Annotated in this window: 231 protein-coding genes and 4 tRNA genes (2 of these 235 running past the window's edge); 148 read left to right on the top strand and 87 right to left on the bottom strand. The window is 66.8% G+C overall.

The genetic code is table 11. The annotated features are described in order from the left end of the window. Positions 1-725, top strand: partial view of an acyl-CoA dehydrogenase gene (locus OH799_RS21925; RefSeq protein ID WP_406282364.1) — the final stretch only. The gene continues 1,105 nt to the left of window position 1, outside the view; the window shows 725 of its 1,830 coding nt (coding positions 1,106-1,830); its start codon lies off the left edge, out of view; it ends in the stop codon at positions 723-725. 53 nt (positions 726-778) lie between these two features. Here the strand turns inward: OH799_RS21925 and OH799_RS21920 are convergent, their stop codons facing one another. After that, positions 779-1,621 carry a TetR/AcrR family transcriptional regulator gene (locus OH799_RS21920; RefSeq protein ID WP_406267163.1) on the bottom strand — a complete coding sequence of 281 codons (843 nt, stop codon included), beginning with the start codon at positions 1,619-1,621 and terminating at the stop codon, positions 779-781. Between the two features lie 73 nt (positions 1,622-1,694). On the opposite strand from OH799_RS21920, the gene OH799_RS21915 reads away from it, so the two are divergent. Continuing rightward, positions 1,695-2,906, top strand: a complete 1,212-nt coding sequence (locus OH799_RS21915) for an MFS transporter (protein WP_406267160.1) — start codon at positions 1,695-1,697, stop codon at positions 2,904-2,906. A gap of 326 nt (positions 2,907-3,232) precedes the next feature. On the opposite strand, the gene ramB is transcribed toward OH799_RS21915, so the two are convergent. Further along, the gene (ramB, locus tag OH799_RS21910) at positions 3,233-4,639 is read right to left on the bottom strand and encodes an acetate metabolism transcriptional regulator RamB (protein ID WP_357259819.1); all 1,407 of its coding nucleotides are present in this window, start codon (positions 4,637-4,639) and stop codon (positions 3,233-3,235) included. A 93-nt stretch (positions 4,640-4,732) separates the two neighbouring features. Here ramB and OH799_RS21905 point away from each other — a divergent pair, with 93 nt between their 5' ends. From OH799_RS21905 to OH799_RS21880, 6 genes are all read left to right on the top strand, one after another. After that, the gene (locus OH799_RS21905; protein ID WP_406267156.1) at positions 4,733-6,244 is read left to right on the top strand and encodes an ATP-dependent DNA ligase; all 1,512 of its coding nucleotides are present in this window, start codon (positions 4,733-4,735) and stop codon (positions 6,242-6,244) included. Between the two features lie 146 nt (positions 6,245-6,390). Continuing rightward, a complete protein-coding gene (locus OH799_RS21900; RefSeq protein WP_406267153.1) occupies positions 6,391-7,647 on the top strand; it encodes a lipase family protein in 1,257 nt (418 codons plus the stop codon). A 91-nt stretch (positions 7,648-7,738) separates the two neighbouring features. Continuing rightward, positions 7,739-8,962 (top strand): anion permease, encoded by a 1,224-nt coding sequence (locus OH799_RS21895; protein ID WP_406267150.1) that lies wholly within the window; start codon positions 7,739-7,741, stop codon positions 8,960-8,962. 11 nt (positions 8,963-8,973) lie between these two features. After that, positions 8,974-9,255, top strand: coding sequence for a hypothetical protein (locus OH799_RS21890; protein ID WP_406267147.1), 282 nt, complete (start codon positions 8,974-8,976; stop codon positions 9,253-9,255). Between the two features lie 11 nt (positions 9,256-9,266). Beyond that, positions 9,267-9,602 carry a DUF3349 domain-containing protein gene (locus tag OH799_RS21885; protein ID WP_406267144.1) on the top strand — a complete coding sequence of 112 codons (336 nt, stop codon included), beginning with the start codon at positions 9,267-9,269 and terminating at the stop codon, positions 9,600-9,602. A 17-nt stretch (positions 9,603-9,619) separates the two neighbouring features. After that, complete coding sequence (locus OH799_RS21880) at positions 9,620-9,910, top strand: DUF3349 domain-containing protein (RefSeq protein WP_406267141.1); 291 nt, start codon at positions 9,620-9,622, stop codon at positions 9,908-9,910. A gap of 60 nt (positions 9,911-9,970) precedes the next feature. On the opposite strand, the gene OH799_RS21875 is transcribed toward OH799_RS21880, so the two are convergent. Continuing rightward, entirely contained in the window at positions 9,971-10,411 is a 441-nt protein-coding gene (locus tag OH799_RS21875) for a DUF4254 domain-containing protein (RefSeq protein WP_406267137.1), read from the bottom strand. A gap of 50 nt (positions 10,412-10,461) precedes the next feature. Further along, on the bottom strand, positions 10,462-10,764 hold the full coding sequence (locus tag OH799_RS21870) for a hypothetical protein (protein ID WP_406267134.1): 303 nt from the start codon (positions 10,762-10,764) through the stop codon (positions 10,462-10,464). A gap of 117 nt (positions 10,765-10,881) precedes the next feature. Between OH799_RS21870 and OH799_RS21865 the strand changes: the two genes are divergently transcribed. Together OH799_RS21865 and OH799_RS21860 are read left to right on the top strand one after the other, a co-directional pair. Continuing rightward, positions 10,882-11,763 carry a helix-turn-helix domain-containing protein gene (locus tag OH799_RS21865; RefSeq protein ID WP_406267131.1) on the top strand — a complete coding sequence of 294 codons (882 nt, stop codon included), beginning with the start codon at positions 10,882-10,884 and terminating at the stop codon, positions 11,761-11,763. Beyond that, a complete protein-coding gene (locus OH799_RS21860; protein WP_406267128.1) occupies positions 11,760-11,951 on the top strand; it encodes a DUF397 domain-containing protein in 192 nt (63 codons plus the stop codon). Before OH799_RS21865 ends, OH799_RS21860 begins: the two co-directional genes overlap by 4 nt. Before the next feature lie 549 nt (positions 11,952-12,500). Here the strand turns inward: OH799_RS21860 and OH799_RS21855 are convergent. The 5 genes from OH799_RS21855 to OH799_RS21835 are packed head-to-tail and all read right to left on the bottom strand — an operon-like array spanning position 12,501 to position 17,342. Further along, the gene (locus OH799_RS21855; protein ID WP_406267125.1) at positions 12,501-13,325 is read right to left on the bottom strand and encodes a class II fructose-bisphosphate aldolase; all 825 of its coding nucleotides are present in this window, start codon (positions 13,323-13,325) and stop codon (positions 12,501-12,503) included. Between the two features lie 13 nt (positions 13,326-13,338). Beyond that, complete coding sequence (locus OH799_RS21850) at positions 13,339-14,286, bottom strand: 1-phosphofructokinase (protein WP_406267122.1); 948 nt, start codon at positions 14,284-14,286, stop codon at positions 13,339-13,341. Then, entirely contained in the window at positions 14,283-15,434 is a 1,152-nt protein-coding gene (locus tag OH799_RS21845; RefSeq protein ID WP_406267119.1) for an N-acetylglucosamine-6-phosphate deacetylase, read from the bottom strand. Before OH799_RS21845 ends, OH799_RS21850 begins: the two co-directional genes overlap by 4 nt. Further along, on the bottom strand, positions 15,431-16,417 hold the full coding sequence (locus OH799_RS21840) for an ROK family protein (RefSeq protein ID WP_406267116.1): 987 nt from the start codon (positions 16,415-16,417) through the stop codon (positions 15,431-15,433). Before OH799_RS21840 ends, OH799_RS21845 begins: the two co-directional genes overlap by 4 nt. Before the next feature lie 13 nt (positions 16,418-16,430). Beyond that, entirely contained in the window at positions 16,431-17,342 is a 912-nt protein-coding gene (locus tag OH799_RS21835) for an SIS domain-containing protein (RefSeq protein WP_406267113.1), read from the bottom strand. A 158-nt stretch (positions 17,343-17,500) separates the two neighbouring features. On the opposite strand from OH799_RS21835, the gene OH799_RS21830 reads away from it, so the two are divergent. The 7 genes from OH799_RS21830 (at position 17,501) to OH799_RS21800 (ending at position 24,235) form a co-directional block, all read left to right on the top strand. Then, a complete protein-coding gene (locus OH799_RS21830) occupies positions 17,501-18,751 on the top strand; it encodes an extracellular solute-binding protein (protein WP_406267111.1) in 1,251 nt (416 codons plus the stop codon). Position 18,752: 1 nt separating this feature from the next. Beyond that, positions 18,753-19,634: a carbohydrate ABC transporter permease gene (locus OH799_RS21825; RefSeq protein ID WP_406267108.1), complete on the top strand. Its 882-nt coding sequence runs from the start codon at positions 18,753-18,755 to the stop codon at positions 19,632-19,634. Then, entirely contained in the window at positions 19,631-20,524 is an 894-nt protein-coding gene (locus OH799_RS21820) for a carbohydrate ABC transporter permease (protein ID WP_406267105.1), read from the top strand. Before OH799_RS21825 ends, OH799_RS21820 begins: the two co-directional genes overlap by 4 nt. 155 nt (positions 20,525-20,679) lie before the next feature. Next, positions 20,680-21,471 (top strand): DeoR/GlpR family DNA-binding transcription regulator, encoded by a 792-nt coding sequence (locus tag OH799_RS21815; RefSeq protein ID WP_406267102.1) that lies wholly within the window; start codon positions 20,680-20,682, stop codon positions 21,469-21,471. Between the two features lie 149 nt (positions 21,472-21,620). After that, positions 21,621-22,424, top strand: coding sequence for an ABC transporter ATP-binding protein (locus OH799_RS21810; RefSeq protein WP_406267099.1), 804 nt, complete (start codon positions 21,621-21,623; stop codon positions 22,422-22,424). Between the two features lie 127 nt (positions 22,425-22,551). Beyond that, a complete protein-coding gene (locus OH799_RS21805) occupies positions 22,552-23,298 on the top strand; it encodes an ABC transporter permease (RefSeq protein WP_406267096.1) in 747 nt (248 codons plus the stop codon). Positions 23,299-23,437: 139 nt separating this feature from the next. Beyond that, a complete protein-coding gene (locus tag OH799_RS21800; protein WP_406267093.1) occupies positions 23,438-24,235 on the top strand; it encodes an ABC transporter permease in 798 nt (265 codons plus the stop codon). Between the two features lie 47 nt (positions 24,236-24,282). On the opposite strand, the gene OH799_RS21795 is transcribed toward OH799_RS21800, so the two are convergent. Beyond that, complete coding sequence (locus OH799_RS21795; RefSeq protein WP_406267090.1) at positions 24,283-25,512, bottom strand: RNA-guided endonuclease InsQ/TnpB family protein; 1,230 nt, start codon at positions 25,510-25,512, stop codon at positions 24,283-24,285. A gap of 89 nt (positions 25,513-25,601) precedes the next feature. On the opposite strand from OH799_RS21795, the gene OH799_RS21790 reads away from it, so the two are divergent. Continuing rightward, positions 25,602-26,687, top strand: a complete 1,086-nt coding sequence (locus tag OH799_RS21790) for an ABC transporter substrate-binding protein (RefSeq protein ID WP_406267087.1) — start codon at positions 25,602-25,604, stop codon at positions 26,685-26,687. Here OH799_RS21790 and OH799_RS21785 read toward each other — a convergent pair whose 3' ends face one another. Together OH799_RS21785 and OH799_RS21780 are read right to left on the bottom strand one after the other, a co-directional pair. Then, positions 26,688-27,725 carry an XdhC family protein gene (locus OH799_RS21785; protein ID WP_406267085.1) on the bottom strand — a complete coding sequence of 346 codons (1,038 nt, stop codon included), beginning with the start codon at positions 27,723-27,725 and terminating at the stop codon, positions 26,688-26,690. 13 nt (positions 27,726-27,738) lie between these two features. Further along, complete coding sequence (locus tag OH799_RS21780) at positions 27,739-28,326, bottom strand: NTP transferase domain-containing protein (RefSeq protein WP_406267081.1); 588 nt, start codon at positions 28,324-28,326, stop codon at positions 27,739-27,741. A 151-nt stretch (positions 28,327-28,477) separates the two neighbouring features. On the opposite strand from OH799_RS21780, the gene uraD reads away from it, so the two are divergent. From uraD to OH799_RS21760, 4 genes are read left to right on the top strand one after another with little or no spacing between them, the layout of a single operon-like run. After that, complete coding sequence (gene uraD, locus OH799_RS21775; RefSeq protein WP_406267077.1) at positions 28,478-28,981, top strand: 2-oxo-4-hydroxy-4-carboxy-5-ureidoimidazoline decarboxylase; 504 nt, start codon at positions 28,478-28,480, stop codon at positions 28,979-28,981. Beyond that, positions 28,978-29,295, top strand: a complete 318-nt coding sequence (uraH, locus tag OH799_RS21770; RefSeq protein ID WP_406267074.1) for a hydroxyisourate hydrolase — start codon at positions 28,978-28,980, stop codon at positions 29,293-29,295. Before uraD ends, uraH begins: the two co-directional genes overlap by 4 nt. Before the next feature lie 6 nt (positions 29,296-29,301). Further along, on the top strand, positions 29,302-30,207 hold the full coding sequence (pucL, locus tag OH799_RS21765) for a factor-independent urate hydroxylase (RefSeq protein WP_406267071.1): 906 nt from the start codon (positions 29,302-29,304) through the stop codon (positions 30,205-30,207). After that, positions 30,195-31,556, top strand: a complete 1,362-nt coding sequence (locus tag OH799_RS21760; protein ID WP_406267068.1) for an 8-oxoguanine deaminase — start codon at positions 30,195-30,197, stop codon at positions 31,554-31,556. The genes pucL and OH799_RS21760 overlap by 13 nt, the downstream gene beginning before the upstream one ends. Positions 31,557-31,665: 109 nt before the next feature. Here OH799_RS21760 and OH799_RS21755 read toward each other — a convergent pair whose 3' ends face one another. The 3 genes from OH799_RS21755 to OH799_RS21745 form a co-directional block, all read right to left on the bottom strand. Further along, complete coding sequence (locus OH799_RS21755) at positions 31,666-34,281, bottom strand: ATP-binding protein (RefSeq protein WP_406267066.1); 2,616 nt, start codon at positions 34,279-34,281, stop codon at positions 31,666-31,668. Between the two features lie 1,042 nt (positions 34,282-35,323). Then, positions 35,324-35,791 (bottom strand): NUDIX hydrolase, encoded by a 468-nt coding sequence (locus OH799_RS21750; RefSeq protein ID WP_406267062.1) that lies wholly within the window; start codon positions 35,789-35,791, stop codon positions 35,324-35,326. Further along, positions 35,778-36,398 carry a DUF5919 domain-containing protein gene (locus tag OH799_RS21745; protein WP_406267059.1) on the bottom strand — a complete coding sequence of 207 codons (621 nt, stop codon included), beginning with the start codon at positions 36,396-36,398 and terminating at the stop codon, positions 35,778-35,780. The genes OH799_RS21750 and OH799_RS21745 overlap by 14 nt, the downstream gene beginning before the upstream one ends. Before the next feature lie 629 nt (positions 36,399-37,027). On the opposite strand from OH799_RS21745, the gene OH799_RS21740 reads away from it, so the two are divergent. The 4 genes from OH799_RS21740 to OH799_RS21725 are packed head-to-tail and all read left to right on the top strand — an operon-like array spanning position 37,028 to position 37,906. Further along, a complete protein-coding gene (locus tag OH799_RS21740) occupies positions 37,028-37,279 on the top strand; it encodes a hypothetical protein (protein ID WP_406267056.1) in 252 nt (83 codons plus the stop codon). Beyond that, positions 37,261-37,449, top strand: coding sequence for a hypothetical protein (locus OH799_RS21735; RefSeq protein ID WP_406267053.1), 189 nt, complete (start codon positions 37,261-37,263; stop codon positions 37,447-37,449). Before OH799_RS21740 ends, OH799_RS21735 begins: the two co-directional genes overlap by 19 nt. Further along, entirely contained in the window at positions 37,446-37,592 is a 147-nt protein-coding gene (locus OH799_RS21730) for a hypothetical protein (protein ID WP_406267050.1), read from the top strand. The genes OH799_RS21735 and OH799_RS21730 overlap by 4 nt, the downstream gene beginning before the upstream one ends. After that, entirely contained in the window at positions 37,589-37,906 is a 318-nt protein-coding gene (locus OH799_RS21725; RefSeq protein WP_406267047.1) for a hypothetical protein, read from the top strand. Before OH799_RS21730 ends, OH799_RS21725 begins: the two co-directional genes overlap by 4 nt. Here OH799_RS21725 and OH799_RS21720 read toward each other — a convergent pair. Beyond that, positions 37,903-38,508 carry a hypothetical protein gene (locus tag OH799_RS21720; RefSeq protein WP_406267044.1) on the bottom strand — a complete coding sequence of 202 codons (606 nt, stop codon included), beginning with the start codon at positions 38,506-38,508 and terminating at the stop codon, positions 37,903-37,905. The two genes, OH799_RS21725 and OH799_RS21720, sit on opposite strands and share 4 nt — an antisense overlap. A gap of 275 nt (positions 38,509-38,783) precedes the next feature. Between OH799_RS21720 and OH799_RS21715 the strand changes: the two genes are divergently transcribed. Both OH799_RS21715 and OH799_RS21710 read left to right on the top strand, forming a co-directional pair. Next, positions 38,784-39,749 carry a hypothetical protein gene (locus OH799_RS21715; RefSeq protein WP_406267041.1) on the top strand — a complete coding sequence of 322 codons (966 nt, stop codon included), beginning with the start codon at positions 38,784-38,786 and terminating at the stop codon, positions 39,747-39,749. A gap of 19 nt (positions 39,750-39,768) precedes the next feature. Beyond that, positions 39,769-40,149 carry a hypothetical protein gene (locus OH799_RS21710; RefSeq protein ID WP_406267038.1) on the top strand — a complete coding sequence of 127 codons (381 nt, stop codon included), beginning with the start codon at positions 39,769-39,771 and terminating at the stop codon, positions 40,147-40,149. A 42-nt stretch (positions 40,150-40,191) separates the two neighbouring features. On the opposite strand, the gene OH799_RS21705 is transcribed toward OH799_RS21710, so the two are convergent. Then, positions 40,192-41,229, bottom strand: a complete 1,038-nt coding sequence (locus OH799_RS21705; protein WP_406267036.1) for a DUF2332 domain-containing protein — start codon at positions 41,227-41,229, stop codon at positions 40,192-40,194. A 648-nt stretch (positions 41,230-41,877) separates the two neighbouring features. On the opposite strand from OH799_RS21705, the gene OH799_RS21700 reads away from it, so the two are divergent. The 5 genes from OH799_RS21700 to puuE all read left to right on the top strand — a co-directional run bounded on the left by OH799_RS21700 (position 41,878) and on the right by puuE (position 48,980). Beyond that, complete coding sequence (locus OH799_RS21700) at positions 41,878-42,729, top strand: FAD binding domain-containing protein (protein WP_406267033.1); 852 nt, start codon at positions 41,878-41,880, stop codon at positions 42,727-42,729. Next, positions 42,726-45,530, top strand: coding sequence for a molybdopterin-dependent oxidoreductase (locus OH799_RS21695; RefSeq protein WP_406282361.1), 2,805 nt, complete (start codon positions 42,726-42,728; stop codon positions 45,528-45,530). Before OH799_RS21700 ends, OH799_RS21695 begins: the two co-directional genes overlap by 4 nt. Beyond that, positions 45,527-46,756, top strand: coding sequence for a DUF6986 family protein (locus tag OH799_RS21690; protein WP_406267030.1), 1,230 nt, complete (start codon positions 45,527-45,529; stop codon positions 46,754-46,756). Before OH799_RS21695 ends, OH799_RS21690 begins: the two co-directional genes overlap by 4 nt. 186 nt (positions 46,757-46,942) lie before the next feature. Then, positions 46,943-47,920, top strand: coding sequence for an allantoicase (gene alc, locus OH799_RS21685; protein ID WP_406267027.1), 978 nt, complete (start codon positions 46,943-46,945; stop codon positions 47,918-47,920). Between the two features lie 151 nt (positions 47,921-48,071). Further along, on the top strand, positions 48,072-48,980 hold the full coding sequence (gene puuE / locus OH799_RS21680) for an allantoinase PuuE (RefSeq protein WP_406267024.1): 909 nt from the start codon (positions 48,072-48,074) through the stop codon (positions 48,978-48,980). Here the strand turns inward: puuE and OH799_RS21675 are convergent. The 3 genes from OH799_RS21675 to OH799_RS21665 all read right to left on the bottom strand — a co-directional run bounded on the left by OH799_RS21675 (position 48,970) and on the right by OH799_RS21665 (position 51,917). After that, positions 48,970-49,419, bottom strand: a complete 450-nt coding sequence (locus tag OH799_RS21675; protein ID WP_406267020.1) for an RDD family protein — start codon at positions 49,417-49,419, stop codon at positions 48,970-48,972. The genes puuE and OH799_RS21675 overlap by 11 nt on opposite strands. Positions 49,420-49,518: 99 nt before the next feature. Beyond that, on the bottom strand, positions 49,519-50,778 hold the full coding sequence (locus tag OH799_RS21670; RefSeq protein ID WP_406267017.1) for a cytochrome P450: 1,260 nt from the start codon (positions 50,776-50,778) through the stop codon (positions 49,519-49,521). Positions 50,779-51,005: 227 nt separating this feature from the next. Then, on the bottom strand, positions 51,006-51,917 hold the full coding sequence (locus OH799_RS21665; protein WP_406267014.1) for a LysR family transcriptional regulator: 912 nt from the start codon (positions 51,915-51,917) through the stop codon (positions 51,006-51,008). A 126-nt stretch (positions 51,918-52,043) separates the two neighbouring features. Between OH799_RS21665 and OH799_RS21660 the strand changes: the two genes are divergently transcribed. From OH799_RS21660 to OH799_RS21625, 8 genes are all read left to right on the top strand, one after another. Continuing rightward, positions 52,044-52,391, top strand: a complete 348-nt coding sequence (locus OH799_RS21660) for a DoxX family protein (protein ID WP_406267011.1) — start codon at positions 52,044-52,046, stop codon at positions 52,389-52,391. Positions 52,392-52,617: 226 nt separating this feature from the next. Beyond that, positions 52,618-53,490, top strand: coding sequence for an N-acyl homoserine lactonase family protein (locus tag OH799_RS21655; RefSeq protein WP_406267009.1), 873 nt, complete (start codon positions 52,618-52,620; stop codon positions 53,488-53,490). Between the two features lie 302 nt (positions 53,491-53,792). Further along, entirely contained in the window at positions 53,793-55,571 is a 1,779-nt protein-coding gene (locus OH799_RS21650; protein WP_406267006.1) for a long-chain-acyl-CoA synthetase, read from the top strand. 874 nt (positions 55,572-56,445) lie between these two features. Beyond that, entirely contained in the window at positions 56,446-57,732 is a 1,287-nt protein-coding gene (gene aceA / locus OH799_RS21645; RefSeq protein WP_406267003.1) for an isocitrate lyase, read from the top strand. A gap of 322 nt (positions 57,733-58,054) precedes the next feature. After that, complete coding sequence (locus OH799_RS21640) at positions 58,055-58,924, top strand: 3-hydroxybutyryl-CoA dehydrogenase (protein ID WP_406267000.1); 870 nt, start codon at positions 58,055-58,057, stop codon at positions 58,922-58,924. 353 nt (positions 58,925-59,277) lie between these two features. Then, on the top strand, positions 59,278-61,581 hold the full coding sequence (metE, locus tag OH799_RS21635) for a 5-methyltetrahydropteroyltriglutamate--homocysteine S-methyltransferase (RefSeq protein WP_406266997.1): 2,304 nt from the start codon (positions 59,278-59,280) through the stop codon (positions 61,579-61,581). Between the two features lie 120 nt (positions 61,582-61,701). Next, on the top strand, positions 61,702-62,121 hold the full coding sequence (locus tag OH799_RS21630) for a VOC family protein (protein WP_406266994.1): 420 nt from the start codon (positions 61,702-61,704) through the stop codon (positions 62,119-62,121). Continuing rightward, positions 62,121-62,687, top strand: coding sequence for a TetR/AcrR family transcriptional regulator (locus tag OH799_RS21625; protein WP_406266991.1), 567 nt, complete (start codon positions 62,121-62,123; stop codon positions 62,685-62,687). The genes OH799_RS21630 and OH799_RS21625 overlap by 1 nt, the downstream gene beginning before the upstream one ends. Here the strand turns inward: OH799_RS21625 and OH799_RS21620 are convergent. From OH799_RS21620 to OH799_RS21610, 3 genes are all read right to left on the bottom strand, one after another. Further along, positions 62,677-64,017 carry a tetratricopeptide repeat protein gene (locus tag OH799_RS21620; RefSeq protein ID WP_406266988.1) on the bottom strand — a complete coding sequence of 447 codons (1,341 nt, stop codon included), beginning with the start codon at positions 64,015-64,017 and terminating at the stop codon, positions 62,677-62,679. The genes OH799_RS21625 and OH799_RS21620 overlap by 11 nt on opposite strands. 127 nt (positions 64,018-64,144) lie before the next feature. Then, a complete protein-coding gene (locus tag OH799_RS21615) occupies positions 64,145-65,365 on the bottom strand; it encodes an AI-2E family transporter (protein WP_406266985.1) in 1,221 nt (406 codons plus the stop codon). Positions 65,366-65,437: 72 nt separating this feature from the next. Beyond that, a complete protein-coding gene (locus tag OH799_RS21610; protein ID WP_406266982.1) occupies positions 65,438-66,490 on the bottom strand; it encodes an NAD(P)-dependent alcohol dehydrogenase in 1,053 nt (350 codons plus the stop codon). Positions 66,491-66,753: 263 nt separating this feature from the next. Here OH799_RS21610 and OH799_RS21605 point away from each other — a divergent pair, with 263 nt between their 5' ends. Beyond that, positions 66,754-67,872 carry a S1C family serine protease gene (locus OH799_RS21605; RefSeq protein WP_406266979.1) on the top strand — a complete coding sequence of 373 codons (1,119 nt, stop codon included), beginning with the start codon at positions 66,754-66,756 and terminating at the stop codon, positions 67,870-67,872. 9 nt (positions 67,873-67,881) lie between these two features. On the opposite strand, the gene OH799_RS21600 is transcribed toward OH799_RS21605, so the two are convergent. The 3 genes from OH799_RS21600 to OH799_RS21590 form a co-directional block, all read right to left on the bottom strand. Beyond that, positions 67,882-68,448, bottom strand: coding sequence for a vitamin K epoxide reductase family protein (locus tag OH799_RS21600; protein WP_406266976.1), 567 nt, complete (start codon positions 68,446-68,448; stop codon positions 67,882-67,884). Then, entirely contained in the window at positions 68,445-69,221 is a 777-nt protein-coding gene (locus tag OH799_RS21595) for a DsbA family protein (RefSeq protein WP_406266972.1), read from the bottom strand. The genes OH799_RS21600 and OH799_RS21595 overlap by 4 nt, the downstream gene beginning before the upstream one ends. Positions 69,222-69,455: 234 nt before the next feature. After that, positions 69,456-70,031 (bottom strand): TetR-like C-terminal domain-containing protein, encoded by a 576-nt coding sequence (locus OH799_RS21590; RefSeq protein ID WP_406266969.1) that lies wholly within the window; start codon positions 70,029-70,031, stop codon positions 69,456-69,458. 91 nt (positions 70,032-70,122) lie between these two features. Between OH799_RS21590 and OH799_RS21585 the strand changes: the two genes are divergently transcribed. Further along, positions 70,123-71,460 carry a carboxylesterase family protein gene (locus tag OH799_RS21585; protein ID WP_406266966.1) on the top strand — a complete coding sequence of 446 codons (1,338 nt, stop codon included), beginning with the start codon at positions 70,123-70,125 and terminating at the stop codon, positions 71,458-71,460. Positions 71,461-71,836: 376 nt separating this feature from the next. On the opposite strand, the gene OH799_RS21580 is transcribed toward OH799_RS21585, so the two are convergent. The 4 genes from OH799_RS21580 to OH799_RS21565 all read right to left on the bottom strand — a co-directional run bounded on the left by OH799_RS21580 (position 71,837) and on the right by OH799_RS21565 (position 74,546). Next, a complete protein-coding gene (locus OH799_RS21580; protein ID WP_406266964.1) occupies positions 71,837-72,682 on the bottom strand; it encodes a polyphosphate kinase 2 family protein in 846 nt (281 codons plus the stop codon). Between the two features lie 61 nt (positions 72,683-72,743). Further along, positions 72,744-73,454, bottom strand: a complete 711-nt coding sequence (locus tag OH799_RS21575; protein WP_406266961.1) for an ESX secretion-associated protein EspG — start codon at positions 73,452-73,454, stop codon at positions 72,744-72,746. Between the two features lie 5 nt (positions 73,455-73,459). Continuing rightward, on the bottom strand, positions 73,460-74,113 hold the full coding sequence (locus OH799_RS21570; RefSeq protein WP_406266958.1) for a hypothetical protein: 654 nt from the start codon (positions 74,111-74,113) through the stop codon (positions 73,460-73,462). 40 nt (positions 74,114-74,153) lie between these two features. Continuing rightward, positions 74,154-74,546: a hypothetical protein gene (locus OH799_RS21565; RefSeq protein ID WP_357259997.1), complete on the bottom strand. Its 393-nt coding sequence runs from the start codon at positions 74,544-74,546 to the stop codon at positions 74,154-74,156. Between the two features lie 184 nt (positions 74,547-74,730). On the opposite strand from OH799_RS21565, the gene OH799_RS21560 reads away from it, so the two are divergent. Then, positions 74,731-75,459, top strand: a complete 729-nt coding sequence (locus tag OH799_RS21560; protein ID WP_406266955.1) for a GntR family transcriptional regulator — start codon at positions 74,731-74,733, stop codon at positions 75,457-75,459. 81 nt (positions 75,460-75,540) lie between these two features. Continuing rightward, on the top strand, positions 75,541-75,732 hold the full coding sequence (locus tag OH799_RS21555) for a hypothetical protein (protein WP_357260002.1): 192 nt from the start codon (positions 75,541-75,543) through the stop codon (positions 75,730-75,732). Between the two features lie 75 nt (positions 75,733-75,807). Here the strand turns inward: OH799_RS21555 and deoC are convergent, their stop codons facing one another. After that, the gene (gene deoC / locus OH799_RS21550) at positions 75,808-76,476 is read right to left on the bottom strand and encodes a deoxyribose-phosphate aldolase (RefSeq protein ID WP_406266951.1); all 669 of its coding nucleotides are present in this window, start codon (positions 76,474-76,476) and stop codon (positions 75,808-75,810) included. Between the two features lie 155 nt (positions 76,477-76,631). Between deoC and OH799_RS21545 the strand changes: the two genes are divergently transcribed. Further along, positions 76,632-77,195 (top strand): GNAT family N-acetyltransferase, encoded by a 564-nt coding sequence (locus tag OH799_RS21545; RefSeq protein WP_406266948.1) that lies wholly within the window; start codon positions 76,632-76,634, stop codon positions 77,193-77,195. 245 nt (positions 77,196-77,440) lie between these two features. Beyond that, the gene (gene purU, locus OH799_RS21540) at positions 77,441-78,331 is read left to right on the top strand and encodes a formyltetrahydrofolate deformylase (protein ID WP_357260011.1); all 891 of its coding nucleotides are present in this window, start codon (positions 77,441-77,443) and stop codon (positions 78,329-78,331) included. 33 nt (positions 78,332-78,364) lie between these two features. Here purU and OH799_RS21535 read toward each other — a convergent pair whose 3' ends face one another. From OH799_RS21535 to OH799_RS21515, 5 genes are all read right to left on the bottom strand, one after another. Further along, on the bottom strand, positions 78,365-79,408 hold the full coding sequence (locus OH799_RS21535; protein WP_406266945.1) for an alpha/beta fold hydrolase: 1,044 nt from the start codon (positions 79,406-79,408) through the stop codon (positions 78,365-78,367). 93 nt (positions 79,409-79,501) lie between these two features. Beyond that, positions 79,502-79,792 (bottom strand): DUF2516 family protein, encoded by a 291-nt coding sequence (locus tag OH799_RS21530; RefSeq protein WP_327110458.1) that lies wholly within the window; start codon positions 79,790-79,792, stop codon positions 79,502-79,504. A gap of 80 nt (positions 79,793-79,872) precedes the next feature. Next, positions 79,873-80,532: a heparin-binding hemagglutinin gene (locus OH799_RS21525; RefSeq protein ID WP_406266942.1), complete on the bottom strand. Its 660-nt coding sequence runs from the start codon at positions 80,530-80,532 to the stop codon at positions 79,873-79,875. Beyond that, positions 80,529-81,035, bottom strand: a complete 507-nt coding sequence (locus OH799_RS21520) for a helix-turn-helix domain-containing protein (protein ID WP_406266939.1) — start codon at positions 81,033-81,035, stop codon at positions 80,529-80,531. Before OH799_RS21520 ends, OH799_RS21525 begins: the two co-directional genes overlap by 4 nt. A 104-nt stretch (positions 81,036-81,139) precedes the next feature. After that, the gene (locus OH799_RS21515) at positions 81,140-82,474 is read right to left on the bottom strand and encodes a DUF445 family protein (RefSeq protein WP_357260023.1); all 1,335 of its coding nucleotides are present in this window, start codon (positions 82,472-82,474) and stop codon (positions 81,140-81,142) included. 249 nt (positions 82,475-82,723) lie between these two features. Here OH799_RS21515 and OH799_RS21510 point away from each other — a divergent pair, with 249 nt between their 5' ends. The 3 genes from OH799_RS21510 (at position 82,724) to OH799_RS21500 (ending at position 86,556) form a co-directional block, all read left to right on the top strand. Further along, positions 82,724-83,392, top strand: a complete 669-nt coding sequence (locus OH799_RS21510; RefSeq protein ID WP_406266936.1) for a TetR/AcrR family transcriptional regulator — start codon at positions 82,724-82,726, stop codon at positions 83,390-83,392. A gap of 458 nt (positions 83,393-83,850) precedes the next feature. After that, complete coding sequence (locus OH799_RS21505) at positions 83,851-85,269, top strand: ABC1 kinase family protein (protein WP_406266934.1); 1,419 nt, start codon at positions 83,851-83,853, stop codon at positions 85,267-85,269. Between the two features lie 36 nt (positions 85,270-85,305). Further along, positions 85,306-86,556 (top strand): saccharopine dehydrogenase family protein, encoded by a 1,251-nt coding sequence (locus tag OH799_RS21500; RefSeq protein WP_406266931.1) that lies wholly within the window; start codon positions 85,306-85,308, stop codon positions 86,554-86,556. 108 nt (positions 86,557-86,664) lie between these two features. Here the strand turns inward: OH799_RS21500 and OH799_RS21495 are convergent, their stop codons facing one another. Beyond that, positions 86,665-87,381: a DUF2993 domain-containing protein gene (locus tag OH799_RS21495; RefSeq protein WP_406266928.1), complete on the bottom strand. Its 717-nt coding sequence runs from the start codon at positions 87,379-87,381 to the stop codon at positions 86,665-86,667. A gap of 99 nt (positions 87,382-87,480) precedes the next feature. On the opposite strand from OH799_RS21495, the gene OH799_RS21490 reads away from it, so the two are divergent. Beyond that, entirely contained in the window at positions 87,481-88,089 is a 609-nt protein-coding gene (locus OH799_RS21490; RefSeq protein WP_406266925.1) for a hypothetical protein, read from the top strand. Positions 88,090-88,101: 12 nt separating this feature from the next. Here the strand turns inward: OH799_RS21490 and OH799_RS21485 are convergent, their stop codons facing one another. The 3 genes from OH799_RS21485 to OH799_RS21475 all read right to left on the bottom strand — a co-directional run bounded on the left by OH799_RS21485 (position 88,102) and on the right by OH799_RS21475 (position 90,129). Further along, positions 88,102-88,908, bottom strand: coding sequence for a class I SAM-dependent methyltransferase (locus OH799_RS21485; protein WP_406266922.1), 807 nt, complete (start codon positions 88,906-88,908; stop codon positions 88,102-88,104). Then, positions 88,878-89,399 carry a DUF2505 domain-containing protein gene (locus OH799_RS21480; RefSeq protein WP_357260043.1) on the bottom strand — a complete coding sequence of 174 codons (522 nt, stop codon included), beginning with the start codon at positions 89,397-89,399 and terminating at the stop codon, positions 88,878-88,880. Before OH799_RS21480 ends, OH799_RS21485 begins: the two co-directional genes overlap by 31 nt. Positions 89,400-89,643: 244 nt before the next feature. Further along, positions 89,644-90,129, bottom strand: a complete 486-nt coding sequence (locus OH799_RS21475) for a DUF2505 domain-containing protein (protein WP_406266918.1) — start codon at positions 90,127-90,129, stop codon at positions 89,644-89,646. Positions 90,130-90,168: 39 nt separating this feature from the next. Between OH799_RS21475 and OH799_RS21470 the strand changes: the two genes are divergently transcribed. Beyond that, the gene (locus OH799_RS21470) at positions 90,169-91,248 is read left to right on the top strand and encodes a UDP-N-acetylmuramate dehydrogenase (RefSeq protein ID WP_406282357.1); all 1,080 of its coding nucleotides are present in this window, start codon (positions 90,169-90,171) and stop codon (positions 91,246-91,248) included. Positions 91,249-91,333: 85 nt separating this feature from the next. Then, entirely contained in the window at positions 91,334-92,554 is a 1,221-nt protein-coding gene (locus tag OH799_RS21465) for an Ig-like domain-containing protein (RefSeq protein ID WP_406282353.1), read from the top strand. A gap of 80 nt (positions 92,555-92,634) precedes the next feature. On the opposite strand, the gene mscL is transcribed toward OH799_RS21465, so the two are convergent. Continuing rightward, positions 92,635-93,078, bottom strand: a complete 444-nt coding sequence (gene mscL / locus OH799_RS21460; RefSeq protein ID WP_406266916.1) for a large conductance mechanosensitive channel protein MscL — start codon at positions 93,076-93,078, stop codon at positions 92,635-92,637. Between the two features lie 141 nt (positions 93,079-93,219). Continuing rightward, positions 93,220-93,954, bottom strand: a complete 735-nt coding sequence (locus OH799_RS21455; protein WP_406266914.1) for an SDR family NAD(P)-dependent oxidoreductase — start codon at positions 93,952-93,954, stop codon at positions 93,220-93,222. A 71-nt stretch (positions 93,955-94,025) separates the two neighbouring features. Here OH799_RS21455 and OH799_RS21450 point away from each other — a divergent pair, with 71 nt between their 5' ends. The 8 genes from OH799_RS21450 (at position 94,026) to OH799_RS21415 (ending at position 103,317) form a co-directional block, all read left to right on the top strand. Continuing rightward, positions 94,026-94,847 carry an alpha/beta fold hydrolase gene (locus tag OH799_RS21450; RefSeq protein WP_406266911.1) on the top strand — a complete coding sequence of 274 codons (822 nt, stop codon included), beginning with the start codon at positions 94,026-94,028 and terminating at the stop codon, positions 94,845-94,847. A 75-nt stretch (positions 94,848-94,922) separates the two neighbouring features. Continuing rightward, positions 94,923-96,359, top strand: coding sequence for a D-inositol-3-phosphate glycosyltransferase (mshA, locus tag OH799_RS21445; RefSeq protein ID WP_406266908.1), 1,437 nt, complete (start codon positions 94,923-94,925; stop codon positions 96,357-96,359). Positions 96,360-96,364: 5 nt separating this feature from the next. Further along, the gene (locus OH799_RS21440) at positions 96,365-96,859 is read left to right on the top strand and encodes a YbjN domain-containing protein (RefSeq protein ID WP_406282350.1); all 495 of its coding nucleotides are present in this window, start codon (positions 96,365-96,367) and stop codon (positions 96,857-96,859) included. Positions 96,860-96,940: 81 nt separating this feature from the next. Next, positions 96,941-97,846: an ROK family protein gene (locus OH799_RS21435; RefSeq protein ID WP_406266904.1), complete on the top strand. Its 906-nt coding sequence runs from the start codon at positions 96,941-96,943 to the stop codon at positions 97,844-97,846. Between the two features lie 169 nt (positions 97,847-98,015). Continuing rightward, a complete protein-coding gene (locus OH799_RS21430; RefSeq protein ID WP_406266901.1) occupies positions 98,016-98,753 on the top strand; it encodes a phosphoglyceromutase in 738 nt (245 codons plus the stop codon). 381 nt (positions 98,754-99,134) lie between these two features. After that, a complete protein-coding gene (locus OH799_RS21425) occupies positions 99,135-101,189 on the top strand; it encodes a CocE/NonD family hydrolase (protein ID WP_406266898.1) in 2,055 nt (684 codons plus the stop codon). A gap of 206 nt (positions 101,190-101,395) precedes the next feature. After that, complete coding sequence (locus tag OH799_RS21420; protein WP_357260065.1) at positions 101,396-102,631, top strand: ATP-binding protein; 1,236 nt, start codon at positions 101,396-101,398, stop codon at positions 102,629-102,631. Continuing rightward, complete coding sequence (locus OH799_RS21415) at positions 102,628-103,317, top strand: response regulator (RefSeq protein WP_406266895.1); 690 nt, start codon at positions 102,628-102,630, stop codon at positions 103,315-103,317. The genes OH799_RS21420 and OH799_RS21415 overlap by 4 nt, the downstream gene beginning before the upstream one ends. A 189-nt stretch (positions 103,318-103,506) precedes the next feature. Here OH799_RS21415 and OH799_RS21410 read toward each other — a convergent pair whose 3' ends face one another. Next, the gene (locus OH799_RS21410; RefSeq protein WP_406266893.1) at positions 103,507-103,836 is read right to left on the bottom strand and encodes a hypothetical protein; all 330 of its coding nucleotides are present in this window, start codon (positions 103,834-103,836) and stop codon (positions 103,507-103,509) included. 109 nt (positions 103,837-103,945) lie between these two features. Continuing rightward, on the bottom strand, positions 103,946-104,818 hold the full coding sequence (locus OH799_RS21405) for a hypothetical protein (RefSeq protein WP_406266890.1): 873 nt from the start codon (positions 104,816-104,818) through the stop codon (positions 103,946-103,948). Positions 104,819-104,883: 65 nt separating this feature from the next. Here OH799_RS21405 and OH799_RS21400 point away from each other — a divergent pair, with 65 nt between their 5' ends. From OH799_RS21400 to OH799_RS21360, 9 genes are all read left to right on the top strand, one after another. After that, positions 104,884-105,918 (top strand): hypothetical protein, encoded by a 1,035-nt coding sequence (locus tag OH799_RS21400; protein ID WP_406266888.1) that lies wholly within the window; start codon positions 104,884-104,886, stop codon positions 105,916-105,918. Positions 105,919-105,985: 67 nt separating this feature from the next. Continuing rightward, positions 105,986-107,614 (top strand): hypothetical protein, encoded by a 1,629-nt coding sequence (locus OH799_RS21395; protein WP_406266885.1) that lies wholly within the window; start codon positions 105,986-105,988, stop codon positions 107,612-107,614. A gap of 46 nt (positions 107,615-107,660) precedes the next feature. Next, positions 107,661-108,620 carry a sugar phosphate isomerase/epimerase family protein gene (locus OH799_RS21390; protein WP_406282347.1) on the top strand — a complete coding sequence of 320 codons (960 nt, stop codon included), beginning with the start codon at positions 107,661-107,663 and terminating at the stop codon, positions 108,618-108,620. 143 nt (positions 108,621-108,763) lie between these two features. Beyond that, on the top strand, positions 108,764-109,651 hold the full coding sequence (locus OH799_RS21385; RefSeq protein WP_406266882.1) for a thioesterase family protein: 888 nt from the start codon (positions 108,764-108,766) through the stop codon (positions 109,649-109,651). 312 nt (positions 109,652-109,963) lie between these two features. Next, entirely contained in the window at positions 109,964-110,782 is an 819-nt protein-coding gene (gene proC / locus OH799_RS21380; RefSeq protein ID WP_406266879.1) for a pyrroline-5-carboxylate reductase, read from the top strand. Positions 110,783-110,929: 147 nt separating this feature from the next. Then, entirely contained in the window at positions 110,930-111,232 is a 303-nt protein-coding gene (locus OH799_RS21375) for a helix-turn-helix domain-containing protein (RefSeq protein WP_406282343.1), read from the top strand. 233 nt (positions 111,233-111,465) lie between these two features. Next, positions 111,466-111,567 carry a 30S ribosomal protein bS22 gene (locus tag OH799_RS21370; protein ID WP_003402602.1) on the top strand — a complete coding sequence of 34 codons (102 nt, stop codon included), beginning with the start codon at positions 111,466-111,468 and terminating at the stop codon, positions 111,565-111,567. Between the two features lie 210 nt (positions 111,568-111,777). Continuing rightward, positions 111,778-112,851 carry an NAD-dependent epimerase/dehydratase family protein gene (locus OH799_RS21365; RefSeq protein ID WP_406282340.1) on the top strand — a complete coding sequence of 358 codons (1,074 nt, stop codon included), beginning with the start codon at positions 111,778-111,780 and terminating at the stop codon, positions 112,849-112,851. Further along, positions 112,848-113,876 (top strand): lysophospholipid acyltransferase family protein, encoded by a 1,029-nt coding sequence (locus tag OH799_RS21360; RefSeq protein WP_406266876.1) that lies wholly within the window; start codon positions 112,848-112,850, stop codon positions 113,874-113,876. The genes OH799_RS21365 and OH799_RS21360 overlap by 4 nt, the downstream gene beginning before the upstream one ends. Before the next feature lie 69 nt (positions 113,877-113,945). On the opposite strand, the gene OH799_RS21355 is transcribed toward OH799_RS21360, so the two are convergent. Continuing rightward, positions 113,946-114,968 (bottom strand): HAD family hydrolase, encoded by a 1,023-nt coding sequence (locus OH799_RS21355; protein WP_406282337.1) that lies wholly within the window; start codon positions 114,966-114,968, stop codon positions 113,946-113,948. Between the two features lie 229 nt (positions 114,969-115,197). Here OH799_RS21355 and OH799_RS21350 point away from each other — a divergent pair, with 229 nt between their 5' ends. From OH799_RS21350 to OH799_RS21330, 5 genes are all read left to right on the top strand, one after another. Beyond that, the gene (locus OH799_RS21350) at positions 115,198-115,458 is read left to right on the top strand and encodes a glutaredoxin family protein (protein WP_406266873.1); all 261 of its coding nucleotides are present in this window, start codon (positions 115,198-115,200) and stop codon (positions 115,456-115,458) included. A gap of 235 nt (positions 115,459-115,693) precedes the next feature. Further along, a complete protein-coding gene (locus tag OH799_RS21345) occupies positions 115,694-116,539 on the top strand; it encodes a redox-sensing transcriptional repressor Rex (RefSeq protein ID WP_406266870.1) in 846 nt (281 codons plus the stop codon). Positions 116,540-116,615: 76 nt separating this feature from the next. Beyond that, positions 116,616-118,058: a glutamyl-tRNA reductase gene (locus tag OH799_RS21340; protein WP_406266868.1), complete on the top strand. Its 1,443-nt coding sequence runs from the start codon at positions 116,616-116,618 to the stop codon at positions 118,056-118,058. Beyond that, positions 118,055-119,107 (top strand): hydroxymethylbilane synthase, encoded by a 1,053-nt coding sequence (hemC, locus tag OH799_RS21335; RefSeq protein ID WP_406266865.1) that lies wholly within the window; start codon positions 118,055-118,057, stop codon positions 119,105-119,107. The genes OH799_RS21340 and hemC overlap by 4 nt, the downstream gene beginning before the upstream one ends. A 64-nt stretch (positions 119,108-119,171) precedes the next feature. Next, the gene (locus OH799_RS21330) at positions 119,172-120,734 is read left to right on the top strand and encodes a uroporphyrinogen-III synthase (RefSeq protein WP_406266862.1); all 1,563 of its coding nucleotides are present in this window, start codon (positions 119,172-119,174) and stop codon (positions 120,732-120,734) included. 192 nt (positions 120,735-120,926) lie between these two features. Here the strand turns inward: OH799_RS21330 and OH799_RS21325 are convergent, their stop codons facing one another. The 3 genes from OH799_RS21325 to OH799_RS21315 all read right to left on the bottom strand — a co-directional run bounded on the left by OH799_RS21325 (position 120,927) and on the right by OH799_RS21315 (position 122,964). Then, positions 120,927-121,244 carry a hypothetical protein gene (locus OH799_RS21325; protein ID WP_357260107.1) on the bottom strand — a complete coding sequence of 106 codons (318 nt, stop codon included), beginning with the start codon at positions 121,242-121,244 and terminating at the stop codon, positions 120,927-120,929. A gap of 71 nt (positions 121,245-121,315) precedes the next feature. Then, a complete protein-coding gene (locus OH799_RS21320) occupies positions 121,316-122,134 on the bottom strand; it encodes a tetratricopeptide repeat protein (protein WP_406266859.1) in 819 nt (272 codons plus the stop codon). Positions 122,135-122,178: 44 nt separating this feature from the next. Beyond that, positions 122,179-122,964: a hypothetical protein gene (locus OH799_RS21315; protein ID WP_406266856.1), complete on the bottom strand. Its 786-nt coding sequence runs from the start codon at positions 122,962-122,964 to the stop codon at positions 122,179-122,181. Positions 122,965-123,180: 216 nt separating this feature from the next. Here OH799_RS21315 and hemB point away from each other — a divergent pair, with 216 nt between their 5' ends. The 6 genes from hemB to OH799_RS21285 all read left to right on the top strand — a co-directional run bounded on the left by hemB (position 123,181) and on the right by OH799_RS21285 (position 126,440). Then, complete coding sequence (gene hemB / locus OH799_RS21310; RefSeq protein ID WP_406266853.1) at positions 123,181-124,158, top strand: porphobilinogen synthase; 978 nt, start codon at positions 123,181-123,183, stop codon at positions 124,156-124,158. Positions 124,159-124,163: 5 nt separating this feature from the next. Next, positions 124,164-124,679, top strand: coding sequence for a hypothetical protein (locus tag OH799_RS21305; protein ID WP_406282334.1), 516 nt, complete (start codon positions 124,164-124,166; stop codon positions 124,677-124,679). Between the two features lie 323 nt (positions 124,680-125,002). Further along, positions 125,003-125,494 (top strand): hypothetical protein, encoded by a 492-nt coding sequence (locus tag OH799_RS21300; protein WP_406266850.1) that lies wholly within the window; start codon positions 125,003-125,005, stop codon positions 125,492-125,494. Beyond that, a complete protein-coding gene (locus OH799_RS21295) occupies positions 125,491-125,754 on the top strand; it encodes a hypothetical protein (protein WP_406266847.1) in 264 nt (87 codons plus the stop codon). The genes OH799_RS21300 and OH799_RS21295 overlap by 4 nt, the downstream gene beginning before the upstream one ends. A gap of 57 nt (positions 125,755-125,811) precedes the next feature. After that, positions 125,812-126,045: a hypothetical protein gene (locus OH799_RS21290; protein WP_406266844.1), complete on the top strand. Its 234-nt coding sequence runs from the start codon at positions 125,812-125,814 to the stop codon at positions 126,043-126,045. 173 nt (positions 126,046-126,218) lie between these two features. After that, positions 126,219-126,440 (top strand): hypothetical protein, encoded by a 222-nt coding sequence (locus OH799_RS21285; RefSeq protein WP_406266841.1) that lies wholly within the window; start codon positions 126,219-126,221, stop codon positions 126,438-126,440. A gap of 21 nt (positions 126,441-126,461) precedes the next feature. On the opposite strand, the gene OH799_RS21280 is transcribed toward OH799_RS21285, so the two are convergent. Further along, positions 126,462-126,860 (bottom strand): hypothetical protein, encoded by a 399-nt coding sequence (locus OH799_RS21280; RefSeq protein WP_406266838.1) that lies wholly within the window; start codon positions 126,858-126,860, stop codon positions 126,462-126,464. Between the two features lie 192 nt (positions 126,861-127,052). On the opposite strand from OH799_RS21280, the gene hemL reads away from it, so the two are divergent. The 7 genes from hemL (at position 127,053) to ccsB (ending at position 133,651) form a co-directional block, all read left to right on the top strand. Further along, entirely contained in the window at positions 127,053-128,372 is a 1,320-nt protein-coding gene (gene hemL / locus OH799_RS21275) for a glutamate-1-semialdehyde 2,1-aminomutase (protein WP_406266835.1), read from the top strand. Positions 128,373-128,584: 212 nt separating this feature from the next. Beyond that, entirely contained in the window at positions 128,585-129,235 is a 651-nt protein-coding gene (locus OH799_RS21270) for a histidine phosphatase family protein (RefSeq protein ID WP_357260453.1), read from the top strand. Further along, positions 129,232-129,879, top strand: a complete 648-nt coding sequence (locus OH799_RS21265) for a TlpA disulfide reductase family protein (protein WP_406266832.1) — start codon at positions 129,232-129,234, stop codon at positions 129,877-129,879. The genes OH799_RS21270 and OH799_RS21265 overlap by 4 nt, the downstream gene beginning before the upstream one ends. Next, positions 129,876-130,127, top strand: a complete 252-nt coding sequence (locus tag OH799_RS21260) for a hypothetical protein (RefSeq protein WP_357260139.1) — start codon at positions 129,876-129,878, stop codon at positions 130,125-130,127. Before OH799_RS21265 ends, OH799_RS21260 begins: the two co-directional genes overlap by 4 nt. 43 nt (positions 130,128-130,170) lie before the next feature. Continuing rightward, entirely contained in the window at positions 130,171-131,010 is an 840-nt protein-coding gene (locus tag OH799_RS21255) for a cytochrome c biogenesis CcdA family protein (protein WP_406282330.1), read from the top strand. After that, the gene (locus OH799_RS21250) at positions 131,007-132,689 is read left to right on the top strand and encodes a cytochrome c biogenesis protein ResB (RefSeq protein ID WP_406266829.1); all 1,683 of its coding nucleotides are present in this window, start codon (positions 131,007-131,009) and stop codon (positions 132,687-132,689) included. Before OH799_RS21255 ends, OH799_RS21250 begins: the two co-directional genes overlap by 4 nt. A 2-nt stretch (positions 132,690-132,691) precedes the next feature. After that, entirely contained in the window at positions 132,692-133,651 is a 960-nt protein-coding gene (gene ccsB / locus OH799_RS21245) for a c-type cytochrome biogenesis protein CcsB (RefSeq protein ID WP_406266826.1), read from the top strand. 490 nt (positions 133,652-134,141) lie between these two features. On the opposite strand, the gene OH799_RS21240 is transcribed toward ccsB, so the two are convergent. After that, entirely contained in the window at positions 134,142-134,708 is a 567-nt protein-coding gene (locus tag OH799_RS21240; RefSeq protein WP_406266823.1) for a hypothetical protein, read from the bottom strand. Between the two features lie 405 nt (positions 134,709-135,113). Here OH799_RS21240 and OH799_RS21235 point away from each other — a divergent pair, with 405 nt between their 5' ends. Further along, the gene (locus OH799_RS21235) at positions 135,114-135,722 is read left to right on the top strand and encodes a hypothetical protein (RefSeq protein WP_357260167.1); all 609 of its coding nucleotides are present in this window, start codon (positions 135,114-135,116) and stop codon (positions 135,720-135,722) included. A gap of 324 nt (positions 135,723-136,046) precedes the next feature. On the opposite strand, the gene OH799_RS21230 is transcribed toward OH799_RS21235, so the two are convergent. Both OH799_RS21230 and OH799_RS21225 read right to left on the bottom strand, forming a co-directional pair. Beyond that, positions 136,047-136,253, bottom strand: coding sequence for a hypothetical protein (locus OH799_RS21230; RefSeq protein ID WP_406266820.1), 207 nt, complete (start codon positions 136,251-136,253; stop codon positions 136,047-136,049). A gap of 118 nt (positions 136,254-136,371) precedes the next feature. Then, the gene (locus tag OH799_RS21225; protein ID WP_327110406.1) at positions 136,372-136,581 is read right to left on the bottom strand and encodes a BldC family transcriptional regulator; all 210 of its coding nucleotides are present in this window, start codon (positions 136,579-136,581) and stop codon (positions 136,372-136,374) included. Positions 136,582-136,765: 184 nt separating this feature from the next. Here OH799_RS21225 and OH799_RS21220 point away from each other — a divergent pair, with 184 nt between their 5' ends. From OH799_RS21220 to OH799_RS21200, 5 genes are all read left to right on the top strand, one after another. Continuing rightward, complete coding sequence (locus OH799_RS21220) at positions 136,766-137,119, top strand: DUF4229 domain-containing protein (RefSeq protein ID WP_357260172.1); 354 nt, start codon at positions 136,766-136,768, stop codon at positions 137,117-137,119. Then, on the top strand, positions 137,116-138,201 hold the full coding sequence (locus OH799_RS21215) for a PLP-dependent cysteine synthase family protein (protein ID WP_406266817.1): 1,086 nt from the start codon (positions 137,116-137,118) through the stop codon (positions 138,199-138,201). Before OH799_RS21220 ends, OH799_RS21215 begins: the two co-directional genes overlap by 4 nt. Positions 138,202-138,385: 184 nt before the next feature. Beyond that, on the top strand, positions 138,386-138,607 hold the full coding sequence (locus tag OH799_RS21210; RefSeq protein WP_406266814.1) for a helix-turn-helix domain-containing protein: 222 nt from the start codon (positions 138,386-138,388) through the stop codon (positions 138,605-138,607). Further along, a complete protein-coding gene (locus OH799_RS21205) occupies positions 138,607-139,191 on the top strand; it encodes a Clp protease N-terminal domain-containing protein (RefSeq protein WP_406266810.1) in 585 nt (194 codons plus the stop codon). The genes OH799_RS21210 and OH799_RS21205 overlap by 1 nt, the downstream gene beginning before the upstream one ends. Before the next feature lie 75 nt (positions 139,192-139,266). After that, on the top strand, positions 139,267-139,656 hold the full coding sequence (locus OH799_RS21200; RefSeq protein ID WP_406266807.1) for a phage holin family protein: 390 nt from the start codon (positions 139,267-139,269) through the stop codon (positions 139,654-139,656). 71 nt (positions 139,657-139,727) lie between these two features. Here the strand turns inward: OH799_RS21200 and OH799_RS21195 are convergent, their stop codons facing one another. Next, positions 139,728-140,597: a 1,4-dihydroxy-2-naphthoate polyprenyltransferase gene (locus OH799_RS21195; protein ID WP_406266805.1), complete on the bottom strand. Its 870-nt coding sequence runs from the start codon at positions 140,595-140,597 to the stop codon at positions 139,728-139,730. A 26-nt stretch (positions 140,598-140,623) separates the two neighbouring features. Then, entirely contained in the window at positions 140,624-141,088 is a 465-nt protein-coding gene (locus tag OH799_RS21190; RefSeq protein ID WP_406266801.1) for an SRPBCC family protein, read from the bottom strand. A gap of 131 nt (positions 141,089-141,219) precedes the next feature. On the opposite strand from OH799_RS21190, the gene OH799_RS21185 reads away from it, so the two are divergent. After that, a complete protein-coding gene (locus OH799_RS21185; RefSeq protein WP_406266799.1) occupies positions 141,220-144,558 on the top strand; it encodes an AfsR/SARP family transcriptional regulator in 3,339 nt (1,112 codons plus the stop codon). A gap of 147 nt (positions 144,559-144,705) precedes the next feature. Here the strand turns inward: OH799_RS21185 and OH799_RS21180 are convergent, their stop codons facing one another. The 5 genes from OH799_RS21180 to OH799_RS21160 all read right to left on the bottom strand — a co-directional run bounded on the left by OH799_RS21180 (position 144,706) and on the right by OH799_RS21160 (position 149,579). Next, positions 144,706-145,545, bottom strand: a complete 840-nt coding sequence (locus tag OH799_RS21180; protein WP_406266796.1) for an ABC transporter permease — start codon at positions 145,543-145,545, stop codon at positions 144,706-144,708. Beyond that, complete coding sequence (locus OH799_RS21175; protein ID WP_406266793.1) at positions 145,542-146,537, bottom strand: ATP-binding cassette domain-containing protein; 996 nt, start codon at positions 146,535-146,537, stop codon at positions 145,542-145,544. The genes OH799_RS21180 and OH799_RS21175 overlap by 4 nt, the downstream gene beginning before the upstream one ends. A 257-nt stretch (positions 146,538-146,794) precedes the next feature. Next, positions 146,795-147,928, bottom strand: coding sequence for an o-succinylbenzoate--CoA ligase (gene menE, locus OH799_RS21170; protein WP_406282327.1), 1,134 nt, complete (start codon positions 147,926-147,928; stop codon positions 146,795-146,797). Between the two features lie 363 nt (positions 147,929-148,291). Next, the gene (locus tag OH799_RS21165; RefSeq protein WP_357260197.1) at positions 148,292-148,684 is read right to left on the bottom strand and encodes a VOC family protein; all 393 of its coding nucleotides are present in this window, start codon (positions 148,682-148,684) and stop codon (positions 148,292-148,294) included. Position 148,685: 1 nt separating this feature from the next. Next, positions 148,686-149,579, bottom strand: a complete 894-nt coding sequence (locus OH799_RS21160; RefSeq protein WP_406266790.1) for a 1,4-dihydroxy-2-naphthoyl-CoA synthase — start codon at positions 149,577-149,579, stop codon at positions 148,686-148,688. A gap of 288 nt (positions 149,580-149,867) precedes the next feature. Here OH799_RS21160 and OH799_RS21155 point away from each other — a divergent pair, with 288 nt between their 5' ends. The 3 genes from OH799_RS21155 to menD all read left to right on the top strand — a co-directional run bounded on the left by OH799_RS21155 (position 149,868) and on the right by menD (position 152,900). Continuing rightward, positions 149,868-150,524 carry a PaaI family thioesterase gene (locus OH799_RS21155; protein ID WP_406266787.1) on the top strand — a complete coding sequence of 219 codons (657 nt, stop codon included), beginning with the start codon at positions 149,868-149,870 and terminating at the stop codon, positions 150,522-150,524. 74 nt (positions 150,525-150,598) lie between these two features. Beyond that, the gene (locus OH799_RS21150; RefSeq protein ID WP_406266783.1) at positions 150,599-151,042 is read left to right on the top strand and encodes a DUF6918 family protein; all 444 of its coding nucleotides are present in this window, start codon (positions 150,599-150,601) and stop codon (positions 151,040-151,042) included. Positions 151,043-151,256: 214 nt separating this feature from the next. Continuing rightward, positions 151,257-152,900: a 2-succinyl-5-enolpyruvyl-6-hydroxy-3-cyclohexene-1-carboxylic-acid synthase gene (gene menD, locus OH799_RS21145; RefSeq protein WP_406266780.1), complete on the top strand. Its 1,644-nt coding sequence runs from the start codon at positions 151,257-151,259 to the stop codon at positions 152,898-152,900. A 6-nt stretch (positions 152,901-152,906) separates the two neighbouring features. Here menD and OH799_RS21140 read toward each other — a convergent pair whose 3' ends face one another. Together OH799_RS21140 and OH799_RS21135 are read right to left on the bottom strand one after the other, a co-directional pair. Further along, positions 152,907-153,134: a hypothetical protein gene (locus tag OH799_RS21140; protein ID WP_406266777.1), complete on the bottom strand. Its 228-nt coding sequence runs from the start codon at positions 153,132-153,134 to the stop codon at positions 152,907-152,909. A 337-nt stretch (positions 153,135-153,471) separates the two neighbouring features. Further along, complete coding sequence (locus OH799_RS21135; RefSeq protein ID WP_406266775.1) at positions 153,472-154,146, bottom strand: TetR/AcrR family transcriptional regulator; 675 nt, start codon at positions 154,144-154,146, stop codon at positions 153,472-153,474. A gap of 113 nt (positions 154,147-154,259) precedes the next feature. Here OH799_RS21135 and OH799_RS21130 point away from each other — a divergent pair, with 113 nt between their 5' ends. Next, on the top strand, positions 154,260-155,294 hold the full coding sequence (locus OH799_RS21130) for an aldo/keto reductase (RefSeq protein WP_406282324.1): 1,035 nt from the start codon (positions 154,260-154,262) through the stop codon (positions 155,292-155,294). 27 nt (positions 155,295-155,321) lie between these two features. On the opposite strand, the gene OH799_RS21125 is transcribed toward OH799_RS21130, so the two are convergent. The 4 genes from OH799_RS21125 to OH799_RS21110 form a co-directional block, all read right to left on the bottom strand. Further along, on the bottom strand, positions 155,322-159,491 hold the full coding sequence (locus OH799_RS21125) for a molybdopterin-dependent oxidoreductase (protein ID WP_406266772.1): 4,170 nt from the start codon (positions 159,489-159,491) through the stop codon (positions 155,322-155,324). Between the two features lie 115 nt (positions 159,492-159,606). Next, on the bottom strand, positions 159,607-160,317 hold the full coding sequence (locus tag OH799_RS21120) for a demethylmenaquinone methyltransferase (protein ID WP_406282321.1): 711 nt from the start codon (positions 160,315-160,317) through the stop codon (positions 159,607-159,609). Positions 160,318-160,402: 85 nt separating this feature from the next. After that, a complete protein-coding gene (locus OH799_RS21115; RefSeq protein ID WP_406266769.1) occupies positions 160,403-161,545 on the bottom strand; it encodes a glycosyltransferase family 4 protein in 1,143 nt (380 codons plus the stop codon). Positions 161,546-161,628: 83 nt separating this feature from the next. Next, complete coding sequence (locus OH799_RS21110) at positions 161,629-162,084, bottom strand: DUF3592 domain-containing protein (protein WP_357260224.1); 456 nt, start codon at positions 162,082-162,084, stop codon at positions 161,629-161,631. Between the two features lie 39 nt (positions 162,085-162,123). On the opposite strand from OH799_RS21110, the gene OH799_RS21105 reads away from it, so the two are divergent. Beyond that, entirely contained in the window at positions 162,124-162,630 is a 507-nt protein-coding gene (locus tag OH799_RS21105) for a DUF2505 domain-containing protein (RefSeq protein ID WP_406266766.1), read from the top strand. A gap of 86 nt (positions 162,631-162,716) precedes the next feature. Here the strand turns inward: OH799_RS21105 and OH799_RS21100 are convergent, their stop codons facing one another. The 3 genes from OH799_RS21100 to OH799_RS21090 are packed head-to-tail and all read right to left on the bottom strand — an operon-like array spanning position 162,717 to position 164,930. Further along, positions 162,717-163,154: a VOC family protein gene (locus tag OH799_RS21100; protein WP_406266763.1), complete on the bottom strand. Its 438-nt coding sequence runs from the start codon at positions 163,152-163,154 to the stop codon at positions 162,717-162,719. A 59-nt stretch (positions 163,155-163,213) separates the two neighbouring features. Then, entirely contained in the window at positions 163,214-163,642 is a 429-nt protein-coding gene (locus OH799_RS21095) for a helix-turn-helix transcriptional regulator (RefSeq protein WP_406266760.1), read from the bottom strand. A gap of 16 nt (positions 163,643-163,658) precedes the next feature. Next, the gene (locus OH799_RS21090; protein ID WP_406266757.1) at positions 163,659-164,930 is read right to left on the bottom strand and encodes a geranylgeranyl reductase family protein; all 1,272 of its coding nucleotides are present in this window, start codon (positions 164,928-164,930) and stop codon (positions 163,659-163,661) included. Positions 164,931-165,114: 184 nt separating this feature from the next. On the opposite strand from OH799_RS21090, the gene OH799_RS21085 reads away from it, so the two are divergent. Together OH799_RS21085 and htpX are read left to right on the top strand one after the other, a co-directional pair. Beyond that, positions 165,115-166,209, top strand: coding sequence for a polyprenyl synthetase family protein (locus OH799_RS21085; protein ID WP_406266754.1), 1,095 nt, complete (start codon positions 165,115-165,117; stop codon positions 166,207-166,209). A 309-nt stretch (positions 166,210-166,518) separates the two neighbouring features. Beyond that, the gene (gene htpX, locus OH799_RS21080) at positions 166,519-167,400 is read left to right on the top strand and encodes a zinc metalloprotease HtpX (RefSeq protein WP_357260238.1); all 882 of its coding nucleotides are present in this window, start codon (positions 166,519-166,521) and stop codon (positions 167,398-167,400) included. Between the two features lie 10 nt (positions 167,401-167,410). On the opposite strand, the gene OH799_RS21075 is transcribed toward htpX, so the two are convergent. Continuing rightward, positions 167,411-167,875 carry a MarR family winged helix-turn-helix transcriptional regulator gene (locus tag OH799_RS21075; RefSeq protein ID WP_406266751.1) on the bottom strand — a complete coding sequence of 155 codons (465 nt, stop codon included), beginning with the start codon at positions 167,873-167,875 and terminating at the stop codon, positions 167,411-167,413. A 125-nt stretch (positions 167,876-168,000) separates the two neighbouring features. Here OH799_RS21075 and OH799_RS21070 point away from each other — a divergent pair, with 125 nt between their 5' ends. After that, complete coding sequence (locus tag OH799_RS21070; protein ID WP_406266747.1) at positions 168,001-169,026, top strand: nitroreductase/quinone reductase family protein; 1,026 nt, start codon at positions 168,001-168,003, stop codon at positions 169,024-169,026. Here OH799_RS21070 and OH799_RS21065 read toward each other — a convergent pair. Then, positions 169,017-169,508 (bottom strand): YajQ family cyclic di-GMP-binding protein, encoded by a 492-nt coding sequence (locus OH799_RS21065; protein ID WP_327110379.1) that lies wholly within the window; start codon positions 169,506-169,508, stop codon positions 169,017-169,019. The genes OH799_RS21070 and OH799_RS21065 overlap by 10 nt on opposite strands. Positions 169,509-169,681: 173 nt before the next feature. Between OH799_RS21065 and OH799_RS21060 the strand changes: the two genes are divergently transcribed. The 27 genes from OH799_RS21060 (at position 169,682) to OH799_RS20930 (ending at position 196,836) form a co-directional block, all read left to right on the top strand. Next, a tRNA-Tyr gene (locus tag OH799_RS21060) sits at positions 169,682-169,764 on the top strand. A gap of 395 nt (positions 169,765-170,159) precedes the next feature. Continuing rightward, positions 170,160-170,232: transfer RNA gene (locus OH799_RS21055), tRNA-Thr, on the top strand. Between the two features lie 84 nt (positions 170,233-170,316). Continuing rightward, positions 170,317-170,392, top strand: a tRNA-Met gene (locus OH799_RS21050). Positions 170,393-170,433: 41 nt separating this feature from the next. Next, positions 170,434-170,604 (top strand): 50S ribosomal protein L33, encoded by a 171-nt coding sequence (rpmG, locus tag OH799_RS21045; RefSeq protein WP_011211653.1) that lies wholly within the window; start codon positions 170,434-170,436, stop codon positions 170,602-170,604. 184 nt (positions 170,605-170,788) lie between these two features. Then, positions 170,789-171,856: a fused (3R)-hydroxyacyl-ACP dehydratase subunits HadA/HadB gene (locus tag OH799_RS21040; protein WP_406282318.1), complete on the top strand. Its 1,068-nt coding sequence runs from the start codon at positions 170,789-170,791 to the stop codon at positions 171,854-171,856. A 222-nt stretch (positions 171,857-172,078) separates the two neighbouring features. Then, positions 172,079-172,151, top strand: a tRNA-Trp gene (locus OH799_RS21035). Positions 172,152-172,259: 108 nt separating this feature from the next. Further along, positions 172,260-172,661 carry a preprotein translocase subunit SecE gene (gene secE / locus OH799_RS21030; RefSeq protein WP_406266743.1) on the top strand — a complete coding sequence of 134 codons (402 nt, stop codon included), beginning with the start codon at positions 172,260-172,262 and terminating at the stop codon, positions 172,659-172,661. Between the two features lie 118 nt (positions 172,662-172,779). Next, complete coding sequence (gene nusG / locus OH799_RS21025) at positions 172,780-173,559, top strand: transcription termination/antitermination protein NusG (RefSeq protein ID WP_406282316.1); 780 nt, start codon at positions 172,780-172,782, stop codon at positions 173,557-173,559. Between the two features lie 95 nt (positions 173,560-173,654). Further along, positions 173,655-174,089, top strand: coding sequence for a 50S ribosomal protein L11 (gene rplK / locus OH799_RS21020; protein ID WP_040870318.1), 435 nt, complete (start codon positions 173,655-173,657; stop codon positions 174,087-174,089). Between the two features lie 123 nt (positions 174,090-174,212). Next, entirely contained in the window at positions 174,213-174,926 is a 714-nt protein-coding gene (gene rplA / locus OH799_RS21015) for a 50S ribosomal protein L1 (protein ID WP_406266741.1), read from the top strand. A gap of 140 nt (positions 174,927-175,066) precedes the next feature. After that, positions 175,067-175,273 carry a hypothetical protein gene (locus OH799_RS21010; protein ID WP_406266738.1) on the top strand — a complete coding sequence of 69 codons (207 nt, stop codon included), beginning with the start codon at positions 175,067-175,069 and terminating at the stop codon, positions 175,271-175,273. Further along, complete coding sequence (locus OH799_RS21005) at positions 175,264-175,683, top strand: PIN domain nuclease (protein WP_406266735.1); 420 nt, start codon at positions 175,264-175,266, stop codon at positions 175,681-175,683. The genes OH799_RS21010 and OH799_RS21005 overlap by 10 nt, the downstream gene beginning before the upstream one ends. Before the next feature lie 380 nt (positions 175,684-176,063). Next, the gene (gene rplJ / locus OH799_RS21000) at positions 176,064-176,597 is read left to right on the top strand and encodes a 50S ribosomal protein L10 (protein ID WP_357260256.1); all 534 of its coding nucleotides are present in this window, start codon (positions 176,064-176,066) and stop codon (positions 176,595-176,597) included. A 58-nt stretch (positions 176,598-176,655) separates the two neighbouring features. Then, positions 176,656-177,033 carry a 50S ribosomal protein L7/L12 gene (gene rplL / locus OH799_RS20995; protein ID WP_406266732.1) on the top strand — a complete coding sequence of 126 codons (378 nt, stop codon included), beginning with the start codon at positions 176,656-176,658 and terminating at the stop codon, positions 177,031-177,033. A 249-nt stretch (positions 177,034-177,282) separates the two neighbouring features. Next, a complete protein-coding gene (locus tag OH799_RS20990) occupies positions 177,283-178,359 on the top strand; it encodes an ABC transporter ATP-binding protein (RefSeq protein ID WP_406266729.1) in 1,077 nt (358 codons plus the stop codon). A gap of 11 nt (positions 178,360-178,370) precedes the next feature. Then, positions 178,371-179,165 (top strand): ABC transporter permease, encoded by a 795-nt coding sequence (locus OH799_RS20985; protein WP_357260261.1) that lies wholly within the window; start codon positions 178,371-178,373, stop codon positions 179,163-179,165. Between the two features lie 106 nt (positions 179,166-179,271). Next, positions 179,272-180,036, top strand: a complete 765-nt coding sequence (locus OH799_RS20980) for an ABC transporter permease (RefSeq protein ID WP_357260478.1) — start codon at positions 179,272-179,274, stop codon at positions 180,034-180,036. Continuing rightward, positions 180,033-181,385, top strand: a complete 1,353-nt coding sequence (locus tag OH799_RS20975) for an MCE family protein (protein WP_406266726.1) — start codon at positions 180,033-180,035, stop codon at positions 181,383-181,385. The genes OH799_RS20980 and OH799_RS20975 overlap by 4 nt, the downstream gene beginning before the upstream one ends. Beyond that, on the top strand, positions 181,382-182,458 hold the full coding sequence (locus OH799_RS20970) for an MCE family protein (RefSeq protein ID WP_406266723.1): 1,077 nt from the start codon (positions 181,382-181,384) through the stop codon (positions 182,456-182,458). Before OH799_RS20975 ends, OH799_RS20970 begins: the two co-directional genes overlap by 4 nt. Continuing rightward, on the top strand, positions 182,458-183,468 hold the full coding sequence (locus tag OH799_RS20965; RefSeq protein ID WP_406266721.1) for an MCE family protein: 1,011 nt from the start codon (positions 182,458-182,460) through the stop codon (positions 183,466-183,468). The genes OH799_RS20970 and OH799_RS20965 overlap by 1 nt, the downstream gene beginning before the upstream one ends. Before the next feature lies 1 nt (position 183,469). After that, positions 183,470-184,738 (top strand): MCE family protein, encoded by a 1,269-nt coding sequence (locus OH799_RS20960; protein ID WP_406266718.1) that lies wholly within the window; start codon positions 183,470-183,472, stop codon positions 184,736-184,738. Then, a complete protein-coding gene (locus OH799_RS20955) occupies positions 184,735-186,000 on the top strand; it encodes an MCE family protein (protein ID WP_406266715.1) in 1,266 nt (421 codons plus the stop codon). The genes OH799_RS20960 and OH799_RS20955 overlap by 4 nt, the downstream gene beginning before the upstream one ends. Further along, positions 185,997-187,238 carry an MCE family protein gene (locus OH799_RS20950; RefSeq protein WP_406266712.1) on the top strand — a complete coding sequence of 414 codons (1,242 nt, stop codon included), beginning with the start codon at positions 185,997-185,999 and terminating at the stop codon, positions 187,236-187,238. Before OH799_RS20955 ends, OH799_RS20950 begins: the two co-directional genes overlap by 4 nt. A gap of 29 nt (positions 187,239-187,267) precedes the next feature. Beyond that, on the top strand, positions 187,268-188,071 hold the full coding sequence (locus OH799_RS20945) for a hypothetical protein (protein WP_406266709.1): 804 nt from the start codon (positions 187,268-187,270) through the stop codon (positions 188,069-188,071). A gap of 11 nt (positions 188,072-188,082) precedes the next feature. Continuing rightward, entirely contained in the window at positions 188,083-188,826 is a 744-nt protein-coding gene (locus OH799_RS20940; protein ID WP_406266706.1) for a hypothetical protein, read from the top strand. 410 nt (positions 188,827-189,236) lie between these two features. Further along, positions 189,237-192,740, top strand: a complete 3,504-nt coding sequence (locus OH799_RS20935; RefSeq protein WP_406266703.1) for a DNA-directed RNA polymerase subunit beta — start codon at positions 189,237-189,239, stop codon at positions 192,738-192,740. A 142-nt stretch (positions 192,741-192,882) separates the two neighbouring features. Continuing rightward, positions 192,883-196,836, top strand: a complete 3,954-nt coding sequence (locus tag OH799_RS20930; RefSeq protein WP_406266699.1) for a DNA-directed RNA polymerase subunit beta' — start codon at positions 192,883-192,885, stop codon at positions 196,834-196,836. A gap of 1,019 nt (positions 196,837-197,855) precedes the next feature. On the opposite strand, the gene OH799_RS20925 is transcribed toward OH799_RS20930, so the two are convergent. From OH799_RS20925 to OH799_RS20910, 4 genes are all read right to left on the bottom strand, one after another. After that, the gene (locus tag OH799_RS20925) at positions 197,856-198,242 is read right to left on the bottom strand and encodes a VOC family protein (protein ID WP_406282312.1); all 387 of its coding nucleotides are present in this window, start codon (positions 198,240-198,242) and stop codon (positions 197,856-197,858) included. After that, positions 198,242-198,550: an ArsR/SmtB family transcription factor gene (locus OH799_RS20920; RefSeq protein ID WP_406266697.1), complete on the bottom strand. Its 309-nt coding sequence runs from the start codon at positions 198,548-198,550 to the stop codon at positions 198,242-198,244. The genes OH799_RS20925 and OH799_RS20920 overlap by 1 nt, the downstream gene beginning before the upstream one ends. Positions 198,551-198,700: 150 nt before the next feature. After that, positions 198,701-199,219: a GNAT family N-acetyltransferase gene (locus OH799_RS20915; protein ID WP_406282309.1), complete on the bottom strand. Its 519-nt coding sequence runs from the start codon at positions 199,217-199,219 to the stop codon at positions 198,701-198,703. A gap of 294 nt (positions 199,220-199,513) precedes the next feature. Then, on the bottom strand, positions 199,514-200,524 hold the full coding sequence (locus OH799_RS20910) for an aldo/keto reductase (RefSeq protein WP_406266694.1): 1,011 nt from the start codon (positions 200,522-200,524) through the stop codon (positions 199,514-199,516). 100 nt (positions 200,525-200,624) lie between these two features. Here OH799_RS20910 and OH799_RS20905 point away from each other — a divergent pair, with 100 nt between their 5' ends. The 3 genes from OH799_RS20905 to OH799_RS20895 all read left to right on the top strand — a co-directional run bounded on the left by OH799_RS20905 (position 200,625) and on the right by OH799_RS20895 (position 202,647). Next, positions 200,625-201,497, top strand: coding sequence for a helix-turn-helix transcriptional regulator (locus OH799_RS20905; RefSeq protein ID WP_406266691.1), 873 nt, complete (start codon positions 200,625-200,627; stop codon positions 201,495-201,497). A 341-nt stretch (positions 201,498-201,838) separates the two neighbouring features. Then, entirely contained in the window at positions 201,839-202,168 is a 330-nt protein-coding gene (locus OH799_RS20900; protein ID WP_406266688.1) for an ArsR/SmtB family transcription factor, read from the top strand. Further along, the gene (locus tag OH799_RS20895; RefSeq protein WP_406266685.1) at positions 202,168-202,647 is read left to right on the top strand and encodes an SRPBCC family protein; all 480 of its coding nucleotides are present in this window, start codon (positions 202,168-202,170) and stop codon (positions 202,645-202,647) included. Before OH799_RS20900 ends, OH799_RS20895 begins: the two co-directional genes overlap by 1 nt. Positions 202,648-202,698: 51 nt before the next feature. Here OH799_RS20895 and OH799_RS20890 read toward each other — a convergent pair whose 3' ends face one another. From OH799_RS20890 to OH799_RS20865, 6 genes are all read right to left on the bottom strand, one after another. Beyond that, on the bottom strand, positions 202,699-203,688 hold the full coding sequence (locus OH799_RS20890) for a pirin family protein (RefSeq protein ID WP_406266683.1): 990 nt from the start codon (positions 203,686-203,688) through the stop codon (positions 202,699-202,701). Beyond that, the gene (locus tag OH799_RS20885) at positions 203,681-204,478 is read right to left on the bottom strand and encodes an N-acetyltransferase (RefSeq protein ID WP_406266680.1); all 798 of its coding nucleotides are present in this window, start codon (positions 204,476-204,478) and stop codon (positions 203,681-203,683) included. Before OH799_RS20885 ends, OH799_RS20890 begins: the two co-directional genes overlap by 8 nt. 252 nt (positions 204,479-204,730) lie before the next feature. Beyond that, complete coding sequence (locus OH799_RS20880; RefSeq protein WP_406266677.1) at positions 204,731-205,024, bottom strand: putative quinol monooxygenase; 294 nt, start codon at positions 205,022-205,024, stop codon at positions 204,731-204,733. Between the two features lie 29 nt (positions 205,025-205,053). Continuing rightward, positions 205,054-206,094: an aldo/keto reductase gene (locus tag OH799_RS20875; protein WP_406266675.1), complete on the bottom strand. Its 1,041-nt coding sequence runs from the start codon at positions 206,092-206,094 to the stop codon at positions 205,054-205,056. A 23-nt stretch (positions 206,095-206,117) separates the two neighbouring features. Beyond that, positions 206,118-206,675, bottom strand: a complete 558-nt coding sequence (locus OH799_RS20870; protein ID WP_406266672.1) for a MerR family transcriptional regulator — start codon at positions 206,673-206,675, stop codon at positions 206,118-206,120. Positions 206,676-206,832: 157 nt separating this feature from the next. Beyond that, positions 206,833-207,204 (bottom strand): glyoxalase superfamily protein, encoded by a 372-nt coding sequence (locus OH799_RS20865; RefSeq protein ID WP_406266669.1) that lies wholly within the window; start codon positions 207,202-207,204, stop codon positions 206,833-206,835. A 58-nt stretch (positions 207,205-207,262) separates the two neighbouring features. Between OH799_RS20865 and OH799_RS20860 the strand changes: the two genes are divergently transcribed. Beyond that, complete coding sequence (locus OH799_RS20860) at positions 207,263-207,466, top strand: hypothetical protein (RefSeq protein WP_357072985.1); 204 nt, start codon at positions 207,263-207,265, stop codon at positions 207,464-207,466. A gap of 10 nt (positions 207,467-207,476) precedes the next feature. Here the strand turns inward: OH799_RS20860 and OH799_RS20855 are convergent, their stop codons facing one another. Continuing rightward, a complete protein-coding gene (locus OH799_RS20855) occupies positions 207,477-207,968 on the bottom strand; it encodes a SixA phosphatase family protein (protein WP_406266666.1) in 492 nt (163 codons plus the stop codon). 178 nt (positions 207,969-208,146) lie between these two features. Between OH799_RS20855 and OH799_RS20850 the strand changes: the two genes are divergently transcribed. Further along, positions 208,147-209,817: an FAD-dependent oxidoreductase gene (locus OH799_RS20850; RefSeq protein WP_406266664.1), complete on the top strand. Its 1,671-nt coding sequence runs from the start codon at positions 208,147-208,149 to the stop codon at positions 209,815-209,817. A 21-nt stretch (positions 209,818-209,838) separates the two neighbouring features. Here the strand turns inward: OH799_RS20850 and OH799_RS20845 are convergent, their stop codons facing one another. Further along, entirely contained in the window at positions 209,839-210,666 is an 828-nt protein-coding gene (locus OH799_RS20845; protein WP_406266661.1) for an acyl-[acyl-carrier-protein] thioesterase, read from the bottom strand. A 350-nt stretch (positions 210,667-211,016) separates the two neighbouring features. Between OH799_RS20845 and OH799_RS20840 the strand changes: the two genes are divergently transcribed. Beyond that, positions 211,017-211,991 carry an NADPH:quinone oxidoreductase family protein gene (locus tag OH799_RS20840; RefSeq protein ID WP_406266658.1) on the top strand — a complete coding sequence of 325 codons (975 nt, stop codon included), beginning with the start codon at positions 211,017-211,019 and terminating at the stop codon, positions 211,989-211,991. Between the two features lie 32 nt (positions 211,992-212,023). After that, entirely contained in the window at positions 212,024-213,136 is a 1,113-nt protein-coding gene (locus OH799_RS20835; RefSeq protein WP_406266655.1) for a winged helix DNA-binding domain-containing protein, read from the top strand. A 36-nt stretch (positions 213,137-213,172) separates the two neighbouring features. Here OH799_RS20835 and OH799_RS20830 read toward each other — a convergent pair whose 3' ends face one another. Beyond that, positions 213,173-213,697: an Lrp/AsnC ligand binding domain-containing protein gene (locus tag OH799_RS20830; protein WP_357271456.1), complete on the bottom strand. Its 525-nt coding sequence runs from the start codon at positions 213,695-213,697 to the stop codon at positions 213,173-213,175. Positions 213,698-213,858: 161 nt separating this feature from the next. Between OH799_RS20830 and hppD the strand changes: the two genes are divergently transcribed. The 8 genes from hppD to tuf all read left to right on the top strand — a co-directional run bounded on the left by hppD (position 213,859) and on the right by tuf (position 221,231). Beyond that, positions 213,859-215,061: a 4-hydroxyphenylpyruvate dioxygenase gene (hppD, locus tag OH799_RS20825; RefSeq protein WP_406266652.1), complete on the top strand. Its 1,203-nt coding sequence runs from the start codon at positions 213,859-213,861 to the stop codon at positions 215,059-215,061. A gap of 73 nt (positions 215,062-215,134) precedes the next feature. Further along, positions 215,135-215,341 carry a hypothetical protein gene (locus tag OH799_RS20820; protein ID WP_406266649.1) on the top strand — a complete coding sequence of 69 codons (207 nt, stop codon included), beginning with the start codon at positions 215,135-215,137 and terminating at the stop codon, positions 215,339-215,341. A gap of 56 nt (positions 215,342-215,397) precedes the next feature. Further along, positions 215,398-215,925 (top strand): DUF3558 domain-containing protein, encoded by a 528-nt coding sequence (locus OH799_RS20815; RefSeq protein ID WP_406266647.1) that lies wholly within the window; start codon positions 215,398-215,400, stop codon positions 215,923-215,925. A gap of 10 nt (positions 215,926-215,935) precedes the next feature. Beyond that, entirely contained in the window at positions 215,936-216,499 is a 564-nt protein-coding gene (locus OH799_RS20810; protein ID WP_406266644.1) for a DUF3558 domain-containing protein, read from the top strand. A 341-nt stretch (positions 216,500-216,840) separates the two neighbouring features. After that, entirely contained in the window at positions 216,841-217,215 is a 375-nt protein-coding gene (rpsL, locus tag OH799_RS20805) for a 30S ribosomal protein S12 (RefSeq protein WP_014353064.1), read from the top strand. 1 nt (position 217,216) lies between these two features. Next, positions 217,217-217,687: a 30S ribosomal protein S7 gene (gene rpsG, locus OH799_RS20800; RefSeq protein ID WP_014988439.1), complete on the top strand. Its 471-nt coding sequence runs from the start codon at positions 217,217-217,219 to the stop codon at positions 217,685-217,687. Positions 217,688-217,824: 137 nt separating this feature from the next. Then, positions 217,825-219,927, top strand: coding sequence for an elongation factor G (gene fusA, locus OH799_RS20795; RefSeq protein WP_406266640.1), 2,103 nt, complete (start codon positions 217,825-217,827; stop codon positions 219,925-219,927). A 113-nt stretch (positions 219,928-220,040) separates the two neighbouring features. Beyond that, on the top strand, positions 220,041-221,231 hold the full coding sequence (tuf, locus tag OH799_RS20790; protein WP_406266637.1) for an elongation factor Tu: 1,191 nt from the start codon (positions 220,041-220,043) through the stop codon (positions 221,229-221,231). Positions 221,232-221,377: 146 nt separating this feature from the next. Here the strand turns inward: tuf and OH799_RS20785 are convergent, their stop codons facing one another. Continuing rightward, the gene (locus OH799_RS20785) at positions 221,378-222,034 is read right to left on the bottom strand and encodes a hypothetical protein (protein WP_406266634.1); all 657 of its coding nucleotides are present in this window, start codon (positions 222,032-222,034) and stop codon (positions 221,378-221,380) included. 241 nt (positions 222,035-222,275) lie between these two features. Between OH799_RS20785 and OH799_RS20780 the strand changes: the two genes are divergently transcribed. Next, positions 222,276-223,097 (top strand): alpha/beta fold hydrolase, encoded by an 822-nt coding sequence (locus tag OH799_RS20780; RefSeq protein ID WP_406266631.1) that lies wholly within the window; start codon positions 222,276-222,278, stop codon positions 223,095-223,097. A 179-nt stretch (positions 223,098-223,276) separates the two neighbouring features. Here OH799_RS20780 and OH799_RS20775 read toward each other — a convergent pair whose 3' ends face one another. The 3 genes from OH799_RS20775 to OH799_RS20765 form a co-directional block, all read right to left on the bottom strand. Continuing rightward, complete coding sequence (locus OH799_RS20775) at positions 223,277-224,233, bottom strand: type IV toxin-antitoxin system AbiEi family antitoxin domain-containing protein (RefSeq protein WP_406266628.1); 957 nt, start codon at positions 224,231-224,233, stop codon at positions 223,277-223,279. Between the two features lie 393 nt (positions 224,234-224,626). Further along, the gene (locus tag OH799_RS20770; RefSeq protein ID WP_406266626.1) at positions 224,627-225,256 is read right to left on the bottom strand and encodes a TetR/AcrR family transcriptional regulator; all 630 of its coding nucleotides are present in this window, start codon (positions 225,254-225,256) and stop codon (positions 224,627-224,629) included. Beyond that, the gene (locus OH799_RS20765) at positions 225,256-225,612 is read right to left on the bottom strand and encodes an SPW repeat protein (RefSeq protein WP_357271494.1); all 357 of its coding nucleotides are present in this window, start codon (positions 225,610-225,612) and stop codon (positions 225,256-225,258) included. Before OH799_RS20765 ends, OH799_RS20770 begins: the two co-directional genes overlap by 1 nt. A gap of 210 nt (positions 225,613-225,822) precedes the next feature. On the opposite strand from OH799_RS20765, the gene OH799_RS20760 reads away from it, so the two are divergent. Then, positions 225,823-227,019 carry an NAD(P)/FAD-dependent oxidoreductase gene (locus OH799_RS20760; RefSeq protein ID WP_406266623.1) on the top strand — a complete coding sequence of 399 codons (1,197 nt, stop codon included), beginning with the start codon at positions 225,823-225,825 and terminating at the stop codon, positions 227,017-227,019. A 163-nt stretch (positions 227,020-227,182) separates the two neighbouring features. Then, on the top strand, positions 227,183-227,350 hold the beginning of the coding sequence (locus tag OH799_RS20755; protein ID WP_406266620.1) for a glutamate racemase. 594 nt of this gene lie beyond the right edge of the window; only the first 168 of its 762 coding nucleotides appear in the window; it begins with the start codon at positions 227,183-227,185; its stop codon lies beyond the right edge, outside the window.

The raw sequence follows: 227,350 nt of genomic DNA, 5'->3' as shown, positions 1-227,350 counted from the left end.
ACCTGTACACCGCGGCCCACCAGAACGCCGATGTGGCGCAGCTGGTTTCGGGCGCGGACGCCGACATGGCGCACCGGGTGAACGACTTACTGCTGCCGATCGTCAAGGGCGTCGGTTCCGAGCGGGCCTACCAGTACCTGACCGAGTCGCTGCAGACTTTCGGCGGTTCGGGTTATCTCCAGGATTACCCGATCGAGCAGTACATCCGGGACGCGAAGATCGACTCGTTGTACGAGGGCACCACCGCCATCCAGGCGCAGGACTTCTTCTTCCGCAAGATCGTCCGCGACAAGGGTGTGGCGCTGGACCACCTCAACCGCCGGATCGCGGCCTTCCTCGACGCGAAGACCGGCCGGTTCGAGGCCGAGCGGCAGTTGCTGCACACGGCCTCGGCCGACGTGCAGACGATGACCGCCACGCTCACCGGTTTTCTGATGGCCGCGCAACAGTCGCCGACCGAACTGTACAAAATCGGCCTCGGTTCGGTGCGCTACCTGCTCGCGGTCGGTGACCTGATTATCGGCTGGCGACTGTTGGTCCAAGCGGAGATCGCGGCCGCGGCCCTCGCGGCCGACGCGCCGGAGAAGGACCGCGCCTTCTACGCCGGAAAGGTTGCTGTGGCAAGTTTCTTCGCAAAGAATGTGCTACCGCAACTGACGGCGGTAAAGGGAGTGATCACCACCCTCGACAACGACATCATGTCCTTGGACGAGGCAGCCTTCTGATCCGCGAGCGGCGGACCGTAGCGACGCATTTTCGCGTTTGCCGGTACGCGCGGTCAGGTGCTGGGGGTCGATAGGAGTTTCAGTACGACGGGGCGGGAGAGGGTGCCGGAGACCTGTCTGGCCAGCTGGTTGGCGCTCGCGCCCTCGGCGCGGGCGGTGCGCAAGGCGGCGGCGAGGTCGTCGCGGGCGGCTTCGGTGGCCGCTTGGGCGTCGCGGAGTCGGCGTGCCGCCCGGTCCACATCGGACATCTCGCCGGTGGTCAAGGCATTGACCGATTCGACTTCCGGGACGGCCACTTCGTCGGCGTCCACGACTGGGTCGCGCCGCATCGCCGCCCTGGCGAACTCCATCATGAACTCGCGGGTCGCGTCCTTATCCTCCGCGGCGGCCTCGCCGAGCAGGAGCCGGGTGGTCTGCGGTACCGCGTGCGACCAGTTGGCCAGGCCGCACAGTGCGAGCAGTAGGCGGCCCGCGCGGCTGGAGTCCACGTCGAATTGCTCTTGGGCGCGGTCGAATTTGCGCACATAGTGCTCGGCCCGCCAGCCATCGATATCATGCGCGTCCGCGCCGCGGTGCAGCGCTTCCCAGAGCAGCAGCCGCAGCAGCTGCGGGTTGTGCCGGTGATAATCGAACAGCTTGCCGACGTATGAGCCCGGTTCGGTGTCGGCCAACGGTTTGACCACGTCCAGAAACTCACGCATGGTCTCGATGAGGATGACGTCGAACAACTTGTCCTTGCTGCCGAATAGGCCGTAGATGCGTTCCTTGTTCACGCCCGCCGCCTCCGCGATGCGGTCTACCCGGGCACCGGCCAGGCCGTATTGCGCGAATTCGTCGCGCGCGGCGCGCAGGAGGGCCTGCTTGGTGGCGTCGCTCCGTCTCATCGTGGCCGTCATGGGCCACACTTTACCATTTCGTAAACCAACTATTTGGTTGACATTGTGCGACTGGTCGACCTACTGTCATGACATGGCTATGCCCACTCATCAGCTTCCGGCCGACACCCCGGCCATCACGCGTCACCGCAACGCGTCGCCGCGCGCCCACACCGGGCGCACACTGCCCGCCTTCGTGCTGTCCGCCCTGCTGGCCACCGGCCAGATGTATGTCCCGATCCCCCTTTTCAACGCCATGAAAGCCGACTGGAGCGTCGGCTCCGGCGTGATGACCTGGATCATCAGCGCGTTCGCGTTCGGTTACGCGGGCGGCTTCGTGTTGTTCGGCCCGTTGTCCGACCGCTACGGCCACCGCAGGGTACTGGTCACCGGCATGCTGGCCGCCTCGGTGGTCACTCTATTGACCGGACTGGCGTTCAGTGCGCCACTGGCCGTCGGCCTACGAGTGATACAGGGGCTGGTCGTCGGCTCGATTCCGCCCGCGATCATGGCCTACGTGGCCACACGCATCGCACCCGCGCATCGCGCGGTGGTCACCATGTCGGTGGCGACATCGTTCCTCGCGGCGACGGTGGTCGCGCAGATCGTCTCGCAGGCGGTAGTCGGTTCGTTCCACTGGCACGCCGTCTTCATCGGTGGCGCTGGCGGTTTCGCTGTGCTGGCGCTGGTGTTGCGCAGCGTGATGCTCGGCGACGTGCCAACGGGGCGGGACCTTCCGCTGCGGCACAGCTATGCCGCGATCCCCGCGGTGCTGCGCATCACGCCGCTGCTACCGATGCTCGTAGCCGGTGCGATGAGCATGGCGGTGATGGTCGGGATCTACACCGGCTTGGAACTCACCGGCATCGTCAAGGGATCGGGTGAGCTGCTCGCCCTGCGTGCTGGAGCGCTCCCGGTGATGATGGCACTGCCGCTGCTGGCCGTCCCGCTGGCCCGGCTGTCGAAGCACGCCCAGATCGTGCTCGGCGTCCTGATCGCGGCCTCGGCGATGGTGGCGGCCGCGTTCGAGGGGACGCACCTTGCGGTGCTTACCGTGCTACTCGCGATCCTGGTCGGCGGCCTCGGGGTTATCGCCCCCGCGGTTCTGCAGAGCGCGGGCGAATTGGGTGGCGAGTCGCGCGCCGCCGCCATGTCGGTCGCCATGTTCAGCTTTTACGTGGGTGCCACCGTGGGCCCGCTGGTCGCCGCGGTTGCTGCACCGCAAGGCTTTTCGGTTCTTGCCTGGACCCTTTCCCTGCTCCTGGTCGCCGCGCTCGGCCTGACCCTGGTCGGCCGCCGTGTTTGATCGGCTGTGTTTGATCGGCGGCGCCTGCGGCGCCGCGTGTTCGCGGCCCTCTCATGGCTCGCGTCCGAGCGACCGACGCTGGCGACTTCGTCGCGGACGCGCCGGCCGCTCGGACGCGAGCCGGGCCGCGAACGGGCAATGCTCGGTCTTGCTGTGCTCGAAAGCGGGAGTAGGGCCGGTGTGGTTGCGTCGGGAGGTGAAGGCGGATTGATCGTTCGCTCTTCGAAATGACCGGGCCCACAATGCGGCCGGGAATCTGCTGGGCCGCGATGCTCGCCGACACAGAACCCGAACGCAACCGTGACGACTCCCGAACCCAACCGTGACTACTTCAGCACGTACGGGGAGACCGAGCTGCGGTGTTCGCTGATGTCGAGGACCTTGCCGAGTGGAGGGAAGGCTCGTTGGGGGCAGTTGGCACGTTCACACACGCGGCAGCCCGCGCCGATCGGGGTGGCTTGGGCTTCGTCCAGATCGATGCCGTCGGCGTAGATCACGCGGCCTGCGTGTCGTAGTTCGCAACCGAGGCCGATCGCGAAGGTCTTGCTCGGCTGCCCGTAGCGGGTGGCGCGGCGCTCCACCGTGCGGGCCACCCACAGGTATTTGCGGCCGTCGGGCATTTGAGCGATCTGCGTCATGATCTTGCCGGGATAGGCGAAGGTCTCGTAGACGTTCCACAGGGGGCAGGTGCCGCCGCTGGCGGAAAAGTGGAAGCCTGTGGCGGACTGGCGTTTCGACATATTTCCCGCCCGGTCCACCCGGACGAAGGAGAACGGGACGCCGCGCAATGTCGGTCGTTGCAGCGTGGACAGACGGTGGCAGATGGTCTCGTAGCTCTGAGTGAAGAACGCCGACAGCCGCTCGATGTCGTAGCGGAAATCCTCGGCAACCTCGTGAAAATGCGTGTACGGCAGCACCATTGCCGCGGCAAAGTAGTTGGCAAGGCCGAGCATGGCCAGCTTGCGGGCGTCCTCGGACGCGAAATTGCCCTCCTCGACCAGCTTGTCGAGCAGCTCCCCGCACTCGAAGTAGGCCAGCTCGGCGGCCAACTTGAAGGTGCGCTGTCCACCGGAGAGGTGCGGCGCGATCTCGAGGTGCTGGGTCTGCGGGTCGTAGCGGTGCAGCACGCCGTCGCCGAGGTCGATGCGCTCGATGATCCGCACGTCGTGGGCGCGCAGCATCCTGGCGACCTCGCTGCTCACGTCGCCACCGTGGAATCGGATGCGCGCGGTGAGGTCCTCCGCGGCCGTATCCAAGGCGTGGATGTAGTTCTGCCGCTGGTAGAAGTAGTCGCGCACCTCCTCGTGCGGTTTGCTGATCGCCGCGCTGCCCGCGCCATCGGCGAACCGGTCCTCGGTGGCGGCCGCAAGCTGGGCGGAGGTGTTGCGGTAACGGTTGTGCATGTTGACCAGCGCGCGGGCCATGCTCGGGTGCGCCGAGATCATGTCCGCGATCTCCTGGGTGTCGGCCTCGATGCCCAGCTCCTGGTCCATCACCACCTCCTGGAGTTCGGCGATGAGCCGGGTGTCGTCCTGGGAGGAGAAAAACGTCGCGTCGACGCCGAACATCTCGCTGATCTTCAGCAGCACCGGTACGGTCAGCGGGCGCACGTCGTGTTCGATCTGGTTGAGATAGCTCGCCGAGATCTCCAGCTTCTGGGCGAGTGAGACCTGGCTCAGCCCTCGTTCGGTCCGCAGCTGGCGTAGCCGCGTTCCGACATAAGTCTTGGCCATATGTCCAGTTTATGGGCGCTTTCGCATACCTGCCAAGGGCAAATTAGCAGTCGTTCCGAGCGATGTGTCACACCCGCGGGTTACCGTCGAGAGGTGTTGTTCTCGGATGTCGTGCAGGCCTCGGAGACCGTTCGAGCGACCAGGTCACGAAAGACGAAGATCGCCACGTTGGCGCAGCTGCTGACGTCGGCCGCGCCGGAGGAGCTGGCGCCGGTGGTCGCCTGGCTGTCCGGCGAACTGCCGCAGGGCCGGATCGGGACGGGCTGGCGCACGCTCACCGCGATGGACGGCGCACCGGCAACCGTCGCGACGCTGACGGTTTCGGCGGTGAACTCCGCGCTGAGCGATCTGTCCGAGACCGCGGGCCCCGGCTCGACGGCCCGGCGCAAGGAACTGCTCGTGGCGCTGTGGTCCGCCGCGACCCACGGCGAACAAAACTTTCTCCTGCGACTGCTGGCCGGCGAGTTGCGGCAGGGTGCGCTCACGGCGGTCGTCGGCGAGGCGGTGGCCGCGGCCGCGGACGTGCCGCCGGATTTGGTGCGCAGAGCGTACATGCTTTCCGGTCAGTTGCCGGTCACCGCCGCGGCCGCGCTCACCGGCGGAGCCGAGGTGCTGGCCGGGTTCCGTCTGGAGGTCGGCCGTCCGATCCAGCCGATGCTCGCCTCGCCGGGCGCGACGCTCGATGAGGCGCTGGCCGAATTCGACGGCGAGGTGAGTGTCGAGCACAAAATGGACGGTGCCCGCATCCAGGTGCACCGGGAGGGCGATCAGGTTCGGGTGTTCACCAGGACGCTGCGTGACATCACCGCGGGGGTGCCGGAGTTGGTGGAACTGGTCGCCGGACTTGCTTGCGCCAGCGTCGTGCTGGACGGGGAGACGGTCGCGCTCACCGACTCCGGGCGGCCGCGTCCATTCCAGGAGACCATGAGCCGCTTCGCCGAGGTGAGTTCCACCCGGGAGTTGCTGCTGCACCCCTACTTCTTCGACTGTCTGCACCTGGACGGCAGGGACCTGCTCGATGCTCCGCTGTCCGAACGGCGCGCCGCGCTCATGAAGGTGGCCGGGCCGTACAGCATTCCCGCGCTGATCCGGCCCGACGCCGAAGCGGCCGCCGAATACTTCGACGGTGTGCTCGCGGCCGGCCACGAGGGCGTCATGATCAAGTCGTTGACCGCACCGTACGCGGCGGGCAGGCGCGGGCGGGCCTGGCAGAAGATCAAGCCGACACACACCCTCGACCTGATCGTGCTCGGCGCGGAGTGGGGCTACGGTCGCCGCACCGGCTACCTGTCGAATCTGCATCTCGGCGCGCGCGATCCGGAAACCGGCGATCCGGTGATGGTCGGCAAGACATTCAAGGGGCTGACCGACGCGCTATTGCACTGGCAGACAGCCGAATTCCCACGACACGAGCGGGCCCGTGACCGGTCCACCGTGTACCTGTGGCCCCAACTCGTGGTCGAAATCGCCCTGGACGGTGTCCAGGTCAGCCCGCGCTACCCCGGCGGCGTCGCCCTGCGCTTCGCCCGGGTGGTGCGCTATCGACCGGACAAGGATCCGGTCGAGGCCGACACCATCGACACGGTGCGCGCACTGCTGCCTTGATCAGACCGTGATGTGACACCGTCGGCGTGTGACGCTGCGATGGCGGTCGTGCCGCTGTCAGTATGGGCTCATCAGCGTGGCGGATGCTCGACACCGCAATGGTTCGGCAGGGTTTGCTTCGGGACAGGGGTCAGCAGGTGGGTGCGATGGTGCGATGGCGGCTGCGTGGGCGGCAGGTCGGAACAGTGTTGGCGCTGGTCGGCGCCTTGGCGGTGAGTACAGCCGGGACGTCCGCGCACGCGAATCCGATCGAACAATTCCTCGCGCCCTCGCGTGAGTACTCCGGAGTCCTGCCGACGCCGCTGGGCGATCCGTTCTACACGCCGCCGCCGGACTTCGAGAACAAGCCGCCGGGCACGATTCTCGCGACCCGCCCGAGCGGCACGGGCCTGACCTTCTTTCCGCTGATCTCGACCGAACTGCTGATCCGATCCACCGACTCCAAGGGGCGGCCGGCGCCGGTGGTAGCGACGCTGCTCATGCCGACCACACCCTGGACCGGCCCGGGGCCGCGCCCGCTGCTGTCCTTCAACGCCGCGATCGACTCGCTCGGGCACAAATGTGCGCCGTCCTACGAGCTCAAGTCCGCGCTGGAGAACAAGTTGTGGGCCGCGCAGATTCCGCTGTCCAAGGGATATGCCGTGATCGTCCCCGATCACCAGGGCCCGCGGCAGGCGTACGGAGCCGGTCGGATGGCCGGTCACGCAGTGCTCGACGCGATCAGGGCCGTGGTCCGCACGCCAGGCTTCGGGTTGCCGCCCGACACACCGACCGTGGTCACGGGTTACTCCGGCGGCGCGATCGCGACCGGATGGGCTGCGCAGCTGGCGCCGGAGTATGCACCTGAGGTGAATCTGGTCGGCGCGGCATTCGGGGGCGTGCCCGCCGACTTCGGCATGCTGCTGGCCGGCATGGACGGCCGCAATGCCGCCTCCGGGGTATTTCTTGCCGCGACACTCGGCCTCGCCCGGGAGTATCCGGAAATGCTGGGTCTGATGAACGACGATGGCTGGCGCTTGGCCCAGATCGGCAAGGACATGTGTATGTCGGCGGAAAGTTTCGCCGGTGTCGTCGCGCCGATTCCGGTGCAGGCGCTCACCAACGTCGCCGCGCCCACCGAGCTGCCGATGATCAAAGAGATCCTGGCCGACAACCGCATGGGCGCGACCGCTCCGAAGGTGCCGGTGTTTCTCTATCACGCCACGCACGATCCGTGGGTGCCATTGGCGGGAGCCGAAAATCTCTACGCGGACTGGTGCCGTGGCGGGGCGGAGGTGGACTTCGAGGTGTATCTCGGGGAGCACTTCCTCGTCGGCCTCAGCGGGATCCCCGGTGCGAACGCGTGGATAGACGATCGGTTCGCAGGTCGTCCGGTCACACCGGGATGCGCGCGGGTCGGGTGAGCGGAGACACAATCCACGCTATCGCCTCCGGGACGTTCGACTAACGGCAACCACTTGGCGATGAGATCGGCGGGTGCCGCACACTGGAGGCGTGACCGTCGAATTACTGGTTCTCCTGATCGTCGTTGTGACGGCACTCGCATTCGATTTCACCAACGGCTTCCATGACACCGCCAACGCCATGGCGACGTCGATCGCCACCGGTGCGCTCAAGCCTCGCGTCGCGGTCGCGCTGTCGGCGGTGCTGAACCTTTTCGGCGCCTTCCTGTCGGTCGCCGTCGCCGCCACGGTGGCCAAGGGCATCGTGCGTCTCGATGCCGTGTCGGGTCACGAGCTGCTTATCATCGTGTTCGCCGGTCTGGTCGGCGGTATCTTGTGGAACCTGCTCACCTGGCTGTTCGGCCTGCCGTCGAGTTCGTCCCACGCCCTGTTCGGCGGTCTGATCGGCGCGACGCTCGCCTCGCTGGGCTGGAGCGGCGTGATCTGGGCGTCCGGTTCGGACGGGGTGGTCACCAAGATCATTCTTCCTGCGGTGCTCGCTCCGGTCGTCGCCGCGCTGGTGTCGGCGATCGGCACCTGGCTGGTCTACCGGATCACCAGGACCTCCGCCGAGGACAAAGTCACCGAAGGCTTCCGTTGGGGCCAGATCGGCTCCGCCGCGCTGGTATCGCTGGCGCACGGCACCAACGACGCGCAGAAGACGATGGGCGTGATATTCCTCGCCCTCGTCGCGCATGGGACGCTCACCAAGAACGACGAGCTGCCGCTGTGGGTGATGGCCGCCTGTGCCGTCGCTATCGCGGCGGGCACGTATCTCGGCGGCTGGCGGATCATCCGGACGCTGGGCAAGGGGCTCGTCGAGATCGACTCGCCGCAGGGGCTCGCTGCCGAATCCGCGTCCGCTGCCATCATTCTCACCTCCGCCCACTTCGGGCTGCCGCTGTCCACCACGCAGACCGCGACCGGCTCGATCCTGGGTACCGGGCTCGGTAAGGGCGCCGAGGTGCGGTGGGGCGTGATGGGGCGGATGGTGGTGGCATGGTTGCTCACGCTGCCACTGGCCGGTGTGGCCGGTGCGATCTGCTGGGCCGTCGCGCACTTCGTCGGCGGGCTGGCCGGCGTGCTCGTGGTCTTCGGCATTCTGATCGCGTTATCGACGGTGATGTATCTGCGGTCCCGGCGAAATCCGGTGCACACCGGCAACGTCAACGAGTGGCCGGGCGCAGCCACCGATGGGCCGGGAGTCATCCAGGACTCGGCAGACGGCGGGCAGGCGAAGGAATTCGGCTCGACGTCCCATTCGGCACAGGTCTAGGAGGTCCGTGCGTGCACACTCTCGTCACGAATCTGAATTCGTTGTGGAAGGTGGTTTCGGCCGGGCTGCTACTCGGGGCGGGGCTGCCGATGATCTTCGCGATCGGAGTGCGGTTCTGGTCGGCGTCGGAAATCGTCGAGGAGGGAGGCGCGGTGCGGCGCAACTACCCGGCCCTCGCGGTCGCGATGGTGTGCCTCGCGTTGGTCGTGGTGGCAATCCTCACCGGAATCCTCTACACCGCAAAAGCTTTCATCGCGGCGAGGTTCGGCATTCATCTGTTCGAACGGGCATGAGGGGCGTCAGAGTGACCGATCAAGCGAAACCAGCACAGCTACGGCCGCACCTGCTCGGCAAGATCGTGGGCTGGCTGCGCGCCGGCTATCCACAGGGAGTCCCGCGTTCGGACTATGTCGCCCTGTTCGCGGTGCTGCACCGCCACCTCACCGACTACGAGGTGGTCGCGATTGCCGAAGAGTTGGCGACCTCGAACCCGGACCGCGAGATCACCCACGCCGAGATCGAGGAAGCGATCGCCCGGGTTGCGAAGGAGCAACCCGACGACCGCGACATCGCCCGCGTCGCCTCTCATCTGGCGGCGGGCGGCTGGCCACTGGCCGACCCCCCTGCCGATTCCGACTGAACGAAAAGCGTTCGCCGATGCCACCTTTCCTGAACGCCATCATCGACTGGCTGCGGGCCGGATATCCGGACGGTGTCCCGGAATCCGACTACATCCCGCTGCTCGCTCTACTGCGCCGCCGACTCTCCGATGAGGAGGTGGCTCAGATCGCGGCCGAGCTGACCGGCTCCGGCGAACTGCCCATCGACAAGACCGACATCCAGGTGATGATCACCAAGCTGACCCACGACATGCCTTCGGAGGCGGATGTGACCCGCGTGCGCACTCGGCTGGAAACCCACGCCTGGCCGGACCCGTCGGAGGATTAGCTCGGGCGGAGACTTCCCGAGCTGTCAGCGGCGATGCTCTCGGCACGTTTCGGTCGCGGTTCATCGTTGGTCGCGCGGGCCGCTGAGGTACGGGAGGCGGCGCAGGCCCACCGAGACCTCGTAGGCGAGGTCTTCATAGCCGAGCGCGAGCTCGGCGAGGCGCTCCCAGGAGTCGTGGACGGCCCATTCCGGTGCGAGGGGCAGGACTTCGTCGGCGCACGCGGCGAACTGGGCGAGGCGGTCGATCACCATGCCGACGGTTTCGGTGTGCATGTGGGCGCCGCCGTGTGGGGGCGGCACCTCGGTGGCGACCCAGCGGTCGACGGCGAGAACGAGTCGGGCGCGGTGCTGATCGATGTCGTTCGCCTCGCCCAGTTCGGTATACAGCCGTTGCCGGTGCAATCCGGCGAGTAGGTGTGCGGACTCGAGGATCGGATGGTCGCCTCGGGGCACGACACGGCAGGCGCGTAAAACGAGTTCTTTGGTCGGCAGCGGTTCCACTGCGATAACCCCCTGGATCGAATGGTGTTGCGGTATGCGAGATGTGAAAATCAGCGGCGATGCCGCCCGCTCGGACGCGGCAACCGTGGCCGACGTCGCGGCGGCCCGGTCTCCCAAGGCGTTTCGATAACGACCAGGCCGAGGGCTTCCAGCGCCGTGAGCCCTATCCGGCTCGCCAGCTCCTCCATCAGCGAAACCGTTTCCGCCGCTTGGATCGCCGCCGTAGCCTGCTCGGTCGTCAGCATCCGACCGCGCAGATACGACACCACCCACGCATCCTCGCTGACCCGACGCGCCTGGTGCGGCGTGCGATCACTGACGATCCACGCCCGGTCGATGACGTGCACAGACATCAGAACCCCCCTCGTTCCCGCCATACGTGCCCCGGAAAGCCCGCCTCAATATTGTAAAGTATACAAGCCAAAATACAAAACTGTGTCGCATCATTTGTCGGCTGTATTGTGCGTGGCATGGCCCGGTCACCTGCGGTTGCGCGTTGGGAGCTGGCACTTCGGCTTCGGCAGCGGCGGCTGGAGCTGGGCATTGGCGCGGCTTCGCTTACCAAAGCGCTCGGCGTATCGGCCGCCTATTGGTCGCACATCGAGAACGAGCGCAACTTGCTCCCGAAGGACAAGCTCGAACAACTCCTGGACATCCTCGAGATCGACCAGAGCGAACAGCGCGAATTGTTGGCACTGCGTGAAAACGCGAAGCGGCGTGGGTGGTGGAGCCGATACTCCGCGTTGTTCGGTGACGAGATCCTTCGCTACTACGGATTGGAGTGGGGAGCCGAGTCGATCCGGACATACGAAAGTGGCATGATGCCCGGGCTCCTACAAGGCGAGGAGTTCATCCGAGCAGTGATGCTTTCGGCCGGAGCGACGGTACCGGCGATCGAAGTCGATCAGCGTGTCGAAGCGAGGCTTCATCGGCAGCAAAGATTGACGGGCGACAATCGGGTTTCACTGCGTGTGGTTATCGGAGAAGCGGTGCTCCTCCAGCAGGTCGGAGGTTCGGGTGTGCTGCGGCGTCAACTCGTTCATCTCGCGGATCTCGTGGAATCGCACCCAGAAAATCTCGAAGTGCGGGTCATCCCTTTCACGGCCGAGGACAGTATTCCGGCGGGCTCCACTTACCATCTACTCGACTTCGCCAGCTCTCGATTGCCGACGCTCGGGTGGTACGAAACAGCTGTGTTCGGCCAGATCATCATTGATGACGAGAGCCGAAAGGAATCCAGAGTGCGCGACTTGGGATTCGTGTTCGAGCGGGCGCGGTCATCGGCGCTATCTCGGGTGGAGTCGCTGGCGCTGATCCGGGAAATCGCTACTGGATTACAGTCGGCGGGGTGAGCAGTTCCGATTGGTTCAAATCCTCATACTCCAACGACAGTCAGACCTGCGTCGAGGTTTGTTTCGACGGTGAGCGAGTCCTCGTCCGGGACAGCAAGTTTCCGGGGCCGCCGGATGTCCGACCAGTTCTCGCGTTCACGCCGACACAGTGGTCCGCGTTCACCATGGCGATCCGGGCGGCTGAGTAGTCCCGGAAGACGTGAGTTGCGCGATGTCCCGAGAACGCTGGTTCAGATCAACGCACCCCCGTGACGCGGGAGCTCGCGTAGAGGTGAAATTCGACGGTGAGCAAGTTCTCGTCCGGGCCAGCGAGTATCAAGGCGCGGTCGCGAGAAGGCGCTCTATGGTGTGCCACTCATCAGAGATCGGCGCCGTTGCGGCGGAGAGCCTGGCGGACTCGGGTGGTGATGATGTGGGGCGGTTGGTGAGGAGGGCCGCGCTTACTCCGGCGGCCTGCGCGCGGGCTATCAGGTCCGGCCGCATCCGGTCGGTACTCCTGGCCGCGTCGGATCGGCCTCAGCCAATGCCAGATCTCGAGTGCGCGAGTGGTATGCGATCGAAGCTATTTCGTGGTGTGTCGCTCACACAGGGGCGTCCAGGTTTACGCCTGCTGCTCGTCGAGCCTGTCCGCATCCGAGAGGAGCGGAACCGACTTCGGTCACAGGCAAGATCCTAGCCCCGCGGGCGATCCATGATCGAAGTGCAACGCGAGAAGGCCGTCTGTGGTGTGCCGCTCGTCAGGTGAGGAGGTGGAGGAAGTGTTCGACTTCGGACTGGATGGCGGAGCGGGCGGGGACGAGGTATTTGCGGGGGTCGGCGAGGGTGGGGTCGGCGGTGAGGGTGGTGTGGATGGCGGCGGTCATCTGGACGTTGAGGCGGGTGGCGATGTTGATTTTTGTCATGCCGTGGTCGACGGCGGCGCGCAGGCCTTCGTCGGGGACGCCGGATGAGCCGTGCAGGACCAGGGGGACCGGGACTTTCGCGGCCAGGCGGCCGATCAGGTCGGTGTCGAGTCGCGCGGTGCGGCTGTGCATGGCGTGGGAGGATCCGACGGCTACCGCCAGGGCGTCGACGCCGGTGGTCGTGACGAATTCGACCGCCTCGTCGGGATCGGTGCGGACGCCGGAGGCGTGGGCGCCGTCTTTGCCGCCGACTTCGCCGAGTTCGGCCTCTACGTGGACGCCGCGCTCGTGGCACCAGCGGGTGATGGCGACGGTGGCGGCGACGTTGTCCGCGTAGTCGAGGATGGATCCGTCGAACATGATCGAGCGGATACCCAGATCTACGGCGGCGCGGACCAGTTCGGGGTCGGTGGCGTGGTCGAGGTGGACGGCGACAGCGGCGCTGCTGTCGGCGGCGATCCGCAGGCAAGCGAGTGCGAGCGGGGCGAGACTGCGGTGATAGCACACCGTATTCTCCGAAATCTGCAATACCACTGGCCTTTTCGACGATTCGGCAGCAGTTGTGATCGCCTCGGCATGCTCCAGGGTGATCACGTTGAACGCGCCGAGACCGCCGGGGCTGACGGCGGTGACCAGGTCGGAAACCGAAGTCAGCGGCATCGCGGGCGTCTCCTCATGGCTTCGCGCGTGTCGGCAGGTCAAGGGGTTCGACGCGGACGGTCGGGGCGATTCGGGCGCGCAGACCGCGGTCGATTTCGCCGGCTACCGGGATGACGACGGAGGATGCGGAGGTGGCCACCGTGTCGGTGAGGATGGCGGGCCAGTTCGGGGTGGTCTCGGTCGAGAGTGCGGCGATCACGGCGGCTGTCGCGGAATCTCCTGCGCCGATGGGGTTTCCGGCGAGTGGTTCAGGGAGCACTGCCGACCAGGCGCCGCCGGCGGTGACCGTGACAACCCCTTCGGCACCACGTGTGACGATGACCGCGCGCACCCCCCGATCGATGAGCGGAAAGGCGGCGGTCACGACGTCGGCGGCGGTGTGCGGTTCGGCACCGGTCAGTCGGCGCAACTCGTCACTGTTCGGCATGAGCACGATCCCGGGCACCTGGGCGGCCAAGCGCAAGGCCTCGCCGTCGACATCGCAGATGGTCGGCACCTCGGCCGCGATCGCGGTCCGCGCGATCTCGGCGGGCAGCGAGGGGGCGATGCCGGCCGGCAGTGATCCGGAGATGACCAGCCCATCGATATCGGGTAGCAGACCCGCCACACGAACGGCTAGTTGTTCGGCGGCATGCGGGTTGGACACGCGGGCGCCCGGCTCCCACAGCGCGGTGGCGGTGCCGTCCTCGGACTCGCTGATCACCACGGTGCGGCGTACCCAGGGCAGCGCGTGCACGAAGTCGACCGGCATCTCCAGCTCGGCGACCGCCGCGAAGGCGTGGTCGGAGAACCCGGTCGCCCTCGAGTATTTGCCGAGTTGATTCAGCACGCGGGTCACGTTGATGCCCCTGCCACCGATGCGCTGCTCCACCGAGCGGACCCGGTGGGCCTGCCCGCGTTCGAAGCGCTCGACCCGGTAGGTCATGTCGTACGCGGGATTCATTGTCACGGTGAGGATCACGACAACCACTGTCCTCGTCTGAGCACCCGGCGCAACTGGAGACTGTCATCGACTGTCAATATGTCGGCGAACTGCCCGGGCCGCAGGTCACCGACATCGGTCAGTCCGAGCACGGCGGCCGGGGTCGACGTGGCCGCCAGCACCGCCTCCCGCAGCGGAATATCGGATTCGCGCACCGCCCTGGCCACGCACTGCAGCAGCGTGCTGACCCCGCCCGCGATCGAACCGTTGGTGATACGCGCGACCCCGCCGCGCACCGTGACGGGCTGCGTGCCGAGCCGGTACTCACCGTCCGGGAGCCCCGCCGCTTGCATGGCGTCGGTGACGAGCGCGACCCGTCCCGGTGCGGTCGCGAACACCAGCGCGGCGAATCCGGGATCGACGTGCACGCCGTCACCGATCAGCTCTACGGTCGCGTGCCCCGCCGCCGCGGCGACCAGACTCGCGGCGACCGGGCCGGGGTCGCGATGGTGCAGTGGCGCCATCCCATTCGCCAGGTGGGTGACGAGACCACCGAAGCCATTGGGGTGCAATGCTTTCCGAAACGAATCGAAGTCGGTGTCGCTGTGGCCCAGCGCGACCACGACGCCGTTGTCGACCAGCCGCCGCGCGACGTCCGCGTAGCCGGGCAACTCCGGTGCGATCGTCAGCACGCGCAGATGCGCGCCACCGGCGGCAAGGAGTTGGTCGGTCAGCTCGAGATCGGGGTCGCGCAGAAATCGCGGATCCTGTGCCCCACATCGTGCCTCGGACAAAAAGGGACCCTCGAGGTGTATGCCGCCGAGTACGCCTTCCTCGGCCAATTTCCGCAGCACGGCGGTCTGCGCCACCATGTCGGCGCCGGCTCCCGTGACCACGCTCGCCACCACCGTGGTCGATCCGCTCGCGTGATGCGACTCGGCCGCCGCCCGCGCGTCCGCGCCGTCCACGGTGTCGAACCGATACCCGAATCCACCGTGGTTGTGAATGTCCACCAGCCCCGGCAGCACGACTCCCGAGATCGGCGGCTCGGGTGAATCCAGGTGCCCGGCGCGCCACTGCTGGAACGACTGCACGGCAGCGATCCGCGCTCCGGAAACCGAAACCACCCCGTCGTCCAGGGCCGTGCTCGCCGAAACGATGCGCCCCCGAATCGTCAGGTCACTCATTCGAGTGCCCCCTGTCGGGCGAACAGCGCGGCGCCCGCCAGACCTGCGCGGGCACCATACTCGCCGAGTATCACTCGTGGTGCCGGGACCAGGCGCAGCCGGTCGGCCAGAGCTCGGTGTAGCGGGTCGGTGAGGGCGGCGCCCGCTCCGGCGAGACCGCCGCCGAGGACGACCAGTTCGGGGCAGGTCGCGTGCACCAAGCCGACCAGTCCGTCGGCGAGCGCGTCGACCGCGTCCTCGACTACCGCCGCGGCATCGGGGTCGGTGGTCGACAGAGCGAAAACTTCTGCGGCGCCGTCTATTTCGCGTCCGGTGCGGCGAGTGTAGGCGCGCGTCATGGCCGCTCCGGAGGCCACGGTCTCCACGCAACCGATATTGCCGCAGAGGCACGGTAATCCGCCCTCGCGCCGAACCGGCACATGGCCGTATTCGCCGACTTGCCCGTAGTTGCTGCGTACGAGGCGTCCACCGACGGAAAGCGTGCCGGAGATGCCGGTACCGAGGATGATCACGCACACGTTGTCGTGCCCGCGTCCCGCGCCGAACCGCGATTCCGCCCAACCCGCCACGACGACATCGTGTTCGATGAGGACCGGGATCTTCCAGCGTCGGATGAAGCGGTCGCCGATGCGCACATCCCGCCAGCCGACATTGCTGCTGAACACGGCGATCGAGTTCGCCGTGTCGACGATGCCCGGCAGTACCACCGCCGCACGGCCGACCCGGTGGCGCTGCTCGCCGGACAGTGCGGCGAGCAATCGGTCGCCGAGCTCGCCCATCGCGTCGAACGCGGCCTCGCCCCGCGGGGTGGCAAGGGTTCCGGTCGCGAGCACCGTGGCCGCGGTGTCGGTGATCTCACCTTTGATGGTGGTCCCGCCGACGTCCATTCCGAGCACAAGCGCGTCGTCGGACAACCCCACGGCCGGCTGCGGGTACACCGCCGCAGTTCGGCGTCGGGACGCTGCGCCCGGTACGGAGTTCATCACAAGACTTTGGTCACGGCTCGAGGACCACGGAGCGGTTCAGGTTGCGCGGGTGGTCGGGATCGAGTCCGAGATCGGCGGAGCGCAGCACGCAGAGCTGGTGGACGCGCATCAGGTCGGCCATCGGGTCGATGTCGCGATGTTCCAGGTGTGCGCCGGTGACGGCGACATCGTCGGCGAAGTTCGGCTCCAGCGGTCCGAAGGCCCAGACCGCGCGGCCCGGCGCGGAGATGCTGATCGGGCCGTGGCGGTATTCGGTCGCCAGGTACGCCTCGGTCCATGACTGGCAGGATTCGCGGAGCTTGAGCGCCGCCTCGTCGGCGATGGCAGCCGCGAACCCCATGCCGACGAAGCTGATCTGCTCGGCCCCACGTACTTCGGCGAGCGATACCGCGGGATCCTCGGCGAGCACCGCACGGGCCTGCGCGATCACCGGAGCCAGGTCGTGGCCCAGGTGTGCGCGCAGGATCGCCAGTGTGGTGGTCGCGAAGCGGGTCTGCACCACCGACTGTTCGTCGACCTCGTCGATGAGGATCGGATCGCCCAGCTCCAGCACCGGGGTGCCGGGGCTGGAGCAGATGACGGCACGAGGGATGTGCGCCGGAATATCCCGCATGGCCCGCACCACTTCGGTGGTGGTGCCGGAACGGCAGATCACGAGGTAGCGGTCGTAGTCGCGATCGCGTACCTCGCTCGCCGGCCAGGCATCGGTGCGCCCGTGGCCCGCGCCTTCGCGCAGCGCGGAGATTGCGCGGGACATGAACAACGAGGTTCCGCAGCCGATCACCGCCACGCGCTCGCCCGGCTGGGGCAGTACGGCATGGTGGTCGGCGGCGATGGTCGTGGCGCGCGCCCAGTCGTCCGGCTGGGTGGCGACCTCGGTGGCCAGATGGGTCACGGGGGCGGATTCGGCAGAGAGCGGCACACGGACAGGATCACTCTGGTGATCGTTCATGTCAAATTTACCGGCAAATCAGTCACGTATGATCACCGCACGGGCTAGATTGAAGCGCACGGACGGTATGTCCTCCCATCATCGGCGGTCCGCTGGCGCAGGGTGCGCAAATCTGAAAGGTTCTGCTCGTGAAAAGACCACTCCACCGCGTACTTGCCGGAGTCGCGATGGTCACCGGCCTTGCGCTGGCGCTGTCGTCCTGCGGGTTCGGTTCGAAAGATGCCGCGGACTCCGACACCACGATCAACTTTCTCGCCCCCGCCTACAGCGACGGCGCCACGGGTACCAAGGCGCTGTGGGACGGCATCATCGCCGACTTCCAGAAGCAGAACCCGGGCATCACCGTGAATCTGCAGATGGAGTCGTGGAACTCCATCAACGACGTGGTGCGAACCAAGCTGCAGTCGAAGTCCACCACACCCGACATCCTCAACATCGACGCTTACGCCAGCTTCGCGGGCGACGGCATGCTGTATCCGGCCGCCGACATCGTGTCGGCACCGGTGCTGGCCGACATCCAGCCCGGCTTCGCCGACAACGCCTCGTTGAACGGAACGCAGTACGCGCTCCCGCTGTTCGCCTCGACTCGCACGCTGTTCTACAACACCGAACTGTTCGCCGAGGCGGGCGTCGCCGCGCCGCCGAAGACCTGGGCCGAGCTGACCGACGCGGCGAAGAAGATCCAGTCGCTCGGCGGCGGCGTGTCCGGCTACGGGCTGCCGGTCGGCAGCGAGGAGGCCCAGGGCGAGACCTCCATCTGGACCTTCGGCGCGGGCGGCTCCTGGGCCGACGGCGACCGGATCACCGTGGACACCCCGCAGAATCTCGAGGGCGTCCGGGCGATGCGTGAGCTGATCGATGCCGGCGCGACCCAGCCGAATCCGGGCGCGACCGACCGCAAGGACGTGATCAACGCCTTCATCCAGGGCAAGATCGGCATGATCGAGGGCCTGCCGCCGACCATCGGCCAGATCGCCGCGAAGAACTCGGGCCTGCGGTACGCGACCGCGCCCTCGCCGACGAAGACGGGTGAACCGGTCACTCTGGGCGTCGCCGACCACCTGATGGCCTTCCAGAAGGACGGCAAGAAGACCGAGTCGATCAAGAAGTTCCTCGACTACTTCTATTCCGCCGACGTGTACTCGAACTTCGTGCGGCACGAGGGCTTCATCCCGATCACCAAGAGCGCCGCCGCCGAACTCGCGGACGACCCGGTCACCAAGGCTTTCGCCGGGACGCTGCCGGTGGCGCGGTTCTACCCGAGCAACAACGCGAAATGGGCCGCGGCCCAAGGCGCCATCCGTCAGCAGATGGGCACCATCGGCCAGGGCGCGGACCCGGCCCAGGTGTTGCGGCGGATCCAGGAAGCCGTGAAGTAGCGTGCGGCGCAGAGGAATCCTGGCGGCGCTGCCGTGGATCGGACCGTCGCTGGTCTTGATCGCGGCCATCGTCGCCTTCCCCGCCTGCTACATGGTGTGGACCAGCACCAGGGACCTGAGCGCTTACGGCCAGGACCGCGGCAACATCGGGCTGGCCAACTACCGAACCCTGTTCGGGATTTCGGAGCTGGGCTCGGTCCTGGTTCACACGGTGATCTGGGTGGTCGGCGTCGTGCTGATCACGCTGCTGCTCTCCGCCGCGTTGGCCCAGTTCCTGAACAAGGACTTTCCCGGCCGTACCGCGGTGCGGATGGCGATCCTGGTGCCGTGGGCGGCGTCGGTGGTGATGACGACGTCGATCTTCTACTACATGCTCGATCCGGACGTCGGCATCGCGAACCGGTTTCTCGTCGACATCGGGGTGCTCGACCGGGGTTACGGCTTCACCAAGCAGCCGACGCAGGCGTTTCTGGTGGCGATCGGCGTCGCGGTGTTCGTGTCCGTGCCATTCACCACGTACACCATCCTGGCGGGACTGCAATCGATCCCGGCCGAGATCGACGAAGCGGGTCGAGTCGACGGCGCGCGAGCGTGGCAGCGCTACCGCTATCTCACTCTGCCGCAGCTACGTCCGGCGATCGCGGTGGCGACCATCATCAACATCATCAACGTGTTCAACTCGCTGCCGATCCTGCAGGTGATCACCGGAAGCATCGCGGGATTCTCCGCGGACACCACGACGACGTTGACCTTCAAGCTGATTCGCCAGAACCAGCAGATCGACACCGCCGCCGCGATGAGCGTGCTGAACTTCGCGCTGATCCTCGTCATCATCGCGATCTACGTGAAGGTGATCCGGCCGACCAAGGAAATCGACCGATGACCATCCCAGCGGACGTGACAGGGGTCGCGGGTGCGGTCGAACCCGACGCGCGCACGGGTGCCCGGACCAAGCGCCGTCGCTGGGAACTCACCGCGGTCGGTGTGGTGCTTTCCGCGGTGTTCCTGCTGCCGTTTCTGGTGATGGTGCTCGGTTCGCTGAAGAGCAGGGCCGAAATCCTGCGCATTCCGCCGACATACCTGCCGCAGGAGTGGCACCCGGAAAACTACGCCACGATGTGGAATACTCCGGAAACGCCGCTGCCGTTCAATCTGGTCAGCACGATCATCATCTCGTTCTGCGCGACCGCGCTGGTGCTTGTCGTCGCGATTCCGGCGGGGTATTACACAGCGCGCCATCGTTTTCCGGGCCGCGTGGTCTTTCTCGGCCTGGTATTGGTGACCCAGATGCTGCAGCCGACCGTCCTGGTGACCGGGTTGATCCGGGAGTTCTTCGCACTCGGCATCAACGACACCTGGCTGGCGATGATCCTGGTGAATGCCGCGTTCAACCTGTCGTTCGCGGTGTGGATCCTGCACAGCTTCTTCGCCGCCATCCCGGTGGAGATCGAGGAAGCCGCGCTGCTCGACGGGTTGAACCGCTGGCAGACGCTGATCCGGGTCAGCCTGCCGCTGGTCTGGCCGGGCATCGTTACCGCGACGATCTTCGTCGTGGTCTCGTGCTGGAACGAGTTCGCTGCCAGCCTGGTCGTGCTGACCACACCGGAGAACCAGCCGCTGTCGGTGGCGTTGACCAAGTTCGTCGGACAGTACGACACGGCGTGGCAGTATGTGTTCGCCATTTCCACTGTCGGCATCATTCCGGTGGTGTTGCTGTTCGCGCTCATCGAGAAGCGTCTGGTGGCAGGTCTGACCGCCGGCGGCGTCAAGTAGATGCTCCGGTCCGAGCGGCTACCGGGCGAGCTGGGACAAGCGGTCGATCCGGCATCGCCGCCGGGGAATCTTGACGGTCGGCACCGCGCCTGTGGTCATATTGGTCGCGTGTTTGGAGAAACAGCAGGTCGTTCGAACGGCCCTGGCGGTGTGCGATGACCGGGTCGACGGACCGGCCGCAGCGGTGGAACCGGCTGCTGGAACTGCTCGCCGAATCCGGGCGGCTCTCGGTGGACGAGGCCGCCGAGCGGCTGGGCGTGTCGCCCGCGACGGTGCGTCGCGATTTCACCGCGCTCGCCGAACAGCAGCTGGCGACCAGGACGCACGGCGGTGTCGTGGCGACCTCGGTCGCTTATGACCTGCCCGCCCGCTACCGCCAGACCGGGGGCGAAGCCAAGCAGCGGATCGCGGAATACGCCGCATCCCTTGTCGATCCGTGCGCGGTGGTGGCGATGAACGGTGGCACCACCACCACGGCGGTGGCCAGGGCGCTGGCCGGGCGCACCGATCTCGGGATGTCCGGCGACGATCAGCTGACCATCGTCACCAATGCGCTCAACATCGCGGGTGAGATGGTGCTGCGGCCGCACCTGCGCACGATCGTCCTCGGTGGCGTGGCGCGGCGGGAGTCCTACGAGCTGCACGGGCCGCTGGCCGAACGGGCGCTGGCCGAACTTCGGCTCGACGAACTCATCCTCGGCGTGAACGCGATCTCCGCCGAGGGCGGCGCGCAGTGCAGGCACATCGACGAAGCCGGGGTCACCAGCGAGATGGTGCGGCGCTCCGGACAGGTGATGGTGGTCGCCACTGCCGACAAGCTGGAACGTACTGCGCTTGCCCGAATCTGCGGCATCGAGCAGGTACAGGTCCTGGTTACCGACAGCGACGCCGACGCCGCGGCGGTGGCAGCGATCCGCGCGGCGGGAGTGCGGGTCGACGTGGTGTAGGCGCCGATGGACGGCAACGGGGCCTGTCCCATCCGGATCACTCGTCCCGAGTCGAAATACCCGCCTCGACGCCCGGCATGTAACGATTGCGCAATCTGGCGATGCGATTCGCAATATCAGCGCAACCGGGTGCTCTTAGGGTGACCGTCATGAGCACGGACAGCAGCACTGCCGGGGGGACCGGAATTCATATCAGCGGGTTGACCAAGACCTTCCGGGTCGGGCGGAAAACGGTGCAGGCGCTGGATTCCGTAGATCTGCATACCGAGCAGGGCGCGTTTCTCGCGCTGCTCGGTCCGTCCGGTTGCGGCAAGTCCACGGTACTTCGCATTCTCGCCGGGCTGGAGACGCCGACCGCGGGCAAGGCGCTGATCGACGGCGAGACACCCGCCGAACTGCGCGGCCACCACGAATTGGGCATCGCGTTCCAGGATTCGGCGCTGCTGCCCTGGCGTTCGGTGGAATCGAATATCAAGTTGCCGCTTCAGGTCGCCGGAATGACGCCAGATCCCGCGCAGATCGCCGAGCTGGTCCGGCTGGTGGGACTGGACGGATTCGAGAAGGCCAAACCCGCGCAGCTGTCCGGCGGCATGCGCCAGCGTGTCTCGATCGCGCGGGCGCTGGTGGTGAAGCCGACTGTGTTGCTGCTGGACGAACCGTTCGGCGCTCTCGACGACATGACCAGGCAGCGGCTCAATCTGGAGCTGCTGCGAATCTGGACCGAGAAGCCGGCGACCACGCTGATGGTCACACACGGCATCGCCGAGGCGGTGTTCCTGTCCGACGTGGTGGCCGTGATGAGTCCGCGGCCGGGCCGGGTGCTGGAGCTGGTCGAGATCGATCTGCCGCGTCCGCGGCTGCCCGAGATGATGCGAACGCCGGAGTTCCACAAGCTGCACGACTATCTGTCGGAGCTGCTGTTCGGAAAGTCCGGGAAGGGAGGTGTGGCATGAACGCCCATGATCCGGCGCGCTGTCCGCGCAGCGGTGAGCCCGGCCGGCAGCGGGTGAGCACGCACACGCAACCGGTGCGGCTCCACCCGCTCCCGTGGCCCCTCCGACGTGGCAGGGGAGGCGCACAATGAAGCGCCTCGGCGGCGTGCTCGGCGTACTCGGGCTGATCGCGGTGTGGTGGATTCTCGCGGCGCTCGGCGTAGCAGGCGGCACCATACCCAGCCCGTGGCAGGTGCTGCACACCATGGGCACCGACGGATGGGGGCTCTACGGCCCCAACTTCCGGATCACCGCGCTCGGTGCGCTGAAGGGGTTCGTCTGGGGCAACGGGTTGGCCATCGCGCTGGCCATCCTGATTGTGCTGGTCCCGCCGATCGAGTCGCTGGCCACCCAGCTGGCGATCTTGAGCTACTGCACGCCGCTGCTCGCGCTCGGCCCGATCATCCTTGTCGTATTCGGTGGACGAACTCCTACGGTGTTCCTCGCCGCGATGTATTGCTTCTTCACGACGATGGTCGGCACCGTCACCGGGTTGCGATCGGCCGACCGGACCAGCCTCGAGCTGGTGCGCGCCTACGGTGGTGGGCGCTGGCAGCAGTTGTACCGGGTGCAGGTGATATCGGCGCTGCCGAACACGCTCGCGGCGTTGAAGATCGCCGCGCCGTCCGCCGTGCTCGGCGCGATCATCGGCGAATATCTCGGCGGTGTGGACAGCGGCATCGGGGTGGCGCTGACCGCAGCGCAGACCGCCTACAACGTCCCGCGCACCTGGGGCATGGCGCTGGCCGCCGCGGCGCTGGCCGGACTCGGGTACGCGGTGGTGGCCCTGGCCGCACGGCTGGTCGCTCCGTGGACTGCCCAGGAGGAGCGATGAGGGACCATTGCGCAGCGCCTGATTGCTCCGACCGGGTGCGGGTGTCCCGCATGAGCACAGGAGGAGCGATGAGGGACCATTGCGCAGCGCCTGATTGCTCCGACCGGGTGCGGGTGTCCCGCAAGGCGCAGGGGGAGAGATGAAACTGCTGCGACGGATCGGACGATTCCTGTTCCCGCTGGGAACCTCGCTGCTGCTGATGCTGGCGATCTGGTACGTCTTCCTGAAAGCTTTCCCGCAGGTCGGGCCGCGGGTCGGTAAGTCGCCGGGTGACATCTGGACCTATCTGGTGACCGCGCCCCACGCGAGCACCGCGCGACAGGCGATCATCGACGATCTGCAGATCACCCTGCGGGACGCGGCGATCGGGTTCGGGGCGGGCATGCTCGCCGCACTGGTGGTCGCGGCGCTGTTCGTGTCGTTCGCCGCCGTCGAGCAGACGTTCCTGCCGGTGGCGATGTTGTTGCGCTCGGTGCCGCTGGTCGCGCTGACCCCGATCATCGTGCTGGTGTTCGGCCGCGGACTGGCCGGGGTGACGGTGATGGCCGCGATCGTCGTGTTCTTCCCGGCTCTGGTCATGGTCATGGCGGGACTGCGCACCGCCCCGCGTCAGGCCTTGGATCTGGTGGCCGCGTATGGCGGATCCCGGTGGACCGGGCTGCGGATGGTGGCCGTCCCCGCCGCGCTGCCCTCGGTGTTCGCCGCCGCGCGAATCTCGGTGCCCGGCGCGCTGATCGGCGCGCTGCTCGGAGAATGGCTCGGCAGCGGAACCGGGCTCGGCGCCAGCCTGATCCGGGCCATCCCGACCTTCCAATACAGCAAGCTGTGGGCGTCGATCGTCATCGTGACGCTGGTTTCGGTGGTGCTCTACGCGATCGTCGGCGTGGTCGAGAACCTGGTACTCGCGCGCTTCGGGACGGAGGCAGGACGGTACTGACCGGCCGATCCGGTCGGCGGAATTCGCGCAAATCCATGCTCGGAACGTCAAAGTAAAGAAATTAACGCTTCTCCCGCTTGAAGGCGGGAGATTTCACGCTCGGACCGCAACCCCCCAGCCGCCCGAAGGAGGTGATCGGATTGTCTGACGTCGTCAACACGTGTGTGGCCACGTTCTGCCACAGCCAGAATCACTCTGGCGGCGTTCCGGTCCCGACAGGCGGTGTACTCGCAGTCGTGGCACCGGAAAGTTCGTTCGGCGAGTTCGAGGTGCTGCTTGGCTCTCGCGAAACACCTCGAACACGTCATCGTCGTAAAGGCGGGCCGCACCAACACCACCTTCCGGCCGGCCCGCGTGGCACGCTCGATCAGTTCGGTCTTCGTCACGCCGATGGCCGCGTCGGCGGCCTTGCGGGCCATCGTGGACTTGGCCAGGAACTTCGGGGTGAAATCCTCCACCGCGATCAGATCATGATGGTCGACAACGCTTTTCGCCCACACCCGCGCATCATGTCGGGTTTGGCGGGCGGCTTTCTTGTGCAGCTTGATGGCCTCACGGGCCGCCCGCTGATACCCCCTGGATTGCGGGCCGCGTGTGCCGCGGCGGCGTCTGGCAATCTTGCGTTGCGCCCTGGCCAGTTCGGCGGCACAACGTGCACGATATCCGCGATAGGGCAGATCGAACGACGGGGCGGTGGCGGTGGCCGTGGCACGCACACCCCAATCGAGGCCGATACCGCCCTCGGCCACCGGTGTGGGATCGACAGTGCGGCGGACGACGAACGAGGCGAACCAATACCCGAGCGAATCCCGGAAAACGCGCACACTGGACGGCTCCGACGGCAACTCCCGCGACCACACCACCGCAATGCTCACCCCCTTCGCCAGCACCAACCGCCCACCGCGGAGACTGAACCCGCGCTTCGTGTACTCCAGCGCCGGCCGGGTCTTCTTGCGGGGTTTGAACCCAGGCCGGCCTCGACCCTTGACGGTGAACGGCTGATCGAGCGCTCGCGCATAGGTGCGCAGCATCTGCTGTTGGACGACTTGGGAACCCTCCCGCAACCACGCGCTGCGCGAGCGAGCCTCGGTCAGCAGCTTGCTCAGCGTCCCGAACGTCGGCCTGTTTCCCGATTTCTGCTGGTAGACAGCCTCATTCCACAAAAACCGGCAGGGATGCCACTCAGCTTCCAGACCGGACGCCACAGTGGAACCCGGCCGCAACCGATAGCTGTACCGCACCACCTCCTCCATGCCCGCGAATCTAGCCGACACCACCGACACACCACCCCGACACAAGAACCCGCGAAAGGAGGACGGCGCTTCCGCACCCTCGCGAACGAGGGAGCCTCCGCGCCGCACACCTGATGACACCCATGCAACGCTCGTTCGGGCACCTGAGCCGACGCTCGTTTCTCCGTTACTCCGCACTGACCGGCGCCGTGCTCGGCGGTGCCGGAGCGCTGGCCGCCTGCGGCAGCGATTCCAGCGACTCGTCGGGTGGGTCGACCCCGGACGGTTCCCGATACGGCAGGGTCGCGGTGCAGCTGTCCTGGCTGAAGAACATCGAGTTCGCCGGAGAGTACTTCGCGGACTCGAAGGGCTATTTCAAAGAAGCAGGCTTCGGTTCGGTCGATCTTGTCGCGGGCGGTGCGGCGAGCACCTCGGTGGAAGCGGGTTTGGACACCGGAAAGGTGTGGCTGGGACTTTCCGCGCCGCAAACCACCGCGCCCGCGGTCCTGGAGGGCTTGCCCGCGAAGATCGTCGGCACCACCTACCAGAAGAACCCGTTCGCGATCGTCAGTTCCGCCGCCAAGCCGATCAGGACACCCGAGGACATGAAGGGACGCAAGATCGGTGTGCAGGACACGAACCAGCTGATCTTCAACGCGCTACTCACGGCCAACGGCCTGAAGCCGAGCGACGTCACCATCGTGCCCGCCCAGTTCGATCCGACCCCGCTGGCCAGCGGCGAGGTCGACGGATGGGTCAGCTACGTGACCAACGAGCCGATCACCTTGGCGGCCAAGGGTTTCCTGAACACGCATTTTCTGTTCGCCGACTTCGACCTGCCATTGGTCGCCGAGACGCTGACGGTGAAGCAGTCCACGATCGACAAGGAGCGCGACAAGCTGAAGGCATTTTTGGTCGCCGAGATCAAGGGCTGGAAGGACGCGGTGGCCGCCCCCGCCGAGGCGGCCAGGCTGGCGGTCGAGGTGTACGGCAAGGACCAGAAGCTCGATCTCGACGAGCAGACGAAGGAGGCCGCCGCCCAGAACGAACTGGTGGCCTCGCCGGACACGGCCGCGAACGGCCTGCTCACGATGACCGACACACTGATCGAGCAGAACATCGCCGCGCTGCGTGCCGCCAAGATCGACATCAAGGCCGAGCAGTTGTTCGACCTGTCCGTGTTACGCGAGGTATATGCCGAGAACCCTGATCTGAAGTGACTAGATTCTCAGTCCCACAACAGTTTTCGGTGTAACCGGAATCTCGCCGCTGTATGGGTCGGACGGTCGCGCCGGTTGGGCGGCGCGCGCGGCGAGTAGTTCGGCTGCGATCGCGACCGCCACCTCCGGCGCGGTGCGCGCGCCGATGTCCACACCCGCCGGGGAATGCAGGCGGGCCAGTGTCTCGTCGCCGAAACCGCCTGCCCGCAGGTCCTCCATGCGCCGGAGGTGCAGCTGACGTGACCCTATCGCTCCGAGATAACCGAGCTCGGGTAATCGCAGCGCGACGGTGAGCAGTGGAATCTCGAACATGGGGTTGTGCGACAGGACGACGATGCCGGTGCTGCTGTCGATTTCCTCCGCCGAGGACAGGGTGTTGAGATACCGGTGCGGCCAGTCGACGACGACCTCGGCACCCGGAAACGATTCCGGCGTCGCGAAATTGGGTCGCGAGTCGCAGATCGTCACCCGGTATCCGAGCAGCCGGGCCTGCACCGTGAGTGCGGCGGCGAACGAGTTGGCGCCGAAGATGATCAGCCTGGGTGGCGGGGCGACCGAGGCGACGAACACATCCGAATCCGGCAGCGCGACCAACTCGGTGGCGTGTTTCTTGTCGGTGATCAGGTGCTGGCCGATCAGGTCCTGGTCGGAATTCCACACCACCGTGAAAACGGTGACCCTGCGATGCGCGGCGATCTCGGCCGCCACGTCGGGAAACTCGGGAAAGTGGCGGCGGGAGAACGGCTCGGTGAAGACATCCATCATGCTCTCGCCGTTCGCGCCCGTCTCCATTCCGGTAGCCACGCCGTAGCGGTGCAACGCGCGACGGCCCGTGCGCGCCGCTTCGAGTACTGCCTCGTAGGCGATCTCCTCCAGCCCACCGGCGCCGACGGCCCCGTACGCGCCGCCATCCTGGTCGACAAGCATTGCCGAGCCCATCGGTAGCGGGGCGGAACCCACCGTGCGCACGATGGTGGCAAGCCCACCCGTCCGGCCCGAATGCCACACCCGCAACAGATCGTCGACGATGTCCCGCATCAGCTAGCTCCGATCACCGTGCGGTCGTGACCGGGAAGTCACGATCGACCCCCGTCGCCAAATCGTCGCACGTGACGCATACCATATCGTCCCTGCCTGACAAATATGTGCGAGCTCCGGAATCTCCTACGGCGGCAGTGCAAACCGCGTTCCAATGCTTGTGTGCAATCACGACGGGATGGCCCGGTGTGTTGTGGAACACAGCCCGTGCGAGACCGCTCGTCGCCGCGAACGCGGCGGCGGTCACCCGAGCGACCACCTCGGCTCCGACATCCGGGGTGTCGACCGGCATGATCGCGGCGAACCGCGCGGGCGTGCGCGCCACCGCGATCAGCCCCGCCCGCAGCGAGGCGCCGAGTCCGGTGGCCCAGTCCGCCGCCCACACATACTGGGCGCCCGGCGGCAGATCGACGATCTGCGGCGAAGGGCCGGTCGCACCGAGGACCACGATCACCGGTTCACAGCCTGCACCGGTCAGCGCGGCCACCGCGGCACGCAGCCACGCGCCACCTTCGGCGATGGCCTTCGGCCGCCCGTAGCGTGTTCCGGCGCCCGCGGCGAGCACGATGCCCGCACAGGCCGGGGATAGAGGGACAACCATGGGTATGAAGGTAATACCGCGTCGTTTCTTCCGCACGAGGCAAAACCGGTGCTCAGAGGGTATGCCCTGCCGTGTCGCCCGATGCGACACGCCGAAGGTGATCTCGCGCTCTCCGGTGGCGGCCGGGCGGGTCGTGGTCGATGCTGGTTCGATGACAGACCAGGGACCGGGCATCGCGGGATTCGCCGCGATGTCCGACGACGCGGCCTATCAGGCGTTGCTCGCCTGTTGCTCGTCGCCGGGGCTCGCTCGTTCGCTGGTCGCGGGCCGCCCGTATCCGAGTGCCGAGGCGCTCTTGGACGCCGCCGACGCGGCGGTGATGCGGCTGCCCGAGTCCGAGATCGATCTGGCTCTCGCGGCGCATCCCCGGATCGCGGAGCGGCCGCGTTCGGCGGCCTCGGCGCGTGAGCAGGCCGGGGTCGCGACGGCCGCGGCCGCGGTTCGCGCGGCGCTGGTCGCGGGCAACCGCGCCTACGAGGAGCGGTTCGGGCACATCTACCTGGTATGCGCGACCGGCAAGTCGGCTGAGCAGCTGCTCGCGCTGCTCACCGCCCGGCTGCGCAACGATCCCGAGATCGAAAGGCGAGTTGTGCGAACTGAACTGGCGAAGATCAACCGGATCCGGCTGTGCGGGTTGCTGGAGTACCGGCGATGAGCACGCTGAGCACCCATGTGCTGGACGCGGTGCGCGGCATGCCCGCCGCCGGGGTCGCCGTGACGCTGTATCGGCACGCGCGGCAGCTCGATTCGAGCGCGACCGACGACGACGGCCGGATCGGGACGTTCGGCGCGGAGCTCGAACCGGGTACCTACCGTCTTGTGTTCGACACCGGCGCCTATTTCGCTCGCCGCGAGGTCGAATCCTTCTACCCGGAGGTCGCCATCACGTTCGCCGTCACCGAAGAGCGGCATTACCACGTCCCGTTGTTGCTGTCGCCTTTCGCTTTTTCCACCTACCGAGGGAGCTGAGCCGAGATGGAACTGACCGGGCCGATCGTGCTGTCGGATCATCGATACGGCAAGGCGGAGAACCGGATCGTCCGGATATACCGGGAGACCGCGCGGCACGAGATCCGCGACGTGAACGTCTCCACGGTGCTGCGCGGCGATTTCGCCGACGCGTACGTCGCGGGCAGCCAGGCGAAGGTGCTGCCCACCGATACCCAGAAGCAGACCGCGTACGCCTACGCGAAGCAACCGGGACTGCGGGCGATCGAGGACTACGCGCTGGCTTTGGCCGGTCATTTCGTCGCCGAGATCGAGCCGGTGACCAGCGCGCGGGTCGACGTCGACGAATACGCCTGGCAGCGGGTGCCGGTCGAGGGCGTCGAGCACGATCACACCTGGGTGCGCCGAGGCCCGGAGGTGCGTACGGCGGCGGTCACCGTGGCGGGCAAGGGTGAGGACCGGGAGGCGTGGGTCGTCGGCGGAGTGAAGGACCTGACCATCCTGAAGTCGACCGGCTCCGAGTTCGCGGACTTCCTGACCGACGAATTCACCGTGCTCGCGCCGACCCACGATCGGGTGCTGGCCACTTCGCTGATCGCCGAGTGGCGGTTCGCGACCACCGACGGGGTCGCCTGGGATGAGGTCTACGCCGGGGTGCGGGCGCGGCTGGTGGAAACGTTCGCGACGAAGCACTCGAAGGCACTGCAGCAGACGTTGTTCGAGATGGGCAAGGCCGCGTTGGCGGCGTACCCGGTGCTGGCCGAGATCCGGCTCGCCGCCCCGAACAAACACCACTTCGACTACGACCTGGGCCGGTTCGGCATCGAGAACCGCGGCGAGGTCTACCACGCCGCCGACCGTCCCTATGGCCTGATCCATGCCACCGTCGCGCGTGCCGACGCACCGGAAGCCGGGCCCGCATGGACCCGGTGACCATCATCGAGGGCTGTGCGATCGCGACGGTCGACGCGCAGCGCACCGAATACCGGCGCGGTCATGTCGTTGTACGCGGCAATCGGATAGCGGCGGTCGGTGCGGGGCAAGCGCCCGAACCCGAACCGGGCGCGCGGCGCTTCGACGGCCGGGGCTGTCTGCTGACCCCGGGGCTGGTGAATACCCACCACCACCTCTACCAGTGGATCACCCGCGGCCTCGCGGTGGACAGCTCGCTGTTCGAGTGGCTCACCACGCTGTACCCGATCTGGGCGGGTATCGACGAGGACGCGGTGCGGGTCGCCGCCACCGGTGCACTCGCCGCACTCGCGGGAACAGGGTGCACCACCACGACCGATCACCACTATCTCTTCCCGCGCGAGGGCGGTGACCTGCTCGGCGCCGAGATCGCCGCGGCGGAGGAAGTGGGTCTGCGCTTCCATCCGTGCCGTGGCTCGATGGATCTGGGTGCGAGCACGGGCGGGCTGCCCCCCGATCACGTGGTGGAGAGCCTGGACGACATTCTCGCCGCCAGCGCGGAAGCCATTGCCCGCTGGCACGATCCGTCGTTCGACTCGATGCTGCGGATCGCGCTGGCCCCATGTTCGCCGTTCTCGGTCACGCCAAACCTGCTGTGCGAATCGGCGGTATTGGCCCGCTCGTCCGGGGTGCGGCTGCATACCCACCTCGCGGAGACCATCGACGAACAGCACTACTGCGAGCAGAATTTCGGCTGCACGCCCGCGCAGTACCTGGAGCGGCTCGGGTGGCTCGGCCCTGACGTCTGGTACGCGCACGCCATCCACCTCGACGACGCCGCCATCGCCACCATGGCGAAAACCGGCACCGGCGTGGCACATTGCCCGACCTCGAACGCGCGGATCGGCGCCGGTGTCGCTCGCACCGCCGCCTTGGTGCATGCGGGCGTCCCGGTGGGACTGGGCGTCGACGGCGCCGCGAGCAACGAAGCCGGATCGATGATCGAGGAACCGCGCAACGCGCTGCTGTATGCCCGCAACAAGGGTGGTCCCGGTGCGATGACCGCCCGCACCGCGCTGGAACTGGCCACCATCGGCGGCGCCAGAGTGCTCGGGCGAGATACCGAGATCGGCTCCATCGAGGTGGGCAAACTGGCGGACCTGGCGCTGTGGCGCCTGGACACGGCCGCACACGCCGGGATCGACGACCCGGTGACCGCGCTCGTCCTCGGCTCCGCCCCGCCACTGGCCGCGCTGATCGTCAACGGGCGCGCGGTCGCGCGGGATGGTGAAGTGCGTACCGTCGCGATGGATGCGGTCGCCGCGCAGGTGGCGCGCGCGCAAGCGGCGTTGATCGCTAAGGCGGGGTGATCCGGTCTGTTCATCTGGTACCTGCAGGCCATCCGCACGACTTCCGTCGTATGTGCTGGGGAGCGAGTGATTGCAGACAATTTACGGCGCGGCGGCAATCGTGCGAAGGTCAGCCTTTGCCTCGCTGCGGTCTGCGGGTCGCTTCGATGCGGACTTCGTCGATGACGCTGCGGGGAACCGTTTCGATAATGTCCTCGCGGGTGGTGAGGACGAGTTTCTGCAGGATAGCGGCGACCTGCGCGTCAACGGTTCGGACGGAACTTCCCCGGCGTGTGGCGATCGCGATGTTGGTCCACCCGGCCGCCGCCAAGGTAGCGACCTGCTGCTCGGCGGTGGTCAGTTGCAGCCAGCGTGACGTGGAGTCCGTGCCGCGGGTGTCTTTTTTCGGCGTTTCCTCAATGGTGAGTGTGCCCAGAGCGAGTCGCTGCACCTCGTCGTGTTCGGGACGTAGCCGCGATCCTCGGGCTTCGGCCGCGGCGAACATGTCCGGCCCGAGTACCTGACGAGCGACGGCGATGGCCTTGGCGGATTCGACGGCGAAAGGACCCATTCTGTCGATGTCGACGCCCAGTTTGGTGCGAAGTGTTCTGACTCCTCCGGCCAAGTGAGCTATTTCAGTGGCCGGCGCGACCAGCCTGGTGCGCTCGATCTTGTCGTCGGCGGTGAGCAAGTCGGTGATGAGGCGCGCCAACGACCAGGTCCGACACTCCACGCCCCACATAGTGGCCCATCGATCGCCGCCCGCGGCTCTGTGGCACAGCAGTGAGGACTGTCCAATCGCCAGCGCTTCGATGGGATCGCCGTGTTTGGCCAAGGCGATTTCCCGGGCGTGCTCGGCCCAGGCTTTCACCCGCGTCGTCGAAGCAGCCGCCGATGCGAGAAAACGCTGTGTGACCTCGTGGGCTTGCTGCCCGGTTCCCAGCAGGCCCGCGGACATGGCCGCGTACAGCTCGCTCAGTGACGCCGTGCCGTGGTGGCCGAGATCGTTCAGTTTTTCTCTGGCGCGGGTGAACACGGTAATGGCACGGGCGTCGCGGCGCACGAACAGCAGCTCCATCCCCCAGGTGAATTCGACGGCGGCGGGCAAGCCGATATCCCTCTCGCACGTGTTGCGCCAGTTAGCTCTGTCCTGCTGCGCAGCCGGAAGGCAGGCGGCGACGCACTCCTCCAGCACACGCTCGGCGTTATCGTGATCGCCCTGGGTCAGGGCAAGCCATGCGATGGCGGCCATGGCGTCGATGTGAAGATTGGTAAGCCCCGAGGTCGACGTCCGTGTGGCGTCGAGGCATCGTTGCGTCCATTGGCGCATTCCTCGTAGCGAGCCTCTGATAAAAGGCATGCGCAAATTGATCAGTCCGAGACAGATTTCCAGACCGATACCGGCCTGGCCCGTGGTCAGGCTGTTCTCGATCGCGGTCAGCGTGTTGGCCCAAGCCGTCTCTGCCCAGCGCACCAGTTTCTGCTCTCCGTCGGAACGAAACCAGTTCGCAGCTGCGTAGGCGATTTTGTCCCGGTAATAGCGAAGGTGGCGGTCGGTCGACCGCGCGGGTTCGTCGACCTCCGGGGTCGATCGTTCGCGCAGTCGCTGCTGTGCATACACACGAAGGCTTTCCACCAGGGAATACCGCACCGTTGTCGACGTGATGTGCGCCGTCACCAGCGAGTGACCGACAAGAGACTCGAGCAAGTCCTCGATTTCCTCGCCCGCCAACTTCACATCTATGCCGCCGGACCGGGCGGGTTCGCCGGGGCCGAGGGCGTGGTCGTCACTGCACACGGCTTTGATGGCTTCCAGCTCTACGCCCACATCGGTCGAAGTGTTGCCGCCGTTGTCGTCGGGATTCGTGTCACAGCCCGCAGCGAACACGGACATCCGGTCGAAAAGCAGGCGTTCTTTCTCGGTGCACAGCTCATACGACCAGGCGATGACGTCGCTGACCCCGCGATGCCGCGAGTCGGCACCGGAACGGGGACCGTGGGACCAGCGCAAGCGTGCGTCATCGGCACGACCGGTGAGCTCGCGCAGAATCACCGCCAGCGGTTGATAACGCAGTCGCGCCGCCGCCAGTTGGATGTAGAGGGGGTGGTTGTCGACGCGGCGGCAGATCATCGCTGCGGTGGTGTTCTGCTCGCTTCCCGCGATGGAATGCCCGGTGAGGTCGGCCCGCTGCCGGAACAAGGTCACCGCGTGCTGGAGGGCCAGGGACGGGACAGTGATCAGATGCTCGTCCACCCAGCCGATCGGTTCACGGCTGGTCGCCACGATGGTCAGCTCAGGCACGGCGTCGAGCAGTTTCGCTATCACCGCAGCGGCGCTGACGAGTACATGTTCGCAGTTGTCCAGCACCAACACGATTCGCCGCTGCCGCCCCACAGCGGCGACTCGGGTGAGAGTATCGATGATCAACTCCCACGCCGATCGCCCGGAGAAATCGGCCTCGACCACCGAGCGCGCGATCTCTTCTTCGACGGCCGCCGTGTCGCAGGCTCTGGCCAACCGCGCCAATCGCACCCAGTACATCGGCGTGCTCTTCGCTTTGTTCAATCGGCGCACAGCCTCGGCGGCCAATCGGGTCTTGCCGATACCGCCCGGCCCGGTCAGCGTGACCAACCGGACAGGTTCCAACAGCAGGAGGATGATCTTCTCCATCTCACGGTCACGACCGACCAAGTTCGCGCCGGCTGCTGGCAAACCACCGGCGCGATCCCGACTTCTGATCGTCACACGGCGTAATCGTAGTCCTTGCCCATTGTCGACGCCGGTCGAAGCAAATCAGGCCCGCGACCCGTGACGTCACCGGCGGGCATTGACAGCCCCGTCAGCCTCCGCCACCGGGCTCGTAGGTAGATCCGCCGCATCAGTACCTGTGCGTGCCCCTGTCTGATGTAGCTTTTCTGCCTATGGAGGGCCATCTGCACAGCCCTCGCGGGACCGATCGGCGTGCGAAGACCGCCCTATCTTGGACACGACGAGCGGCTGGCTGGTCGAAAGAACCCGCCGGCGATGCTTTCGGACGTTGCGTTCGCAGAACGCCGGTGTTCGGCTCGTAGGTAAAGACCCCTATCGCGGTCTCTCCATTACCGATGCGGGAACCTACCCCTATTCGCGCATGCTTGCTCCCGTGAGGGAAATGGTTCGGGTGGCGAGGGGTCACCCGGACACTCCCCGACCCGACGAGGAAGTCGGGTGGTCGACAACGATGTCGGCCCGACACCGTGAGGGAGGTGGTTCGGGTGGCGAGGGGTCACCCGAACACTCCCCGACCCGACGACGAAGTCGGGCGGTCGACAACGATGTCGGCACGACGACGGGAGACCCCGGCAAAACGGGCAACCAACGATCATCGGCCAGGAATTCGGGAGCGCCACCCATAGATAGCCCACCCTGCCTCTTGCGGACGTGCGGTTGGGAAACCCGGGCGTTCGCTGCGCCAACACCGTGCGCCACTATTCGAGTTGCGCCGGCTCGTGCCTGGTCAGACCATAAGCGAGATACTGGAACAGTGTCGGTTCGGACAGCCCGGAGATCCCGGCCGGAGGCGGTGGCCCCGACCGGGTAACGGCCGCGAAATCTGCGGTGGTGTCGCGCAACATCGCGGCAACCGACTGGCTCTACCTTTGGCGGAGAGGCAGGAACGAGGTGAGACGTGGACCTGGACACCATCCGGGAGGTAGTGGTCGCGCGCGAGCGAGCGGATCTGGGGGCGCTCGGGACCTCGACCGCGGTTCTCGCCGGAGGGACGTTTTTGTTCTCCCTGGACCGAGCCCTACCGGATGGCCGGCCACTCACCCGACCGCCAGTCGTCCACACGGCGGCGGATGCTCGCGACCATCGGCAGTCTGTCGATCTCGTCCGGAGCGAACCACGCCACCTCATGCGACTCGTCGGAGACGCTGAGTTCACCGCCGACCGGGCGGCCCAAGAGGCAGATGGAGAACTCCTGCCGGACTTCCCCATCGTCGTAGGCGAATACGTGTCCGGGGTTGGTGTAGGTGCCGACGATGCCAGCGATTTCGATTTCTATCCCGGTCTCTTCCCGGGTTTCCCGGATTCCGCATTCGGGGAGGGATTCGCCGAGTTCCATTTTGCCGCCCGGTAGTGCCCACATGTCGTTGTCGACGCGGCGCTGTAGGAGCACCTGCCCGTGTTTGTTTACTACGACGACGGAGGCTGCGGGCACAAGACTGTTCGGCGCGGGTGCTTTCGGGTCGTTCTCGTAGTCACGACGTCCCATGACAGGCTTCTTCCCAAATGCTTTGGCCGCGGATCCAGAGTTCTTCGACGTGGTCGGTGAAGCGATCGAACATGCCGTCGTTCTGTTCGCGCCTGATGTGCAACATCGGCGAGTCGTGGCCAACTCTGCGCGCAAGGATCGGGGTGACGATCATGTCGTTATCGAAGCGGAACACCGACAGGTTTACGTGCCCGGTCTCGAATCGTGCTTCTATGTTGTCGATTCCGCGCAGCTTGTGCAGTTCGCCGACTGTTACGGCGATGCGGGTCGCGAGGGTCAGCGGAACGTTCTCCTCGCGTTCCCGTTCGCGGGTGACGGCGCTGTCCGGGTCGCCGATCAAGAATCGGATGCGGCACCCGTTTGCGGCTTTGCGGCGAAGCAAGTGCGATAGATTCGCATGCTCCAGCCATAGGAAGTAGTTGGTGTAGCCCGCGAACATCAGCTCACGTTTGGCTTTGGCTATCAGCGTGCGCCACAACGAAGCTGGAGCAGCCGACCGATAAGGGAATACTTGGATGACCTCACGGTCTGGCCCCGTTTTGAGGGTCAAGCGTACAGCTGAAGGCCACAAATCTGCCTCCTCGGCTTCGAGTACCTTGCAGACCATCCACCGATGGCGTGCGTGAGGTATTCGCGTGGGATTGGACACCCACCGATTGACTGTCTTGACATCGACTTCACACCTTTCCGCGAGCTGTTGGTCTGTGACCTTGGCTTTCGCCATCGCTTGCCGTAGGGCTTCGTTCACCGTACTACCCCCTCCGCCGGGCGGACAGTAGGGACCTTAACCCTGAAACGTCCCAAATGTCCTGGGAACGTAGTAGGAACGGCCTGGTAGCTGATGAACCCTTGGACTTGTGTCATCAAGTCGCATCAACAGCACTTCCCCGGATTCGGCCGAGTATGCGGCCCTGCCGCAAGAGATCCAGGCGAGTCCTGGACCGGCTGATGACTGCGCCTTGCTGCCAGCCGATCGGCTGGCAGCCCACAAAACACAACGCGCCCAGGGGTATAACCGAGTGTCCAAAGCAAACCTGCCGCAACGAACTCTGCACGACAGCGGCCCCACAACTGGGGTCGACTTCGATCCGCTGACGCTCGAACTTTTTGAGCGTGTCGCCGATGCCAGCCGTGAGTGTGCTCCCCAGTCTCGCCCCGAATCGTCCCGGTGCCGGGGTGCAGCGTCCCCCGGCATCGGGCGCATCACCTACGCACAGCGACCAGGGGTATAGACCAATGCCCATAGCTCTGGTGATCGCCTTCACCGTCGCCGCAGTCATCTACGGCACGATCTGGTTCTTCGATCGACCCGTGAGGAGCGCGGAGACGTGCCACCCCGCACCTGATGTCCCGTACACCCGGGAAGATGCACACCTGGTGTGGCAGGCGCGGATCGGCTGCGACACCGAAACGTGCGCCGATAAAGCCGCCGCGCTCGATGTCCTCATCGAAGCCAAGATCGTCAAGCCATGGCGACCCGTCCGATGATCGCCGTCGCGCCCACGTACCAGCTGAATCGGTGGCGCATGCAGCCGTGCAACAACATCCACATCAGCGGCCTCGATCACGCTGAATGTGCTGCGACCGTGCACGGCGGGCACGGCGGATGCAACCTGTTCATCGCCGCGCAGCATCGACTGTCGGCCGTGCCCAGATGAGTTGGCGAATCACGTGGGACCCCGACCGCGACATGGACGAGCCGCAGGGAATGCTGCTGCGCAACGACGACACGTGGGCGGTGGTGTTCGCAGACGGTCGCGTCGCCGATGTCAGCGACAACCCGCGCGAGGACAAGCAGTGAGGGCCATAGCCTTCGTGCGCCGCGACCTTTCCGGCTCCAAAACCGCCGACGACATCCACGCCATCCGCCGCTATGCCCGCTCCCACGGCTACATCATCGAAGCCCTGCTGACCGTCCGGCCCGGCGGCGCCCTAGACCCTGGTCTGCGGCTGATCAACGCTGTCCACAGCCACAACGCCGTCGCCGTGCTCGTCCCGCAGCTCAGGCATATCCAATCCACGCGCCGCTTCATCACCGAGATCTGCGCGGTGGTCTCCGTCGCCCCGGAGAAGACATGGCCACGCGGCCACAGATGGCCGTGGCCTGAAAGCTAGCCCGCACGTAACGTCTTACGGTCATCAGACGGCGTGCGGGGGCTTCCAGGTGCAACCGGTCTTCGGGACGGAGACTTCCACGCCAGCATCCGGTCCCGCAGCGACGCGATCACACGGTCGTTGTAGATGCTGTGGTAGCGGCTCAGCGTCATCACCGAATGACGGGCCTTGCGTCGGCTAGCGGTCGCGATCAGCTCAGCCATGGTCGTCGAGATCAGCGAGGGATCGAACTCGTCGCCGATAATCGGGGCCAACACCGGCTTTTCCACCAGTGAGTCGACTCCGTCCTCGACGCATTGACGCAGATACTGCTCGTGCGAGCCGACCTCGGTGGCGATGTATGCCTTCATTGGAAGGCCGGGCAGGCGAATGAGGCCTAAAGCCGAGCGTGCTGTCTCGCGCGCCCTCTCGAGGTTGCCGCGGTCGGCAGGAACGAAAATCTTCATGCGTGGCTGCGGATCGGCGCCGACCAGCCGACCCTCGATGATTTCGCGCTCGCCTTCCAGGTCCACGATCGACCATGAGTCGAGATGCCCGGCTTCGATCGCTTCCTTGATGCAGGGCATGTACTTGTTACGGACGATCTCGTCGTAGCCGATCACGACCAGTTGATGGATGCTCACCGATACCTTCCGTTGCCAGGCGACGCACAGCCGTCCGCCGCCGATGCCACATCATCGAGACGTGCGAGACCCAGATCGACTCGCGATGGGCCGTGCGAAAATTGTTGTAGTTCCGCACAATTCACTCGCCAAGCGGCGATGTAGTAGTTCAACGGTCGCAGCTACATCCGATTGCAGGAAGCGTCATTAGGGGTACCGCGGTGGCACCTCAGGGGTACGCTGCTCGCACGAAACTGGTACGGGGGTAAGTGCCGATGGCTGTGCAGCTCTCATGGACCGGCCTCGAGGTACGTGCTCTGCGCGATGCTCTACGCGAAACACGAACCAGCTTCTGTGAGATCACCGGCATGCGCTTCGACGCACTTCGGAAGTGGGAACGTCGAGGCCCCACCCTAACGCTGCGCGCCGTCCATGCCGCGATCATGGACACGACCCTGGCGCGAGCGACCGACGATCAGCGAGCCCGCTTTCGCCTGTGCTGCGATGAACTGCGGCGAGAACACGACCTGCCCAAGTCTCCGGACTCAACGCCTAAGCTCGATATCGATGATCCTGATCGGCCCTCCCGACCGTGCGACCCGTACGTCATGGAGATCAATGACATGAACCGCCGCGAGCTGATGAGACTGCTCAGCGTCTCCAGCGCTGTGCTGGCGGCACCCATGGATTGGGACAGAATCATCGCCGCCGCCAGCGGCTCCGGCCGAATAGATGCTGCCACCGCAAACGAGTACGCGAATATCAATCACGCTCTGTGGGGCGAGTATGCGAAAGCGGCGACCAAGGCCGAGACCTTCCCCGCGGTACGTGAGCATCTCGATGCATTGATCGACGGACTCCGCCGACCTCAGGACGATCATGTCCGCCGAGTACTGTGTGCGCTCACCGGCGAGGTGCTGCAGGTGGCCGGAGAGATACTTTTCGACAACGCCGACTACGGCACAGCCTCTCACTGCTACACCCTCGCGGCAGCCTTCAGCAAAGACGCAGGCGCGATGGACCTCTGGGCATGCGCAATGACCAGGCACGCGTACGTCAGTATTTACGACCGTCAGTTCAGCGCGGCGATGCCGCTGCTCGAATCCGCGAGCGCGCTCGCCCGCCACGGCGACCCGAGCATGACCACCCGATTCTGGATCGACGCGGTGCATGCCCAGGTTCGTCGCGACCGACATGTCCAACACCTCGATCGTCAGATCGAGGCGCTACCACTGCGCTGACGGCACCCTAGGAGCAAAGTTGCACGACATCGACCGCGGACGCATTTTCCGTCAGGCATGGATCGCCGGTGTCACCGAGCATTACCCCGGCGAGCCGAAACCCGGCTACGTCGCTACTTGGGAAGATACGCCGGAGTGGGAGAAGGCCAGTGCCATCGCGGTCCACAAGCAAATCGCCGCATTCATCGAGACCACCGACGGCGCGACCAGCAAACTCAGCCGCGAGCAACGAGCGCGCTTCGTCGCGCTCTGCTGGATCGGTCAGATTCACAAACACATTCCTGACCCCAAACCGTCGTATGTCGCCGACTGGGAGCAGCTCCCGCACTGGCAGCAGCAGGTCGACGCGGACATATTCGACGCCGTCGAAGCCTCGTTGGCAACAGCGAACCAACAATGACTGGGCTGTGTTCGGATCCCGGAACGAGCACCGCGATCTAGCCTAGGAGTCTGTCAGCCAAGCCAGCAAGCGGCCCCGCGACCAGCAGCGGCCAATGGCCTCGGCGCGCAGAGCCGACTGGCCGAACACCACCAGGCCGATGATGCTGTGGCCAGAAGCGTGGCGATCGCCGAGTGTCGGTATTGCCGGCGCGACTCCGACGCCCTCCGCTGACACCCATGCCACCGGCCGACCGGTGGCCGCTTCGCCGAGGCGGTGCAGGAAGCGCAGGCGGCTCTCGAGCGGGAAGCGCGACAGCGCCCACGTCGTGGTGACGACAGGCAGGGCGTCCGCGGGCACACGGGCGAAGGCGTCGGGCATCACCTCGACGATGTCACCTTGCAGCAGCAGCGGAGGGTTCGTCGCCGCCAACGCCATCTCCGCTTCGAGCCTCGCGATCTGCTCCGGTTGATCCGGCCGCAGGCAGGCGCGTAACCAGCGGGCGTCCTCCGCGTCGGTCACGTCGACCGGATCGAGGTCGACGCCGACCCGGGCGACGACTTCGGGTATCGCCCGCGTCGGGATGGGTCGGTCGCCCACGATCGAAGACGAAAGCCGCACTGGAGATGACGGGTCGCCCAGCGATTGTCCGTTGCTATATGTGATGCCGACGCGATCGACATTGAGATTGAGCCCAGCCGAACAGCCCACGTCGATCAGCCCCACCGCATTCGCGCCTACCCGGCGCGCCGCCTCGGCAATGGCCGGATACAGCACGGCGCAGCGTCCAGTTTCGTCTGACCGCGGCTTCCGGCGTGCGGCGATGGCCACGACCGACTCGGTCATTCGCACCAGCGTGTCGATCGCCGCGTCGGCGGCAGCGTCGCCGTCCCCAGCGGTATAGGCCGCGGCAAGCGCCGGGGCGCGTCCGGCGAGGGCGAGGTCGTGCAACGCGGCGAGGATGACCGTGGGGTGCCGCTTGCGCGCCGGCGCCGCCTCGAGGGCGCGCAGCGCCTCGTCGGACTCACTCAGGGCGACGGCGACGCGCTCGTACAGCGGCGATGTTTCGGCGGCGTCGACCGCACCGAAGTGCCGGTACACCTGAGCGAGTGTGCGAGCCCTACCCACGGGTACGGCGCTTCCTGCAGTCGTCGAGGGTCCCCGTTCCGTCCTGGACAAAGCCGTTGACCACGAGCATTGACATCCGATCTGTCTTCAGGGCGATGGACCCGAAGCCCTGGTTCGCAAGCGATGCGAACAGTTCGTTACGGATGTGCCCGGAGGCCGGTTCCGTCGGCGCACCGAGTGCCAACAGATCACACGGCGGGGGTGCGAAGTCTCGAATGTCTTGGCTCACGTGTCTAAATCGTATCGTTGAACCAACGATTGAGACTTTTGCCCATGCCACCAGGTGACAATGCCGTCAAGTATCAAACGTGCTCGGCAGCGGCGCTGCGGGAAGGGCCGGTACACGCGGTGTGCTGCTTCCGTCGGGTCACGTCGTCGCGCGGAGTGCCTGGCCCTTCCCGGTGTCGTGCCTGGTCAGGATATAAGCGAGATACTGGAACAGTGTCGGCTCGGACAGTCGGTAGCCCCGGGGGCCGGTGCAGCTGTGGCGGCGATGCTCGGCTCGGCCGCGGACGGTCGCTCGCGACGGGGTAACGGCCGCGAAATCTGCGGTGGTGTCGCGCAACATCGCGGCAACCGACTGGCTCTACCTTTGGCGGAGAGGCAGGAACGAGGTGAGACGTGGACCTGGACACCATCCGGGAGGTAGTGGTCGCGCGCGAGCGAGCGGATCTGGGGGCGCTCGGGACCTCGACCGCGGTTCTCGCCGGAGGGACGTTTTTGTTCTCCGAACCGCAGGATCGGTTGGAGCGGCTGGTGGACATCACGGCCATGGGGTGGCCCGCGTTGGAGGTGGTGGCGGACGGACTGGCGATCGCCGCGACCTGCACCCTGGCCGAGTTCGCGGGGGCCGCGCCGGGGCGTGAGCTGGGGACACCCGTGCTGCGCGAAGGTTGGCCGGGAACCGCGCTGTTCGCGCGGTCCTGCCGCGCGCTGCTCGCGTCACACAAGATCTGGCGTACTGCCACGGTGGGCGGCAACGTCTGTCTCGCGCTGCCCGCCGGTGCGGTGCTCGGTGCGCTGACCGCACTCGACGCTGTCGCGCTGGTGTGGGCGTCGGATGGGTCGGATCGGCGTATTCCATTGCGGGACTTTGTCGTCAGCCCGGGATACACCGTGCTGCGGCAGGGTGACGTACTGCGGTCGATCACCGTTCCACTACCGAGTCTGCTGGCGCGGACCAGCTTTCGGAAGATCGCGCTCGCGCCGCTCGGGCGGTCCGGTGCCGTGGTGATGGGTCGGCGGGACCCCGACGGTCGGAGTGCTGTTACCCTCACGGCCGCAACGATCCGGCCCGTCGTCCTGGATTTCGCTGTGCCGCCGAGTGACAGCGAGATCGCGGGAGCGGTCGGCGCGATCGATTCCACCGTGTGGTTCGACGACCCGCACGGATCGCCGGATTGGCGGCGGCACGTCGCCGGGCTGCTCGCCCGCGAGGTCGCCGCGGAACTGCGGGAGCGTGAGTCGTGCTGAGGTTCGAGGTGGACGGCAGGTCCGTCGAGATCGAGGTGCGGCCGGGGCAATGCCTGCGGACCGCGCTGCGCGAGAGTGGCCATCTGGCGGTGAAAAAGGGTTGTGACGCGGGTGATTGCGGCGCGTGCTCGGTGCTGGTCGACGGCGCGACGGTGCACTCCTGCGTGTTTCCGGCCTATCGCGCCGCCGGTCGTGCCATTACCACGGCGGCTGGGCTCGGGACGCCGGACGACCCGCACCCGGTGCAGCGCAGGTTCCTCGACAACGCCGGATTCCAATGTGGTTTCTGCACTGCGGGCATGGTCGTCACCGCCGCGGGCCTCGGTTGCGGGATCGCGGGACAGGTCGGGGAGTCCGAGACGGAACGTGCCGAATTGATGAAAGGAAACCTGTGTCGCTGCACGGGTTACCGGGCGATCGTAGCGGCGCTGGGCACGCCGACTACCGCGGACGACGCCGCCGCGGACGCGACTTCCGCGCAACGAGTCGATACGACGGGGCGGGCCGGCAGCGGAGTCGGGGCTCCGGCCGGACCCCGTATCGTCACCGGCACCGAGCCTTTCACCTTCGACATGCTGCCCCATGCCATCGCGGACGGCGAGCGACCGGGCGATACCGCCACGGCTCCTCCGACGCCCCCGCTGCATATCGCGGTACTGCCGAGCCCACACGCGCACGCGCTGATCCGATCGATCGATACTGTGGCCGCCGAAGCGCTGCCCGGGGTGTACGCGGTGCTCACCTACGCCGACGCGCCACCCGTCGCGTTCTCGACCGCGCGCCACCAGCTGCGGGCGGACGATCCCGATGACACCTACATGCTCGACCGCACCGTCCGCTTCGTCGGACAGCGCGTGGCGGCGGTCGTTGCCGAGAGTGTCGCGGTCGCCCGCGCGGCGTGCTCGCTGCTGCGCGTGGATTACCAGATTTTGCCCGCGGTGTTCGACCCGGAGGAGGCGCTGCTCCCCGGCGCGCCGAAACTGCATGGAGACAAACCGGGCGCGGCGCGGATCACGGACGCCGACCGCAACCTGGTCGCCGAAGTGCACGGCGCCGTCGGCGACGTGGCGGCGGGTCTGGCCGCCGCGGCGCACGTGGTGCGGGGTGTGTGGCATTCGCCGCGCGGGCAGCATGTGCATCTGGAGACGCACGGCGGGATCGGATGGCTGGACGCGGACGGCAGGCTCGTCATCCGGTGCAGCACCCAGGTTCCATTCCTGGTGCGCGACGAGCTGTGCCACCTGTTCGGGCTGTCGCGCACGAAGGTGCGCGTGTTCGCCGCGCGGGTCGGTGGCGGGTTCGGCGCCAAGCAGGAGATGCTGGCCGAAGACCTGATCGCGCTGGCCGTGCTGCGTACCGGCAGGCCGGTGCAGTACGAATTCACCCGCTCCGACGAGTTCACCGCCGCGACCTGCCGCCATCCGATGCGGGTCGCGGTGTCCGCGGGTGCCGACGCGAACGGCGTGCTCACCGCGCTGGCCGTCGATGTTCTAGCCGATGCCGGTGCGTACGGCAACCATAGTGCGGGAGTGATGTTCCACGGTGTCGGCGAGTCGGTGGAGCTCTACCGCTGCGCCAACAAGCGGGTCGACGCCCAGGTGGTGTACACCAACAACCTTCCGTCCGGCGCATACCGCGGCTACGGCCTCGGCCAGGTGATCTTCGGGGTGGAGTCGGCGTTGGACGATCTCGCCAGCACGCTCGGCATCGACCCGTTCGAGTTCCGGCGGCGCAATGTGGTGGTGCCCGGCGACCCGTTCGTCGGCGCCGCGGTGAACGAGGGTGACCTGATGTTCGGCAGCTACGGCCTGGACCAGTGTCTCGACCTCGCCGAGCGAGCTTTACTACGAGGCAACGATGTTCGTGCGCCCGGCCCGGAATGGCTGGTCGGCACGGGCATGGCCACCGCGATGATCGCGACGATTCCGCCACGCGGTCACCATGCGGACGCGACGGTGAGCCTACTGCCGGACGGACGCTACGAGATCCGGGTCGGCACGACGGAATTCGGTAATGGCACCACAACAGTGCACGCGCAGCTGGCAGCCACCGTGCTGGACACCGACGCGTCCCGCATCGTGATCCGGCAGTCCGACACCGACTTGGTCGGGCACGACACCGGCGCGTTCGGCTCCACCGGCATCGTGGTCGCCGGCAACGCCTGCTATGCGGCGGCGCGGGAGCTGCGCGCGCTCATACTGACCAGGGCGGCGAAGCTGGCGGGAATTCCCGAGCACGACTGCGTGCTGGAGGCAGGCGGCGTCCGTTGTGGCGACCGGCTGCTCGGCGCGGACGAGCTGCTCGTCGACGGTGCGCTGACCGCGCACGGCGAGCACGCGGGCAGCCCCAGGTCGGTGAGTTTCAACGTGCACGCCGTCCGCGTCGCCGTGCACCCCGACACCGGCTCGGTCCGCATTCTCCAGTCGGTCCATGCCGCCGACGCGGGCACGGTGCTCAACCCGGTGCAGTGCCGCGGGCAGGTGGAGGGTGGTGTCGCGCAGGCCGTCGGTTCGGCGTTGTATGAGGACATGCGCAGCGATCATGGTGTGGTGATCACACGGACTTTGCGGCACTACCACGTCCCGCAGTTCGCCGACGTGCCACGTACCGAGGTGTACTTCGCCGACACGGCCGACGAGCTGGGGCCGCTCGGCGCGAAGTCGATGAGCGAGTCACCGTACAACCCGGTCGCGCCCGCTCTGGCCAACGCGATCCGCGATGCCGTCGGGGTGCGCGTGGCCCGGTTACCGATGACGGCAGACCGGGTGTGGCGTGCGATTCAGGAGGAGGGCCGACGGTGACAAAGGTGCCCGCGAACGTCCGCACCAGGATCGAGGCGCTGCTCGACGGGGTCGACGCCGACCTGCGGCGCAGGTATCCGGGCTCGAATGGTCGGCCGCCGCACGGCAGAACACAGCCGATCCACACCGTGTACGTTCCGGCCGATCGGGTCGCCGAGGAGACCCCACGCGAATGGGGCACGGCCGCGGTCGAGCTGCTCGACCGCCATTTCGACCTGCTGGCGTCCCTCGACCGAACCGCGTCGCTGCCGGACGTTCGCAAACGGCTGGAGCGGGATCCGGTCCAGGACCTGCGCATCGACTTCGAGGACGGCTACGGCTTCCGCGCCGACGCCGAGGAGGACCGCGCCGCGGTGACGGCAGGCACTGTTCTCGCGGCTTGGGCGCGGCGGCGCGGCAGCCCTACCGGTGGCATTCGGATGAAGGGCTTGGCAGGCGGCGAGCGGCACCGTGCCCTTCGCACGCTCGAACTGGTGCTCGACAGCGCGGGCGGGGTGCCGGACGGCTTCGTCTTCACTGTGCCGAAAGTGCGTGCCGTGCAACAAGTCACGGCGTTGACGCAGCTATGCGCGGGCATCGAACGTGGCTACGGCTTCGCGGAGGGCACGCTGCGTTTCGAACTGCAGATCGAGAGTCCGCAGGCGATCATCGCCGCGGACGGCACCGCGCCGGTTGCCGAGATGATCGGACTGGCCGAGGGGCGATGCAGCGGACTGCATTTCGGCACCTACGACTACACCGCCGCCTGCGGTGTCGCCGCGCCGGACCAGGCGCTGGACCACCCGGCCGCCGACTACGCCAAGGCGGTCATGCAGGTCGCGGCCGCGCAGACCGGGGTGTGGGTGTGCGACGGCTCCACCCAGATCGTGCCCGAGACCGAGCCCGAAGCCGCGCTGCGCAACCATCACCGCCTGGTTGCCCGCTCGCTTCGACGCGGTTACTACCAGGGCTGGGACATGCATCCCGGCCATCTGGTCACCCGCTGGCTGGCCACCTACGACTTCTTCCGCACGGCGATCGACGTGGCGGTACCGCGTCTGCTGGCCTACTTGGACCGGCGCGGCGGCGGCGTGCTGGACGAGCCCGCCACCGCGGAAGCGCTGGCCGCCACCGTTCTGCGCGGGATCGGCTGCGGCGCCCGCGACGACTCGGGCGCCCCCGCGTTGACCGAGGCGGTCCTACGCGCCTTGGTGGCCCGTGCACCGATTCCGCCGGAGACGCGATGAACGGCCACCCGAGCGGTGCGGTCCCGCGAGATACAGGAGGTGTGATGAGACACGATCGCGCAGCGCTCATCGACGCCGACCGGGCGCGGGTGTCCCGCGAGATACAGGAGGTGTGATGAGACACGATCGCGCAGCGCTCATCGACGCCGACCGGGTGCGGGTGTCCCGCAAGATACAGGAGGTGTGATGCGGGATCTCGTCGAGAGCGAAGAGTTCACGCTGCTGCCGGATCTGGCGGTTCGCTTGCTCGGCGGCTCGGTGATCTGGGCCGATGACGAATTCTTCGCCGAGAAGGAAAATTTGATCAACCCGGGCCCTGCCGACTATCGGCCGTCCACCTTCGGGCACAAGGGTCAGATCTATGACGGCTGGGAGACCCGCAGACGCCGCGGACGGCCCGGCGACGACTCGGCGATCGTTCGGCTCGGCGTGCCGGGCGTGATCCGTGGGATCGTGGTCGACACCGCGTGGTTCACGGGCAACTACCCGCCTGCGGTCTCGGTCTCCGCGCTGGAGATCGATGATTATCTTCCTGCGGAGTCCATTGCCGCGCATGACGATTGGGTAATTCTGATCGATCGATCGCCGGTCGCGGGCGACAGCCGCAACCTTTTCGCCGTCGAGAGTGAGAAGCGCTGGACGCATGTGAAGCTCACCATGCACCCCGACGGCGGGGTGGCCAGGCTGCGGGTGCACGGCGAGGGCAGGCCCGACCAGCGGCTGCTCGGCATCGGCCCCCTGGATCTGGCCGCGCTGGAGAACGGCGCGCTGGTGCTGGACTGCTCCAACCGCTTCTACAGCTCGCCCAATCAGCTGCTCTATCCGGGGCTGGCCAGGCGCATGGGCGACGGCTGGGAGACCGCCCGTCGCAGGGACGACGGCAACGATTGGGTTCGTATCCGGCTGGCCGGGCCCGGATTGATCCGGCTCGCCGAGCTGGACACCTCGTACTTCCTCGGCAACAGTCCGGGCGCGGCCCGGCTCACCGGCCGCACCAACGACGGCGCCGAGTTGGAGTTGTTGCCGCGGACCGCACTGCTGCCCGACACCAGGCACCGGTTCCCGATCGCTCCGATGGCCGCGTCGGTGGAGGAGGTCCGCCTGGACGTCTATCCCGACGGCGGGCTCGCGCGGCTGCGGCTGTACGGGGAGCTCGGCGCATGAGCGGGTCAAGGCCCGGAGGAGGCAGCCTGCGTAACCACGGAGGGCCTCCCGCTCATGCCAGAAGAGGACACCGCATGAGCGGGTCAAGGCCCGGAGGAGGCAGCCTGCGTAACCACGGAGGGCCTCCCGCTCATGCAGGAGAGGACACCGAATGAGCGAACGGGATTTCGTCGGCTATGGCCCGAGACCACCCGACCCGAAATGGCCGGGTGACGCGCGGATCGCGGTCCAGTTCGTACTCAACTACGAGGAAGGCGGCGAGAGCAGTGTCCTCGACGGTGACGAGCACTCCGAGACGTTCCTTTCGGAAATCACTCCGGCGGAAGCGTTCCCCAACCGCCATATGAGCATGGAATCGCTCTACGAATACGGTTCCCGTGCGGGGCTGTGGCGCGTGCTTCGCGTCTTCGAGCGGCGGGAGCTGCCGTTGACCATATTTGCCGTTGCCCGTGCTATGCAGCGAAACCCCGAGGCGGTGGCCGCCTTTCGCGATTTCGGCCACGAGATCGCCTGTCACGGCCTGCGCTGGAAGTCCTACCAGCTGGCCGATCGCGACACCGAACGCGCGCATATGGCGGAGGCGGTGCGCATCCTGACCGAACTGACGGGCGCCGCGCCGCTCGGCTGGTACACCGGCCGCGACTCGCCGCACACCCGTGAGCTGGTGGTGGAGCACGGTGGCTTCGTCTACGACTCGGACTCCTACTCCGACGACCTGCCGTACTGGGTGCGGGTGCACGACCGGGACCATCTGGTGGTGCCCTACACCCTGGACACCAACGACATGCGTTTCACCTCGCCCGCCGGATTCCCCACCGGCGAGCAGTTCTTCGCGCACCTGCGCGACGCCTTCGACGTGCTATATCGCGAAGGCGCGGAGGGCAGCCCGAAGATGCTGTCGATCGGTCTGCACTGCAGGCTGGTCGGCCGTCCCGCCCGCACCGCCGCACTGGAGCGGTTGCTCGACCATGTGCAGTCGTACGACCAGGTCTGGATCACCCGCCGCATCGACATCGCCGAGCACTGGCAGAAGGAGCATCCGGTGGGCGCTATGTCCTGAGCTCGTCACGTCTGCGCACGGTCCGCAGGCCACACGCCTGCCCGACACTCTCGCCCTCCAGGATGTATTGCATGGCGATAACGACGAATCCGAACAACCACCGCCAGAACGTCTGCCAGTAGCGTGGACGTCGACCGTCCTTCCACCGCACCACCCGCATGCCATAGAGGAGCTTGGCGATACTTCCCCGGAAAAGCAGGGTGCCGATCACATGATTGGCGAACGACAGCGCGAGCACGCAGACGACCCAGGCCGCGAGAAACGCCATAGTGCCATCGGTGTCGGGAAAGACGCGCTGAGAGACACCGAGACCGACGAATAGCACCAGGAAGCCGTCCGTTACGGCGGCCAGACCTATCCTATTCTCGCCCGCCTCCTCCGGTACCCGCACCTGCGGCTGCCGGTGTGGCTGCGACTGTGCCTGCGAACTGAAAGCCATTGCGAAGATTCCTGATTCAATGCTGATCGGCGGAACGGTCGATTGTAGTCGGTGGGAAGTCGGGCTTTTCTGGTAGAGAAGGCCGACGACATAGCGCGTTTACGCCAGAGGCAGCGGCGGCGATTTTGGGAAGACGACGGGCAGGGATGTCATTGCGCGATGGAACGGGCCCGGCCGCCAAGTCAGCTCACCAGGTGGGAGTGCCAGACGCATCTCGGGCAAGGCGTCGAGCAGTTGGTCGATGGCATCCTGCGCGATGAGGTAAGCCAGCGAACTGGCGGGGCACCTGTGCGGGCCTCCAGCAAAAGCCAGATGCGCGCGATTCCCCGCGTACTGGTCCGAGCCGATCGATGGGTCGGTATTGCAGGCGGTCATGCTGATCAGGACAGGTTGGTGGGCGGGCAGCCAGAAGTCGTCGATCAGGATCGGCTGCTTCGGGAAGCTGATACAGAAGTTCGCCATCGGCGGATCGTTGAACAGCACCTCGTCGAGAGCATCCCGGGTCGACAGGCTTCCGCCCAGCACACTGCCACCGAATCGCTCGTCGGTCAGGATCAGCAACAGGGTGTTGACGATCAGATTTTGCTGCGGTTCGATGCCCGCGCCGTACAGTGTGCTCAGCTGATACACCATCTCCGTATTGCTCAGCTCGGCGGAGTGCTGCATTATCCGCGTCGTCACGTCGTCGCCGGGTTCGGCACGCTTGAGCAGAATCAACTTCGTCAGCGCGTCGGCGAGGGTCTTGTTCCCGTTCTCCGCGCCCGCGCCGCCCTCGACGATAGCCCGCAAACTGGTTGCGGCCTGCTGTGCGAGCTCGGCGGGACAACCGAGCATGGCGTTCAGCACTCTGAAGGCCAGCGGAAGCGCATACTGGCGAACCAGATCCGCTGACCCGTCCGCGCAGAACGAGTTGATCAGCGGGATCCCGATCTGCGCCACGATGTCATGCAGGCCGTACTGATCGACACCGTCGAGACCCGCGATATTGGCTTGCCGATAACGGACATGCTCGGCGCCCGAGTTACGCATCGCGTTCGGCCGCCACTGCATCATCGGCAGCAACGGGCAGTCGGCGGGTATGTCCTGCTCCCAGGTGCGCGGATCGGCCGGAAAATGGTCCGGGTCGTTGAGGATCCGAACTGCGGTGTAATACCCGATCACCAAGGTGGCGGGCACACCCGGCGCCAGCTCGACCGGCACCAACGACCCGTATCTTTCACGCATCTTGCGATAGGTCCCGTGTGGATCAGACGAGAATTCCGCTGAGTACAGCGGAATCCGCGGGCCGTCGGTGTCGATCGGCGAGCCGTGCGGCGTGCGGCCGGGTTGGCTGTGCGCTGGAGACGGGGGCATCGTCATCGGCGAAACTCCAAGCGGTCGAACAACAAGGGCCGTGAGCCTAACCCGGATCTTTCGTGCCGCTGAGGTGCTTTGCGTGATCTGGTTCGGATCGGGGTTTCGCGGCCGCGTCGTCCACGCAACGGCGTGGTTATAGCGGGCCGTGCTGGAACCGATGTGCGGTCGCAGCGGGAATTGGGCGCAAGCCTGTGCACTGACCGGTAGCCTGTGACTCGCTGACGACTCCGTTACGAGGCGGGGCTGCCGAGGTCGCGGACGACGCGAACGAGAGCGCGGATGAGGTCGTTTTCGACATCCATGCGCCAGACCAACGCGTAGGGCAAGGGCGACAGGTCGGGGACCGGCAGCCACCGGATGTGGGGGGTGGCCCAGTACTCGGTGACATGAGCCGGAAAGGCGTGGATGCCTTCGCCGGTGGTGATCATGTTGATTGCCTCATCGACGCTGCTGACATGTTCCCCGCGCTCGATAGTGCGCCCGCGCGGGGTGCGGAACGGCAGATATCGGTCCTCCCAGTAGTACGGCATCCGGGGTGGCATGAGGTGTGAGAAGTCGGCGAACATCTCCACCGACACCGAATCCCGTTGAGCGAGTTCATGGTCGGCTGCGACGGCGAGTACGCGGTCGTCGGTGAACAGAACCGGTCCGATGGTGAGATCCGGCTCCTCCACCGGCAGCCAGGCAACCAGAACATCGAAGCATCCGTCGCGGAGCGCACTGAACGGATCCACGACGGGTGCCCGGCGGATCTGCAGTTCCCACTGCGGGTGCCTGGCCCGGAACGTCTTCCAGTATGGGTGCAGATGACCGAGATTGAACGGCATCAGGCCGACTCGCAACCGAGCGAGGATGCCGCGTGCGGGCATCTTGGCCCGTTCGATGCTCTCCCCCAGCGCCGTGTACACCGGCAACAGGTCGTCGCGAAACTGTTCTCCGAGCGGAGTAAGCCGGACTCTGCGGCTGGTCCGGTCGAACAGCGGTGCGCCGATCTGGCGCTCCTGCTTCTTGATCGCCTGGGTGATGCGCGCGGGGGTGACATGCAGCCGCTGGGCCGTTCGCCCGAAGTGCAGCTCTTCGGCGAGCGTCAGGAAGATCTCGATGTCACGAAGCTCCACATCGACCCCGTTCGTTAACTCCACGGTTAACGCAGCGTGGCTGTTTTCGTGGTTGTTTGCCACACGTTATCAGCACATCCTGAGGTCGTGGATCGCTGCTGATCGCCCAGATATGCGGCGATGTTCGATCCCGAGGAGATGGGAGAAAAAATGTCCGTCGCTCACGTGATCGTCACAGTCCTGGCCGCCTTCTGGGTCGGTTTCTCGGCTGTTTCGCTGTTCTCGCATGCCAAATGGGTGGTGGAGCCGCTGACGGACTACGGCGTCCCGCTGTCGTGGTGGCCGTGGCTGGGGCTGGCGAAGGCTGCGGGTGCTCTGGGATTGCTGGTCGGCCTGTTCGTCCCGGCGATCGGGGTAGCCGCCGCAGTCGGCCTGGTGCTGTATTTCATCGGCGCCGTGATCACCGTGGTCCGGGCCCGCTCCTACGGTCATGTCCTGTTTCCGCTGATGTACCTGGTGCCGGTGGTTGCCGCTGTGGTTTTGGGTGCGGCGGCCTGACGCTGTCCGGTCATACCGGATGCCGCTGGGATGTCGAGGCGACTTACGAGTGGTTGCGGTAGTTCCGCTCCCGAGCGGATGCCACTGACTGTCCCGAGGGCGGCTCCCCGATCGTGTCGGCGGTATCGATCGGTCTGGCGGCGATGACCGCATCGAGCATGCCTTGCGAAGCCTGCGGACCTTTTACACGACGAATCTTTATTCACGACGAACTGAGGAGTCCTCCATGACTGTGGCGAATGATGCGATCCAACGTGTCGCTGTACTCAGTACGGGATCGGTGACCATCCGGCCGGAGCACGTCGGACCGACTTGGAAGAACACTTACTTCTGGCTGTTCACCTCGTCGCGGTGGACGGCGCCCCGACCGGTCAACGTGTATGTGATCGAACATCGCGAGGGCCTCGTCCTTTTCGACACCGGCCAGGACCGCGCATCGGTGACCGAGACAAACTACTTTCCCGGTGGCCTCAACGGCCTCGTCTACTCGCGGCTGGCGAAGTTCGACATCGGCGCCGACGAGACTCTCGCCGCTGGACTTGCGAAGCTCGGCTACACCGTCGACGACGTTCACACCGCCGTGATCTCACACCTGCACCAGGACCACATCGGTGGGCTGCCGTTGCTCGGAAACGCGAACGTCGTGGTCAGTAGAGACGAATGGGAGACCCTGCACAGACCCTTACCCTTGGCGCGCGGATTGCTGCGTTCCCATATCGAACTGCCTGGGTTGCGGTGGATCCGGGTCGTACCGGAACCGTTGGGGGATTCTGGGCTGGCGCCGTTCACGGAAGGGCACGATCTGTTCGGCGACGGAAGTATCGTGCTGCTGCCTACCGCCGGGCACACGCCAGGCTCGCTGTCCATGCTCGTCCGCCGTCCCGGGCATGCGCCCCTGTTGCTGGTGGGAGATCTCACTTACGATGCCGACCTGCTCGCCGAGGGCAAACTGCCCGGCGTCGGCGACAAGAAACAGATGAGAAACGCTGTGGCCAAGGTGAACTCGCTGCGCGATTCGATGCCGGAGCTGGCTGTGCTCGCCGCGCACGACCCTGGAGCGGCCGCGCGGCTGGATGCGGCGCTCGGTACAGAGGGATGACGATGTTCACCAATCTGATGTCGGAGAGAATGAAACCTGGGCGAGCCAGCAGATCGTCGATACCCTCGCGCGGTCAGCGATCCGTCGCTGTTCGAGCCGTGAATCGTTGAAAGCTATGGGGTGCATGGCAAGTCGACGTGCCACCCGATCCTGCAGGGAGATGTGGCGGGCTGATCGGGTGGCTGGATGCTTTGGGGAGCAAGGTAGTGTGCACAAGGCCGCCTGGGTCGCGCCTCATCGTCGTAGCCGATCTCGAAGCGGCATCACCAATTTGATGCCGTCAATGGAGAGACTCGAATTAGATGGGTAACAACCACACTGGTGTTCGGTCGACCGTCGGGCTGCGCGATGTTGTCAGAGCGTTGCCCGGTCTGGCGCGGGACATGCCGGGCATAGTCCGCAATGTGGGCGCGTTGCTTACCAGCCCCGACAGCAAGCGGTCGGTCGGGTTGGTTTTCCAGGAGGCTGCGCACCGTCACCCCGATCAGTGTTTCGTACGGTTCGAGGGTCGTGACTACAGTTACGGCGAAGCCAACACCATCGTCAACCGCTATGCCTCAGTGCTGGTGGGATACGGAGTGCAGCGCGGTGATGTGGTCGGCATCATGCTGACCAACCGTCCGGAAACACTGTTGCTGATATTGGCGACCGTGAAACTGGGCGCCACCGCCGGGATGCTCAACCACCACCAGCGTGCGGATGTGCTCGCGCACAGCATCGGTTTGTTGCGAAGCCGGGTGCTGGTGGTGGGCTCGGAGTGCCGTGCGGCCGTCGACGAGTTGCGCGCGCTGTCCACCGTCGTGGTTGCCGCCGAGGACCTGGAACAGGCTTCACACAGCGTGTCCGCGGACGACCCAGAGGTGTGCGCTGAGATTACCGCGGCCGAGCGCGCGTTCCTTGTCTTCACCTCTGGAACCACCGGCCTGCCCAAGGCCAGCGTTATGTCGCATCAACGCTGGTCCAAGAGCTTCGCCGGGTTCGGCGGCGCGGGCGTGCGGTTGCGTGCCCGCGACACCCTTTACTGCTGTCTGCCGCTGTACCACAACAACGCGCTCACCGTTGCGTTGTCGTCGGTTCTGGCGGGCGATGCCACGTTGGCGCTGGGTCGCAAGTTCTCGGCATCACGGTTCTGGCCGGATCTCATCGGTAATCAGGCCACCGCCTTCGTCTATGTCGGCGAGTTGTGCCGGTATCTGCTCAACCAGCCTGCCGAGGCGACTGACCGCCGACATCAGGTTCGGGTGATGGTCGGCAACGGACTGCGGCCGGAGCTGTGGGACGCGTTCCGGGAGCGTTTCGGCGTCCGTCGGATCGTCGAGTTCTATGGCGCGAGCGAGGTTCCGTTGGCGTTCATCAATATCTTCAACGCCGATAAGACGGCAGGTTTCGGCGCACTGCCCTATGCGGTCGTGGAGTACGACAACGAGACTGGCCGAGCCAGTCGAGGTCCGGACGGCAGGCTGCGTCGGGTTGGGCGCGGCAAGGTCGGGTTGTTGCTGTCCAAGATCACCGCCCGCACGCCGTTCGACAGCTATACCGACGAGGAGGCAGGCGAACAGAAGCTGGTCCGTGACGCGTTCGAGGCGGGCGACGTCTGGTTCGACACCGGCGACTTGGTCTTGGATCAGGGCCTGAACCATATCGCGTTCGTCGACCGCCTCGGTGACACCTTTCGCTGGAAAGGTGAGAACGTCGCGACCACCGAGGTCGAGGCGGTAATCGCGGCTGAGGACACCATCGATCAGGCCGCCGTCTACGGCGTTGCTATCCCGGGCGCCGACGGAAAGGCTGGAATGGCCGCTGTCACGCTGCGCCAAGGCGCGTGTTTCGACGGGGCAGGGCTGGCGCAGCGGCTGTATCAGCGGTTGCCGTTCTATGCCGTTCCGTTGTTCATCTGCGTGGTCGATGAGTTGGAGCAGACCTCCACCTTCAGAAGCCGCAAGGTCGAGCTACGCAAGGCTGGCTATTCATCCGAAGTCGACGGCCGCCTTTACGTGCTGGAAGGCCGCGACAACGGCTACATCGACGCCTACGACGGCTACGCGACCGAGGTGGCCGAAGGCAAACGGCCCCAGCCATGAGCATTGCCATGGACGGTCAGTGTCCCCGGGCCGCCATGGCACACCGACGACGCACCGGGCAAATGGTGACGGTGCGCGAGTGGTCGGTCGCGCAGTAACCGGCCGCTGGTGATGCGGATGGCGTCCCAGACGCCGAAGCCTTCCGCCGGACGGTCGCTTTCGTAAGATGCGTGCGCGCGGCAGCGGAAGCATAGAGGACGTCGCTCCTCCTACGGCCGGGCGGTGATCGCGCACAGGGGAGCGAAGCACAGAAACACCGGGTCAGAAGTGTGGCCAGGCCACCTCGCAGACCGGTGGGTACACTCCGTCGGCCGCCAGCGCGAAACCTCGGGTCGCCGATGGGGAAGCCCTCGTGGATCCGACTGAAAGGCATCTACGGATGGTGCTACGGACCGCATACGTCCACATCTCACAGCTCGCGCGTGGTCGGGTTGCCTACCAGTAGGTGGCGTGTTCTGCTCCTGCCGGTACTGGGGTCGAAATCTCCGCGATCCTGTCCGCCAGTCCTCGGGTGGCGCAGGCCACAGCGGACTTGTGAATGTGCTCACAGGGCGGAATTGTCGGGTACTTCGCGTGCGTACCAGCTGTCGATCGCTAACAGTACAAGCGTTACGCTGAAACCGCATGTCAGAGCTACTGGCTGGTAGGTTGCATGCTTGCAATTCGGTGGCAAATTTTGCAGAGTTGGCAAACGTTGCTCGAAACATAGCTGAGATTCGCAGTAGCAACAGGTAGACGGCCATTTCTCGTTGTGCAATCGTGTGGAAGTACATCCGATAGGCCTAGCAAGCCTGCAAATTGCCGCTCCAGCAGTCTGAGCTGTTTCCACGCTCGACCCCTGCGGCATCGAACGAACGAGGAAGTGGAGTCAGAGATGTCGACCACCGGCACCCCGAAGACCGCTGCGGAAATCCAGAAGGATTGGGACACCAACCCCCGCTGGAAGGACGTCACCCGGAACTACACCGCGGAGCAGGTGTCGAAGCTCCAGGGGACCGTCGTCGAGGAGGCCACCCTCGCGCGGCGCGGTTCGGAGATCCTCTGGGATCTCGTCAACAACGAGGACTACATCAACTCGCTCGGCGCCCTCACCGGCAACATGGCGGTCCAGCAGGTCCGCGCCGGCCTGAAGGCCATCTACCTGTCCGGATGGCAGGTCGCCGGTGACGCGAATCTGTCCGGCCACACCTACCCGGACCAGAGCCTCTACCCGGCCAACTCGGTGCCCGCCGTGGTCCGCCGCATCAACAACGCGCTGCTGCGCGCCGACGAGATCGCCAAGGTCGAGGGCGACACCTCCGTCTCCAACTGGCTCGCCCCGATCGTCGCTGACGCCGAGGCCGGCTTCGGTGGCGCGCTGAATGCCTACGAGCTGCAGAAAGCCATGATCCAGGCCGGCGCCGCCGGCGTGCACTGGGAAGACCAGCTCGCCTCCGAGAAGAAGTGCGGCCACCTGGGCGGCAAGGTCCTCATCCCGACCCAGCAGCACATCCGTACCCTGACCTCCGCGCGGCTCGCGGCCGACGTCGCCGACGTGCCCTCGGTGATCATCGCCCGCACCGACGCCGAAGCCGCCACCTTGATCACCTCGGACGTGGACGAGCGCGACCGGCCGTTCCTGGACGGCACCCGCACTTCCGAAGGCTTCTACGGCGTGCGGAACGGCATCGAGCCCTGCATCGCGCGCGCCAAGGCCTACGCCCCCCACGCCGACCTGATCTGGATGGAGACCGGCAAGCCCGACCTCGAGCTGGCCAAGCAGTTCGCCGAGGCCGTGCGCAACGAGTTCCCGGACCAGCTGCTCGCCTACAACTGCTCCCCGTCCTTCAACTGGAAGGCGCACCTGGACGACGCGACCATCGCGAAGTTCCAGAAGGAGCTCGGCGCAATGGGCTTCAAGTTCCAGTTCATCACCCTGGCCGGCTTCCACTCGCTCAACTACGGCATGTTCGACCTGGCCTACGGCTACGCCCGCGAAGGCATGACCGCCTACGTCGACCTGCAGGAACGCGAGTTCGCCGCCGAGGAGCGCGGGTACACCGCCACCAAGCATCAGCGTGAGGTCGGTGCCGGCTACTTCGACCTGATCGCGACCACCGTCGACCCGAACACGTCGACGGCGGCGCTGAAGGGCTCCACCGAAGAGGGACAGTTTCATTAAGCAGCGCCTGCGGCGCATGCGCAACGGTCACTCGGACGCGAGACGGGCCGCGAACGGCGCTCGATGGCCTCGCGCGTTGTGGTTGCGTAAGCAGTGACCTAACGATTTGGGGCTCGGCTGGTGCTAACCGAGGGAAGTGAGGTTCCCGACGTGAATACCGACAATCTTCTACTCCGGTAGGGGTGTACCGCCCTCCCCGCTGAACAGCCCCGGCGGGGAGGGCATCCCTATTAACTTGGACCATCGAAGGCTTCGCTCACACCCGAGCGGCACCTTCGCCACAAAGCCACCCGACAGCCAGACAAACCAGCAGGAGCGGGACGTGAGCAGCGAAAAGATCCAACGCGTCGGTGTTATCGGCGCCGGCCAGATGGGCGCCGGAATAGCGGAGGTGTGCGCCAGAGCGCACGTCGACGTGCTGGTGTACGAACAGACCCGGGAACTGGCTGCCGCGGGCCGTGCCCGCATCCTCCGGTCGCTCGACCGTGGCGTGAGCAGCGGCAAGATCACCGAGCGCGAGCGCGAACAGGCCGCGTGGCGTCTGCGCTTCACCTCCGACATCGGCGACTTCGCCGACCGCCAGCTGGTGGTCGAGGCGGTACTCGAGGACGAGAAGGTGAAGACCAGCATCTTCGCCGAGCTGGACAAGGTCGTCACCGACCCGTCCGCGGTGCTGGCCTCCAACACATCCTCCATCCCGATCATGAAGATCGCGGTCGCCACGGCGAACCCCGAGCGCGTGGTCGGTATGCACTTCTTCAACCCCGTCCCGGTGCTGCCGCTGGTCGAGCTGGTCACCACGCTCAAAACCAGCGAATCGGTCGCCACGCGGGCCGAGGCCTTCGCGGGCGACGTGCTCGACAAGCAGGTCGTGCGCTCCGCCGACCGCTCCGGTTTCGTGGTCAACGCCCTGCTGGTGCCGTACCTGCTGTCGGCCATCCGCATGGTCGAATCAGGCTTCGCCACCAAGGAGGACGTCGACAAGGCGATGGTGCTCGGCTGCGCCCACCCGATGGGCCCGCTGGCGCTGACCGACCTGGTCGGCCTCGACACCGTGAAGTCCATCGCCGACTCGATGTACTCGGAGTTCAAAGAGCCGCTGTACTCGGCACCGCCCCTGCTCATGCGCATGGTGGAGGCGGGATTGCTCGGCAAGAAGACCGGGGCCGGTTTCTACCAGTACAACCGCTAGACGTCCGGCGCAACCGCGAGGTTGTCGGGCGAACCACGGAGTGAAACCGACCGATTCGTACCCCCCTGACACGGTCGGGTGCGAGTCTTACAAGGACCGTTCGCTGCCAGACTTGTGTTCGAGTGGGCGAAGCGCATACGCCGTAGGCGCGAGTTTCGCCCACTCGGATGCGAGCCATGAGGGGGCCGTGAACAACGCGGCGCCGCGGGCGCTGCAACTCGAACACAGCGCATGCGCCAAAGGCGCGAGTCTCGCCACTCGAACGCAGACCATCGAGGGGCGCGAACACGCAGCGCCGCAGGCGCGGCAAATCAAGCACAGCGTTGCACATCGAACACAGGAGTATCCCGCTCATGGTGAACGTGACTGACGGCTATGGGTCGAGCATCCTCGGCTATCCCAGGATCGGACCGCACCGGGAGCTCAAGCGGGCACTGGAGGCCTACTGGCGCGGTGCGATCGGGCGCGACGAGCTGCTCGCGGTCGGCCGCGATATCCAGGAGCAGCAGTTCAGCGAGCTGGCCGCCACGGGGCTGACTCAGGTTCCCGGAAATACCTTTTCGTTCTACGACCACGTGCTGGACAACGCGCTGCTGTTCGGTGCGATCCCCAAGCGGTTCGGGCCGTACCGGGACGGGTTGGACCCGCTGGACTTCTACTTCCTGATGGCCCGCGGCCGGCCCGACCTGCCGCCGCTGGAGCTGGTCCGTTTCTTCGGCACCAACTACCACTACCGCCAGCCGGAACTGGACGCCGACACCGAATTCTCGCTGCACCCCGAGGCCCTGCTCGACGAATTCGACCGCGCGAAGGAGCGCGACATCGAGCTGCGGCCGGTGGTCATCGGCCCGGTGTCGCTGCTGCTGCTGTCCAAGGCCGGGCACATCCCGGGTGAGCCGGATTTCGACACCTCGAGTCTGCTGGACAAGCTGCTCCCGATATACGAGGAGCTGTTCGAGATCCTCGCCAAGCGCGGCTCCACCTGTGTGCAGCTGGACGAGCCCGCGTTCACCAGCGAGCGCACGCCCGCCGAACTGGCCGCGTTCGAAGCCGCCTACCAACGCCTTTCGAAGGCGCCGTTGCGCCCACGCATCCTGGTCACCGGCCAGTACGGCGATTTCGGCGAGGCGTTGACCATCCTGGCCGGCACCGGCGTCGAGGCGATCGGCCTCGACCTGGCCAGCTACCGGATCCGTCCGGATGATCTGGCCAAGGTGCCGGGCATCCGGCGTAAGCGCCTGTACGCCGGCGTGATCAGCGGTCGCAACGTGTGGCGTGCCGACCGCTACGTGACGCTGGAATACCTCAACGAGCTCGCTCAGGTCTGCCCGGACCTGGTCGTCTCGACCGGGGCCACGCTGCTGCACGTGCCATACGACCTGCTGGCCGAATACGACATCGAGGGCCATGTCGCCGACCGCCTCGCCTTCGCGAAACAGAAGGTGGGGGAGGTGGTTTCGCTCGCGAAGGCGCTCACCGAGGGTGCCTCGGACAAGTGGCGCAAACGTCCGACCGAGGTGCATTTCAAGCAGAAGCACGCGGTACGGCAGCGGGTCTACGCGGTGACGCCGGACATGCGTTCGCGCGAGCCCTACGAGGTGCGCAGGGAAGCGCAGCAGCGCAAGCTGAATCTGCCGCCGGTGCCCGCGACCACGCTCGGGTCCTTCCCGCAGGCCGGCCGAATCCGCCAGGCGCGCTATGAACTCGGTGCGGGTCGGCTGTCCTACGAGGACTACCGCAAGCGAATCGAGGCCGAGATCGAGGCCACCATCCGGCTGCAGGAGGACATCGGTCTCGATGTGCTGGTGCACGGCGAGCACGAGCGCAACGACATGATCCAGTACTTCGCCGAGCTACTCGACGGATTCGTCACCACTCACTTCGGCTGGGTGCAGGTGTACGGATCCCGGTGTGTGCGTCCGCCGATCCTGTACGGCGACGTGGCGCGGCCCGCGCCGATGTCGGTGGAGTGGATCGGCTACGCGCAGTCGCTCACCGACAAACCGGTCAAAGGCATCGTGACCGGACCGGTCACGATGATCGCGCGCTCATTCGTCCGTCAGGACCAGCCGTTGCACGAGACAGCCGACCAGGTGGCGCTGGCGATTCGGGACGAGGTGGTCGACCTGGAAAAGGCGGGTATCTCGATCATCCAGGTCGATGAGCCCGCGATCCGCGAGATGCTGCCCTTGCGTCCGGAGGGCAGGGCGGAGTATCTGCGCTGGGCGGTGGCCGCGTTCCGTCTGGCCACCTCCGGTGTCCAGGCGGAGACCCAGATCCACACGCATATCGGTTATTCCGGCCGCACCGAGGTGGTCGAGGCGATCGAGGAACTCGACGCCGACGTCACCGCGATCGTGGCGACCCGCTCCATCGAGTGGGTGCTGCGGGCGCTGAAAGAGGACGCGCGTTCGGGGCACGGGCTCAGCCACGGCGTCGGCCCCGGCGTGTACGAGAGTCGTTCCGCGCGCATCCCGGACATCGATGAGCTCGACGAATTGCTCACGGCGGCAGCGGAAGCAGTGACGCCGGAGCGGTTGTGGGCGAATCCGGACGGTGGCTTGAAGACGCGCCATTACTGGCAGCTCGAGCCGTCATTGCGCAATCTGGTTGCCGCGGCGCGGCGCGTCCGCCGGCGTGTCGAGGCTGCCGAGTGAGGTAGCGCTGACCATCGAAAGAGCTAAGCCGCCGTCGCGTTCGACGAATCGAAGGCGGCCGGGATCTGGGCGGAGTAGGACTGGCTTAATTCGGTTCGGTACGTACCGTAATATTCACGTATGGAAACCGACACCTGGCCGGACTCGCTGCGCGTCGCGCAGGTCCGTATCGCCCGCCCGACCGATCGGCTCGACGAGGTGGTGCGCTTCTATGTCGAGGGTCTCGGCCTGCGCGAGCTCTACCGATTCGAGAACCACGCGGGCTACGACGGGGTGATGCTCGGACTGCCAGGGGCCGGATATCACCTGGAATTCACCACGCATGAGAACGGCAGCCCCGGCGATGCGCCGAGTGCGGAGAATCTCTTGGTGTTCTACTTCGACAGCGAGACCCACATGTACGACGTGGCGCAACGACTCGGCGAAGCCGGTGTCGAACCGGTGCCCGCGGAAAACCCCTTCTGGGCAGCCAACGGCGGCTTGACCTTCCCCGATCCGGACGGCTGGCGCGTCGTGCTGATGCCACGCCCGGTCTTCTGATGGCGGGCCGGACCCGCGACAACCGGATCGACGCCGCGGTGCTGATCGCCGCGCGTGAGGAGCTCGATGAGGTCGGCTACGCCGACCTTTCCATCGGTCGGGTTGCCGCTCGCGCGGGCCTGCACCGCCCGGCGATCTACCGCAGGTGGCCGTCGAAGCGCCACCTGGTGATCGACGTGGTCGCCGACCTGCTCGGCCTGCAACCGACCCCGGACACCGGTGACCTGCGCGCCGACCTCACCCACGCTATGCGCACTCTCGTTGCCGCGCTGCGGGATACCTCGCTGCACCGGGTACTGCCCGCACTGGTCGCGGACTTGGCGGGGGACGCGCGGCTACGCGCCCACTTCCTGGCCACCGTCTTCGAGCCGCGCAGGCAGACCACCGCGATCGCGCTGCGGTCGGCCGTCGAGCGGGGCGAAGTCGATCCTGGGATCGATCTGGACTTCGTGCTGGACGCGGTCGCCGCGCCGATCTACTACCGCGCGCTGTTCGGGCACCTGCCGCTGTCGGATGAACTCGCCGGGCAATCGGTCGAGGTGGTGCTGCGCGCGATCACCCGCTGAGAGAGGGTAGCGAGGTGAGCGTCGCGAGCACGTCGGTGGCGGCCTCGGCTACCGAGTCGGGCTCCGCCGAGGCCAGCGTCGCGGCGGCAGCGGCGCGGAAATCGGTGAATAGCGCGACGCAGGCCGCGGCGGCGGCGCGGTCGGCCGGGGTGAGTTCGGCGTCGTCCTCGGCGGCGGACTGCCATGCGGCGGTGGCGATCACCTCGTGCAGCCAGTTGAGCAAGCCGAGTCGCAACGGCTGCGGTCCGGTGAGCCAGCGGGATGCGCTGGCGTGCATTACGTCGGTGCGCTCGTGCAGCATGGCGCCGAGCACGACGACCGCCGCGGGCGCGGTGACGGAGTAGATCGAACCCTGATGCAGGACCGTGGAATACAGGAACTCGATGCCGCGTGACTGATCATCGGTGTCGGGACTGATCAAGTCGGCGAGCAGTTCGGGCGCGTCGGACGCGAAACCGTAGGCGTGCTCCAGCCCAGCCCAGTCGGTCTCACACAGCACGGTCGCGGCGCGCTCCCAGTAGATCGGCGCGATGGCGGCGGCCGCCCGTGCTCGGGCTTCGGCGTCGGTCGAATCGAGTGCGCGCTGGAAGGCGGCCAGCGCCGCGGCGGTGTCGCCGAGCCTGCTGCTGAGCAGCCCGACGTCGCAGCTGGCCCCAGCGGACACGGCGGGATCGCCCGATTCGACCAGGTGGCGGCTGACGTCCCTGGCTCCGGCCAGATCGCCGGCTTCGCTCAAGTGCTGGACGAGATCGCGCGCCACCACGACTGCCTGCTCGGCGGGCCAACGATCGATGGCGGTGCGGTAGGCGATCTTCACGCCGTCCAGGTCGTCCTCGTTGCGCAACAGGTAGGCCAGGTTGGACAAGGCGAGCCGGGTGATCTCGCCGGGGCCGGAGGCCATCGCATGTCCGTAGGCCGCCCGCGCCGCGCCGGAATCTCCGCGCTGGGCCAGCGAATAGCCGAGATTGATCCACGCGCGGGGCGCCGCGTCCGGATGACCGGACTCAGCGGCGAGCTGGTACGCCGCTTCCGCGGCGGCGATATCGCCGCGCTCGGCAAGCAACACGGCGAGGTTGTACGCCGCGCGCGGCGCCGCCTCGGAATGCCCGGAATCGACGGCCACCCGGTAGGACGCCTCGGCCCCCGGCTTGTCGCCCGCCGCGCTGAGTAAGTCACCCAACTCCACGGCGGCCAGCGGCGCCCAGTTCGGATGCCCGGAAGCGACAGCGGCGTGGAACGCCTCGCGCGCGGCGGCCACGTCGTTGCGCCTGCGGTGCATCTTGCCGAGGTCGAAGGCCAGATCCGGCGGCCGCTTCAGCATTGTTCCCATCCAGCCTCGGCACCATGCGGTGCGAATCGTCTCCGAAGAGTTCTACCCGGGAGGTGAGCCCATGGCCAGCGGTGGCGACATGCCGGACGCGGCGGTCATGTTCGCACGCGGTGATCCACCCACAGCCTCACCGTGCGGGCGGTTTGCCGCTGCCGGAGAAGCGAATACTCAACTTTCTCGTCCACTTTCGGCGTGGCGGCTTGGGTTCCGGCGGATTGATGTCGAGGCCCGGCTGGACGTCGTAGCGGCGGATGTACGCGCTGGAGAACGCCTGGACCGTCGCGGTCACCGGAATGGCGAGCAGCGCGCCGGTCGGGCCGAGTACCGCCGCGCCGGCAAGCACCGCGCCGAACGTGACGGCCGGGTGCATGTCCAGCGTGGTCGCGGTGATGCGCGGTTGCAGCACATAGTTTTCGAACTGCTGATAGAGCACGATGAAGCCGAGAATCCACAGCGCGGTGCTCGGGCCGTGCACCAGCGCGACGATCACCGGAAGCGCACCCGCGAGATAGGTGCCGACTGTGGGGATCAGCTGCGAGACCACACCGACCCAGAGTGCGAGCGCGAAGGCGGAGGGAATGTCCAACACGCGCAGCGCGGCGTAGTGGGCGAGCGTCGAGATGAGCGCGAGCAGGCCGCGCGAGAAGATATAGCCGCCGGTCTTCGCCACCGCGATGTCCCAAGCGCGCAATACATGTCGTTGTCGTCTCGGCGGCAGCAGCGAGCAGACGGCGTGCCGGAAGCGGGGGCCGTCGGCGGCGAAGTAGTAGGTGAACAGCAGGATGCCAAGGCCCTGGAAGACGGCGCCGATCGCGGCGGTGCCGATACCCCATACGTTGCCTGCCAACCCGGTCAGGTAGCCCTCCAGGTTGGAGCTCCAGTCGGTGGCGTACTTCTGGATATCCGTACTGGACATGTCGGTCTTGAAGGTGCGGTTGACCCAGTCCACGGCCCGGTCGGCATAGTCGGGCGCATTTCGCACCAGCGTGGTGGCCTGGTCGATCAGCAGGTTACCCAGTGTCCACCCGAAGGCGACGACGAGGGCGGTCACGGCGAGGAACACCAATCCGGTGGCGGGACCTCGGCGCATGCCGCGCTGGGCCAGCCAGTTCACGGCGGGCTCGATAGCGAAGGCGAGGAACAGCGAGACGAGCAGAACCGTCAGCAGGCCCTGCAATTTCTGGAGCACCCAGAATCCCGCCACCAGCCCGGCGACGGTCGCCGCGGCGAGCAGGAACGCACGCAGCAACCACGGCGGTGGACTCGAGCTCGCCTCAGCGGTAACCACCGCCTTGTCGGCGTACGCGCCGCCGGGTCGTGTCGTTTCGTCCTTTTCCTCCGCAGACACAAGGCCAACGTACCCATGCCGGGACCGGTTCGTTCGCCGACACCGCCTGCCCGCACCGGTCCGCGACGCGGGTCACATGGTCGCGATGTCGATGACGAACCGGTAGCGCACGTCGCTGGCCACGACGCGGTCGTAGGCTCCGTCGATCTCGTCGGCGGAGATCAGTTCGATTTCGGCGCCGATGCCGTGCTCGGCGCAGAAGGTCAGCATTTCCTGGGTCTGCGCGATGCCGCCGATCATCGAGCCCGACAGTGAGCGCCGATATCCGGTGAGGGCGAACGGCTTGACGGTCAACGGGTGCTCGGGGAGGCCGAGGATCACCAGGGTGCCGTCCAGGTTCAGCAGCCGCAGGTAGTCGTCCAGCGGGAGGTTCGCCGAGACGGTGTTCAGGATGAGGTCGAACCGGCCGCGCAGGTCGCGGAAGGTCTGCTTGTCACTGGTCGCGTAGTAGCCGCTCGCGCCGAAAAGCTTGCCGTCGTCCTGCTTGCTCAGCGAATGGCTGAGCACGGTGACCTCGGCGCCCATCGCGGCCGCGATCTTCACGCCGACGTGACCGAGCCCGCCCATACCGATGATGGCGACCTTCTTGCCCGGCCCGGCGCCCCAGTGCCGCAGTGGCGAGTACAGCGTGACGCCGGCGCACAGCAGCGGCGCTGCGACATCGAGATCGATGCCTTCCGGGATCTGGACGACGAAGTGCTCGGTCACCACGACCTGCGTCGAGTAACCGCCGAGGGTGTTCCCGCCGGGCTGCACCGCCGGGTCGACCGGGGTGTTGTAGGTCATCGTCGCGCCTGCGGTGCAGTACTGCTCCTCGTCGGCGAGGCAGGGCGCGCAGACACCGCACGAGTCGACCATGCACCCCACACCAACGCGGTCACCGACCTGGTGTTTGGTCACCGCGGACCCGACCGCCGCGACCACGCCCGCGATTTCGTGTCCTGGCACGCAGGGGTACTTGGCGCCGCCCCATTCGTCGCGCGCCGTATGGATATCGGAGTGGCAGATGCCCGCGAACTTGATGTCGATCAGCACATCGCGCGGACCCAGGTCCCTGCGCTCGATCGAGACCTTCTCGAAGAAGCCATCGGGTGCGGACAGGGCGTAGGCGGCAGCTGTACTCATGACTCCACCTCGCTGGCGCTGGGCTCCGCCATGACCACCGGGGTGGCGGTGCTGATTGTTCGCTCGCCGCGCTCGCTCATGAATACATGCCTACCGTCGCATGGGCGTCGTTGCCAACCACGGACACGGAAGAGGCAGGTCGGGGCCGGTGGTGGCGGTCTCCCGGCGGCGCGGACCGGACCTGCCCTCGTGTTTCCCGATCTTCGGCGAAGAGATGCGGCCACAATGGAATTGGTCAGCGGTTCAGCCGAGGCGGGAGAACCATGGACGAGGAACGGCAGCACATGACCCGGCGCCCGTCGGGCCGCAGCCGCGCACTGGTGATGATCGTCACCATCGTGCTCGCCGTGACCGCTTTCCTCGGGTATCGGGGCGAGCTGCCGAGTCGTACCTGGTCCTACCCGGCCGAGATCGCGACCCCGATCACCCTGGACCCGCGCGCGCCGCTCGATCAAATGTTCGCCGAGGCGGCAGTAGGGTCGGCGCTGGTCAACATCAACGCGTCCACCAAGACCTCCGGGCTCGACGCGGCCGGGTCCGGCATCGTGCTCACCGCCGACGGAGAGGTGCTCACCAGCCACCACGTGATCAAGGGCGCGGAAACTGTGACTGTCACCGACGTCGGCAACGGAACGGTCTACGACGCCGCGGTGCTCGGGTACGACTCCGGTGCCGATATCGCGCTGCTCGGCCTCTCCGCCGCGTCGCCGCTGAGGATCGCCACTATCGGCAGGTCGGCCGACTTGCGGATCCGGGACGAGGTGATGGCGATCGGCAACGCAGGTGGGGCAGGCGGCACCCCGACCGCGGTTCAAGGCCACATCACCGACCTGGACAGCGCGATCGTGGCGGTGAACTCCGTCGATCTGTCGCGCAAACCGCTCAGTGGCATGCTCGAGGTCTCTGCGGCGGTGACCTCGGGCCAGTCCGGCGGAGCATTGGTCGATCGGCAGGGGGAGGTGGTCGGGGTCATCGCGGCGGCGTCGGGTGCGGCTACGCGCGCGGACACCGGACCACCGACCGGCTACGCGGTGCCGATCGATACGGCCATGCGAGTGGTCCGCCAGATCCGTTCCGGCCTCCCGACCGACACCGTGCACATCGGCCCCACGGCCACCCTCGGCGTGATCACCTCGAACGCACTGCCCACCGGCACAGGCGCCCGGGTGGATGCCGCGATCTACGGCATGCCGGCCCATTCCGCGGGACTCGGCACGGGCGACGTGATCACCTCGGTCGACGACCGCGTGATCACCAGCGCGAAATCCTTGCGCGCGGCGCTGAACACGCGCAGACCGAACGACACCGTGCGGCTGGCCGTCACCGGCGCGGGCGGACAGCGCACGGTGGCGGTGGTGCTGACCGTGGGCCCGCCGAACTGATCCGCCGGATCAGACCAGGGACAGCCAGTAGTCCTGGAAGCGCAGGAACACCAGCAGCAGGACGACCGCGTAGAACAGTGCGACGATGGTCCAGCGCCACTCGACAAGTACGCCGAGCGGGCCGTGGGAACGCCCCCACAGCTGGTCGGTGATCACCGCGAGCAGCGGCGTGATGATCGCCCACACCACGAGGCAGTACGGGCACAGCGCGTTGATCCGGTAGAGGCTTTCGAAGATCAGCCAGCAGATGAAGCCGACGCCGAACACGGTACCCAGCCAGAGTCCGCCCCAGATCCAGCGCGGGAAGCCCACCCCGGCGACTGCGAGCGCGCCGAGGGTGACCACGACGGAGAAGCCGACGACGCCGATGAGCGGGTTGGGGAACCCGAACACGGCGGCCTGGTCGGTCACCATCACCGACCCACAGGACAGGATCGGGTTGATGCTGCACGACGGGGTGTAGCCGGGGTCGGTGAAGAGCTTGAACCGTTCGACCGTGAGCGCCACCGCGGCCAGCCAGCCCGCGAGTCCGCCGATCAGCAGGATCCACGCGGCCCGTGGCCCGGCGGTGATCACTGGGCCGCGGCGGCAATCGTGGGCGCGAGGCCGCCGGGGGCGAAGATCTCCTGGCTCGACTGGATCTGCTTGCCGTTGACGAAGATCGACGGGGTCGACTGGATGCCGCTTTCCAGCACGTCCTTGGTGCGGGCCTGGATGTACTTGTCGTACTTGCGTTCGGTGATGCACTCGCCGACCGCGTCGTCGGTGTAGCCGGCGTCTTTGGCGATCTGGATCAGCTTGTCGTCGGGCAGACCGCTGCCACCCTCCGCGGGCTGTTGGGCGAACATCGCGGCGAGCCATGCCTGGTACTTCGCGGGGTCGGACTCGGCGACGCAGTAGGAGGCGTTCGCCGCGCGCGAGGAGTACTGGGTGGTGGAGGCCTTGTCCAGGAATGCGATTATGTTGTACTCGACCTTGGCTGTGCCGTTGTTCACCGCGTCCGCGAGCACCTGGGTGTTGGCCGCCTCGAAGGCTTTGCAGGCGGGGCACTGTAGGTCGGCGATGACGCGAACGGTCACCTTCGCGTCCGGCTTGCCGATCCGGACGGCGCCGTTGTCGGTAATCGAGCCGGGGGTGCCGCCGGCATTCATGTTCCCGGTCGCGGCGATGGACGGCGTGGGGCCGGGGTCGTCCTTGCGGGCCTTCTTCACGGCGATGCCGATGCCGATCGCCGCGACGAGCCCGACGAGCACGGCTGCGACGGCTACCTGAATGAAGATCTTGCGATTGCGGTCGGCGCGTTCCGCCGCCAGCAGCGGGTTAGTCTTCCCACCCGGGTTCTTGCTCACCGTGCGCTCACCACGCCTTTCGCTCGCCTGCCGGTTCCTGCCGCCACGATGGTAGATCCTCCGAACACGTCCTCGCGTGATCGGGCCACGGTCCACATCATCGCGGGTGAACCTGAGAGATTCCGAAATGCCGGGCGCGGATACGCGCGTCGGTGTCGGTCGGGGCGGAGGATATCGGTCGCCCCGCCGCGATTTCGGTTATCGGCGAAATGCCGGTCATCGGTGTGTTGCCGGTCAGCGCGGGGTGATCCCGGCGAGGACGAGATCGACGGCAGTGTGCGCGAGATCGGCAGGCAGTGGACCGCCCAGCTGTGTGACGTGCAGATGAACCAGCCCACCGAGCGTGAGCATGGTCAGTCGCGGATCCACGGTCGCAGCCAGCTCGCCGCGGGCGATGCCGCGCCGGACGATCTCCTCGGACGCCGCCAGCCGCCGCGCCCAGAATTCGCGCCGCGCCGTTTCGGCATCCAGGTCGGTTTCGGCTATCACCGTGCCGCGGATCAGGGCCAGGCCGGACGCCGTCTGGGCGAAGCGGATCAGGTCGGTCATGAAGGCCTCCAGATCACCGCGCACCGCCCCGGTGTCGGGCAGCGGGATCTCTACGGCCACCCGGGACAGCAGCGCGTCCAGCAGCAGTCGGGGCAGGGTCTTCCAGCGCCGGTAGATCGAGGTCTCGTGGACACCGGCGGCGGCGGCAACGTCGGCGACCCGCACGTTGCCGATGCCGATGGACTCGATGTGCGCGAGCGTCGCGTCGAGCACGGCTTTCCGCAGCCGCGCCCCGCGGATCTGCGGAGAGGGTTCGACCATGCGCGCAATTATCGCAAGCTCTCTTGCGTTGTGCGCCTCCAGCTCGTAGCGTGCTATCGCAAGTTGACTTGCGATAGAAGGCGAGAGTGGCATGCACGAAGTGGTAGCGCCTTCCGGGCACTGGCTGGGCGAAGTGGTAGGTGACGTCGCGGTGTTCCGCGGCATGGCGTACGCGCGGGCCGCGCGATTCGGTGCGCCGGAGCCGGTCGCACCGCACGACGGAGTGTTCGAGGCGATCCGGCGGCACGCCGTCGCGCCGCAACTGCCCGGTCGACTCGAAGGGGTGATGGGGCGGGCGGAACCGCTGGACCAGTCGGAAGACTGTTTGGCGCTGACTGTGACCATGCCGGCGCGCGCCGAGCCCGGCAGCTGCCCAGTGCTGGTGTGGCTGCACGGCGGCGCCTATCTCGCCGGCAGTGGGCAGTGGAATTTGTACGACGCCGACCGGCTCGTGCGCGAGACCGGCATCGTGGTGGTCTCGGTGAGCTACCGTCTCGGTGCGCTCGGGTACCTTCGGGCGCCGGGTGTTTCGGCTGGAAACCTCGGTCTCCTGGATCAAATCGCGGCATTGCGCTGGGTGCGGGAGAACATTCGCGCGTTCGGTGGGGACACCGACCGGATCACGTTGTCGGGACAATCAGCGGGTGCGCAGTCGGTGCTGGCGCTGCTCGGTATCGAGGAGGCCAGGCCGCTGTTCGCGCGCGCGATCGTGCAGAGCGCGCCCTTCGGCGTCGGGTTCCAGAACCACCGACGGGCCGAGCGGGTGGGTGCGATGTTCCTGGCCGAGCTGGACGCCGACCCGCACACGGTATCGGTGCCCGATCTGCTTGCCGCGCAAGGCCGTACCGTCCGTCGGATGGCGGGGCCGGGCGCGCTGAACTCAGCGCCGCCCTTCCTGCCGGTCGCCGACGCGGGTCCGTTGCCCGACGAGCACTCGTGGCAGAAGAATGTGCGCAGCGCCGCCGCTGATCTCCACATCGTGCTCGGGTGCACGGCGGAGGAGGCGCGGGCGTTCTACGGCGGACCGCATCCGGTGTTCGCGCCGGTGCGGCAGGTACCGATGATCGGGACAAGGCTCACCTCCGCCGCGCAGCGGGTCATCGGTCGCAAGGTTTTCGAGAACGGCATGTTCCGGTTCGCCGATCAGCTGGCCGACGCCGGGGCGGACGTCTTCTGCTATCGCCTCGGGCAGTTGCATCCGGCGAACCCGTACGGCGCCTGCCACTGCGTCGACTTGCCGCTGCTGTTCGGGGACGGCACAGCCTGGCGCGACGCGGCGATGCTGAAACCACTCGCCCCTGCGGAGGTCGAGGCGCTCGGCGTTCGAATCCGTCGATACTGGGGCGAATTCGTGCACACCGGGCGGGTCGGCGCCGCGAACTGGCTGCCGTACCGGACCGGCTCACGCTTCATCCAGCAGTTGCCCTGAGCCGAGCCGACCGCGGTCCGCGCTCGATCCGGTTGCGGCGAGCACGCCACTCTGCTGGATTCGAGCACCGACGCCGATGGTGTCCTGTGCCGCGCGCACGCTGATCGACGAGGACCGACCGCCACTACTCGCCGTCACCGGCCCGAACGCCGCCTTGCCGCCGGGCGCGCCCGGACCACGCCCCCGGCGCCGGCGTCGCGGGCGACGCACGCGCAGTCGCCGCAGTCGCCGCGGCCGTCCGCCGCTCGGCCACGGTCGGCGCTGACACCGTCGCTCTCCAAACATCGCCGACGACCTCGGTCCCGTCGCCTACATCCGCTTTGTCGCCGAGGAAGTCCGATCCCTGGTCTCCAGACCAGAGGCGGCGCTGCGCGACTCAGGCCTGCGCTAGGCGCCGCCTCTGCTCCTCGACGTCGAATGTCGCCGGGGGCCAATCGAGCTCCAGCCGCTCTAGCGCCTCGATGAGCAGTTCGGTGACCGCGAGCCGTGAGTACCACTTGTGGTCGGCGGGCAGCACATGCCATGGCGCGTACGTGGTGGATGTGCGGTCCAACATTGTCTGGTAGGCCGCCTGATAAGCGGGCCAGAACGCACGCTCGTCGATGTCGGCCGCGTTGAACTTCCAGTACTTGTCCGGGCGCTCCAGGCGCTCGGCGAGCCGCTTCTTCTGTTCGTCGAGTGAGACGAACATGGCGACCTTCACCAGCGTGACGCCCTCGTCCACCAGTTCACGCTCGAAAGCGTTGATCTCGTCGTAGCGCGGCTCCCACTCCGTCGACGGCACCAGGTTGTGCACCCGCACCACCAGCACGTCCTCGTAGTGCGAGCGATCGAACACCCCGAGCTGACCGGCACGCGGGAGCGCCTTGCGGATGCGCCACAGAAAGTGGTGGCGCTTCTCCTCCGGCGTCGGCACGCCGAACGCGGTGTGGTCGACACCCTGCGGGTCGACCGAGCCGATGACGTGCCGGACGATGCCGCCCTTGCCCGCGGTGTCCATACCCTGCAACACCAGCAGCACGCTGCGTTTATCTCCGGAGCGGCCGTTGGCGTAGAGCTTCTCCTGCAGATCCGACAGCACGAGGGCGCGCTTCGCGAGCAGCTCGGTGCCCGCCTTCTTGTCACCCACGAACCCCGGCCGCCCGGACGTGTCCAACTCGGCAATCCGCAACCCGTCGGCCTTCAGGGCATCGGTAGCCGCAACAGCCCAACGTTTCGCCATGCCCTACACCTAATCACCGATTCCGACCGTGATCCGCCGGAAGCGTGCCGCAGGCGCGCAATCAGATACACGCCAAGCGTTGCAATTGAGTGGCGAAATCCTCATCGGAGACCGGGGCGAGGATGAGGTCGTGTGCGGTGGTCAGCATGTAGCGCCCATCCCCACTGATGTCCAGCCATGTGCGGTGGCGGGTCGGCGGCGACATGGGGTTGTCCGGTTTCACGGTGACGGTGATGAAGCCGCGGCCGTCGACTGGTTTGCGCAGGGTCTGGCGGAATCGGGCTGCGCCGCGGTGACCGTTGGTGGCGAACGGTTCCGTGCGGTCCGGGCCCAGCACCGCGTCCTGTGGCTCGCGCATCGGTCCTAGCCTGCCCGGCTGGGCGGACCCGATGATCTGCACCAGGCGTTCGCCCAGGGCACGTGCATGGCACATCAGCACGGTCACCTTGTCCGGGGTGGCGACCAGGATGCCCGCGTGGTTGTGCACCACCGCGGCGAAGGCAAGGATCCGTTCGGCGTCGTCGTCATTGCGCGGGAGGGTGGAGCGCTCGCCGGAGATGGTGATGGTGGTCGCGTCGGTGCGGGCGCAGACCATCAGCGCGGCGGCCAGGTCGGGGTCGGCTTGGCGGGCGAACCGTTGCGGCAGGCGTAGTGCGCGGTATTCCGATGCGGTGCGCACGGTAGCCGACGGGACCATGTTGATCGGATAGGGCCTCCGGTCCAGGCTTGTTTCGTTTGCCCAGACATGCGTGAACTCGTCCGGGGTGAGCACCCATTTCACCGTGCGCCGCCTCCGCGGGCGGAGCCGGGATCGGGCCAGGCGCCTGCCGGCCCTTGCGGTCGGGGAAATCGCGGAACGCGGTCGCCGGAGGCGGGCATGGTCGGGGCGTAGACGTAGGTCATCGTGTCCCGGACATCCGCCTCGATGTCGGCCGCCGCACTGTCGTGATCCATCCTGCGTTTTCCGCCGTATACCGCCTCGGCGGCCGGGTCCTCCAGCGGCCGATACCGCTGCTGCGGCGGGATCGCACCCCGGAGCGTTTGCGCGGCATCGCCATTCAACTCCATAAGGCGCGCTATTGCGCGACATACATCTTGCGCCTCGGTGCCCGCACGCACGAATTCCCTTGTCGCGCGTACCGCGGCGTCGGCCGCACGGCCCGACCAGTGCGCGAATTCACGGTTGGTCGCGTCGGAGAACGCCTGGAACGCTTCGGCGATCGCGCGGGCGTTCGCCTGCCATGCCTCGGCAGTCCGGTTGAGCGCGGCCGGATCGAGCGCTTCGTGCACCAGCTCCCAGATCTGCTGGTGGGTGTAGGCGCCGAACAGTTCCCGATCCGGTGCGTACGCGGGATCGGTTGCTCTTTCGGTGAATCCGGCCAGTTCCCTCCGGATGCCGTCGGCGGCGGCGCGAGCCACGGAGTCTGCCAATTCGTTCCCCCTCAGTCGATCCCGGCGCGGAGGTGCGTACTCACCTGGGCTCCAGGTAGTCGGTGATCAGTCGCAGGGCAGCCTGGTTCGCGGCCTCGGCTTCGGCAAGACGGTTGGCAGCCGCCAGATACGCGGCCTTGAACAGCAGCGCTGTCTCCTGGAACGCCGCAAGCGTGTCCAGGTACTGCCTGCCTTTTTCTGCGAATCCGCGTGTGAGGCCATGCCCGGTCGGCAGGTTCGGGAAGCCTGTCACGTCGGTGACGAGATGCCGCTCGGCCATGGCCCGATGCAGGTCGTCGACTAGTTTGTCGCATGCCGCGGCGAGGTTCTCGGCGACCGTGGTGTCCAGAGCGAAGGGCTCGTCGCCGCCTTCGCCGATGGCCGCCGCGTACAGCTTTCGAGCCGTCCCCTGCCCGGTGTCGGGTACCGCCATCTGGAAGCCCCCTTCCGTTCGGTCCTGTCCGTACCGCGCTGTCCTGGTCCGGCAACTCTATCGGTCGGGAGTGTCCCTGCGAGGCCGGCTCGGCGCGGGCTTGTGCGAGCTCCCGGTGCACGGGCTTGCCGTTGTTACACTGGCACGTGGTCCGAGGGGCGGAGTCCGTGGCGGAAGGCGACCGGTGGCCGAAATCGACGAAGGGCTCCCGAAATATCTCCGGATCTCGAGGTATCTCCGTGAGCAGATCGAGCGCGGCGAGCTGGCTCCCGGCGCCGAAGTCCCCTCCGAGCGCGAGCTCGCCGCGCGCTGGAAGGTTGCCCGGCCCACTGCGGCCAAAGCGCTCAACGCCTTGCGGCAGCAGGGGATCGTGGAATCACACCGCGGATCGGGGACTTATGTGGTCGATCGGCCCGCGCTGATGCGGGAGCGGGCGCCGCGATACGGACCGTCCTTTGCCGAGGACCGGTCGGTGACCGTGCTGGAAGCGGCGGTCGTCGCGGGGCCGAGCGAGGTCAACGATGTGCTCGGCCTGCCGCAGGGTAGTGCGGTGGTGACGCGAAAGCGGCTGAGCGCTAGCGATTCCGGTGCGATGGAACTGGTGATCTCATGGTTCCCCGGCGGATTCGCCGAGTCCGCCGCCCTGCTGCTCGACGCGAAGCGGCTGCCCGGCGGAACGCTGCGCTATCTGGAATCCGCGATCGGTAGGAGCGTCGCGTTCGTGCGTGAGCGTGTCGGCGCGCGACTGGCCACGGCGGACGAGCGGCGTCATCTCGGTCTGTCGCGGCCCGCTGCGGTGCTGGTCCGGCACCGCACCGCGCACGACGTCGACGGAGTGGTGATCGAGTTCGACGAAGTGGTCCACCCGCCCGGACACTGGGCATTCCAGCGAGAGTATTACACCAGGTCATAGGTCGATTTCCGCCGTTGACACCCTCGAATCACAAGTGGCATAGTCCACTTGTCGGAAGAAATCGAAGGGTGGGAGAGCGCGATGTCCGATCAGTTGACCATCGGCGGCTGGGTAATCGTAGGGGAACACTGCACCGTCCGACTGGTGCCATTACCTCGGGACAACTACCTGGCTTTCGTCTTCGAAAGCGGCGGAAACGAATTCGAACTCGCGCTGTCGCCGGCTATCCTCCACCGCATGGTCGCCCTCGGTGCCGCGCCCTCTACACCCTGACCTGGCCCGACGAGTGCGGAATGGCCGCGTCGAACTGCGAGCAGCCCGCCGTGGCGTGCTACTCGATGCGTGAATTCAGGCCGGGAAGCCGTCGAGCACCTCGCGAGACTTCGACAGACCCAATCGGGTCGCACCCGCCGCGATCATCTCGGCCGCCGCCTCGGCGGTGCGGATGCCGCCGCTGGCCTTGACGCCGAGCCGCCCGCCGACTGTCTGCGCCATCAACCGCACCGCGTGCGCGCTGGCGCCACCCGCGGGGTGAAATCCCGTGGAGGTCTTCACGAAATCAGCTCCTGCGCGCTCGGCGACCCGGCACACCTCGATGATCACCTGGTCCGTCAGTGCCGCGGATTCGATGATCACCTTGAGCAGTGCCCGATCACCCACCGCCTCGCGCACCGTGACGATATCGGCGAGCACCGCCGTGTAGTCACCGGCGCGCGCCGCGCCGACGTCGATCACCATGTCGACCTCGTCCGCGCCCTGGTCCACCGCGAGCCGCGCCTCGGCACCCTTCACCAGCGAATGATGCTTGCCCGAAGGGAATCCGGTGACCGTCGCGATCGCCAGCCCCGGCGCGCGCACCGGAAGCATGGACGGCGACACGCAGATCGCGAACACGCCGAGCGCACGCGCGTCCTCGACCAGCGCGGCGACATCGGCGGTCGACGCCTCCGGAGCCAGCAGCGTGTGGTCGATCAATCGGGCGACTTCGGCCCTGGTCAGCGACGCGGAACTTGCCATGGGGTGAGAGTCTGGCATACCACGGCGAATTCCATTGCGCGCCTCCGCCGCTTCCCGCACACTCGTAACTGGTTGGCGATTCGACGATAGTGACGCCCCGGTCGAGGCGACTAACGTGTGCAGATGAGCCCAACTTCGTTCGGGAGGAGACGACCGTGCTGATCCGTCGCGAACGCGCTGACGACGCTACTGCGATCGCGGCAGTGCACCGCAGCGCGTTCGCACCGCGATACGCGGACCGCGTCGATGTCGGCGATTCGCCGCCCGTGCCCGTCGACGACCGCAGCGCGGACCCGCCCGAGGTGGACCTGATCGCCCGCCTGCGCAGCGACGAGGGTTGGATCCCTACTCTCTCGATGGTGGCGATCGAGCACGACCTCGTGATCGGTCACCTGTGCCTGACCAGGGCAGCGGTCGGCCCGTTTCCGGTACTGGCGCTCGGCCCGATCGGGGTACTCGCCGATCATCAGCGCGGCGGTGTCGGCTCAGCGCTCATGCACGCGGCCCTCGGCGCCGCCGACGCACTCGACGAGCCGTTGATCGGCGTGCTCGGCAGCCCGGAGTTCTACCCGCGCTTCGGCTTCGTTCCCGCGGCGCGGGTCGGTATCGCCCCTGACGAGCCCGCTTGGATCACCCACTTCCAGGTACGAGCGCTGTCTGCCTACGACGCGCAGATCGTCGGCGAATTCCGTTATACCGGACCGTTTTACGAGCTCTGACCCTCGGCATCGTCCGGACATTCGGCGCCTGCGCCGTTCGTCGCGCCGACTCCGGCGCAGGTAGAGAGCCTTGAATAGGTATCAAGGGTGTTTGCCGACACGCGAGTGAGGTATTGAACACCCAACTCGACCCCGCACCGCATCGGCCCACTCCGGCTTCCGAGCGTAGCGAGATCGGGCAATGCCCGCGCGGCCGAAGACACAGGCGCGGCAAACCCTACAGAGCCACCTGGGAGGATGAACCTATGAGTTCAGCTCCACCCGTCCAGGACGACCGCCGCTATGTGCTGACCCTGGGCTGCCCGGACCGTCCCGGGGTCATCGCAGGAATCACCTCGTTCATCGCCGAGTTCGGCGGGTCGATCGTGGAGGCGGGCTACCACTCCGACCCCGACACCGGCTGGTTCTTCACCCGGCAGGCGATCAGGGCCGCCACGGTGCCGTTCGGTCTCGGGGAACTGCGCGACCGGTTCGCCGGGGCTGCTGCCGGTCTCGGTCCGGAGACCGAATGGCAGCTGCTCGACTCCGTAGAGCGGCGTCGCGCCGTCCTGCTGGTCAGCAAGGATGGACACTGCTTGCACGATCTGCTCGGACGCGCCGCGAGCGGCGAGCTGCCCGCCACGATCGAGGCGGTGATCGGCAACCATCCGGATCTGGCGGCAATGGCCGAGGCGCACGGCGTGAAGTTCCATCATGTGCCGTTCCCCAGGGACCCGGCTGAGCGCGGGCCCGCGTTCGAGGAGGTGCGCGCGCTGGTGGACGCGCATGACCCGCACGCGGTGGTGCTCGCCCGCTTCATGCAGGTGCTGCCCGCCGAGTTGTGCGAACACTGGGCGGGTAAGGCGATCAACATCCACCACAGCTTCCTGCCCTCGTTCGTCGGCGCCCGGCCGTATCACCAGGCGTTCGCCCGCGGCGTGAAGCTGATCGGTGCGACCTGCCACTATGTGACCCCGGAACTGGACGCGGGCCCGATCATCGAGCAGGACGTCATCCGCATCGATCACGCCGATGAGGTCCGCGACATGGTCCGTCAGGGTCGCGATATCGAGCGCGTCGTGCTGGCCCGTGGACTGCGCTGGCATCTGGAAGGGCGCGTACTGGTCCATGGCCGCCGGACGGTCGTCTTTTCCTGAACGTCGAACACCGAAGCTCGTGGTCGGTCGCGGTCAGCCTGCGATGTCGGCCTGGGTGGACTTTCGCACGGCCGCGAGTAGCCGCGCGAGTTCCTCGTTGAACCGTTCATAGGCCTCGACATTGCCGAGATGGCCGGTCGGTAGTACCTGGTAGCGCACGGAACTGCCGGTCGCTCTGAGCATTTCCACGATCCGCTGGGAGTGGACCGGCGGCGTCATGTCGTCGAACTCGCCGGCGAGCACGGTGGTGGGCACCACCAGGAGGCGCGCCGACTCGCCGACGTCCATTGTGGCGAGCAGGAAGCCGAACTTCGAGCGCACCCGCACACCACACGAACGCACGATTGCCATGCTGAACTCCACCACGTCGCCCTTGGCCGCGGTGCTCATGATCTGGCGCGCGAACAGCCAGCGCATCGGCGCTATGGGCGGGAAGAACATCGGGGCGCCGAGGCCGAACCTGCCGAACAGGAACGGCAGCGGCACCTTCAGTTGCAGCAGTCGCAGTGGCCGGTTCAGCAGCGGAACGACGGTGGTCTCGAGGATCAACCGGTCCGGCGCGGTGTTGGTCAGGAGCGCCGCGAGCGCTTGTTTCGAGACCCGGTCGGGGTAGCGTCCCGCCCACGCTTGCAAGGTCATGCCGCCGAGGCTGTGTCCGACGAGTACGGCCCGCTGTCCGGGCGCGAGCGCGGCATCGAGCACCGCGGCCAGATCGTCGGCCAGTAGGTCAATGCTCAGCTCGCTGGAGCCGTACTCGCTCTCGCCGTGACCGCGCTGGTCGTAGGCGATTACGCGGTAGTCGCCCGCGAAGGCGTTGATCTGCGGATTCCAGTATTCGAGGCAGCAGGTCCAGCCGTGGATCAACACGATGACCGTGCGGTCCGCCGAACCATAGGCGTGTACCCGGAGCCGGGCGCCGTCTCGGGTGCGAATGGGGATCACTTCGTGCGCGACGGTCGGCGGGTTCAGCGCCGCGGTCTGGTACGTGCGGGAACGCAGGTCGGCACGGTGTGCGTCGCGCAGGTCCCGGAGCAGGCCCGGGAGGTTCGCCAACGCGGTCGGCAACATGGCACGCATCGGACACTCCTTTGTGTTACTGCTAGATACAGTAAACCCGATTCGCGCCACTTGCCAGTGCAAGCACCGGAGGAGTTCTCCGGAACTACCGTTCTACCAGCGCGGACCTCGCTGTACCTCGTCCACTCTCGGTCGCACGTCGGCCAGGTAGACCCCGGTGGCGATGATCGCGGCGAAGGAAAGCAGGCCGAGACCCGCGGGTGAGAGGAGTAGCACGAGCATGGCCACCCCCAGAATCGCCAGCCAGATCGGTTTGGTCAGTTTGTCCACCGCGGTAAATGCGTCCGGACGCTGACGCACGGCGTGGATCAGCGCGAAAATCGTCGCACCGAGCGCGGCCAGCCACAGCGCCAGCAGGATCATCCCGGTCAGTCCGTGCACCATGTTCACCCCCTCATGATAGAAGCAACGCCCCCGCACATCAGGGTGTGCGAGGGCGTTGGAACGGGATCGTCCGTGGGAATTCAGTCCGTCTTCGGCGCGGCCTTCTTCGCCGGAGCCTTCTTGGCCGCGGGGGCCTTCTTGGCTGGAGCCTTCTTCGGCGCGCCGTTCGCGGTGGGGCCGGGGGTGGACTCGGTGGTCACCTCGACGACCTCAGCCTCGACGACCGAGTCGTCCTCGGTGTCGGCTGCGGCCTTGCCGGGGCGGCCGAGCAGGCCGTTGACGCGCTCGAGCACGTCCTCGGCGCGGCTCACCGCGTCGCCGTAGAGGGTCTCGACCTTGCCGATCCGGTCCTCCACCAGGTGGCTGGCGCGCACCCGCTCGACAGTCTCCTCGCCGCGCACGGCGAGGTCGGAGTAGATGTCGAGCACCTGGCGGTAGTACTTCTCGGCCAGCGCGCGCAGCTCCTCGGCGGTGAACTTCTCGCGCAGCTCGGCCAGGTCCTCCGGCAGCTCGGAAGGGAGGCCGGCGAGCCGCTCACGCAGCGACTCGAACTGAGTCTGCACGTCGGCGGGCACGGTGGCGAAGCGCTCGCGCGCCTCCTCCACCCGAGCCTGTACCTCGCCCGCGGCCGCACGCTCGCGCACCTGCGCGACGACGTCGTTGACCGCGGCGTAGAGGGCGTCACCCGCGCCGACAGTGGCGAGGAGTGGCTTGGTTACGGTGGCGTTCTTCTCGGTCATGGTGTTTCGTTCTCCTGGCGTGGCGGAGTGTTGGTTGTCGTGAGCGGAACGTCGCTGTCCCATTCATCCCCCCTTGCCTCGTTTCCTCCGTTTTCCCGGCGAAACGATTCAAAGATTTCCAGCAGCACCTGCTTCTGCCGCTCGCTGATCGACGTGTCGGCAAGCAGGGCATCCCGGACCGGACTGTGCGGCCGCTGCTCGAGATAGCCAGCCCGTACGTACAAGACCTCCGAGGACACCCGCAGTGCCTTGGCGATCTGCGTGAGTACTTCGGCGGACGGATTGCGCAATCCGCGCTCGATCTGACTGAGGTACGGATTGCTCACCCCCGCCAGCTGGGCGAGTTGGCGTAGCGAAACTTGCGCGGCTTCTCGCTGCGCCCTGATGAAGCCTCCGATGTCGTGCGCCGCGGTGGCTACGCGACCCCCTCGTTCTCCGGCGCCGGACGATCGCTCGTCCGAACTGCCGGTGTACTCGGCGGAAACCTCGGGCTGGTCTGCCATCACTCACCTTCTGGCGGTTGTACGGGTTCGATTCTAGGACAGCGTGCTAGCTATTGCAAGCACCCTGTTAGCACGTCATCGGCAAACGTCCGGCCGCTACAGGGTCAGCCGCCGAACATCAGATGGGAAGTCGTGTAGATCACCAGTCCGGCAAGCGAGCCGACCACTGTGCCGTTGATTCGGATGAATTGCAGATCCCGGCCGACCTGCAATTCGATCTTCTTGCTCGCTTCCTCTGCATCCCACCTGGCGACCGTGTCGGTGACCAAGGTGCTGATTTCACCCGCATAGTTTTCCACCAAGTAGCGAGCGCCGCGATCGATCCAGCCGTCCACGTTCGCGCGCATGTCAGCATCGTCGCGCAACCGCTCACCGAGCTGTTGGACGTTCTCGGCGACCTTACGCCGCAGCGTGCTGTTCGGATCGTCGGCCGACTCCAGGATGAGGCGCTTGGCCGCACGCCAGGTGGCCTTGGCCATCCCCGTGATTTCCTCGCGGCCCATGATCTGGGCCTTGATCCGCTCCGCCTTCTTGATCATGGCATCGTCGTGTTGCAGGTCGTCGGCGAACTCCTCGAGGAACCGATTCGCCGCGAGGCGCACCTCGTGCTCCGGGTCGGCGCGGATCTTCCAGGTGAACTCGACGAGTTCCCGGTAGATCCGTTCAGAAAGCAGGATGTTGACGAATTTCGGTGCCCATTGCGGCGCGTCCCGCAAAACGATCCGGTCGATTGTCTCCTGCGAGCCGAGCGCCCACTGGTGCGCACGCTCGGCAAGCATGTCCAGCAGTGGCAGCTGGCGGTTGTCGGCGAGCAGCTCGGCGAGCACCCGCCCGATCGGCGGACCCCACAGCGGCTCGGCGATCCGCTTGACAATGGTGTGGTCGATGACCTGCTCCACGTCCTCGTCGCGCAGCACTCCGACCACCGCGCGCAGAATCGTGGAGCTCTCCTGCGCCACCCGGGCGGCATGGTCGGGATCGGCCATCCAGCGCCCGACCCGCCAGGAGACCTGTGCGGAGTTCACCTTGGCCGAAACCACCTCCGGCGCCAGGAAGTTGGTGCCGACGAAGGTACCAAGGCTGGCGCCGAGCTGGTCTTTCTTCTTCCGGATGATCGCAGTGTGCGGGATGGGCAGGCCGAGCGGATGCCGGAACAGCGCGGTCACCGCGAACCAGTCCGCCAGCGCGCCGACCATGCCCGCCTCCGAGGCGGCCCGCAGGTAACCGACCCAGTCACCGCCCGCGCCACGCGATTCCGTCCACCGGCAGAACAGGTAGATCGCCGTGGCCAGCGCGAGCATGCCGGTGGCGAGAGCCTTCATTCGCCACAGGTCGCGACGTTTGGCGGCCTCGTCGAGCACGGCGGCGAAGCCGAGAGGGGCGGCGGCAGGTGCGGCGGTGGTGTCCAGAACCGCAGGTTCGCCGGGAGCTTTCTGCATGCCTTCCATTCTGCTGCGCCGAACGGGCGGCGAGTTCGTGCGCAAATGTCGCGCGGCGAGTTCGGATCGTCGCGCCGAACGTGTGGTCCCTGCCGCATCCGGCGCCAAACGCGCATATCACCGGTTGCCGGGACCTAAGCTGGTAGGCGGCCGGACCGGTTACGAACGAGGGAGCCCACGCTGTCCACCGAAGACCTTGTCGACATCGGCGACCACGCCGAGCTACCGTCGGCGGTGCGCGGCGGCCGGATGGACGGCCGCAAGCGCCGGTGGCGGCAACACAAGATCGATCGTCGCGAGGAACTCGTCGACGGTACGCTCGCCGCGGTCCGCGCCCGCGGCAGCAACGCGGGCATGGATGAGATCGCCGCCGAGATCGGCGTCTCCAAGACCGTGCTCTACCGCTACTTCTCCGACAAGAACGACTTGGTCCACGCGACCATGCAGCGGTTCATCGAGACCACGCTGATGCCGAAGGTGTACGGCGCGATCAGCCTGGAAGCCGACGAGTACCAGCTGGTCCGCTCGGCATTGGCCGAGTACGTCGGCACCGTCGACGAGGATCCCGAGGTCTACCGCTTCATCATGGGCAACGGTTCGGCCGACCAGTCCTCGCTCGCGGAGTTCGAGAAGCTGTTCGCCGAGGTGGTGTGCACGGTTATCACCGATCGCGCGCGGGAACGCGGCATCAGGACCGAGGGCGCTGCGCTGGCGTCGTATGTGCTGGTCGGCGGTATCCAGCTGGCGACGCATTGGTGGACGACGAACAAGTCGCTGGCTCGCGAGGACGTGATCGACTACCTGACGATGCTGGCCTGGAGCGCCATCGAGGGGATGGCACGCGCGGGCGGCTCGCCCGAGGTGTTCAACGCGCAGCCGCACGTGCTGCCGACCCCGGATTCGACCGCAGGGGCCTGACTCGCCCGCCTCCGGGCTGTTCGCCCTGGTGCTAGCTGGACTGCTTGCTGAAGTTTACCTGCGCGTTCGACTTTGCTGAAACGTTGGCTAGTCTGAACCCCGAGCGGTGCGCCGAGTGCGCTGCGTCACGGCCCGCGCCAGTACTCGATGGCGGTCTGCGCGGGACGGTACGTGGTCACGCAAGCTACCGCCTGCGCGTCCGTCGCTCCGAGCAGTATCGGATGGCGGTCTGCGCGGGACGCTATGTGGTCACGCAAGCTACCGCCTGCGCGTCCGTCGCTCCGAGCAGTATCGGATGGCGGTCTGCGCGGGACGCTATGTGGTCACGCAAGCTACCGCCTGCGCGTCCGTCGCTCCGAGCAGTATCGGATGGCGGTCTGCGCGGGACGCTATGTGGTCACGCAAGCTACCGCCTGCGCGTCCGTCGCTCCGACCGCGGCACCAACGGAGGTACCTCGATGGCGAAGCAAGTACCGACCTCTCGGCTTGCTCGTGGCACCAAGCTGGGTGCGGTCGCAGCTGGTTCGGTCCTTCGCGCGCAACGCGCGCGGCTGACCATGCGGGGCAGATCAGAGGCCGTCCGGGCGAAAATGGCCGAGGAATCCATGCTTCGCACCATCGAGCAGGTGGTCATGGTGCTGGGCACCATGAAGGGTGTGGCGATGAAGCTCGGGCAGATGATGTCGGTGCTCGATCTCGATCTTGTTCCCGAGGATCACCGGGAGCGATTCCAGAAGCGGCTGGCCGTGCTACGCAATGCGGCGCCGACGGTCTCATTCGAAGCCATGCGCCAAGTGATCGAGGAGGACTTGGGCAGACCGCTGGAGGCGGTGTTCACCGAGTTCGAATCCGAACCGGTCGCTGCCGCCTCGATCGGTCAGGTGTATCGGGCGCGGCTGCACGACGGCAGACAGGTCGCGGTGAAGGTGCAGTACCCAGGCATCGACGTTGCGGTACGCGCGGATCTGAAGAACCTCGCAATGTTCCGACGCGTGTTGCAGTCCGCGATGCCGTGGGTGACGCCCGCCGTGCTGGAGGAGCTACGGCTGAATATGGAGAGTGAGCTCGACTACCTGGCCGAGGCCGCCACCCAGCTGCAGATCGCCGAGCTATACGCCAGCCATCCGTTCATCGTGGTGCCGCGTTCGCTGACGGAACTCAGCACCACACGGGTACTGGTCGCCGAGTATGTGGAGGGCAAGGGCTTCGAGGAGATCCGGCAGCTGCCCGCCGCCGAACGCAACCGGATCGGCGAGATCATCTACCGGTTCTACGTCGGTTCACTGTTCACGTTCAATGAGTTCTGTGGCGACCCGCATCCGGGAAATGTCCTGCTAGCCGCGGACGGCCGGGTCGGCTTCCTGGATTTCGGGTTGTTCAACCGAATGGATCCCGAGCACGTGCGGTTCGAGCTGATCTGCCTGCGCGCCGCGGCGGAGGACCGCGCCGAAGACCTGCGGCGGTTGATGATCGAGCGCGGTGTGATCGATTCTCCGCAGGAGATCGGCGCCGAGGAGTGCCTGGAGTATGTGCTCGCCGCCTCGGAGTGGTGTCTGATCGACGAGGAGCTGACGATTACGCCGGAGCTGGCCAGCGGCGCGTTCCTGCTCGCGGTGGACCCCAGGGCCAGCGAGTTCGCCGGCATGAAACAGCAGAACCTGCCGCCGGAGCATTTGTTCTCCCGCCGTGCCGACTTCCTGACCTTCGGCATGCTCGGTCAGCTCGGGTGCACAGCGAACTGGCATCGCATCTCCAGGGAGTGGCTCTACGACGAGCCGCCGGTCACCGGACTCGGCGTGGCGCATCACGCCTGGCTGGCCGACCATCCGCCCGTCGCGCCGAAACGGCCGCGGGCGCGGAAGAAGACCACAAAGTAGCCGCCTTCAGGCGACACGACCGCAGAACGGAAGACTATGGCAGACACCCGGGAATTCGACCTCGTCCTGTTCGGCGCGACCGGTTTCGTCGGCGCGCTCACCGCCGAGTACCTCACCGGCGCCGCGCCGGAATCCGCGCGCATCGCGCTGGCGGGCAGGTCGCTGGACAAGCTCACCGCGGTCCGTGCCGAACTCGGCCCGAAGGCCGCCGACTGGGGTCTGGTGGTGGCCGACTCGACGGACCGAACCGCGCTCGATGAGCTGGCCGCACGCACCAAGGTTGTCGTCACCACTGTCGGCCCCTACCTGCGCTACGGGATCCCGCTGGTCGCGGCATGCGCGAAGGCCGGGACCCATTACGCCGACCTCTCCGGTGAACCGCTGTTCATCCGCGACGCCATCGACGGCTATCACGAGCAGGCCGTCGAGACCGGCGCTAAGATCGTGAATTCCTGTGGCTACGACTCGATTCCGTCCGACCTCAGTGTCTACCAGCTCTACCGACGCTCCATCGACGACAACACCGGCGAGCTCACCGACACCACGCTGGTGGCCTCGCTCAAGGGCGGGGTCAGCGGCGGCACCATCGATTCCGGTCGCGCCATGATGGAGGCCATCGCGGCCGACCCGGCCAAGGGCTCGGTGCTGTCGCACCCGTATTCGCTGAGCCCGGACAAGTCGATGGATCCGGATGTGGGCCGCCAGTCCGATCAGGCGCTCTCGCGGGCGAACGTCATCGACCCGAGCCTCGACGGCTGGGTGAGCACCTTCGTCATGGCCGCGCACAACACCAAGATCGTGCGCCGCACCAACGGGCTGCTCGGGTGGGTATATGGCAAGAACTTCCGCTACCGCGAGGTGATGAGCGCGGGGAAGTCGCGGGTGGCGCCGTTGGTGGCGGCGGGCATGGCGGGCGGCATCGTGGCGACGATGACGGCGGGCGCACTGCTTTCGCGAGCCTCCGCGGGCCGCAAGCTGCTCGACCGGGTGCTGCCCAAGCCGGGCACCGGGCCGAGTGAAGAGGAACGCAACAGCGGCTGGTTCAGCATGAAGACGTTCGCGCACACCACCTCGGGCGCCAAGTACGTGGCAACTTTCTCCGGCAGTGGCGACCCGGGGTACCAGGCCACCGCGGTGCTGCTCGGCCAGAGCGGTCTGTGCCTGGCATTCGACACCGACAGCCAACCCGCCCTCGCGGGCATCCTGACTCCGGCCGCCGCGATGGGTGACGCACTCACCGACCGGCTCCGCGCAGCAGGAATGACCATCACGGTCGAACGCGCCTGAGGGTCGCCCACGCCACCGAGTGGCACAACCCCGGGCGGGTCTACCCGCAGTCGGTCAGCCGCAGCGGTGTGCCACTCCTGGGACGCGCGATGTGTTTGCGGGAGTGGTTCAGCACCGCACGTCGGAGTTGTTGTCGGCAGCCGGCAGCTCGGTGCGCCCGCCCGCGAGCTTGACGGCGATGCCGGAGTCGGTGACCTCTACCTCGGTCGGTTGCAGGCCGAGCGGGTAACTTTGCAGGCTCTGGGTGAACACGTCGACGATGCCCTGGACCAGATCGGCGGGCACACCCACGCCGAGCAGCTCCGCCGACATCGTCTCCACCTGCACCACCCCGTTCTGGATTTGCGGCTTCACCTGGAGTTCGGCTAGCCCGCCGAGCACCTTCAGGCTGATCGTGCCCGTGCTCGCCGAGGAACTCACGCCACTGACCAGGCCGCCGAGCGTCTCCTGGATGCCCTCGTTGTTCCAGGTGACATCGGCGGAGGAACTGTTGATCACGCCGCCGCCTCGGGCGACATCGACGTCGCGGAAGACGGCGTGGACCACCATCCCGACCGCGGGGCCGAATTTGGTGTCGGCGCTGTTCACCCGCACCGAGGGCACCTTGCCGTCGATCCAGGTGATCAGCATCGGCTTGGGGCCGAAGCGCACGTCGATCTTCGACCCCATCTCCTTCTCGAATTGCGAGCTGATGCACCGCGAGACCATGTGCCTGGCGTATACCTCGCCGCCGACCAGCACCGTGGCGAGCAGAGTCGCTACCACGATCAGCGCGATCAGCAGGGCCCGCCGGTTGATCGTCATCTTGGACGGAGAGTTCGTCATGGCCCCGATTCTTCACGACCTTTCTGTGCCGCCTCTGTGGGCGCGTTGAGGTGTTCGAATGTGATATGTGACACAGAAGTCGGGCGTAGTCTGGTGCGCATGGCTGGCGATGCGGCGGCCCGCGCGATCGAATCCGCGGAGCAGGGATGGCGGGTTCTGCGGCGATGGGCGGGTCGGCACGCCGGTTTCTTCACCACCAGGCAGGTGCTACGCACCGGGTGCGCGGCGCGGGTGCGTGTCGGGCTGGGCGACGGGTCGGTGACCAGGGCCGGGGTGGGTCTGCTGCGGCTGGCCGGCTGGCCCGACGGCCCGCTCGACGAATACGCGATGTGGGCGGCCTGGTTCGACGGGGGCGCGGCCGTCACCCATCAGAGTGCGGCTGAACTGCACGGCCTCGGGCGGCTGCGCCCGAGGTTCTTGCACCTGTCGGTGCGAGCGGGTCGCCTGCCCGTGGCGCCGCGGCTGGTGGTCCTGCGCCGCTCGCTGGTCGGCGCCGACGTGGAATCGGCGGGGCCATTCCTGGTGACAACCCCCGTGCGCACGGTGCTCGATCTGGCGGAAGCCGATATCGCGCAGACCGCGCTGGACGAGGTGGTCGCCGACGCGGTCGCCATCCACCGTTGTGCCGGCGAGGAGATCCGGGAGGCCGGGACGCGGCTGCCGCCGCGCGCGGCGACGAGGCTGTATCGGGCGCTCGCGGTGGCGTGAAGGTCTGTCGCGTCAGCCGGTGGCGGTTGGTTCCACGGCCCACCACGGCACCGAGAGCACGTTGTCGCGCAGGCGGCGGCGGTAGCGGCGAACCGGGAAACCCTCCGCACGCAAGAACTCCGCGGCCGCACGCCAGCGGACCCGCGGACCGAAGGGTGCCAGCGGCGCGGCTCTGGCCCACGCGCGGTCCGCGGCGGCCAGCAGGGCGTGCACCGGCTCGCCAGGAATATTGCGGTGGATCAGCACCTTCGGAAGACGTTCGGCGATGTCGGAGGGTCGCTCGACTGTGAACGGGTCCCAGGCCAGCGTGAGCGAGCGCGGGCCTGCGCGGTCCACCAGGACCCACGCGCAGCGGCGACCGAGTTCGTCGCAGGTGCCGTCGACCAGCAGGCCGTCCGGTGCCAGCCCGGAGCGGATCGTCGACCAGGCGTCCGGCACGGCCGCTTCCGGATACTGGCGCAGCACGTTGAACGCGCGCACCAAAACCGGTCGCAGCCCGGCCAATTCGAATCCGCCACGTGCGAAGGCGACGCCGTCGCGGCTGGGCACCACCCGCTGCGGGTCGATCTCCAGCCCGACCACTCGCACGTCGGCGCGGACTCTCCGCAGCCGCGCGGCCAGCTCGAACGTGGTCCACGGGCTCGCACCGTAACCGAGGTCGACCACCAGCGGATCTGCCGTGTCGCGAAGCCGGGTGGTGACCAGCTCGTCGTGGATCAGCCAGCGGTCGCTGCGGCGCAGCCGGTTGACTCCGGTGGTGCCGCGGGTGATGGTGCCGACCGGTTTGGTCAGCTGGTGGGGTGGCGTTCTTCCAGCCACTGAACGGTGAACTCGGCCTCGGCGCGGAACAGGTCGACCAGGTTGACCAGGATCAGCTGCTCCAAACGCGGGCCGACCATCGGGATGAACACCTTCGCCTCCGAGGAGAAACGCATGGTGCAACCGGTTTCGGTGGGGAAAAGACGGATCGTGCCGGTGAGGCTGCCCGGCCCGGCCGGAATGGACGCCGAATACTTGCCGGTGATCTCGTCCGGTCCGTACGGACCGTAGGTCTCCTTGCGGGTGATCACCATGTCCTTGCGCATGACCGTCTGCGCGATCTCGGGCAGCATGTCGCGGGGCAGGATGTGATGCAGTTCGAGCTCGATGCCGCCGTCGCCGGGCTCCAACCTGACAACCTCGTTGCCGGGCGAGTACTTCCGCATCTCCATCATCCGCGCGTCCCAGTAGTCGCGGTTCGACAGCGCCGCGTACAGCTCTTTTGTGGTGTGCAGCGGGTAGCGGGCTGAATAGTCCAGTCGGCGTGCCATGGGTTCACACGTTACTGGGTGCGGTAGCGGATACCTCTACGCGCCATCGCGGTCATGACCCCGCCTCGCCGGCACTCGACTCCGTCATGACCGCGATCGCGGCTGTGCTTGTTTTCGCGCGCTGCGCTCGCGCGGGAGGCGATGCGAAAGGAGGCCGCCTGAGTGTGGCGCCACCCGGTCAGGCGGCCCGGCCGCGGGAACGGCGGACCATCCGGCCCGCCGGGCGGACGCTCACCGGCCGGAATCAGTGCGACGCGAGCCAGTTGTTGGTGAACTCTTCCTCGTTCTTCAGCAGCTCGGTGAGGTGCTCGGCGATCGCGGTCTCGATCTTGCCTCCGAACAGCGGGATCTTCACCTCGATGGTGCCGTTGGTCGTGGCGGTGGCGCCGGAGCCGTCGGCGGCCAGCGTGATGGTGCCGCGCACCTCGGCGGGCGCGCCCTCGACGCGGGCCTCGAAGGTGGCCGAGTCGCCGGTCCAGTGCTCGATGCGCGGAATGATCAGGTCGCCGGGGCGCACCGCGGTGATCGCGGCAGGCAGCAGCTCGGCGGCGATGGCCTGCACCAGCTCGGCCCGCACCTGGTCACCGCTGACCGTGACCGACTCCAGCCGGGCATTGGGCCCGCCGACCTCCGCGACGCGGTCCTTCCAGTACTGATCGTTCGCGAAGGCCGCGCGCACGGCGGCGAGGGAATGCGAGTAGCGGGCCGTGTACGCGAGCGGTGTAGCCATGGTCGGACACGCTACCGTCTGGCTGTGCGAACTTCACGGGTGGTGCTCTCGGATCTCCTTGCCGACACCGGTGCGCGGCTGCGCGACTCGGTGCGGCTCGCGGAGCTGACCACGCTGCGGGTGGGCGGGCCCGCGACCATTGCCGAATGCGCGACGACCGAAGCGCTGATCGCGACGGTGCGCGCGCTCGACGCGGCGGGTGTCCCCGTGCTGCTGCTCGCCGGTGGCTCCAATCTCCTCATCGGCGACGACGGCTTCGACGGCGTGGTGGTCCGGGTAGTGACGACCAGGGTCGAGATCGGCGCAGACGGTGTGATCGCCGAGGCGGGGGCGAACTGGGACGAGGTGGTGCGCGCGACGGTCGCCGCGGGATTCGGCGGACTGGAGTGCCTGTCCGGCATCCCCGGTTCGGCGGGTGCGACGCCGGTGCAGAATGTGGGCGCCTACGGAGCCGAGGTCGCGCACCTGCTGCGCCGGGTGCGCCTCCTGGACCGGGCCGGCGGCGAGATCCGCTGGGTAGCTCCGGAAGAGCTCGGATTCGGCTACCGCACCAGTGTGCTGAAGCACCGCGACGACGCCGTGGTGCTCGCGGTGGATTTCGGGCTGCGCACCGACGGATCGAGCGTGCCACTGCGTTACGGCGAGCTCGCCGCCACCCTCGGCGCTGCCGACGGGGAGTCCTGGCCTGCGGCGCAGGTGCGGGATGCGGTGCTGCGACTGCGCGCAGGCAAGGGGATGGTGCTCGACCCCGTCGACCACGACACCTGGAGTGCGGGCTCGTTCTTCACCAACCCAGTGGTCGCCGCGGACCGGGTGGCGCAGGTACGGGCCGCGATCGCCGCCCATGTGGGTGACGTCACGGTGCCGACTTACCCGGCTCGGGACGGGGTCAAGTTCTCCGCGGGCTGGCTGATCGAGCGAGCTGGTTTCGCGAAGGGCTTCCCCGGTGCCGACGGACCCGCTCGGCTGTCGACAAAACATTCGCTGGCACTGACCAATCGCGGCGGCGCCAGTGCCGCCGATCTGGTGGCGTTGGCCAGGACTGTGCGCGACGGTGTCGCCGAGCGGTTCGGCATCCGGCTGGAGCCGGAACCGGTCACGGTCGGCATCACGCTGTAGCTCCGGGTGCAACGGACGCCACATCCTTCGGTAGCCGGTCCGGCAGCGCGCCACGCGTAGATTCGAAGAAGTGAGCAACCGTTCCATGATTCTCCGACCGGTTGCCGCGGTGTCGGTTGTGCTCCTCGTGGTTGTCGCCTTGGTAGCCGGATGCGCGATCGACCGCGGCGGCGAGTCGGCTCGCGGCGCCGGTCCGATCGCCAAGACGACGTTGGCCCCCGCCGACGACACCGAGAACGTCAACCCGACCGCGCCGGTCGCGGTGACGGTCAGTGACGGCACGATCGACCAGGTCGCGCTGACCAATGCCGCGGGCAAGCAGGTCAGCGGCCAACTCGCGGCGGACCGGCACAGCTACACGATCACCGAGCCGCTCGGCTACGACGCCACCTACACCTGGTCGGGCACCGCTGTCGGGACCGATGGCAAGCCGATCCCGATCGACGGCTCGTTCCGTACGCTCGCGCCGAAGAATACGATTCCCGCGACCGTCAACATCGGGGACAACCAAGAGGTCGGCATCGCGGCGCCGATCATTGTGCAGTTCAAGACGTCGGTGCAGAACAAGGCCGCCGTGGAGAAGGCGCTCACCATCACCACCGACCCGCCTACCGAGGGCGCGTGGGCCTGGTTCCCGGACGACAACGGCTCGCGGCTGCACTGGCGTCCGAGGAACTATTGGGTGCCGGGCACCACGGTGCATGTCTCGGCGAAGCTCTACGGGCTCGACCTGGGCAACGGCAATTACGGGTATTCCGATCTGACCTCGGACTTCCGCATCGGGCGCAGCCAGATCGTGAAGGCAACCGCCCCGAGTCACCGCATGCAGGTGGTCCGCGACGGAAAGACGGTTTTCGATTTCGCGGTCAGCTACGGCGAGGGCAACGAGCCGCGCAATGTCACCAGGTCCGGCGTCCACGTGGTCACCGAGAAATATGAAGACTTCATGATGTCGAATCCGCCGTTCTATACCAACGTGCGCGAACGCTGGGCCGTCCGCATTTCCAACAACGGCGAATTCATTCACGCCAATCCGGAATCGCTGTCGGCGCAGGGTTCGGCGAACGTCACCAACGGCTGTATCAATCTGTCGCCCGGTGATGCCCAGGCCTTCTTCCCGACGGCGCTCTACGGTGACCCGGTCGAGGTGACTGGCACCTCGATCCCGCTTTCGGCCGCCGACGGAGACCTCTACGACTGGACCATCGACTGGAACACCTGGAAGAGCATGTCGGCCCTGCAGGGCCAGCCGTCGGCCGTCGTGTCGGCGACTCCGGTGCCGCCCCAGCCGGCGGGCGGTCGCTGACGGCCCGACTGGGCGTGGGGAGGTCCGCTGGGCATCGACCGGCGCAGGCCGGCCCGGCGCCGGTGAGCTCGGCTGATGCGCTAGCGGACGTGCGAGTCCTTCTCTTCGATCCGGCGGTCGGCGGCACGTTCTGCGCGCACCGCTTCGTGGCGTTCGGCGAGCAGGTCGCGGATCTCGATCAACAGCTCGGTCTCGGTCGGCTCGGCCGCCTTGGTGGTGCCGAAGCGGTTCTTGATCGTCTTCATCGGCAGGATCAGCACGAAATAGAGCACGGCGGCGACCATGACGAAGTCGATGGCCGCCGTGATGATCGGGCCGATGGCGATGAAAGTGGCCGGTTTGTCGGAAATCAGCTGAACGCCGAGGCCGAGTTCGTTCGTGCTACCGAACACCGCGAGCAGGGGATTGACGATCCCTTTCGTCACCGAGGTGACGATTGAGGTGAACGCGGTACCCATGACGACAGCGACCGCGAGATCGATGACGTTCCCGCGCATCAGGAACTCTTTGAATCCCCTGAACATAAGCTGAACAGCTCCCATCCGATGTACTTCGCTTGGCACGCATCGGATGCTAATGGGTGGTGCCGATCAGCGAAGCCTCAGAAACTGGCGGTCGGACACCGTACCAATACCGGACGATTCGCTTCAGCTATAACTCTCGGGCTAGTTGCGGCGAGCGAATCGGCCCGCCTCCGCTTGGTCGCGCGGCTTGATGATGATCTGGTCCAGATTGACGTGCGGAGGCCGCGACGCGACGAAGCCGATGACCTCCGCGATGTCCTGCGCGACCAGCGGGTCGATACCTTCGTACACCTTCGCCGCGCGTTCGTCGTCACCGCCGAAGCGGACCAGCGAGAACTCGGTTTCCACTGCGCCGGGGGCGATTTCGGTCAGACGCACCGGCTGGCCGAGCAACTCGCCGCGTAGCGTGCGATGCAGCACGGCTTGGGCGTGCTTGGCGGAGGTGTAGCCGGAGCCGTTGTCGTAAGCGGTGAACGCGGCCACCGACGTGACCGTGACGATCAGCCCGTCGCCGGAGGCGATCAGCTTGGGCAGCAGGGCTTTCGTGACGCGCAGCGTTCCGAGCACGTTGGTCTCCCACATCCAGCGCCAGTCGTCCAGGTCGGCCTCGGCGACCGTGGCGAGGCCCTTGGCGCCGCCCGCATTGTTGACCAGCACGTCGGCGCGCTCGACCGCCTCGGTGAACGCCCGCACCGACTCATCCGAGGTGACGTCGAGTGCCAATGCGGTGCCACCGATTTCGTCGGCGAGGCGCTGCAGGCGGTCCAGCCTGCGCGCGCCGATGTAGACGTGGTAGCCCTGTTCGGCCAGCTCCCGGGCGGTGGCCTCGCCGATACCCGAGCTGGCCCCGGTGACGACGGCGGTGCGAGTACTCATGCTCCGATCTTAGGTGCGGGGTGTTTGCCAGGCTCGACGCTGTCGCCGGGATCACCGCTAGCCTGAGTGCCATGGCTATTCGGGACGCGCTCAGTGCGGACGGAACGAACATCGTCTACCGGGCCGGCGGCCCGGCCGACGCCCGGCCACTGGTGCTGTTGCACGGCTGGTCGGCGAATCTGCGCTGCTGGGGCTCCGCCGCCGACGACCTCGCCGCGCGGTTCCGGGTGATTGCGGTCGACCTGCGCGGCCACGGCTACTCCGACGTGCCCGCTGTGGGATATGACGATCCGAAGAACTGGGCCGGCGACGTCGCGGCGGTGCTGGCGGCCGAGGGCATCGAGTCGGGAGCCGTGCTGCTCGGCTGGTCCTATGGCGGCATCGTGCTATCGGACTATCTGACCGCCTATGGCACCGGGGCCGTCGCGGGCGTCGTCTACACCGGCTCGATGGCGAATATCGGTCGTGATGTGCCCGGGGCGGCGACCGGCATCGCCATGGAGCAGGCGATACCCGGCGTTTTCGAGGAGAGTGCGGGCCGTGCGGTGCGCGCGTTCGGGGCGTTCGGCAATGCGAACACCGGGCCGGGTGCGGACAAAGGCGTCGACGCGCAGCGACTGTTCGGCGCCAGCCTTGCGACGCCGCCCGCGGTGCGCAAGGCACTGTTCTATCGGACCGTCGACAACACCGAAACGCTCCGCGCGCTGGATATTCCGGTGCTGGTCCTGCACGGCACCGCGGACCAGGTCGTCCCGATCGAGAACGGCCGCTACATCGCCGAGGCGGTCCCGGACGCGCGGGCGTCGTTCTGGGAAGGTGCGCAGCACGGGCTGTTCATCGAGGACCGGCCTCGGTTCGTCGCCGAGGTGAGCGAGTTCGCCGAGAGTTTGTGATCGGGGGCCGGACCTCTGTGATAGCCCTCACTCGGGTGCGGTCGGGTCTCTGAGTCCCGCGATCCAACGTGCACTATGGAGAGTGTGAGTCAGCGCCTGGACCTACGGCCGAACCGTATCGCCGTGCTATCGGTGCACACCTCACCACTCGCCCAGCCGGGGACCGGCGACGCGGGCGGCATGAACGTGTACGTGTTGCAAACCGCGCTTCAGCTGGCCCGACGCGGCACCGAGGTCGAGATCTTCACCCGGGCCACCACCTCGAACATCCCGCCCGTCCAGGAGGCGGCGCCAGGTGTGCTCGTGCGCAATGTGGTGGCCGGCCCGTTCGAGGGGCTGGACAAACACGACCTGCCCACCCAGCTGTGCCCGTTCACCGCGGAGGTGCTGCGTCAGGAGGCCAGGCACCTGCCCGGGTACTACGACCTCGTGCACTCGCACTACTGGTTGTCCGGCCAAGTCGGCTGGCTGGCCAGGGACCGCTGGCGGGTGCCGCTGGTGCACACCGCGCACACGCTGGCGGCGGTGAAGAACGCCGCGCTCGCCGAGGGTGACTGTCCAGAACCCGCGACCCGCGAGATCGGCGAGAAGCAGGTGATCGCGGAGGCCGATCGTCTGGTCGCCAACACTGCCGAGGAAGCCCGGCAGCTGATCGAGCTCTACGGCGCCGCAGCCGACCGGATCGACGTCGTGCCGCCGGGCGCGGACCTGACCCGCTACCGCCCAGGTGGCAAGGCCGCCGCTCGCGCGGCGCTCGGGCTGAGCGCCGACGAGCAGATCGTCGCGTTCGTCGGCCGGATTCAACCGCTGAAGGCTCCGGATGTGCTGGTGCGCGCTGCCGCCGAGGTGCTACGTGCCGACCCGGAACGCAAGCTGCGTGTGCTCATCGTCGGTGGTCCGTCGGGCACCGGGCTCGAGCGGCCCGACGCGCTGATGGAGCTGGCCGCCGACCTGGGCATCGCCGAGCGGGTCACCTTCCTGCCGCCGCAGCCGCCGGACCGGCTGGTGCTGGTCTACCGTGCCGCCGACCTGGTCGCGGTCCCCAGCTACAACGAATCCTTCGGCTTGGTCGCGATCGAGGCACAGGCCAGCGGGACCCCGGTGCTCGCAGCCGACGTCGGTGGTCTCGGCACCGCCGTACGGCACGAGGAATCCGGGCTGCTCGTCCCCGGACATCGCACACCGGACTGGGCGAACGCCCTCGGTTACCTGCTCGGCGAACCCGATCGGCTGCACCGGATGAGCGAGCGCGCCGTCGAGCACGCCGCGAACTTCTCCTGGGCGCACACCGCCGACGGGCTGCTCACCAGCTATTCTGCGGCAATGTCCAGGCTTCCCGGTGATCGCGCCGTACTCGGCCACGCGCACAGTGTTCTGCGGGACGACGGGCAAGATTGCCTGCCCGGCGAACGTGCTGGCCTCAGCGGAGAACGGATGGCCGCCCTGATCGGCGAGAGCAGTCAAGCCAGATCGCGGGCGCTGTGGCGGCGCCGGACGGGGATACGCCGGTGAACGAGGTGCAGGCTACCGCGCAGATCATCGACGAGACGTTGCGCGACAGGGAAATCGAACACACCCGGCCTGGCGCGGAGACCTTCGTCGTCACCCTGCCCGGCGAGCGCAAACTCGCGACGACGGTGCTGATCACGGTCGGCAAGCACGGAGTCCGCGTCGAGTCGTTCGTCTGCCGCAAGCCGGACGAGAACTTCGAAAGCGTCTACAAATTCCTGCTGCGCCGCAATCGCAGGCTGTATGCCGTCTCCTACACTCTGGACCGAGTCGGCGATATCTACCTCGTCGGCCGCCTTGCCACGCACGCCGTCACTTCCGACGAGCTCGACCGGGTGTTCGGTCAGATCCTCGAGGCCGTCGACGCCGACTTCAACATGTTGTTGGAGCTCGGCTTCGCGGAATCCATTCGCAGGGAATGGAAGTGGCGCGTCTCGCGCGGCGAACCGCTGAACAATTTGCGCGCCTTCGAACATCTGGTGGAGTCCGCGGACAAGCCGTGACGGCCCGAGCCGGATCGGGAGCGCCGATCGCGTGCTCGGGTGACAATCGCAGGTGGCTCGAATCCCGAAGGTGGCATGGCGATGACTGTTCTTGCTCTTGATATCGGCGCGACGAAGTTCGCGGCCGGTGTGGTGTACGCCGGCCATGAGGTCCGCGACGTACAGCGGGTGGACGTGCCGCGCGACGGCGTGTGGGACACCTGCCGCGGCTTGCTGCGCGAAGTAGCGGGCCCGGAGCGGGTCACCGCCGTCGGCATCGGCTCGGCGGGGCCGGTGGACGTGCGGACCGGTGTTACCCGGCCGTTGAACATCCCCGAGTGGAAAGCCGGATTCCCGATCGTCGCCGCCGTGCGGGAGCTGTTTCCCTCGGCCGTGATCCGATTCGCGATCGACGGCGCCTGCCTCGCGCTGGCCGAACATCACGTCGGCGCGCTGCGCGGGGTGTCCGATGCCCTTGCTATGACTGTGTCGTCGGGGATCGGCGGCGGACTCATCGCCGACGGCAAGGTGCTGCTGGGGCGCACCGGCAATGCCGGACACGTCGGGCACATCATCGTGCCGGGCTGGGACACGCCCTGCGGCTGCGGTGGCGTCGGCTGCGTCGAGGCGGTCGCCAGTGGCATGTCCTCGGTGCGCTGGGCGCGCGAGCAGGGCTGGTTGGGCACGACCGGCCTGCAGTTGGCCGAGGCCGCGCACGCCGGTGACGAGATCGCCGTCGCCGCGCTGCATCGGGCGGGCACCGCGCTCGGCGAGGCGATCGCCTCCGCCGCCGCGTTGTTGGACATCGACCAAGTGGTGATCGGCGGGGGTTTCGCGCAATCCGGTGAGCCGCTGTGGCATCCGCTGCGCGCGGCGCTTGCCAAGCATGCCCGGCTGGGCTACCTGCGGGAACTGCGCGTGGTGCCGTCTCGAATCACGCACGGCGCGACGCTCGTCGGTGCGGGCGTCCTCGCCGCAGGCTATGCCACGGTGGACGAAACCGTGTGAATATTCCGCTGTGCAGACGTGTTCACCATGAAACGCCTGAGTGGAGAGCGCGATCATTTTCTCGCTCGGACCACAACTGCCGGGAACCGCTGGTGCGGATCAGGCCGAGCGGACGCAGCGCCCGGGGAACCGATGCGACCGGGTGGAGCGCGCATGGGAGGATGGCGGCATGACGTACACCCTCGTGCTGCTGCGCCACGGCGAAAGCGAATGGAATGCCCTGAACCTGTTCACCGGCTGGGTGGACGTGCATCTGACGGACAAGGGTATCGCCGAGGGCAAGCGCGCTGGGGAGCTGCTGGCCGAGCACGGCATCCTGCCCGACATCGTCTACACCTCGCTGCTGCGGCGCGCGATCTCCACCGCGAACATCGCGCTGGACGCCGCCGACCGGCACTGGATTCCGGTGGTCCGCGACTGGCGGCTCAATGAGCGTCACTACGGCGAACTGCAAGGTAAGAACAAGGCGCAGATCCGGGAAAAGTACGGCGACGAGCAGTTCATGCTGTGGCGCCGCAGTTACGACACCCCGCCGCCACCGATCGACCCGGCCAACGAGTACAGCCAGGAGGGCGACCAGCGCTACGCGGGCATCGACGTCCCGAAGACCGAGTGCCTGCTCGACGTGGTGAACCGGATGGTTCCGTACTGGGAGTCGACCATCTCCCAGGACCTGCTTTCCGGCAAGACCGTCTTGGTCGCCGCGCACGGCAACTCTCTGCGCGCGCTGGTCAAGCACCTCGACCAGATCTCCGACGACGAGATCGCGGGCCTGAACATCCCCACCGGCATCCCGCTGCGCTACGAACTGGACGAGAGCCTGCGTCCGATCCGCCCACGCGAATACCTGGACCCGGAAGCGGCCGCCGCGGGCGCCGCAGCCGTCGCCGGCCAAGGTGTCAAATAATCCAACCAGCATTCCCAGCGCGCTGCGACCCACTCGGTCGCAGCGCGTTTGTCGTTTCCGCCGTACGAGACGACCGACTGGACTAGTTGTGCTGCGATCACCACGCCCAGCGGTGTGTTACGCGACACGCCGGGTGGGTGAGCGCCAGCAGACGGTGGCGGCATCTACGGTTTCTGCGGTGATGCGACATTCCTCTGACGAGTGCTGCCGCGATCGCGTGGCCGGTGTGCGCGGCAGGAGAACACGCCGCGCTCACGCGGCCGAAGACACTACTTATGTGAATTGACATTCTTATCTCGGTTACTGTTACTCCGTGTCCTTACCAGCAAGTAGGTATGTACACTTCCGTCGTTCTAGCGGCCGAGAGGTGGATTACGTCCGATGAAGTATGCGTTGCGGGTCACGGTGGCGGCGGTTACCGCCACAGTGCTTGTCCCCTTCCTCATGAGTGGTGCCACCGCGTCGACGCTGACCGGTCCGGACGGCGGGACGGCGGGCGCTGCATGGGCGGCCACCCAGGACGCGCCTCAGCAATACCCGAACATTCACATCACCTGGGATGTCCCGATCACGATGAGTGACGGCACCGTCCTGAAGGGGAATGTCTATCGCCCCGCGGACGTCTCCGGCCGCCCGATCGACACCCCGACGCCGACGGTCGTCAACCTGACGCCCTACACCAAGCTGGTCTCGAACCTGGCCGACCACGCGCAGTCGATTCCCGGCCTGTCCGACGCGCTGATCGAACTTCTCCGTCAGATCGATATGAGCGGCACCCCGCTGTCCGGCCTCACCGACCTGACCAAGGCGTTCGGCGGCGGTGAGCTGCGCAACTTCACTGTCGACCGGCAGCTGATCAAGAGCGGCTACACGCAGGTGGTAGTCGACGTGCGTGGCACCGGCTTCTCCCAGGGCGTCTGGGACATGCTGCGCCGGCGCGAGCAGCAGGACACCGTGGAGGTGATCGACTGGGCGTCGCGACAGCCGTGGTCCAACGGACGCATCGGCATGAACGGCATCTCCTACTCCGGGATCAACCAGGTGCAGGCCGCCGAGAAGCACCCGCCCGCCCTGCGGGCCATCTTCCCGGTCGTGCCGGGCAGCGACTTGGTGAACGACGTACTCGCACCAGGTGGCGGCTTCGGCCTTACCTTCATCCCGCTGTGGCTGACCGCGATCAACGGCCTCAAGCTGATTCCCGACTTGGCCTCGGTGGTCACCGGGCAATTCGATACCACGTGGCTGGCCGACCGGGCCCGAGATCCGTTGACATTCATGGACGTTCTGCTCAACGTCTACACCACCGCGCGCATCGAGGATTTCGACCCGCGCGCCAAGGAACTGCTGACCGCCGACTCCGCACCGCGCCAGGACTGGCTCGGCGATCCGAGCAGGATCCAGGTGCCCACCTTCGTCACCGGCGGCTGGCACGACCTGTTCGCCTACTCGGAATCCAAGATCTACCAGCAGATTCCGCTGCCAGCAGGCCAGAAGCAGCTGTTGATGGGGAACACCTACCACCTCAACTCGGGCAACGAGTACGGCAAGCCGGGCCTGCCGCCGCGACTGGACGTGCTGCAGCGCGCGTGGTTCGACAAGTGGCTCAAGGACATCGACAACGGCATCGATCAGTACGGCCCGATCACGCTGCGCCAGCAGGGCGGCAGCTGGATCACCACCGACTCGTTCGCCGCGCCGATCGGCGGAGCAGGTCCGCAGGAGGCGGTGCACCGCAGGATGTATCTGTCCGCCGCTCCCAGTGGCACCGCGAACAGCGGGTACGACGGTTCGCTCACCGGCGACGCCAACGGCGACACCGCACGGCTGACCGTCTCGCCGGGCCTTACCAGCCTGTGCTCCAACGACGCGGCGCAGGGTACCGCGGGCTTGCTGTCGGTCATCGATGGCTGTGCCAAGGACTCCCGCATCGAGGAACTGAACGGGCTGACCTTCACCAGCGCCCCGGTCGCCGAGGCGACCACCGTCTCGGGCCGGATCGCGGTGCGGCTCAACACTATTCAGGACTCGGCCGACGGGTACTGGGTGGTCACCGTGAACGACGTCGCGCCGGACGGTCGATCGAGCGTACTGTCCTCCGGGCAGCTCATGGCCTCGCTGCGCGCGATCGATGACGTGAACAGCAGCAAATCGGCCAACGGCGACTACACCGACCCCCGCCCGTTCACGTCGTTGGACCGGCGTCAGCCGACCGTCCCCGGTGAGGTGACTACGCTGGACATCGCGCTGCCCGCCACGGAGGCGATTCTGCAGCCGGGTCACCGTCTGCGCGTCGACGTGTACGCGGGCAACTTCCCCAAGGGCCTGCCGGTCCTGCCGATGCTGATAGATACCGGTTTCCAGCCGCAGCATGTGCAGCTGGATCCGGAGCTGCCGAGTTTCGTGAACGTGCCGGTGCGGGGAAATCCCGGCTGGTGATTCGTCGGGTATGCCCGAACCCGGCCGCCATCTTGCCGGTAGTCCGGGACGCAGATCTTGCGTACTTGCGGGCGGCAAACAGACGCGGAGCGGCGGGGAGAACGGCGCGTAAACACACGGCTAACGAGGCTGGAAGGTGCTATGACCTGCGCGAAACATCGCACACCCGGAGTTGGTCGGGCGGTCGGCGACCGTACGATTCAAGGGTGAGTGTTCCACAGGCCGTCCTGCTGGCAGTCCTCGCGGCTGTCGTCGGCCTGGCAGTCGGCGGGCTACTGATCCCGTACGTGAATGCCAGGCAGGCAGCCCGCAGGCAGGCCGATTCCGGACTCACCATGTCGCAGGTCCTGGACCTGATCGTGCTGGCCTCCGAGAGTGGCATCGCGGTGGTCGACGAGTACCGGGACGTGGTGCTGGTGAACCCGCGCGCCGAGGAACTCGGTTTGGTCCGCCACCGCCTGCTCGAGGAGCGCGCCTGGGTCGCGGTGGAGAAAGTGCTCGCCACCGGTGAGTCCGCCGAGTTCGATCTGACCGCGAAGAATCCGGTGCCCGGCCGTGGCCGGATCGCCGTGCGTGGCGTCGCCAGACAGCTGTCCCGCGAGGAGACCACCTTCACTGTGCTGTTCGCCGACGACGATTCCGAGCAGGCCCGCATGGAGGCCACCCGCCGCGATTTCGTCGCCAACGTCAGCCATGAGCTCAAAACCCCGGTCGGCGCGATGAGTCTGCTCGCCGAGGCACTGCTGGAATCGGCCGAAGATCCGGAGGCCGTGCGCCACTTCGGTCAGCGGGTGCTCGGCGAATCGCGCCGCCTCGGCAAGATGGTGACCGAACTCATCGCGCTCTCGCGCCTGCAGGGTGCGGAGAAGCTGCCCGAGCTCGAGGTGGTCGACGTGGATACCGTGGTGATGCAGGCGGTCGACCGCTCGCGCACCGCCGCCGAGGCCGCGGGCATCACGGTGAGCACAGACCGCCCGAGCGGGCTCGAGGTACTCGGCGACGAGACCCTGCTGGTCACCGCGTTGTCCAACCTGGTGGAGAATGCGATCGCCTACTCGCCCGCCGGCTCGCATGTGTCGGTCAGTCGTTCGTTGCGCGGCGACCACGTCGCCATGGCCGTCACCGACCGCGGTATCGGCATCGCCAAGGAAGACCAGGAGCGGGTGTTCGAACGGTTCTTCCGGTCCGACAAGGCACGCTCTCGCGCCACCGGCGGCACCGGGCTCGGCCTGGCTATCGTCAAGCATGTGGCCGCCAACCACAACGGTGAGATCACCCTGTGGAGCAAGTTGGGCACGGGATCGACGTTCACCCTGCGCATACCCGCTCACCACGAAGCAAGTGGGGACGAAGACCCCGACGGCTCCGTGGTGAGCACGAAAGAAATAAGCCCGCGTCTCTTGGGGCCGGGTCGACCGAATGGTGTGGAGGCACGCAGATGACGAGTGTGTTGATCGTCGAGGATGAGGAATCGCTGGCCGATCCGCTCGCGTTCCTGCTGCGCAAGGAGGGCTTCGAGGTCACCGTGGTCGGTGACGGACCGTCCGCGCTCGCGGAGTTCGACCGGTCCGGCGCGGACATCGTGTTGCTCGACCTCATGCTGCCCGGCATGAGCGGCACCGATGTGTGCAAGCAGCTGCGGACTCGCAGCGGCGTGCCGGTGATCATGGTCACCGCGCGCGACAGCGAGATCGACAAGGTAGTCGGCCTGGAACTCGGCGCCGACGACTACGTCACCAAACCGTATTCCGCGCGCGAGCTGATCGCGCGCATCCGTGCGGTTTTGCGCCGCGGCGCCGGCGACGAGCTGGACGGCTCGAACGAGAGCGGTGTGCTCGAGGCCGGTCCGGTCCGGATGGATGTCGACCGGCACACCGTGCTGGTGAACGGCACACCCGTCACGTTGCCGCTCAAGGAGTTCGACCTGCTCGAATACCTGCTGCGCAACTCGGGACGAGTGCTCACCCGAGGTCAGCTGATCGACCGCGTCTGGGGTGCCGACTACGTCGGTGACACCAAGACGTTGGACGTGCACGTCAAGCGTCTGCGCTCCAAGATCGAAACCGACCCCGCGAAGCCGGAGCACCTGGTCACCGTCCGCGGACTCGGCTACAAACTCGAAGCATAACTGCTTTGCCGCTCTCATTTCCGCCAGTCACACCCCCTGTGCTCACGAAACGGGACAACTGATTTCGTGAGCACATGGGTAACTTCCGGGGTACGCCCGGAACACGAGAGGCACTTGACGCAGGACCTGAACGCAAATCCTGCACCTCCCGACTAGTACGGCCTGAAGACCCGGAGAGGCGGAACAGCGTCAGGGGAAGTAGATCCAGGTGGTGCCGAGGGGGGTTTCGGTCTTCTGCAGGGTGATCCAGCCGAGATCGTCCTCCTGCATGCAGTCGTAGATGTCCGCGGTATCGGTGCCGCGGCAGGCGATCGTGTGCGACGTGCCGTACGGGCTCGCGATCAGGAGCTTGCCCGCGGCCTTGGCGTTGATCGCCGCCGGATCGGTGGCCGCGACGAACTCCGCGGTGAAGTCGGCGAACCTGGCGGGATCGCCGTTCGGCTCCGCGTGGGCTACTCCGGTCGGTGCGAGGGCGGCGCCGATCGCGACGGTCGCCATGGTGAGAACTTTCTTCGACATAACGGCACATCAAACCCCATCTGAGTGAAGCACGCATGGCGACCGGGTGAACCCGCTGCGAGAACGCACGGCGAGCGGATCGGCTAGCGGGCGTGCGGTCGGCAAACGATCAGGCCGGCCGATCGGCGGAATCGCGCATTCGGTCGGCGTGCACGGTCGCCGGGTGGATGGCGATCAGGCCTAGGCCCTCCCGGCGTTTGCAGTGCCTGGCCAGCTCCTCGTAGGCGGGCGCGCCGAGCAACTCGATCAGCTCCGGTCGGTAGGACTGCCAGACGGGCTTGCTGCCGACGTGCGCGTCCGGGGACCCGGAGCAGTACCAGTCGAGGTCGGCTCCACCCGGCCCCCAGCCGCGGCGGTCGTACTCGGTGATGACGGTGCGGAGGATCTGTACACCGTCGGGCCGGTCCACCCAGTCCTGGGTGCGCCGGATCGGCAGCTGCCAGCACACGTCCGGCTTGACCTCGAGCGGCTCGATGCCTCGGCGCAGCGCCATGGTGTGCAGCGCGCAGCCGACGCCACCCGCGAAGCCGGGACGGTTGAGGAAGATGCACGCGCCGTCGAACCGGCGAGTGCGCAGCGCGGGTTCGTCCTCCAGTTCGTCGAGTTCCAGATAGCCCTTCTTGGTGATCGCGCCCTCGGCGTCGGTTGCCTCGCCCATCAGCTGCCAGTCCTGCGGTGTGAGCATTTTCACAGCCCGCTGCAGTCGCTTGCGGTCGTCCTTGTCGGAGAGGAAGGCGCCGTGCGAGCAGCAGCCGTCGTCGGGCCGGTCCGCCAAGATGCCCTGACAGGCAGGTGTGCCGAAGACGCATGTCCATCGCGACAGCAGCCAGGTCAGATCGGCGACGATCAGATGCTCGTCGTTTGCCGGATCGACGAACTCGATCCATTCACGGGGGAAGTCCGGATCGACTTCGGGAGCCGGATCGATCTTCCCCGCTGGTCGGGGCTGGGTGGGGCCGCTCGCGGATGCGCCTACCGTCACACTCCAGGACGCTAACAGTTCAGTCGCCTGGTCTAAAGTGCCGTAACACCCAGTACCGTGTTCATGTGCGGCTTGGGGTACTCGATGTCGGAAGCAATACCGTTCACCTGCTCGTGGTGGACGCCCACCGCGGTGGTCACCCCATGCCCATGAGCTCCACGAAAGCCACGTTGCGCCTAGCGGAGAACATGGACCAAGCCGGCCGTATCACCGAGGCGGGTGCGCAGCGACTGATCGGCATCATCGCCGAGTGCGCACGCGTTGCGAAGACGTCCGAGTGCGTGGAGCTGATGCCGTTCGCCACCTCGGCGCTGCGCGAGGCGACCAACTCCGACGAGATCCTCGCCAGGGTCCGCGAGTCGACCGGCGTCGACCTCCAAGTGCTCTCGGGGGTCGACGAGGCCAGGTCTACCTTTCTCGCGGTGCGCCGCTGGTACGGCTGGAGTGCTGGCCGCATTATCAATCTGGACATCGGTGGCGGGTCGCTGGAAATGACGAACGGAGGCGACGAGGAACCCGACGTCGCCGTCTCGCTGCCACTCGGCGCGGGCCATTTGACCAGGGTGTATCTGAGCGAGGATCCGCCGGGCAAGCGACGCGTGGCCAAGCTGCGCGACTGGCTCGAGGCGGAGCTCGCTGTGCCGGCGAAACAATTGATCGAGGCAGGCCGACCTGATTTGGCGGTCGGCACGTCGAAGACATTTCGTTCGCTCGCCCGACTGACCGGAGCGGCACCGTCGGCGGCGGGTCCGCGTGTGCGCCGTACACTCACCAGCTCAGGTCTGCGTCAACTGATTGCGTTCATCTCGCGAATGACGGCGTCGGACCGGGCAGAATTGGAAGGCGTGAGTTCCGATCGGTCACAGCAATTGGTGGCTGGCGCACTGGTCGCGGAGGCGAGTATGCGGGCACTATCGCTGGAGAGTCTGGAGATTTGTCCGTGGGCGCTGCGTGAAGGGCTGATCCTGCGCAAACTGGATACCGACATGAATGGTGGACCCAGAGCAACGTACATACCTGGCCCGGCAGCCGAGGACGGCAAGCCGGCGCCCGGCGGTGGCGTGGCGCTATCGGGACCGATCGGGACGGTGTCGTCATGAGCGAGCGAACAATGAACACAGCCGAGTACTCGGTCATGTCGGAGCCGAGCGTTAGCGAGGCGCGGTCATGAGCGAGGATTCCAAACAGTTGTCAGTCGCGGAACTGCTGGCACGCAACGGCCAGCAGGGCTCCGGCTCGTCCGGCGGGAGGCGCCGCCGCAGCGGCCGCGGCATCTCCGTCGCCGAACTCACCGGTGACCTGCCCGTCATCCGCGAGGGTGGCGGTCACTCCGCGCACTCCGCGCCCGACTCCGGTGTGTCCGAGGAACCGGCCTACGAGCAGTCCTCGTTCGATCTGCCCGCGCCGGAACCTGTTTCGTACGCGCCGTCGGAGCCCTCGCCCGACCTATCGTCGTATTCGCCCATGTCCGGGCCGATTTCGATGTACGACCCGCTTGCGGCCTACGGCCAGGCGGAGCCGCCGAGGGCCGATCCGGAGCCAGGGCGGTCGGGCCGGGTGATGCCGGGCCGGGAGATGCCGTCCTCGCGGCACGCCACGCCTGTCGACCCGCTCTCGCCGAACACCCCGGTGTCCGACCTGTACCCGGTCGCGCCCGACCCGTACGTGACCGACGCGGTGCCGGGCGGTTCGCTGCCCGAGGCGCTGCCGCGTGCGTCCGGACGCCGACGCCGGCACGCCGAACCGGAGGAGGGCGCCACCGAGGTGCGTCCGCCGCTGCGCGAACTGCCGCCGGAGTCAAGTGGGCGCGGATGGGCCGACCGTGGCGCGGCAAGTGGCGCTCTGCCGGAGTTCGGTCCTGCCGACGGTCGTCCAGGGTCGGGCCGCAACGGTCACGCCGAGTTCGGTGAGTCGGACTTCGGCCGAGCCGATCGTGGCCGGTCGAGTCTGCCCGAGCGCAACGGGGCCATGGGCGGCCGGGCCGCCCGGCGTCGTGCGAAGGAGGCCGAGGAGGCCGGATCCGCTCCCGCCGCTTGGTCGCCGTCCACCAACGGTTTCGCTCCGGAGTCGGAGTCGCTGCCGCTGCCGGAGACGAGACCGAAGTTGCCCGACCGGCTGCCGGAGTCGCAGCCGCGATCGTCCCGCCGCAACGGCGCAGGCGACGGTGGCCTGCCTGACTGGTCGGCCCGAAGACGCGCGAGTTCGCCGCCGCGCGACTCGGCGCCCGAGTCCGGCGGCATCCCGACCGCCGCGTGGTCGCTGGCCAGCCAGGATCAGCAGCTCGTTTCCGGCCAGACGGTCGCGGGCGATCTGCTGCGCGACGGCGTCGAGCGGGCCGAGCGCGGTAGACGTGGCCGAGGCGAGCGCGAAACCGGTCGTTCGCGGGTCGAGGTCGACGAGGGCGTGACCGACGTGTACGCACCCGTCCTCGACATCGACGACGAAGACGACGAGGACGAAGCCGCCGAGCAGCCTCGCGCCCGGGCTACGTCCGCGCGCCGGTCTCGGATGGCCGAGAAGGCGACGTACGACGCCAACCGGCGCCAGTGGATGATCCTTGGCGGTCAGAGTGCCGGCGCAGCGGTCGCGGGCATGTTGCTGTTCAAAGGCTTCGAGCGCATGTGGGAGATGCTCCCGTGGGTGGCGCTGGCGCTGGCGATGATCGTGATCCTCGGCCTTGTTGCCCTCGTGCGGATCTTGCGTAGGACTGACGACATCCTCAGCACTGTCATCGCCGTCGTCGTGGGCAGCTTCGTCACATTGGGGCCGCTAGCCTTTCTCCTCAGTACGAACTGAGTAGGGAGCTGCTGTGGTGAACATCGGGCAGGCGGACGAGGCCGGGATGCGGCACGTCCCTGAGGCAGCGGCGGACGCCGTCTCGCCCGGCGGCGCCACCCAGCCGCAGCAGATTCAGGTCGGCTTGTCGACGGCCTCGGTATACCCGCAGAACGCCGAAGCGGCGTTCCGCTATGCGGCCGAACTCGGTTACGACGGCATCGAACTGATGGTCTGGGCCGAACCGGCCAGCCAGAGTATCGCCACCGTGCAGGCGTATTCCCGCAAGTACGGTGTCCCGGTGCTGGCACTGCACGCGCCGTGCCTCCTGATCTCGCAGCGGGTGTGGGGCTCGGATCCGATCGCCAAGCTGGAGCGCAGCGTCCACACCGCCGAGGCGCTCGGCGCGCGCACTGTGGTGGTACACCCGCCGTTCCGCTGGCAGCGCCGTTACGCTGCCGGTTTCGCCGCGCAGGTGGCCGAGCTGGAGGAGGCCGGTTCGGTGATCGTCGCGGTGGAGAACATGTTTCCGATGCGCGCGGACACGCTGTTCGGCCGGGGCGAGCGCGGGGTGAGGCGGCTGGAGCGCCGGGGCGGTCCCGGGCCGGCGCTCACTGCTTTCAGCCCGTCCTACGACCCGACCGATACCGGGTTCCGGCACTACACACTCGACCTGTCGCACACCGCGACCGCTGGCGCCGACCCGCTGGCTTTGGCCGCGCGCATGGGGGATGGTCTCGCGCACCTGCACCTGGCCGACGGCCGCGGCGCCGCCCACGATGAGCATCTGGTTCCTGGTGAAGGCAGTCAGCCGTGCGTGGAGGTGTGCGCGACCCTGGTCGGCAACGGCTTCTCCGGCCAAGCAGTGGCCGAGATCAATACGCAGAACGCGCGCACCACGCATGATCGGGCAGCCATGCTGCATCGCACACTGGCCTTCGCCCGCCAGCACCTGAACGGTCTCGCGCCCGCCTCCGCGCCCGCGCCGACCGGCGCGGACCGGGCCTGGCCCGGCCCGCCGGTGTGACGGGCGCCATTTCCGACACCAGGGAGTTCGGCCGCGCGATCCTGGAACTGTACGCTGTACGAATGCTGCCGCGCCGTTGTCCCGCAGTGTGTAGGCGACGCCCATGAGCCCCTCGGTGCGGCCGACGGATGACAGGAGTGAGGATGACGACGGAGCTGACGGCCGATCTCGACCCGGACCCCGCGATCGACGCACCGTTCAGCCAGGTGTGCGCCCTGACCGAAATGCCCGCAACCAGGCCGAACACGGGCCGCTACCTGGGTGTCATCGACAAGATCTGGACCATCGGCACGAAGGTGCACGGCGGAACCATGGTCGCCGCCGGCGCCGCGGCGGCGACCACTTGGCTGCGCGCCTCCGACCCCGCCCTGGTCGGCATGGCCCCGATCGCCGCGAGTTCCGACTTCCTCGGCGCGCCGAACCCGGGCGAGGTCGAGTACGAGGTGCGCGTCCGAAAGGTCGGTCGCCAGATCTGTCTGGCCGACGCCGATCTGATCCAGGATGGCCGCACTCTGGTCCGCACGGCGCTCACCTTCAGCCGTCTGGACGACGTCGAGCCGATCTACGCCCCGCAGCACGGTGACATGCCCGTGCGGCCACCGGCCGACGCCATCGGCTACGAGCCGGGCTCGCCGATGGGTGGCGTGGTGCACGTGGGCCAAGGCGCCGAGCTGTACCTGGATCGGGAGTGGGCCCGTTTCCTCGATGGGGAAAACGGGGAACCGCGCCTGCGGATGTGGATGCGGCCCCGTCCCGCCGACGAGCAGAACCCCGACGTCGCCATGTTCTTCGCGATGATGAGCGCCGACATGAGCCCGCCGGTGCCGATGAACCTCGGCCACTTCGGCTGGGCGCCCACCGTGCAGATGACCACCTACCTGCGCCGCAATCCCGCACCGGGCTGGCTGCGGATCATCGCGACCACGCACGAGGTCGGCGGGCGTATGTTCGACGAAGATCAGCTGGTTCTCGACTCCACCGGAGCGGTCGTCGCGCAGAGCCGTCAGCTGGCGCTCGTTCCCCAGCGCTGAGCGCGGGCGCGCGCCCGCAGCGCTGAATTCGCGAAACGTAACATTTGATCTCGTGAGCACATGGGTAACTCATCGGGTACGTCCAGAACCCGGCAGTGCGCTTGACGCAGGACCTGAACGTGACGTGCGCGGCTGTCGCCCGTATGGTCTGAATCCCCGGGGAGGCGGATCAGGAACATCTGATCTCATGAGCACAACTCATCGCGTACGGCCAGAACCTGGCAGCACGCTCGATGCCGGACCTGAACGCGACATGTCTCACACTTACGGCCTGAATCCGCGGAGAGGCGGATCGGAGAGGCGGACTAGCCCATGACGAGAATTGCGGTGATCGGTGGCGGGCGCATCGGGGAGGCATTGATCGCCGGGTTGCTGGAATCCGGACGACTGGCCAAGGATCTGGTCGTCGTGGAGACCCGCCGGGAACGGTCTCATCAGATCGCCGACCGCTTTCGTGTGCGGGTCACCGATGACTTGGCCGATGCCGCGGTAGGTGCGGACCTGCTGGTGATCGCCGTGAAGCCTGCCGATGTCGAGGCTGTGCTCGCGCCGCTCGGCAAGGCGGAGGTCGGCAGCGACCGCGACCAAGTGCTTCTCTCGCTGGCGGCAGGGGTGCCGACGGCGCGTCTGGAAGGAAGGTTGCCCGCTGGTTTCCCGGTGGTACGGGTGATGCCGAATACGCCAATGCTGGTGGGGCAGGGCATGAGCGTGATCGCGCCGGGCCGCTACGCCAGGCCGCAGCATCTGGAGCTGGTGACCGAGGTGCTCGCCGCGGTCGGCAAGGTGGTTACCGTCGCGGAGACGCAGATGGACGCGGTTACCGCGGTGTCCGGCTCCGGCCCGGCCTACTTCTTCCTTGTCGTCGAGGCCATGGTGGAGGCGGGCGTCGGACTCGGGCTCACCAGGGACGTAGCCACCGAGCTCGTGGTGCAGACCATGGTCGGCTCGGCGGCGTTGCTGGACGGATCCGGCCAGACGGCCGCCGAACTGCGCGCAGCCGTCACATCGCCCGCGGGTACCACTGCGGCCGCCGTACGTGAGCTGGAGCGCGGCGGACTGCGCTCGGCATTCCTGGAGGCGCTCTATGCGGCCAAGCAACGGTCAGCGGAACAGGGTGCTTCAGTGGAATGACCGATCGGTTTCCGATCGGAAAACCGATTTCTCACTCCCGTCGCAATAACACCACTGGTCCCGCTAAGCTTCAAGGAGCACGTGCGTGTCTGTACCGCCGGTGGGGAAGCCGGCGGCGCGGACGTGCCGGAGGTCAATGGTGCAATGATGTCTTCGAACAAGATGTCTGCAAATAGTTCAGGAGCGTCCGGCGGCTCCGGCCCTTCGAGTGGCCGGGGCACCTCCCGATCGCAGAGTGGGTCCGCGTCCCAGGGGCAATCTGTGCTCGGTGGTGGCACCCAGTTCCTCACCGTCGCCGAAGTGGCGAATCTGATGCGGGTGTCCAAGATGACGGTATATCGGCTGGTGCATTCCGGTGAGTTGCCCGCCGTACGGGTCGGTCGATCGTTCCGTGTGCATGCCAAGGCGGTGCACGACTACCTGGAAACGTCCTACTTCGACGCCGGATGAGGCGGTTTCGCTACCGGCCGGACGTGCCGGTACGATAGCTCCTCGGTTCGTGTTCGCCCGCCGGCGGTACCCGCTGTTGGGTGCCCCGTGGTGCCCGGCGGCGCGGACACAGGGCGTGCGGCTTGCTGAGCGACCTCGGTCAGTTGGCAGGGGCGCCTTGGCGGACGGACGTCCGGCAATCGCGCACGTCGAGGACGTGCGCGCCGAGTAGAGAGAACGCGAGGAACAACCCTATGGGTTCTGTGATCAAGAAGCGCCGCAAGCGCATGTCGAAGAAGAAGCACCGCAAGCTGCTTCGCCGCACGCGTGTCCAGCGGCGCAAACTCGGCAAGTAAGGCGCCACTGCGCGAGAGCTGTGGAGGCCCGTCACCGATAGGTGGCGGGCCTTTTCGTTTTGAAATTCGAAATTTTGAAACTGTCGAATGTATCACGTGACTGAAGTCATCGTTAGATCCTGGTTAATACTCTCGGCCGATGGGAAAGCACCCGCTACTCTAGGAGCGGAATAACACCAATGGGGGCTGCCAAGGTGGGAAGCGGTGCCGGTGGGTTCTGACGTGCGGGACGAACAGACGCCGAAGGTCGTGCTGGTCACCGGGGCCAGCCGGTTCTTCGGCGGTAACGTCGTCGCCCAGCTCGCTCAGGATCCCAGCATCGAGCGCATCCTGGCCGTCGATACGATGACCCCCGGTCGTGAGCTTCAGCGCCGCATGGGCCGCGCCGAATTCGTCCGTGCGGACATTCGAAATCCCTTGATCCGTAAGGTGATCGATGGTGGGGCGGTGGACACCGTGGTACACGCCGCGGTGCTGGCGCGGCCACCGGGTGGCGGCAGCCGCGCGGTGATGAAGGATCTCAACGTCCTCGGCGCCATGCAGCTGTTCGCGGTGTGCCAGAAGGCGCCGTCGGTGCGCCGGGTTGTGCTGCGGTCCTCGTCGGCGGTGTACGGTTGCAGCGCGAAGGATCCCGCGAAATTCAGCGAGGAAATGAGCGCGCGGACGCCCCCGCGCGGTGGGTTTGCGCGCGACATGATCGAAATCGAAGGTTTCGTGCGCGGGCTGGCGCGCCGCCGCCCGGATATCGCCACGGCTATTCTGCGATTCGCGCCGATCGTGGGTCCGCGGCTGGCCGGTCGTGGGGTGCAATATCTGCGTTCGCCGGTCACACCGACCGTTTTCGGCCGAGATGCCAGGATGCAGCTGTTGCACGAGGGGGACGCGGTCGCCGCGCTGACCCTCGCGGCGCGCACTACGCAGAGCGGCACCTACAACATCGCGGGCGACGGTGCGCTGTCGTTGTCACAGGCGGTTCGGCGGGCGGGCCGGGTCGAGCTGCCCGTGCCGTTCACCGTGTTCCGCACCGCGGGGCGGCTGCTGATGGGCCCCGTGATGCGCGATTTCTCCGGCGAGCAGCTCGACTATTTCCATTTCGGTTGCGGTCTGGACACCACGCGCATGCGCGCCGAACTCGGGTTCGTGCCGCGCTGGACGACGGTCCAGGCGTTCGACGACTTCATCGGGGGCGCAGCGTTGCGGCCCGTGGTCGATCCGGCATGGATCGACGCCGCAGAAAACAAACTGCTCGGCCTGCTCGGGGCCGGTACGGGAGCACAGCAATGAACGACGTAGCGAAGGTCATTCCACTGCACGACCTCCAGTTCGAGGCGCGCCAGCGGCCGATCCCGCGACGCTGGCCGGAGACCTCGGCAGGCATGCCCGCGCGGAGCCCCGTGACGTCGCTGACGGAGCGTCTCGCCGCCGGCTCGCCACCGCCGGCGCAGTCGCTGTCGGGGCTGGTCCGCGGCGCGCTCGGCAGGCAGATCGGCAAGACCGCCGAATTCGCACGCCGCAGGCTGGCAGGCGACTACCAGGTCGACGAGTTCGGCTTCGACGAGCACCTACTCGAGTCGGTCGTTCTGCCCGCACTGCGCCCACTGTCGGAACTGTGGTTCCGAGCGGAGGTCAGCGGGATGGAGAACATCCCGGAGGCGGGCGGCGCGCTGATTGTGGCCAACCACGCGGGCACCGTGCCGCTGGACGGCCTGATGCTGCAGCTGGCCGTACACGACCGGCACCCGAAACAGCGCGCGTTACGCCTACTCGCCGCCGACCTGATCTTCGAGATGCCGGTGCTCGGCGCGCTCGCCCGCAAGGCTGGACACACGCTGGCCTGCCGCGAGGATGCCGAGCGGCTGTTGCGCTCCGGTGAGCTGACCGGCGTTTTCCCGGAGGGCTTCAAAGGCGTCGGCAAGCAGTTCGCCGACCGTTATAAACTGCAGCGCTTCGGCCGCGGCGGTTTCGTCGCCGCGGCGGTGCGCACCGGTGTGCCGATCATCCCGTGCTCCATCGTCGGTTCCGAGGAGATCTACCCGAAGCTGGCCGATCTCAAGCCGCTGGCCCGGCTGCTCGGCCTGCCGTACTTCCCGGTGACTCCGCTGTTCCCACACCTCGGCCTGCTCGGCGCCGTGCCGCTGCCGTCGAAGTGGTATATCGAGTTCGGCGCCCCGATCCCGACCACCGGCTACGAGCCCGAAGCAGCCGACGACCCGATGACTATGTTCGAGGTCACCGACCAGGTGCGCGAGACCATCCAGCAGACGCTGTACAAGCTGCTCACCAAGCGCCGCAATATATTCCTGGGCTGAGTTCGATTTGCCGCGCCTGCGGCGCGCAAGGAATGCTTGGTCTCGCTTCGCGGGGTCGCCTGGCGCTGGCTAATGGCTGTCGCGGTGGCGGGTCACCGCCGCGGCGACGGCGCCGCCCGCCGCGCCGAGGGCGAGGGCGGTCGGTACACCGATCTTGGCGGCTTTGCGCCCGGTGCGGAAGTCCCGGATCTCCCAGCCCCGGTTCTTGGCCACCTCGCGCAGATCAGAATCCGGGTTGATCGCCACCGCGGTGCCGACCAGCGAGAGCATCGGCACGTCGTTGTGGCTGTCGGAGTAGGCGGTGCACCGCTTGAGGTTCAGGCCCTCGCGAATCGCCAGCGTGCGCACCGCATGCGCCTTGCCGAGGCCGTGCAGGATGTCGCCGACCAAGCGCCCGGTGAACTTCCCGTCCACGCTTTCGGCGACTGTGCCCAGCGCGCCGGTGAGCCCGAGCCGCTTCGCGATCACCTGCGCCAGCTCGACCGGCGTCGCGGTCACCAGCCACACCTGCTGGCCCGCGTCCAGATGCATCTGCGCGAGCGCGCGGGTGCCGGGCCAGATCTTGTCGGCGATGATCTCGTCGTAGATCTCCTCGCCGAGCGTGGCCAGTTCGGCGGTCGGACGCCCGGCGATGAACGCCAGCGCCTTCTCCTTGCCGCTGACCATGTCGGTGCTGCTTTCCTTGCCGGTGATCCGGAACTTCACCTGTTTCCAGGCAACGTCCACCAGGTCGGAGGTCTTGAAGTACTTGCGCGCGGCGAGGCCGCGGGCGAAATGCACGATGGACGCGCCCTGCACCATGGTGTTGTCGACATCGAAGAATGCCGCCGCGGTCAGATCGCGCGGCACCTCGGGGCCGACCGTCTCCGCCTCGCCGGCGGCCAGTTCCGCGTCGTGCAGTGTCAGTGCGGCGTCCGCGCTCGCCTCGCCGGCCAGGTTCGCGCGCAATTCCTCTTCGCTCGGGCCGAAGGGGCTACGCGAGATACGGGCGAGCTGATCCTGCAGACCCTGGAGACCTTGGCCCACCTGACTCAGATTCCACCGTGCTGGAAACTCACCGAACCGTCCAGCGATGAATCCGGCTTTTGCCACCCTCGATCGTTCCGGCACCAGTACCTCCGCCCGTCGCGCGAATCACGTCAACAGTAACCGGATCGGCCGACAGTCACGGCAGAAGGCAGCGTGCGACACAATCGCGTAGCGCGTACGTTGCCTTCGGGGTGCGGGAGCTCCCGCATTGCACCGCAGGCAGCGTGCGACACAATCGCGAAGCGCGTACGTCGTCTTGGAGGTGTGTGGGGCGCCCGATTTAATACTCCGCATGACCAATCCCACACATTCGGTGACGTTGCTGACCAGAGTGGGCTGCGGTCTGTGCGTGCTCGCACTGGAACAGCTGCGTGCGATCTGCGCCGAATTCGACATCGAACCGCGGACCGTGGACGTCGACGAAGCCGCCGCAAGCGACCCTGGCCTGCGCGCGGAGTACGGAGACCGGCTTCCTGTCGTACTGCTGGACGGCCGAGAGCACAGCTATTTCGATGTAGACGAGGCCCGATTACGGGCGGACCTGAAGCACTGAGCGGCGCCGTTTGCCGCCGTTCCGGCCGTTGTGCTGGTCGCGGCGGAAAATGAGGTCAATTTCACCGACTTTGTGCAGGGCTTCACAAGCAGTTACGGTGGTGGCACGCGACCCGCATGCCGAGGCTGCGGAGCCGCCCTGAAATCCGAAAATTCGACCGTGGCACCGGACCGTCCTGGGCCAGAGGTCGAGCGACGAACCGGCGCCCGATGGGCCGGAACGAGGAGCCGACGACGTGACAGAGCAGCATGAGGCGCCGAGCGGCGTCTCCGGCAGGGCTCTGCAGAAGGACATCCCGCAGGCCACCGTCGCGCGGCTGGCCACCTATCTTCGGGTCCTCGCCTTGTTGGCCGACGACGGTGTGGCCATCGTATCGAGTGAGGAACTGGCTGTCGCGGCGGGTGTCAATTCGGCCAAGTTGCGCAAGGATCTGTCGTTCCTCGGGCCCAACGGCGTGCGTGGTGTCGGCTATGACGTGGCCAAGCTGCGGTCGAGGATCGAGGACGTGCTCGGCCTGTCGCAGGGCCACCGTGTCGTGCTCGTCGGCGCGGGGAACTTGGGGCGAGCCCTGGTCGGCTACCGCGGGTTTCAGCGACGCGGGTTCACCGTGGTCGGCATGTTCGACAACCACCCCGATGTCATCGGCATGTCGGTCGCCGGTCTGGTGGTGCGCGATGTCGCCGCGCTGGCCGAGGCCGTCGCCGCGCTGGAACCGACCATCGCGGTCATCACAGTCCCCGACGACGCGGCTCAGGACGTGTGCGACCGGCTGGTTGCCTCCGGGTTGCAGTCGATTCTGAGCTTCGCTCCCTGCGAGCTGGTCGCGCCGGCGACGGTCGAAGTCCGCCGGGTGGATCTGGCCGTCGAAATGCAGATGCTGTCATTCGAACGGGTGCGCAATGCCGACGCCGCCCCGTTCCCCGAGGTCGCGCATGCCGGTTCCGGACGTATTGCGCACCGGCTCCCGACGCCGCATTCGGCGGCTACGCACCCGGGACTCAAGCATTCGGCAACCCCGCATACGGCAACCTCGCATACGGCAACGGAGCCAAGCAGCAAGGGATCGGTGGTCACACCATGAGTGAGCGCAGCGAGCGAATCAACCAGCACAGAATGCCGCCGCGCAGGCCCCTGCCGGGCGAGAGCGAGGCACAGGCATGAGTGTTCTGCTCGTCGGCATCTCGCATCGCAGCGCGCCGGTGGCGGTGCTGGAGAAGGTGGCGATCACCGATACGGACCGACCGAAGCTCATCGATCGCATGCTCGCCTCCAGCCACATCTCCGAGGCGATGATCGTCTCCACGTGCAACCGGGTCGAGGTCTACGCGGTGGTAGATGCCTTTCACGGTGGCCTCGCCGACGTCGGCGACCTGCTGACCAAGCACTCCGGACTGCCGCTGCCCGATCTGACCAAGCACGCCTACGTCCGCTACTCCGAGGCGGCCGCCGAGCATCTGTTCGCCGTGGCCAGCGGCCTGGACTCGATGGTGGTCGGCGAGCAGCAGGTGCTCAGCCAGATCCGCGGCGCCTATGCCTCCGCCGACGCCCAGCAGGCGGTCGGGCGGACCCTGCACGAGCTGTCCCAGCACGCGCTGCGGGTCGGTAAGCGGGTGCACTCCGAGACCGGGATCGACCGCGCGGGCGCGTCGGTGGTGTCGGTGGCGCTGGATCGTGCGCAGCACGTGCTCGGCCCACTGGCCGGACGGACCGCCGTGGTCGTCGGCGCCGGCGCGATGGGCGGCCTTGCGGTGGCGCATCTTTCGCGCGCAGAGATCGACCGGATCATCGTGGTGAACCGCACCATCGAGCGGGCGCGCAGGCTGGCCGAGACTGCGGCCACGCACGGCGTCGAGGCCGATGCGCGGGAGCTGTCCCGGCTCACCGAGGCGATGGCCGCGGCCGACGTGGTAGTCACCTGTACCGGCGCGGTCGGCGCGGTCGTGACGTTGGCCGACACCCACCGTGCGCTCACCGAGCGGGAGCGCGCCGATGAATTCGCGACGGCCGAGCGGCCTTTGGTGTTCTGCGATCTGGGCCTGCCCCGCGACGTCGAGCATGCTGTGGCCGGGCTGCCCGGTGTCACAGTCATCGACATCGAGACGTTGCAGCGTGATCCCGCGGCGGGCGCGGCCGCGGACGACACGGCGGCCGCGCGCTCGATCGTCGCCGACGAGCTCGCCAAATACCTTGCCGGACAGCGAATGGCGGAGGTCACCCCGACCGTAGCCGCGCTGCGCCAGCGCGCCGCGGAGGTGGTCGAGGCCGAACTGCTCCGACTGGGTTCGCGGCTGCCCGGCCTCGCGGATCCGGAGCGTGACGAGGTCGCGCGCACCGTGCGCAGGGTGGTCGACAAACTACTGCACGCGCCGACGGTGCGGGTCAAGCAACTGGCGTCCACGCCGGGCGGTGACAGTTATGCCGAGGCGCTGCGCGAACTGTTCGAACTGAAACCCGGTGCCGCGCAGGCGGTCGCCGCACCGATGGAGATCACCGCCCTCCCCGGCGAGGGCGCCGATCTCACACTGGCCGACGGCGAGATCGCCTTGGCCGACGACTTCACCGCCGGGCATCGCGGAGAGGAACAGGGGCAAACGGCATGACGATGGTGCAGGAGGGCAGCGTGACCGCAGGCAGCACACGTGCGCCGTGGCGGATCGGCACCCGAGGAAGCCTGCTCGCTCTCACCCAGGCGGGCACGGTGCGCGACGCGCTGATCGCCGCGGGTCAGCTGGCCGAGCTGGTCGTGATCAAGACCGCCGGTGATCTGTCGGCGGACCCGGTGCAGAAGATCGGCGTCGGAGTGTTCACCTCCGCGCTGCGGGACGAGCTTGCCGCCGGTGCCATCGATATCGCGGTGCACTCCTATAAGGATCTGCCGACCGCGCAGGATTCGCGCTTCACCATCGCCGCCATCCCGCCCCGCGAGGACCCGCGCGACGCCCTGGTGGCGCGCGACGGACTGGTGCTCGGCGAATTGCCGGCGGGCGCCAAGGTCGGAACCTCCGCGCCGCGGCGCGCGGCGCAGCTGCGGGCACTCGGCCTCGGCTTGGACGTCGTCCCGCTGCGTGGCAACCTGGACACCCGGCTACGGAAGGTCATCGAGGGCGAGTTGGACGCTGTCGTGGTGGCCAGGGCCGGACTGGCCCGCATCGACCGGCTGGACGCGGTCACCGAGGCACTGGAGCCGGTGCAGATGCTTTCCGCCCCTGCCCAGGGCGCGCTTGCGGTCGAATGCCGCAGCGACGACGACGCGCTCATCGAGATTCTCACCGGCTTGGACGACGCCGCCACCCGCTCGTCGGTACTCGCTGAACGGGCGCTGCTCGCCGAGCTGGAGGCCGGTTGCACCGCGCCGATCGGCGCGCTCGCCGAGGTCGTCGAGTCGCTCGACGACGAAGGACGGATCGTGGACGAGCTTTCACTGCGCGCCTGCGCGGCGGCCGTCGACGGGTCCGATGTGTTGCGGGCGTCGGTGGTCGGCGCCCCTACGAAGGCGGCGGAGCTCGGCCGTGCGCTGGCTCGCGAGCTGCTCGACATGGGCGCGCGCGAGCTTCTCGCGACCGAACCGGACGACGGTTCCCGCGCCCAGGCGGTGAGTTCGCCCGACACAGACTTGCCCAATCCCAGCCCAATGGAGAACAGCCAATGAGCGAGCGAATCATAGGCACCGCGCCTTCGGGCATGCCGGAGCCGAGCGTTAGCGAGGTGCAGGCATGAGCCGAGCCACCAAGAAACACCCTGGTCGGATTCTCTTCGTCGGATCGGGTCCCGGTGACCCGGGGCTGCTCACCGTGCGGGCCCGTGAAGTGATCGGGCGGGCGACGCTGGCGTTTACCGACCCCGACGTCGACAAGGGCGTGCTCGCCCTGATCGGCACCGCGGTCGAGCCAGGCCTCGACGGCGAGCGCCCGGTGGACGTGCGGCCCGCGCTCGGCGAGCCCGCCGAAGTGGCCAAGACACTGATTGCCGAGGCGCGCAGCGGGCATGACGTGGTCCGGGTGGTCGCGGGCGACCCGCTGACCACCGATTCGGTGATCGCCGAGGTCAATGCCGTTACCCGTTCGCACATGGTCTTCGAGGTGCTGCCCGGCCTGCCCAACGGCTCGGCGGTGCCCAGCTACGCGGGCATCGCGCTCGGCTCCGGGCACACCGAGGCCGACGTGCGCGGTGAGGTCGATTGGGCCGCACTCGCGACCGCGCCCGGTCCGCTCGTGCTGCACGCGACTTCCGGGCACCTGGCCGAAACCGCGAGCGCACTGGTCGAGCACGGCATGGCGCCGCAGACCCCGGTCGCGGTGACGGTGCGGGGTACCACCCGCCAGCAGCGCACCATCGAGGCCACCTTGGCCACGCTGAACAGCGCGGCCTCCGAGCTGGTCGGTCCGCTGGTGGTGACCATCGGCAAGGTGGTCGCCCAGCGTTCGAAGATGTCTTGGTGGGAGTCGCGCGCACTGTACGGCTGGACTGTGCTGGTGCCGCGCACCAAGGATCAGGCCGCCGAGATGAGCGAGCGGTTGGTCACGCACGGCGCCATCCCGATGGAGGTACCGACGATCGCGGTCGAGCCACCGCGCAGCCCGGCGCAGATGGAACGCGCGGTCAAGGGCTTGGTCGATGGACGCTATCAGTGGGTGGTGTTCACCTCCACCAACGCGGTGCGCGCGGTGTGGGAGAAGTTCGCCGAGTTCGGCCTGGACGCACGGGCGTTCTCCGGCGTGAAGATCGCCTGTGTCGGCGAGGCCACCGCGGAGAAAGTGCGCTCGTTCGGCATCAACCCCGAGCTGGTGCCCAGCGGTGAGCAGTCCTCCGAGGGCCTGCTCGCCGACTTCCCGCCCTACGACGATATTTTCGACCCGGTCAACCGGGTGCTGCTGCCGCGTGCGGACATCGCCACCGAGACGCTGGCCGAAGGGCTGCGCGATCGCGGCTGGGAAATCGACGACGTCACGGCCTACCGCACGGTGCGCGCATCGCCGCCGCCCGCGGAGACCCGCGAGATGATCAAGACCGGAGGCTTCGACGCGGTCCTGTTCACCTCCTCCTCCACGGTGCGCAACCTGGTCGGTATCGCGGGCAAGCCGCATGCCCGCACCATCGTGGCGTGTATCGGCCCCAAGACCGCCGAAACCGCCATCGAGTTCGGGCTGCGTGTCGATGTGCAGCCCGAGGTGGCCCAAGTTGGTCCCCTGGTCGAGGCGTTGGCCGAGCACGCCGCCCGGCTCCGAGCCGAAGGCCTTCTGCCGCCGCCCCGCAAGAAGAGCCGCCGCAGCCGCTGATCCGCGGTTTCGGACGAGTCGCCCCGCCACCGGGCGGTGGAATGGTTCGGGCCCAGATCAGATCTTGCGATCAGGCAGTGTGTATCGGGGCCGCGCGCCCGGCATGACCCAGGGCAAGAGCCGTCGACCGCAGGTCGGCGGCTCTTGCCCCGCGATAGGTGGCAGGCGCCGTCGAGCGTCACCCATCGAATATCAGTGCCGCTTGCGCATCAAGGTGCGAACCATAGTGCAGGTGGCTTCCGACGGCGGACGGATGCCGATCACCTCGGCGGTGTGCCGGATCCGCTTGTTGGTGGCGTAACTCGGGGCGTAGACGCCCGAGTCGAGCAGGGCGATCGCGAGTCGCATTGCCTTCAGGCGCCGGTTGTGCACGACATACCACGCGCGGGGACGACCTGCGGGCAGCGGACGCTTTTCCAGCGGGGTATAAGGGCGGTCGATGAGAGCGGTTTTCGGCGTGCGCACTGGCATCCCTCCTGTGGGGATCGGGGCGGCGAGCCCCTCGAACATATCTTCGATTCTACCGTGGGGTACCGACAAACTGTGGGTCCCACAATGGTTTTCACGCACGAGGCGCACGGTCACAGGTCGTGCAGCAGCCGCAACGACTGGGGATGACCGAGCGCGGCGGCGCGTTCGAGCCACTGCCTCGCCTCCTGTTGCGCCGGTGTGCGGCCGGTGGCGATCGCGGCGGCGGCGCGGAGCACCACGGGATCGGCGAGGTCGCCCGCGAGGTAGGCGGTGTTCTGTTCGCGCAGGAACAGCGCGAGATGGAACATCGAGTCCGGGTCGCCCGCGGCGGCGCCTTTGCGCAGCCATCGTTCACCCGCGAGCTGATCACCCTGGTCGAGGTGCAGAGCGCCGAGCACCGCCATCGCATCGGCCCTTCCCCGGCGCGCGGCCTCGGTGAGCAGCTCTATCGCGCGGTCGAATGCGCCGCGGCGCGCCAGGTGCAGTCCGAGACTGCGCATGGCCGTGGGATTTCCGGCGCGCACGGCCCGCTCATACCAGCGCTCGGCCTCGTCGTTACGGCCCCGGCGATTGGCCAGCACCCCCATGTTGCACAGTGCTTCGGGCAGTCCGTGCTCGGCGGCGGGGCGCAACCACCGCTCGGCCTCGTCGAGATTTCCGCGCTCCAGATGCAGCAGGCCCAGTTGCTGGCCGGCCATCGAGTCGCCGCGCGCGGCGGCGGTCTCCAGCCAGTCGATCCCCTCGCCGATCCGCCCGTCGGTGCTCAACAGTGTGCCAAGCTTCGCCATTGCGCCGGCGCTGCCGCCTGTCGCGGCCCGGCGCAGCCAGAGTTCGGCGCCAGCCGCATCGCCCGCGTCCCACAGCGCCTCGGCTCGCCGCTCCATGGCGGCGAGTTCGACGTCGGTGGGCGGCTCGGTTGATTCGGACATGTCATCCCCCTTTGTTGCGGCGCCGTCGGAACTCCCGCGCTCGGTCATCTCGGATGCCGAACGGTGTTCGGGTACCCGCGGTCGCGAGCGTAAGCGGTCAGCTGCGCGTTGTAGCTGTTCAGGCTGTTCAGCAGCCAGGTGTGCCCGGAGTCCTTGACGACCACGATCGGTCCTCGACTGCCCGGCGGAAGCACCGGCGCGGCGCCGTCGATATACCAGGAGGTGGTGGACCAGGGAAAAATGAAGGCCCAGCCCAGGTCGGCGACCTGGTCCGGCGGGCCGAGTTGCAAAGGGTTTGCCGGGGTGGCGTACCGCGCGCCGTGTCCCGCGAGCAGATGCCGCGCGCTGTTGCGGGCCACCCGCACGTCCAGTGGACCGGTGCTGGTGTTGGGGAACGGCAGGTTCGCCTCGGCCCCGGCGAGCAGTCGTCGGCCCGCCTCCGGGGCCACCCGGTACGGCCCGCTCTGCAGTCGCACGAAAACGGTCTGCGCGGTGTCGGAGAACCGCAGTTGCACGACGGCGTCCTCGGTTTTGCCCACCAGATGGCTGCCCCGGCTACGCGCCCACTCGTATTCGTCGGGGACCATGCCGAGCATGCCGAAGGCGGTATGCGCGGCAGGCATCAGCTGAGGTGCGGCCAGTTGCCGGGCGACGAACTCGACCCGGAAGACCTGCGCGGTCCCATCGGCGGCCCGCCAGGCCCGCAGTGTGGTGGCGGGCGGGTGCAGGCCGCCGGTCAGCACCGGCCACCAGTCCGATAGCAGCACCGCCGCCCACGACTCGAAGTCGGCGGCTCTGGCCAGCGAGATATCGATGTGCGGATCGGTCATGCTGTCCCCCGTGGGGTCTTGCCCTCAGTCGGAGTATGCGCCTTCGGGTGCCGCGGCAGGTGTGATTTCGCACACCGTGCCAGGTATCTCGATGACCGCCTTCTCTACGGCCGATGTCGGCGCCGCTGGACCACGGATTCGGGCCGCCTCGCGCGCCCGCGCGGCAGGCAAAGGGTGCTCGCGACAGCCGATCCGACCGGGCGTATCGTGCGATTCATGACCGGAATGGACCGCCCGCGGCGGTTGCGCCGTACCCCTGCGTTACGTCGTCTCGTGGCCGAAACAACGCTAGAACCACGGCAATTGGTGTTGCCGATGTTCGTGGCCGACGGCCTGGAGGAACCGCGGGCGATCGGCTCCATGCCAGGGGTCGTGCAGCATTCGCTGGATTCGCTGCGCAAAGCCGCCGTCGAGGCGGTCACGGCCGGCGTCGGCGGGCTGATGCTGTTCGGGGTGCCGCACCCGGAGGACAAGGACGCCACCGGCAGTCAGGCCAGCGATCCGCACGGCATCCTCAACCGCGGCCTGCGCGCGCTCGCCGACGAGGTCGGTGATGTGACTGTGGTGATGGCCGACACCTGTTTGGACGAGTTCACCGATCACGGCCACTGCGGCGTGCTTGCCGCCGACGGCACCGTGGACAACGACGCGACGCTGCACCGCTACGTCGACATGGCCCTCGCCCAAGCCGAGGCCGGCGCCGACCTGCTCGGCACCAGCGGCATGATGGACGGCCAGGTCGGCGCGATCCGGCGTGGACTGGACGCCGTCGGCCGCACCGACACCGGCGTTCTGGCCTACGCCGCGAAGTACGCCTCGGCTTTCTACGGACCGTTCCGGGAGGCTGTCGCCTCGTCGCTGGAAGGCGACCGGCGCACCTACCAGCAGGACCCGGCCAATCGCCGCGAGTCGATCCGTGAGCTGGAGCTGGATCTGGCCGAGGGCGCGGACATCGTGATGGTGAAGCCGGCCATGTCGTATCTGGACATCTTGCGCGACGTGGCCGATCGCTCGACGGTCCCGGTCGCCGCCTACCAGATCTCCGGCGAGTACGCGATGATCACAGCGGCCGCCGAGCGGGGCTGGATCGATCGCCGCGGCGCCGTACTCGAGTCGCTGATGGGCATCCGTAGGGCGGGCGCGGACATTGTGCTCACCTACTGGGCGACCGAGGCCGCGCACTGGTTGTCGTGACGAACATGCCGGGACCGCCCGGTGCTCGACCCACCAAGGCCCCGATGCCGGTGGATGTCGGTACCGCGCGGCAATTGTGGTGGGGTGTAGTCGGATTCGGCGTCGTGCAGCTGATCGCGTCGATCATCGGCGCATTGCCCCAGCGGCACACCTTCGCCAGGGAGGTCTTCGACCAGGCCAGGGAGAAGGACCCGCAGGTCACGATTGCCGCCGCCGAGCTGATGGTGGCGATGGTGTACGTGGTTGTGGTGCTGATCGGGCTCGGCGTCGCCGCGCTGGCGCTGGTGATCGTGCATCAGTTCGCGCGCGGCAAGCTCTGGGCGCGGACTGTGTTGACCGCCCTCGGTGCGTGGGTCGTGGTGGTCGGCATCGGTGCGCTGTTCGCGATCGGCGCGGTGGACGGAACGGCCTCGCTGGTGGCTGGTGGTGCCTCGATCGTGCAGAGCGTGCTCGGTGTCGGCGCGATCTATCTCTCCCACCGTCCCGAATCCACCGCGTATTTCCAAATAAGCCGACGGTGAACCGCTGTTGCAACAGGTTCTCAATTTGTCAAGGACCGGTCGGCATGTATCGTGAGGGTTGTCACAGTGGACACGGGAACCGGTAGTCGCCTGTCATACGTTTTCTTGCGCTTGCGTGCGGGATCGGGCGGCCGGCCCCGGAGAATCGGAGGCAACGATGCGAGTGGTGATCCATCAGCCGCACAGCATTCGGCGGGACCTGGCCGTCTTGAGCTTGCTGATCCTGTTCGGTGTGCTCACCGTCGCCGTGCTGTTGCTGCCCGGTCTGACTCGCTGATTCCACTTCCCCTCGTGTCGTTTTCCGCCGCCGTGGTGGGCTCGGCGTGACCGATACGACCGTCTTGTTCGCCGAACCGGGCGCCCGCTGGCGCGCGGTGTCCTACGGGCCGATCCTGTGCCTGGCCATTCTTGTCCTCGAACTCGTCACAGGTAGTACCGTGCACTGGTTCGCGCTCCTCTTCTGTGCCGCCTTGATCGCGGGGTTCGTTGTGCTGCAAGTGATCGCGGGTAAACGGCACGCCGGGGTGCAACTCACCGGAACGACGCTGCGCGAGGGTACCGAATCGCTGCCGCTGAGCTCGATCGCCGAAGTCTTCCCCGAGTGCGACGAGGAATCCTGGCGCGACGCGGGCGCGAACGAATGGGAATCGGCCAGGACGCTCGGTGAGCTGACCGGCGTGCCGCGCCGCCGCACCGGCATCGGGCTGCGGATGGCCGACGGCACGCTGGTGCAGGCGTGGGCCAAGGATCACAAGGCGTTGCGAGCGGCGTTGACGGAGGTCGTGAACCGGAAAGAGGACGGAGCGGACCATTGAGGCGTTGGATCATCGCGGTGATAGTCGAAGTGGGCCTGATCGTGCTCGCGCTGATGTGGGCGGTGCTGAGCTGGTGCAACGGTATTCGCACCACCGATTTCGGGCCGTCCGGCGACGCACCGGGATTCACCGCGACCCGCTATGCCGCGCCCTCGCTGCTGTTGGCCGCGGTGCTCCTCGCGGTGGCCGGGGTGCTCGCGGTCGACGCGACGGCCCGGCTCGTCCGTGGCATCCGTGGACTTGCTGGAGCCGGACGCTGAGCGGCGATTCTGCTTGCCTGGCTGTTTGGCCTCGCCGATCACGGGAACATCGAGTTCATGAAGCCAACAGTCCTGCGAACGCTTCTCGGTGCGATGGCCGCGGGCCTGATCTGCACGGCCTCGACGGTCCCGGCCGCCGCTTTTGCGGATTCCGCTCCGGCGCAGCCTGTTCCGGTGATGCCCGCCTTCACAGCCACGTTCCCGCCTGCGCCGCTGCTGCACGCGCTGCCCGAGCCCTTGGCGTGCCTGGTAACCACCGGATTCGCGCTGTTCTGCGTCGGCATCACCTAAACGAGGCTATCGCCGTCGAATCGTCTCGGGCCACACGCCTGGGTTACCGTGCAGCTGCACGATGCGTTGGTCGGTGCGGCAAGCTCGCCGACCGCGCGCATTTTCAGGTATTTCTCTGCGGTCGTTAGCATTTCGGCCGCGGTTGGAACGCGTATCGATAAGGAATGTGTTTGATGAACCGGTTCGCTGTGAAGATCTGTGCCGCGTTTGCCGTGGCCGCCGCCCTCGGGATCGGGGCAGCGCCTGCGGGCGCGAGTCCGGGTCTGCCGCTGGAGGACGCGACCGCCGTCGACGCGCCGATCTTCGTGCCGGAATCGGGGTCCGCGGGCCCCTACAACTCGTTCATGTGCTTCCTGCACACCATCTCAGCGCAGGCGCCCTGCATGTACACCTGACGGACTGTCCATGGCACCCGCTCAGCTCCAGTTCTGGTAGATATCCATGACGCGGCCGTTGCGGGTGCCCGGGGCATTCAGATAGAAGGTGACCGTCCCGTCCAGGTGGCTCGCCGCCTCCGACACCACTTGGCGCAGCGAGGCGTGCACCCCGCCGTTCCCGTCACGGTAGATACCGGTGTCGTTCTTCAGGCCCGCGCCGATCCGGCTGAGCGGGACGATCATGGTGACTACCGCGGGAATCGGCCCGTCGGCCAGCATGGAGGTCTCTTCGTGGTTCAGGTGTAGGCCGATCCGCCCTTGGTCGATCTGTCCGATCGGTTCCGCCGCGGCGGCCGATCCGGCGCCTAGCGTCGCGGTCGCGCTGACGGCCGCGGTGAAAGCGGTCAGCACAGTCGCGCTGACGATGGCAATCCGCATGCAGACCTTCCCAGCCGGTAGACGATTTGTTCCCGACACTACGCATCGGCAATCGCGCAGCGATCAATATCCGCGCAAACAACGCATCGGCGTGTTGCCGACCGGCTGCGGCCTGAGTCACTCCACTACACCCTGTCGTCGGACCGTTTCAAGCGGGCTGAGAGACTGGAATACGTGAGTTCTTCTCCGCGCGTGACCAGTGCATCGGTGCCGGTTTCCGCTCAGCTCTTCGACCGGGCCGGTTCGGTGATTCCGGGTGGCGTCAACTCCCCGGTGCGGGCATTCCGATCCGTCGGCGGCACACCGCGATTCATCACCTCCGCCCACGGTTCGACACTCGTCGACGCCGACGGAAACCAGTACGTCGACTTGGTCTGCTCATGGGGGCCGATGATCCTCGGACACGCGCACCCGGCGGTCGTCGAGGCGGTACGCCGCGCGGCGGTCGACGGACTGTCGTTCGGCGCGCCGACCGAGGCGGAGATCGAACTCGCCGAGGCCATCGTAGAGCGGGTCGCGCCCGTGGACCGGGTGCGCCTGGTGAACTCCGGCACCGAGGCCACCATGAGCGCGGTCCGGCTCGCCCGCGGCTATACCGGCCGCACCAAGATCATCAAGTTCGCCGGCTGCTACCACGGTCACGTCGACGCGCTGCTCGCCGACGCGGGCTCCGGCGTCGCCACGCTCGGCCTGCCTACTTCGCCCGGCGTCACGGGTGCCCAGGCCGCCGACACCATCGTGCTGCCCTACAACGACCTCGACGCAGTAGCGGCTGCGTTCGCCGCGAATCCCGGCGAGATCGCGTGCGTGATCACCGAGGCCGCGGCGGGCAACATGGGCGCGGTCGCGCCGCTGCCCGGTTTCAACGCGGGCCTGCGGGCGCTCACCGCAGAGCACGGTGCGCTGCTCGTCATGGATGAGGTGATGACCGGTTTCCGGGTCGGACGCGCGGGCTGGTTCGGCCGTGAGGGCGTCGCGGGCGATCTCTACACCTTCGGCAAGGTGATGAGCGGCGGTCTGCCCGCCGCAGCGTTCGGCGGGTGCGCGGAGATCATGAATCACCTCGCCCCGCTCGGCCCGGTCTACCAAGCGGGCACACTCTCCGGTAACCCCGTCGCGGTGGCCGCTGGCCTCGCCACGCTCCGCGCTGCCGACGATGACGTCTACACCGCGCTCGATCGCAACGCCGAGCGGCTCGGCGGTCTGTTTCGTGCGGCGTTGACCGGCGCGGGAGTCGGGCATCAGGTCCAGTTCGCGGGCAATATGGTGAGCGTGTTCTTCGCCGAACGCCCGGTCACCGACTATGCCGCCGCCAAGGCGAGCCAGACTTGGCGCTACCCAGCGTTCTTCCACGCTCTGCTCGACGGCGGCGTGTATGCACCGCCGAGCGCGTTCGAGGCATGGTTCGTTTCCGCGGCGCTCGACGAAAACGCATTCGACCGTATCGCCGCCGCCTTGCCCGCCGCCGCACACGCGGCGGCGGCCGCCACCCCTGAAGGATCCCGCGCGTGAGTTCCGATCGCGATCAGCCCGATGCCGAACATCGCGGGCCGACCAACCCCACCGCCGACGCCGCCGAGCCGGGCACCGCCGACGCGGGCATCGAGTCCACCGCAGGTCCGTTGGGTGGGCTGCCCGCCGATTCGGATGCCGCCGGTGCGGGCGGTGAGTCCACGGCGGCCGGTTCGGCCGACGACAACCCGGCCACCCTGGTCGGCGACCGGGTGCACGACGGCGGTACCGCGCCCGTCGAAACGATCGTGCACGTGCTGCGGCACGGCGAGGTGCACAACCCGAACGCGATCTTGTACGGGCGGCTACCCGGCTTCAGCCTCTCGGTGGCGGGCCGGGCGCAGGCCGGTGCGGTCGCGCGAGCGCTTGCCGATCACGACATCGCGCTGGTGATCGCCTCTCCGCTGCAGCGGGCGCAGGAGACCGCCGAGCCGATCGCCGCGCAGCACCGCCTGATCGTGCGGACCGACGAGAACCTCGTCGAGGCGGGCAACACCTTCGAGGGGCTGCGCGTCTCGGTGGGCGACGGCGCGTTGCGCAAACCGCGGCACTGGTGGAAGCTGCGCGACCCATTCACCCCCTCCTGGGGCGAGCCGTACCTGCAGATCGCGCACCGCATGCTGGCCGCGGTGAACAAGGCGCGGGTCGAGGCGGCGGGGCGGGAGGCGGTGCTGGTATCGCACCAGTTGCCGGTGTGGACATTGCGGCGGTTCCTGCAAGGGCAGCGGCTGTGGCACGACCCGCGGCTCCGGCAGTGTTCGCTCGCCTCGCTGACCTCGCTGGTCTACCAGGGGGACACGCTCGTGGACATCGTCTACTCCGAGCCCGCGGGCGGCTCGGACCCCTCGGTACACGGCGCATGACTCGGTCCACCTCGTCTGTCACCCCGCCGACGGCTACGACGCCGACCCGGCGGGTGATACCGGTTCTGCTGGCGTGCGTGGCGCTGATCGCCGCGCTCGCGGGCTGTTCGACCGGTTCGGACGCGGTGGCTTCCGGCGGCACCTTCGAGTTCGTCTCGCCCGGCGGCAAGACCGACATCGTCTACGACCCGCCCGCTGCGCGCGGCACCATCGGCTCGCTGGCCGGCCCCGATCTGATGACCGCGGGCAAGACCACCTCGGTCGAGGACTACGCGGGCAAAGTCGTTGTGCTCAATCTGTGGGGCCAGTGGTGCGGTCCGTGCCGCGCCGAGGCGCCCGCCCTGGAAAAGGTCCATGAGGCGACCAAGGACAAGGGTGTCGCGTATCTCGGCATCAACGTCCGTGACCCGCAACAGGACAAGGCCCAGGACTTCGTCGTCGACAACAAGGTCGGCTATCCGTCCATCTATGACCCGTCTATGCGCACGCTGCTCGCGCTCGGCGGTAATTTCCCCACCAGTGTCATCCCCACCACCCTCGTTCTCGATCGGCAGCACCGGGTCGCCGCGGTCTTCCTGCGGTCTCTGCTCGCCGACGATCTGCAGCCGGTGGTCGAACGTCTCGCCGCGGAGGAATCACAATGAATCGCGACCGCCGTACCCGCAAGCCGCGTGCCTGTCGGCCACGGCAGGGCCCCCGACGCATCGGAGGTGGATGGGCCGTCGACGACCGGTGGGCGGGTATCGCCACCGTGCCGCGTAGCGTCGCCGCCGACTCGCTGCTGGAGTTCGGCGTACTCGACGTGACCGAGGAGCCTGTCGTCACCGAGCGGCGGGTGTCCCTGCGCCGCGGCGCAGGGCTCGAGGAGGCGCCCGAGGGGGAGTCGGTGTGAGAGCTGAGCCCGCAGCGTCGCCGCGGACCGGGGAGGCCACGTGATGGTGCTTGCCGGCGCCGGGGAGTCGTTCCAGCAGACGGCGGCCTCCGGGCCACTGCTGCTGGCGCTCGGCGCGTGCCTGTTGGCGGGTCTTGTGTCGTTCGCCTCGCCGTGCGTCGTGCCGCTCGTGCCGGGGTATCTCTCATATCTGGCCGGACTGGTCGGCGCCGAGGCCCCGCCCGCGACCGCCGCCCAGGCCGCGAAGGGCCGGACGGGTTCGGTTGCCGTCACGGATTCGGCGGAACGGAGCTCCGGACGGATGCGGGTCGCCGGTGCGGCCGGACTGTTCGTCGCCGGGTTCACCGTGGTCTTCGTGCTCGCCACGGCCACCGTGTTCGGCGTCATCCAGACGCTCAACGTGAATCGTGAAATGCTGCAACGGATCGGCGGCGTGGTCACGATCCTGATGGGCCTGGTGTTCATCGGCCTCGTGCCCGCGTTGCAGCGCGACACCAGGATGGAGCCGCGCAGGCTCACCAGCATCATGGGCGCGCCGCTGCTCGGCGGGGTGTTCGCGCTCGGGTGGACACCCTGTCTCGGCCCGACGCTGTCGGGTGTGATGGCGGTGGCGGCGGGCACCGACGGGACGACAGCTGCGCGCGGAGTCGCGCTGATCGTCGCCTACTGCCTCGGCCTCGGCCTGCCGTTCGTTGTCCTCGCGTTCGGGTCGGCGAGCGCGCTGCGCGGCGTCGGCTGGCTGCGCCGCAATTCGCGCACCATCCAGGTCATCGGGGGCATCCTTTTGGTCGTGGTCGGCGCCGCGCTGGTGACCGGGGCATGGGACCAGTTCGTCGCCTGGGTGCGCGATGCGTTCGTTTCCGAGGTGAGCTTGCCGATATGACCGTGACCGACCAGCAGGCAACCGAAACTCCCGCGCCGCCGCGCCAATCCGAGCTCGGCCGCGCCTGGGCGTTCGTGCGCAATACCTGGCGCGGGCTCACCAGCATGCGTACCGCCCTGGTGTTGCTGTTCCTGCTCGCACTGGCCGCGATTCCCGGCGCGCTGCTGCCGCAGCGCAATCTCAACGAGCAGAAGGTCACCCAGTACATTGCCGATCGGCCGACGCTCGGTCCGTGGATGGACCGGTTCGAGCTGTTCGACGTGTTTTCCAGCTTCTGGTTCACGGCTGTCTACGCGCTGCTGTTCATTTCGCTGGTCGGCTGCATCCTGCCGCGCACCGTCGACCACTACCGCGCGCTGCGCACGCCGCCGGTGCGGGCGCCGCGCAACCTGACCAGGCTCCCGCACCACTACTCCGGTAGCGTCGCACACACGCCGGAGGAGGTGGTCGCGCGCGCCCGCGCTCAGTTGCGTGGCTGGCGTACCGAGGTCCGGCCGGGTACGCGCGACGGCGAGGTGACGCTGTCGGCGGAGAAGGGCTACACCCGCGAACTCGGGAATCTTGTGTTCCATCTCGCCTTGGTCGGGCTGCTGATCGCCATCGCGGTGGGCAAGCTGTTCGGTTACGAGGGCAGCGTTATCGTGCTGGCGAACAAGGGCCCCGGCTTCTGCACCACCTCGCCCGCGGTGTTCGACTCGTTCAAGGCGGGCAACGTCAACGACGGCACCGGCATGACTCCGGTCTGCGTGCGGGTCGAGGACTTCAAGGCCGACTACCTGACGAACGGCCAAGCCGAGATGTTCACCGCGGGCATTGCCTACCAGGCAGGCGACGACCTCCGGACGAACACCTGGCGCGACACCCAGGTGCAGGTGAACCACCCGCTCCGAGTCGCAGGTGATCGGCTCTACCTGCAGGGCCACGGCTACGCGCCGACCTTCACAGTTACCTTTCCCAATGGACAGACCCGCACAGAGTCCATCCAATGGCGACCCGACGACGCGTCCACGTTCCTGTCCAGTGGCGTACTGCGGATCGACCCGCCCGGCGGCATGTACGCCACCGACGAGGAACGCCGCAAGAACCAGATCGCGATCGAGGGCCTGTTCGCGCCGACCGCCATGTTCCACGGCACGCTGATGAGCTCCGCGTTTCCAGCGATGAATGACCCGGCCGTGGCAGTCGACATCTACCGCGGGGATACCGGGTTGGACACGGGCAAGCCGCAGTCGCTGTTCGCGCTGGACCCCGAACAGGTCAAACAGGGTCGGCTGACCAAGGAGGCCAGGGTGAACCTGCGTCCCGGGGAGTCGACCACGCTTCCCAATGGCACCAAGGTCGCCTTCGACGGTGCGCAGGAGTTCGTGAACCTGCAGGTGTCGCACGATCCCGCGCAGCAGTGGGTGCTGGTGAGTGCACTGTTGATGATGGCGGGACTGTTGGTCTCCCTGCTGGTCAAGCGCAGGCGGATCTGGGTGCGGGTCTACCCGGCCGAAGACACACCCGGTACCGTTGATCAACGACGCACTGTAGTAGAGATGGGCGGGCTCGCCAGAACCGACCAGGCCGGCTGGGGAAGCGAGTTCGACCGGATGCGCGGGCGCCTGCTCGACGAGCAACAAGGCGCTCGTGGCGACCGAACCACCTCGGCGCGTGGCGCCGAAACCACGGGAGAGTAACCATGCCGATCGACGAGACCATCGCCAGGTACAGCGATTTCGCCTTCAAGACGGCGATCGTGGTGTACGCGCTGGTCATGGTGTTGCTGATCTGGCAATACGCTACGGCGCGCAGCCGTCAGGTCGCCGAGCGTGAGCTGGTGTCGGTGGGGGCGACCCTTTCGGGACCGGGCCGGGTCGCCGAGCCCGCGCAACGACCGCTGTCGGAGCGGCTGGGCAACATGGCGTTCTCCGTGCTGATGGTAGGCATTGTGCTGCACGTCGGCGCGATCATATTGCGCGGCTTCGCGACCCACCGTTTCCCGCTGGGCAACATGTACGAGTTCGTCACCATGGCGACGGCCGCCGCTGTGCTGGTCGGGGTGTTGTTCCTGCGCGAGCAGCGCTACCGCTCGATGTGGGTCTTCCTGCTCGTGCCGGTGTTGATCCTGATGTTCCTCGCGGGCACCGTGCTCTACGCCGACGCCGCGCCCGTAGTTCCCGCGCTGAAGTCCTTCTGGCTGCCGGTGCACGTCACCATCGTCAGCGTCGGCAGCGGGGTGTTCCTGTTCGCGGGTGTGACGAGCATGCTGTTCCTCTACCGCCTGCGTCAGCCCGACGGTCAGGAATCGACCAACATCGTCGGCGCCATCGCCCGCCGCCTGCCTGATGCCCGCACCCTCGACCGCCTGGCCTACAAAGCCACCATTATCGGCTTCCCGCTCTTCGGCGCGGGCGTCATTCTCGGCGCGATCTGGGCCGAGGCTGCCTGGGGTCGCTTCTGGGGCTGGGACCCGAAGGAAACCTGTTCCTTCATCGCCTGGGTCCTCTACGCCGCCTATCTGCACGCCCGAGCCACGTCCGGCTGGCGTGACACCAAGGCGGCATGGATCAACATCGCGGCGTTCGTCGCGATGTTGTTCAACCTGTTCATCATCAACATGGTGATCAGTGGGTTGCATTCGTATGCCGGGCTGAACTGATAGGGCTTTACCTGACCTGACCCCTGCGGTCCGATCACCTGGACCGATCGACGGGGTCCCGTCATACCAGCGCTTTCGTGCGTTTGGCGGGTCACTCGCTCGCTCTGCTCGGGTCGTCGGTACGCAGTAGTGCTGAGTCGGGCCTCGAGTAGGCACACGCGCCACATACTGTGTGAACTTCACACCGTCTGGGCAGCTCGACATCCACTGTCGATAAACGGATATGGCCGTTCTCATCCACGACGCGCTCACCGTGGATAGTCCACTGGGTTCGGCTCACAGATCGACGGTAGCAACTTAGACATTGCCGGGCGGGGCGCTACGCGATCCCACCGGCTGGGCACTTGGCGAGCGCACGTCCACGAGTTCTTCGCACGTACTCGGAGCTTTGCAGATGTGGAGTGTACGAGGAGGTGAGGCGTGTGCGAAGACGTGACGTCGAGACCGAGGGGCTCGGTACTCATGCGTTGAGCCGAGCGGTCCGCGCCCCTCAGAGGCGCGCTACGCAGACCACGAAATGGCGTTGTCGGTAGACGATTCCGCTGTCGGCCGAGCCGCAGGCATTGACGTCGACGGTGTTCTGTTTGATGTCCACCACCTGCACCCCGTTCGGGGTGCCGCGGGCGGCGCAGTCCAGGCGCTTCGGATCGCCGGGGACCAGTTCCATGCAGCCGCCGACCACCCAGTCGATGTCCAGGCACAGCGCGGCCTGTGCGGCGCCCTGCAGGGTGTCGTTGTAGGTGCGGTCGGCATCAGTGGGGCACGGGCTGTTCGCGGGCGCCTTCTCGGTGATTTTGTAGGTGGCGCTGGAGCTGCCGCAGGCCGCCTTCTCGATGCCGCCGGAGCCGCCGAGGTGCACGCACTCGCCGACGCTCACCTGGAGAGTGGTGGCGCTCTTGTTCGAAGCGCCGCGCATCGCCGAGGTGGTGGGCGGCGGAGGCTCGGCTTCGGTGGTCGTCACCGGTTCGTCGGAGGTCGTCGGCGGCGGCGGCGGCGAAGTAGTTGCCGCGCTGTCGTTCTGGGCGGTCTTCGCCGGTTCCTCGGTAGGTCCGGACATCGACACGGCGGCAAAGGCCACGAGAGCCGCCGCTAGTGCGGTCGCAACTATGAAGCTCGTCAGAGTGATACCGGCACGAATACGTTGGCGCGACACGTCACGTCCTCCACAGCTGTAAACCCTTCGAACTCGCTCCCGATGAGCTCCGAAGTTGTGAATCTTGCGGATTGAAGATCACGCCATGCATACACTATGCGGCGCATCCGCGTCGAGCCGTTGCTCCCAACGGCATTCGTTGTGGCCGAGTATTCCCCTTCTCGTCCCCTGGGTCGGTCACAATCGAATAACGGACCTCCGTGCGGTCATATGCCGATCGCCATATCTGGCAACAAGCTACGGGCGTTGTACAGTCACACGCCATCCGGCCTCCGGCGCCGGAGGTTCTCTGTGAGAAGGAATTCCATAATGAAGTTCGGCACCATTGCCGCCATCACGCTCAGTGCGGTTGCCGCCGTGGGCATTGCGGCGGGAACCGCGAATGCGCAGCCCGTGGAGGCGAATCGGGAGGTCACGACATCCGGCGTCGAGCAGGGCGTCGACTACAAGACCACCGTCTCCGACAAGACCGGAGCGATCACCACCGCGGTCGAGCACGGCAAGTTCGCTCTCGTCGACAACGGCGCCAAGATCGCGCTGACGTCCGACACCGGCGCGGTCGTCGCCGAAGTGCCGTTGACCTTCCAGGTCTCCGGAAGCCGACTGGCGGTCGCGCAGGAGATCAGCGATAACGGCACGCGCCTCGCGCTCACGCCGGTGGCGGACGCGAAGGAGATCGGCGAGATGCAGCCGATCAGCTCGATGAACCGCCTCATCGCCGAACTGAACCAGAACGTCGTCGGCGTGGTCGGTGGGGCTCTGCTCGGCGGTCTGCTCGGGGCCTTGATCGGCCTCGGCTTCTTCAGCATCATCACCGGACCGATCGGCCTGGTCGTCGGTGCGATCGCTGGAGGTGCCATCCAGGGCGGGCAGCCGTTCACGGACGCTTTGATGGCGGTCGTCAACGGCGAACCGTGATCGGAACTAGCGAGTGATGGGGGCAGGCGCACCGCAGCGCGCCTGCCCCCTATTCGATATAGTGACAAATATCACATCGCTGCTCCATGGAAACGTCGTGTGTTTGTGGCGATGTGCGACCTGATGCGCACCGTCGAGCAGCGCTAGCGGGCCGGTATGGGCACGCCCGCGGCAAAGCAAGTTGCCGATCTGAATTTCGATGATCGCGCTCGGCACCTATGCCGAACCCGACGCGCGAATGGGTACCGGCGAGATGTCACTCGGCGCATGCTTTCGATCGCACCGCTTTGAGCGCACCCGGCCGTCGAGGTGCGAAGGCCCTCGTCAGCGATCTGCCGAGCCGGACTCGCCGTCGCGGTGCTGGCGGGACAGGCGCCAGAGGAACTCTGGATCGTCGTCGGGGCCGATGATGCGCTTGCGTCGCGGTGAACGCGCTTGTGGGGCGGTCGGTCCGGCCTTCTCGGGGCCGAACGCCTTCCAGCACAACACCGCGACTGCCGCCATTGCGATGAGTGCCAACAGGTACGTCACGTCGCTCACCTCCTGGTTACGAGGGTAGTCGCGTACGTGACTCCCGCCCACCGCAGGCGCGAAATCGGTCCTGCGGGTTGGCGCGGGCCCCAGAACGACGGGCCCGCGCGCCCTGCGATCAGTGTGCCGTCGCCTCGGTGGTGAGCGACTGCAGCAGCTGGAGTACTTCTGATTCGCGGAACCGGCGATGCCCGCCCGGTGTGCGCAACGACCCCAGTCGCCCGGCATGAGCCCAGCGCGTCACGGTCTTGGGGTCGACATGGAACAGGGCAGCAACCTGCCCCGGCGTCAGCAGGGTGTCCTGGCCGCCGACGGTGATCGCAGTCATAGCAAACCTCTCCGTTCTCGACAGTTCCCTCATCAGATGGCGCCATCGTCGCACCGAAACCCCTAGGTACTCGAACCACCTACTGTTGGTAAAGGGGAGGTAATAGACAAATCGGATGTGCGCCCCACCCCCGGCAACAGGCGCGCGCCGAGGCTGGGCAACAGCTTCGCATAGGCTGACCGATGTGCGTGACGAAATTCCACCGGAAGGTGTTCGCGGACAGCAAACTGCTGGCGCAGGTCGTCGGCTGGCCCGCAATCTGGCGCTCTACAGCCTCGCCAGGCTGGCTCTGGTCGTGGTGCTCACGGCGGTCATCGTGCTGGCCGCACGGCTGGTCTCGGTGGACATTCCGCTGGTGGTCGCCGCCCTGTTCGCGCTGATCATCGCGATGCCGCTGTCGTTGACCCTGTTCAAACGGCTCCGCACCAAGGTCAACGAGGACATCGCCCTGGTAGACGAGCGCCGTCGCCGTGACAAGGCCCAGCTGCGCGCGCGGCTTCGCGGAGAGAATCCGGAGGACACGGGGACGTCCTCGTGAAGTCCTGTGATCGCAGTACGCCGCGTGACTGGGTCGACAACGCGGTCCGGCTGATCGATGCCGACACCCAGCGCAGCGCCGACACCCATCTGTTGCGCTATCCGCTGCCGGCCGAGTGGAATGTCCAGCTGTATCTGAAGGACGAGTCCACGCACATCAGCGGCAGCCTCAAGCACCGGCTGGCGCGCTCGCTGTTCCTGTACGCGATCTGCAACGGTTGGGTCACCGAGGGCACCACGGTGGTGGAGGCGTCCTCCGGCTCGACCGCGGTCAGCGAGGCTTACTTCGCGAAGCTGCTCGGCCTGGACTTCGTCGCGGTGATGCCCGCAAGCACGTCCCCGCAGAAGATCACGCTGATCGAAGCGCAAGGCGGCCGTTGCCATTTCGTGCGGCGTCCGCCGGACATGTACACCGAGGCGGCGCGGCTGGCCGCCGAGTGCGGCGGCCACTATATGGACCAGTTCACCCATGCGGAGCGTGCCACCGACTGGCGCGGCAACAACAACATCGCCGAGTCGATCTTCCAACAGATGGCGTTGGAGACCCATCCGGTGCCGGAGTGGATCGTGGTCGGCGCGGGCACCGGCGGAACCAGTGCCACGATCGGCCGCTACATCCGCTATTGCAGGTACGCAACGAAATTGGCTGTTGTCGATCCGGAGAACTCCGCGTTCTTCGGCGGCTACGAGACCGGCGATCCGGCCTATCAGACCGGCATGCCCTCGCGCATCGAGGGGATCGGCCGTCCCCGGGTGGAACCGTCGTTCGTCGGGCCGGTGGTGGACCGCATGTTCGAGGTGCCCGACGCGGCCTCCATCGCGGCCGCCCGGCACGCCAGCGTGCGGCTCGGTCGGCGGGTCGGCGGGTCGACCGGCACCAACCTGTGGGGTGTGTTCGCCCTCGTCGCCGAAATGATCGCCGAGAACTGCCGCGGCAGCGTGGTCACGCTGCTGTGTGACGGCGGAGATCGCTACGCGGGAACGTATTTCGACGACGACTGGGTCGCGTCGCAGGGGATCGGTCTCGCCGAGCCCACCGCGATCCTGGACAAGTTCATGGCGACCGGAATCTGGGACGCCTGACCTGAACCGTCCGAGAGCGGTCGCGTCTGCGCGGAACCTGGCGAATCTGCCGCCGCGTGGGCGCGGCCAGATCTGTTTCGCAGACCTGCCCATCCGTTCTCCGTTAGCTGAATCGGGCGCGCCCGCGCCCACAGTTGTCAATTCAGATTGACATTGCGCTGTTTCGTCAATAAAAATTGACGACATGAATGAAGCAACCACCCTGGCGGCCGCCGCAGGCAGTCCCGACCCCAAGGTCGGGCTGCGCGCGGTGCTCGCACTGCGTCGGCTGCTCGAACGTCTCGAGGCGATCCAGGTGACCAATGCCCGCGAACAGGGCTGGTCATGGCAGGCGATCGCGGAGGCACTCGAGGTCAGCAAGCAGGCGGTCCACCAGAAGTACAACCGGAGAGGCAGGAGCCGCTGATGTTCGAACGGTTCAGCAGGTCGGCGCGAACGGCCATCGTCAACGCCCAGGAGGACGCTCGAGAGTTGCGCGCGCCCAACATCGAGGTGGAGCATGTGCTGCTCGGGCTACTCTCGCACGGCGACCCGGAGCTGAAGGCGCTGCTCGCCGAGGCCGGGCTTACCCACGAGAGCGTGTTGAGCAGGCTGGCCGACAATGGCAAGGGGGAACCGCTCGGCGCGGAAGACGCCGAGGCCCTGCGCTCCATCGGCATAGATCTCGACGCGGTGCGCGAATCGCTGGAGGCCAACTTCGGTGAGGACGCACTCGATCGCGCGGTGCCCGAACCACGGCGCGGTCCGTTCGGCTGGGGTCGCGGCAATGGGAACGTCGGGCACATCCCGTTCACCAAGGACGCGAAAAAGGTTCTGGAGCTCGCCCTGCGCGAGGCGCTCGGCCGCAAGGACAAGACCATAGAATCCGGGCACGTCCTGCTGGGAATCCTGCGGGCGCCCAATCAGACCACCGTGCGCCTGTTCGGCGGCTCCGGCCAGATCCACGACTTGCGTCCCAAGGTGCACGCCCTGCTCGACCGTCCCGCCTGAGAGCCGGGGACGTGTGCTGTCACGATATTCATTTTGTGGCAGCACATGTCCGCCCCGCAGGCCTAGCATTGGCCCATGCAGCTTCTGATTCGGTTGATCATCAACGGGGTGGCCATCTGGCTGGCCGCGGCCTGGGTCGACAAGATCGACATCATCAGCCCCTCCGACCAGGGCACCGGCGCCAAGATCGTTGTCGTGCTCGTCGTTGCCGCGGTCTTCACGGTGGTGAACGCGTTGGTCAAGCCGATCGTCAAACTGCTGTCGCTGCCACTGGTGATCGTGACGGTCGGCCTGTTCCTGCTCGTGATCAACGCGCTCATGCTGTGGCTGACCGCGGAGATCACCGAGGCATTCAGCGACTACGGCCTGCGGGTGGAGGGCTTCTGGGCCGCCGTGCTCGGCGGCATCATCGTCTCGATCGTCAATTGGGTGCTCGGCATCCTGGTCCCGGACGGCGACGACTAGGAGCTGTGTTCGTTTCCAGCGCCGATGTGGTTGCGGTGAGTAGGTACCGGGTCCTTCGGCAGCGCGTTCGGCTAGCCGACCCCGACCGCGAGTGCGGTGACCGCCGACCAGACCAGTAGGGCCAGGCCGGAATCCCGCAAAGCGGAAATCAGTTCGAGTCCGCCCTTGCCGCGACGCACCGGCGCGTTGGCGCGCACGGCCAGCGGCACTGCGACCAGGCCGACCAGTGCCCACGGCGTGCGGGCGACGAGGGCCAGCGTCGCGATGAACGGCACCGCGAGCAGCGCGAGATGCAATGTGCGAGTCCGCGGATCGCCGAGCTTCACCGCGAGCGTGACCTTTCCGGACTCGGTGTCGGTCGGGATGTCGCGCAGGTTGTTCGCGACGAGCACAGCGCTGGAGAAAGCGCCCACCGCGACCGCGAGCAGTCCGCCCACCCAATCGATCTCCTTCGCCTGCACGAACTGGGTGCCGAGCACGCCGATCAGGCCGAAGAAGACGAACACCGCGAGTTCGCCGAATCCGCTGTAGCCGTACGGGTTGCTGCCCCCGGTGTAGTACCAGGCTCCGGCCAGACAGGCGGCACCGATGAGCAGCAGCCACCACGCGCTCGTGACGACGAGGACAAGGCCGAACACCGCGCCGAGGGCGAGGCTGACGATCGCGGCATTGCGCACCGCGGCGGGCGACGCGAGCTTCTGCCCGACCAGCCGCAGCGGGCCGACCCGGACGTCGTCGGTGCCGCGGATGCCGTCGGCGTAGTCGTTGGCGTAGTTCACGCCGATGATCAGCGCCAGCGAAACGAGCAGCGCCAGAATCGCTTTCCACCACACCGCACCGCCGACCGACGCGGCCGCGCCGGTCCCGGCGAGCACAGGGGCGATCGCGTTCGGCAGGGTACGCGGTCGCGCGCCTTCGATCCATTGCGCTGCAGTAGCCATATCCGCAGCCTAATGCGCGGGGGTGTTCAGCCCGTCTGGGCAGTCGCAGCCTGCTGCAGACGGGCGAGTCCTTTCTCGAAGTCCTTGCCGACCAGTTTCTCCATCGGTATCAGCTTCCCGACCACGCCCATCAAGCCGGACTGCCGCCCTGTCGCCCGCCAGGTCACCTCGGTGCCGGTCTCGACCGGATCCAGGGTGAAGGTCACCTGGTGGGTAGATTTCATCGGCTTCAGGAATTCCAGGCGGACGCCGATTTCTCGTTCAGCGCTGGCGATGATCTCCATGCTGCCCGCGCCTGCCTTGCGGTTACCGCTCCAGGCGTAGCGCGCGCCGACACCGGAGTCGGCACCGGAATAGCTGCGCTGCATCTGCGGGTCGAGATCTTCCCAGGGCGACCACTTGCCCCACTCGTGGAAATCGTCGATCAGCGTATGCACTCGCGCTGGTTCGGCCGTGATCACGGCCGAACGGACCACTTCGAACTCAGCCATGCGGTCAGCCTAAGCGACCGACCGGTCGGAACAGGGGCAAAGAAATCATGCCGGCCCGATCAGTCCAGCTCGCATACGATGACCGCGGGATGTTTCCGGATCAGAGCGGCCCGAACGGCCACAGTCACCCCGTGACGGCGCCCGCAGGCGAATCGGTCGTGGTGGCCCTGCTGGGCGAAATCGCGCTGCGCCGTGACGGCGCGCTGACACCTGTGCCGGGCACGCGCTCGCGACTGCTGCTCGCGGCGCTCGCCTTGCGGACGGGCCGCAGCCGCAGCGCACAGGCACTGATCGACGACGTGTGGGGCGAGCAGCCGCCGAGGGCGCCGATGAATGCGCTACATACCCAGGTTTCCCGGCTCCGCTCCGCCCTGCCCGACGGAGCGCTGGAGATCGGGCCCGCGGGTTACCGGTTGAGCATGGGCACCGATCAGGTCGATCTGAGCCTGGTCGGCGCGCTGGTGCGGCGGGCGCGTACCTGCCGGACAGCGGGCGACCCGACCGGGTGCCTGGACGCGGTGTGGCAGGCACGAGGTTTGTGGCGCGGGGAACCCGGCGCCGACCTGCCTGCCGGTGACCTCGCCGACGAGCTGCGCACCGCCGCCGCACACGGGCTCGCCGAACTGGATGCGCTCGAGCTGGTCGCGCGCGAGTCCGTCGGCGACATCGACGGCGCACTGCGCCTGGCCCGCCGCCGCAACGCCACCGACCCGTTGGACGAACCCGCACAGCAGACCCTGATGTGCCTGCTCGCCGCGGCGGGCCGCGCCAACGAGGCGCTGGAATCCTTCGCGGCCTTTCGGTCCCGGTTGGCCGAGCACCTCGGTACGGACCCCGGTCCTGCGCTCGTAGCGTTGAACACCGCGATATTGCGCGGTGAGCCGGTGTGCGGCGCCGACCTCGCGCCGCGGTATCCCTCCGGCGGTGCGCCGAGCTCGGCCGCTGCAGGCGCGCTGTCCTCGGGCGAGAACATCGTCGCGGCGGCGCAATTCCAGCAACCCGCCGCGATCGGGCTGCGTGCCGCGCCCAACATGCTGCTCGGCCGCATGGACGATATGACCGCGCTCGAAGAACTGTTGTGCGATTCCCGCGTGATCACCATCCTCGGCCCGGGCGGCTCGGGAAAGACCAGGGTCGGTAACGAGATCGGTGCGCGCGTGGCGGCCTCCCGCCCGGTGGTACTGGTCGAACTGGCCTCGGTGCGTGCGGAGGGCGACGACGCCAGAGTCGAGATCGAGGCGGCGATCGCCGCGGTGCTCGGCCTGAGCGACGTCACCTTCGACTCCGCCACATTGCGTGCCAGGCAGGCGCTCGATGCCCGTCAGCGGCTGCGTGACGCGATATCGGCCCGCTCGATGCTGCTCATCCTGGACAACTGCGAACACCTGATAGACGCCGTCGCCGTGGTCGTCGCCGATCTGATCGGCATCGCGGACCGGCTGACCGTGCTCACCACCAGCCGCGCGCCGCTGATGATCACCGCCGAGACCGTGTATCCACTGCCGCCCTTGACGATCGACCCGGCCGGCTCGCCCGCGACCGAGCTCTTCGCGGCGCGCGCCAGGGCGGTGCGCCCCGGCGTCCGGCTGGACCCGGACGTCGTCGCCCAGCTCTGCCATACCCTCGACGGGCTGCCGCTGGCCATCGAGCTGGCCGCCGCACGGGTGCGCGTGATGAGCGTCGAGGAGATCAACGAGCGGCTGGCCGATCGCTTCGCTCTGCTGCGCCACGGCGACCGCAGCTCGCCCGAACGACATCGCACATTGCACGCCGTGATCGACTGGAGCTGGAACCTGCTCGACACCGCGCAGCAGGTGACGCTGCGCCGATTATGCCGATTCCCGGCCGGTTTCACGCTCTCGGCCGCCGAGGCCGTGGCGGGCGCAGCGGCGGTGGACGACGTCGCCGCCGCCGTCGACGGGTTGGTCAATCAGTCGCTGCTCGCCGTGCTGGACGACGAGGTGCTCGGCACCCGTTATCGGATGCTGGAAACCGTGCGGGAATACGGCGAGGAGCAGCTGGCCCGCACCGCGGGGGAGGCCGAATCGGTCGACATCGCGATAATGCGGTGGGCCACGAACTATGCCGACGACGTTGCGCGTCGATATCTGACCGGCGACCAGATCGAGCTGGCGCTTTCGGTCGCGATGGAGTTGGACAACCTGCTCGCGGCATTGCGCTGTGCGATCGAACGGTGGGACGCCGTGACGGCGTACACGGTCTTCCCGGTCGTCGCGACGATATGGGTGATTCGCGGCTCGCACACCGAGGTGGTCAACTGGGCCGCGCGGGTCATCGACCTGGAGCCGGCCGTATTCGGTCCCGACGCGCCGCGGTCGGATCTGGTGCTGACCACGTACCAGATGATGTTCCTGCATCTCGCCTACACCGGTGGTGGTGCTCGCGCGCTCGCCCAGCTGCGCCTGCGCGTGCGCCGATTGCTGCGCGACCGCACCGATCTCACCGAGAACAACCGGTTCATCGGCCGAGTGGTGCTCGTTCGGCCCGACGGCGGCGGTCTCGGCAGGCTGATCGCTCACGCACTTCGATCGAGCGATCAGGAGACAAGGGCCACCGCATTGCTGCTGCGCGCCAACATCAGGGAGAACCTCGGCGACGTTCGCGGCTCGACCGTCGACGCCATCCGGGCGCTGGAGATCTTCGGGCACAACAACGTCTGGAGCGTGGCCATGGTGTGCAGGCACCTCGGCCAGGTCTGCGGTCAGATCGCTCAGTACGCCGAATCGGTGACGTACTACCGTCGTTCGCTGGACATGCTGCAGCGGCTCGGCGCCTACGAGGACACGGTGGAGACCCGCAGCATGTTGGTGGCCTCGCTGGTCGGTATCGGCGAGCTGGAGCAGGCCGCGCACGAACTCGATCTCGCGCTCGGCACGTCGGATGTGGACAGTTCGACCGGCGGGCAGAATCGCCTGCTGGCAACGGTCGTGCAGAGTTCGGCCGAGGTGGCGTTCGCGGAGGGCGATATCGATGGTGGGCTGTATCGCTACCAGCGTGCGCTCGAGCTGTACGGCTGGCCCGACAGCGTGCTCGAGCCCGGACCGGGGGCTTTGATGCTCGCCGCGGCGGCGCTCGACGCGAAGGTGCTCTACGGCGCCGCCGACTCTGCCGCGACCCTGGTCGCGGAGCTGGTCGAGGTCACCCTGCCGAGTATGACGCAGTATCAGGACCTGCCGCAGATCGGCGCCGTCGCCTGTGCGGTCGGCTCGTATCTCATCGCCGTCGATCGATATGTTCCGCGCGGTCTCGAGCTGCTCGCGCTGGCGCCGAATGTGTTCTGCCGGCAGGACTTTCCCTCGATGCGCTGGGCTGGGCACGCAGATGCGGCCGGCGCGGCGCTCGGTGCAGGCCGGGTCGCCGAGGCGCGTGAGCGGGTCGGCCATCTGCGCCGCAAGGACTCCGCCGACCGCATAATGCGGATACTGCACGAGCTGAACGAGGCCCGCTGACGCGCTATCGCGGCACACTCGGTGGATATCCGGTGACATTCGGCCGCGACGCCCGTCGGGGCGACACAGCCGCCGCGCACCATGGACCGACGACGGCACGCCGGGTGAGACTGGTTCGTGTCACCCGGCGTGCGCATCGTATGTGCCTTACGCCCGGCGCATGTACGCCTTGACGGTCAGCGGGGCGAAGATCGCGATGACTACCACGGCGCCGATCAGCGACCAGGCCAGGTCGGTGCCGTAAGCGTTGCCATTCATCAGCGCGCGGCACGCGTTCACCATGTAGTACACCGGGTTCGCGTGATTGATCGCCTGCATCCAGCCCGGCATCGTGCCCACCAGCGCGAAGGCCCCGGACATGAAGGTCAGCGGGAACATGATCATCATCGAGATGCCCTGCACACCCGCCGCGCTCTTACCGGTGACACCGACCAACGCCCAGATCCAGCTGATCGCGAACGAGCAGGCCACGATGACCAGGCCCGCCGCGATCACGCCCCCCACGCCACCGTCCGGACGGTAGCCGATGCACAGTCCGACGAGGATGGTCAGCACCGTCGCGATGACGTAGCGCGCCATATCCGCGATCAGCGCTCCCGCCAGTGCCGAAATGCGAGCGATCGGGAGCGATTTGAACCGGTCGAAGACGCCCTTGTCCATGTCCTCGCGCAACTGTGTGCCGGTGACGACCGAGGTGAGTACCACCGTCTGCACCAGAATGCCGGGGATCAGGATCGGCAGATAGTCCTTCACACTGCCACCGATCGCGCCGCCGAAGATGTAGGCGAACAACGCGGTGAACAGGATCGGCTGTACGGTGACGTCGAACAGCTGCTCCGGGTTGTGCTTGATCTTCAGCAAGCCGCGGTAAGCCATGGTGAACGAGTTCGCCACCGCCTGCCCGAGCGGAATATGGTTGCTCACGTCGGGAATCGGTGCGGGCACCGCATGACGCGCGGTGGTTTCGGTCGCGGTGAGGGTGGTCATGCCGCGCTCCTTTCGGAGTCGTCGTCGCTGTTGTCTTCGGCCGGGTGGCCGGTGATGGTGAGGAAGACCTCGTCCAGGCTCGGTTTGCTCACGGTGATCTCGTCGACCCCGATCTCCCACTCGCGCAGGCGGATCAGCAGATCGGCGGTGACGCCCGCGTCGGGCATCGGCGCGGTGAGCCTGCCCGCCTCCGGGGAGATCTGAGCCTCGGTGCCGAGGAAGTCGGCGACGATGCGGCGCGCCTCGTCGAGCTGGCCGCGGTCGACCAAGGTCAGGTGCAGCGAGGAACCGCCCACCGAGGCCTTGAGCTCGTCGGCGGTGCCGTCGGCGATCACCTTGCCGCGGTCGATCACCGCGATCCGGTCGGCCAGCTGGTCGGCCTCCTCCAGATACTGCGTGGTGAGCAACACCGTGGCACCCTCGCGGACCAGGCGGCGGATGGTCTCCCACATCTGGGCGCGGGTGCGCGGATCCAGCCCGGTGGTCGGCTCGTCCAGGAACAGCAGCGGTGGGGTCGCGATCAAGCTGGCCGCCAGGTCGAGCCTGCGCCGCATGCCGCCGGAGAAATTCTTCAGCGGCTTGCTCGCAGCCTCGGCGAGGTCGAATTCGTCCAGCAGCTCGACCGCCTTACGCCGAGCGTCGAGCCGGCTCAGGCCGAGCAGGCGGGCGAAGACGACCAGATTCTCGGTGGCGCTGAGGTCCTCGTCGACAGAGGCGTACTGGCCGGTGACGCCGATCAGGGATCGGACGGCGGTCGGCTCCCTGACCACATCGTGGCCGAAGATGCGGCCGCCGCCGCCGTCCGGCCGCAACAGGGTCGCGAGCATGCGGATCGTCGTGGTCTTGCCTGCGCCGTTCGGTCCGAGCACGCCGTACACCGAGCCCTGTGGTACTGCCAGGCTCACTCCGTCGACGGCGCGCTGTTCCCCGAACACCTTGACCAGGCCGTCCGCCTCGACGGCGAGCGCTGCATTCGGTGCGAAATATGTCATGCCCACGACTGTGGCGGCCTGGACTTGCATCGCTCTTGCACGGCGCTGTCTTTGGCCGCGCGGGCGCGGCGGGTTCGCGGCCCCTTAATGGCGAACGGAGAATGCTCGGTCTCGCTGCGCTCGGAATCGGGAGTCGGGCCGGTGTGGTTGCGGTAGGTGGTGAGGGTGGCGTTGATTGGCCGAGCCTGCGGCACTGGGAAGGTCTATTGCTCGGTCTCGGTTCGGCTTGGAGGCGGGGGAGTGGGGTCGACTCGGGCCTAAGGCGTCGAGTCGGCGAGTAGGTATTCGCGTAGCTTGACGCGGTCGGGTTTGCCCGGCCCGCGCAGCGGGATCTCGTCGAGCAATGCCAGTTCGCGTGGCGCCGCGGTGGAATCCAGTTCCGCCATCACGTGGTCGCGCAGCTCGGCGAGGCTCGGCGTTGCGCCCGCGGCCGGCACTACAGCGGCGGCGACCCGTTGCCCCAGCCGTTCGTCCGGCAGTCCGAGGACCACGACCTCGCTGATCGCCGGGTGGGTGATCAGCACCGCCTCGACCACCTGCGGGAGCACCAGCAAGCCGCCGGTCGCGATCGCCTCGTCGAGCCGTCCGGTGATCCGTAGCACGCCGTCGTCGAACGTGCCCGCGTCTTCGGTGCGGAACCAGCCGGGTTCGGCGAAGGAGGGATGATCGGGCTGGTTGCGGTAGCCCGAGGCGATCATCGCACCGCCGAGTACCACCCGGCCGTCCTCGACCCGCACCTTCGTGCCGTTCAACGGGACGCCGTCGTACACGCAGCCCCCGCAGGTCTCGCTCATGCCGTAAGTGCGAACCAGGGTTATACCGGCATCTCTCGCGCGCTCGTAGACCGGAAGCGGGGTGGCCGCGCCGCCGACGAGCACGCCGTCGAGCTGGGCAAGCGCCGCGGCTGCCGCCGGCGCGTCCAGGATTTTGATCAACTGCGTCGGGACCAGCGCCGTGTATCGGCGTTCACCGCGCATGCCGCAGATCGCGCCCGCCAGCGCCTCGGGCAGGAATCCGCCGGACACGTCGAGCACCGTGGGTTCGGTTCCTGCCAGAATACTGCGCAGCAGCACCTGGATGCCCGCGATGTGGTGGGTCGGCAGGGCGAGCAGCCAGCTACCGGGACCGCCGAGGCGATCGTGCGTCGCGGTGCCGCTGGCACGCAGCGCGGACGCGCTGAGCATCGCGCCTTTCGGCACGCCCGTGGTACCGGAGGTGGTTACCACGAGGGCCACCTCGTCGTCGATCGGCTCGGCCGGCGACAGCGCGTCGCTCAGGCGGCGTGCCTCCCGACGGTCGGTGTTGGGTATCGGCAACCACGCGGACCCGCTGCCCTCCAGCGCCTCCCGCAGATGCGGCATGATGTCGCGAACGCCGGATCCGGTGGGCATCGGCAAGGTCCGCAGTATCCTGCTCACGACTTCGCCTCGGGGGCGCTCGGCCCCGTCATGCCCGGCGGCGCTGTGGTTATGGCTCGCTCGCTGCGCTCCCTCACGGTAGGGATCGTGTCATGCCCGCGTCGCCGCACGCGGAATGGGTGGGTTTGCCGGGGTGGCGCGCGACAATCGCGGCCATCCGGACGGATCGGGACTCTGGTTCGCCAGGCATCGAGACTGCGATTCACTCGTCGGACGGAACGCGGACACAGCCCACTCGGACGTCGGCGGTCGGGTGGCCATCGAGCGTTATCGTCCTCGCAGGCTGCCGCGTTGGCAACTCGGCGGTGCGCGCCGGATTACCAAGTGAAATTGTCTTCACTCCGCTGACCAGCGGGAATCCCGTCGAATTGGATGCGAGGGCGGGACCTCTACGAAGACGATCGGCACCCCATCCGGATCGCGCACCCACATCTCGATCAGACCCCACGGCTCCTGCACCGGTGGCCGTTCGATCGCGATCCCCTTCAGCGCGAGTTGCGCGGCGGCGTCGGACACATCGCGGACCTGGAGCCAGATGGCGCCCTGGAACGACGAGGAGTCCCCCGATCCGCCGTGGGCGGCTACCTCGATCAGCGATTGGCCCGCGAACAAGACCGTGCCGCCGGGGTATTCCCGCGCGATGGCCAGTTCCAGCCCGTCGCGGTAGAACGCGAGAGTCGACGCGTAGTCGGCGGGCCGCAAGATGATACGGCTGCTCAGGACGTCCATGTCAGAAGTGCCAGGGGTAGGGCGCCCAGTCCGGTGCGCGCTTCTCCAGGAACGCGTCGCGGCCCTCGACGGCCTCATCGGTCATGTAAGCCATCCTGGTCGCTTCGCCGGCGAACAGCTGCTGGCCGACCAGCCCATCGTCGAGCAGGTTGAACGCGTACTTCAGCATCCGTTGGGCCTGCGGGGATTTGCCGTTGATGTCGGCGGTCCATTCCAGCGCGACGTCTTCCAGTTCGGCATGGTCGACCACCTTGTTGACCGCGCCCATCTGATGCATCTCCTCCGCTGTGTACGGGCGACCCAGGAAGAAGATCTCACGCGCGAACTTCTGGCCGACCATCTTGGCCAGGTACGCGCTGCCGTAGCCGCCGTCGAAGCTGCCCACGTCGGCGTCGGTCTGTTTGAAGCGGGCGTGTTCGCGGCTGGCCAGGGTGAGGTCGCAGACCACGTGCAGGCTGTGCCCTCCGCCCGCGGCCCAGCCGTTCACCAACGCGATGACCACCTTCGGCATGAATCGGATCAGCCGCTGCACCTCCAGGATGTGCAACCGGCCCGCGCGGGCCCGGTCCACTGTGTCCGCGGTGTCGCCGGTCGCGTACTGGTAGCCGCTGCGTCCGCGGATGCGCTGGTCGCCGCCGGAGCAGAAGGCCCAGCCGCCGTCTTTCGGGCTGGGGCCGTTGCCGGTGATCAGCACCGCGCCGACGTCCGCGGTCATCCTGGCGTGGTCGAGGGCCCGGAAGAGTTCGTCGACCGTATGCGGGCGGAACGCATTGCGCACCTCCGGTCGGTCGAACGCGACGCGTACGGTGCCCTGCTCGATGTGTCGGTGGTAGGTGATGTCGGTCAGATTCTCGAACCCGGGAACGGGTCGCCACAGCTTCGGGGTGAACGTCACGCCTGTGATTATTGCGCGGTGCTGTTTTGCAGCGCCTGCGGCGCTGCGTGTTCGCGGCCCCTTGATGGCTCGCGAACGGGAATCCTCGGTCTCGCCGCGCTCGGAAACGGGAGTGGGGCCCATGTGGTTGGCGGTGAGTGGCAATTAGCGGCTCTTTCGGCAGCACTTCGGGCGTCGGGGTGCTCGCGGCTGTGCTCCGCTCCATTGCGGGGCCTGCGGTTCTCCATATTTGCCGCACCTTCGACGGCCTCGATTTGACGGTGTAAAACGACGCGTTACCGTGCAGGTATGAGCGAGCGAGTGAAACCGGTTATCGACCGGAGCGCGGTAGACGAGTCCCGCTACGAGCAGCACGGGGGCTTTCCCAAGGTCGCCCGCGCGCAGGCCGGGCCGAACTTCGGCTCGTTCGTCGATGCGATGCGGACGCTGCAGGATCTCGCGGTGTCGGTGGACGCACCGGACGAGGTGTTAGGCGACGCGCTCGCCCAAGCCCGCGCACTCATCGGTCTGCTGGAGCCCTACCGCGCGCCGGAGTTGCAGGGCCCGGCGGGCCGCGTCGTCGAATTGCCCGGGCGCGGCAGCCTGCTGCTGCTGCCGTGGCAGGTCGTCGAGGCAGGACCGGAGGGCATCCGGATGACAGGGGAATTCCGCCGCTTCCATCTGGGCGGCAACGGGGCTGCGCACGGCGGCGTGCTCCCGTTGCTGTTCGACGATCTGCTCGGCATGATCGTGCACTACGCGGGACGGCCGATCAGCCGCACCGCGTATCTGCACGTGAACTACCGGAAGATCACGCCGCTGGAAACGCCGCTCACTGTTCGCGGGCGCGTCGACCGCATCGAGGGTCGAAAAACTTTCATCACCGCCGAATTGCTCGATGAGCAGGGCGATCTGCTCGCGGACTGCGAAGGACTGATGGTGCAGTTGCTGCCCTGGCAGCCGTAGCCGGGAGAATGCCGGCGCAGGTGCGTATAGTTTCCCTCGCTCGTTCATCTACACCGATCCGGAGGAACCTGAAAGTGGTTGCAGCACTGTCTGAATCCCTGCTCGACGACGCCAAGCGCCCGGCCTTTCTCGCCGATGCCGTCGAGGTTCTTGATGCCGAGGTCTCGGACAAGGGTGGTGCGTCCGGCCTGGCTGTGAAGGGTGGCTACGCGGCGGTCAAGAAGATCAGCCCGTCGATCGTGCCTGATGCACTGGAGTCGTTGGCGCCCAAACTCGTCGCGCAGCTGGACCCGTTCTGGCAGGAATACACGGCGTCCGGCGCCGGCACGTTCGCCGATCTGCTCGTCGCGAAGTCCGACGAGGTCGCCGAGGCGTTGCTCGCGGTAACCGACGCGCGTGCCGATGCCTCGACCCGTCCCGCGCTGAAGAAGGTCTACTCCTCGATGCGTTCCTCGGCGAAGAAGAACGTCATCGAGGCGCTGCCCCGGGTCGGCGACCTGGTCCAGAAGCACGCCTGAGTTCTGTGTTCGATGTGTAGCGCCTTCGGCGCTGCGTGTTCCGGGCCCTTGATGGCTCGTGTCCGAGCGGCCGCTCGGACACGAGCCGGGCCGCGAACGTGGATTCAGGTACACCCATGTCGGCTATAGATTCACGATGGTGTGGGTGACGACACAGTGTGATTGAAAGCCTCCCGAAGGCGACTGCGGCCAGAGTGTCTGGGAGGCTGAAGGCGTGAATCCGTCAACAGCACAAGCGCAAGTCGTCGTCGACGAACTCGCGCGTGGGGGCGTACAGGATGTCGTCCTGTGCCCCGGCTCCCGGAACGCCCCGCTGGCTTTCGCCCTGCAGGCCGCCGACGCGGCCGGGCGGCTGCGGCTGCACATGCGGATCGATGAACGGACGGCGGGCTTCCTCGCCGTCGGGCTCGCCGTCGCGAGCCGCCTCCCGGTACCGGTGGTGATGACCTCGGGGACCGCGGTGGCCAACCTCGGGCCCGCCGTACTCGAGGCGAATTACGCCAGGGTCCCACTGGTGGTTCTCAGCGCCAATCGGCCCTACGAGATGCTCGGTTCCGGCGCCAACCAGACCGTCGAACAGTTCGGGTTGTTCGGCAGCCAGGTCCGCGCGGCTATCTCGCTCGGTCTCGCCGAGGAGGAGGTGGGCGACGCCGACTGCGGGCCTTACGGACACCAGAACAGCCAGTGGCGTTCGGCGGTCTGCCGAGTGCTCGCGGCGGCCCGAGGCACCCGCTCGGGCAACGCGGGCCCGGTGCACTTCGACATTCCGCTGCGTGAGCCGCTGGTCCCCGATCTCGCGCCGAACGAGTGCGCTCCTGCGGGTCGCGCGGGCGGACGTGCCTGGACCGAGAGCCAGTACGCGACGCTGGAGGTGCCGCTGGAGCTCGACCTCACCCCCGACACCGTCGTGATCTCCGGCCATGGCGCCGGACTGCGGCCGGAACTAGCGGATCTGCCGACCGTTGCCGAGCCCACCGCTCCCCTGCACGGCCCCGCGCTGCACCCGCTCGCGCTGCCGTTGCTGAAGCCGCGGCAGGCGATCATCACCGGTCGCCCCACCCTGCACCGCCAGGTCTCGAAGGTGCTCGCCGATCCTGCCGTCATGGTGTACGCGCTCACGACCGGCCCGCGCTGGCCCGATGTGTCCGGCAACGTGCTCGGCACCGGGACGCGTGCGGTCATCAGCGGCACACCCAGCGCGCGGTGGCTGGAACACTGCCGCGAACTGGACGCGAAGGCCGACTCGGTGGTGCGCTCCGAACTCGCGCGGCACCCGAAGCCGACTGGGCTGCACGTCGCCGCGGTCGTGATGGACGCGCTGCGCGACGGCGACCAATTACTGCTCGGCGCCTCGAATCCGGTGCGTGACGCCGCGCTGGTCTCGCATCCGCGGCGGGGCGTCAAGGTGCTGTCCAATCGCGGCGTCGCGGGTATCGACGGCACGGTGTCCACCGCGGTCGGGGCTGCCATGCACCATGCGGGCCGGACCATCGCGCTGATCGGCGATCTCACCTTCCTGCACGACGCGTCCGGCCTCCTCCTCGGGCCTGGCGAGCCGCGCCCGAGCGAACTGACCATCGTGGTCGCCAATGACGACGGTGGGGGCATCTTCGAGCTGCTCGAGCAGGGCGACCCGCAGTACGCCGGCGTCTTCGAGCGGGTTTTCGGCACCCCGCACGGGATGGATCTTGCCGCGCTGTGCGCCGCGTACCGCATCCCGCACCGTCAAGTCGATCCCGAGCAGCTGGCCGTCGAGTTGGCCGGGGAGGCGCACGGCATGCGGGTGCTGGAGGTGGCGACCGAGCGGTCCAGCCTGCGCGAGCTGCATGCCGCGGTACGAGCGAAGATCCTCTCCTGACCGGGATCAGTAGCCGAGGTCGTCGTCGAGATCGTCATCCAGCGGGACCGGGATCGCCTGTTCGGCCACGTCCGCCGGGTCGGCGCTCCACTCGTCGCGCTCGATGACCGCGCGCTCGACGCTGTCGTCCGGTTCGGGTGTGTCGTCGGGGTACACCGGCTGGTCCGGGTACGCCGGAATGGACTGCTCGGCGAGATCGGCCTCCGGGACCGCGTCCGTGCTGCGATCGATCATCGTGCGCTCCTCTCCGCGTAAGTCTTTCGATCGGGCATACCCGCTGTGGCACGCCGCAATCGAGTGGGACCACCGAACTCGTCAGCTTCGAGAATGCCCGTGGAGCGGCTCGGTCGCAACCATCTGGTTACTCGCTCTCCGGCGGCGCCGTTCCGTTCACTGGGTGCTCCACCAGCGCCAGCGTACGTCCGGCCATGAATCGGGCGGTCCGCACCGGCGTGCCGGTTCCAATTATCCGCTTTTCCAGGGCGTTTCGCCGTTACGACTTGGCCGCGGCAGGGCCCGCCCGTGCGACGGAGACCGCGGTGCCTGGCGATTGGCGCACCCGCATCCCGGCTCAGCTCGAGGCCCTTGTCGCGGCGTGGCGCGAGTCGAAGGTTCGGGACGGCGTGACGGATGTTCTCGTCACAAATGTGCCCGCTGTGACGGCGCGCGTCGTGGCTTCGGCGGCCATGGTCGCCGCAGTGTCGTCGATGGGGTCACCGCTGGCGAGTAGGCGGTAGTAGAGCGGGCCGGACACCGCGGACAGCACCGCACGCGGGTCGGTGCCCTCGGGCGCCTCGCCGCGGACAACGGCCGCCTCGACACAGGCCGACCACTCGGTGAGCCGCACGTCGTAGAAGCGGCGCAAGGCGGTGGCGGCGGACTCATCGCAGGTGGCGGCGGCGATGACCGCCTGGAAGAGCTTGCCCTGGCGTGGGTCGGCCAGCGTCTTCGCGACCAGGCGGGCGTTGGCGGTGAGATCGCCGAGCAGCGAACCGGTATCGGCGTGCGGCACGGACTGCTCGGCCATGTCGACCAGCAGGTCGGTGACCAATCCGGTCGGCGTGCGCCAGCGGCGGTAGACGGTGGTTTTGCCGACTCCGGCCCGCACTGCGACCTCGGCGAGGTCCAAGTGGGCGAAGCCCCGGTCGGCGAGCAGGTCGCCGGCGACGCGCAGCACTGCCTCGCGGACCCGGGCGGTCCGTCCTCCAGGGCGGACTGAACCGGGTGCGGCTTCGCTTTGCTTCATAACGGAACTCCAGTTTCATTTACTGTGAGGTCGGTGTACTGTTCGAGTCGATAACGGAACTATAGGTCCTTTAGGAGGGCTGTCTCATGAACCTTCGGACGGTAGACGCTCAGATGGAGTACCGGCGCCTCGGCGCGTCGGGTCTGCTCGTCCCGGCCCTGAGCTTCGGCGCCGGCACCTTCGGTGGGCGCGGCGAGTTGTTCAGCGCCTGGGGCGACACCGATGCCGAGCAAGCGCGGCGCCTGGTCGATATCAGCCTCGAGGCGGGCGTCACCATGTTCGACACGGCCGACGTCTACTCCGACGGCGATTCCGAAGAGGTGCTCGGCGCCGCCGTCAAGGGCCGACGCGATCAGGTGCTGCTGTCGACCAAGGCCACGCTGCCGACCGGACCGGGCCCGCTGGACGCCGGTTCCGGCCGGGCGAGGCTGATCGGCGCGGTGGAGGCCTCGCTGCGCAGGCTCGGCACCGACTACATCGACCTGTTCCAGCTGCACGCGTTCGACGCGGGCACCCCGGTGGAGGAAGTCGTTGCCGCCCTGGACGATCTGGTGCGCTCGGGCAAGATCCGCTACGTCGGCGCCTCCAACTTCGCGGGCTGGCAGTTGATGAAATCCCTTGCCGCCGCCGACCGGAGCGGGTTGACCAGGTACGTCGCGCACCAGGTCTACTACTCGCTGGTCGGACGCGACTACGAGTGGGAGCTCATGCCGCTCGGGCAGGATCAGGGCGTAGGCGCGGTCGTGTGGAGTCCGCTCGGGTGGGGCAGGCTCACCGGCAAAATCCGCCGCGGGCAACCGCTTCCGGAAGGAAGCCGGTTGCACCAGACGGCCGCGGCCGGTCCGCCCGTGGATGACGAAAAGCTCTACGACGTGGTCGATGTTCTCGACGAGCTCGCCGCCGAAACAGGCAAGACCGTTCCGCAGATCGCCCTCAACTGGCTGTTGCGCCGACCCACCGTCTCGACCGTCATCGTCGGTGCCCGCAACGAGGAACAGCTGCGCCAGAACCTCGGCGCCGTCGGCTGGGAACTCGACGCCGACCAGATCGCCCGCCTCGACAACGCCGGCGCCACCACTCCGCCCTACCCCTACTACCCGTACTACCGTCTCCCCGCCTTCACCCGCCTGAACCCACCCGCGGTGTAGGCCTCCTGGTTCGTCTGCGCGCAGAACTCAGTAGACGTCGCGAACGTAACGCTTTTCGGCGACCAGCTGCTTCCTGAAGGCGAGAGCGCTGTCCTCGTCGAGTTTGCCGTGAATGCGGGCGATCCTCAGCAGGGCTTCGTCGACGTCCTCGGCCATGCGGCCGGCGTCGCCGCAGACGTAGAAGTGGGCGCCGTCGCACAGCCAGGACCACAGTTCGGCGCCGTGCTCGATCATGCGGTGTTGCACATAGATCCGCTCTCGCTGGTCGCGGGAGAAGGCGAGGTCGAGCCGGGTCAGGAAGCCGGAGCGGAACATGTCCTCCAGCTCGGCGCGGTAATAGAAGTTCTGTGCCGCGTGCTGATCGCCGAAGAACAGCCAGTTGCGCCCGGTGCAGCCCAGCGCCCTGCGCTCCTGGAGGAAGCCGCGGAACGGTGCGATGCCGGTGCCCGGCCCCACCATGATCATCGGTGCTGTCGGGTCGGTGGGCGGGCGGAAGTGCGGTGCCCGCTTCAGGAAGATCGGCACGGCCGCGTCCGCGACTTCGGCGCCTGCCCGATCGGCGAGGAACGTTGAGCACACCCCGCCTCGCCGGGCCGCTGAACCGGTGGCCGCCGGATCTCCGTAGCGCACAATGCCGACAGTCAGCTGCACCTCGTCCGGGCTGACCAGTGGGCTCGACGAGATCGAATACTGGCGCGGTTGCAGCTTCTTCAGCGTGCCGAGCCACTCCACCAGGTCCGCGCGCACCGGGAAATCACGCAGCACATCCACGGCCTGGCGGTCCCACAGGTAGTTTTCCAGCTCGTTCCGATTGTCCCTGCGCAGCAGTTTGGCGAGCTGGTTGCTGTGGTTGCGGTCGGCGAGGAACCCGAGCAGATCCTGGCTCACCTTGGTGATGTCGTAGTGCGTGCGCAGCGCCGCGGCGAGCGGCAGCTCGCGGTCGTCGACGTCGATGACGCGGCTGCCGTCCAGCCCGGTGGCCGCGAGCCATTCGGTGACGAGCGACGAACAATTCACCGGCCAGACACCGAGTGAATCGCCCACCTCGTAGCCGGCGTCGAGCCCGTTCACATCGAACCCGAACTGTCGCACTTCTTTCGGTGAACGGCCTCCGGACAGCAGGTGATTGCGCACCAGCGGCGCGCGCAATGGAGCAGCGCGGGTGAACGGCGTGGGCTTGGTGCGGGTGCGGTCGAGTGCCGGGGCGGCGATCGGCAACTCCATGGTGGCAACTCCGCCTGCGCGGCTCGTCGGGCGCCCGGTCCGCGCCGGCGGATCGGTGGGGCAGCTGGGTGGACCGTCGCCGAACGTGGCGAGCACGTCATCGAGCCAGCTCGCCGCCGCGTCCTCGTAGTCGGGTTCGCTGTCGACGCGCACAAGCAGCCGCGTCGCACCGAGTTCGGCGAACTTCTCGTCCAGTTTGCGGCCGTACCCGCAGAAGTCGCGGTAGGAGGAGTCGCCTAGGGCGAACACCGCATACCGCACGTCTGTCAGCCGAATCGCGCTCTCGGCCAGCCGGTCCCAGAAATAGGTGCCGTTGTCCGGCGGACCGCCGTCGCCGAAGGTGCTGCTGATCACCAGCACGTCGCCGCTCACCGCGCTCGGCTCGCAAGAATCCAGGTCGAGCAGCCTGGGTCGGAAACCATCCTCGGCCAGGCGCGCCGCGGCACGCGCGGCGAATTCTTCCGCGGTGCCGGTCTGTGACGCCCACAGCACGGTGATCGCGCCGCCGTCCGGGTCGCTCGTCTGGGGCGCCGAGTTTGCCGAGCCGCGCGAGTACATTCCGGCCAGCAACCCGTCGATCCAGAGCCTGCTGTGCGCCGACATCGGAGCCGACTCCGGAAGGACCGGCTGACCGGTTACCGGAATTGTTTGCAGCGCAGCCAAATACCCGCTCATGTAGATGTGTTCTGTCTCGCTGAGCGTGGGCGGGGTCGCACTGTCGAGGCCGAGCACGGCCGCCAGCGGGTGCGCCGATGGTGCCCCGGGAAACGCGGCCGGAGCCTCCGGCACGGCCGCGACCCGACGCAAGGCCACCGCACACACCTTGAACTCAGGCTGTAGCGACACCGGGTCGACCGCGTCGTTGGTGACCGCGTTGATGGTCAGGTATTCACCCTGCTCGTCGTTCCAATGGAACGGAACGAAGCAGTCACCCTGGCGAACCCGGTCGCTGACCTGCACCGGCAGGACGGCTCTCCCGCGGCGTGAGGCGATCTCGAGCTGGTCTCCCGCGCGCAGACCGAGTCGCTCGGCATCGGCGGGGTGCACCTCGACGAACGGCGTGCCGTTCAGCTTGGTCAGCTTGTCGATCTTGCCGGTCTTGGTCATCGTGTGCCACTGGTGTTGCACTCGGCCGGTGTTGAGCAGGAAAGGGTAGTCGTCGTCCGGCATCTCCTCCGGCAACATGTGCGGGCGTGGCCAGAACACGGCTCGGCGGCTGGGCGTGGCGAAGGCAAGCCGGGGCCGATGCCCGTTCTCGTCGACGAAAAGATCTTGGCTGACACCGTCGTTCAGGTATCGGATCGGGTTTCGTCTGTGTTCGGGCTCCGCGCAGGGCCACTGCATCGGCCCTTCGCGCAGCGCCTCGTAGCTCATACCGCGCAGGTCGTAGCCGGTGGACGGGTTGGCGAACCGGCTGATCTCCGCGAAAACATCCGCGCTGGAGGGGAAGTCGAAGCCGGGGAACCCCATGGCGGTGGCGATGTCGGCGATGAGCCGCCAATCGGGCCGGGCGTCGCCGGTCGGTGGGACCGACTGCCGCAGCAGGGTGAGGCTGCGTTCCGAATTCACCATCACGGAATCGGCTTCCGCCCACAGTGTGGCGGGCAGCAGCAGGTCGGCGTAGGCGTTGGTCGCGGTCTCGGTGTAGGCGTCCTGGGCGATCACCAGTTCGGCGGCTTCCAGTCCCGCGATCACCGTCTTCCGATTCGACACGGTGGCGACGGGGTTGGTGCAGATTATCCACGCCGCCCGGATCTTCCCCTCGGCCAGCCCGCGGAACATCTCGATCGTGCCAGGCCCGGCCTCGGTGCGCAGCGTGCCGGGTTCCAGACTCCACGCGGTTTCTACGAACGTGCGGTCGGCGGGAGAGAGCAGGCTGCGCTGGCCGGGCAGCCCCGGCCCCATGTAGCCTATCTCGCGTCCGCCCATGGCGTTCGGCTGCCCGGTGAGCGAGAACGGACCGCTGCCCGGACGGCAGATGGCGCCGGTGGCCAGGTGGAGGTTGCACAACGCGTTGGTGTTCCAGGTGCCGTGCGTCGACTGGTTGAGTCCCATCGTCCACAGCGACATCCATTCGCCCGCCTCGCCGATCCACCGGGCGGCGGTACGGATGTCGGCTTCGGCTAGTCCGGTGATCTCGGCGACCCGCTGCGGCGGGTAGTCGGCGAGGAATTCGGGCATCGCGTCCCAGCCTTCGGTCTGGGCGGCGATGAATTCCACATCGATGTCGCCGTTGTCGACCAGCAGATGCAGCAATCCGTTCAGCAGCGCGAGATCCGTGCCCGGCGCGATCTGCAGGAAGAGGTCGGCCCGCGCGGCGGTATCGGTGCGGCGTGGGTCGACCACGATCAGCTTCGCACCCGCTTCTAGTCGCTCGGCCATGCGCAGGAAAAGGATCGGATGACAGTCGGCCATGTTGGCGCCGATCACGAAGAACAGGTCGGCGTGCTCGAAGTCGTCATAGGAGCCGGGCGGCCCGTCCGCGCCGAGCGACTGCTTGTAACCGGTCCCTGCGCTGGCCATGCACAGCCGCGAGTTCGCCTCGATGTGCACAGTGCGCAGGTAGCCCTTGGCGAGTTTGGTGGCGAGGTACTGCGCCTCGAGCGACATCTGCCCCGAGACGTACAGTGCGATGGCGTCCGGACCGTGCTCGTCCAGGATGGCCCGCAGCCGAGTCGCCGCCTCGTGCACGGCCTCGTCGACCGGAAACGGCACCGGGACTTGGCCGCGTTCGGAACGTCGGTAGGCGGTCTCCATGCGTCCGGTGGTGCGCATCAACTCGGCGTGCGTCGCCCCCTTGGTGCACAGCCTTCCCGCGTTGGCCGGGTGCATTTTGTCCCCGCTGACCTTGGCGATCACCGGATGACCCGCGTCGCCGGGCGCGGTCTGCACCGTGATCCCGCAGCCGACGCCGCAGTACGAGCACGCCGTTCGGGCGGTGCCGCCGCTGCGGCTCGTCTCTGCGTCAGACATGTCTCCGATCATGCTGACCGTCGATTGCGCCGGATTTACCCCGCGTTATCGGCAGGTGACATTCCTCCTCACCGTGAAACAACCTGCTGGTGAGGTGTGATCGGAGTCTGGCGGATCAGCCGAGTTTGTACGCCCGATGCAGGGCAACGACGCCGCCGGTGAGGTTACGCCATTTCACCGACGACCAGCCGTTGGCGGCGATCCGCATCGCGAGCTGGCGCTGATTCGGCCACGCCCGGATGGATTCGGCGAGGTAGACGTACGCGTCGGGATTGCTGCTGACGGCGCGCGCCACCTTGGGCAGCGTCTTCATCAGGTATTCCATGTAGGCCGTGCGGAACATCGGGGCGACCGGTGTGGAGAACTCGCACACCACCAGTCTGCCGCCTGGCTTGGTCACCCGGAGCATCTCACGCAGCGCGAGATCGCTGTCGACGATGTTGCGGAGCCCGAACGAGATGGTCACCGCGTCGAACGAATCGTCGGCGAACGGCAGCGCCATCGCGTCGGCCGCCACCATCGGCACCCGGCGGAACCGGCCAGCTGCGAGCATGCCCTGTGAGAAGTCGGCGGCGAGGCACCACGCGCCGGATTTCCGCAGCTCCAGAGTGGACACACCGGTCCCGGCCGCGAGGTCGAGCAGCCGCTCGCCCGGCCGTGGCGCGAGTGCCCTCCGGGTCGCCCAGCGCCAGTAGCGATCCTGACCCCCGGAGATCACCGTGTTGGTCAGGTCGTATCGCCGCGCGACACCGTCGAACATCGACGCGACCTCGTGCGGCTGCTTGTCGAGCGAGGCCCGATTCGATTGCGTTTTCGCCACGCCCATGACATTAACTTGCCCTCTGAGACGCACCCAGCCTGGCACGACGAGTGATCAATCACGTCGCGCGCGCCGCGGTGGCAAGCAGGGTTCAGGCCGTATGCGGCAACCGAATTCGCGTTCCGGCCACATCGGCGTAGTGCCCTATCAGCTCCGTGCAGACGGCGGGCCAGGTGCGAGGCAGCACCGACTTCCTGCCGGCCTTGGCGAACCTGCTGCGCAGCGCGGGATCGCGCAGCGCCGCGACGGCGCTCGGTAACAGCTCGCGAAACCGGTCCACCGGGAGGAGGTAGCCGTTGCGGCAGTGCGCGATCAGATCACGCGGACCGCCCGCGTCGGGGCCGATCACCGGGACGCCCGAGGCCAGCGCCTCTTGCACGCCCTGGCAGAACGTCTCGTGCTCGCCGGCGTGCACCATCACGTCCAGGCTCGCGTATGCCCGCGCCAGGTCGTCGCCGCCGAGCTCCCCGGTGAACACGGCGCTCGGCATCATGCGGGCCAGCCGTCGCCGCTCCGGCCCGTCGCCGACGATCACCAGCTGGATGTCGGGATCGGCTCCGAGCACTGAAAGCCGTTCGATGTGCTTCTCGGGCGCGAGCCGCCCCACGAAGCCGACCAGCAGCTTTTCCCGCCCACGGTGCCAGGTGTCGCGTAACCGCTCGGACCGGGCCGTTGGCGTGAAGCGGGCGATATCCACCCCGCGGCCCCACCGGTGCACGCGCGGGATACCATGCCCGGCCAGGTCCTCGGCGGCGGTCCTGGAGGGGGCGAGAGTGCGTGTGGCGCTCTCGTGGATGCGTCGCGTCCAGCCCCACGCCGCCCGGCTCGCCATTCCCAGGCCATAGCTCTTGGCGAACCCGGCGACATCGGTCTGATACACCGCGACCGTCGGTAGGTCCAAGCGCAGCGCCGCGGCGAGACCCCCGGCGCCGAGCAGGAACGGTGAGGCCAGGTGCACCACATCGGCGTCGAAGTCGGCGATGGCCGAGACGATGCCCGGCTGCGGCAGCCCGACCGGTAGGGAACTGACCTTGGGCACCATCAACGCGGGCACCCGGTACACCGGAAAGCGCTCATGCGTGCGCGGGGCGGGCGGGAGGCCGCGCGGGGTGTCCGGCGCGATGACCATCGCGTCGTGGCCGTGCCGGTCCAGGTGCTCGAGCACCCGCAGCACGGAATTGACGACGCCGTTCATATTCGGCAGAAACGACTCCGCGACGATCGCTACACGCACTCTCCCAGCCTGACCGCCACATCGCACCGCGCCGCCACATCAGTGTGAAGGGCACGGAAAGTTCCGGCGAACTCCTCGGAGCGTCAGCCCACCGACGCGGGTCTGCGTCGGCCCGCGCGGATGACCAGCCACAGTGCGGGGAGCACGAGCAACCAGACCGCGACGAGGACCGAAAGGGCCGGTGGTATGGCGACACGCACGTCGCGGCCTTCCACGCGCACCAGGTCGGGGTCGCTGCGGCTGTACTCCACGCGGATACGCTCCCCCGCGGTCAGGTTGGTCGGATACAGGACGCCGACCTTCGGATTGTGCGTCTCGCCGTCCGGAGTGACGTACATGACCGCCGACCGCAGCCGCCCCGCCGAGAGCACCTCGGCAGTGGTGCTGCCCTTGTCGGAGCTGATCAGATAGTCGTTGCGCCACGCGGCGAGCACCAGCAGCGCGACGAGCACGCTGACCACCGTCGCGGCGGTCAGTACCCCGATCCTGGCCCGCCGCAGGCGGATCGACCGGCCTGCGGACTGGCTGGTTTCCGACACCGCCACAGGCTACCGACCGGCTCGGCTACGGTGACGGCCATGTCCCGAAAATTCAGCTTCACCGTGTCTTACACCGTCCCGGTCGAAGATCTCCACCGGGCACTCACCACCGACGACGTCTGGCGGGCGCGCTTCGCCGAGTCCGAGACCGCGACCATCGACCTGTCGCATCCCGCCGGCGCGGGAACCATCCGCATCCACATGACCGAAAAGGCCCCAGGTGAGAAAATTCCCGGCCTTGTACGCAGAGTGCTCAAGAGCGAGCTGACCTTCTTCCGCACCGACAACTGGCGCGCACTCGATGGCGATGTGGCCAAGGGCACCTTCGAGGCCAGCAGCGGCGGGATCGATACCGAGATGTCCGGTACGTACGAACTGCATTCCACCGCAGAGGGTTCCGAGATCGAGGTGGCCGGCACCGTGCGGGTCAAGGTGCCCGTGGTCGGCAGAGCCATCGAGCCGCTCGCCGAGCAACTGCAGCACCGGGCCCTCGACGGCGAGCGCAGATTCATCGAAGAGTGGTTCGCGGCTCGGCAGAACGGCTGAGCGTCTCGGGAACTTCGCTTGTCGCCCCAGCACGAGTCAGGCTCTGTTTTCTGGGCGCGTGCCGGGGCGGGGCGTATGGGCGCAAGTTATGCGAAGTCGTCCGGGGAGTACTCCTTCCTCTCCACCAGCACCAGCCAGTTTCCCGAGTTGTCCCGGATGACCGCTTCCGTCCCGTATGGCCGCTCGGCGGGCGGCTGGATGAACTCCACACCCTTGGCGGTGAGCTCCTCGAAGGTCTTCTGGCAGTTCTCGGTCCGCAGGCCGAGGGAGCCGTGCGTGCCGTTGGCCAGCGCGCGCCGGACCGCCTCGGCGTAGTTCTCCTCCAGCGGCGGGCCCGGGATCATCAGCGTGATCTCCAACTCCGGATGCGCGGGATGCGCGACGGTGACCCAGCGGAAGCCGTTGTCGCCCATCGTGACATCGGCGGTCTCGACGAATCCCAGTTTGTCGAGGTACCACTGCTTGGCTTCGTCCTGATCCGTGACGTACACCGTGACCAAGGACACATTCGTAATCGTCGTCATGCGACCAGGCTATGGCGGGCGTCCGGCCCGGCGCTTCTCCGAAATTGCGGTGTCGTCCTTCAGGTGGGCGGCTTGCGATCCGACAGGCCGTGCATGAAGACGAAACAGCCTGGAATACGCGGGGCGCCGTCGGCGAACTTCGCCTGATACTTCGAGGGTGTGACCCCGACCAGTTGGCGAAACTTGCTGCTGAACGAGCCAAGGCTGCTGTAGCCGACCAACATGCAGACCTCGGTGACGGTGAGGTTCGTCGCGCGGAGCAGATCCTGTGCGCGCTCGATGCGTCGCTCGGCCAGATACGCGGCCGGGGTCAGGCCGTACACCGCGGCGAAAGCGCGCAGGAAGTGATATTTGGACACCCCTGCGGCCGCCGCCAACCCGTCCAGGTTCAGCGGATCCGCGTAGTGACGGTCCGCGAGGTCTCGAGCTCGGCGCAGGTGCGGAAGCAGGTACAACGTCGGTAGTCCCCGCGCTGGTTGGGCGCCCATAGTGCCTACCCCTGTCCTATGCGAACGGTTGCAGTTCGTCGAAGCGCAGGGACGTCCTGCCCGCGGCGCGCCAGGCCCGCGCGGTCAGGTCCACGTCCTCGTCGGTCACCAGGTTGCCCATCACTCGAACAGCGGTGCGCTGCAAGTACTTCGAGCGCATCACCGGAGGCCCGCCCACCGGAACCATGCGGGGATGGGTCGCCAGCCCCGCGATCCGGCGCGCGACCGAGAAAGTGCGGCCGTAGCGAGTCCGCAGCAGCTGCGGCCAGATCGCCGTGAAGTCCGGCTCGTCCAGCAGCTCGGCCAGCATGTGACCGCCCTCCAGGCCGTAGTCGATCCCTTCACCGTTGAGCGGGTTCACACAGCCCGCGGCGTCGCCGACCAGCACCCAATTGCCCCCGGCGACGTGCGAGACCGCGCCGCCCATGGGCAACAGCGCCGAGGCCACCGCGCGCAACGAACCCTCGAACTGCCATTCCTCCCTGCGCAGCATCGTGTAGTGCGCCAGAAGCGGCTTGAGCGCGATATGCGAAGGCCGCTGCTGGGTTGCCAGCGACCCGACGCCGATATTGACTTCGCCGTTGCCGAGCGGGAAGACCCAGCCGTAGCCGGGGACCAGGTCGCCGGAGGCATCGCGCAACTCCAGATGCGAAGTGATCCACTGGTCGGCGCTGCGACCGGACTTGATGTAAGCACGGGCCGCGGTGCCGTAGGCATACTGCCGGTGCCAGGTGCGTCCGAGCAGGCGCCCGACCGGCGAGCGCACGCCGTCCGCGACTACCAGCGTCCGGCATGCGATTGTCCGGATGCCGTCGGCGGTGCGCACTGTCACCCCCGTGACCCGGTCGCCTTCGCGGGTGACATCGACCGCCTTGGTGCCGTCGAGCATCCGCGCACCGGATTTCACCGCGGTCTCCCGCAGCTTGTCATCGAGCTCGGTGCGCGGAACGGCACTTCCGTATGTCGGGAAGGACCCGCCCGGCCAAGTCAGGAGAGCCTCGCGTCCGAAGCCGGTCATACGGAGACCATGGTTGACGGTGTGTGCGCGCACCCAGTCGCCGAGGCCGAGATGTTCCAGTTCGGCGGTCGCGCGCGGGGTCAGGCCGTCACCGCAGGTCTTGTCCCGAGGAAAGACGGCGGAGTCGACCAGTAGCACGTCCCGGCCCGCCCGCGCGGCCCAGGCAGCCGAAGCCGATCCGGCCGGGCCCGCGCCGACGACCAGCACCTCCGCCTCGGTGGGCAACGCGTCTCGGTCGCCGCCTGCGGGAGTGACTTCCGGTGAACCCATGGGCTCAATACTCGCAGGGCAGTCTCCAGCACGTCGACGCGGTCACGGCGCGTCCGATCGATGACCACGGACGAAGGTGTGCGAAAGTGTCTGATCCCCCGCAGAGTGACGGTGTTCATGGGCCATCTGCCGGGGACACGCTAGGTTCTCTACCGTGGGGTCGGACGCATCGCTGGGAGAAGAAATGAGCACATCGGCCATGAGCGAGCGCAGCGAGCGAAAAATAGGCACAGCGCGCGGGGCGCACGACGGAAGCGACCGTCAGCGAGCTGAAGTCGAACTGAGCACTGTGGTGGCCGGGGTCGATCTCGTCGACATCGAGCTCGCCGCGACGGTGCGTGACGGCCTGGACCAGGTTGAGAAGCTCTTGGTCGACGAGCTGTCCGACGGCGAGGATTTCCTGCTGGAAGCCGCGCTGCATCTGACCAAGGCGGGCGGCAAGCGATTCCGGCCACTGTTCACCATCCTCACCGGGCAGCTCGGCCCACGCCCGAGCGATCCCGCGTTGATCACGGCGGGCACCGTCGTCGAACTGGTGCACCTCGCCACGCTGTACCACGACGACGTGATGGACGAGGCGCCGATGCGCCGCGGCGCATCGAGCGTGAACGCGCGCTGGGGCAACAGCATTGCCATCCTTGCGGGGGACTACCTGTTCGCGCACGCCTCTCGGCTCACATCGACACTCGGGCCCGACGCGGTGCGCATCATCGCCGAGACCTTCGCCGAACTGGTGACCGGTCAGATGCGCGAGACCATGGGCGCCCGCACATCCCAGGACCCGGTCGAGCACTACCTGCGTGTGGTGTGGGAGAAGACCGGTTCGCTGATCGCCGCCTCCGGGCGATTCGGCGGCACCTTCTCCGGGGCCGACGCCGAGCATGTCGAGCGGCTGGCCCGCCTCGGCGACGCCGTGGGCACCGCCTTCCAGATCTCCGATGACATCATCGACATCTCCTCGGCCTCCGAGCAGTCCGGCAAGACTCCCGGCACCGATCTCCGCGAGGGCGTGCACACCCTGCCGGTGCTGTACGCGCTGCGTGAAGAGGGAGCCGAAGGCGACCGCTTACGCAAGCTGCTCGCCCGCCCACTGGAGACCGACGACGAGGTCGAGGAGGCGCTCGAGCTGCTCGCCCACTCCCGCGGCATGGTGCTGGCCAAAGAAAGGCTGCAAAGTTTCGCCGACATCGCATACACCGAGCTGTCCGTGCTGCCAGGTGGCCCGGCCAACGACGCGCTCGAGCGGCTGGTCCGCTACACCATCGATCGCGTGGGCTGAATATTCGGCCGTGCGGGCGCGCTCGTGAGGTTCGCGCTGTGTGGGCTCGGAGGGGTGCGGTGATGCGTGGGTGGCCAGGTGAGATTTGCGCTTTGTGTTCTGGGAAGGTGCTGTGCCGGTAGGTGGCGTGGGAATCCGCAGTGTGGTTCGGAGCTGGGCCGTGGTGGCTCGGAGGTGTTTCGAGCCGCGAATGTGATGTGTGGTCGGAGTGGTGCAAGGTGTGGCCGCGCCGGAACTCAGTCCGGGGCTTCTGTCGTTGAGTTGCTGTAAGGGCAACTCGGTGAACGGGGGAGTTGGCAAGGGAGACTTATGCACGGGCACGGGTATGCGAACGGACTGAAGACCTTCGGGCTGATGGTCGGCCTGTCGGCGTTGATCGTGTTCGCGGGTGCACTGTTCCGCAGCCCGACGATCCTGGTCTTGGCGATCCTGCTGGCGGTAGGTATGAACGCGTACGCGTACTTCAACAGCGACAAGATCGCGTTGAAGGCGATGCATGCGCAGCCGGTCAGCGAGCTGGAGGCGCCGGTCATCTATCGGACAGTGCGCGAGCTGGCTACCGCCGCACGTCAGCCGATGCCGCGGCTGTACATCAGTCCGACCAACGCGCCCAACGCCTTCGCCACCGGTCGTAGTCCCCGGCATGCCGCGGTTTGCTGCACCAGCGGCATCCTGCAGATCCTCGATGAGCGAGAGTTGCGCGCCGTGCTCGGCCATGAGCTCTCGCACGTCTACAACCGCGACATTCTCATCTCCTCGATCGCCGGCGCGCTCGCGGCCGTCATCTCCGGCCTGGCCAACTTGGCCTTCTTCGCGTCCATGTTCGGCGGTAACCGCAATGGTGAAGCCCCGAACATCCTGGGGGTGCTGCTGATATCGCTGCTCGGCCCGATCGCCGCGACCCTGATCAAACTGGCCGTTTCCCGCTCGCGTGAGTACCAGGCCGACCAGTCCGGCGCCGAGCTCACGGGTGACCCGCTGGCCCTCGCCTCCGCTCTGCGCAAACTGGAGCGCGGCGTCCAAGCAGCTCCGCTGCCGCCCGAGCCACAGCTGACAGCGCAATCGCACCTGATGATCGCCAACCCCTTCCGCGCCGGCGAGCGGGCCGCGCGCTGGTTCTCCACGCACCCGCCCATGGCCGACCGCATCGCCCGCCTCGAGGAGATGGCGGGCGGTCCGCGCCGCTACTGAGACCCGCTCGTCATTCGTCCGCGGCGAGCTCTTCTTCGTAGGCGCGGAACGTCTCGACGAACAACTGCCGCTGCTCCGGCGTCAGCGGTTCCAGCACCGTCCGCCAGGCTCGTGCACTGCGGCCCAGCCACTTGTGCACTGATTTCTCGTGCGCGGGTGCGATGCCGACAATGGTGCGCCTGCGATCGTCAGGATCCGCGCCGCGCTCGAGCACGTCCTGTTTGCTCAGTTCGCCGACCATGAGGCTCACCGTCGTCGGCGCCACCTCCAGGCGTGCGGCGAGGTCGGTCACCGTGGTCGGACCGTCGAACACCAGGTTGGCCAGCAGCGACAGGTGCCGCGGTGCCAGCGAGAACGATTCCAGCTCCTTCGGGACGCCCAGCTTCTTCGCTCGTCCGACCACCCTCGGCATGAGAAGCAGCAGGGTGCGGATGCCCTCGTCGACACCAAGTCCCGTCCGCTCTTCGGTTGACATACCGCACACCTTTCAATAATCTTTGCTTGCAAAGATATTTTGCTTGCAAAGCAAAATTGCGCTCAATCATCAGGCTATAACCAGCCGTCGCAGCGTGCGCGCGGCACCACGAAGGGGCGTCGGACATGACCGATCCGGAGCAGATCAGGCCAGGCGAATTCAACCGGGCGATCATCGCGGAGTTCCGTGCGAACGGGGGGAAGGTCGGCGGGATGTTCGAAGGAGCGCCGCTCATGCTGCTCACCACAATCGGCGCCCGCACTGGTCGCCCGCACACCGTGCCCGTGGTCTACCGCCGCGACGCAGATCGCCTTCTGGTGTTCGGCTCCAACGCCGGCGCCGACACTCATCCGGCCTGGTTCTATAACCTGCGGGCGAATCCGGAGGTCGCCGTCGAGATCAGCGCGGAGCAGGGGATCGAGACCTACACCGCGAACGCCTCGATCCTGGAGGGTGTGGAACGTGATCGCGCCTATGCCGCGCAGGCGAGCGACGACGTTGCGTTCGACGCCTATCAGGCGGCGACCGACCGAGTCATCCCGGTGGTCGCGTTGCGTCCCCTCGCTCGCCCCGGACTGGGCAGGCGTCGCTTTTTGGTGAGCGCAGGCGCGACCGCGACGATCGCGGCGGGTATCGGGGGCGCGCTCGCGGTATCCGGCTCGCCCGAATCGGCCACCCGGCAGCGCGCCGTGGCGATCGGCGACCATCTGCGGCAGGTGCACGCGCAGCTGCGCCGCGATCTCGCTACCGTCCGAGCCGGTCTCGACAGACATTCGAACGCACCGGACGTCGTCGCGAAACCGACTCTGCCGCAGGAGCTGCGCACGCACTGCGCCGCGTTCTGTAGTGCGCTGCACGAGCACCACACCAGCGAGGACGGCGTTTTTCCCGCGCTGGTCCGCCTGCATCCCGAGCTGGCGCCCGTGGTGGACCGGCTGCAGCGCGAACATGGTGTCGTGGCCACAGCGCTGACGGAGCTACGCGAGCTGCTCGACACCGGAGAGTCTGGAGACGCGGCTCGGTTGCGCACCGAATTCGACCGCCTCGCAACAGAATTGGAAAACCACTTCAGCTACGAGGAAGACACGCTTGTCGAAACCCTGAACGCGGCGGACCCAGCCGCGTTACGACCCGATAGCGGTCAGCGGTAGTTGACGAACTGCAGCGCGATGCCGAAATCCTCGCTCTTCAACAGGGAGATGACGGCCTGCAAGTCATCGCGCTTCTTGCTGCTCACCCGCAGCTCCTCGCCCTGGATCTGCGCCTTCACGCCCTTCGGCCCCTCGTCGCGGATCTTCTTGGAGATCTTCTTCGCATGCTCTGCGTCAATGCCCTGCACCAGCGAACCGGTGATCCGGTACACCTTGCCGGACGCGGCGGGCTCGCCCGCGTCGAACGCCTTCAGCGAGATGTCGCGGCGGATCAGCTTCTCCTTGAAGACCTCCAGCGCGGCCTTGACGCGCTCCTCCGCCTCGGCGGTGAGCACGATCTTGTCCTCGCCGGACCATTCGATCGACGCGCCGGTTCCGCGGAAGTCGTAGCGGGTGTTGAGCTCCTTCTCCGCCTGATGCAGGGCGTTGTCGACCTCCTGCCGATCGACCTTGCTCACAACATCGAAAGACGAATCAGCCACACTGCGCTCCTGTCCTGACGGTCCGACGGGTCATTGCAACCGGAGGTTTCCGGCCATCGTCAGTTCTACCCGGAGACCCGAGGTTAGTCGCCCGGCATGGCCGATAGCCAGCCGGTTTGCATTAGGGGTGCGGGTTCGATGTATTCTGCTCAGCGCGCAGAACAAGCGTGAATGGCAGGTTGCCCGAGCGGCCAATGGGAGCAGACTGTAAATCTGTCGGTGAAAGCCTACGTAGGTTCGAATCCTACACCTGCCACTTCGTTCGCTAGGTGAGCCCTGTACGCACAAAGCGCGTACAGGGCTCACTTCGTCTGTTTTGTGGGGTGCAACCCCCACGCCCCGCCCGGTGGGGCTTTGCCCCCCGGACCCCCCTTCGAGTGGTTGCGTTGGTCACGCCGGTGTGGGTGTGGGTGTGGTTACGGCTCAGGTTGGTGTAGGTACCGGGCTTGCGTCGGTGTGTGTTACCCCCTCCGGCCTGTCGCTGTCGTGTTCGCTCGGCTGATGAATTTCTGTCTCGAATATGCTGGGTACGCGGCCGAAATCACCGCTTTGACCACGCGGTTTGGTGGTGCGACCGGTGAGTGTGTAACCTCGTTCAAGACTTCGCCGCGCTGAGGTCGGGCTTTTGGAGTTCGGTGCGGCAGCAGTCATGCCCCCTTAGCTCAGTCGGCAGAGCGTTTCCATGGTAAGGAAAAGGTCAACGGTTCGATTCCGTTAGGGGGCTCGCCGGATTGCCGGTGGTGACCGACTCGGCATCGCTCCTCTAGTTGCGGGAGTTGGGCGCGGCACCACGACAATGCGACGCCGTGGCGGTGTAGCTCAGTCGGTAGAGCAAACGACTCATAATCGTTGTGTCGCCGGTTCAAGTCCGGCCATCGCTACCACAACCGATTAAGCCCATCAGGTACCGGAAAGAAGGCATATCGTGGCCGCGAAGTCCACCGATGTCCGGCCAAAGATCACCTTGGCCTGCGAGCAGTGCAAACACCGCAACTACATCACCAAAAAGAACCGGCGTAACGACCCGGACCGGCTGGAGCTGAAGAAGTTCTGCCCGAACTGCGGCACGCACCGGGCGCACCGCGAATCCCGCTAGTCCTCCACGCGTGAACTACCGCGTGGTGTAAGGCCGGGAGTCACATCCCGGTTATCTCGGGCCGTGGCACCGCGAGGGCCGGACATAAGTCCGGCCCTGACGCATTTTCACGGTGTGGGTGCGGTGGTGAGCGCTCCGCAGACTCCGGGTGACGGGGTCAGATAGGTACAGTCCTCCCGTGACAATCAACACCGGTACATACGAAGCGGTCCAGACGGGCGAGGCATTCGATCCCGCGGCACACGCCGCGCAGATGGTCGGTCACCACTACCGCGTCGACGACTACTACGAGGTCGGCCGTGAGAAGGCGCGCGAATACGCGCGCGCTGTGCAGGACTACCACCCGGTGCACTGGGACGAGGACGTCGCGCAGGAGTACGGCTACGACAACCTGCTCGCGCCGCTCACCTTCATCTCTTTGGTCGGGATTCTGGCCCAACGGAAGCTGTTCGAAGAGGTCGTCACCGGTTACGACCTCAGCCAGATCATGCAGACCGACCAGATCCTCGAGTTTCACCGCCCCATCAAGGTCGGCGACCAGCTCACCTGCGACGTCCACTTGCACTCGTTCCGGCAGGCCTTCGGCGGCGACATCATCGTCACCAAGAACATCGTCACCGCGCAGAACGACGAGCTGGTGCTCACCACCTACACCACACTCGTCGGCCGCAGCGGTGCCGACATCGACCCCAACCTCAACGCCGCCGTCCGCAACGTCCTCATGCACGGCATCGGCGAAGAGGCGCCGGGCCACCACCCACGCAGCACTCCGCCTTTCGCCGCGCCGCCCGCGCCGGCCCCGGTGGTCCCCGCGGTGGTGCCCACCAGGCACGCGATTCGGTTCGAGGATGTCTTGGTCGGCGACGAATTGCCCCCGCGCACGGTCCGGCTCACCCGCGGCGATCTGGTGAACTACGCGGGCGTCTCGGGTGATGCCAACCCGATCCACTGGAGCGACGAGGTCGTAAAGCTGGTCGGCCTGGACAACGTGGTCGCACACGGCATGCTCACCATGGGCCTCGGCGGCGGTTTCATCACCTCGTGGCTCGGTGATCCCGGCGCGGTCAAGGAATACAACGTGCGCTTCACCAGCCCGGTCTACGTGGGTACCGAGGAGGCCGCCGAGGTCGAGTACACGGGTAAGGTGAAGTCGGTCGATCCGGAGACCAAGACCGCGGTCGTCGCGATCGTTGCGAAGTCGGCGGGAAAGAAGATCTTCGGCCGCGCGACCGCGACCGTGCAGCTGGCCTGACCTGGTCCGGCGACCCTGATTGGCTAATGTTGCGCACGGTGACGTAGACTCAGGTTTCTGGGGTCACCAGCCGCTGCGCGCTGCTCTGTAGGGCTGGTTCCAGGCGGTCTGTGAGGATCGCCGACGGGGCCGGCAACTGCCGGAGTGGCGCGCGTGTTGTGTGACACCAGTGCACAACTGAATATCGAACAGAGGTTGGGACAGCCGACACCGTCCAACCGAAGGGGCGTAGCTCAACTGGCAGAGCAGCGGTCTCCAAAACCGCAGGTTGCAGGTTCAAGTCCTGTCGCCCCTGCCCTGGATGCCAGCGACGAGAGAGGATCGACGTGAGTGAGCGTAGCGAGCGAGCCATTGGCACAGCGCGCATCACGCACGCCGACGACGAGCGCAGCGAGGAGAAGGCGTGAGCGACGAGCGGGACACTCGCCACGGCGCGCATACGGCCGACGATGGCGATGACACCGCCGCAGCGACTCGACCGAGCGGCAAGCGGTCCGCCCGGCGGACCCGCAGTGCCTCGCCCTCGCAGATCGACAATGGCGGGGTCGCCACACTCGACCGGCCGTCGCGGAAGGCAGCCAAGACAACCGATCGGGCCGAACGCAAGAAGTCGGGTAATCCGTTCAAGCGTTTGATCAGGTTTCTGCGTGAGGTCATCGCGGAACTGCGCAAGGTGATCTGGCCCAACCGGAAGCAGATGGTCACCTATACGAGCGTTGTTCTGGTGTTCGTGATTTTTATGGTCGCGTTCATCAGCGGGTTGGATCTGGCGTTCATCAAAGGTGTCAACTGGCTGTTCGGCTAGCTGAACCACGCCGACGCCGGTAGCCGATCCCGGGGCGGACACGGGCGGAAGCATTTCGCCGCGCGCCCGGCCCGGCACGCAGAGGATGTACGTGACGACACAGGAAGCGAGTGCCCCAGTGAGCACCCCGGAGAACGACACACACAACGAGTTCCCGGTCGACGACGCGGTGGCCGAGCCCACCGACTCCGTCGAGGAGTTCGCGACCGAGGAGACCGTGGTCGAGGAATCGGAGCCCGCTGAATCCGCCCCCGCCGCTCCTGTCGATGCCGAGCCCGCCGACCCTGTCGCCGAGATGAAGGCCGCGCTGCGGCGTGCCCCCGGCGACTGGTATGTCATCCACTCGTACGCGGGCTATGAGAACAAGGTGAAGGCCAACCTCGAGACCCGTGTGCAGAACCTGGACCTCGAGGACTACATCTTCCAGGTCGAGGTGCCGACCGAAGAAGTCACCGAGATCAAGAACGGTCAGCGCAAGCACGTCAATCGCAAGGTCCTCCCCGGCTACATCCTGGTCCGGATGGAGCTCAACGACGAGTCGTGGGGCGCGGTGCGCAACACCCCTGGTGTCACCGGATTCGTGGGCGCCACCTCCCGTCCGTCGCCGCTTTCCATCGACGACGTGGTGAAGTTCCTGGTCCCAGCCGCGCAGCAGCAGAAGAAGCCCGCCGCCGCGGCAAGCGCTGACGCCACCGGCGGCGACATCGCGCCGAAGCCGGTCATCGAGGTCGACTTCGAGGTCGGCGAGTCGGTGACCGTGATGGACGGCCCATTCGCGACGCTGCCCGCCAGCATCTCCGAGGTCAATGCCGAACAGCAGAAGCTCAAGGTGCTCGTGTCGATCTTCGGTCGCGAGACCCCGGTCGAGCTGGCGTTCACCCAGGTCGCGAAGATCTAGACCAGTTCCGACAGCGGCGGGGTGAATCTGCCCGGTCGAAGATCCAACACCACGACTTGCAAAGAGCAAGGACAACAAACACCTAGGAAAGAAAGATGCCCCCCAAGAAGAAGAAGCTCGCCGGGATCATCAAGCTTCAGATCCAGGCCGGCCAGGCGAACCCGGCCCCTCCGGTCGGGCCCGCGCTCGGTCAGCACGGCGTCAACATCATGGAGTTCTGCAAGGCGTACAACGCCGCGACCGAGTCGCAGCGTGGCAACGTCATCCCGGTCGAGATCTCGGTGTACGAGGACCGGTCCTTCGACTTCAAGCTGAAGACTCCGCCTGCCGCCAAGCTGCTGCTCAAGGCCGCGGGTGTGCAGAAGGGCTCGGCGGAACCGCACCGTCTCAAGGTGGCCAAGGTGACCATGGACCAGGTCCGCGAGATCGCCAAGACCAAGCAGGAAGATCTGAACGCCAACGACGTCGAGCAGGCGGCCAAGATCATCGCGGGCACCGCGCGTTCGATGGGCATCACCGTCGAAGGCTGAGTTCGGCGTCATAGCGGATTCGATCTGGGATCCCGGCTGCTCATCGGGAGTCGAGATAGCACACGTGGGAGGGCCGGCCAGGCCCGACAACCACATCTGAACACCGACAAGGACACAGACAAAATGGCAAAACGAAGCAAGGCGTATCTCGCCGCGGCCGAGAAGGTCGATCGCGACAAGCTGTACTCCCCGCTCGCCGCGACGCGGCTGGCCAAGGAGACCGCCACCACCAAGACCGACGCGACCGTCGAGGTCGCCGTGCGTCTCGGTGTGGATCCCCGCAAGGCCGACCAGATGGTCCGTGGCACCGTCAACCTCCCGCACGGCACCGGTAAGACCGCCCGCGTCATCGTGTTCGCAGCGGGAGAGAAGGCCGCCGAGGCCGAGGCCGCCGGTGCGGACGCTGTCGGCGCCGAGGACCTGATCGAGCGGATCCAGGGCGGCTGGTTGGACTTCGACGCCGCGATCGCCACCCCGGACCAGATGGCCAAGGTCGGCCGCATCGCGCGTGTCCTCGGCCCGCGCGGTCTGATGCCGAACCCGAAGACGGGCACGGTCACCAACGACGTGACCAAGGCCGTCAACGAGATCAAGGGCGGCAAGATCAACTTCCGCGTCGACAAGCAGGCCAACCTGCACTTCGTCATCGGCAAGGCGTCCTTCGGCGACACCGAGCTCGTGGAGAATTACGGTGCCGCGCTGGACGAGATCCTGCGTGTCAAGCCGTCGACCGCCAAGGGCCGCTACGTCAAGAAGGTGACGGTCTCGACGAACACCGGACCGGGCATCCCGGTGGACCCGAACCGCACCCGCAACCTCCTCGACGAGGACGCGTAGCCAGCACCTGAGGAACACCGCAACGGCGGGGACGCGATCGCGTCCCCGCCGTTGCGCGTCCAACGGACGGAGAATTGGATATCAGATTGGCGTAACGGCAGATATCCATGTACCCTTATGTGAGATATGGGGAGGCTGTCGTGGCGAAGACCAGTGTTGACGTAGATATGGCGAAGTTGGATCGCGTAAAAGAGATCCTCGGTACCGATACACTCCGCGACACGATCGATGCCGCATTCCGCGAGGTGATTCGGATCGACTCCGTACGCAGATTGGTGGATTTGGCCGCGCAGGGGGCGTTTTCGACTCTGCTGGAACCCGACGTCGAGGAACGTCTGTGGGGGTGACTCGCTATCTGGTCGATAAGAGTGCGCTTGCGCGGCTTCATTTGACGCCAGTGCGAGACGTGCTCGTCCCTTTGATGGACCGCGCGCTGGTCTGCATGTGTGGGGTCACCGAGCTGGAGATGCTCTACTCGGCCCGTAACAGCGATGACCGGGCGCGTATCAGGGCGACACTTCATGAATCCCTCGAGTGGGTGGACACTCCGGATGATCTCTGGGGACGAGCGTCCGACCTTCAGGCACTGCTCACCGCCAAGGCTCAACATCGATCCGCATCGATCGCCGATCTGGTTGTCGCGGTCACGGCCCAGGCGCATGGATTGGCAGTTTTGCACTACGACAACGACTTCGACACCATTGCGGCACATACCGGGCAGCCGACAACATGGGTCGTGTCAGCTGGGGCAGTCTGAGCGATCGGCGGGGAGTTCCGCACCGCCGCCGACTGCACAGGCGCCGCGCAAAGGCCTCGGCCGACGGTTGCGGGGCCCGTTTTGGCAGATAGCCGCACGGCCAGGTACTCTCACTCGTAGTTATCGACGAGTTCGATCGCTACCCAATCCGTTCTACCGAAGACCGTTGGTCGCCGTTCCCACATGGGTTCGGTCGAAGGTCCGGCGACATTGCCGGCGGCCCACGCAGGGAGAGCCGAGGCTGGGAATTGGTCCGGGCAAACCCGGGATCGGTTTTCTGTTACGCCCCGGAACGCTCTGCGTTCGGGGCGTTTGTTTTGTCGCCGGCCCCTGATCGGTAGTTCGCGTATACGAACCGACCATCAGAGAGGAGGCGAAGTATGGCAAAACCCGAGAAGGTCACCGCGGTCGAGGAGATCGCGGAGCAGTTCAAGAGCTCGACGGCCACCGTCGTCACGGAATACCGTGGCCTGTCGGTGGGCAAGCTCACCGAGCTGCGGCGCGCGCTCGGCGCCGAAGCCACGTACTCCGTCGCCAAGAACACCCTGGTCAAGCGCGCCGCTGCCGAGGCGGGCGTGGAAGGCCTCGACGACCTGTTCGTCGGACCGACCGCGATCACCTTCATCACGGGTGAGCCGGTCAACGCGGCCAAGGCCCTGAAGACCTTCGCAAAAGACAACAAGGCGCTGGTCATCAAGGGCGGCTACATGGACGGCGCTCCGCTGTCCGTGTCCGAGGTCGAGCGCATCGCCGATCTGGAAAGCCGCGAGGTGCTGCTGGCCAAGTTGGCCGGCGCGCTGAAGGGCAACCTCGCGAAGGCTGCCGGTCTGTTCAACGCTCCCGCCTCGCAGGTGGCCCGCCTGGCCGCCGCGCTGCAGGAGAAGAAGCAGGCCGAAGGCGAAGCCGCCGAGTAACTCCCGGTGCGGCACGATTCGCCCCGCATAGACATCAACTACCGAAAGGAAAACAACAATGGCCAACGTTGACGAACTGCTCGAGACCTTCGGCAACATGACCCTGCTCGAGCTGTCGGACTTCGTGAAGAAGTTCGAAGAGAAGTTCGAGGTCACCGCGGCTGCCCCGGTCGCCGTCGCCGCCGTCGGTGCCGCAGCGCCGGCTGAGGCCGTCGAGGAGCAGGACGAGTTCGACGTCGTCCTCGAGGGTGCCGGCGACAAGAAGATCCAGGTCATCAAGGTGGTCCGCGAGATCGTCTCCGGCCTGGGCCTGAAGGAAGCCAAGGACCTGGTCGAGAGCGCCCCGAAGTCGATTCTGGGGAAGGTCGCCAAGGACGCCGCCGAGGCCGCCAAGGCGAAGCTGGAAGAGGCCGGCGCCAAGGTCTCGGTCAAGTAATTCCGACCGAAATACGCCGAACGGGCGGTTCCTCCATTGCGGAGGGGCCGCCCGTTCGGCTCTTTTCGGCAACGTGGGCTGAATTGCGAATATCGCGAGCTTTGGGCGGTTACTCTTCGGTCAGGTCAGGATGTGCCTCATCTTGCTCATGGGATACAGTGACCGCACCCGCTGTGACGTGACGCACCGCGATGACTGAGCGCGCGCGGTTCGCCGGTGGGCAGCTCGCTGAGAATTGTGGAGGTTGGCGTGGGCGTCGAGGTCAGGACCGAAAGTGTTACCAAATCCTTTGGTTCCCAGCGCATTTGGCAGGACGTTTCGCTGACGTTGCCATCCGGCGAGGTCAGCGCTCTGCTGGGCCCGTCGGGTACCGGTAAGTCCGTGTTCCTGAAGTCGCTGATCGGTCTGCTTCGTCCGGAGCGCGGTTCGATCTACATCGACGGCACCGACATCACGACCTGCTCCAACAAGGAGCTCTACGAGATCCGCAAGCTGTTCGGTGTGCTGTTCCAGGACGGTGCGCTGTTCGGGTCGATGAATCTGTTCGACAACGTGGCCTTCCCGCTTCGTGAGCACACGAAGAAAGGGGAGGACGAGATACGCAAGATCGTGATGGAGAAGCTGGAGCTGACCGGTCTGCTCGGCGCCGAAGGCAAGCTGCCCGGCGAGATCTCCGGCGGTATGCGCAAACGCGCTGGTCTGGCCCGCGCGCTGGTGCTGGATCCCCAGATCATCCTGGTCGACGAGCCCGACTCGGGTCTGGACCCGGTCCGCACCTCGTACTTGAGCCAGCTCCTGATCGATATCAACGCACAGATCGACGCCACGATCCTGATCGTCACGCACAACATCAACCTGGCCCGCACCGTGCCGGACAACATCGGCATGCTTTTCCGCCGCCAGCTGGTCATGTTCGGACCACGCGAGGTGCTGCTCACCTCGGAAGAGCCGGTGGTCAAGCAGTTCCTCAACGGCCGCATGATCGGTCCCATCGGTATGTCCGAGGAAAAGGACGAGGCGCAGATGGCGCGCGAGCAGGCACTCGTGGACGCCGGTCATCACCATGGTGGCGCCGAGGAGGTCGAGGGGATCATCCCGCAGATGCGCGCGACACCCGGTATGCCGGTGCGGCAGGGGGTGCTGCGGCGTAAGGAGCGTGTCCGCGGGATCATGCACACGTTGCCGCACGCCGCCCAGGTCGCGATCCGCGAGTCACTTGCGGAGAACGACGATACGCAGGTAATGGCGTACAACAGCGGCGACCTGGCCGAATATCAAGGCAGCGCATTCGACGCTACCCTGCGACACAACACAACTAACGGGTAACATCTGCGATCGTGACTTCCTCCCTGGCGCGGTTGCGGACTCCACTGCAGTCGGGGTTTGCCCAGGCAGGAAACATTTTCGCGCTGTTCATCGACGTCCTGCGCAAGACGTTCCGTCGTCCATTCGAATGGCGGGAGTTCATCGAGCAGTCGTGGTTCATCGCGAGTGTCTCGATCCTTCCCAGCGCCCTGGTCGCGATCCCGTTCGGCGCGGTCGTCGCACTGCAGACCGGTTCACTGATCAAGCAGCTGGGTGCCGAGTCGTTCACCGGAGCAACCAGTGTGCTTGCCACCGTTCAACAGGCGGCACCGGTCGTCACCGCGCTGATCATCGCGGGCGCGGCCGGGTCCGCGGTGGCCGCCGACCTCGGCTCGCGCACCATCCGCGAGGAGATCGACGCGCTGGAGGTGCTCGGTGTCGACCCGGTGCGGAAGCTGGTCGTACCACGTGTGATCGGCATGATGCTGGTGGCGCTGCTACTCAACGGCCTGGTGTCCGTGGTCGGTATCGCGGGCGGCTACTTCTTCAACGTGCTGCTGCAGGGCGGAACGCCGGGTGCCTACCTGGCCTCGTTCTCGGCGCTTGCCCAGCTGCCGGACCTGTGGATCGGTGAGATCAAGGCCGCCGTGTTCGGTCTGATCGCCGGCGTGATCGCCGCATACAAGGGGTTGCATCCCAAAGGGGGTCCGAAAGGAGTCGGTGACGCGGTGAACCAATCCGTGGTGATCACATTCATGGTTCTGTTCTTCGTGAATCTCATCCTGACCCTGGTGTACCTGCAAGTCGTCCCGGCAAAGGGCGCCTGATCAGATGGCCGGCCCGTATCGAACCCCGGTCTTCGCCAAGTCGCTGCGCCGGGCGGGAGACTTCGTCCGCTCACCACTGAACGTCATCGATCGGGCGGGCGATCAGATGTCGTTCTACTCGCGCGCCATCGTCTGGATCCCGCGCACCGCCGTGCACTACCGCAAGGAGGTCATGCGGCTGCTCGCCGAGGTCACCTTCGGCACCGGCGCGCTCGCGGTGATCGGCGGCACCATCGGCGTCATCGTGTTCATGTCCGGCTCGGTCGGCGTCGTGGTCGGCCTGCAGGGCTTCAAGGCCCTCGACGCGCTCGGCAGCTCAGCGCTCACCGGCTTTCTCACCGCCTACATCAACACCCGCGAGATCGCGCCGCTGGTCGCAGCGCTCGCACTCTCGGCGACGGTCGGATGTGGTTTCACCGCGCAGCTGGGTGCCATGCGCATCTCCGAGGAGATCGATGCACTCGAGGTGATGGCGGTGCCCGGCGTGCCGTTCCTGGTCACCACCCGCGTGATCGCCGGATTCGTTGCGGTGATCCCGCTGTACGTCGTCGGACTGCTCGGCACGTTCCTGGCGTCCCGAATGGTCAGCATCTGGTTCAACGGCCAATCCAGCGGATCCTATGACCACTACTTCAGCCTGTTCCTGCCACCCGAGGACGTGCTCTATTCCTTCCTCAAGGTGCTGGTCTTCGCCTTCGTGATCATCTTGGTGCACTGCTACTACGGCTTCCATGCCACCGGCGGCCCCGCGGGCGTCGGCGTCGCGGTGGGTCGCGCGGTCCGCGCCGCCATCGTGCTGGTGAACGTGCTCGACTTCTTCCTCAGCCTCGCGATCTGGGGCACCACGACCACGGTGCGAGTGGCCGGATGAGCCGGGGGGTGCAGGCCTGGCGCTCCACCGAGACACTGCGCATTCGTGTGCTGGGCATCACGTTCTTCCTTGTGGTCGGTCTGTTCTTGTGGACGACCATCGCGGTTTACAACAAGCAATTCGTCAAGACCGTGAACGTCGACCTGGTGACCGACAGCGTCGGCAACGCGCTGACCCGGAACGCGGACGTGAAGGTGCGCGGCGTCAGCGTCGGAGAGGTGCGCTCCAGCCGTTCCGAGGGCGGGAAGGTGACGCTGAACCTCGCCATCGATCCGGACAAGGCGCAACAGATTCCGGCCGATGCGACCGCGCGGTTGCTACCCAAGACGCTGTTCGGCGAGCGCTATGTGGACCTGGTCATTCCGGCGGACCGAAGCGCACAGCACCTGACCAATGGTGTGACGCTGCACCAGGATGTCAGCGGCAACGCAATCGAGCTGAGCAAGCTGCTCGACGATCTGCTCCCGCTGCTGCAAGCCATTCCGCCGGAGGATCTCGCCGCCACCCTGGGCGCGCTATCCCAGGCGCTGGCCGGTCGAGGTTTCGCGCTCGGCGAGAGCGTGGACAAGCTGGACAACATCTTCCGCCAGGTCAACGGCGTGCTGCCGGACCTGCAGGAGGACCTGCGCAGCTTCGCCGAGGTAGCCGCCACCTACTCCGACGCGGCACCGCAGCTGATCGAGGCGCTGGACAACCTGAGAACCACCAACGCGACGATCGTGCAGCGGCGCACCGACATCGACGCGCTCTACACCACGTTGACGCCGACCTCGTCGAGCACCGCCGACTTCCTGATCGCCAACCGCGACAACATCATCGACCTGGCCGCCGACTCCCGGCCCGCGCTGGAACTGTTGGCCTACTATTCGCCGAACTATGCCTGCTCGCTGGCGAACTTCGCGAAGATGAAGCCGCGCATCGACGATGTCTTCGGCAAGGGCACCGACCGGCCCGGCTCCAGAGTGAGCATCGAGCTGACCAACACCCGCGGCAAATACCTGCCCAACCAGGACGAGCCGCGCTGGCTGGACCCCCGCGGCCCGTGGTGCATCCCCGAGCTGCCCACTGGCCTCGACCCCGGCCAGTACACGGGAGGACCGAACAACGACGGCTCCTACGCGGTGCCCAGCCGTAACCCGGGTGACCAGGAAAGCGGCAAGCTGCAGCCGCCGCAGTTCGGCGTCTACCCAGGGAGCAAGGTGCCGACGACAGCCGGTTCGCCGATGGAGCAGCAGTCGCTCGGCGCGATCTACGGTGCGGCCAACGGGGTCGCGCCAGATCAGGTACCGGGCTGGGTGACCAGGGCCGGTGCGCCCGCGTTCCGCGGAAGCGAGGTGAGTATTCGATGAAGCAGAAGCTGCGCGGCCTGGGTGGGCCGTTGACCAAGCTGATCGTCTTCATCGCCGTGACCCTGTTCGCGACCACGATGCTCGGTTTGTCCATCGCCAATTACAGCAGCGGCGGAACGGGTTTCAAGGCCCGGTTCACCGACGTCACCTCGCTCAATGCCGGTGACGAGGTGCGCATCGCCGGCGTGCGGGTCGGCAAGGTCACCGACGTCTCGATCGTGGACAAGCGCTTGGCCGAGGTGAAGTTCGATCTCACCGACCGGAGTTGGCTGCCCGCCACGACCACGGCCACCATCAAGTACCGCAACCTGGTCGGCCAGCGCTACATCGCGCTGGAGCAGGGCACCGGCGAGCAAGGCCGCAAGCTGAACAAAGGCGGGACCATCCCGTTGGAGCGCACCAGGCCCGCGCTGAACCTCACCACGCTGTTCAACGGTTTCCGCCCACTGTTCCGCACGCTGACCGCCAACGACGTGAACAAGCTGTCCTTCGAGATCATCCAGGTCTTCCAGGGCGAGCAGGGCACGATCCACGACCTGGTCGCGACCACCGCGAACCTGACCAACAAGATCGCGGACAAGGATGCGGTAATCGGTGAGCTGACCCGCAACCTGACCGCCGTGCTGGACACCGTCAACAAGCGCGACGACCAATTCGACCAGCTGATCGTGAACACCGAGGCGCTGATCAGCGGCCTCGCCGCGGAACGCGACACGATCGGACGCTCGGTGACTTCGCTCGCGAACCTGACCTCGGCCACCGCCGACCTGCTCGTGCCGGTCCGGCCGACGCTACAGGGCTCGATCGCCGGGCTGAGCCAGCTGACCGGCACGCTCGACGACCGCGGCGACGAGGTGAACGAAGCGCTGCGGAATCTGCCGCTCAAGATGGAGAAGCTGGGCCGTGCCGCGAGCTACGGCTCTTGGTTCCAGTTCTATCTGTGCGGCATCGACATCGTCGTCGGGCCCGGCGCGGTCGACGCGCCGCAGCTCAACCTGCCCGCCGGTCTGCCGACGATCAATCAGCCGCTGTACACCAACGCCGCGCCGCGCTGCCATGGGGAGGCTCGCTGATGGACGACCGCATCCTGCTCGGCAAGCGCAGCCCCGCGTTCATGGGTGTGCTCGGCCTTGCCATCGTGCTGCTGGTGACGGTGTCGGCGTTCTTCTTCGACCGACTGCCGATCATCGGCGCGGGCACCAAGTACACCGCCGAATTCAGCGAGGCGGCGGGCATCAAGAAGGGCAACGAGGTCCGCATCGCGGGCGTCAAGGTCGGCTCGGTCTCCGATGTCCGGCTCGCCGGTGACCGGGTGCTCGTGGACTTCCGCACTCAGGACACCTGGATCGGTAATGAGACCACCGCGTCCATCCAGATCAAGACCCTGCTGGGGCAGAAGTACCTGGCGCTGGATCCGAGAGGCTCCGGGCCCGCCGATCCGAACAAGCGGATCCCGTTGTCGCGCACGGTATCCCCATATGACGTGGTGGACGCGTTCACCGACGCGGCGAGGAACATCGACCAGATCGACACCGCGCAGCTGGCCACCAGCATGCGGGTGCTGTCCGACGCGTTCGACACCACGCCGCCGGAGATCCGCGGCTCGATCGACGGCGTCGCCCGGTTGTCGGAGACGCTGGCCGAGCGCGACCAGGAGCTGAAGAAGCTGTTCGCCGCGACCAGACAGACCACCCAGGTGCTCGCCGACCGCAATGCCGAGTTCGAGCGTCTGCTCGCCTCAGGCGGTCAACTGCTCGCCGAGCTGAATATCCGGCAGCAGTCCATCGCGCAGCTGCTGTCCGGCGCCAGGGTCGTCTCGGCGGAGCTGAGCGCGCTGGTGCACGACAACGAAGAGCAGATCGGTCCCGCACTGAAGAACCTGCGCGCCTCCATCGACTTGCTCAACGACAACCAGCAGAACATTTCCAAGACCTTGGCACTCGCGGCGCCCTTCTACGGTCTCTACGCCAGCGTGCTCGGCACCGGCCGCTGGTTCGACGCGGTGATCGTCAACCTGGTGCCGCCCGCGCTGCCGGAGATCCCCGGCGACCGTCCGCCGGTCCGCACCCTGGGAGGCAACTGACATGGCGGGCAACTGGAGGAACGATCCCGTCGGCGCGGTCAAGCATTCCAGCCGCGGCGCCAAGGTGGGCATCGCACTGGTAGTGGTCGTGGCGGTGCTGGTGGCGGGCGTGCTGTGGTGGCTGTTCGACCGGCTCACCACCACCAAGATCACCGCCTACTTCGATCGTTCGGTCGGCATCTACGAGGGCTCGGACGTGCGCATTCTCGGTGTGCCCGTGGGTTCGGTGGATTCGGTGGAACCGCAGGGCGATCAGGTCGAGATCGTCATGAGTGTGGACCGCGAGTTCGACGTGCCCGCAGGTGCGCGGGCCGCGCAGATCACGCCCTCGATCGTGTCGGACCGCTACATCCAGCTGACCCCGGTCTACACCGGGGGTCCGAAGATGGACCGGAACGCGACCATCCCGCGCGACCGCACGGTCACGCCGGTCGAGGTCGACCAGCTCTACAAGAGCATCACCGAGCTGTCGGATGCGTTGGGCCCCCACGGTGCCAACGCCGAGGGCGCGGTGAACGAACTGGTGCGCACCGGCGCGGCGAACCTCGCAGGCAACGGCGAAGCGCTGGCCAACAGCCTCACCCAGTTGTCCCGAGCGGCGCGGTACCTGTCCGACGCGCGCGGGGACATCTTCGACACGGTCAAGAACCTGCAGTCCTTCGTCACCATGCTGGCCCAGAACGACCAGCAGGTGCGGCAGTTCAACGTCCAGCTCGCCGACCTGTCGACATTCCTGGCCGACGAACGCGAAAACCTGGGCGCCGCGCTGCACCTGTTGTCGATCGCGCTCGGCGACGTGGCCAGGTTCATCGACGACAACCGGGATCTGGTGGCCAGCAATGCCGAAGGACTGACCACGCTGACCAAGACGCTGGCCGATCAGCGCAACGACGTGGCCGCCTTGCTGCCGGTGCTGCCGCTGGCGCTGAGCAACCTGATCAATGTGCACAACGCGGAATCGGGCACCCTCGACATGCGCGCCAACTTCACCGATCTGCAGGACCCGTTCGGTGTGATGTGCAAGATGCTCGACCTTTCCAAGTTGATGCCGGGCGATCCGAAGTTCGAGGCGCTCGGCAGGCAGATGCGGCCGATCCTGGACCACTGCAAGGCGATCACCGACCAAATCACCGCCGGGGTGAAGACTCCGACCCTGATCCTGCCGTTCGGCATCCTCAGCGGCGAGAACCAGCAGCGTGACCCGGTGCCTGGCACGGTGCCCGGTACGCCGTCGGATCGGCTTCCGCCGTCGCAGGGAGGCGTCCGATGACCACCCGAATCCGTTCCGCCGCTCGCGGCGTCGGCGCCGCGTTGGCGGTCGGCCTGTCCGCCGCGCTGGTCACCTCGTGCGCCGCCGACGGCATCTACAGCGTCCCGCTGCCCGGCGGCGCCGACGTCGGCGACCATCCGATCCACATCGACATCCAGTTCGACGACGTGCTCGACCTGGTGCCGCAGTCCGCGGTCAAGGTCGAAGGTGTGCCGGTCGGCCGGGTCGAGGAGATCACCATCGGCAAGGACCAGTGGACCGCCGTTGTGCACACCGTGGTGAACGCGTCGGTGGACCTGCCCACGAACGCGCGCGCCGAGGTCCGGCAGTCCAACCTGCTCGGCGAGAAGTTCATCGAGCTGTCCAAGCCCGCCGCGGACCCGGATCCGAAGAAGCTCGGCAACGGCTCGGTGATCCCGGTCGACCGCACCAGGCACGCCACCGAGATCGAGCAGGTGCTCGGCGCGCTGTCGTTGCTGCTCAACGGCGGCGGTGTCGCGCAACTGCAGCCGATCGTCACCGAGCTGAACAAGACCCTCGGCGGCCGGGAGGGCCGGGTGCGCTCGCTGATCGAGCAAGCGAACATCCTGATCGACGGCCTGAACAAGCAGGTCGACGACATCACGAGAGCGCTGGACGGTCTCGATCTGCTCAGCAGCAGGGTCGGCAGGCAGACCGCGCAGATCGGCAAGATTCTCGACGAGCTGCCCCACGGCATCAAGATCCTGGAGGAGCAGCGTCCACAGCTGGTCGGATTGCTCGCTCAGCTGGACCGGCTCGGCGAGGTCGGCTTCGACGTGCTGAACACCTCGAAGGACGACCTGATTCGCGACCTCACCTCGCTGCGGCCGACGCTGCAGGAACTCGGCCGTTCGGCTTCGGATCTGGTGACCGCGTTGCCGCTGGTGCCGACCTACCCCTTCCCCGACTCCTCGCTGGAGGCCACCTTCGGCGGACAGGTCAACACCTGGTTGTCGGTGGATCAGCAGATCGGCGTCACGCTGAGCAATCTCGGTGTAGGCAAACCGGATCCGGTGTATATCCCGCCGGTCGGTCCCCCGGTGCCGGTGAACCCGACCAACCCGTACTACAACGGCAACGGCCCGCGACCGGGCTGGCCGACGGTGTCGATCCTGCCACTGCCGCCGAACATGGCGCAGCCGCCCGCACCGGGAGTGCCGCCCAACCCCGTCGGGGCGATCCTCGAGCAACTCGGGGTCGGCGGGGGGATCGGACAGGGAACGGAGGGTGGTCCCCGATGACACGTCTGGTCCGGTGGCAGCTGATCGCGTTCGCGGTCGTCGCGGTGGTCGGCGTGGTGTTCGTCGGCGGGAAGTACATCCGGCTCGATCACATGCTCGGTTTCGGCGAGTACACGGTGCAGGTGCGGGCGGCGCAGACCGGTGGCATCTACAAGGGCGCCGAGGTGACCTACCGCGGCGTCCCGGTCGGCCGGGTCGGTGAACTAGAGCTCACCGACGACGGTGTGGTGATGAATCTCGTTATCGACACGAGCTCGCCGAAGATCCCCGCCTCGGCGAAAGCCGTAGTGGCCAATCGGTCCGCGATCGGTGAGCAGTACGTCGACCTGCAACCCGACTCCAATGCGGGCCCGTACCTGCGGGACAACTCGGTGATCGCCTCGGCGACGACTCCCGTGCCGGTTGAGCAGCTGGTCGCCAGCGTGGACGGGTTCACTCGTTCGGTGGACCTGAACGCACTCAACACCACCGTCCGCGAACTGGGCACGGCGTTCGACGGCAAGGGCGGCGATCTGCAAGTGTTGATCGAGTCGCTCAACACGTTCACCGAGACGTTCAACGAGACCCTGCCGCAGACGATCCAGCTGATCCGGGACGGCAGGATCGCGCTCGGCACCCAGGCCGAGCAATCCGATGCCATCCGCCAGTTCAGCGATGGCCTGGACAAGCTCACCGCCCAGCTTCGCTCCAGCGACCCTGACGTGCGCAGGCTGATCGGCACCGGAGCCGACGCGGGCGAGCAGATCGGCGCGCTGATCGATGAGAGCGGCGGCACGCTCACCGAGGACCTAGCCAACCTGCGGCTGCTGCTGCGGACCATCTCACCGAAGTTCTATGCGCTGCGGCCGTTGCTGCAGATGCTTCCGCAACTGTCCATCGGTGCTTCCTCTACCGCGCCCGGCGACGGCACCAGCCACTTCGGTTTGGTGCTGGAGACCAACAACCCGCCCGCCTGTACCGTGGGCTACGAGGGTACGCAGCGGATTCTCGAGCAGATGAAGGCACAGAACCCGGATTTCGACGACACGCGGGACGAATTTCCGTTCAACAAGGACGCGAAATGTCTTGTGCCGTTCGGTAACCCAACTGCCGTCCGCGGTGGCGAGCGAGCCACGCTCGCCGACCCGAGCATTGTGCAGCCGTGGGACTCCAACCCCAAAACCGATCCGGAAAAGCTGAACCTGAATCCGATCGCCGTGCAGATGGCCACCCTGCTGGGGGTCACGCCGAAACGGTGACCAGGACCGACGACGTTAGGGTGTCTCGCGTGAGTGAGCGTAGCGAGCGAACAACAGGCGCGACCGCGGATCTATCCGAGCAGGCCGATTCGACGGAGCCGGAAGCGCCGGAAGTCGTGGTGCCGTCCGCGGAGGCGACCGCCGCCACCGCGGGCGTGGCTGCGGATTCGCCGGTCGAGGAAGTCGCCGACGGAGAAAAGATCACTTCCGGCGCGTCGGAAAGTGTGCCGAAGCGCTCCGTCGGCTCGTCGGCGCTCGGTAGGTTCGCGCTCGTCGGCTCGGCCGTGCTCCTGGTGGTCGCCCTGATCGCTGCCGCCTGGTTCGGCACGGGCTGGGTGCGCGCCGCGTTGACCGACGGCCCGCGCGCCGACGCCCGCGACACCGCGCTGGACGCTGCCCGTCAGGCCGCGCTGAACATGACTTCGATGAACCTCGACGATGTGCCGGGCTCGCTCGCACTGGCCAGATCCTCGATGACCGGCGCGCTGCTCGACTCGGCCACGAAGAACAAGGACCAGGCCGAGAAGCTGGCCCGGCAAACCGGTGTCGGGATGTCGTCGAAGGTGCTCGGCGCCGCACTCACCACGCTCAACAGCGAGCAGGACAAGGCATCGGCGCTGGTCGTGCTGCAGGTGACGGAGACAGGCAAGGACAAGCCGCCCGCGGCGTACCGCTACACCTGGAGTGTCGACGTGGCCGAGACGGGCGATACCTGGAAGGCCGAGCAGATCTCCTCGCTCAGCCAGCCGGTGCTGTTGAACGGTGAGCCCGGCCAGCAGTCGCCCGCGCCGCCCGCGGACCAGCCGCCCGCCGCGCCGAAGCCGGGATCATAGGAGGATAATCCATGACGTCTCGCCGACCGGTCAATCGGGTCACCTCCAAGCGCCGCCCCGGCGCCGAGCACCCGTCTCGTGCCGCCACCACACGTACCGAGCGCCCGGCGCCCAGCGGTAGGACGCGACCGGCGGGTGCTTCCCGTGCCACTATCGCGCGCGGGAAGTCGGGTGCCGAGCAACGCCCGGAGCGGGGTAGCGCGCCGTCGCGGTTCGGCAAGGTCGTCGTGCCGACAGCCGCTCCATCGCCGGGCAGCGGTGCGGGGAGCGCGCACTGGACCCTCGTCTCGGGGTTGTTGATCGCCGCCGTGTTGCTCGGCGCCTTCGCGGTGGTCGCCGCGAAGCGGCCCGGCGTGGACACCTCGAACCAGGCGTTCGTGAACAACGAGGCCACCCAGGAGGTGCGGGCGGCCGCCGACCACGCGTTGCGGACGGTCTACGCCTATGACGTCAAGAACATCGACGGCTACCGCGGAACGGCCGCGCAGGTGCTCACCGGAAAGATGCTGGCGGACCTGGACAAGTACGCTGGCACCACAATATCGGCGGTCAAGCAGGCGCAGACCAGCGCCGACGCCAAGGCGGATCCGATTGCGGTGTCGTTGCTCACAGAAGACCGGGCGGAGCTGCTGGTCAACCTGGTGGTGAGCGCCACCAAGGACGGTCTCGCTCAGCAGAGCGTCGCGGGCCCGGTCGTCCTGCACATGCAGAAGGTGGACGGTCGTTGGCTGGCCAGCGACATCGTCGACCAGTGAGTGCCAGGGCAATACCCCGGGATACCGCAGCGCGCCAGGCGATCTCGCAGGCGGCTCGGCCGGTCCTGCCACTTGACGAGCTTCGCCCGACCCGTCACGCTATTCACAACAGCGGCAGCTGTCACGGTGGCTTCAGCGCACCGCGGGCTCAGGACGCAGCCAGCGAATTCGGCCCGGCGCGCCAGCCACTCGGACGTTCACACGGGTGGTACTTTGACACCTCCGTGTACATGGGTGTAGGTTTGGACGTTGCGCTGGCTGCCTCCTGTCCATACCTCGATTTGCACACGTAAGTTCCACCCTTCCGGTGTTGCTTCCGTTGGTGCCTGTTCGAGCTTCGTTCGGGTTGTAACCAGCGGAATTCGTAGCAGACAAGCGACGGTCGCGGACCACCACGCGACGCGCGTGAGGTGCTGGAAGGACGCATCTTGGCAGTCTCCACCCAGACCAAGGCAGTTGCCGGAATCCCCGGAGCCCCGTTGCGGGTGTCTTTCGCGAAGATCCGTGAACCCTTGGAGGTGCCCGGACTTCTCGATCTACAAACGGAATCATTCGCCTGGTTGATCGGTTCGCCGGATTGGCGCGAGCGTGCCGCCGCTCGCGGTGACGTCGGCCTGGTCGGCGGACTCGAGGAGGTACTCGAGGAGCTTTCTCCGATCGAGGACTTCTCAGGCTCTATGTCCCTTTCCTTCTCCGACCCACGCTTCGAAGAGGTCAAAGCCTCGATCGATGAGTGCAAAGACAAGGACATGACCTACGCGGCGCCGCTGTTCGTCACCGCGGAGTTCATCAACAACAACACCGGTGAGATCAAGAGCCAGACGGTCTTCATGGGAGATTTCCCGATGATGACCGACAAGGGCACGTTCATCATCAACGGCACCGAGCGCGTCGTCGTCTCACAGCTGGTGCGCTCGCCGGGTGTCTACTTCGACCACTCCGTCGACAAGGGCACGGAGAAGGACCTGCACAGCGTGCGCGTCATCCCGAGCCGCGGCGCGTGGCTGGAGTTCGACGTCGACAAGCGCGACACCGTGGGTGTACGCATCGACCGCAAGCGCCGCCAGCCGGTCACCGTGCTGCTGAAGGCGCTCGGCTGGACCACCGAGGAGATCGCCGAACGTTTCGGCTTCTCCGAGATCATGATGTCGACCCTGGAGAAGGACAACACCGCCGGTCAGGACGAGGCGCTGCTGGACATCTACCGCAAGCTGCGCCCGGGCGAGCCGCCGACCAAGGAGTCCGCGCAAACTCTGCTGGAGAACCTGTTCTTCAAGGAGAAGCGCTACGACTTGGCGCGCGTCGGTCGCTACAAGATCAACAAGAAGCTGGGCATCCACCTCGGTGAGCAGGTCATCGGCTCGGTGCTGACCAAGGAAGACATCGTCACCACGATCGAGTACCTGGTGCGCCTGCACTCGGGTGACCGTGCCATGACCGCCCCCGGCGGTCGGGAGGTCCCGGTCGAGGTCGACGACATCGACCACTTCGGCAACCGTCGCCTGCGCACCGTCGGTGAGTTGATCCAGAACCAGATCCGGGTCGGCCTGTCGCGGATGGAGCGCGTGGTCCGCGAGCGGATGACCACCCAGGACGTCGAGGCGATCACGCCGCAGACCCTGATCAACATTCGCCCGGTCGTCGCCGCGATCAAGGAGTTCTTCGGAACCTCGCAGCTGTCGCAGTTCATGGACCAGAACAACCCACTGTCGGGTCTGACTCACAAGCGCCGCCTGTCGGCGCTGGGCCCGGGTGGTCTGTCCCGTGAGCGCGCCGGTCTGGAAGTCCGTGACGTCCACCCGTCGCACTACGGCCGTATGTGTCCGATCGAGACCCCGGAAGGCCCGAACATCGGCCTGATCGGTTCGCTGTCGGTGTACGCGCGGGTCAACCCGTTCGGCTTCATCGAGACCCCGTACCGCAAGGTCGTCGACGGCCGGGTGACCGATGAGGTCCGCTACCTGACCGCCGACGAGGAGGACAGGCACGTCCGCGCCCAGGCCAACTCTCCGGTCGACGCGGAGGGCCACTTCCTCGAGGATCGCGTGCTGTGCCGCCGAGGCAATGAGGAGAACGAGCTCGTCGCGGCATCCGAGGTCGACTATATGGATGTGTCGCCGCGTCAGATGGTGTCGGTCGCGACGGCGATGATTCCGTTTCTCGAGCATGACGATGCCAACCGTGCTCTGATGGGTGCGAATATGCAGCGTCAGGCTGTTCCGCTGATCCGTTCCGAGGCGCCGATTGTGGGCACGGGTATGGAGTTGCGTGCCGCGGTGGACGCGGGTGATGTCGTGGTGAACGAGAAGGCTGGTGTGGTGGAGGAGGTTTCCGCCGACTATGTCACCGTGATGGCCGATGACGGTACTCGTAAGTCTTATCGGATGCGGAAGTTCAACCGCTCCAACCAGGGCACCTGTTCCAACCAGCGTCCGATCGTGGACGAGGGGCAGCGGGTCGAGCATGGTCAGGTTTTGGCTGATGGGCCGTGTACCGAGAACGGTGAGATGGCTCTGGGTAAGAACCTGCTCGTGGCGATCATGCCGTGGGAGGGCCACAACTACGAGGACGCGATCATCCTGTCGCAGCGTCTGGTGGAGGAGGATGTTCTCACCTCGATCCATATCGAAGAGCATGAGATCGATGCTCGTGACACCAAGCTGGGTGCCGAGGAGATCACCCGGGATATCCCGAATGTCTCCGACGAGGTGCTCGCCGATCTGGACGAGCGTGGCATCGTGCGTATCGGTGCGGAGGTTCGCGACGGTGACATTCTGGTCGGCAAGGTCACGCCGAAGGGTGAGACCGAGCTGACCCCGGAGGAGCGGTTGCTGCGCGCGATCTTCGGTGAGAAGGCTCGTGAGGTGCGTGATACGTCGTTGAAGGTGCCCCACGGTGAGTCCGGCAAGGTCATCGGTATCCGTGTGTTCTCCCGTGAGGACGACGACGATCTGCCTCCTGGTGTCAACGAGCTGGTGCGGGTGTATGTGGCGCAGAAACGCAAGATCCAGGACGGTGACAAGCTGGCCGGCCGGCACGGTAACAAGGGTGTGATCGGCAAGATCCTCGCTACCGAGGACATGCCGTTCATGCCGGATGGCACCCCGGTCGACATCATCTTGAACACCCATGGTGTGCCGCGTCGTATGAATATCGGCCAGATCTTGGAGACCCATCTGGGTTGGATCGGTAAGGCAGGCTGGCAGGTCGACCTCGCCGACGGCAGCCGTCCGGACTGGGCGAAGGCGCTGCCGGAGGAGATGCTGGGTGCTCCGGCCGATTCCAACATCGCCACGCCCGTCTTCGACGGCGCGCGTGAGGAGGAGCTGACCGGTCTGCTGGCCTCGACGCTGCCCAACCGCGACGGCGAGCGCATGGTCGACGACGACGGTAAGGCCACACTGTTCGACGGACGTTCGGGTGAGCCGTTCCCGTACCCGGTGGCGGTCGGTTACATGTACATCCTCAAGCTGCACCACTTGGTCGACGACAAGATCCACGCCCGTTCGACCGGCCCGTACTCGATGATCACCCAGCAGCCGCTCGGTGGTAAAGCGCAGTTCGGTGGCCAGCGGTTCGGTGAGATGGAGTGCTGGGCCATGCAGGCCTACGGTGCGGCGTACACGCTGCAGGAGTTGTTGACCATCAAGTCCGACGACGTGGTCGGGCGTGTGAAGGTCTACGAGGCGATCGTCAAGGGTGAGAACATCCCGGAGCCGGGCATTCCGGAATCGTTCAAAGTCTTGCTCAAGGAACTCCAGTCACTGTGTCTCAACGTCGAGGTGCTGTCGTCCGACGGCGCCGCGATCGAGATGCGCGACGGCGACGACGAGGATCTGGAGCGCGCGGCGGCCAACCTGGGCATCAACCTGTCCAGGAACGAAGCGGCCACCGTCGACGATCTGGCGAACTAGGCGGCCGGCCGGATGCCGCTCCCGAGAACGGCATCCGGCCTTCCGCGTTTTGCAAGTGTGTGCTCGGCCGAGCAAATGCTCGGAAGACACCAACTAGTGAACTTTTGCTCGAATTCGACCCGAATAGGGGAAAGGAAGTTACGTGCTAGACGTCAACTTCTTCGATGAACTCCGGATCGGCCTTGCCACCGCCGACGACATCCGCCAGTGGTCCTACGGCGAGGTGAAGAAGCCGGAGACCATCAACTACCGCACGCTCAAGCCGGAGAAGGATGGCTTGTTCTGCGAGAAGATCTTCGGTCCCACCCGGGACTGGGAGTGCTACTGCGGTAAGTACAAGCGCGTCCGTTTCAAGGGCATCATCTGTGAGCGCTGTGGCGTCGAGGTGACTCGCGCCAAGGTGCGCCGTGAGCGGATGGGCCATATCGAGCTGGCCGCGCCGGTCACCCACATCTGGTACTTCAAGGGCGTGCCTTCGCGTCTGGGCTATCTGCTCGATCTGGCGCCGAAGGATCTGGAAAAGATCATCTACTTCGCCGCCTACGTCATCGTGGCCGTCGACGAGGAGCTGCGGCACAACGAGCTGTCCACGCTCGAGGCCGAGATGGAGGTCGAGAAGAAGGCGGTCGCCGACCAGCGCGACGCCGACCTCGAGGCCCGCGCCCAGAAGCTCGAGGCCGACGTGGCCGAGCTGGAGGCCGAGGGCGCGAAGTCCGACGTGCGCCGCAAGGTCAAGGACGGTGGCGAGCGTGAGATGCGCCAGCTCCGCGACCGTGCTCAGCGCGAGCTGGACCGGCTGGAAGAGATCTGGAACACCTTCACCAAGCTGGCCCCCAAGCAGCTGATCGTGGACGAGGTGCTCTACCGCGAGCTGATCGACCGCTACGGCGAGTACTTCACCGGCGCCATGGGTGCGGAGTCCATCCAGAAGCTGATGGAGAACTTCGACATCGACGCCGAGGCCGAGTTGCTGCGCGAGACGATCCGCAGCGGCAAGGGCCAGAAGAAGCTGCGCGCGCTCAAGCGGCTCAAGGTCGTCGCGGCCTTCCAGTCCAACGGCAACTCGCCGATGGGCATGGTGCTCGACGCCGTTCCGGTGATCCCGCCGGAGCTGCGTCCGATGGTTCAGCTCGATGGTGGCCGCTTCGCCACCTCCGACTTGAACGACCTGTACCGCCGCGTGATCAACCGCAACAACCGCCTCAAGCGACTGATCGACCTCGGCGCGCCCGAGATCATCGTCAACAACGAGAAGCGGATGCTGCAGGAGTCCGTCGACGCGCTGTTCGACAACGGCCGCCGCGGCCGCCCGGTCACCGGGCCGGGCAATCGTCCGCTCAAGTCGCTGTCCGATCTGCTCAAGGGCAAGCAGGGCCGGTTCAGGCAGAACCTGCTCGGTAAGCGTGTCGACTACTCGGGCCGTTCGGTCATCGTCGTCGGCCCGCAGCTGAAGCTGCACCAGTGCGGTCTGCCCAAGCTGATGGCGCTGGAGCTGTTCAAGCCGTTCGTGATGAAGCGCCTGGTCGACCTGAACCACGCACAGAACATCAAGTCGGCCAAGCGGATGGTGGAGCGGCAGCGGCCGCAGGTGTGGGATGTCCTCGAAGAGGTCATCGCCGAACACCCTGTGCTGCTCAACCGTGCGCCCACCCTGCACCGCCTCGGCATCCAGGCTTTCGAGCCGCAGCTGGTGGAAGGCAAGGCCATTCAGCTGCACCCGCTGGTCTGTGAGGCGTTCAACGCCGACTTCGACGGTGACCAGATGGCCGTGCACCTGCCGCTGTCGGCGGAGGCGCAGGCCGAGGCCCGCATCCTGATGCTGTCCTCGAACAACATCCTGTCGCCGGCCTCGGGTCGTCCGCTGGCCATGCCGCGTCTGGACATGGTGACCGGCCTGTACTACCTGACCCGCCTGGAAGAGGGCGCGAAGGGTTCGTACCGTCCGGCCACCAAGGACGCACCGGAGCAGGGCGTGTACTCCTCGCCCGCCGAGGCGCAGATGGCGGTGGACCGCGGTGAACTCACCGTGCGTTCGCTGATCAAGGTCCGGCTGACCGACCAGCGTCCGCCGAAGGACATCGAGGCGGAGCGGTTCCCGGAGGGCTGGCGGCGCGGCGATGCGTGGATCACCGAGACCACGCTGGGCCGGGTGCTGTTCAACGAGCTGCTGCCCGTGGACTACGCGTTCATCAACGAGCAGATGCCGAAGAAGCGTCAGGCGACGATCATCAACGATCTCGCCGAGCGCTACCCGATGATCGTGGTCGCGCAGACCGTCGACAAGCTCAAGGACGCGGGCTTCTACTGGGCCACTCGTTCCGGCGTGACGGTCTCCATGTCCGACGTGCTCGTGCCGCCGGAGAAGGCCGAGATCATGGAGCGCTACGAGGCGCAGTCGGATCAGATCGAGAAGAAGTACCAGCGTGGTGCGCTCGATCACCAGGAGCGCAACAACGCCCTGGTCAAGATCTGGCAGGAGGCGACCGAAGAGGTCGGTAAGGCGCTGCGCACGCACTACCCGGCCGACAACCCGATCATCACGATCGTCGACTCGGGCGCCACGGGTAACTTCACCCAGACCCGTACCCTCGCGGGCATGAAGGGCCTGGTGACGAACCCGAAGGGTGAGTTCATCCCGCGACCGATCAAGTCCTCCTTCCGTGAGGGCCTGACGGTTCTGGAGTACTTCATCAACACCCACGGTGCCCGAAAGGGTCTGGCCGACACCGCGCTTCGTACCGCCGACTCGGGTTACCTGACCCGTCGTCTGGTGGACGTCTCGCAGGACGTCATCGTGCGCGAGCACGACTGTGGCACCGAGCGCGGCATCGTGGTGCCGATCGCGGAGAAGCTGCTCGACGGCTCCATCATCCGCGACGCGCACGTGGAGACCTCCACTTACGCGCGCACCCTCGCTGCCGACGCGGTGGACGCCGCGGGCAATGTGGTGGTGGGCAAGGGCGCCGACCTCGGCGACCCGGCTCTCGAGGCGCTGCTGGACGCGGGCATCACCGAGGTGAAGGTCCGCTCCGTGCTGACCTGCACCACAGGCACCGGCGTGTGCGCGACCTGCTACGGCCGCTCCATGGCGACCGGCAAGCTGGTCGACATCGGTGAGGCCGTCGGTATCGTCGCCGCGCAGTCCATCGGTGAGCCCGGTACTCAGCTGACCATGCGTACCTTCCACCAGGGTGGTGTCGCGGGCGACGACATCACCGGTGGTCTGCCGCGTGTTCAGGAACTCTTCGAGGCTCGCGTGCCGAAGGGCAAGGCGCCCATCGCCGAGGTCTCCGGTCGCGTGCGGCTGGAGGACGACGATCGCTTCTACAAGATCACCATCATCCCGGATGACGGTGGCGAAGAGGTTGTCTACGACAAGCTCTCGAAGCGGCAGCGTCTGCGTGTGTTCAAGCATGACGACGGCACCGAGCGTCTGCTCTCGGACGGTGACCACGTCGAGGTCGGCCAGCAGCTGCTGGAGGGCGCGGCGGATCCGCATGAGGTGCTGCGCATCATGGGCCCCCGACAGGTGCAGGTCCACCTGGTCCACGAGGTCCAGGAGGTCTACCGTTCGCAGGGTGTGTCGATCCACGACAAGCACATCGAGGTGATCGTGCGCCAAATGCTGCGTCGCGTGACCATCATCGACTCGGGTGCGACGGAGTTCCTGCCCGGCTCGCTCACCGAGCGTGCCGAGTTCGAGGCATCCAACCGCCGCGTCGTCGCCGAGGGCAACGAGCCCGCGGCGGGTCGCCCGGTGCTGATGGGTATCACCAAGGCGTCGTTGGCTACCGACTCGTGGCTGTCGGCGGCGTCCTTCCAGGAGACCACTCGAGTGCTGACGGACGCGGCGATCAACTGCCGCTCCGACAAGCTCATCGGCCTCAAGGAGAACGTGATCATCGGCAAGCTGATCCCGGCCGGTACCGGTATCAACCGCTACCGCAATATCCAGGTGCAGCCGACCGAAGAAGCCCGTGCCGCCGCGTACGCGGTGCCGTCTTACGACGACACCTACTACAGCCCGGAAAGCTTCGGCCAGACCACGGGTGCCGCGGTCCCGCTGGACGACTACGGGTTCAGCGACTACCGGTAATTCGGTAGAGTACGGCAGCATTCGGCCCCCGCTTCATTCCGGAGCGGGGGCCGAATGCGTTGCGGGCTGGTGCGGACTGGATCACCTGTCATGGGATAATGCCTCTCGCGAGCCCTCTTCCTGCTGGCGACCCGCACCGTGTAATCACAGGTCCAGACGGTCTTCGTGGCCCGCAGGACAGGGGCCTGATCGCAGAGCAGTTGCGCAAGGGAATGGCGCAGTTCGCAACCAATCCAGAGGCGTTTCGCACTCTGACTAATGAAGACCTGCAGAGGGAAGACATCTTTGACTGGCCGTAAGGTTCTCATCGAGGTCAATCCACAGGCGGAACAGAAAAATCTACGAACTCCCGGAGTTGCTTCGGGTCAAAGTACGTTTGGCTCTACTCGACCTTCTTGATGATCCATTGCCTCTTGCCAAGGGCGCCATACCGTTTCGCGCTGGCGGCGACGAGATTCCGGATGCCTACGAGTGGGACATCGGTGGGGTGACCATCTTCTACGAGGGACTTGCTCAGGGCTGGCCCGACAGCGGCGAACAGTATTTCTGCCCAGCCGTTGGTAGCACGATGTCAGTGGTCTTCCACGGAAGGGAGACCGCCGCGATCGCGGCGGCGACACCTGCTGTGAAAAGTACGCGCCCGAGGGTATATCGGCCGCGCCGGGGGCGATTACTTGCGTGGCAACGGCCAATATAGCGAAGCCGACAACGAAAAAGGCCGCAGCACTGCAGGTCGCAATGCCTCACCGCCGGTTGTGATCACGCGCTTCCGTATGCCCCCCTTCGGGGAGTGGCACTCGGGGGGATTGCGGACAGGCCCGAACCCCGTCGAGGGCTTGGGGTTACCGGAAACGTCGTACCGATAGTTCCATTCGTGGAAGGAACGAAATGCGGCAGTCGTCGATGAGTCGCTACTGCTTGACGGCCGAAGAGGGTCACCGACTCGGCCACCAAGAACACGTACCGACACGCGCAGGCGGCGGCGAACCAGCCGGACCCGATGTATGCGGGCGGAGCGACTACTTCATGGTGGCGATCTGAATCAGGTTGCCGCAGGTGTCGTCGAGGACCGCGGTGACCACCGGCCCCATGTCGGTGGCGTCCTGGGTGAACTCGACGCCCAGCCCCTTGAGCCGCTCGACCTCGGCGTACACGTCGTCGACGGCGAACTGGGTGAAGGGGATGCCGTCGGTGACCAGGGCGTTCTTGAACGGGCTCGCCGCTGGGTGGCCGTCCGGCTCGAGCAGCAGCTCGACGCCGTCCGGGTCGGCGGGGGAGACCACGGTCAGCCAGCGGGCCTCGCCGGCGGGCTCGTCGGTCTTCTTGATGAACCCCAGCTTCTCGGTGTAGAAGGCAAGCGCCTTGGCCTGGTCATCGACGAAAACGCTGGTGATGTTGATGCGGATCACGGGTTAGGTTCCTCTCGGTCGATGGGCCACCGCTCGACGATCGAGCGCAGCGGGCTCGTGTCGATGTGATGGAACTTGTACCGGCCCTGCCGTCGGGTGTGCACCAGGCCAGCCTGTTCGAGCACCGCGAGATGCTGCGAGATGGCCTGGCGCGAGGAGGCAAGGCCGTGCTTCATGGTCAGTCGGCCGCAGATCTCGAACAGCGTCTGACCGTCCTTGTCGGTCAGCTCGTCCAGGATGATGCGTCGCGTCGAGTCGCCGATAGCCTTGAACAGGTCAGGGTCTGTCGCCACGGACACGATCATAGGCAAGTCATAGCTTGCATGTCAACGGAGGCGGGGCGCATAGGCCGTTGTTTCACGCAAAGTCGAGGCATGGGGCCCGACCACCGAGGGTGGGAAGACCTGAGTCACCCACCCTCGGAACTGTCAGCCCATGAGTGCCAATGGTTTTCGCTAGTCGATACCGAATGGCTCGGCGTAGCGAACCGTGCCGCGCGGTAGTGGGTGAGCAGGGGTGAGCGTCAGCGCCATCAACGCCTCATCCGGCACCTCGATGGTGAGACCGATGCCGTGCTCGGATGCCTTCCCGAAGCCGAAGCGCGGGTAGTACGTCGGATGGCCGAGCACAATGACGAAACGCTCGCCCATCCGCGCCGCAACCGCGAGCCCCGCCCGGATCGCGGCGCTACCGGCGCCGGTCTTCTGGTATTCGGGCAGCACGGCGCACGGACCGAGACATAGCGCCGGCGTGGTGTCGACGTGGCAGCGGGTCAGCAGCGCGTAGCCGACCGGTGTGTCATCTGGCAGTGTGCTGACAAGGGACAGTCCGTCGATCCAGGCAGGGTTGTCGCGTAGTGCGTCGACCAGATCGGCCTCCTCGGCCCTGTCGAAGGCCGCATGGTTGATCGCGTGGACAGCGGGAATGTCGGCATCGTTTTCGGCGCGCGTGTGCCAATCGATGGGGGAATTCAACTCGGATTCTCCGTATTCGTGATGGGGGTCGGGCCCGTCCGCGGACACAACACCACCGTCACGCGAGCCGGATAGCTCGCAGCACGAACGCCGGACGAAGAGAGATCAGGCCGGGACCCGAGACGACTGGACAGTCCGGGCGTCGTGTGTGACGGCGGTCTTCGGCGTGGTCATCCCGCCCCACCTCCTCAGGTTGTTCACCAGGTCGAATACGAACAAGCGATGCTAGCGTGCCCGACAGCAGGGGGCTACCGAATTGGAACCGAGTGCTGGACTCCGACTCCGGCTGCGGCCTCAGCGCTCGCTGTCGAGCAACGCCATCTGCGCGCTCGCGTAGCGCTCGCCCGCGACCTGGTCGGCGGGCACTGCCGCCTCGATGATGGCCAGCTCCTCTGTGTTGAGCGAGATAAAAAGGGCGCCAAGGCTTTCAGCTAAACGTTCGCGACGCCGCGCACCGATGACCGGCACGATGTCTTCGCCCCGAGTGAGCGCCCACGCGATAGCTAGTTGCGCCACCGAGACGCCCTTGTCCGCCGCGATCGCGCCGAGCGCGCGCACCAGTTCGAGATTCCGGTCCAGGTTCTCGCCCTGAAAGCGCGGACTGTGTGCGCGGAAGTCGTTGGCGGCGAACCCGGTTCCGGCCTGGATCGAGTCGCTGAGCAGGCCCCGCGAGAGCACGCCGTAGGCGGTCACGCCGATGCCGAGTTCGCGGCAGACCGGCAGGATCCGCGCCTCGATGCCACGCGAGATCAGCGAGTACTCGATCTGCAGGTCCGCGATCGGATGCACCGCCGCGGCGCGGCGAATGGTTTCGGCACCGACTTCCGACAGGCCGACGTGGCGAACGTATCCGGCCTCGATCAGTTCGGCGATGGCGCCGACAGTGTCCTCGATCGGTACGTTCGGATCGAGCCGGGCGGGCCGGTAGACATCGATGTAGTCGACGCCGAGCCGCTGCAGACTGTAGGTAAGGAAGTTGCGCAGCGCGACCGGTCGGTTATCCACGCCGCCCCAACTGCCACCGGGCCCGCGCAGGCCGCCGAACTTCACGCTCAACACCACGTCCTCGCGCGGACGCTCGGCGATGGCCTTGCCGATCAGCAACTCGTTGTGCCCGGCGCCGTAGAAGTCGCCGGTATCGATGAGGTTGACGCCCGAATCCAGCGCGCTGTGGATGGTGGCAGTCGACTCGTCGTCGTCGGCGGTGCCGTACATGCCGGACATTCCCATCGCGCCGAGCCCGATGCGGCTCACCGGGGGTCCGTTCTTGCCGAGGTGCACGGTTTCGATCTTCGATGTCGTCATGCGACCAGGGTGACCTGCGCGGACCGGTTTCGGGAGAGAGCGTTTATCGGGGGAGTGGGGATCCCTGGCTGAGCGCTCCTTTTCGGGGGACAGTGGTGGCATGGATCGTGCCGAGCTCGCCGACTTCCTGCGCCGCCGCCGCGAGCAGCTGACGCCCGCGGACCTCGGGCTGCCGCCCGGTGCTCGGCGCCGCACGCCGGGCCTGCGCCGGGACGAGGTCGCCATGCTGGCCGGGATGTCGACCGATTACTACACCCGGCTGGAGCAGTCGCGTGGCCCGCGCCCATCCACGCAGGTGCTCGCCTCGCTCGCGCGGGCGCTGCGCTTCAGCAGCGACGAACGCGATCACCTCTACCACCTGTGCGATCACGCGGCGCCGGGCGACGAGCTGCCCGACAAACATGTCGGCCCCGGCCTGATGCACCTGCTCGCGAAGCTGGACGACACGGCGGCCACCGTCGTCACCGATCTCGGTGAAGTGCTCGTGCAGAACAGGATGCACAGCCTGCTCGTCGGCGATCACGGCGAGCGGCGCGGCTGGGAACGCTTCTACGCGTACCGCTGGTTCACCGACGTTTCGTCGCGCGCCATCTTCCCGGAGGAGGACTGGGACCGGCTGAGTCGCAGGCACGTCGCCGATCTGCGCGCCACCGCCGCCCGTCGCGCGGGTGACGCCGATGTCGCCGAGTTCATCACGAAGTTGCGTTCGTCGAGTATGGAATTCGATCGACTCTGGGAGGAACACGAAGTGGCGGTGCGTCTTTCGGACACCAAGCGTATCCTGCATCCGCGAGTCGGCCTGATCGACACCGTCTGCGAAACGTTGCTCACGCCCAACGCCGCGCAACGCCTCTTGGTCTACCTGCCGCGTCCGGGCACGGACGCGGCCGAGAAGCTGGACTTGCTGCGCGTAATCGGCGACCAGACGCTGGCCCCCGCCGACGTCGACGCAATGGCCGGCCCTCTCGATTAGGGCGTGCTGTTCACGTATTCCGACGCCGTATCGACGACGGGCTGTCCGCAGCCGCCGAACCCGGCCCACGCGCCGATCGCGCGTGTCCGGCCAGCTGTTGAGCGGTGCGAAGCGCTGGGCGCCTTGAACGCCGCCGCCGCGGCCGTCGGCGATGCGGTAGATACCCGCCGCGTGCCAGCTCAGCCGGCCCCGAGACCGCGGCGCCGTGATGGAGTAGAGCACGAACAGCCCGAACCTGCCCTGTCCAGTTTGTCCGATGACGATGCCGTCCGGCCGGCGACATGAGAAGAGTTGACGACGACCTCTTGACGAACTCGCTCGGGCACGCAACTCTGAACTAGATGGTTCAGTATGCCTTCCTGGATGCCTCCTTCGGGGCGCTCGCGGATCCCACTCGACGTGGAATCCTGGAGCGCCTCGGCCGTGGGCCCGCGACCGTCAGTGAGCTGGCCGAACGCTTCGAGATGACCTTGACCGGCATGAAGAAGCACATCCAGCTGCTGGAGGCGGCGGGCATGATCCGCACAGAGAAGCGTGGCCGGGTGCGGTACTGCCGACTCGGCGAGAACGTCTTCGACCGAGAAGTGGCCTGGATGCAGGGCTATCGGCGCATGGTGGAAGCCCGGATGGACCGTCTCGGTGAATTTCTCGAGCGAACGGAGCAGGACTGATGAGCACAACCACGAACGACGCCGTCGTCACCGCCGACACCGACCGTGAGATCCACGTCGAGCGGATCTTCGACGCCTCACGCGAGCGCGTGTGGGCCGCCTATAGCCGGATCGAGCTGCTCACCCAATGGTGGGGGCGCGGCAATCGACTCGACGTCGAGCGCTGGGAGTTCCGCCGGGGCGGGCACTGGCGCTTCGTCGAACACTCCGACGGCGAAACAAACGGCTTCGAGGGCAGATTCCGCGAGATCACACCGCAGGAGCGGATGGTGTACTCCTTCGAGTGGGACGGTATGCCCGCTTATGTCGCGGTCGACAACGTCAGCTTCGTCGACCTCGGCGACGGCCGGACGAAGGTGGTCACCGACAGTCAGTTCCATACGTCACAGGAGCGCGACGGAATGCTGCAGTCGGGCATGGAGACCGGGCTCAACGCAAGCTATCGGGCGCTGGACGCCCTATTGGCCGCTGGATCTTGACCGGGAACGTGTTCGGCCCCGGGGGATCGGGGTCGAATCACGTTGTGCCACTTAGTCTCTGGCCGAACCGATCCGGCGTTTGCGCGGCTTCAGATGTAGGCCCGGCAGTGGCGGTGCGGGAATGCGCTGCTCGGGCGGGTGCCCTGCGATGTCGGCGAAACGGTGGAGTTCGCGGTTCTCCCAGTCGTTTCGGGCGGCGACGATCTCCTCATGGCCGCGGCCGACGAAGTTCCACCACATCACCAGTTCCTCGCCGAACGGCTCGCCACCGATCAGCGCGAAGTGGGCACCGCCCGCGCTGGCAAGCCGGAGCTCGTCGCGATCGGTGCCCAGATACAGCAGGGGCCCCGGCGCCAGCTCGGTCTCCGCGGCTGTCAACTCGCCCTCGATCACCAACACCGCGTGCTCGAAACGAGGGTTCAGCGGGAGGGTGACGTCGGCGCCCGGCTCCACCCGCACGTCGGCGCCGACCAGAGGTGTGTACGCGATCGCGGGCGAAGCGACCCCGGCCAGCGAGCCGATCAGGACGATCGCCCGTAGGCCGGCAGCCTCGAGGACGGGCAACTCGCGATGCTGCTCGAAGTGCGGGTCGATCCAGGCCTGATCGCCGGGCAAAGCGATCCACAATTGCAGGCCGTGCCCTGCTGGGGCGCCCGGGACGGCATACTCCGAATGCGCAATGCCGCGTCCGGAGGTCATCAGGTTCAGCTGGCCCGGCTCGATCTCAACGTTCGAGCCGACCGAGTCGCGGTGTCGGATGCGTCCTTCGAACGGCCAGGTCACTGTCTGCAGGCCGATGTGCGGGTGCGGATCTATGTCCGGCGGCGCACCGGTCTTGGTGACGGTCGGCGAGCCGAAGTGGTCGAGGAAGCACCATGCGCCGACCGTCGGCAGGTCCCGTTGCGGTAGCACGCGTTCCACGAAGACTCCACGGACACCGCCGAGCGGCACCTCGCGCGCCGGATACAGCTCCACGGCAGGACCGGGGCCTGGCGCCGGCTCACAGAGCGTCTCCGCGGGCCGCGGGTCGAGGTCACTCACGAGTGACGCCCTTACCGATGACGTGGGCGTCGTATTCCGCGTGCTTGTCCAGGTATGCCTTGATGAACGGGCACAGCGGCCGGATCACACGGCCGCGGCCGATGGTGTCCTCGACCGCGCGCTCGGCCAGGGCTGTGCCGAGGCCCTTGCCGGAGAACGCGCCGTCGATCTCGGTGTGGGTGAACACTGTCTCGTCGGCGCGCTCCTCGTAGTCGGCGAAGCCGGCCGGCTCCCCGCCGTAGAACACCTCGTAGCGGTGCTTTTCGTCGTTGCGGACGACCTCGGACTCCGGAGTCGATGCGGTCATGGTTGCCTTCTCCTTCCGTGCGCGGACCGGGTGCCTGCTGAGGATCGACACGCGGTTGAACGCGCCGATCGTGGTCGCCACCCAGGCGACGGCAGACAGCTGATCATCCGTCAGGTACGTGCGAGCGAAAGCGTACTCACGCTCTAGGGTGTCTTCGTCCGGAAGCGTCGCCGTGATCTCCGCGACCGCGAGTACGCCCTGCTCGAATGGGGTATATGTCCCGCCGCGCCGCCACCCCGGCAGTACCGCGATCTCCTGTTCGGTCACTCCGGCCGCGAGCGCGGCCCGGTAGTGCACGTCCAGGCAGTACGCGCAGCCGTTGATCTGGGAGACGCGCAGGTTGATCAGTTCGATGATCCTGCGGTCGAGCCCGACCGCGGCGCCCGCCGCCCGCACCTCGCTCGCGACGCTGTTGAGCGCGCGAAAGGCGGTCGGTGTCTGTTTGTCGATCCAGACACGGTCGTGGGGTGCGGAGGACTTCATATTCGTCGGATGTTAGTCGCCGCCGGTAAACACGCAGACAACGACCACCGAATAAGCGGACTTCAGTCCGGGTGCTGGAGTGTTGTCCGCAATGCCGCTGGGTCGCCATGATCTGAACCGGCAGAGTACATACCGACCTAGTGGAACGCCGAACGCCCGCCGCGATCTCAGCGGGCAGGCGCTTCTCGGACCAGGCATGGTTGCGCAACCCTCCGGCGCTCTGCGGATCGCCGGAGGGTTGCGGCCGCGAGATCAAGCGATCTCGGCGAACCGTCGCAGCTCGAACGGCTCGACCAGGATGCCCTCCAGTGCCGCCGCGCAAGCCTTCAGATGCGGGGTCTGGAAATGCGTCGCCAGGGCGTCCGCGTCGACCCACTCCTCCAGCAGCACTACCCTTCTCGGGTCGGTGGGATGCAGGTAGAGCTCGTAGCCGAGACAGCCCTCCTCCGCCAGGGTTGGTTCGATCATGCTCTGCAGCAGTTCCTTCAGATCCGCCTCACAGCCCGGCTCGGCGGTGAAGCGGACGTTGAGCGTCAACGTGGACACGACTGTCTCCTGATTTCTCGTGCTGCCGGCTATTCCCGCCCCGCCGAGGTGAAAGACATATCCGCGTACCGGTTGCCGGCCACCTTATCTGCGATCGGCTCCAGCGTAGCCAGTTCGTCGGCGGTCAGCGCGATGGTCGCGGCGGCCACGTTGTCGGCGAGCCGGCTTCGGCTGCGCGTGCCGGGAATCGGGACCACCGCGAGGTCGTGCACCCCGGCCTGCGCGTGCACCCAGGCCAGCGCGACCTGCGCGAGCGTGCTGTCGCGCGCGTCCGCGATCACCCGCAGTGGTGCGAGCAGCTCGGCGTTGTGCGCCGCGTTGTCGCCGGAGAAGCGTGGCATCGAGGCGCGGAAGTCCTTCCCCTCCGCCGATCCGCTCGAGCCGGTGAACGATCCGGTGAGGAAGCCGCGGCCGAGCGGCGAGTACGGCACGAACGTCACGCCCAGTTCCGCGGCGGCGGGCACCACGGTCCGCTCGACATCGCGGGAGAACAGTGACCACTCCGACTGCACCGCGGCGATCGGATGCACCGCGTGTGCGGCCCGCAATTCGGCTCCGGTCACCTCGGACAGGCCCAGCGCGCGAACCTTGCCCTCCCGCACCAGTTCCGCCATGGTGCCGACGGTGTCCTCGATCGGCACGGCGGGGCTCTTGCGGTGCATGTAGTAGAGGTCGATGGTGTCGATCCCGAGCCTGCGCAGGCTGGCCTCCACCGCACTGCGGATGTAGCCGGGGGAGTTGTCGAAGCCGCGGTAGGTCGGGTCGTCGGCCTTGCGGACGATGCCGAACTTGGTGGCCAGCACCACCCGGTCGCGATGGGCGCCGACAAAATCGCTGAGGAATTCTTCGTTATGGCCAGAGCCGTAGATGTCGGCGGTGTCGAAGAGCGTGACACCTAGTTCCAGGGCCTGTTCCAGCGTCGCCCGCGATTCGGTCAGGTCGCTGGGGCCGTAGAACTCGCTCATCCCCATGCAGCCCAACCCCTGCGCCCCTACCCGTATGCCGCTGGTGCCCAGTGGGGTAGCGGGAAGGGTGTCGAGCCCACCCGTCGCCGGGCCCCCACCTTTCATCGAATCGCTCCGCGATACGGCGTTCATACCTTGATCCCTTCGCTGTCGTGCGCGATGACCGCGGCCGGCCGGCCCGCCTGGGCTCTGCCCTCGTAGACGGCGATCTTGTAGTCCAGCACGGCCAGGGTCTGATGAAGTTCATCGATCTTGGCGAGTACCTCCGAGCGCGTGTTCTGGAACATCGCCAGCCGCTCCGGGAACGTGGATTCCCCTGCCCGCACCAGCTCGGCGTAGCGGACCATGTCCGCCACCGACATGCCAGTGGTGCGCAGGCGACCGATGAGCGCCAGCCATTCCAGGTCGCGATCACTGAACCGGCGCTTGCCGGTGTGGTCCCTGCCGATGTAATCCATCAGCCCGATCCGCTCGTACCAGCGCAACGTGTCCCGGCTCAGCCCCGACCGCTCAGCCACGGCACCGATCGAATACCGCGGTTGCTCCCATTCGCTCACACTGTCTCGAGGTGCGGTTTCGCTCATGCCCTCACCGCGCTGCCGCTCGGCTCCGTCATGCGCGGTGTGCGCTGTGGTGGTGATTCGCTCGCTGCGCTCCCTCATGCCCTCGCCCTTCTCGTTGAACATCGACGACGCTAGTCACCTGGAGTGCACTCCAAGCAAGCCCCATTCTGCCGAAGCCCCGATCCCGGGTCCGAAATTTCGGTCTGCACGTGAAGACGGGCAGACAATCGCCTGCCCGATGAGGTCTGCCTTTTGCTGAGGCGCTGAGGCGCCGAGCTGGTCAGCTGCTGTAGTCGGGCATTTGCTGAACGGCCCACTTGTTGCCGTCCGGATCGGAGAAGAACGTGAACAGGCCCCAGCCGAGGTCCTGCACCGGAGTGGCCTGCACACCGGCGGCGACCAGGTGCTGGTAGGCATCCTCAGCGTTGGCCACCACCATCTGCATGCCCTCGACGCTGCCGGGTGCCGCCTCGGTGATGCCCTCGCCCAGACAGATGGAACAGCCGGAACCGGGCGGGGTCAGCTGAACGAAGCGCAGGTTCTCGTTGACCCGGTGATCGTGGTCGGCGTTGAAGCCGATCTTGGTGTAGAAGTCCTTGGCACGGTCGACGTCGGTCACCGGAATGGCGACGAGCTCAATTTTCCAGTCCATCCGCCGAGCATTTCACCCGCCACCGACAAAGTCCCCGCTTCCCGCCTACTCTGGGGACATGCCTGGAAAGGACATCGACCGGATCAGGGCTCGTTCGGCTTGGGCGACGGTCAAAGAAAGCCCGGTGATCACCGCCATCGCTGTGGCGCCCTTCGTGCTTGCGCTCGGTGTCGTGTGGTGGCTGTTCGGCGGTTTCGCCGCGTTCGTGCTGCTGGTGATCCTCGGTGCGGTCGTTGTGGTCGGCGGCAAGTTACTGCGCTGACCGCGAGTAGTCAGCGCGGAATATGGAAGTAGGTCAGCTTCCCGGTCCCGGGGTCGATATCGGCCCATGGCCGGTCGAATTCCAACACGGCGAGCGCCGACGTGGGGAAGTTCCTGCTGAGCTCGACAGCCGGTGCCGAATCGCGGTTGCTCGCCAACTCCCATGCCGTCCACGGCATGCCGGGCGCGTGTCCGATCACCAGCAGCGTCGAGACGTCGTCGTCGCTGAGCTGGATCAGCTCGATGACCGAAGGCGGCGCGGCCTCGTAGATTCCGGCCTCGAAAACGACCGGCGCCGTGATCCCGGTGGCGATCAGCGTCTGCCGGGTGCGAATGGCGGTGGAGCAGCGTACGGTGTTGATCGGTGGCTGGGTCTCGCGTAACCAGCGGCCCGCCAGCCCGGCTTCGCGCCGACCCCGCGGCGCCAGCGGTCGTTCGTGATCGCCGATACCGTCCGGGTACGCCGACTTGCCGTGCCGCATGAGGATCAGAGTCCGCACCATGGGGATACCGTAGGGCCTCCGGACGTGAGGTCTCGACCGTACTCGAGGCAAACTGAAAGCGGCATCACATCACGCCTGCCGCGGGGAATCCCTGGGGTGGAAGTAATGGACGCCACTTCTGCCCACCGCAACCCTTGGGTGGCCACAGCCCACGTACATCTTCGAGGATCAGCACAATATGGCCTACGTAATCACGCAGCGCTGTTGCAACGACGCCAGCTGCGTTTCCGAGTGCCCGGTCGATTGCATCCGTCCCACCCCGGACCAGCCGGAGTTCGCGACTACCGAGATGCTCTACATCGACCCCGACACCTGTATCGACTGTGGTGCCTGCGTAGACGCCTGCCCGGTGGAGGCCATCTTCCCTGAGGACGACCTCACCGCCTCGCTGGCGCGATACCGGGATATCAATGCGGCCTACTTCCAGAGGCATCCGCTCGAGTCGAACTTCGATCCCATCGTCACTCCCGCCCGTCCGCCGAAGCAGCTGGGCACCCTACGCGTCGCGATTGTCGGAGCCGGGCCGGCGGCCTGCTACGCCGCCGACGAACTGTTGCGCAGGGCAGACGTCGAAATCGAGATGTTCGACCGGCTGCCCACCCCGTGGGGTCTGGTCCGTGCGGGCGTCGCTCCGGACCACCCCGGCACCAAGACGGTCTCGGGCATGTTCGAGTCCGCGTTCCGCCGCGAGACACTGCAGTACTACCTCAACGTCGAGGTCGGCACGGACATCTCGCATGACGAACTGCTGCGGCACCACCACGCCGTGATCTACGCGGTCGGCGCCTCGACCGACCGCTGTCTCGGCGTGCCGGGCGAGGATCTGCCGGGCAGCCACTCGGCCACCGAGTTCGTCGCCTGGTACAACGGCCACCCGGACTACGCCGACCGGACCTTCGACCTGTCCGGCGAGCGGGCCGTGATCGTCGGCAACGGCAATGTCGCCTTGGACGTGGCGCGGGTGCTGACCGTCGACCCTGACGAACTGGCCAAGACCGACATCGCGGACTACGCGCTGGACGCGTTGCGCCAGAGCAACATTCGGGAGGTCGTCGTGCTCGGCAGGCGCGGCCCGCTGCAGGCGGCCTACACCTCGTCGGAGTTCCTCGCCCTTGCTCACCTGAAGGGCGTCGACGTCCTCGTCGAGGAGGGTGATCTGCAACTCGACCAGGCGAGCCAAGCAATGCTGGACGATCCGGAGATCGAGCCGTCGCTGACGCTGAAGTACACCCTGGCCGAAGAGTACGCCGCCGGTCGGCGCGCGGAGGGCAACAAGCGGATCGTCTTCCGCTACCTCGCCTCGCCGACCGCGCTGACCGGCGCCGCCCGCGTCGAGTCGATCGAGTTCGTGCACAACGAGCTGGTCAGCGAGGGCGGTCAGCTGGTGGCCGTGGCAACCGACCGGACCGAGAGCATCGACGCCACGCTGGTGCTGCGGTCCATCGGCTACCGCGGGGAGCCGGTCGGCGACCTGCCGTTCGATGAACGGCGCGGTGTCGTGCCCAACGAGCACGGCCGGGTAATCGGCGCCGACGGCATACCGATTTCCGGCGTGTATGTCAGCGGCTGGATCAAGCGCGGTCCGCGCGGTGTGATCGGCTCGAACCGGGTCGACTCCGAGGAGACAGTGGAACAGCTCCTTTCCGACTTCACCACGGGCAAACTCGCTGTGCCGCAGGGCGATCGGGCCGCGCTGAAGGCGCTGCTCACGCAGCGGCAGGCCGACCTCGTGGACCGGGCGGGCTGGCGGGCGATCGATCAGGCGGAGAAGGTCGCGGGCAAGTCCGCGGGGCGGCCGCGGGTCAAGTTCACTACGCGCGAGGATCTGCTGAAGGCCGCGCGCGGCTGACAGCGCCGGTTGCCGGTCGGATCATCCGAGATCCGACCGGCCCCCGAGGCGGGCAGCCTGAAGACTCGGAGAGGCGGCACCGGGCAGCGGCATGATGCGGACCACCGTGGTGGTCGTACTACCGACAACGAACCACAACCGCAGCACCGGCTGTCCTGACCGGTCGCTGGGCTCGTATCGGCTGCGTATGGTCACATGCTGGCGCGCGAGGACCGGGGCGACGTATTCGATCACCGCGCGGTGCGGGCCGGCGAGCAGCTTCGGGTAGTCGACCAGGAACTGTTCCACCGCCTGCCAGTAACAGGCATTGTTGACGTGGTTGTACTGATCGATATCCGTGGCGCGCACCGGGAACGGCATGTCGGTGTCCGATTCCGGCGGCGTGGCGTCTGCCAGGTACGGCCGCCAGCGCAGCCGATGCTCGTCGGTCGTGCGGCCCAGGTAGGCGAGGCCCTCGTCGCTGATCCGGGCGGGCATCCCGGTCGACTCGCTGATGTTGATCCAGAAGCCCTCGGTCTCGATCAAGCCACCGTTTCCACTGGTGATCCGCACGCGCATATTGGTCCACCTGGTGGACAACGCCGAGCACCAGCGCAATAGCCGCACCTCGTCCGGCCAGAGGATCGGTCGGATGGCGTCGATGACCGTCCGTCGGACGATCCAATTCGGGTCGGTCCGGTGAAAGAACGTTGTCTGCAGATTTTCCCAGGCAATATCCTGCAGATAGCGGGCGACGGCATCGAACCGCAACCGGTCGTAAGGATCCACATCGCCAGCCCGGACTGGCCACGCCGAAGTAAAGCCCATGCCCTCCTGGGGAAGCGGGGCGAGTGGCTGATCGAGTGACACTGGTGCTCCTCGCGCTGCACGGTGTGCTGCGTTTCTTCATGCGGTGCTGTTGTGACACGACTTTACGGGGCGTACGTCACACCCTCGCGTCGAGCCGCCTGTACTCCCGCATAATCCGCCAAAAAATGCTTGGACCAGGCGGGATGGTGTGGACGGCCGAGGTGGGCCGGGTCGAGAAGCTTCGATCAGTAGCCCTGGGATCCGTCCGCCGGATTCCAGACGTCGTCGTGGCCGGGCGTCTTATAGGGCGTGCGGCATCCCAGATGGACACTGGTTCGCGGCGGCCGGTTAGGTTGGTTCCGGCGGCGTCGGCGAGGACACCCGCCGTCGCGAGACAGAGAGGTCAGCACATGCGCGCAGCCCAGGTCAGCAAGCTGGAAGGACCTGAAGCGATCCAGGTCGTGGACATCCCGGAGCCCGCGTCCTACCGGGGGGGTGTCGTGATCGACGTGCACGCGGCAGGTGTCGCGTTCCCGGACGTGCTGATGACGCGTGGCCTGTACCAGATGAAGCCCGAGCTGCCGTTCGTCGTCGGCGGCGAGGTTGCGGGCATCGTGCGCGAGGCGCCGGAGGACGCGCACGTCGAGGCCGGTGACCGGGTGGTCGCACTGACCTTGCTCGGCAACGCCCTGGCTGAAGTGGCCGTCGCGCCCGCACAGATGGTGTTCCGACTGCCGGACAACGTCTCGCTGGAGGCGGGCGCCGGCATCCTGTTCAACGATCTGACCGTGCACTTCTGCCTGCGTAACCGCGGCAGGCTGGCCGAGGGCGAGACCGTGCTCGTGCACGGCGCCGCGGGCGGCATCGGCACCTCGACGCTGCGGATGGCGACCGCGCTCGGCGCGGGCCGGGTGATCGCGGTGGTGAGCACGGAGGCGAAGGCCGAGGTGGCCCGCGCCAACGGCGCCAGCGACGTCGTGCTCGCCGACGGCTGGCTCGCGGCGGTGCAGGAATTGACCGGCGGCCGCGGCGTGGACATCGTGCTCGACCCGGTCGGCGGTGACCGCTTCACCGACAGTGTTCGTTCGCTCGCCTCGGCGGGCCGGTTGCTGGTGGTCGGCTTCACCGCCGGCGAGATCCCCACCGTCAAGGTGAACCGGCTGCTGCTGAAGAACGTCGAGGTGGTCGGCGCAGCGTGGGGCGAATGGGTGATGTCGCACCCGGGGTATCTGGCTGAGCAGTGGGCCGAGGTGGAGCCTTTGCTCGCCTCCGGTGAAATCGCGCCGCCGGAGCCGGCGCTGTACCCGCTGGACAAGGCCGCCGAGGCGGTCGCCTCGCTGGACAACCGCACCGCCACCGGCAAGGTTGTTGTCACGCTGCGCTGACGCGCACGGACCTGCCGTCTCTGGAGTGCGCTATGAAGCTGTCCACCCGGGTGCTGAATCGCACCCTGCTCGCCCGCCAGCACTTGCTGGAGCGCTCCTCGCGCTCCGTGCACGAGATGTGTGACCATCTCGTCGGGCTGCAGGCGCAGGATTCGCTGCCGCCGTTCGTTGGATTATGGAGCCGGATCGCGGATTTCGATCCGACGACGGTGTCGGACGCGCTGCAGGACCGCTCGCTGGTCCGCATCACCCTGATGCGCGGCACGATTCACCTGGTCACCCCGCCCGACGCGCTACGCATCGCGCCGCACGTGCAACCAGAACTGGAGAAGGTGCCGTTCCGCAAGGGATTCAACTACGGCGCGATGGTCGGACTCGACCCGGAGGAGGTGCGCGGGCACGGCGAGGCGGTTCTCGGCGACGAGCCGATGTCCGCTGCGGAGCTGCGCGCCCGCGCTACCGAACTCTATCCGGACCGCAACGCCGGCGCGGTGGTGCAGACCTGGCTCTATCAGCTATCGGTGCTGCAGACCCCACCGCGGGGCACGTGGAAAGACAACAGCAGGCCGATCTGGTCCCGGGTCGAGCCGTGGCTCGCCGCTCCGCTCGACCCGAGCTACCCGCTGGCGGAGTTGCTCGTCCGATATCTGCGCGCCTTCGGCCCGGCCTGCACCATGGACATGCAGACCTGGTCGAAACTGCTCGGCATGAAGCGGGCGATCGACGAACTCGGCGACCGCGTGCGCACCTACACCGACGAGCGCGGACGGACTCTCTACGACGTCGCCGACGGCGAGCTCGCCGAACCCGACATGCCCGCTCCCGTGCGCCTACTCGGCTGGTACGACAATGCCCTTCTCTCCCATCGGGATCGGGCCAGGATCGTGCCGGATGGTGCGGCCCCTCCGCTGCGCGCCTTCGCGGCGCAAGTGTCTCCGGTGCTGGTCGACGGGTTCCTCGCGGGTCTGTACAAAGTCTTCGTCACCGCCGAGACCGCTCGGCTCCGGATCAGCCCGACCCGGACGTGGACCAAGACGGAAAGCGCCGACGTGGCGGCCGAAGCGCACGCCCTGCTCGCCTTTCTGGAGGCAGGCAGGCGGGCCAGCGTGGAAATCCTCGACGTGGACGCCGACCTGCGTCCCTGAGCGTGGAAAGCACCTCGATCGAAACGGTTGCCGCGGCTACGGTTCGTGGGTCGAGCGGTATGCGGGCGCCTTGGTGGTAGCGGCCGGACTCACCGTGCGCAGCAGCGGCAGCGAGCGGCGTGCCACCACCGTCGACAGCACGATGACGCTGTGCGAGCGCACCACCGACGAGGTCCGGTCGATGCTCAGCAACGCGGCCTGCAGTCCAGCGTGCGAGTCGGCGCCGATCCGGCAGAGCACGTCGCCGGAGCCGGTGGTCGCGTAGGCCTCCAGCACGCCGGGGATGGCGTCGAGTTCGGCCGCGACGGTGTCGAGCGCGCCCTGCGCGATCTCCAACGTGACGAACGCCTGCACGTCGAACCCGGCCGCGGTGACGTCGATTTGCGGGTCGTAAGAGGCGATCACGCCGGACTCCTCCATACGCCCGATCCGGGATTGCACCGTGGCCCTGGCGACCCGGGTGCGGCGGGACAGCTCGAGAATGCCCGCTTTCTGGTGCTCGTGCATCGCAGTGAGGATGGCGAGATCGAGTTCGTCGATTTTCGCGGGCGTGCGCGACATGACGGCCTCCGTTCGGGGCATGGACCAGGCTTGCTGTCTGTCTTGCAAATGCTATTCAGATTGTCCAGCATTCCACGTGATTTCCTAGTCGAATTCGCCACACTGTCTATCGATAATTGGTGCTGTTGCCTACCGTGCCGACCCGGCGATTTCCTTGGAGCATGACCATCGATCACCTGTCCGATGCCCGGCGCGGCACCGCCCCCAGCGACGGCGAGCTGCCTACGCTCGTCGGGCTGGTCGACCACGACGACAGCGGCGACCCCTTCCCCGTGGTCGGCTGGGACGCGCTGGTCTGGGTGGTCGGCAACGCCACACAGACCGCGCACTTTCTGGAATCCGCTTTCGGGATGCGGCTGGAGGCATACTCCGGTCCCGAGACCGGAAACCGTGACCACAAAGCGTTCGTCTTACGCAGTGGCTCAGCGCGTTTCGTGATTACCGGGGCAGTCGACCCGAGCAGTACGCTGGTCACCCATCACGATCGGCACGGGGACGGTGTTGTCGACATCGCGCTAGAGGTGTCCGACGTGGATCGCTGTATGGCATGGGCCCGCACGCAAGGCGCCACCATCCTGGTCGAACCACACGACGACACCGACGACTTCGGCACTGTCCGCTCGGCCGCGTTGGCCACTTACGGCGAGACCCGGCACACGCTGGTCGACCGTTCCCGTTACCACGGCCCCTATCTGCCCGGCTATGTAAATCGGCGCTCGAACTATCAGCGGCGGGCGGGCTCGCCCATTCGACTGTTCCAGGCGATCGACCACGTCGTGGGCAATGTGGAACTCGGGCAGATGGACCAGTGGGTCGAGTTCTACCGCCGCGTCATGGGTTTCACCAACATGGCCGAGTTCGTCGGCGACGACATCGCCACCGAGTATTCGGCGCTGATGAGCAAGGTGGTCGCCAATGGAAACCACCGGGTGAAGTTCCCGCTCAACGAACCCGCCGCCGGCAAGAAGCGCTCGCAGATCGATGAATACCTCGAGTTCTACCGCGGCCCCGGTGTGCAGCACATCGCGCTCGCCACCGGCGACATCCTCGCCTGCGTCGACGCGCTGCGCCGCGAGGGCGTCGAATTCCTCGACACGCCCGCCGCCTACTACGAGGACCCCGAACTGCGCGCCCGCATCGGCCGGGTCCGCGTGCCGGTCGAGGAATTACAGGGCCGCGGCATCCTGGTAGATCGCGACGAGGACGGCTATCTCCTGCAGATCTTCACCAGACCGCTCACCGACCGTCCCACCGTCTTCTTCGAGCTCATCGAGCGGCACGGCTCCCTCGGCTTCGGCAAGGGCAATTTCAAGGCGCTGTTCCAGGCGATCGAACGCGAACAGGATGCCCGCGGCAATTTGTGATCGGTTGTCGCACTGTGTATTTAGCAGTACTCTCCTGGTCGGATCATTCGCCGGACACGGGGGGAGGGTCGCGGTGGCCGGGAAAACCGCCGCGGTGGCTTCGATCGTCATCGCGCTCTGCGGTGGCGCGGGTCCGACCGCGCGGGCGGTGCCGCCCTCCAGCTATCACCCGAATCTGGACGCGTGCCTGACGGCGATGTCGAACTTCAAGACCGGGCGGGCGGAGTGCGTCTATATCGCGCCCATAGACACTTATGTGCTGCGCGTCCAGGGCGGATAACCTTTGCCGCTCGCGCGATCCGGACCCGAATGCCACGCCGTGGGTAGAGTGCAGCTATGCGGATAGGGGCGTTGGTCGGCTGCGCGGCGGTGCTGGCGTTGATGCTGACGGCGTGCGGTTCGGGAGGCGACACGGACGACACCCAGACCTCGCTGCGGCCGCCGCCGAAGGTGGCCACGCTCGGCCCGTTCGTCGGCGAATGCGGGCACGTGACCGACGACGAGGTGCGCGATATCGCGGGTCTCGGCCAGATCTCCCAGGTGCTGAAGAACTCGGTGGGCTGCAACTGGCAGTCCGCGGGGACCGGTTCGTCCAGCGTCACCTTCGCCTCCTACCGGGGCAGCCCGATCGAGCGAGAGAAGGCATGGGTCTCCACTCAGGGCCGCAATCCGCAGACGATCGAAGTCGGAGGCCGTACCGGTTTTCAGGCGCTCGAGCCGAGCGGGCAGGTTTGCGACCTTGCGGTGCGGCTCGACGACGACTTCTTCGAATGGTCGATGTCCTTCGGCCTGTTCGGCGCCAACGGCAATCCGTGCGACCGCATGCACAAGCTGGCGGAACTGACCGTGCAACGGCTGGGGTAGGGGAGGACCGATGACACTTCGGCGCGGCTGCACCCGCGGAATATTCGCCGCGGTCGCCCTGTTGGCCCTCGTGTTCGGCGCCGCGGGGTGCGGCCGAACGGTCGGTGGGTCCGCCTACCCGGCCGGATCCGGTACCGGGGACACCGTCAACACCAATTTCGACAAGCTGCTGCGTGAATGCGAGGTCGTCACCAGCGAGGACATCGCCAAGGCGGTGGGTACGGACTCCTTCGTTCAGCCGTCCTTCTACGGCGCGGTCTGCATGTGGGACCTGCAGGGCGCGCCCGGCGGCAACGCCATGGTGACGCTCAATTGGTACGAGATCGGTGCGCTGAACAACGAGAAGGCCAACAACGACAAGCTCGGCTACATCACCAACAACATCACCGTCGAGGGCAGGCGTGCGCTGGAGACGCGCCGTCCCAACGATCCGGACTCCTGCGGCGTCAGCGCGGGTGCGGCGGATCAAGGCGTCATCGGCTTCTGGGTCAACTACCGTCCGGGCTCCAGTCATCCCGACCCGTGCGGGGCAGCGAAGAAGCTGGTCGAGTTGACCTTGAATTTGGCGCGGTAGCGGGGTCCATACCACCCGCTTTGACCCTGTGTCCCGGCCACGGGTATCGTGGACCGCTGTGCCCGGAAGCATGCGGGCAGGTTCGTGCGTGATCGTAGGCCAGCGAAAGCGGCTGACTATTCCAGCGTGCCCGGATTTCGGGCCTTGCGCCGCGTGCGACACGCCCGACCTCGGGACGCGAGAAACGTGGCCGGACGTGCGAGTGAAAGCTCGATGACAGCGACGTGAACGACGGGCCCGGAGGCGAAAGCTTGCGTGACCACGAAGGGTCCCGGGAACGTCGCCAACTGAACAGACATGAAGTTCCAGACACCGCGTTAACTAATAAGGAAAGCCGGTCTATGCCAACCATCAACCAGCTGGTCCGCAAGGGTCGCCGCGACAAGGTCGCCAAGACGAAGACTGCGGCCCTGAAGGGGAGCCCGCAGCGTCGTGGCGTGTGCACCCGTGTGTACACCACGACCCCGAAGAAGCCGAACTCCGCGCTGCGCAAGGTCGCGCGTGTTCGCCTGACCAGCGCGGTCGAGGTCACGGCCTACATCCCGGGTGAGGGCCACAACCTGCAGGAGCACTCGATGGTGCTCGTGCGCGGCGGTCGTGTGAAGGACCTCCCTGGTGTCCGATACAAGATCATCCGTGGCTCGCTCGACACGCAGGGTGTGAAGAACCGCAAGCAGGCCCGCAGCCGTTACGGCGCCAAGAAGGAGAAGAGCTGATATGCCACGCAAGGGCCCCGCACCCAAGCGTCCGCTGATCAACGACCCGGTCTACGGTTCGCCGCTGGTTACTCAGCTGGTCAACAAGATCCTGCTGGATGGCAAGAAGTCCACTGCCGAGCGCATCGTCTACGGCGCGCTGGAGCAGGCGCGCGACAAGACCGGCACCGACCCGGTCGTCACGTTGAAGCGCGCGCTGGACAATGTCAAGCCGTCGCTGGAGGTGAAGCCCCGCCGCGTCGGTGGCGCCACCTACCAGGTTCCGGTCGAGGTCCGTCCGGGCCGCGCCAACACCCTGGCCCTGCGCTGGCTGGTCAACTTCTCGCGTGCGCGGCGGGAGAAGACGATGGTCGAGCGTCTGGCCAACGAACTGCTCGACGCCAGCAACGGCCTCGGTGCCTCCGTCAAGCGTCGTGAGGACACCCACAAGATGGCCGAGTCCAACCGGGCCTTCGCGCACTACCGCTGGTGACGTCTGCCCGGCCCGTCGTCTGGGTCGGGAGGCACAGCCGGAACGCGGCACTTACCTGCCGCGTCCGGCGTTGACATAGAGACGACCACAGGGTCGTCCCCGATAATCCCAACTAGCTACGAGCGGGGAAGATTTCCGTGGCACAGGACGTGCTCACCGACCTGAACAAGGTCCGCAACATCGGCATCATGGCCCACATCGATGCGGGCAAGACGACCACAACTGAACGCATCCTCTTCTACACCGGTATCACCTACAAGATCGGTGAGGTCCACGACGGCGCTGCCACGATGGACTGGATGGAGCAGGAGCAGGAGCGTGGTATCACCATCACCTCCGCGGCTACCACATGCTTCTGGAACGACAACCAGATCAACATCATCGACACCCCCGGGCACGTCGACTTCACCGTCGAGGTGGAGCGGTCGCTGCGCGTGCTCGACGGCGCCGTTGCGGTGTTCGACGGCAAAGAGGGCGTCGAGCCGCAGTCCGAGCAGGTGTGGCGTCAGGCCGATAAGTACGACGTGCCGCGAATCTGCTTCGTCAACAAGATGGACAAGCTCGGTGCGGATTTCTACTTCACCGTGCAGACCATCAAAGACCGCCTCGGCGCCAAGCCGCTGGTCCTCCAGCTGCCGATCGGTGCGGAGGACACCTTCGAGGGCATCATCGACCTGGTCGAGAACAACGCCAAGGTCTGGCGGGGTGAGACCAAGCTCGGCGAGCAGTACGAGGTCGTCGAGATCCCCGAGGACCTGAAGGAGAAGGCCGAGCAGTACCGCCAGGAACTGCTGGAGACCGTCGCTGAATCCGACGAGGCGCTGCTGGAGAAGTTCTTCGGCGGCGAGGAGCTCTCGGTCGAGGAGATCAAGGGCGCTATCCGCAAGCTGACGGTCACCTCGGAGCTGTACCCGGTGCTGTGCGGCTCGGCGTTCAAGAACAAGGGCGTGCAGCCCATGCTCGACGCGGTCATCGACTACCTGCCCTCGCCGCTGGACGTGGAGGCCACCACCGGCCACGTGCCCGGCAAGGAAGAGGAGCTGCTGACCCGGAAGCCGAGCGCCGACGAGCCGTTCGCGGCGCTGGCGTTCAAGATCGCCGTGCACCCGTTCTTCGGCAAGCTGACCTACGTCCGCGTGTACTCCGGCAAGGTCGACTCCGGCGCCCAGGTCATCAACTCGACCAAGGGCAAGAAGGAGCGTCTGGGCAAGCTGTTCCAGATGCACTCCAACAAGGAGAACCCGGTCGGCGCTGCCTCGGCGGGGCACATCTACGCGGTCATCGGCCTCAAGGACACCACCACCGGTGACACCCTGTGCGATCCGCAGAACCAGATCGTGCTCGAGTCCATGACCTTCCCGGACCCGGTCATCGAGGTCTCCATCGAGCCGAAGACCAAGTCCGACCAGGAGAAGTTGGGCACCGCGATCCAGCGTCTCTCGGAAGAGGACCCGACCTTCTCGGTGAAACTGGACCAGGAGACCGGTCAGACCGTCATCGGCGGTATGGGCGAGCTCCACCTCGACATCCTGGTCGACCGCATGAAGCGCGAGTTCAAGGTCGAGGCGAACGTCGGCAAGCCGCAGGTGGCCTACCGCGAGACGATCACCAAGGCGGTCGAGAAGCTCGAGTACACCCACAAGAAGCAGACGGGTGGCTCCGGCCAGTTCGCGAAGGTCATCATCGCTGTCGAGCCGTTCGTCGGCGAGGATGGCGCGCACTACGAGTTCGAGAACAAGGTCACCGGTGGCCGCGTGCCGAAGGAGTACATCCCTTCGGTGGACGCTGGTGCGCAGGACGCCATGCAGTACGGTGTGCTCGCGGGATACCCCCTGGTGAACCTGAAGGTCCGGCTGCTCGACGGCGCGTACCACGACGTGGACTCGTCGGAAATGGCGTTCAAGATCGCCGGCGCGCAGGCGCTCAAGGAAGCGGCTCGCAAGGCCGGTCCGGTGATCCTCGAGCCGCTGATGGCGGTCGAGGTCACCACGCCCGAAGACTACATGGGCGATGTGATCGGCGACCTGAACTCCCGCCGTGGTCAGATCCAGGCCATGGAGGAACGCAGTGGTGCCCGTGTCGTCAAGGCGCTGGTTCCGCTCTCGGAGATGTTCGGTTACATCGGTGACCTGCGGTCGAAGACCCAGGGCCGGGCGAACTACTCCATGGTGTTCGACTCGTACGCGGAGGTTCCGGCCAACGTGTCGAAGGAGATCATCGCCAAGGCGACCGGCGAGTAACACCGTTCGGGGCAAGTGGGACACTTGCCCCGACAGCCGGGCGTCAGCACGACCCCATTCAATAACCGCACTGCTGCAACTGCACGCACCAACAAGTCCAGGAGGACAAAGAAGTGGCGAAGGCGAAGTTCGAGCGGACGAAGCCGCACGTCAACATCGGCACCATCGGTCACGTCGACCACGGCAAGACCACGCTGACCGCAGCGATCACCAAGGTGCTGTCTGACAAGTACCCGGATCTGAACGAGAGCTTCGCGTTCGATCAGATCGACAAGGCGCCGGAGGAGAAGGCTCGTGGTATCACGATCAACATCTCCCACGTCGAATACCAGACGGAGAAGCGCCACTACGCGCACGTCGACGCGCCGGGTCACGCCGACTACATCAAGAACATGATCACCGGTGCGGCGCAGATGGATGGCGCCATCCTCGTGGTCGCCGCGACCGACGGCCCGATGCCGCAGACCCGTGAGCACGTGCTGCTCGCCCGTCAGGTCGGCGTGCCCTACATCCTGGTCGCGCTGAACAAGGCCGACATGGTCGACGACGAGGAGATCCTCGAGCTCGTCGAGATGGAGGTCCGCGAGCTGCTGGGTTCGCAGGAGTTCGACGAGGACGCGCCGGTCGTGCGGGTCTCCGGTCTGAAGGCGCTCGAGGGCGACCCGAAGTGGACCGAGTCGGTTCTCGAGCTGATGGCCGCGGTCGACGAGTCCATCCCGGACCCGGTGCGAGAGACCGACAAGCCGTTCCTGATGCCGGTCGAGGACGTGTTCACGATCACGGGTCGTGGCACCGTCGTCACCGGTCGTGTCGAGCGTGGCGTGATCAACGTGAACGAGGAAGTCGAGATCGTCGGCATCCGTACGGAGAAGACCAAGACCACGGTCACCGGCATCGAGATGTTCCGCAAGCTGCTCGACCAGGGCCAGGCCGGCGACAACGTCGGTCTGCTGGTTCGCGGTATCAAGCGCGAGGATGTGGAGCGCGGCCAGGTCGTCGTGAAGCCGGGCACCACCACTCCGCACACGGAGTTCGAGGGCCAGGCGTACATCCTGTCGAAGGACGAGGGCGGCCGCCACACTCCGTTCTTCAACAACTACCGTCCGCAGTTCTACTTCCGTACGACTGACGTGACGGGCGTTGTGACCCTGCCCGAGGGCACCGAGATGGTTATGCCCGGTGACAACACCGAGATGGTCGTCAAGCTGATCCAGCCGGTCGCCATGGACGAGGGTCTGCGCTTCGCGATCCGCGAGGGTGGTCGCACCGTCGGCGCCGGTCGTGTCACGAAGATCATCAAGTGATTCGCTGAATCGCTGAACTGAACGGCGTCGCTCCGAATGGAGCGGCGCCGTTCGCTATTCCGGAGCGGCTTCGGCGTCCGGGAGTTCGGCGGATGAGATCGCTTCCTGTGATAACTGTGTGGACAACAGTGCCTGGTGTGGTCGGCTCAGCAGGCGTAGGCGCGGCCGACGGAGGATTCGCGTTGCGACTCGGGGACTTCTCGCAGGCAGCCGACCGGGACGATGCCTTCGTCGCTGATCTGCACTCCGGTGCGCTCGGTGGGGTTCACGCAGGTGAGGCCGGTAGTCGCGAGGCGGCAGGTAAAGTTCCCGAAGGTCAAGGTGCTGTCGTACGGCAGCGTCTGCCCTTTGCCATTGATGAAAAGCCCCGGGTCGCCGCGGAATTGGCCGACTGTCAACCGCTGCCCGGAGTAGGAGACAAAGCCGCCGAACCAGTTCCCATAGCCTTCGCTCGGCTGGGGCATCGGTGCCTTCAGCTCGACTTCGCAGTCGAATCCCTCGATGCCGTAGGCGACTCCGGTGATACAGCTGATCTTGCCGGTCGGGCTGACGAACGCGATGTCGGTCTTCAGGTCGGTAGCCGGTCCGTTTTCGATCCTGGCCGAATGAAAGCCTCCCAGATCGATCGGTGTCCCCTGCTGAACCCACGAGATCCGATCCTGCAAACTACTCTCCCGGCTGGGCGCCGCCGACGAAGCGTTCGTCTGCGACGAACCACCCGCCGAACTCTGTGGTTTCCCTGCCGTGGTCTGGGAGCAGGCGCTCAGCACCAGGGCAATGGCTACTAGTGCCGCAATCCGCATGCGGCAACAGTAGCCGCTGCGTCCCACTCTTTTCCGGCCCTGGCGACCAGACCAACCCGTCACCTTGTCAGGTATATCTGTGTCCGGTTAGGCGCGAACGTGCGATGCACAAACCGACCACGCAAAGGGCCATCGATGGCTGCCGCGGTTGCGGCTCCATGACCTGGGAGGTCATCGCGGAGGGAGGGTGAGCTCCGTTAGCGTCAAGGCGACAGATGACGACCGGCGACTTGGAGGGATCATGAGTAAGACCGCCCTGGCTGCTGAACTCGCGGTCGAGGAAGGGGGGCTGGAGCACGGCATGCCGTATCTGGCGATGGGCTCCGGTCGTCCTCTGGTATTCCTGCGGTGGTTCAGTCCGGACCACACGAATCCGCAAGGCTGGATGCGTGATTCCGAGATCAAGCTGTTCGAACCGCTCGCGCGGCACTTCCGCATCTATGCGGTGAGCCGTCCACCCGGGATGGCCGAGGGCATCACCATGGGAGAGATCGCCGCTGAGCACGCGGACGCCCTGCGCACCGAGTTCGGTGAGCCGGTCGACGTTCTCGGCGTCTCGTCGGGTGGTTCTGTCGCACTGCAACTCGCCGCCGATCATCCCGAGGTCGTGCGCCGCCTCGTCATCGCGTCGTCAGGATACCGGCTGGATCCGGTCGTCAAGGAAGGCCAGATGCGCTACGCCGAGGCGGTACTGCACGGTCGCCGGGCGATGCACCACCTGGCGCCGGGCATCTCCGCCTCGCCGGTGGTCGCCCGTCTCGCGGCCGCCGCCCTGTGGCTTTTCGATCCCGTGACCCGTCCGAAGAATCCCGCCGACACGCACGCTTTTCTCCGCGCCGAAGACGGTTTCGATCTGACCGATCGCCTCTCCGAGATCCAAGCACCTACCCTCGTCGTCGGCGGCGAGCGAGACGCCGCATACAGCACCGCCAACTTCCGGCACACCGCCGACGGAATCCCGAACTCGCACTTGATCATCTACCCTGGCGCCAGCCACATGGGCACGGTCAAAGACTCCCGCTTCGCCAAAGACGTCACCCACTTCCTCACCCAGCCCAATTAGTCCAACCTCGAACCCGGGTATGCGAATTATCCACGTTTCATACGGACGCGGGTACGTCACATCCCATCGGACTTCGCACCTCCATCTCGCTCTTCGAGATGCCGCACGCCTGTCGGTTCGGCATTGCCGCGTACGTTAATTCCATACTTAGGCCGCCGGCCACGTGGTCGGGAGGCCGGTCAATGTTTGGGTGTGGCGGTCCAGTAGCCGCGCCGTTGGGACCCGCCGGCTATCCGTGCTGCCGTATGGATACGGTCGGCAAGGAGAGCCGGGGCGTCGAGATCGTCCCAAGCCCAGCGGATCACCATCCATCCGAGGGCGCGGAGTCGGTCTTCGCAGTTCTTCTCGCCGACCACCCTCTGTTCCGGGGCGTGTGGGTCGCGTTGCGCGCTCTGGTATTCGATCTTTCCGTCGAAATCTGCGACCACGCCGAGGTCGGGGAACAGGAAGTCGAAACGGCCGACACAGATATCGTCATCGGAGAAGACACGTGCTTGCAGTTCGGGGGCGGGGAGTCCGCATCGGTGCAGCACGATCCTGCTGAGCGATTCACCAATGCTCTCGCTGCGTCCGTCCAGGAACTCGACGACCTGCGCGGCCTTGCGGCAGCCGGGGCGGTGCCGTGCCTGTCGCACGTGCACCCGTAGCTCGGCGATGGTCGTCAACCCCTGGCGCAGCGCCGAATCGCCGAGTGCGACGGACTGCTCGAAGCCTTCCGAGCGGGCGATATCAATGATCGTCCGCGCAGGGGTGGTCACCCGGATGCCGTTGACGAGGGTGATCTCGTCGGGCTCCAACCGTGCCGAGTGCACGACGACGCGCCGGCCCATGCGGCCGCCGTTGATGCGATCCCTGGTCAGATGTACACGGTCGAGCGGAATATCCCAGGTCGACATCCCGTGCAGCACCGCTGCGGAACAGTGGCTGGTGATCGCGGAATCACACGTCGTCTCCGCGGTTGCGAGCGCCATGAGCAGGTGCCGACCAGTCACGCTGACGTCGCATCCTGGTGAGTTCAGGTAGTGCCCGGCCCGCAGCCGCTGCCACCTTCCGGTTCGGCAGAGACGACGAAGGTCCTTATCGGACAGTCCGGACGCGAGCGCCTGCCGCCGCGAGATCAGTTGCGGTGCTTCCATACGCCGATCGTGCTCCACTGCCGGTCACGAAACACTCACCTCAGCATCGAATGTGGACAACACGCCCGCTGTGGATAACTTCGGTGCGCACGTTCAGGCGGTGAACCCTGCCGCAGGCTTCGAACCGCCTGCTCGACAGCATCCACGGTGCGGGCCGAGTCGACTGCCGATCGTATCGACCTGACCCGACGGTCGTGATGGGTAGCCGCGTCTCGGGCGTTCGTCGACAGCCGTCGAATCCGGTGTGACACCAGCGCCCGCATCCGACATGGCACAGCGCCTTGTCGTTCCCGATGGTTTACCGCGGCCACCGGCTTACCGGGCGCGCGCCAGCGGCCACGACGTCGAGATCGGATCGGATCCCGGCCCGCGCGTGTACGAGGATGCGCGAAGTCAGCCGAGCTGTGTCATTCCCGCGGCGACTACCTGGGCGACATTGAGCACCTCGTCCCCGGTGGGGAGGGGGATGCCGTCGAGTGCGTGCAACCGGTCCGTGCTGGCGATGGCGAACATTGCCGAGACCCACGCGGCAGCGCACGCGCGGAGTGTGCCGGGGCGGACCGGACTCGGCGTGCTCGCCTGGAGCACCTTGGCGGTCACGTCCAGCATTTGATCGCGCAGGTGGCGGAGCTGGCGGCGCACGTCCGGGTGGGTGTCGGCTTCGCGCCACAGGATCACCCGAAGCACCGACGAATGGTGGTCGCGCAGGTTCAGGGCGGCGTCGAGATTGACCAGGCTCGCCGCTGGATCGCCAGGTGCCACCACGGTACCGATGTCATCGATCGGGCGCGGGGGTATCCGCTCGGCCATCAGCGCGGTGAGTATCGAGTCCTTGGTCGGAAAGTAGTAGAAGACCAGTCCTTTGGGGACGCCTGCCGCGGCGGCGACGGCCGCCGTCGCGGTGGCGTCGAATCCCTGTGCCGCGAAGAGTTTTTCAGCGGCATCCAGGATGAGCTGCCGGGCGTCGCCGTCGACTTTCGCGCTACGGCGACGCCCGGCGCGCCGGGGTTTCGGCGTCTGCATCAGTGATGCGGAACCATGCCGTGCAGGCGCCCCGACACGGTCGGCAGTGCCGCTACCGCGACCACCGCCGTCACTACTCCGACTATCCATGCGGTCCAGGATGCGCCGCGGTACTCCGTGAAGTCCATGACCCAGGGGGATAGGAACAACAGCACGCCGAACAGGCCCATCGCGTAGTCCGCTGCCGCCATGGCGGGTCGGGACATCTGCGCGAGGCCGGTGAGTGCGATGAGTACGCCGAGCACGATCAGCGACCACATGGCCTTGTCGGTCGTCTCTACCCAGATGGGTGACAGTGCGGCGAAGATCCCGAGCACGACAGCCAGTAAATCTTGCGCGCGGCTCTCGGTGAACATGTGTGCCTCCTCGGGCTATGAGTATGTCCTCTTCTCGGTATAGCCCTGATTGACCGCCCGATCAATATCTAGAGCGAAACGATTGTGCCGCTATTGCCTCGACGGATCGGACGTGACGGACGTCACCGCGGGAGGAAACAAGCAGACGTTAGGGTGGGCTTCGCATGTCGACCAGAACCGGTTGTCCGGTTTCAGCGAAGGGATGGCCGCATGACTGCGCCGATCGTGATCGTCGGGGCCGGCCTCGCGGGCTTACGCACCGCGGAGGAACTGCGCCGCGCCGGCTACGACGGCGAGCTGGTCCTCGTCGGCGAGGAGTCACGCCTGCCGTACGACCGTCCGCCGCTGTCCAAGCAGTTCGTGCGCGGCGAAACCGATGACACCACACTGCGGCCGCGTGCGTTCTTCGCCGAGAAAAAGATCGACCTGCGGCTGAACACCGAGGCCGTCGGCGTCGACACCGAAGCGAGTCGGGTCCGCTTGGCCGACGACAGCACGCTGGCCTACGGCCGGCTGATCATCGCCACCGGCCTACGCCCGCGCCGTTTGCCGGGCCTGCCCGACTTGACGGGCGTCCACGTACTGCGCGGTCATGCCCACGCCGCCGCGCTGCGCGCCGAATTGGCGGATGCCGCGACGGCGCTCGTGGTGGGTGCGGGGTTTATCGGCTGCGAGCTCGCGGCGAGTTTCCGTGCCCGTGGTGTCGCCGTCGTGCTGGTCGAGCCGCAGCCGACGCCGCTGGCCTCCGTGCTCGGTGTGGAGGTGGGTGCCCTTGTCGCCACGATGCACCGCGACGAAGGCGTCGACCTGCGTTGCGGCACCGGCCTCGACACACTCCTCGCCGATGATGCGGGCCGGGTGCGCGGCGCGAAGCTTCCCGACGGCACGGAAATCGCCGCCGACCTGGTCGTGATCGGGGTCGGCTCCCGGCCGGCGACCGAATGGCTGACCGATTCCGGCATCGCGCTGGCCGAACCGTCGACGGGCGGCGGGGTTCTCGCCGACGAGGTCGGGCGCACCTCCGCCGAAGGCGTCTGGGCGGTCGGCGATGTGGCGGCCTGGCTGAACGGGACGGGACTGCGCGAGCGGGTGGAGCACTGGACCAACGCGGGCGAACAGGCCAAGCTGCTGGCCTGTGCGCTGCTCGGGGCCGAGCCGCCGACCGCCGCCCGGGTCCCGTACTTCTGGAGCGACCAGTACGACGTCAAGATCCAGGCCCTCGGCACCCCGAACGCCACCGACGACGTCCAGATCGTCTCCGCCGACGGACGCAAGTTCCTCGCCTACTACTCCCGGGGTGGCAACCTGACCGGCGTGGTCGGCGCGGGCATGACCGCCCAGGTCATGAGGGCCCGCGCGAAGATCGCCGCTGCTGCGCCGGTGACTGACCTGCTCACACCCAGCTGAGAAGGCACCCGAGCCGCGCCGGGACCGAAGTCGACGCCGACAGTTCGCATACCTCCTCACCGGCGCAGCGGGCGGCACAAGGAGCCAACCCCGCGCTCGAGGACGATGAGGATTGCCGGAGGCGCGGGCGTGGCTCGACGCGCCGCTGTAATACGGTGGTCGAGTGATCGTCGCGCTCATCGACTCGGGTCTCGGGTTGCTGCCTACCTCCGCTTGGTTGCGCAAGTTGCGGCCGGATGTGGATCTGCTGCTGCAGTTGGACTCGGAGGGTGCGCCGTGGGGGCCGAAGCCGGAGAACTGGGTGGTCGAACGGGTGGTGGACGCCGCGCGG

The organism is Nocardia sp. NBC_00881, from assembly GCF_045207455.1.
In the GTDB taxonomy this organism is placed as follows: domain Bacteria; phylum Actinomycetota; class Actinomycetes; order Mycobacteriales; family Mycobacteriaceae; genus Nocardia.
Note: the sequence above shows the minus strand (reverse complement) of the source record. Positions and strands in the feature narration are given on the sequence as shown.

Bases quoted from the DNA above. Each gene is read 5' to 3' on its own strand.
- OH799_RS21920 (WP_406267163.1), bottom strand. From the start codon at position 1,621: ATGACGGCCACGATGAGACGGAGCGACGCCACCAAGCAGGCCCTCCTG.
- OH799_RS21915 (WP_406267160.1), top strand. From the start codon at position 1,695: ATGGCTATGCCCACTCATCAGCTTCCGGCCGACACCCCGGCCATCACG.
- ramB (WP_357259819.1), bottom strand. From the start codon at position 4,639: ATGGCCAAGACTTATGTCGGAACGCGGCTACGCCAGCTGCGGACCGAA.
- OH799_RS21900 (WP_406267153.1), top strand. From the start codon at position 6,391: ATGGTGCGATGGCGGCTGCGTGGGCGGCAGGTCGGAACAGTGTTGGCG.
- OH799_RS21880 (WP_406267141.1), top strand. From the start codon at position 9,620: ATGCCACCTTTCCTGAACGCCATCATCGACTGGCTGCGGGCCGGATAT.
- OH799_RS21870 (WP_406267134.1), bottom strand. From the start codon at position 10,764: ATGTCTGTGCACGTCATCGACCGGGCGTGGATCGTCAGTGATCGCACG.
- OH799_RS21865 (WP_406267131.1), top strand. From the start codon at position 10,882: ATGGCCCGGTCACCTGCGGTTGCGCGTTGGGAGCTGGCACTTCGGCTT.
- OH799_RS21855 (WP_406267125.1), bottom strand. From the start codon at position 13,325: ATGCCGCTGACTTCGGTTTCCGACCTGGTCACCGCCGTCAGCCCCGGC.
- OH799_RS21845 (WP_406267119.1), bottom strand. From the start codon at position 15,434: ATGAGTGACCTGACGATTCGGGGGCGCATCGTTTCGGCGAGCACGGCC.
- OH799_RS21840 (WP_406267116.1), bottom strand. From the start codon at position 16,417: ATGAACTCCGTACCGGGCGCAGCGTCCCGACGCCGAACTGCGGCGGTG.
- OH799_RS21820 (WP_406267105.1), top strand. From the start codon at position 19,631: ATGACCATCCCAGCGGACGTGACAGGGGTCGCGGGTGCGGTCGAACCC.
- OH799_RS21815 (WP_406267102.1), top strand. From the start codon at position 20,680: ATGACCGGGTCGACGGACCGGCCGCAGCGGTGGAACCGGCTGCTGGAA.
- OH799_RS21810 (WP_406267099.1), top strand. From the start codon at position 21,621: ATGAGCACGGACAGCAGCACTGCCGGGGGGACCGGAATTCATATCAGC.
- OH799_RS21805 (WP_406267096.1), top strand. From the start codon at position 22,552: ATGAAGCGCCTCGGCGGCGTGCTCGGCGTACTCGGGCTGATCGCGGTG.
- OH799_RS21800 (WP_406267093.1), top strand. From the start codon at position 23,438: ATGAAACTGCTGCGACGGATCGGACGATTCCTGTTCCCGCTGGGAACC.
- OH799_RS21790 (WP_406267087.1), top strand. From the start codon at position 25,602: ATGACACCCATGCAACGCTCGTTCGGGCACCTGAGCCGACGCTCGTTT.
- OH799_RS21785 (WP_406267085.1), bottom strand. From the start codon at position 27,725: ATGCGGGACATCGTCGACGATCTGTTGCGGGTGTGGCATTCGGGCCGG.
- OH799_RS21780 (WP_406267081.1), bottom strand. From the start codon at position 28,326: ATGGTTGTCCCTCTATCCCCGGCCTGTGCGGGCATCGTGCTCGCCGCG.
- uraD (WP_406267077.1), top strand. From the start codon at position 28,478: ATGACAGACCAGGGACCGGGCATCGCGGGATTCGCCGCGATGTCCGAC.
- uraH (WP_406267074.1), top strand. From the start codon at position 28,978: ATGAGCACGCTGAGCACCCATGTGCTGGACGCGGTGCGCGGCATGCCC.
- pucL (WP_406267071.1), top strand. From the start codon at position 29,302: ATGGAACTGACCGGGCCGATCGTGCTGTCGGATCATCGATACGGCAAG.
- OH799_RS21760 (WP_406267068.1), top strand. From the start codon at position 30,195: ATGGACCCGGTGACCATCATCGAGGGCTGTGCGATCGCGACGGTCGAC.
- OH799_RS21750 (WP_406267062.1), bottom strand. From the start codon at position 35,791: ATGGGACGTCGTGACTACGAGAACGACCCGAAAGCACCCGCGCCGAAC.
- OH799_RS21745 (WP_406267059.1), bottom strand. From the start codon at position 36,398: ATGGTCTGCAAGGTACTCGAAGCCGAGGAGGCAGATTTGTGGCCTTCA.
- OH799_RS21740 (WP_406267056.1), top strand. From the start codon at position 37,028: ATGCCCATAGCTCTGGTGATCGCCTTCACCGTCGCCGCAGTCATCTAC.
- OH799_RS21735 (WP_406267053.1), top strand. From the start codon at position 37,261: ATGGCGACCCGTCCGATGATCGCCGTCGCGCCCACGTACCAGCTGAAT.
- OH799_RS21730 (WP_406267050.1), top strand. From the start codon at position 37,446: ATGAGTTGGCGAATCACGTGGGACCCCGACCGCGACATGGACGAGCCG.
- OH799_RS21715 (WP_406267041.1), top strand. From the start codon at position 38,784: ATGGCTGTGCAGCTCTCATGGACCGGCCTCGAGGTACGTGCTCTGCGC.
- alc (WP_406267027.1), top strand. From the start codon at position 46,943: ATGCGGGATCTCGTCGAGAGCGAAGAGTTCACGCTGCTGCCGGATCTG.
- puuE (WP_406267024.1), top strand. From the start codon at position 48,072: ATGAGCGAACGGGATTTCGTCGGCTATGGCCCGAGACCACCCGACCCG.
- OH799_RS21675 (WP_406267020.1), bottom strand. From the start codon at position 49,419: ATGGCTTTCAGTTCGCAGGCACAGTCGCAGCCACACCGGCAGCCGCAG.
- OH799_RS21670 (WP_406267017.1), bottom strand. From the start codon at position 50,778: ATGACGATGCCCCCGTCTCCAGCGCACAGCCAACCCGGCCGCACGCCG.
- OH799_RS21660 (WP_406267011.1), top strand. From the start codon at position 52,044: ATGTCCGTCGCTCACGTGATCGTCACAGTCCTGGCCGCCTTCTGGGTC.
- OH799_RS21655 (WP_406267009.1), top strand. From the start codon at position 52,618: ATGACTGTGGCGAATGATGCGATCCAACGTGTCGCTGTACTCAGTACG.
- OH799_RS21650 (WP_406267006.1), top strand. From the start codon at position 53,793: ATGGGTAACAACCACACTGGTGTTCGGTCGACCGTCGGGCTGCGCGAT.
- aceA (WP_406267003.1), top strand. From the start codon at position 56,446: ATGTCGACCACCGGCACCCCGAAGACCGCTGCGGAAATCCAGAAGGAT.
- metE (WP_406266997.1), top strand. From the start codon at position 59,278: ATGGTGAACGTGACTGACGGCTATGGGTCGAGCATCCTCGGCTATCCC.
- OH799_RS21630 (WP_406266994.1), top strand. From the start codon at position 61,702: ATGGAAACCGACACCTGGCCGGACTCGCTGCGCGTCGCGCAGGTCCGT.
- OH799_RS21625 (WP_406266991.1), top strand. From the start codon at position 62,121: ATGGCGGGCCGGACCCGCGACAACCGGATCGACGCCGCGGTGCTGATC.
- OH799_RS21620 (WP_406266988.1), bottom strand. From the start codon at position 64,017: ATGGGAACAATGCTGAAGCGGCCGCCGGATCTGGCCTTCGACCTCGGC.
- OH799_RS21610 (WP_406266982.1), bottom strand. From the start codon at position 66,490: ATGAGTACAGCTGCCGCCTACGCCCTGTCCGCACCCGATGGCTTCTTC.
- OH799_RS21605 (WP_406266979.1), top strand. From the start codon at position 66,754: ATGGACGAGGAACGGCAGCACATGACCCGGCGCCCGTCGGGCCGCAGC.
- OH799_RS21590 (WP_406266969.1), bottom strand. From the start codon at position 70,031: ATGGTCGAACCCTCTCCGCAGATCCGCGGGGCGCGGCTGCGGAAAGCC.
- OH799_RS21585 (WP_406266966.1), top strand. From the start codon at position 70,123: ATGCACGAAGTGGTAGCGCCTTCCGGGCACTGGCTGGGCGAAGTGGTA.
- OH799_RS21580 (WP_406266964.1), bottom strand. From the start codon at position 72,682: ATGGCGAAACGTTGGGCTGTTGCGGCTACCGATGCCCTGAAGGCCGAC.
- OH799_RS21565 (WP_357259997.1), bottom strand. From the start codon at position 74,546: ATGGCGGTACCCGACACCGGGCAGGGGACGGCTCGAAAGCTGTACGCG.
- OH799_RS21555 (WP_357260002.1), top strand. From the start codon at position 75,541: ATGTCCGATCAGTTGACCATCGGCGGCTGGGTAATCGTAGGGGAACAC.
- deoC (WP_406266951.1), bottom strand. From the start codon at position 76,476: ATGGCAAGTTCCGCGTCGCTGACCAGGGCCGAAGTCGCCCGATTGATC.
- purU (WP_357260011.1), top strand. From the start codon at position 77,441: ATGAGTTCAGCTCCACCCGTCCAGGACGACCGCCGCTATGTGCTGACC.
- OH799_RS21535 (WP_406266945.1), bottom strand. From the start codon at position 79,408: ATGCGTGCCATGTTGCCGACCGCGTTGGCGAACCTCCCGGGCCTGCTC.
- OH799_RS21530 (WP_327110458.1), bottom strand. From the start codon at position 79,792: ATGGTGCACGGACTGACCGGGATGATCCTGCTGGCGCTGTGGCTGGCC.
- OH799_RS21525 (WP_406266942.1), bottom strand. From the start codon at position 80,532: ATGACCGAGAAGAACGCCACCGTAACCAAGCCACTCCTCGCCACTGTC.
- OH799_RS21520 (WP_406266939.1), bottom strand. From the start codon at position 81,035: ATGGCAGACCAGCCCGAGGTTTCCGCCGAGTACACCGGCAGTTCGGAC.
- OH799_RS21515 (WP_357260023.1), bottom strand. From the start codon at position 82,474: ATGCAGAAAGCTCCCGGCGAACCTGCGGTTCTGGACACCACCGCCGCA.
- OH799_RS21510 (WP_406266936.1), top strand. From the start codon at position 82,724: ATGGACGGCCGCAAGCGCCGGTGGCGGCAACACAAGATCGATCGTCGC.
- OH799_RS21505 (WP_406266934.1), top strand. From the start codon at position 83,851: ATGGCGAAGCAAGTACCGACCTCTCGGCTTGCTCGTGGCACCAAGCTG.
- OH799_RS21500 (WP_406266931.1), top strand. From the start codon at position 85,306: ATGGCAGACACCCGGGAATTCGACCTCGTCCTGTTCGGCGCGACCGGT.
- OH799_RS21495 (WP_406266928.1), bottom strand. From the start codon at position 87,381: ATGACGAACTCTCCGTCCAAGATGACGATCAACCGGCGGGCCCTGCTG.
- OH799_RS21490 (WP_406266925.1), top strand. From the start codon at position 87,481: ATGGCTGGCGATGCGGCGGCCCGCGCGATCGAATCCGCGGAGCAGGGA.
- OH799_RS21480 (WP_357260043.1), bottom strand. From the start codon at position 89,399: ATGGCACGCCGACTGGACTATTCAGCCCGCTACCCGCTGCACACCACA.
- OH799_RS21475 (WP_406266918.1), bottom strand. From the start codon at position 90,129: ATGGCTACACCGCTCGCGTACACGGCCCGCTACTCGCATTCCCTCGCC.
- OH799_RS21465 (WP_406282353.1), top strand. From the start codon at position 91,334: ATGATTCTCCGACCGGTTGCCGCGGTGTCGGTTGTGCTCCTCGTGGTT.
- mscL (WP_406266916.1), bottom strand. From the start codon at position 93,078: ATGTTCAGGGGATTCAAAGAGTTCCTGATGCGCGGGAACGTCATCGAT.
- OH799_RS21455 (WP_406266914.1), bottom strand. From the start codon at position 93,954: ATGAGTACTCGCACCGCCGTCGTCACCGGGGCCAGCTCGGGTATCGGC.
- OH799_RS21450 (WP_406266911.1), top strand. From the start codon at position 94,026: ATGGCTATTCGGGACGCGCTCAGTGCGGACGGAACGAACATCGTCTAC.
- mshA (WP_406266908.1), top strand. From the start codon at position 94,923: ATGGAGAGTGTGAGTCAGCGCCTGGACCTACGGCCGAACCGTATCGCC.
- OH799_RS21435 (WP_406266904.1), top strand. From the start codon at position 96,941: ATGACTGTTCTTGCTCTTGATATCGGCGCGACGAAGTTCGCGGCCGGT.
- OH799_RS21430 (WP_406266901.1), top strand. From the start codon at position 98,016: ATGACGTACACCCTCGTGCTGCTGCGCCACGGCGAAAGCGAATGGAAT.
- OH799_RS21425 (WP_406266898.1), top strand. From the start codon at position 99,135: ATGAAGTATGCGTTGCGGGTCACGGTGGCGGCGGTTACCGCCACAGTG.
- OH799_RS21415 (WP_406266895.1), top strand. From the start codon at position 102,628: ATGACGAGTGTGTTGATCGTCGAGGATGAGGAATCGCTGGCCGATCCG.
- OH799_RS21410 (WP_406266893.1), bottom strand. From the start codon at position 103,836: ATGTCGAAGAAAGTTCTCACCATGGCGACCGTCGCGATCGGCGCCGCC.
- OH799_RS21395 (WP_406266885.1), top strand. From the start codon at position 105,986: ATGAGCGAGGATTCCAAACAGTTGTCAGTCGCGGAACTGCTGGCACGC.
- OH799_RS21390 (WP_406282347.1), top strand. From the start codon at position 107,661: ATGCGGCACGTCCCTGAGGCAGCGGCGGACGCCGTCTCGCCCGGCGGC.
- OH799_RS21385 (WP_406266882.1), top strand. From the start codon at position 108,764: ATGACGACGGAGCTGACGGCCGATCTCGACCCGGACCCCGCGATCGAC.
- proC (WP_406266879.1), top strand. From the start codon at position 109,964: ATGACGAGAATTGCGGTGATCGGTGGCGGGCGCATCGGGGAGGCATTG.
- OH799_RS21375 (WP_406282343.1), top strand. From the start codon at position 110,930: ATGTCTTCGAACAAGATGTCTGCAAATAGTTCAGGAGCGTCCGGCGGC.
- OH799_RS21370 (WP_003402602.1), top strand. From the start codon at position 111,466: ATGGGTTCTGTGATCAAGAAGCGCCGCAAGCGCATGTCGAAGAAGAAG.
- OH799_RS21360 (WP_406266876.1), top strand. From the start codon at position 112,848: ATGAACGACGTAGCGAAGGTCATTCCACTGCACGACCTCCAGTTCGAG.
- OH799_RS21350 (WP_406266873.1), top strand. From the start codon at position 115,198: ATGACCAATCCCACACATTCGGTGACGTTGCTGACCAGAGTGGGCTGC.
- OH799_RS21340 (WP_406266868.1), top strand. From the start codon at position 116,616: ATGAGTGTTCTGCTCGTCGGCATCTCGCATCGCAGCGCGCCGGTGGCG.
- hemC (WP_406266865.1), top strand. From the start codon at position 118,055: ATGACGATGGTGCAGGAGGGCAGCGTGACCGCAGGCAGCACACGTGCG.
- OH799_RS21330 (WP_406266862.1), top strand. From the start codon at position 119,172: ATGAGCCGAGCCACCAAGAAACACCCTGGTCGGATTCTCTTCGTCGGA.
- OH799_RS21325 (WP_357260107.1), bottom strand. From the start codon at position 121,244: ATGTTCGAGGGGCTCGCCGCCCCGATCCCCACAGGAGGGATGCCAGTG.
- OH799_RS21320 (WP_406266859.1), bottom strand. From the start codon at position 122,134: ATGTCCGAATCAACCGAGCCGCCCACCGACGTCGAACTCGCCGCCATG.
- OH799_RS21315 (WP_406266856.1), bottom strand. From the start codon at position 122,964: ATGACCGATCCGCACATCGATATCTCGCTGGCCAGAGCCGCCGACTTC.
- hemB (WP_406266853.1), top strand. From the start codon at position 123,181: ATGACCGGAATGGACCGCCCGCGGCGGTTGCGCCGTACCCCTGCGTTA.
- OH799_RS21305 (WP_406282334.1), top strand. From the start codon at position 124,164: ATGCCGGGACCGCCCGGTGCTCGACCCACCAAGGCCCCGATGCCGGTG.
- OH799_RS21290 (WP_406266844.1), top strand. From the start codon at position 125,812: ATGAAGCCAACAGTCCTGCGAACGCTTCTCGGTGCGATGGCCGCGGGC.
- OH799_RS21285 (WP_406266841.1), top strand. From the start codon at position 126,219: ATGAACCGGTTCGCTGTGAAGATCTGTGCCGCGTTTGCCGTGGCCGCC.
- OH799_RS21280 (WP_406266838.1), bottom strand. From the start codon at position 126,860: ATGCGGATTGCCATCGTCAGCGCGACTGTGCTGACCGCTTTCACCGCG.
- OH799_RS21265 (WP_406266832.1), top strand. From the start codon at position 129,232: ATGACTCGGTCCACCTCGTCTGTCACCCCGCCGACGGCTACGACGCCG.
- OH799_RS21260 (WP_357260139.1), top strand. From the start codon at position 129,876: ATGAATCGCGACCGCCGTACCCGCAAGCCGCGTGCCTGTCGGCCACGG.
- OH799_RS21255 (WP_406282330.1), top strand. From the start codon at position 130,171: ATGGTGCTTGCCGGCGCCGGGGAGTCGTTCCAGCAGACGGCGGCCTCC.
- OH799_RS21250 (WP_406266829.1), top strand. From the start codon at position 131,007: ATGACCGTGACCGACCAGCAGGCAACCGAAACTCCCGCGCCGCCGCGC.
- ccsB (WP_406266826.1), top strand. From the start codon at position 132,692: ATGCCGATCGACGAGACCATCGCCAGGTACAGCGATTTCGCCTTCAAG.
- OH799_RS21240 (WP_406266823.1), bottom strand. From the start codon at position 134,708: ATGTCCGGACCTACCGAGGAACCGGCGAAGACCGCCCAGAACGACAGC.
- OH799_RS21235 (WP_357260167.1), top strand. From the start codon at position 135,114: ATGAAGTTCGGCACCATTGCCGCCATCACGCTCAGTGCGGTTGCCGCC.
- OH799_RS21225 (WP_327110406.1), bottom strand. From the start codon at position 136,581: ATGACTGCGATCACCGTCGGCGGCCAGGACACCCTGCTGACGCCGGGG.
- OH799_RS21210 (WP_406266814.1), top strand. From the start codon at position 138,386: ATGAATGAAGCAACCACCCTGGCGGCCGCCGCAGGCAGTCCCGACCCC.
- OH799_RS21205 (WP_406266810.1), top strand. From the start codon at position 138,607: ATGTTCGAACGGTTCAGCAGGTCGGCGCGAACGGCCATCGTCAACGCC.
- OH799_RS21200 (WP_406266807.1), top strand. From the start codon at position 139,267: ATGCAGCTTCTGATTCGGTTGATCATCAACGGGGTGGCCATCTGGCTG.
- OH799_RS21195 (WP_406266805.1), bottom strand. From the start codon at position 140,597: ATGGCTACTGCAGCGCAATGGATCGAAGGCGCGCGACCGCGTACCCTG.
- OH799_RS21190 (WP_406266801.1), bottom strand. From the start codon at position 141,088: ATGGCTGAGTTCGAAGTGGTCCGTTCGGCCGTGATCACGGCCGAACCA.
- OH799_RS21180 (WP_406266796.1), bottom strand. From the start codon at position 145,545: ATGACCACCCTCACCGCGACCGAAACCACCGCGCGTCATGCGGTGCCC.
- OH799_RS21175 (WP_406266793.1), bottom strand. From the start codon at position 146,537: ATGACATATTTCGCACCGAATGCAGCGCTCGCCGTCGAGGCGGACGGC.
- menE (WP_406282327.1), bottom strand. From the start codon at position 147,928: ATGCCCACCGGATCCGGCGTTCGCGACATCATGCCGCATCTGCGGGAG.
- OH799_RS21165 (WP_357260197.1), bottom strand. From the start codon at position 148,684: ATGGACGTCCTGAGCAGCCGTATCATCTTGCGGCCCGCCGACTACGCG.
- OH799_RS21155 (WP_406266787.1), top strand. From the start codon at position 149,868: ATGAGCGAGCGAGTGAAACCGGTTATCGACCGGAGCGCGGTAGACGAG.
- OH799_RS21140 (WP_406266777.1), bottom strand. From the start codon at position 153,134: ATGATCGATCGCAGCACGGACGCGGTCCCGGAGGCCGATCTCGCCGAG.
- OH799_RS21135 (WP_406266775.1), bottom strand. From the start codon at position 154,146: ATGAAGCAAAGCGAAGCCGCACCCGGTTCAGTCCGCCCTGGAGGACGG.
- OH799_RS21130 (WP_406282324.1), top strand. From the start codon at position 154,260: ATGGAGTACCGGCGCCTCGGCGCGTCGGGTCTGCTCGTCCCGGCCCTG.
- OH799_RS21125 (WP_406266772.1), bottom strand. From the start codon at position 159,491: ATGTCTGACGCAGAGACGAGCCGCAGCGGCGGCACCGCCCGAACGGCG.
- OH799_RS21120 (WP_406282321.1), bottom strand. From the start codon at position 160,317: ATGGGCGTGGCGAAAACGCAATCGAATCGGGCCTCGCTCGACAAGCAG.
- OH799_RS21105 (WP_406266766.1), top strand. From the start codon at position 162,124: ATGTCCCGAAAATTCAGCTTCACCGTGTCTTACACCGTCCCGGTCGAA.
- OH799_RS21100 (WP_406266763.1), bottom strand. From the start codon at position 163,154: ATGACGACGATTACGAATGTGTCCTTGGTCACGGTGTACGTCACGGAT.
- OH799_RS21095 (WP_406266760.1), bottom strand. From the start codon at position 163,642: ATGGGCGCCCAACCAGCGCGGGGACTACCGACGTTGTACCTGCTTCCG.
- OH799_RS21090 (WP_406266757.1), bottom strand. From the start codon at position 164,930: ATGGGTTCACCGGAAGTCACTCCCGCAGGCGGCGACCGAGACGCGTTG.
- OH799_RS21085 (WP_406266754.1), top strand. From the start codon at position 165,115: ATGAGCACATCGGCCATGAGCGAGCGCAGCGAGCGAAAAATAGGCACA.
- htpX (WP_357260238.1), top strand. From the start codon at position 166,519: ATGCACGGGCACGGGTATGCGAACGGACTGAAGACCTTCGGGCTGATG.
- OH799_RS21075 (WP_406266751.1), bottom strand. From the start codon at position 167,875: ATGTCAACCGAAGAGCGGACGGGACTTGGTGTCGACGAGGGCATCCGC.
- OH799_RS21070 (WP_406266747.1), top strand. From the start codon at position 168,001: ATGACCGATCCGGAGCAGATCAGGCCAGGCGAATTCAACCGGGCGATC.
- rplK (WP_040870318.1), top strand. From the start codon at position 173,655: ATGCCCCCCAAGAAGAAGAAGCTCGCCGGGATCATCAAGCTTCAGATC.
- rplA (WP_406266741.1), top strand. From the start codon at position 174,213: ATGGCAAAACGAAGCAAGGCGTATCTCGCCGCGGCCGAGAAGGTCGAT.
- rplJ (WP_357260256.1), top strand. From the start codon at position 176,064: ATGGCAAAACCCGAGAAGGTCACCGCGGTCGAGGAGATCGCGGAGCAG.
- rplL (WP_406266732.1), top strand. From the start codon at position 176,656: ATGGCCAACGTTGACGAACTGCTCGAGACCTTCGGCAACATGACCCTG.
- OH799_RS20980 (WP_357260478.1), top strand. From the start codon at position 179,272: ATGTCGTTCTACTCGCGCGCCATCGTCTGGATCCCGCGCACCGCCGTG.
- OH799_RS20975 (WP_406266726.1), top strand. From the start codon at position 180,033: ATGAGCCGGGGGGTGCAGGCCTGGCGCTCCACCGAGACACTGCGCATT.
- OH799_RS20970 (WP_406266723.1), top strand. From the start codon at position 181,382: ATGAAGCAGAAGCTGCGCGGCCTGGGTGGGCCGTTGACCAAGCTGATC.
- OH799_RS20965 (WP_406266721.1), top strand. From the start codon at position 182,458: ATGGACGACCGCATCCTGCTCGGCAAGCGCAGCCCCGCGTTCATGGGT.
- OH799_RS20960 (WP_406266718.1), top strand. From the start codon at position 183,470: ATGGCGGGCAACTGGAGGAACGATCCCGTCGGCGCGGTCAAGCATTCC.
- OH799_RS20955 (WP_406266715.1), top strand. From the start codon at position 184,735: ATGACCACCCGAATCCGTTCCGCCGCTCGCGGCGTCGGCGCCGCGTTG.
- OH799_RS20950 (WP_406266712.1), top strand. From the start codon at position 185,997: ATGACACGTCTGGTCCGGTGGCAGCTGATCGCGTTCGCGGTCGTCGCG.
- OH799_RS20940 (WP_406266706.1), top strand. From the start codon at position 188,083: ATGACGTCTCGCCGACCGGTCAATCGGGTCACCTCCAAGCGCCGCCCC.
- OH799_RS20920 (WP_406266697.1), bottom strand. From the start codon at position 198,550: ATGATCGTGTCCGTGGCGACAGACCCTGACCTGTTCAAGGCTATCGGC.
- OH799_RS20910 (WP_406266694.1), bottom strand. From the start codon at position 200,524: ATGACGACATCGAAGATCGAAACCGTGCACCTCGGCAAGAACGGACCC.
- OH799_RS20905 (WP_406266691.1), top strand. From the start codon at position 200,625: ATGGATCGTGCCGAGCTCGCCGACTTCCTGCGCCGCCGCCGCGAGCAG.
- OH799_RS20900 (WP_406266688.1), top strand. From the start codon at position 201,839: ATGGTTCAGTATGCCTTCCTGGATGCCTCCTTCGGGGCGCTCGCGGAT.
- OH799_RS20895 (WP_406266685.1), top strand. From the start codon at position 202,168: ATGAGCACAACCACGAACGACGCCGTCGTCACCGCCGACACCGACCGT.
- OH799_RS20885 (WP_406266680.1), bottom strand. From the start codon at position 204,478: ATGAAGTCCTCCGCACCCCACGACCGTGTCTGGATCGACAAACAGACA.
- OH799_RS20875 (WP_406266675.1), bottom strand. From the start codon at position 206,094: ATGAAAGGTGGGGGCCCGGCGACGGGTGGGCTCGACACCCTTCCCGCT.
- OH799_RS20870 (WP_406266672.1), bottom strand. From the start codon at position 206,675: ATGTTCAACGAGAAGGGCGAGGGCATGAGGGAGCGCAGCGAGCGAATC.
- OH799_RS20865 (WP_406266669.1), bottom strand. From the start codon at position 207,204: ATGGACTGGAAAATTGAGCTCGTCGCCATTCCGGTGACCGACGTCGAC.
- OH799_RS20860 (WP_357072985.1), top strand. From the start codon at position 207,263: ATGCCTGGAAAGGACATCGACCGGATCAGGGCTCGTTCGGCTTGGGCG.
- OH799_RS20855 (WP_406266666.1), bottom strand. From the start codon at position 207,968: ATGGTGCGGACTCTGATCCTCATGCGGCACGGCAAGTCGGCGTACCCG.
- OH799_RS20850 (WP_406266664.1), top strand. From the start codon at position 208,147: ATGGCCTACGTAATCACGCAGCGCTGTTGCAACGACGCCAGCTGCGTT.
- OH799_RS20840 (WP_406266658.1), top strand. From the start codon at position 211,017: ATGCGCGCAGCCCAGGTCAGCAAGCTGGAAGGACCTGAAGCGATCCAG.
- OH799_RS20835 (WP_406266655.1), top strand. From the start codon at position 212,024: ATGAAGCTGTCCACCCGGGTGCTGAATCGCACCCTGCTCGCCCGCCAG.
- OH799_RS20830 (WP_357271456.1), bottom strand. From the start codon at position 213,697: ATGTCGCGCACGCCCGCGAAAATCGACGAACTCGATCTCGCCATCCTC.
- hppD (WP_406266652.1), top strand. From the start codon at position 213,859: ATGACCATCGATCACCTGTCCGATGCCCGGCGCGGCACCGCCCCCAGC.
- OH799_RS20815 (WP_406266647.1), top strand. From the start codon at position 215,398: ATGCGGATAGGGGCGTTGGTCGGCTGCGCGGCGGTGCTGGCGTTGATG.
- OH799_RS20810 (WP_406266644.1), top strand. From the start codon at position 215,936: ATGACACTTCGGCGCGGCTGCACCCGCGGAATATTCGCCGCGGTCGCC.
- rpsL (WP_014353064.1), top strand. From the start codon at position 216,841: ATGCCAACCATCAACCAGCTGGTCCGCAAGGGTCGCCGCGACAAGGTC.
- rpsG (WP_014988439.1), top strand. From the start codon at position 217,217: ATGCCACGCAAGGGCCCCGCACCCAAGCGTCCGCTGATCAACGACCCG.
- OH799_RS20785 (WP_406266634.1), bottom strand. From the start codon at position 222,034: ATGCGGATTGCGGCACTAGTAGCCATTGCCCTGGTGCTGAGCGCCTGC.
- OH799_RS20780 (WP_406266631.1), top strand. From the start codon at position 222,276: ATGAGTAAGACCGCCCTGGCTGCTGAACTCGCGGTCGAGGAAGGGGGG.
- OH799_RS20775 (WP_406266628.1), bottom strand. From the start codon at position 224,233: ATGGAAGCACCGCAACTGATCTCGCGGCGGCAGGCGCTCGCGTCCGGA.
- OH799_RS20770 (WP_406266626.1), bottom strand. From the start codon at position 225,256: ATGCAGACGCCGAAACCCCGGCGCGCCGGGCGTCGCCGTAGCGCGAAA.
- OH799_RS20765 (WP_357271494.1), bottom strand. From the start codon at position 225,612: ATGTTCACCGAGAGCCGCGCGCAAGATTTACTGGCTGTCGTGCTCGGG.
- OH799_RS20760 (WP_406266623.1), top strand. From the start codon at position 225,823: ATGACTGCGCCGATCGTGATCGTCGGGGCCGGCCTCGCGGGCTTACGC.